Here is a 230,686-nt window from a genome sequence, read left to right on the forward strand (position 1 = left end):
AGGTTGTGTATATTTGGGCATTGTAGCCTCCTCAATATGATGAGGAGGTGTCCACCAAAACGGGGGAGGTGCATTTTCCGTTTGATTGCCTTGTTAGCAGTTTATGCCGAACTTCAGCGGTTTAACGCTTTAACTACTTTTAAACGGCTTAAATTTTTATGACTTTACCTTACTTAAAAAGAAGCGATAAGAAAATAACAAATTAAGATGAATGCATGAAATGGATTTAACAATGAATTGCTAGCACTGAAAATCCATTTTATTTATTAAACACTAATCCCTGTTTTAACCACTTAAAGATAAAGACTGCTAACGCTTATATTAAACGGCTTAAAATGATTGGTTTGCTTTTTTGCACCTTGCAAAAAACGAAACAAGCTTTTTAAGTCCGATTTGAATTTTTTGTTAGGTGAATTTACTTGAGCATCAGTTATTTAGCAAGTGGTTCGATTCACTGCTGAGCCTGATTGTTTAACCCCAGAAGTTAAACCTGAACTAAGCTACAGGCAGTGTGTAAAACTTAAAGAAAACTAGATTGCCGATAACACTAAACCAAGCCGCTACTTTTTAAACACCAGAATCACAATAGTTGAGTCGAAAACAAATCAAGTTGTTAAACACTAAACTTAACAAACGATAATTAAATGAGTTATTCACCCTAACGCTTCAATAAGCGGAAATTTATAGTTGGCTAAAATATTGAGCGAAGCGAAAAAAGCCAACTGTAAATTTTCCGTTTAATTGCCTTGTTAGCAGTTTATGCCGAACTTCAGCGGTTTACCGCTTTAGCTACTTTTAAACTGCTTAAATTTTTAAGACTTTACCTTACTTAAAAAGAAGCGATAAGAACATAACAAATTAAGATGAATGCATGAAATGGATTGAACAATGAATTGCTAGAACTGAAAATCCATTTTATTTATTAAACACCAATCCTTGTTTAACCACCAAAAGATAAAGACTGCTAACAGCTTATTCATAAGAACCATTCTCGCAAGTAACGCTACGAACAGCCCTTTTATTCATAAAAACGAAAATTTAAATTATCACTTCTTCCCAACTATATCAACGAGATAGTATTTCCTATTCTCGTTTTCCCCGTTAGATACGAGAATGGTTCTCGATTTTTTGTTAAAAACAAGAATAAAGGGTTATTGTATATAAAAACAGCATCTTGAATTAATTACTACAACTTTTATTTAAAGCGAATGATATAGCTAAATCGGTGTTAAATCGTTAATCAATACGCCAAGGAAGGAAATAAGTACCCTATTAAAGAGTTGAAGTGATTGTATAAACAAAGCGCTTTGAGTTATAAAATGGCTGACAACAAATACAAATAATGCATACCTGTCATCAACCCTTTAATATTTATGGACTATGTAAAGTTATTTACGGTAATGCACCATCAGCGAACCGCTAACATTACCTACGGCAACCTCTTTGATAAACTCGTAATCTACATCGTTGAAAAATACTTTATATTTCTCATTTGTCGCATAAACAGCCACACCTTCACTTTCTGGATAATCTTCTAACAGCGTATTAACCGCAGCCATTAAATAATGACCAAAACCATGGTGTTGATGTAATGGGTGAATAGCAATAAATGACAATACATGAAAATTTGTCATGGGTACTGCAGCCATAACGGTTTCTTCTTTTTCAATCATTTGCTTTGTGCTGAAATAACCTGCGCCTAACAGCATTTTTAGTCGCCAGTGCCAAAACCTTTCGGCTGTAACACCATCTTGTCGACTATTTAAACAAGCAACACCTACCAAGGTTTCACCTAAATAAAGGCCAACAATAGGTTGTTTAGCTTGCCAAAAAGCATTTAACTCTTCGCGAATTGAAGAACGTAGCCGTTGTTCATAATCACTTTTTTCAGCATTGAATATTTCTAAAAATACCGGATCATCATGATAAGACTGATACAACAAAGAGACTGCTAATTTCAGTTCTTCAGCAGTTAAATATGCTGCTCTGATATCGTCTTTTGTTGCGTTAGTGACTACTTGGGACATTTACGAACCTCTTATTGTTGTTTTTCTAAACAATAGCAGTAAATTAAAAGATAAATCAAATATGCAAATTTTCTACATTACGTTTTGTTGGTAATTCCACTCGCTTTTGCACGCATAAGGTTTTGTACTAATTCCAGGCCACTTAGTGTTGTTGCAGGAAGTGTTACCGCTGACTTTCCTTTAGATTTAGGGGCTTTTGAAAAGTACAGCACATGAGCACTCCAGGTTAACCCACCACCAAATGCAGGTAAAAGCACATGGCTATTGTCAGTAACTAAGCCTTCTTCTAGGGCTTCAACAAAGGCAACCAATACCGTTGCCGCAGACATATTGCCGTATTTTTCAATATTAACGAAAACTTTTTCTGTTGGCAGTGCAAGCTTTTTGGCTAATGCGTCAATAATACGCAAATTTGCTTGGTGAGGCACAACTAGTGACATGTCTTGTGCAGTTAAATTAAGTTTATTTAAGGTTGCTTCACAACCATGTGCCATACCCGCAACCGCTTTTTTAAAGATTTCTTGGCCGATAAAATTCCAATGTGCATCACCAAGTTGCCGTGCTTTGTTTGCATACTTCATGCCCCAACCTTGCACAGCTAGTATATCTCGAGATTCACCAAAACAGCCTAATGACTCAGCCAATACGCCTGATTTTTCTTCTGTAGCCTCTAAATAGAGCGCAGCGGCCCCGTCACCAAAAAGTACAGCGACATCACGATTATCCCACTCCATAATTGGTGAAATTACTTCAGCACCAATCACTAGCGCAGATCGAACCACACCGCTTTTTATCATTGCAGTTGCTGTGGTTAAACTATACATGCCGCTAGTACAAGCGGTGTTAACATCCATACATGCTGCACGTTCAGCACCTAATAAGCGCTGTACATTAGAAGCAGCATTTGGACATAACTCATCAAATGTAGTACTTCCAAATACAATTAAATCAACATCATCAGCAATTTTTCCTGCTGACGCTAATGCTTGTTCACAAGCAACATAAGCAAGTTCACTTACTGTTACATGTGAAATTCTGCGTTCTTTCATCCCTGTACGCGTTGTAATCCACTGATCATTTGTATCTAAAAAAGTAGCTAAGTCGTCGTTGGTAAGTGTGGCAGGCGGTAGGCATTTTCCCCAACCCTTAATTGCAGCATATGTCATAATTCACCCAATACATTCTAAAATGGTTAACTGTTCGTACCAGTTATTAACATCATCCTATAGCGTGATACATCGCAAGTCTACGAGAAATTACTCACGACAAACAAAACCTCTGTTTCTTGTACTATATTAACCATAAACCATCTGAAACTTAGGAGAGTATTATGTCAAATCATCACACGTATAAAAAACTAGAACTTGTGGGATCATCTACAACAAGTATAGAAGACGCCATTCATAACGCGATTACGGAATGCAGCCAATCAGTTAACCATATGGATTGGTTTGAGGTTGTTGAAACACGCGGCCATATTGTTGATGGAAAAGTTGGTCACTTTCAAGTCACCTTAAAAATAGGCTTTAGAATTGAAAACAGTTAACCAATAGCTTTACTTTCGTTATTGGTTAAAAGTCTAAAAAAACAATAAAAATTATTGTTCAACATCAAAGTATTAGCCACAATATTGTTTTAATATAAACAAGTAAGCACTACACTAATGAAACCTAGTTGGATAATGTTGTGGCTATCTTCAATAAGTTAAACATCTCTCAAACTAGGTTTCGACCAATCAATAACCAATAAGACGCACTATCATGCAGTTAACGAACAAAGCTGGCACTCCTGTTCAATGGCAAGATTACTTAAAATCTGGCCATCGTATTTTCATAGGCTCTAACGCCGCTGTTCCAAACGCGTTAATTGATAATTTAATTGAAAATAGCGCGCAACTTCACGATATAGAAACAGTCCATATTCTCACCTTTTCAGACAATGTTTGGGCCAAACCTGAACATAAAGATTTATTTAAAGTCAACACACTGTTTATCGGCGGAAAGAATGTAAGAGAAGCAGTAGCCGAAGGAAGAGCAGATTATACACCTTGCTTTATTTCAGAAATACCCACGCTATTTAAGCAAAATATTTTACCGTTAGACGCAGCATTAGTGATGGTTAGTCCACCAGACGAATACGGCTACTGCTCGTTAGGTGTTAGCGTTGATGTAGTCGCGTCAGCGGTAAAATCCGCAAAAGTTGTTATTGCGCAAGTGAACCCACATATGCCTTGCACCAACGGCCATAGCTTTATTCACGTCAATCAAATTCACGCTTGGTTGACAGCAGAGCAGCGTTTACCAGAAATACCTGATCAACAAATTGATCCGGTGAGTGAACGTATTGGCCAATATGCCGCAATGCTCGTAGAAAATGGTGCAACCATACAAATAGGAATAGGTAAAATTCCAAGCGCAGTGTTGAAATATTTAATGAATCATAAAGACTTAGGCGTTCACAGTGAAATGATCTCAGACGGTATTATTGATCTGATGAAAAGTGGCGTGATCAATAACCGCCGAAAAACGTTTCATAAAGGTAAAACCGTTACTACCTTCTGTATAGGTACACAGCGATTATACGATTTTGTAGATAAAAATCAGCATGTTGAATTTTACCCATCTGAGCATGTCAACTCGCCAGTAAATATTGCAAAGAACGACAACATGGTGTCAATTAATAGTGCCATTGAAGTTGATCTTACCGGACAAGTTGTCTCAGACTCTATTGGACACCAATTTTATAGCGGTATAGGTGGGCAAGTAGACTTTGTTCGTGGTGCATGGCTGAGTAAAGGCGGTAAACCGGTTATTGTGCTACCTTCTACCACTAAAGATGGCAGTATATCTCGTATCGTGCCACATATTACCGAAGGCGGTGGTGTTGTGACTTCTAGAGGCCATGTTGGCTATGTGGTCACTGAGTTTGGTATCGCCAATTTAATCGGTAAAAGTATTCGCGAACGTGCTTTAGAACTAATTCGTATCGCGCATCCTAAGTTTAGAGATGATTTACTCCAACAGGTTCGCAAACATTATTGGGTGCCCACCTACCAAGATAATACCCCCACTTCTGTACCTGAACTTGGCGCTGTTGAATTGAAAAAATTCACCCTTGGCGGTGAACGCTTTATACTTCGCCCGTTAAGCCCTGCAGATGAACGACGCTTACAAGAGTTTTTTTACTCGCATACCAAAGAAACGTTAATGATGCGCTATAACCACCATTTAACACAAATGACACGTGAAAACTCCTGTCAACTGGTCAGTGTTGATCAACATAAAGATTTAGCATTGTGCTTTACACAACGCGACCACTTAGGTGAAATTATTCAAGCCGTTGGACGATACTATTTTATTGAGGCAACGAATTCGGCTGAAGTAGCTTTTGTTATTCGTGAAACCCAACGTAGTAAAGGCATGGCAACCACCTTGTTATTGCAAATGATCAAAATTGCAAAGAAACGGAAGTTATCTTCATTAATTGCCTGCGTGAGAAGAGACAATGCTGCCATGCTTAAAGTGTTCGAAAATGCAGGTTTTGTCAGAGGTTACTCAGAAGATTTCGACGAAATTTCATTATGCTTAACCCTAGAAGAAACAATCACGAATGCAAAGGAAATCGAATGACCGTAGGAATTATAGGCCACCATCGCTGTAATGGTCATATGATGGGAGAGCATCACCCTGAATCTCCTGCGCGTATTGGCGCTATTCAAGACCAGTTAATCAGAAGTGGGCTTGAATATGTGATCAAACAATTTGACGCTTCGCCCATTGATAAATCACTATTATTGCTTGCCCATGACAAACAATACATCGACTATATTTACAGCAATGCCCCAAGCGAAGGACTTTTTCGTCTCGATGATGATACCGCGATGAATGCTGAAACATTAACGGCTGCGCGATATTCCGCTGGGGCGGTAAAAGATGCCGTTGATTTAGTGATGAGCGAGGCCTTGTCTTCGGCATTTTGTCTTACCCGCCCTCCTGGCCATCATGCTGAGCGTGACAAAGCCATGGGCTTTTGTCTTTTCAATAATATCGCCATAGCGGCGGAGTATGTGAAGAAGCAATATGGTGTTTCGCGTGTTGCTATTGTAGATTTTGATGTTCATCACGGTAACGGCACTGAAAATATTGTAAAAGATAAAACAGGGATATTATTTTGCTCGAGTTATCAGTACCCTTTTTACCCGTTTGAAATGCAAGCAAGCGACAGTCCGCCCATTATTAACACCCCCCTCAAAGCAACCACAAAAGGGCCTGAATTTAGGCAAGCCATCAAAGATAAATGGTTAACGCATTTACATGAATTTAAACCAGAATTTATTTTTATTTCTGCAGGGTTTGATGCGCATATTGAAGATGAAATGTCACAAATAAGCTTAACGGAAGATGATTATCGCTGGGTGACTGACGAGATAAAAAATATTGCTGACCAATACGCTCAAGGCCGTATTGTTTCTGCCCTTGAAGGTGGCTACGCGCTAAACGCTTTAGGTAGGTGTGCTGTTGCCCATATTAATGGCTTAATTGGAAATTAACCCGCTTAAACGAAAAATGCCGCATTAAATGCGGCATTTTAAATTAACTTGGTTGAAACATATCCGATTGAGGTACTCGATACTTCTTATGTTGTTTCTTCTGCAATGTTCCCTTTCTGTGCTTCAATGCTGCTTCAAGCTTTTTAGCTGCTTCTGCAATAGCTTTGTACAATTCTTTACTGGCAGCGCGAACTGATATTTTCTGCCCTTCATACTGGGTGATCACTTCGATTTGTTGTTGATTCGGTTCAACTTTCACTACCGATTCAATCGCCATAATATCTGGGAAGTGATTCGCGACTTTAGTTAATTTATTCTCAATTGCTTGTTTGATTGCTTGGGTAATTTTTACATGATGACCTGAAATTGTTATTTTCATTTTACACCCTCTTCATTGAAAAATAGAAACAGAGATTACGTTCTCTATTTATATACCTCTGGGCAATAAAATAAAAAACAACAGTAAAATGCAAAAATAATTTTTAAGCGCACATATGATTAAAGTTCATAGCTATCATATTGTGCTAATTCCTTACGTAACCTGCGAACTTCTTTAATATTTTCAATTTCTCGCCATTTACGTTTGCGGGTTTTTACTTTTGCTTTCACCTCATGAACGTCTAATTCGTCGAATTCAACATAGTCAAAATTTCTATAATCTGATGTATTCATTTTGTTTATCCACATTGTAATAACTGGCTTCAATGTAAACAGGTTTTATGATCATTTTTTGAAAGAAACGTGACAGTTACATGACGATAAAACTTAGGATATGTTGATCTTTCGTGTTTATTTTTGCAGCAGTTTATGGGTATTTAGACAAGGCATTGCGTTTAATGTGTGGTTATTCCACATGAAAAAGCAATAACGACGTATAAATGACAAAAAACGCTGCCCTTTGGGTTCATTCAACTACATTTACTCTCGAAAGATCAACAGACCTTAATTAAATGTGACCTAACACCGATAAAATTTCCACACCTTGTTGATTACAATATTGTAATCCAGAATCGACATCTTGGGCCGTCAAACCAAGTTCCTGCAAAAGATGATTTCCTAAAAATGTTTTCTTTGCATACATGCCAGGATGCGAATTAATTAACGCTAAACGTGTGGTAATAAACAACAAACTTGCTTCATTAGATAATTCATTCTGATAAGCATCAGCATACTGTGCGATAGGCTCAACGATAACTGACGGTAACTGCCACGAGGTTAACAACGCGGCACTTAATTGTGAATACGTAAAGCCCAATACATCTTTTTGTCGCTCCCAAGGCGTTTCTCCTTGGTGGTAACCTTCGCTGTATTTAACTTGCTTTGGCGCTAAATGTACTAATACTAATGCGCCTATATTATGAAATAGCCCTGATAGAAATAAACTTTTTTCGCTAGGCATTTTAAGTTGTTTAGCAAAAAACTGGGTTAATAACGCACAATCAACGCTGATCTCCCAAAACCTATCCATGTCTGCGATGTTGGGATCAATACCAGAAAATGCAGCCGTTACCCCATAAGCATCAACTAAGTTTTCTACTTCTTTAATCCCTAATATCATTAAGGCACGATCGATTGAAACCACTTCACGGGGAAAACCGAACATGGGGCTATTTGCTATTTTTAATAATTTTGAAGCAATGGCCGGTTCAAGAGACAATACTTGAGCAATATCGTCTAATGTTGAGCTTTCATCCGCAATCAGCCTTTTAAGCGTCATGTAAACATCTGGTAACACACATAACTCTTGTGCTTGTGCCACATATTGATCAACACTAGTTCTCATGATTTCCCCTTATAATACAAAAGAATAAACGCTAATAGTGCTTAAGTTTATTTTTGACTTTGGCAAATACTGTCATTAGCACTAAAATCATTAACCCTGCAATTAAACCAACAACACCATCATGCACCACACTGATTATTGTTGCCCAACTATTACCCAATAAAGCCGTTACGTAGTGAGTGATACTGATTGAAATATCATGTAAAAACGCAATGCTATGAACAAGTATACCGCCGCCAACTAAGAACATCGCTAATGTGCCTACCACCGATAACAATTTCATCAATAAAGGCGCAAATATTAATAACCCCCGCCCGCAAGTTCGCTGCAATTGATTGAAACCACCTGACTTAGATTTCTTCAATAAATATAATCCTAGGTCATCTAGCTTAACAATGCCTGCTACTAAACCATAAACACCAACAGTAAATGCGATAGCTAAACTACTGAGCACCGCAATTTGTGTTTCAAAGCTTGCTTCTTTGACTGACCCCAACACAATAACCACAATTTCAGCTGATAGAATAAAGTCTGTTCTAATGGCACCTTTAATTTTATCTTTTTCTAATTGCACTAAATCAACGTTATTTTGCGTTAACTTATCCAGTACTTCTTGATGATATTTTGCTTTTTCTTCTTTGCTTTGTAGAAATTTATGGGTAACTTTTTCTGCCCCCTCAAAGCACAAATACAAACCGCCCAGTACCATTAAAATAGTAATTAAAGGTGGATAAATAGCGCTAATTAGCAACGCGGCAGGTACTAAAATTAATTTATTAACAAAAGAGCCTTTCGTAACCGCCCACACCACAGGTAATTCCCGCTGTGCTTTTACACCAGAGACTTGTTGAGCATTTAACGCAAGATCATCCCCCAAAACACCAGCTGTTTTCTTAGCTGCAACCTTTGAAAGTACAGCAACATCGTCTAATACAGTGGCGATATCATCGATTAACGCGAGTAAGTTTACCCCTGGCACTTTTATTCCTATATTCAATTGATAATCGTTAACTGTATCATGAATTTAAACGTTGCAAACGTTTAGTATCGTAAACATTCAGATAAACAATGTCATGCATTCAAGTCGTTAATAACTAAACCATATCATTCATAAAAATGACATGTAGACTTCATAAAGGCTACACACATTATTAACAAATCCTTAACGTAAAACACTTACCATTTGGTCAGCTTTTATAAGCTATTCACTTTTACTTACTTGATAACGGCCAAAAAACATGAAAAAAATACCTTTATTAGTCTTATCTGCATTGCTCACCAGTACAGCATCGGCAGATATCATAATTTCAGAATACGTTGAGGGAAGTAGTTACAACAAAGCGATTGAGCTATTTAATACCAGCGCTCAAAGCGTCGATCTCTCTCAATATCAACTTGCCTTATACTTTAATGGTAAAACGACAGCAGGAAACACCATTAACTTAAGCGGCACCATAGCCGCTAATAGTACTTTCGTGATTGCACATCGTGACATTGATAGCAGTGTTGCAACCCAGTTAACAACAGGCAGTTTACTGTTTAACGGTGATGATGCTATCGTGTTAAAGAAAGCAAATACGATTATTGATTCAATAGGAAAAATCGGCCAAGACCCTGGTAGCCAATGGGGTAGCGCATTAACAAGTACAAAAGACAATACCTTAGTGCGTAAATCTTCTATCAGCAGTGGCGATACAAACCCAAATGATGACTTTAACCCCGCAGGCCAATGGATAGGCTTTGCAAAGAATACCCTTGATTCATTAGGCTCTCATCAGTTTGACGGTTCAACGGATAATGGAGACCCTGGTGACGGTGACAATGGTTCAGGTGATGGTGATGGTGGTGATGGTGATGGTGGAGATTCTCCAGCAACCAGCAACTGTGGTGATACATATACTAGCATAGCAAATATTCAAGGAAGTAGTAACAGTACCCCATTATCAGGGCATACAGTGTGGACAGAAGGTATTGTCACTCATACTCTTCAGCATACTGGTTATAAAGGTTTTTTCATTCAAAGCGCTGATCTTGAAGCAGACAATAACGCCATGACTTCAGAAGGTGTATTTGTTTATCACCAAGCTGATACAGTTGCCGTCGGCGATAACATTCGTTTACACGCGAAAGTTAGTGAATATAACAATTTAACGCAACTTTCTACGGTGACTGAGCTACAGGTGTGTCAAACTGCGGTCAGTTTGCCTGCTGCACAATTAGTTACTTTACCCCTTGATGCAACCCAACGAGAAGCACTTGAAGGTATGAGGGTTACCATAAAAGATGCAGTGATCACAGATACCTATAACTATGGCCGCTATGGTCAGTTCGAAGTTGCCTCTGAACGTTTATATACACCAACGCAAGTATCTGAACCTGGCGCTTCGGCCAATCAGTTAGCAATAGAAAACGCTGAAAAATCGATTCTTGTTGATGACGGCGACACGGCACAAAATCCTGAAACGCTGCCCGCACCTACCCCTGAATTAAGTGCCATTAATTCATTACGAAGTGGTGATACAATACCAACATTGACAGGTATCTTGTCATTTCACTTTACTAATTATCAAATCCTACCAACAACACCTCTTGCTACCCAAACCACCAATGCTCGCCAGCAAACGCCTACCATTACTAACGTGGGTAATTTACGAGTTGCAAGCTTTAACGTGCTTAATTACTTTAATGGCAATGGCTTAGGAGGTGGTTTTCCAACCGCTAGAGGTGCTAAAACCGAAGCGGAGTTTGTGCGTCAGCGTGATAAAATTATTGCTGCCATTGCAACCATTAACGCTGATATTATCGGTTTAATGGAAATAGAAAACGACGGATACGGCGCACAATCAGCCATTGCCGATCTTACTCAAGGGATAAACGCTTACTTTAATGATAACGTTTATCAGTTTGTTGCTCCTGCGGAAAGTCAAATGGGAAGTGATGCAATAGCCGTTGGCATACTTTATAAAGCGAATTCAGTGACACCTGTTGAGGCTGCTAAAGTATTAAATAGCCAAAACTCTGCTAAAGATGAAAATGGCCAAGTACTATTCTTATCAAACAAGAACCGCCCTGTTGTAACACAGTTATTTAAACATCAAGCGTCTGAACAAGAAATTGTGATTGCGGTTAATCATTTAAAATCGAAAGGTAGTCACTGCAACAGCCTTAACGACTATGATAACAATGATGGGCAAGGTAACTGTAACTTAACGCGTACACGAGCCGCTAAAGCACTTGGCTTGTTCTTAAATAAAGAATATGTCGAGCTGCCCACCCTCGTTATTGGCGATTTAAACGCCTATTTAAAAGAAGATCCTATTGTTGCGTTAGCAAATGCCGGCTTTGATGACTTATTTACTACCTTAAATAAAGTGGATGCCTATAGTTATATCTTTGATGGACAACTCGGCCAATTAGATCACGCGTTAGCTAATCAAGCTTTAGCACAGCATGTGGTAGATGTTGTCACTTGGCCTATAAACGCCGATGAACCTCGCGTACTTGATTACAGCATGCAATATCAAAACGCGACACATCACGCAAAATACTACGCCCCTGATGCATTCCGTTCATCAGACCACGACCCTATTATTGTCGAAATTTCGTTAACACAAGACAGTATGTTTGGAGATTTAGATCAAGATTCTGATGTAGATACCCAAGACATCACGCTGTTTTTAACATTATCAGCATCAAATGAATTAACCGATTTAGCTTACGACTTTAATAACGACAAACAACTCAACCGCCGAGATGTTCGCGGTTACATGCAACTGTGTACTCGTGCTCGATGCGCTACTGAATAATCATTAATTAAGGGAAAAACATGAAAAATTTATTTATACTACTTTGCTTGTTTGTTGCGACAAACGCGAACGCTAACCTCATCTCGTTAAACAGCGATCAAGCGAGCTACAATACAAACGACAACGTACTATTAAACATTGCCGTTGAACAAGTCGCAGCAGAAATGGCTACGCTTGAAGTTGACATAGCTTTTGATAATACCTTGTTATCATTTGAAGATTTTGTTTTTGATTCTATGATGATGTCACCACCTTCACCTGCATTTGGCCCGTTATTTACTGACGTTACGTTAAGCCAACCGGGTTTACTTTCAGTAGCCGTTTGGTGGTTTGATGCCACAGAAGTGCCCTCAACTTCCTTTAATTTAGGTATTGCAGAATTTACAGCGCTTGCTGACTTTACCGCATCGTTTGACATTGCAGCAGTTAGACAATTTGATATCAACGGTGACGAGATTGTCAGTGCGATTAATGAACCTGCAACGGGCCTTTTACTATTCCTAAGCCTCTTTGCTTTGTTCCGTAAAAAGTACCATAACGCTTAATCAAGGTTTCATCATAAAAAAGCCCTGTTAATTAACAGGGCTTTTTCATCAATTGCGTTGTATAGTAACGTTCACGTTAAAACAGAATCTTACTTATCACCACGCCCCATAAACTTTTTCTCATCGGTGTTAATTTTTACGATATCACCCGTTGAAATATGTTCAGGCACTTGAATAATTAACCCCGTTGAAAGTGTAGCGGGCTTCGTTCTTGATGTCGCAGACGCCCCTTTAATGGAAGGATCAGTTTCTAATACGGCTAACTCAACGCTTGAGGGTAAGTCGATACCTACTGGAGAACCATCCACTAAAATTACCTGAACACCTTGAGTAGATTCATTGATAAACAGTACTTCGTCGCTAATAGATGCTTTATTTAGGTTGTATGGTGTGTAATCTTCGTTATCCATAAACACATACTCTTCACCATCAATATAAGAAAACATGACAGGTCGTCGAATTAAGTCCGCATAGTTCAGCATATCTGAATCTTTAAACGTTTCATCGACTTTACCGCCTGTCACCACATCGTACATACGCATGCGATACAAACTTCCACCTGCTCTGCCCTGTGGCACTGAACGTTCAATATCTTTTATAATAAATACACCGCCATTGTGCTCAATAGCTTGGTTTTTCTTTACATCACTTGCCTTTGGCATGTTATTTCCTTAAATGTTAAACAAACTTTTATTAATCATTATAACTATTGTTAGCGAGAATATATGCCAAACCAGCATTAATCACCGTTGCTTGTGCTAAATTACAATTATCAGTATCAACCTTAGGGCTGTCTGGGTAAACTTCTGTTGTGGTTACATATTTTGCGTCACTAAAGCCCATACATAAACCAAGTGGTCTAGCGTCATAATTGATTACTCCGAACTGTTCTATCGTTTCGCCAATTAATCTATTTTCATCATCAGCGGGAGCAATATGCGTTATTTTAGCAACGGCATCTATTATCGCTTTTTGAAAAGCAGGTTGTGGTTTAGCTGTGTTAGCAACAAGGTAAAAGCCGTCAGGGATATTCCAATTATCATGTACCGTTGCATCTCTCGCGGCAAGCGCAGGTCTAAATTCTGAGTTATCGGTATCAGTGGTTTCGTGTAAATCAAAATGCGCTAGTAGCTCAACGCCTAACTCATCAATGAACGACATTAACTTTTCAGATTCTGGCGCAGGGCTTGGTTGATAAAAAGAACGGTTTGGATCAATCGCTAAAGGGTTCCAGCGATTAATCGTTTCATACCCCCACGGACTAACACAAGGCGCAATGATAAAGTTGACCTGTTCATGAAAGTTTTCGGCAAATTGTTCTGCAAACAATAAAGCACCATGCACACCACTTGTTTCGTAGCCGTGAACACCACCAGTCACCAGCACCGTTGGTTTGTTGTTAGTATAGGCTTTAGAAACTAACGCTAACAAAGGATAAGCTTCTTCGTTATAAGGTAAGGCACCGTACTGTTTAACGGTAAAATGATCGGTTAATTGGTTTATTTTACTGACCACTTCTTGTTGATAACTTCGTTTTATTTGTTGTTTTTCACGCCATTGGGCTTTTTCTGCTGGCCCCCATTTAATACCGGGCTTGCCAATGGGGTAGAGAGTTTCGTTTTGCATAGGTTAATCTGTATTATTCGTGCGTTGGCAAGATTATACCGAAAGCCATGTATTATTCATCCCTCAGTTTATGTTAATCGAAATTTTCACTATGTTTTGTTACATCTATTCTCGATTAAACGCCGAGAGTTTACGATAAATTATACTTATATTGTATTGGATAGAGCGTTACACTAAAGCTATCTCTCGAAAGGATTTCTACGTTATGTATAAGCAAATACTGTTTCTTCTCACCCTCTCTACAATGTTGAGTAAGGTTATTATTGCTCAAGAGTATGAGACCATTGAACCACCAAGAAAATTAACAGCAAAACAAGCTGAAATAGCAGAGAAAAACTATCTTCAATATTGTGCTTTATGTCACGGTAAAGACAGACAAGGCCATGTGAACGACCATGCACCTTCATTAAAAAGCGCCAGTCTATTTCAGTCTGGTGTGCCTCATGCCATTTTAAGGCCAATGTCATATGGTCGAACTGGCACTCCAATGGGCGGCTATTTAGATGAGGTTGGTGGCCCTATGACATTAGAAGAAACATGGAACTTAACCTATTGGTTATTCGAAAAATCAGGCGTTGATCGGGTTAAATTGTCAACGAACCCTGTGCAAGGTGATATTAAAAAAGGCGAACGAGTCTATCAAAAAGAATGTTCAACTTGTCATGGCATCAACGGCGAAGGTATAACAGCTCCAGCTTTAGGAAATCCTTCAGCGCTAGCACACAACACCGATGAATTCATTCGTTATGCTATTCGACATGGTAGGAAAAATACCCCAATGAAAGCTTATCAAGGGATTTTACCAGAGCAATCAATTAACGATATTACCGCTTTTTTACGCAACAAAGCCAGTGGCTGGCAAGATAATAAGCCAGTATTAAAACAACTACCAACGCCTGCAGAATATGTGGTAAACCCTGAGGGTGAACACCCAAATTTCACGCTTAAAGATGATCAATATGTGATGGCTGAAGACCTATATAAAGCCTTAGAAAAAAAACAGAAAATGGTATTATTTGATACTCGTGTAACCTCGGTATGGCAAACCGCTCATATTAAAGGTTCCGTGCCATTACCTTATTATGCAGATCTTGATGCTATGATTGCAGACATCCCTACAGACGTTCAAATTGTTGCTTATTGTTCATGCCCGCGTGCTGCCGCTGATCATGTAGTCAATAAATTACGACATAAAGGTTTTACAAAAACAGCCGTTTTGTGGGAAGGTATTTTTGGTTGGATGCACCTTGGCTTCCCTGTCACTCGTGGTGATTTATCCACCCTTGATTAATCATGTAGATTATTGTTTTAGGAGTTTTTATGAAGTATGTTCGGTTAGGTAGTAGTTCATTAGAAGTATCAAATGTTTGTTTAGGTACCATGACATGGGGTAAACAAAATATACAACAAGACGCCAATGAACAACTAGACTACGCGCAATATCACGGAGTGAATTTTATCGACACCGCCGAAATGTACGCAGTACCACCTACCGCTGACACTTATGGTAAAACTGAACGTATTATTGGTCATTATTTACAAGCTAATCCTTCACGCCGAGAAAATTTAGTCATTGCTACAAAAGCGGCTGGCCCTGGACTTTCATACATACGGGGTGGCTCAGAGATAACACGGAAAGCGGTTATTCAAGCAGTTGATGATTCACTTAAGCGCTTAAGCACCGATCATATTGATCTATATCAGTTACATTGGCCGAATTACACCTCTCCTCACTTTGCTAAACATTGGCCAAATATGGTTGATTACACTGACGTGAACGCGACTGAAGAAATTGAGAAAATGCATGACATTCTGCAAGGGTTAGCCGACTGTGTTGCCGCAGGAAAAATTCGCTATTGCGGTTTATCAAATGATACACCTTGGGGAATAAATCAATATGTCAAACTAAGCGAGCAGCACAATTTACCGCGAGTTGTTTCAGTACAAAATGAATTTAATTTACTTCATACCAAAGATTGGCCGTATGTAATCGAAAACTGTATCCACGAAGATATTGCCTATTTACCTTGGTCACCATTAGCTTCTGGCGCGCTAACAGGTAAATACTTAAACGGAAGTAGACCAAAAGGTAGTAGATGGACCTTAATGCAAAGACATGGATTGTTTAGAGATACTGCGGCCGTTGAAAGCGCAGTTCAAAGCCTCAGCGATATTGCTAAGCAAATAAACCTTTCGCCAACTCAACTAGCGCTCGCGTGGGTAAATCAAGTAAAAGGGGTTACTTCAACCATTATTGGTGCAACCAGTATGGCGCAATTAGAAGAGAATATTGCTGCGTTCGAACTTTCATTAAATGAGACAACACTTAATCAGATAGATCAGTGGTTAAAAACCTACCCATCACCCTATTAGTGCTTTTATTAACACTGACTAACTACACCAGAGAAAAAGATAGGTCGAGATACCAATTACATCAAAAGCATACCTTGTTGTAATTGGTATATATTGTTATTTCGTTAACCTTCTACGTTTGTACATAAACAATCCGGTAATTAAAGCAAGTAACATTATCCCGAAAGAATGAGGCTCTGATATTTTCACTACTTCAATATTCATATCGGTGGGCTTCGGGCTATTATCATCTGAAAAATTTGGTGCTTGAACAAAACCCTTGTTCTGATTTACTGGATCTTGATTTCCATTTTCACCAGTAGAACTGCCACGGTTATTAAACGCACCTCCCGCATTGCCTTGATCTCCACCACCGTTACCTTGACCTTGTTGTTGCTCTTCACCGCCTATTGGCAAATTACCCAAGTTATTATCGGTCACAGAACCGTTATTTAGCTCTTCTTCGCCAGAGCCTCCCGTAGAGTTGGTATTTTCTTGACGAAACACTCGTTCAACAGCTTGTTTAGCCAGTAAGGCAGCTTTTTCTTTACCCAGCGAAATCAGAGCCAATGGAACAGCAGATTTTATTGGTTGTTCAATAAACGATTCTGCAATATTGTTACTGGCAAAAAACAGCGGTGTAGAAGCATTTGTTCGGTTAATCACTGGAATTAGCTGACCAGAAGCTGTGCCAGTAGCCAATGAGAACACCGGTGCATTATTTTGAGAAAACCCTGAAGCAATTGGCGTATTAGCAACAATGCCTGTACGACGAGCAAAGTTTCCTAAATAAGTATTACCGGCAATACCGGTAAGCCATTGTTTAGTTTCACCCACAATAACCCCGCCAAGATCCGCAGAAACAAATTGTGGTGCAGCATAAGTATCAATTGCCAACGTAGGCTTATTGACCACATTAATAGTTAATGAAAATTCAGTTGCCATTACATTAGCTGCGCTAACTACTCGAACCGTAACAGCAACATCTTCATCAACTTCATTGACATAAACAAAGAGTTCGTTCTGATTAAAAACACCTGTAACAGCATTATTATCGCTGATAACTTCAAAGATACGACCTTGTTGATTCAAGTCATCAATCGGAATAGAAAACATCGAATTTTCATGGGCAAGTACACTATTGTTAGCCATACCAAGCAATGAAAAATGTGCATTATCACTGGTAAAACCGGTCGCTTTATTTTGAAAGTCATAAATATTTGCTGTTGAAACACTGCTCAATCCCAGTAATGCAGCAAAACTTAACACTTTAGCTTGTTGAATAAGTTGATAATTCAAGTGATGATCCTCGTTTGTATATAATTTACAAAAACTATTAACGTCAAAATGTAATGATGACAACAGACAAGGATTGGGTAAGCTCAATTCTCTGCAACCCCGCTACCATAGTATTTACCTTAGGTCGGAAGCTTTGCGTATATGGGTTTCACCATACTTGCCTTTTACAAATATCGAATTAATAGTAATCTTTAATACGTTTTGCGTCAACAAAACGATCGTTTTGTTTAAAAAACCATCAAACAACTTTCACATTAAAATGTATATTATCCATTTAATTAATTGATTAAAAAGATAAAAACTTTAATTCATTTTCTACACCTTATAACAATGCATTAACGCTATTAACAAATCATTGATAATTATATTTTATACAATATACTTACAGCTGTATTTTATATACAAATTATAATAACGATGATAAAAAAAGGAAACAACGTGAAAACTCCACAACAGATACTCTGTGCTGGTTTAGCTGTTAGCGCCTGTTTAAGTTATACAGCATTTGCTAATGAACAAATCACACCAAATATACTTTCTAAAACTTCAGCAAAGCCTTTGCTAACATCACATGCAGCAAAACAGTTACAAGATAGTAAACAACAAGATATCAGCCCCCCTAGGCAAATATCACCAAAACAATTCGAACTATTACTACAGACAAAACAAACACTAAACGATCATTATCGCTCTGATCCAAAAACGCTTAATCGCTCAATGCGCTCTCCGATTAAAGCAATGCAAAGTAGCGGTTGTACCAATGCCAATGAATTACAATCATTATCAGATGGTGCTCTAGTGAATGCCGTAGTTAATGGTGATTTAACTTCATGTCTTTATGGATTATTTGACGCTAACCTAGTTGGCACATCTGTATTCTCAGATCAAAGCTTACAAACCATTGCTGATGCCATAACAGATCTACTTTCTACTGGTTATGACGGAACTGACACCACAAAGGCTGCTCAATTAGAAAAATTAGTCATTTACTTACGTGCTATGTTCTGGGCTGAGTGGGGCACAAATAGAGTATTCGATAGTCAGTTTACCAATACGCTTGAGCAAGCATTTAACCTATACATTTCAGGTGAAAACTTTGTTAATTATAACGGCGAAGCAACCAGAGATTTTATGGTCAGATATGAGATGCTCATTTTATTACGTAGCTCTGGTACTAATAACCTACCCTATTTAACGCGATTAACAGAAAGCTTACTTGGCTATGCTTCAACCGTAAACCGTGCTGATGATTGGGGTGTTTATTATGAAGAAAATGGTGTTACCCAGATCTTGACACATTTATTTAATACCTCGAGTGAAGATGCCAGCGCATTAGAACAATTAGTACAAAATCAACCTGAGTTACTTACCAATTTATCTTCTTTTGTATTAAACGAAGGTCAATGGCTTGTTGGTCACACACGGGAATATCAATGGGGTGATAGTGTTAATGAACTCGCCCGCTTTTTAAAATTTGGCGGCACGATTGCCGATACCGTTAGACCCGCCATTATCACCATACTAAATAACTACGATTACCAAGGCGCGGGTAGTATGGGTTGGTTAAAGGCACAAACGGCTGTGATAGCATATGATTCACAGAACTGTGATCTCTATGGCAATGCCTGTAGCTTCGATTTAGAAGCAACGATTTTATCTGGCAGCCACACCTGTAGCACAACCCTGAAGCTTCGTTATCAAGAACCTATTGATGAAGTAAACCGCGATCAAATTTGTGTGCAACTTGCCGAACAAGAAACAGCTTTTCATCAAATGTTTCAAACGGCTAAAGATACACCAGTAAGCAATGATCATAATACTGATTTAGAAGTTGTTATTTTTAGTTCATACACTGATTATGACAATTACGCAGGAACCTTCTTCGGAATCAGTACTGATAATGGCGGTATGTATTTAGAAGGTGAGCCTGCTACGCCAGGTAATCAAGCACGCTTTATTGCCCACCAAGCAACCTGGCTACCAACGTTTCAAGTGTGGAATTTACAACATGAATACGTGCATTACCTTGATGGAAGGTTCAACCTGTGGGGCAGCTTTTCAGATCAAGCTGATAACAGTGTTTGGTGGAGTGAAGGGTTAGCTGAGTATCTTTCTCAACCTAACAACAACAGCAATGCACTAGCCGCTGCTGCAAATAAAACCTACGCGTTAAGTGAGCTATTTCAAACCACTTATGCCAATGGCAATACTGAGAGAATTTATCATTGGGGCTATTTAGCAACACGCTTTATGATGGAACAAAATCGTGCTGATATTGATAACACATTGTTACCTACGTTTCGTGCAGCCAAATATGTAGTTTCAACTGCTGAATGTGCATTTGATTGGGGTTGGAAATCGAAAACAGAAGCCATCGAAAATAATTGGTACTGGGCCTATGACGACAGTGAATGGGCAAGCGGCAGTTGGGTTTGGACTTGCGGCCAACCAAATGAAGAACAACCTGAGCTACCTAACTTCACACCTTATCAAGACATTATTACCACTTGGGGCGTTAATTTCGATGCACAATTTAACGAGTGGTTAGACTGTATTATTGCTGGCAATGGCGAATGCCAAGCCGTAGAAAATAACCCTGCTGATATCGACGGAAATCAACAAGTGGACAGCCGAGATATTGCAGCTTTCAGTCGTATGTTGCGCCAACAAGGCAGTTTATCACTTGAATATGACTTTAACCAAGACGGTATCGTTGATAGACGAGACATTCGCAGCATGATGTCATTATGTGACCAAGCTCGCTGTACAATTGTCCAATAACCAAAGGAAAACACTATGAAATCATTTATTATTAGCTTGCTTACGCTCTTCACGTTAAATTGCCACGCAACCCTTATAGAACTTAAATTAGATCAAACATCGTATCAACAAGGTGATACCGTCACCGCAACGATTGTCGCTAAAAACTTTCCTTATACCTTAGGCGGGTTTGCAGGAGAAATGAACTTTGATGACAATGCATTAGCGTTAACAAGTTGGCAATTTGGTCAAGGCTTTGATGATGGCTTCGGCAGCTACTCTCATGCTGATGACAGTATAGATGGTTCACTTTATCTTGAAGATTATGCTGATTTATTTGCAGATGAACCCACCATCACAGCCATACAAGGTAATGAATTTGTACTTGCTACTATCGCATTCACAGCAGTAGGTTCAGGCCAACAAACTTTGTCATTGCTTAATGGTTTTGAAGTACTTAGTTTTGATAATACGATGTTAGATCAACTACAAGGCATGGCTATTACTTTTGATGTTACTTCGGTACCAACGCCCGCAAGTATTGCCCTGTTTAGTTTAGCACTGCTATTACTTCACAGAGTTAAACGTTAACTGTTCAGCGTAACGTTTATTTTTTCACTTGGTTTGTTACTCCTTAACAGGCCAAGTGAATATGTTTAATATGCATCAAACTGTTATCATTATTTTTCTGAACAACAATAACCTTACAGATTAATTTAACATTTTACTTTGTTTACACGTCAATTATTTGCTCATTCAATAAGTATTAGTCTACTTTTAACCAAGTTGGTTTAACGCATCAAATCACTATCTGGTTCAATTATCAGCAATAATTAGGATAGTTACCATAACGCTTTTAACGCCCAAAATGACGTAATTAAACACCACTTTTGGCTTTTTTATTTATACCAACTTTCAAAATAAACACAATTTATCAATATTTCGTTGGATTAATCAGGTTTTTTGCGTAAAGTAGAGAAATACAATTTGTTGTAATAAAATTACATTTAGGTGTTGATATGCTAGAAACAATTTCCAATAACGTTAGAAAACTAGGGGAAGCGCTCGGCCAAACCATCGCTAATGATAAAGGGCAGCAATGGGTTGATGACATTGAAGCTATTCGCCATCTATCAAAAGAAGTGTCTAACGGCAATGAACAAGCGTTAACCGAACTACAAGAAAAGTTTCGCGGGTATGACGCTGATGAACTTATTGTACATGCAAGAGCATTTAGTCAATTTCTTAACTTAGCTAATATTGCAGAGCAACAATACACCGCAAGTGACAAAGGCCTCGCAGAGCTCGACTTGCCACACCCACTCGACGACTTAAAAGAAAAGTTGAGCGATAAACCAGCACATATTATTGAAAAAGCAATTTCACAATTAGAAATTGAATTGGTGTTAACAGCTCACCCTACCGAAGTTAACCGTCGTACTTTTATTCATAAATATCATGAAATTGCTCAAGCACTCGACAATAATGAGAATGAACTAGGTGAACGCATTAATGAACTGATTGAACAAGCTTGGCATACACAAGAAATACGTAATAACCGCCCTTCTCCATTAGATGAATCGCGCTGGGGATTGAACACCATCAGCGATAGTTTGTGGCATGCTGTTCCTGATTTTGTTCGTGAACTAGACCAATTTAGCCAAGAAAAAGTAGGCAAGCCGTTACCTGAAACATGCGTGCCTTTAACGATGGCTAGCTGGATGGCAGGTGATCGTGACGGCAACCCGTTTGTTACCGCAAAATTAAGTGAGCAAGCTATTCTACAGGCAAGGTTAATGGCTGCTCAATTATACCTACAAGATTTTGAAACCTTATATTTAGAACTTTCTATGGGGAAAGCAACACCTGATTTAATTGAAAATGATGTCAATGAGTTAGGCCCATACCGACAAGCATTGAAACCTGTGATTGAAAAGTTACAGCACTCAGTATCGTTATTAGAGTCAAACAATACCGATGGTGCGATCGCAAGTTCTAATGAATTATATTTACCATTAAAACAGTGCCGAGACAGCTTATTAGCCGTTGGTTTAACACGCATAGCGAATTCTCATATCATCGATTTAATGCGAAAAGTTCAATGCTTTGGCATTTCATTAGTAAAACTTGATGTCAGACAACACAGTGAGCGTCATGATACGGCATTAGCAGAAATTCTAACGTCATTAGGTTTGGGTGATTATCTTCAATGGTCTGAAGAAGAAAAAATTCACTTTTTGTTGACTGAAATTAATAACCCAAGACCTTTGATCCCCAATAAGGCGTGGAGCCAAGAAACACAGGAAGTACTCGACACTTTTGACTTTATCGCTAAACAACCTAGGGAAGTGATGGGAATTTACATCATTTCTATGGCGAGTAAAGTCAGCGACGTTTTATTAGTAAACTTATTCTTAAAAACTGCCAATGTTTCTTGGCAAATGCCGATTGCTCCTTTATTTGAAACGTTGGATGATTTGAATAATGCGCCTAAAGTTATGGATGAATTATTAACAATAGATGCATACAAAAGTCGCTGTGATAACAAACACTTTGTTATGATTGGTTACAGTGATTCAGCTAAAGATGCAGGTGTATTGGCTGCCGCTTGGGGTCAATATCATTCTCAAGAAGCTTTAGTTAATGTGTTTAAAAACCATGACACCGTACTTAAATTATTTCATGGTCGAGGTGGTACAATTGGTCGTGGTGGCGGTCCAGCTCATGCCGCTATTGCCTCACAACCGCCAGGCACCTTAGAGGGCGGCTTACGTGTTACCGAACAAGGTGAAACAATTCGCTATAAATTTGGCTTACCTAGTCTCGCTGTCAGAAGCCTTCATTTATATGCCAGCGCAATACTTGATAGCTTAATTACACCGCCATTAACACCGAGCGATGAATGGCGAGAATTAATGGGTAAACTTGCCACAGAAAGTTGTGATATTTATCGTCATTACGTGCAAGAAGAGCCAGATTTTGTACGTTATTTTCGTCAAGCAACCCCTGAACAAGAACTTGCGTCACTTCCTTTAGGCTCTCGACCTAGTAAAAGAAAGGTTGATGGTGGTATAGAATCGCTTAGAGCGATTCCTTGGATCTTTGCTTGGAGTCAGAACCGACTAGTGTTGCCAAGTTGGCTAGGTTTAGGTCAAACACTCGCCAATGCAAATGAAAAAGACGCAAAAACCATTCAAACCATGTTAACCGAATGGCGTTATTTCAGAGCTCGGTTATCACTGATTGAAATGGTGTATTTAAAATCCGAGCCTCAAATTTCAGCGTTATATGATAAAGCACTTGTCGAACCTGAATTGCAAAATATTGGTGAAACATTAAGATCTCAGTTAGCCAAAGATAAACAAACAGTTTTATCATTATTGTCGCAAGAACACATCATGGAATCTGACCCATGGAATTTGAATTCATTCAAACTCCGTCAGCCATATTTATTACCGCTTCATTTGATGCAAATTGAAGTGTTATCACGCTTACGACAATCACCTGACAAAATAAAAAATGAACAAGTGTTAACCGTGACCATGGCAGGTATTGCTACGGGCTTACGAAATACGGGTTAATCATTATTATACTCAAGGTATTTAACTAGACTTGAGCGTTATTGAATACATTTTCAATAACGCTCTTTCACTATAAACTGACATTTCGACCTATATCAGCATCATCAATGACTTACCACCTCCCCTCCATTAACACTGAAAAATACATTTAACAATTTTGAAACATATTGCAACACCAAATATACAAGTCGCCTTTTTATTTTGAGTAACTTTCGGTATCATGCAGCGCTTTTCAACTAAAAAATAGTGCTATGTGGTTTAAAACGTTCACGGTCATTTTACTTATTTTTTCATCGCCCGACCTATTCGCGAGTGGGTTACAGTCACTGAATCAACATTTTTATAGCATAGTAAAAAAAGAGTTAACGCAACAGAGTGTGCCTGGTGCTGCTTATACTGTTGTAAAAGGTAACAACGTTATTGTTACTGAAACCTTTGGCTTTACAGACAAAAAAAAATCACAAAAAATAACGCCTAACACAGTCTTTCGCCTTGCATCTGTGTCAAAACCTTTTGCCGCTACATTGGTTAATATGCTTGCCGACGAACAAAAGCTAAGCTTAACTGACCCAGTAACCAAGTATGTTCCGCACTTTAGCTTAGCGACGCCAGAAGCTGCTGATAAAATCACTCTGCATCATATACTTAGCCATTCAACCGGTCTAATGCCCAATGCTTATGACAACCTACTTCATGAAAATTGGAGTATCGAAAAAATTATCGGACGCTTCGACCGCGTAACCCCTATCTGTGAGCCAGAGAAATGTTACGGTTATCAAAATATTGCCTATGGCATGTTGCAACCGGTGATCGAATCTACCACTAACACTTCTTATAAAAAATTATTAAATCAGCGTATTTTCGAACCACTAGCGATGAAAAATGCTTCTGTAGGTATTGATGTCTACCATACAAAATCAAATACGGCAAAACCACATGTATTAAGAAAGCGTGTGAACACTAAAAAATATGATAGTCGCGGCAAAGTGATAAAACGAAACATTTGGCGTACAGTAAAAGTAACACCCGATTATTACAAAGTTGCTACCGCAGCGGGCGTTAACGCCAGTATTTCTGATATGTCGCAGTGGTTAATAGCCAATTTAGGCCATGCACCTGAAATATTGCCTGACTCGATTATTACTAAAGTGACCACCCCACGCATCAAAACAAAGAAAGACTTACGACGCCTTTATTGGCGAGAGCACCTTGAAGATGCTCACTATGGCTATGGCTGGCGTATTTATCAATTTGATCAAATAAAGCTTATTTATCATTCTGGCTGGGTATCTGGCTTTAGAGCCGATATTGCTTACTCTCCTGAACTCGATCTTGGCTTTGCCATGTTAATGAATGCTGAAAGTAATAGTATTAATAAGCTTTCCACGACATTTTGGTCTTTGGTGTATGATCACTTTTTTCCTGATGTTATCGCTAACTAGAGCGTGTTGATCTTTCAAGTTTGTTTTTGCAGCAATTTGTTTGGTATTTATACAAGGCAGCGCTTGTGCCGTGTAGTTATTCTACTCAAATCAAGCGATAACATAGTAGAAATGCCAAATAGGTGCTGCCCGAAGGGTTCAACTAAACTCAAACAGCAAAGATCAACACGCTCTAGTTTCAATTTAATTCAGCTTTAAAAGCATCAACTTTTGCATTACACTCAACTCATCTGACCAGAAGAGTATAATCCATACATATGTTAATTGAACAGCTGTTTAAACCTTTTGACAAACAACAGGCACAATATGAAATCACCGTTCCTAAAAATTGGTCTCAAGGACGTACCATTTATGGCGGCCTTTCAGCCGCATTGAGCTACCAAGCAGCTGAGAACCTTATTGACGATGATAGATTAGTCCGCTCTTTCCATTGTAATTTTATTGGTCCATTAATGCCTGAACAACCCGTTCACATTAGCGCAGAAATTTTACGCTCAGGGAAAAATGTCACTCAAATCGTTGCAAAAGTAAGCCAAAATGGCCAGGTCGGTGTAATGTCTCAGGTATGCTTCGGAGTCGACCGTGACTCTGCGATACTGCAAGTGGCGACCGATCGCCACAACATGCCAGCACCGAAAAAGCCTAAATTTATTCCTCTTATTCCCAAAGTTGTGCCTAAATTTGTTCAACACTTTGATTATACCTTTCATAAAGGTGATTTATCGGTAACCAAAAGCCAAGATCCTGTTTTACATGGCTGGACAAAGTTTTCGACAGCACCCAAGCAAATGAAAATTGCACATTTGATTGCATTAATGGATGCCCTTCCACCCACTATGTTACAAATGATCCGTTTACCTGTTCCTGCAAGCACCATGAGTTGGAATGTAGAATTTATAAATCCAGAGTTAATACTTCAGGGTAATCAATGGGTGGCTAGTCAAACAGAAGCGCACCATATTCGAAATGGTTATGGACATGAACAAGCAAAATTTTGGCATGAAAACGGCCAATTACTCGCCATATCAAAACAAGTGGTAGCAGTATTTGGTTAGGGTGGTTTAATCTCATATCATTGTTATAATGAAACACCTTAAATCATCAAGGTAAACTCTTGTTATGACGAAAATTATGATCACAGGTGCAACAGGCTTACTGGGCCGAGAACTTGTTAATACTTTATCTGAACATCACGACATTATCGCTACTGGGTTTTCTCGTGCTAAACCGCCAATAGCTTCACTCGATTTACAAGATCAACAAGCGGTTGCCAACTTTATCGAAACTCACCAACCAAACGTTATTATTCATGCGGCGGCAGAACGTAAGCCTGATGTATGCGAAACAAATCATGAGGCAACCTTAAACTTAAACGTTGCAGCATCTCAACATTTAGCCGAGTGTTGTTTACAGCATAATATTCGCTTTATTTTTATCAGTACTGATTATGTCTTTGATGGTGATCATGCCCCTTACCAAGAAAATGCCACGCCTCGTCCACTTAACTTTTATGGCCAAAGTAAACACCAAGCAGAAAAAGCCGTTTTATCAGTAAGTGAACAACACACAATTATTCGCGTACCTGTTTTATACGGCGAAGTGCAAACGTTAGCCGAGTCAGCTATTACAGTGATTGCCGAGCAAGTTATAGCATCATCAGAAACTGAACATGACCACTGGGCCATTCGTTATCCAACGCACGTTCAAGATATTGCACTTACGATTAGCGATTTAATTGCCCTAGCTTCATCGCAATGTCATGGAATATTTCATGTTAGTGATACCACAAAATTAACCAAATTTAATATTGCTGAAATAATCAAAACACAGTTTTCTCTAGATGATAAAACATTAACCCCTTTATCTGCGCCATCAGAAACAGCAAGCAGGCCGTTTAATTGTGCGCTAAAAGACACGCGTTTACATGCATTAGGTATTCATCATACACGTGATTTTACCGCAGCAATATCGAAGGCTATCGCACCGCATATTAGGGTCTGTTGATTTTTCGTGTTTATTTTTCTGGCACTTGCTAGATGCGAGCCTAAACGCTTTAGCTTGTTTTTATTGGTACAACAAGAAAATAACCACAGGCTATAATGCTGAAGATAATGTTCTTCTAGCACGACCGATTACGTATAGCATCAGCCCTTGATTGATTAAACAAGGTTTTCCAGTCGTCAATTAGCTGTTGGTGGTAATGATTCTTTTTATACACCATGTAAATTGGTCTGGTTATTTGGAGGGGGGATTGTACTTCAAATAAATGTCCGTCTTTAACAAACTCAAGGGTTAATTCGGTCGGTAAATAACCAAATCCCCCTTTTGATAACATCACTTCTAATGCCATCATTGCTGTTGACGTTTTAAACGTTGGCACTAGCTTATGATGTAAAGCATGTTCTTTATTGAAAGTAATGCCCCAGTCAACGTAAATATAATCATCTTCTTCCGAATTAAAACGACTGCGACTTCCCACAAGTGATAAATCAAAATAGCCAATTAATTCATTGATGAAATCATCGTCTTTTATTGGATCCGTAAGTAAACCAACATCAACTGTATGTTCGTCAATTTTCCGTTGTATTGCTTCTCGTACTGAAATTTCTGTACTCAGCGAAACGTGTTCAAATAATGCTAAAGCATCAAGAATACGTGAACTAAAAAACGCATCCCAAACATTAGGTGTTGCAGCAACGTTAAATGCAACCTTTTGCTGATCAGCAATCGATAATGCCACCTTTGACTGGGCCATTTGTTGTACCATTAATTGCGCGTGAGACAACAGCACTTCGCCAGATTGCGTAAGTCTTAAATTATTTTTATCTCTGATCAGCAGCTGTGTACCATAAAACTCCTCTAGTTGTTTGATCCTCGCACTTACCGCTGCTTGTGTAATATATAGGTTTTCTGCTGCTCGGCCAAAATGCTTATTTTCAGCTACTGAAATAAAGGTTTTAAATACACGAATATCCATAAATGCATCCAATGTTAGCAGTATTATTGCAATGTAAATAAATCTTGTCTTCACGACAAATATTTTTTGTTTTTAAATAATCACTTTTTTACATACATTTCACGTAACCAATAATCACCGTATCAATGTATAGCAGTGTTATATAACTTAAGTAAATTATCTTTCGTTTATACCACTAAAAAACACCACTAATTGAGTCACAATAGCCCTTTGTCGTTGTGACAACGAAGGAGTATTTATGAATACCACGATTAGAAAAGGTAAAGTACCATTTTATGGCGATCATGTGTTTACACATGGTATTTCTCGTAGCGGCTTTTTTAATAAACGAGAATCAGAAGAGTTACTCATGTACGGACATACGCTTTCGGCATTAGCTAACGGCACTTTAACGCCTGAAAACGCAGACGAACACTTGTTTATTGAACAAGTATCATCTACCGAACTTGCGACATGTTATTTAGCAAAATTATGGCAAAAATACTTAGCTTCTGTCATGAAAAGTAAGATGCATCACGGTTTTGCTAAAAGCAGTGCACGAAGCACTTTCTCACAAAGTAATGACTTAGAATTTGCTTAACACTAAAGGCAATTTATTTCAAAACATCGCAAGACTGGTGACCAACATAACAGTTTTGCGATGTCTTTCTGCGTAGCATCAACCACCCTCAATACTATTTTTAACTAAAACATGATTTATCAACAAAACAGTGCAATTGACTAATTGTTAACATCAATACTGGTTCCGTTGCTTTTTCACGAGTATTTTTGCAGCCGTTTATAGGTATTTAACCTGAACTCGAGATAAGAAGTTAGCTAATCAATTGAAACGGTAGCTTTTATTTATCACACTGTTCTAGCACGGAGTTTTTTCTTAGTGCAAGGCAAATTTGTGCGTCAATAACGTGTCTATTGCAAATACATTTAACGCAGGAATAAGGAAAAACAGCTGCTAGAAAGTAAGTTGTTATCTCGAGCTCAGGTTATTTAATCAAGGTATTGCGATTAATGTGTGAATATTTCACATGAAATAACCATGCGACATTACTCACGCCTTGAACAAAAAATGTTTAGTTCGAACAAAATTTAATCTCAAAAGTTCCTAGACTTTTACCCAAAAAAAAGTAATCTGTAAACAGCCTTTAAAGTACTTGAGCATGAAAGATTTATCACATGTTCTATGCTAACGCATCTTGTGGCTTGATATTGTACATGGACAAACGTAGTAAAGGAGTTGTTGGTGAAAAGTGGACGCGATATACACATTCTGATCGTTGATGATGTATCAGACAACATTCAAGTTGCCATGAATGTACTCAAAGAAGAAAGCTACACCTTCTCATTTGCCTTAGACGGGCAAGAAGCACTTAACTTAATACAACACACCGATTTTGATTTGGTTCTTTTAGACATTATGATGCCTCATGTTAATGGCTTTGATGTTTGTAAAGCAATCAAAAGCCAGCCGAATAAAAAAGATATACCGGTAATATTCTTAACAGCCAAGGCTGATGTTGACGCCATATCAACAGGCTTTGATGTGGGGGGGGTTGACTACATTACCAAGCCATTTCATGCGAATGAACTGCTTTCACGGGTAAAAACACATGTAGAACTGTCCACTGCACGAAAAGCATTACAGAAACACTCAGAAGAGGTTGCCAACAAAGCTAAATTACAAGCGGAACGACTCGTACTTGAAATTGAAGAACACCAGTGTGAAATGATTTACATTTTAATGGAAGTCATGGAGTCAACTTCTGATGAAACCGGACAACATATTCGCCGCGTTGCTGAAACTTGTCGGTTGCTCGCTCAACATGTGAGCTACCTTAGTGACACAGACGTAAATACAGTATTTCTTGCATCACCAATGCATGATATTGGTAAAATAGCCATTCCTAAAGACATTTTACATAAACCAGGTAAGTTAACCACTGATGAAATGACGATAATGAAAACCCATGCTGAAAAAGGGTATGAATTATTGAAAAACTCAAAACGACGTTTAACAACAGCCGCCGCAATCATTGCTCGTGATCACCATGAAAAATGGGATGGTTCTGGCTACCCAAGAGGATTATCAGGGGAGCAAATTCATATTTATGGTCGCATAGTCGCACTTGCTGATGTATTTGATGCTTTAACGCATAAACGTCAATACAAGAATGCCTGGACCGTTGAGGATGCCGTAAACTATATAAAAGACAATAAAGGGGTGCATTTTGACCCCATGTTAGTAGATATTTTTGTTGAACACTTACCTGAATTTCTTGAAATAATGCACTAACATTATGCTATTTCGCGCTATAAAACTGCTGATTATCGTTGTATTTTTTTCAGTTTCACTCACTCAAGTAAGTGCTGAAAGTAATCAACAGATCACGACTAAGGTTTCTTTATCCGAGGCTGAAAAACAATGGTTAATCAACAACCCAGTAGTCGTTGTTGGTGGAACTCCAGATTGGACCCCGTTCAACTTTAGTGATGTTCAAGGACAATGGCATGGTATTGCCAAAGACTACCTTGATCTCGTTGCTCAATACACAGGGCTTAATTTTAACGTAGAAATAAACCCGTGGCATACCAACTTAGCTCTAATTCAATCGGGTGATGTTCATATTTTAGGGTCTGTTTATAAAACCAAAGAAAGAGAGTTATTTCTAAATTTTTCAAAACCTTATTTTTTTGCATTAGATTATTTTTTTATTAGAAAAGATTTAGAAGTATATGACTTATCAGACCTCAACGGTAAACGTGTAGCACTACCTAAAGGTTATGCACATCAAAAAATAATAAAAACACACTTCCCTCACATTAAGATTGTTGAAGTAAACACCTTCGGTGATGCCATTGACGCGGTTTTAGAAAATGAAGCGGATATGTTATATGACACATACGGCGCTTTAATTTACACCTTAGAAAAAGAAGGAATAAATACTATTGTGCCATTTAAGTCTACACGGCATATAGGAAAAAATCCGATCCATATTGTCTCACATAAAGACCACCCTGAGCTTGCTAGCATCATTCAAAAAGGGCTAGATGCCATTACCGTTGAGCAACATCGGCAAATACAGCTTACTTGGTTTTCACCGCCTACGGATACTGTTCTAAAAATACCGTTAACCACTGAAGAGCAACAATGGTTGGCTGAAAATCCAACGGTAAATGTTGCAGGTAATTTCAGTTTTCCTCCTATTGATTACACAGAACAAGGTAAACCTGTTGGCTTTGCCCATGATTTATTAACCCTGATCACTCAACGTACTGGCTTGCAATTTTCAACAATAAGTTACCCATGGACAGAGGCATTACGTAATACAAAACAGGGCAACGCACACTTACTACCAGCCATTTATCAAACCCCCAAGCGTGATGAAGATTTCATTTTTTCAGATGAGTATTACAAATCTCTCGATTACTTTTTCTCAAAAAAATCGTTAGACATACGGAAAAATAACACGTTAGCAGGCCTGACAGTCGCAATAGTGAAAGATCATGCAGCGAGTTCGATAATCAAAAAACAATACCCAAAATTAACGATCGTTCATAAAGAGACATTACGAGAAGCAATACAAGACGTTCAAGAAAATAAAGCAGACTTAGTTTATGATGGTTATAGCGCGATTCAATATCATATTACCAACAATGGCATTGTTAACTTTATTGCACAAAGACCAATCGCTGGCACGCAATCTACGCCGTTAAAAATGGCAACAACAAAACAAAACGGTCCGTTAATTTCCATAATCAACAAAGCCCTAGCCTCAATAACAAATGATGAACGAAACCAGCTTCTTAATAAGTGGTCATTAAGTACTACAAATAACTCAAGATTACAAAAGCTATCTTCATTAACACTTACGCTTGAAGAAAAACAATGGTTGCGTGATCATAAAACATTAAGTCTAGCGATAGATCCTAACTGGATGCCGTTTGAATCTATCAATGAACACCAGCAACATATCGGTATAGTGCCTGATTACCTTTCAATTATCGAAGAATTACTTAATATCAAATTTAAACGACTTCCAACTAAAAACTGGCAAGAAAGCAAAACATTTCTGTTAACAAAAAAAGCAGATATTGGTACCGCCGCTAATACTTACAAACCGCTTGAACATTTACTTTTTACAGACAGTATTATCAGTAGTCCTTTTGTCATCGTGATGCAAAATGAAGAAAAATATATTGATAACATCACCCAAATATTAAATAAGCGCATCACCCTGATTAATGACTACTTCAGTACACAAGATTTAATCGACCGATTTCCTGATAAAAACTTTCAATTAGTGGATAACGCGGCACAAGGGCTTGATGATTTGTCATCAGGTAAAACAGATGTTTTTATTGCATCGCTAGCCCAAGTAAACTATTTAATCGCAGAGCAAGGTTACAGTGGCTTACGTGTTGTCGGCAAAACTACTTACAACTTACCATTACGTTTTACCATTCAAGAAGAATTAGCACCACTGGTGCCTATTATTAATAAAGCATTAAAAAGCATCAGCACGGCAAAAAAACAACAAATAGTTGATAACTGGGGAAACAAAGAACCAATTATTCGCACTAATTACCAACTTATTTTTCTTGTTCTCATTATTGCGAGCCTAATAGTTATCATTATTTTTCTTTGGAACAGACGATTACAACAAGAAGTACTGTTGCGCACAAAAACACAGCAATCACTAAAACAAAGTGAAAGAAACTTATCTGTTGTCATCGATAATATTCCCGTCATTGTTTTTGTTGCAGACAGGCAAAGTAACGTTTTATTAATGGCAAATAACCATGCGATTGATGAATTAAATATTGATGAAGATAACCTTGGAGCCTTCTCTAGTCATCAATTTTATCAAGGTGACATTGAGAATGTCCATGATGAGCAAGTGACAATATCAACGTTAAAAAACAACACTATCGAGGGGTTACTTTCTGTTATTCCCATTCGGTATCAACACAAACACGCCCTGTTATATATTATTGTAAATCTGAACGAACGTGTTGTTATGGAGCGAGAGTTAGAACAAGCAAAAACTAACGCCGAAAATGCCAATAAAGCTAAATCAGAGTTCCTTGCTAATATGAGCCATGAAATTCGCACCCCAATGAACGCTATCATTGGCTTTACTGAGCTTCTCTATGAGCAAATTCAAGACAATAAATTAAAAGGCTTTGTTAAAACCATCAAGTCTGCTGGCAGCTCATTGTTACTGTTAATCAACGATATTTTAGACCTTTCAAAAATTGAAGCAGGTAAACTAAGCATCTCCAAAGACGTATGCAACCCACATAATATTTTTGAAGACATCAGCCAAGTGTTTACCATGAATGTGCGCCAAAAAGGCTTAGACTTTATGCTTGAGGTTGATGAAAAAATTCCGCATTCGTTGTTACTTGATGCCACTCGCATTCGGCAAATTTTATTTAACCTCGTAGGCAATGCTGTAAAATTCACCGATACAGGCAGCATTACATTGCGCGCCACAGCTGAGAATGAAAACAGCATTCATAGCACGGTTGATTTAAGAATTGACGTTATAGACACAGGCATTGGCATACCTGCCGATACAGTCGAGCATATTTTTGAAAGTTTTCAACAGCAAGAAGGACAAAGCGTTAGAAAATATGGCGGAACCGGTTTAGGGCTAACCATTAGCAAAAGATTAACTGAGCTAATGAATGGCAAAATATCTGTGCAAAGCCAAGTAAATAAAGGGTCGTGTTTTTCAGTTTATTTAAGAAAAGTCGATATTTGCGCGATTGAGAATAATCAACAATCAACATCGGTTAAAGCCGCTGATAAATCTATTGTATTCGATAAAGCAAAAATATTACTCGTAGATGATATTCCTGACAATCGTCATCTATTAATCGAAATATGCAAAACATTAGCAATTGAAACACATGAAGCTTGTAATGGTTTAGAAGCGGTCAACGCTGTAAAACATCAAACATTTGATTTGATTATTATGGATATCAGAATGCCTGAAATGGATGGCTATCAAGCAGCAAATATTATTAATAAATCACACCCTAAACTGCCAATTATTGCTCTAACGGCTTCCGTCATGCGTGATGATTATGAGCGTCAGCGCCGAGAAAACTTTACCGGATATTTAAGAAAACCAGTACTAAAGCAAGAGTTAATCAATGAGTTAAAGACACATTTACCTTATCAAGAGTTATCAGCCGATAAAGAAAAATCAAGTGATAATGTATTTAGCAAATCATTATTACAGCACTTACAAGTAACCTATTTAACTAGTTGCCAGCAATTGATGCAGAATAATAATTTGAATGAAATTTCACAATTTTCTCAAAAGCTGCAACAAACAGCCGAACATTACCAAAGCGAAGCTTTACGTCATTTTAATGCTGATCTTCAACAAGCGGTTGATAGTTTTGACGTGACAGAAATAAAAGCCTGTTTACAGCAGTTTTGCCAAATGTGCCGCATGGATGATAACCCGCAATAAAATAGTAAATTAACGCTTTTTCAGCTTTACCCGCAACCTGTCGGTTATTTTTCCTCAAATGGCAATAACAGCGTTTTCATCGCAGGACGTAACGCAAGCAAAATACCTTTTTTATCAAGTGAAGGATTTAGTACTCTGCGCAACAATAACCCACCAATCATAGAAAACATTACCTCTATGCGTGCATCTACTTCACGCTCAGTTGCCTTTTTTAACGCACCTCTACTTCCAACGAGTAGCTTACGCATTTCGTGTCTTGCATGTGTATCTGACTGTTGTAATAAACTTGCAATTTTATCATTGCGCGCCGCTTCCGATAACATTTCTAAATGTAAAGCCTTACTCTTCTCAGCATTAGTATGACGTTCAACGGCTTCATCTAAACTGTCAACCAAGATCGCGATGAGATCGCCTGGCTTATCGCCAAATTCTTGAAACAATGAGATCATTTCTTCCATATCTCGTTGAATAATTGACTCAATAATCGCTTCTTTACTCGCGAAATAATTATAAATATGACCCGCGCTCATACCGGCTGTTTTTGAAATTTCAGCCATACCTGCGCCATGATACCCCTTTCGTTTAAAACATTCAGCTGCCGCACATAACACTTGATTTCGTCTGGTTTCAGCTAACGCAGGATCAGCATGCTTTTTAGTTTTTACGGTCATAACCACTCCACACTTTTAAGTGCTTAAGTGATGCGTATTGTTCTGCATCACTTAAAACACAAACCTATAGTTAAATTTTGCAATGCAGCCTACGCAACATGCTTTCCTGGAAATACTCTTCTTACCAATACAAAGAACATCGGTACAAAAATAACGACTAAAATTGAAGATGCTAAGGTTCCTCCAATGACAGAAATACCTAAAGCATTTTGCGCTCCAGACCCTGCACTAGAAGCTATTGCTAATGGTAAAACACCGCATATAAATGCCATAGATGTCATCAAAATAGGCCTTAAACGCAATCGAACTGCATTAATAGCGGCCTCCACAAGAGGCATACCTTCATTCATTTTATGAATAGCAAATTCAACAATGAGAATCGCATTTTTGGATGCTAACCCAATAGTTGTCAATAAACCTACTTGCAAATAAATATCGTTTGATAAATTAGCTGTGAACGCAGCTACTGCTGCACCAAACACACCTAATGGTACAATTAACATAACCGCAGCCGGCACAGACCAACTTTCATATAGTGCCGCTAAACATAAAAACACCACTAATAATGATAATGCATATAACAATGGAGCTTGCCCACCGCTCAAACGTTCTTCATATGAAATACCTGTCCACTCAAAAGCGATACCAGGCGGTAGTTGTTCAACTAATCGTTCCATTTCATCCATTGCCTGCCCAGTACTATAACCAGGAGCTGCAGAGCCTTGTATTTCCATCGCTGAAAGCCCGTTATATCGCTCTAATCGTGGTGAGCCGTAGGTCCAATATGAGCGTGCAATCGCAGTGAAAGGTACCATTTTACCTTCATCGTTACGCACATACCATTGATTGATATCTTCTGGCACTATTCGCGCTTCAGCAACACCTTGTAAATACACTTTTTTTACACGTCCGCGATCAATAAAGTCATTAACATAACGACCACCCCACGCAGTAGATAAGGTATTATTAATATCAGCTTGCTTAACGCCTAACGCTTCAGCTTTCGCTAAATCAATATCAAGTTGTAACTCAGGTTTGTCTTCTAACCCATTCGGACGAACACCAGCTAAAATTGGGCTTTTTGCTGCCATACCTAAAAGCATATTTCTTGCGTCTAACAATTTTTCATGGCCTAACCCAACACGATCTTGCAAAAACAAAGTAAAACCATTAGCTGTCCCTAATTCAACAACCGCAGGGGGTGGGAATGCAAAAACAAATGCTTCTTTGATTGTAGAAAAATACCCCATGGCTTTTCCAGCCACCGCACCTACAGACAAGTCAGGGCGTTGACGTTCATCCCAGTGTTTAAGGTTTACAAAACCAATAGCAGCATTTTGGCCTGAACCAGCAAAACTAAACCCTGCAACACTAAAAATTGAATTAACCGCTTCAGATTGATCTTCTAAGAAATGGCGCTCCATTTTTTCTACCACGGCTAGCGTTTGTTCGGTCGTTGCACCAGCAGGTAAACTAACTTGATTAAACAAAATACCTTGATCTTCATTCGGTAAAAATGCTGAAGGTAATTGCGAGAAGATATAAATCATGCCACCAACAATTAAACCATAGCATAATAGGTAACGTTTACTTTGTTTGATCATTCGGCTTACAAAGCCTTGCGCACCGTGATTTGTTTTATCAAAACCTCTATTAAACCCGGTAAAAAATCGACCAATTAAAGAGGAGTTATTATGCACATGACTAGGTTTTAACATCGTTGCACATAATGCAGGGGTTAAAATTAACGCCACTAGCACAGACAAACTCATGGCAGTGACTAATGTAATAGAAAACTGTCGATAAATTACCCCAGTTGAACCAGCAAAAAAGGCCATAGGAATGAACACCGCAGATAGGACCATGGCAATACCAACCAATGCCCCTTTAATTTCATCCATTGACTTTCGTGTAGCTTCAAGAGGTGACAATTTTTCTTCTGTCATCACTCGTTCTACGTTTTCTACCACAACAATTGCATCATCAACTAATAAACCAATAGCAAGCACCATGGCAAACATGGTTAGCGTATTTATGGAATAGCCAAAGACTTGCAAGATAGCAAAGGTACCTAACAATACCACGGGCACCGCAATTGTCGGGATCAATGTCGCACGAAAGTTTTGTAGAAAAAGATACATGACTAGAAAAACTAAGACCACCGCTTCAATCAGCGTACTCACAACTTTTTCGATCGATAATGACACAAAAGGCGTGGTGTCATATGGAATGACACTTTCTAACCCTTCTGGGAAAAATGGTGCTAACTCGTTCAACGCATCTTTAACCCCTTGGGCGGTATCAAGTGCATTGGCACCACTGGCAAGTTTTATACCTAAACCTGTTGCGGGGTTACCGTTAAAACGAGCCACTACACCGTAGTTTTCACCGCCAAGCTCCACGGTTGCTACATCTGATAAACGAACCACTGAACCATCTGTGTTGGTTTTAACAAAAATATCACGAAACTGTTCTGGGGTTTGTAACCGGCTTTGCGCCGTAACAGTTGCATTTAGCTGTTGTCCAGAAACCGCAGGCAACGCGCCTAACTGCCCTGCCGATACTTGCGCATTTTGCGCTTGAATTGCAGCGCTAATATCCCCTGGTGTCAATTGATATTTGTGCAGCATTTCAGGTTTAAGCCAAATACGCATTGCATATTGAGAGCCAAATAACTGAACTTCACCCACACCATTAACGCGTGAAATAATATCTTGTACATTGGATGCAACATAGTCGCCTATGTCGATATTATTCATACTGCCGTCTTTAGATACAAAACCTAACACCATTAAGAAATTTCGTGCTGATTTTGCAACCGTCACACCTTGCCGTTGTACTTCCTCAGGTAATAAAGGTGTTGCTAACGACAACTTATTTTGCACTTGAACTTGTGCAATATCTGGATCAGTATCTGCATCAAACGTTAAGGTAAGTGTTGCTGCACCATTAGACTCTGACGTTGATGACATATATAGCAAACCATCTAAGCCCTTCATCTTTTGTTCAATAACTTGCGTTACTGTATCTTCTAGAGTACGTGCTGATGCACCTGGGTAAATAGCTTGTATGCTAATCGCTGGGGGTGCAATCGATGGATATTGTGCAATGGGTAGACTTTTAATGGCTAAAATACCTGCAAGCATAACCACAATAGCAAGTACCCATGCAAAAATAGGTCTGTCGATAAAAAAGCGTGACATATTACTTCTCCGCTAAGGTGCGCTGTTTGATGATTGTGCTGGAACAGGTTTTACAGGGGCACCACTACGTACTTTCTGTAAACCTTCTACAATAACTTTATCACCGTCTGACAAGCCTTCACTGACTAACCATTTCGACCCCATTGTTCTATCTACTACTAACACACGTGGCTCAACGGTATTTTCTTTACTCACAACGAGCGCGGTAGGTTGACCTTTTGCATTTCGGCTAATACCACGTTGTGGTGCCAATATCGCATTTTGCTTTACTCCTTCAACAATAACAGCTCGCACGTACATACCCGGCAATAATAATTTATCTGGGTTTGGGAATTCCGCACGTAAAGAGACAGAGCCAGTGCTAGGATCTACGGTGACTTCTGAAAATTTTAACGTACCCGTATGCGCATAAGTACTACCATCTTCTAATAACAACTCGACTGAAGAGTGTAAATCAGCATCACGGGATAATTTTCCGCTAGCAATCGCTTGCTTTAACCGTGTCAATTCATTACTTGATTGTGTTAAATCAACATAAATAGGGTCAAGTTGAGTAACCGTCGCTAATGCGACAGATTGATTTGCATTTACTAAAGCACCTGCCGTTACAGTAGACTTGCCAATTTGGCCACGGATGGGCGATAGCACCTTGCTATAATTTAAATTAATTTGCGCCGTTTTAAGCTGTGCTTTTGTGGTTAATAAATCAGCATTAGCGCTTTTGAAAGCTGCATCGGCTTCGTCGTATTCTTGCTGACTTACCGCTTTAGTATTCAGCAAGTTTTTATAACGCTGCAATCTTGCTTTAGTATTCGCGATATTAGCCTCAGCTTTTTTAATTGCCGCTTCACTTGTGGCAACTTGTGCTTCAAAAAGTGCAGATTCAATTTGATAAAGTGCTTGCCCTTTTTCAACTTCTGCACCTTCGATAAAGAGCCTATTTTGTATAATACCGTTTACTTGCGGACGTATTTCAGCGATTTGCGAAGCCACAACACGACCAGGCAATTCTTTGGTAAGCGTGACAGTTTTACTGTTCAAGGTAACAACACCAACAGGTATTGCTTGTACTGTGCCGGCATTTGATTGGGCCTGTTCTTCTTGCCCACAACCTGTAAAGAGGGCTGTTGTTACAACAACCGAAAAAACATAAAAAAAAGTTCTAATTCGTTGCATGGTTTTACCTTAAACTTAGAATGAACGATCATTCTAAACCAAAATCTTAAAAATAAAAACACTTCCCATGCTTTTAAATGTTTAGTTTTGTCATTATAACGCTTTAAATAGCAACTATATTTGGTTGCAAACCAATAGGCAATCAAATATAGTTGCAAACAACCATGCAACTCAATATAGTTGCCTTATAGGCAAAGTGAGGTAGTAAATGATCGCAGTACTGACCGGTGACCTAGTAAATTCAAGTAAAATGTCTACGTCGATTTATACTCAAGTTGTAGACCATTTAAACGATTTACTGATAGAGTCACAAAAAACCTATCAAGCTAGTGGTGAAATATATCGTGGCGATGAGTTCCAAATACATTACCCTGAGCCTATTTATGCATTAAAAAGTACCCTATTAATCAAACTTGCATTGCATATCGCTCAATACGTAGATAAACCAATACAATGTACACTGTCTTTGGCATACGGCAGTTATGAAAACTATAAAGACAAGCCCAATACTTCTTCAGGCCCTGTTTATATTGCATCTGGAAGAATGTTAGCAAAAACACCTAAAGGTGATTTATCGCTAAGTGTTGAACAAACTACATCAACAGCTCAATTAAAGTTACTCACAACATTTTTGAGCCACTTGCTCAATAAATTAACAAAAACCCAAGCGGTTCTATTGTATCAATACATTGAAAGTGACTTTACTGAACATAGGAAACTAGCCAAAATAACAAACACCTCACGACAAAACATCAGTAACAGATTAGCGAATATTGGCGGGCACCTTGTCAGAGATTACATGCAGTTTATTCATCGAGAGGTTTTACAATACAAGGAATTTACATAATGGAAATATTGCTTTTATTACTTACGGCACACTTCATTGGTGATTTTTATTTACAACCCACACACTGGATTTCTTGTCGTAATCAGCACCATTATGCCTCTAACGGGCTTAAAAAGCATTGCTTAGTACATACGCTATTAAACACGCTTGCTCTTTTCATCCTTAACATAGCGTTCATGCCAGCGATTATAGCCATCATCGTCATTACGCTTTCTCATGCTATCGTTGATCTGTGGAAGTCATACCGACCAAATACACTCGGGTATTTCTTACTTGATCAAGGTATTCACCTCGCCATTATTGGTTTAATTTCAGCTTATTTAAATGAGATAACTTTATTACAGTTGCTACAATTTGCGACAGAGCAATTAACCGCAGCCAATATTATTATTGTTATGGCCTATTTAGTAGCATGTAAACCCGCTTCCATCATTATTTCTTTAGCGCTAAAAAGACATACGGAAACATTATTAGAAACCAATAAAAATGCTCAGAGTAATAACACAGGACTTATTTCAGCTGGTGCTTGGATAGGTTATCTTGAACGCTGTTTGGCGATTTCATTTATGTTTACCGGGCAATTTATTGGTATTGGCTTTTTAGTGGCTACGAAAACCATATTTCGCTTTGGCGACCTCACGAAAAACCATGATATGAAGCTCACAGAATATATGTTATTGGGTACGTTATTAAGTTATGCCATTGCATTTTTAATTGGTTGGAATGCCATCGAAGTATATCAATGGCTAAATTAAGGTGTTGACTGTTGCTTGTTAGCAGAAAAAAGAAAGCGGTATAATAAGTAAACGGGTAATAACATCATTAGCTCACCTAGCAATATTCCTATCGTCACTTGTGCATTCATGGCGCCAGACTGAATGGTTGACCATACCAATTTATACAAGGCCCAGTCGCTATAAAGTGTAGGGTTAAATTGATACACTTCTCGATAAATAGTCATCAATGTCATAGGCTTTATTAATTGCAATGCGACAAATGTTGCTATGCATAGAAACGCATTCGCCCATTGATGCTTTTTTTGCATTGTACTTACCATCACACGACCAAACCTTTATTACGAAAGACTATTATGCCCATTGACCGATTTATTCAAAACGATAAATGTTATCAATTAATAGGATTGTAAATGACCATGTTCAAAATACAACCCTACTAACCATTTGTATTAAAGTTCTTTTTTACTACCATCAGCTAATAAACGATAAAATAAACTATCTTTGATTAACAGACCTTCTGAACTTCTAGATGGAAAGTGTGATTCATAATCGCTTGGATGCCTTACATCAATTGCCACAACTTTACCTTGATATAGTTTTTGAACTTGCCATTGAATCGTGTGGCCAACGATCACCGCTGTTGCTGAAAACTTATCTAACCCTTGCTGCACCTCTTGCTGCGTTAAATCATCTTTAAAATACCCTCGATACCAAGAAGGTCCCGTTTTATTAGACACTAAAAAGTCATCATCGTCTGCATTTAAACGCGTAAGAAAAGGTTTTCGATAATGTGATCTGACTATTTGATTTATCTGGTCTAAATCATAATCAAATTCACTCAACTTAGGATGTATGCCACCATGAACAAACAAATAACCATTAATTTTTTCTATGCTATTTTTACTAGCAAGCCATTTACCAATAAACGAACTTTCATCATAAAGCTCTGCCTGTGTTTTGCCTAACATTGCAGCAATATAAAGATATTTTTGTGATGCGCTATAGAAGTTAGCCTGTAAATTTTTTATTTCATGATTACCTAGAATATAATGTACATGCCCACCCTGCTTTTTCGCTTCTTGCTCTAATTTATAAATTAGCCACAAAACTTGTGTTACCGAGTTTCCGCGATCAACGAAATCACCTACCAACACTAAATGCCCTTGGCCAAATGACCATATTAAAGAGCTATCAATAACACCGTGAATAATCAAAAAATCACGAAACGCCTTATAACCCCCTTCTATATCTGAAATTGCTAACATTGGTTTGTTATCTTGATAGGTAGTTGGTGGTACTTCAATACGAGAGTTTATCGTAATTGGAATTTCCTGCTGTTCTAAAGGGAAATATGCCATTGCTTTAATATCCTCATTGACAGAATATTGTTGGCTATCACGATAAAAACCGCCAGATTCTTTGCTTCCTCTAACATAATTTACCGTCAGAGTTTGCTCATCAATAAAAATATGAGGCCCTTCCTTATCCAGCGTATAAGCCAGACGATTTTCGTTAAAATGTGCTTCAGCTCCGTGATATATACCAATCGCTACAACCAGTGAAAACACAAGAATGAAGGTGATAAAAAAATGTTTAAGATTCGTTTTTAGTACATTGAACATATAAACTCCTTTGTTCGAAGATTATTTTTAATCCCCAAATTGTAAATTTCAGACGCGACTTACCCGCATCACAGAGTCATTACTCTGTGATCAATAGACCCGTAAATATTTTTCTTAAGAGCAGTAGTTAGGTGATTATTCGTTTTAACGCTGCTAAAATTTTCGTGGTTAAACCCGCGATAAAACCACCAGATAATAACGCGATGGGAATAAGCCAATAACCAAACACCTCTTGCGACTGCGGAAAGTTATGCTCTGAAATAGTAATCGTAATACTATTACCTTGTGAAGCTGACCAAACGCCAACCGCTTCAGGCATCACTAATTTGCACAAGCCAACAACGATTAAAAATAATGAAATACCATAGCCAACAAAGGCCATTGTATAAAATAAGCTTTTTGTCACACCCCGCTTTACTTTTTGTATCGCGTTAAAACCTTCTGGTGGTGGTGCCCCATTTACTACGTGTTCAACATATTGCTGAGCTAAAAGCCTGGGTTCACCAAAACCGTCAAGGATCACTTGTGCATTTGAAGGCTTACCTTGTTGCTGTTGTAATTCAAGTGCATCATAAAGGTGGCTTTCAATTTCGCGGATCACATCGTTTGCGTCACTTTTATCTAACCGCGATAAATAAATAGATAACGACTTTAAATATTGGTTGATCAATTCTCGTTCAGACATATTATTTTCCTTGCGCTTTATTTACAAAAGTAGGTTGTGCAATTAATGACTCAATATCTTGTACTGACTGACGCCATCGACTGGCTAAAGCAGTTAGCTTTTCTTCGCCTTGAGTCGTTAAGTGATAATATTTTCTCGGGCGCGTATCTCCCTCTTGATGCCATGTAGCTTGTATTACACCATCGCGTTTTAAACGATCGAGTAATGGATAAAGCGTCCCTTCTGTTATTTGCATCGTTTCATAGCCATGCAATAGTTTAAGTAGCTCTAACCCATACAATTCTCGCGCCTTAAGTGCCGCAAGTATCACTAGCTCGAGCGTACCTTTGCGTAGCTGCACATCCCACTTTTCATTCTTTTGTTCTACTATATCTTTCACTGTTAATATTCCTATTCACACGCCGAGTACAAGGTGTCATGCACAGCACGACACCTTGCACTACATAGTACAGAACTATAACACACTTACCTTGTAGTACAAGGTAGTATTTTAAAATTTTCCATCCGTGCAAAATACAATAACAATAGTGATAAACAGCAGGGGTCAAAGGAGTTAAAAACTAATTTACCTGCTAAGTAGCAGATTTTAAAAAGTTTATTATACTAATATTTACCAGGGACCGATTGAGATACGAAACGTGTTAAGTTTTTTAAAAAACCAAAATGATGATGTTGTTACCGCCATAAACAAATGCCAAGCAGTCATTGAATTTGATTTACAAGGAAAGATTAAAAACGCAAATAATAACTTTCTCACACTAATGGGCTATCAAAAACAAGAAGTAATTAATAAACACCATTCAATGTTTATTGATCAAGAAACCGCGCAGAGTAGTGAGTATCAACAGTTTTGGCAACAACTGCGACAAGGAAAATCGCAAACAGATCAATTCAAACGTATTACTAAATCTAAAAAAGAAGTATGGATCCAAGCATCTTACACACCAATCGTCCATCAAAATAAAGTACAACGTATCATTAAATTTGCTTCAGATATTACCGAGCAAGTCATGAGGAATGCGAGTAACCAGTCACAAATTAATGCAATCCATAAAGCCCAAGCCGTCATTGAATTTACGTTAACCGGCGAAATTGTTGATGCCAATGAAAACTTCTTATCATTAATGGGATACCAGTTATCCGAAATCAAAGGTAAGCATCACCGTATTTTTGTTGATCCGAATGAAGCAAATTCATCAAGTTACACCCAATTTTGGGACTCATTACGTAATGGCAATATACAAACGGCAGAATACCAACGGTTTACCAAACATAATGACCCCGTATGGATCCATGCAACCTATAATCCAATATTAGATCCTTCTGGCAATGTGATTAAAATAGTAAAATTTGCTAGTGATATTTCAGCACAAGTGGAACAACGAAAAGAATTCTCAATGTTGTCTGTTGTCGCGAATCAAACCAGTAACGCTGTACTTATTACGGATAAAGACAGACGAATAAAATATGCAAATGAAGGCTTTACACAAATGTTAGGCTATTCAGAAAAAGAAGCACTGGGTCATACGGTTAGAGAATTAATTACAGGCTACTATACTGACGAATCAACATTGGCCAGAATAACAGCAGAACTCGAGGCACCTAATGCCTTTTATGATGAAATTCAGGTACATGACAAATACGACAATCCTAGTTGGGTTTCGGTAACCAGCAACCCTATTTTAGACGAAAATAATACTCATACCGGTTTTATGGCCATTTTAGCCAACATTGATAAAGTAAAAACAACCGCATTAGAGTTTGAAACACGGTTCAATGTTATTTGTCAGTCACTTCTCTTTGTTGAGTGGGATGCAAGCAAAAGCCTGCTCAGTAGCAATCATCTACTACAAAAATTTGCCAACATCAGTAAAGAAAACGAGCGAGCAAGCCTAGCCAATTTAGATACCTTAATCAACCTTGATGAATTAACAAAGCTTGCTGATGACAACACAATAATTAAAGAATTTGATTTAGCGATATCAGGCAGTAACCAAATGATAGGCCTAGCCGCCACTTTTGCCGTTATTAAAGACGTACACGGCGATATTCGAAAATATGTGATGTTTGCAAACGATGTGAGCAATAGACGGCAAGTTGTCAATAAAAGTGAAGATGTCACAAATGGTTTGATTAGTTCAGGCAATAGCATTTCAAAAATGGTAGAGACTATTAACGCCATTGCTGAACAAACGAACCTACTTGCGTTAAATGCTGCAATTGAAGCGGCTCGAGCTGGCGATGCTGGCCGAGGGTTTTCAGTTGTTGCAGATGAAGTAAGAAACTTAGCACAAAAAGCCAGCACCAGTGCAGATGAAATAAACCAAGTGGTCGCTAAGAATCAACAACTCGTTAACGAGTTGTCTGACGAAATTTCTAAATTGAAAAAAAATTAACATCATCAATACCTCAATCATATTACCGCAGCCAAGATAGCAATTACGTTACATATAGCCTTGTAACGTAATTGTTTTGGGTTACACACAAGCGACGAAATGCGTTAACATAGCCTGCTGATAATATGCTCTACTCAAAAGCCTCATACATGAATAGCAACCACGGTAAACAAAGAAGACATAAACACTCATCGCAAAAATCTCTGTTATCGTTAGTATCATTAACATTATTAACCTTAATAGCTTTTGCTGGAAACTCAGTGTTATGCCGACTCGCAGTAAAAGAAGGCTATATTGACCCAGCAAGCTACACCAATATTAGACTTGTTGCTGGCGTATTCGCCCTGTGGTTAATTTTTCTTTTCACCCATAAACCAGCAAAATTAACAGTAAATAAAAACAATTGGTTAGGTGGCATCAGTTTATATTTATACGCAATCACCCTTTCTTACGGTTACTTAACGGTAGAAACAGGCATTGGTGCTGTTGTACTTTTTGGCGCTGTTCAAGTGACTTTAGTGTTATTTTCTTTTATTAAAGGACATAAAATTAGTTTATTAGAATGGTTAGGGTTGTTAATTGCCTTCATTGGCTTTGTTTATTTAATGGCAGACGAATTAGGACAACCGTCATTAATCGGATTAATATTGATGACAATTTCAGGGATAACTTGGGGAGTATATACGCAATCTGGCTTAGGTGGTCTAGCACCTATTCAAAATACAACAGCAAACTTTACTTGTACTATTCCACTTATTTTGGTTTCTATGTTCCTGATCACCACCGAAGTTTCATTCAGTTTTCAAGGTATTATTTTAGCCATTATTTCGGGGGCTGTTACCTCAGCAATAGGTTATGCACTTTGGTATAACATATTACCTTCCTTTACTTCTATTCAAGCGGGTGTGGTACAACTGCTTGTGCCTATTGTTGCAGCTATCGGTGGCGTTATTTTTGTTAATGACGCTATTACGATAAAACTGTTTATCGCCTCACTATTAGTATTGGGCGGTGCAGCGCTAGTCACGTATGGAAAACGCGCTTAACGCTAACTAAAAGGTAAAAATTACTATTGACCCAATAACGGAAGGTGCTTTATCTGCTGATAAGTTAAAGCTAATGTAAGACAATGAGAAATAACGTTTTTAGGTAAATGTGATGAACGACTTAGAACAATCGCCCGGTTACCTTGAAACTCAAGCTCATCAGGATATAGCTCACGAAAAGTTGCAACTAATGTAGTATTGCAATTAAAAAAAAGGAAATAATTTTCTGGTATTTTTTCTTTCCAATCCATTCGAATTGGGCTACCTGACTTCACTGAATAACTAGGCTCTCCCCATTTAAGTGACTCGGTCACTTCCTCTAAATCTAACGTTGATGCCAATTGTAAAATCATTGTGCGAACTTCAATAAGTAATGTATAAATATCGTCAGGGTACCAATCAAATTTATCTTTTACCTTTTGTTCCATCATTAGCCTTCCTTCATTATCAATTCACCTAACTTGTTATTGTTTTGCTAACCTAATCGCCCAATTGCCGCCATGTTGAGCTTCACACGATTGTTCTGTATCGAATGATATATGTTTAGTGATGTTTTTTACCTTAATACCAAGATTAATAAGCTCAATCTCAATACACGATTCTAGTGACTTACTTTGCGCTGAACCTTGATAACTCTGCAAGTTATCATTGGTATCAAACACACAAACAATCTGTAAGCTGTGTGGAAAATTAGCATAGTTCACGGTATGCGTTAACCACATAAAACCATGAATATCTTTTAACGCTTTATTACAAACATCGGTTAAACCGATACGAAGTTGGTTTTCAATTTTTTTATCTGTTTTACGCATAGGGCAATTGTACCAGTGATGTTCCTACTAGATTACCATCTTACCTTTGATAAGCTAAAGCCTTACTTAACGAATAAATGATCAATACATACAATAGCATATGGCCATTCTGTTATTCGCCTCAATTACTGCGCAATTTGACTAATTAATATAGTTAAAAATGAGTGATTGTGTATGCTGATATCATATCAAAACAATAAGGACACATTGTGAACGTTCGTTTATTAACTGCTTTATCGTTGATACTATTTTTAGTACAACCTGTACAAGCACAAAACACCTCAAAAAATCAACTTGAGGCTGACAACGTAGTTGTCACCAAGCACAGCACAAAGATTAACGGTAAGAAAGTCGCTTATACTGCAACAACAGGCACTCAGCCTGTGTGGGATAAAGACGGCAATCCAACGGCTAGTCTGTTTTATACTTACTATCAACGCAGTGATATAAAAGATCAGGCATCACGCCCATTATTAATTTCTTTTAATGGTGGTCCTGGCTCAGCTTCTGTGTGGATGCATGTCGCTTATACTGGCCCAAAAGTATTAAATGTTGATAACGAAGGTTATCCGTTGCAGCCTTATGGTGTTAAAACTAACCCTTATTCGGTACTCGATGTTGCGGATATTGTGTTTGTTAACCCTGTAAATACAGGCTTCTCTCGCGTTTTACCAAACGATGAAGGTAAGTTACCTAGTCGCGACAAACAAAAATCAATATTTTTTGGCGTCAATGCAGACATTAAATATTTAGCACAATGGGTTGAAACGTTTGTTAGTCGCAATAATCGTTGGCGCTCACCTAAATATCTCATTGGTGAAAGTTACGGTACAACCCGAGTTTCAGGTTTAGCGCTTGAATTACAAAATCGCCAATGGATGTATTTAAATGGCGTAATTCTAGTGTCTCCGACTGGCATTGGTATCAAGCGTGACGGTCCCGTTAAAGCAGCAAATCGATTACCATACTTTGCCGCTGCTGCTTGGTATCACAAAGCATTACCAAATGAGCTACAACAAAAAGACTTACTTGAACTTTTGCCAGAAGTTGAGCAATTTACCATTAACCATTATATTCCAGCACTCGCCAAAGGTGGCTTTATCGACGCAAATGAGAAACAAAACATCGCGCAACAAGTTGCCAAATATTCAGGCTTAACGGTAGAAGAAGTGCTTAATAATAATATGGACATCAACCCATCTTATTTCTGGAAAGCATTATTACGAGATAAAAAGCAAACGATTGGCCGTTTGGATTCTCGCTATTTAGGCATCGATAAAAAAGCAAGCGGTAGTCGTCCTGATTATAGTGCAGAGCTAACGTCGTGGTTGCACAGCTTTACGCCAGCGATAAATTATTATTTGCGAGAAGAGCTAGGCTATAAAACAGATTTAAAATACGCGATGTTTGGCGACGTACATCCATGGGATAGAACAAACAACAATTCCGGTGAAAATTTACGTCAAGCTATGGCTCAAAATCCATACTTAAACGTTATGGTGCAATCAGGCTATTATGATGGCGCAACAAATTATTTTGACGCAAAGTACACCATGTGGCAGCTAGACCCTAGCGGTCAGATGAAAGATAGACTGTCTTTTAAAGGATATCGCAGTGGTCATATGATGTACCTACGTTATGAGGATTTAAAGCAATCAAACCAAGATGTACGAGAATTCATTATCAATAGCATTCCAGCTAAAGATAAAGCCGCTAAGTACACTTTAAAACCCTAGATATCTCTTTTAGGTTAGGGGGCTTCCCCTAACCTTTCCCGATTTACTGCCCTCTGGTGATAAGTAAACACATCGTTAACCTTAAAAAATAAATACTTTCTTTTTAATAATCCAAAAAGAGTATAAAACCGTATTATTCAACAGGTATAAATTATCATTAATCAAACGGCTTACCTTTAACGTTGTTTGATGATAAAACAACGTTAACGCTTTACTTCTATGCACGTAAATACGAGGCTCTATGAAACTAAATAAACACCTACTTGTTTTTAATCACATTATTAGTCATGGTGAGCATAAAGATGGCAAGTATTGGCTTGAAAACTTATCCGCATGGCATGATCTTGACGGCTATACATGTTTTTTGGGCTACAAAGATTTAATCATGACCATATACTTTCACAATCGATTTAATTTTGATTATCAAGACAAACAAACCCTCGAAAAATTTCATCGTATAATCGAACGTTACGAGTTAGACGCCCATGAATAAAATTGCACCAAAATCGTTACTACTTAGCAAGTGGACTAAAACACATATTAACAATAAAGAGAAACACTTTAGCGTAGTCAGCATCAGTTTTGATGAAGATCAACGCGTGGTTGAATGCGTGATACAAGCAGTGATTAATCACAATGAATATATGATTGATTGGCGTGAACTAAAAGACAGCTCGCAATGGAAAATTGGATGGAAATAGTGAGTTGGCGATTATCAGACTCCAATCACTAACTAAACAGTTATTCACAAACAATAAGCTACCAGATAATAGTCTCACCTTGCCAATCCAGATAACTTAACTCGCCATCAATTGCTAAGTCATCAATAATGGTGAGCAATTGTTGTGCGACAAACATACTCGTAAACAACTTCCCTTTTGGCACATTTTTTTGAAAAGGTTTAGACAAAGGAGAATCGGTTGTTCCAGGGTGAAAGGCTATAATTTTTATATTTTTTGCTCGGCGTTTTAACTCGATCGCTGCTGACTTTAAAAGCATATTTAGCGCGGCTTTAGCGCTGCGATAGCTATACCAACCACCTCGTTTATTATCACCTATACTACCTACCCTGGCACTAAAAAAAACAATTTTACAGTCTATGTTTCCGCTGAGAATTACGGTTAAATGTTTAAGCCATAACATGGGCGTAATTGTATTGACTAAGCTCACTTGGGCAAAGCTTTCAGATGAAAAATCTTCAAGCCTTTTTTCAGGTGTGTATTGATCGTTGTGTAAAAAGCCATGACAAATAAATATACGCTTGATCGCATAATTTCCTAGTGTCGCCACTACAGCTTGTATATCACTCTCTCTATACTGTTCTACTTCAATTAATTTAGCATCATAATAAAGGTCGCTTTGATAGTACTGTAAATTTCTCGATATCAATATCAACTGGTGCGGTGATTGCTTTATATACAGCTTTGCTATTGCTTTAGCAATTTCACTATTCGCGCCAACAATTAATACGGCTTGTGGGGTAACAGGTTCCATTTTCACAATGTGCTTTTCCTATTCCTAAGTAACGATGCAGAAATGAAGAGATAGGTTGTCGATATTTTGCTATAACCAAATAACTAACATTAGCGATTTGTTTTATCACTGGGAACTTAAGTGGTGCAACATAAATCCCTTTTCCAACCATCCTCCATGCTTGATAAGTTACGTCTAATGCCTGCAAAACTTTACCTTGGTATTCACCGTGTAAAACCCGTAAAGCAACCTTTGTGTTAATGTGCGGGTAATTTAATGAAAAGTTGTCATGGCGTAAATTCACTAACTCAATCACATTGTTTTTATCACATTGCTTTAATTGGTTCATTTCAGCGCAGCAAAGCGGACAATAACCATCATAGAATATCGTTAAAACGTTATTTTTCATTTTCAGCTTATACAACAAGTTATACCCAACATACGCAGTAAAACTGTTTAAAGATCATTTTCACGAGAAATTGTTATCAACGTGGGCTTCATTGACACGGTGTGTTGCGATAAAGAAATAGTGGAAGCTTAGCGCGCTGCCTATAGTGTTAAAGCCAAAACAGCTAAAATATGATCAACAGTAAATCATCATTAATGTTCATCGAAACGATCAAAGTTATTATATTCAATAATGTCGGCGAGTTCTTCACCATATTCGCTGCCTTTTTCTGAGTATTGATCTAACTTAGTCACTAAGGCAAGTGGATCATCGGTAGTCGCATTTAACTGTCTAAATTCACTAAATGCACGACCTCTGCCAAGCGTGCGATAATAATCAAAAACGGCCTCTTCAATGGTTGAATATTTTTTTACCCAGATGGTTTTATCTCCGCGTTTTTGCAATGCAGCTATACGAGGTTCGTCTTCATTAAACGACCATACTCCAAATACATTGTTCGCTTTGCGAAAAAAACGGGAGGTAGCCCATGAACTTTCCATTGCCGCCTGCGCAATAGCAATACTTTTTGGATGGGGCTTTAACGCGATAAGTAATGCTTCATTGGAAGTAACCTTGTATTCTTCTTTGAGTTTTTCGATGCGATCATGACTTTGCCCATTATCAATCATCGCTTTAATATCTTCATAGCGCATCTGTAGTTTAGCGTAAACGGTATCAACCGCAGGCAAAATGAGAGCAATAAATCTCGCTTTTTTTTCTTTTACCGTCATCGGCGGTAATGGCTCATCTTTTTGTTGGCTATAATAAAAAAACACAATCAATATACACAGTAATAATGTAGCAACAGCAACGATGGCAGCTCGGTATTTTAACAACATTAACACTCCTAAAAAGATTAGAATGATTACTTTTAAACGTTCAGCAACTACACAAGTACTACATTAGCGTAGCAGCCTTGAGTATTTGAATACAGTAAATAGCGTAATCTTCTAACATTTGAGTCATTTTTATTTCATTGATTTCTTACATCATCAATAATTATACCAATTGAATTAAAGATTTGATCAACTTAGCACTTCATTAGCACGCTTAAAACACGCTAAATAATGTAAACACAGTCACTCTATGGTTTGATTATTTAGAGAAATTATCAGTGAACTGAGTTCCCAAGGGCGAGTTTAAAAGGCTAATAGGCTGTGTTATTGATTTTAACAAGAACGCTACAGTGATCTAGCTTATTAGAGAACGCAGGAGCACGTTCTCCTGAGCGACCATTCTTTGCAATCAATGCCTTGCTTCTAACCCTATTAACTCTCGCTAAGTAACCCATTATTTATTTCAATTGATATTAGAGCGTGTTGATCTTTGCTGTTTAAGTTTTGTTCAAATTAAACGCCTTCTGATCGCGGCACTTGGATTATTGCATAGTCATTCTATGGTTAATTCAAGTAACAAAGAGCAGGAGGTGTTTAGTTGAACCCTTCGGGCTGACGAATCCCCAAAAAATGACAGGCACAACATTTTATGATCTTATTAGTTCGTCAAAACAAAAATAAGAGTAAAATGCTATGCCTGAATCCTTACTTTGCCATAACTTCTTTGATAAGTCCTTATCGAATTTCAATCAAGCGAGAATGAAGACACTTAAAGCATGCTCTGAAGCACTTATAGCGTCTGATAGATTAACCTTAACAAGTTTGGGGCGTTACTTAGCTGGGCGTGCGAACATTAAGCATAAAATAAAAAGGGTTGCTCGTTTTCTTAATAACGAGCATTTGTTTAACCAACAAGTTGAAATATACGCTTCGTTGGCCAAGCCAATCATTAGCAACTTGCCTTGTTTAGCCATTGCAGTGGACTGGAGTGGTTGTTGCCGTTCAGATTACCACCTGCTTAGAGCGAGTTTACTCGTTGATGGTCGTTCTTTAGTGCTTTACAACATGGTTGTTGAATTAAAAGATTTTGATACGCCAGAAACCAATGCCAGATTTTTAGACAACCTCCTTCAAGTTATTGGTGAACACCGGTCCGTTTATATTTTGTCAGATGGTGGTTTTCTTACTCCTTGGTATACTAAAGTCCGTTCATTAGGATGGCACTTTATTGGCCGTCTCAGAGGCACGATGACATGTAAGTTAGAAGGTAAAAATACTTGGGAAAAACTCCCTGCCTTTCATCAGGGAGCGAGCTGTCAACCAACTCGACTTGGCAAAGCGAGGGTTACTCAACACAGTCCAACAGCATGTGATGCATTTCTCCATTTGTACAAAGGAAAATACAAAGGACGAAAAGGGAATAGCCGTTTTACTAAAGATACTCGCATGTATCGACGGCATGCTCATGAGCCATGGTTACTCGCAACATCAGATAATACACTCACTAGTGATCAAGTAATTAAGTTGTACAGTAAAAGGATGCAAATTGAGCAAAACTTTCGCGATGACAAAAGCCAACAATATGGCTTTTCGTGGCGGTTTAGTAAAACACAAGGCGTAAGGCGAATGAGTGCCTTGTGCTTAATTGCATGTTTAGCCAGTCTATTACTTTGGTTTGTTGGCTTTGAAGCGGAGCAGCGCAATTGGCAAATAATGTTTCAGGCTAATACGATAAAACACCGCAGAGTTCTATCGTTTCTTACATTGGCGAAGCAAGTAATTCGGCATAGACTCCACAAAATTAAAAATCACTATCTACAGAAAAGTCGAGAAAACTTTTTAGCTTATTATCAAATATGTTCAGTTATATAAAAATGGGGATCCGTCAGCCCTTCGGGCTGTATCTGTTTGGCATTTCTATTGTGTTAACGCTTGACTGGAGTAGAATAACTACACAGCGAAAGTGTTGCCTTGTATAAATACCAAACAAATTGCGGCAAAAGTAAACATGAAAGATCAACACGCTCTAGTCGCGTAAAGACGGCTTTTAGCAATTATTTTATCTCTGTATTGACCAGGGGTTATGCCAATAACCTCTCTAAATTGATGATTAAAGTGTGCTTGATCATAGAATCCTGCCAAGTACCCAATATCAGTAAGGCTCAGATCAAACAGCTGCGTTTTTAATAAATATCTCGCGTAATGATTTTGTCTAAGCCGGCTATACTGCTTTGGCGCCAATCCCATGTGTTGTTTAAACAATCGATCAAGCTGACGTTGACCTAAACATAATTCATCATTTAAGGCAGAAATGGGTTTCAAGCCATTATTCACATCAATCCAGTTTATCGCAAACGCTAACCGATTATCTAATTTACCTGACAATGACTTATTTTGTTTTTGTATGGTTAGAAGGTGAGAAAACAAATGATATTCAATAGCAGTGATCCATTGCTCAACCGAAGCACTCATCATAAGCTCATTCATTAAGTGATCACATAATCTCGTTAATGAAATATCATCAGGTACAATTGTTGTATTTTCAATCTCCGTCAACGGTAAACCAAAGAACTGATGTCCGGCTCCAGGGTGAAAACGAATACCAAATGCTTCTACTCTACCCAGCCCGGTAAAATGCACAGATTTACGGTTAGGACCAACAATAGTACAGCCTTGCTTTAACAAAAAATTGCCAATCTTGATTGGATCGGCACAATTAAAAATAATACCACTGCCACCTTCTGGGTGCATATATTCATCGGCAATAGCTAACTGCCCTTCCCCATATGTTACATGCCAATAGCATTGCACTAAATTTGCTAACTGAGAGGTTGGTGCAAAACGTTGAAAATGAGACCTGTTAAATGTTGTCATAACATTAGGTGAAGTGAATTAAGTCATAGCAGTATAACAAAGATAAACATTGACACAAATTCAACGACAAGCTGCTAAACATGTCGAAAATTTACAATCTTAATGCTCACGCATGCCTTATGATTTTCATCTTTACAACATAAAGGAAAAGGCAATGCCAGTACAATTACATTATTATCAAATCGCGCCAAAAGCAATAGCCGCACAACTTGGGCTAGAGCAATATTTAACGTCAAAAGATGCCAGTCCGCATATTAGTAAGACAGTGATAGAGCTAATAAAAATACGTGTATCTCAACTTAATCGCTGTGCTTACTGTATTGATATGCACACTAAAGATGCACGAGCTAACGGAGAAAGTGAACAACGTATTTTTGGTTTGACTGCGTGGAAAGACTCACCGTTTTACACCGCAAAAGAGCGTGCAGCCTTAGCGTGGAGTGAAGCAATAACAACAATAGACTCTCACGAACATTGCTCAACATTACTTGAAACGATGCGAAATAATTTTGACGATAAAACCATCGTTGATCTCTGTATTGTGGTCTGCAGTATCAATAACTGGAATAGAATTACCTTAGCATTTGGTGCAGATGTTGGTAGTTATCAGGTTGGTCAATTTGAATAATGTTCTGAGAAACTCCATCTAGGGGCGCTAATACACCAACAAAAGGCCTCATGATATTATCCTTAAGAGGCAGTTTAAACAACGAGAGGTGCGGCACAACCATACGAAAGCGATTTTGTTTGGCTAAGTAACTTAAGCCCTCTCCTTTACAGTCATATATACAGCTGTCAGTAATCATTTTATGCGTTGACCTGCTAAATAACACAAAAACCATACGGCTTGTCGTCAAAGAATTAATTTCTTAGTGGGGTTTTGATATGTTATCACACTAATATTTCAGTCTCCTATTCTCCTTTTTTGCACGGTAATCTCAAATGAAAAAACAACTCTCTGCTATTTCTATAATGGCACTTTCAACTCACGTATTAGCAGACGTTTCAGGGCTCGAACACTTTGTGGTCTTGGGTAAGCGAGCCAACTTAATTGGCGAAACCATGTCAGCTTCGGAAGGTTTGGTTGGCTATGGTGATATTGAACGGCGTCCTATTTTACGCTCAGGTGAAATATTAGAATTTGTACCCGGCATGGTTGTTACTCAACATAGTGGTTCTGGTAAAGCCAATCAATACTTCTTACGAGGTTTTAACCTTGATCACGGTACCGATTTCAGTACCTATATTGATGGTATGCCCATTAATATGCGCACACATGGTCATGGCCAAGGTTATGCGGATTTAAATTTTATCACCCCTGAATTCATTGAAAGTATTCATTACCAAAAAGGACCATATCAAACAGCACAAGGCGACTTTTCTACCGCAGGATCAGCATATTTCGCGTTAAAGTCTGACTTTATTAACCCATTCGTTACAGTAGAATTAGGCCAAGATAGCTACCGTCGAGGCGTTATTGGTCAAAACATCAAAACAACCGAAGGTAACCTTGCTATTGGTGCAGAATGGCAACAGTATGATGGCCCTTGGACTGATATCGATGAAAACATAAATAAAAAGAATGTCATGCTTCGTTACCAACAAAACATACTTGATGGTACGTTAAACCTGACATTTTTAGGTTACCAAAATAGCTGGAATGCTGCGGATCAAATCCCCACTCGAGCTGTCAAAAATCAGTTAATTGATGAGTTAGGCTCAATTGACGATACTTTAGGTGGTGAGTCTGATCGCTATAGTTTCTCAATGAATTGGCGTAACCAGCAATGGGCTCTTTCTGCATATGCTATTGAAAGCTCATTAAACCTCTATTCCAATTTTACGTATTTTCTAGACGATCAAAACAATGGCGACCAATTTGAGCAAGTTGACGATAGAAAAATATTTGGTGCTAGTGTAGTCAAACTCTTTAATCAACAACAAGGTAATACTCACATACACCATAGTGTAGGTCTTGATGTAAGATTTGATGACATTAACGAAGTCGGTCTTTACAAAACGAATGCCAGAAAAAGGTTATCCACTGTGCGAACTGATTCCGTCGAACAATATTCCGTTAGTGGCTTTTATCAAGTCAATGCTGATATCAACGATAACTTGTCAGTTAATGCAGGCGTGCGTCATGATTACATGAATGTAGACGTAAACAGCGACTTAACGATAAATAGTGGCGATAACAGCGACAGCATTACCAATTTCAAAGCGGGTTTGAGTTATCAATTTAACGAACAATGGCAAACCTACGCTAACTGGGGACAATCATTTCACTCTAATGATGCTCGCGGGGCAACAATAAGTATTGACCCTGTAACGAATGAAGCGGCGGAAACCGTAGATTTACTGGTGCAAGGTCAAGGCGCAGAAGTAGGAGTAAGAGTGGCAGAATATGAAAACTACAACGCCTCTCTTTCACTTTGGTGGTTAGAGAATGATTCTGAACTAGTGTTTGTTGGTGACGCCGGTAATACAGAAGCTAGTCGTGCTTCTAAGCGTTATGGTGCTGAATTTTCTGCGCTATATTGGCTTTCGTCAGAAATTGTCGCGGATGTTGAACTTGCATGGACAAAATCACGCTTTACCGAAGACGACGTTGGCGAAGGAAATTACATTGACGGTTCACTCCCTTTTGTTGCAAGTGTAGGTATAAGTTGGCACATCAATGACAGCTTCAACACAAGCATGCGTTTAAGACACTTTGGTAAACGTACACTTGATAGTTTCAACCACAACCAGTCAGACACATTCAGTGTTGTGAATATGAATGCGCAATACTTATTATCCGATTGGAAATTCAATGTCTCAGTATTAAATCTATTCGACAGTAATGATCATGATATTGATTATTTATATGAAAGTCGTTTACCCGGAGAAAGCGAGACAGGCGAAGAAGATGTTCATTTTCATCCAATAGAACCACGAACAATACGCGCAAGTGTCACCTACTTATTCTAATCACCAATACGTTAAGCTGAGGTAGATAACTGCCTCAGCGCAAATTTTTAATCAAATAAAACAAGCGCCTCTCTACAAAAGCCGGCAACGATACCTTTACATTTTTTTGCCATAATTGTTCATCACATTGCCCTTTTTCTCCCCTAAATAAGCCACTTCTTTCATGTTTAATAAAACCTATTAAACATGGAGGATCTCATGAACACGCATACCCGACTGATTATTACACTTGTCATACTCACAATAGCGCTTAGCGCCTCATTTTATCTTAATGGTAAACATTCCGAGAGCACGAGCCAATTTAATGTTGATCTGTCATATAAAACAGTTTCATCTAGCAAGCCACTATTACAAGTAGAACAATATGGGCAAGTACAACAAGGAAGCTTTTTTCTACAACAAGAAAACAAACAGGGGTATTTGCTTTCACCTTTATTAGATACCAAGGTAGATATTACGGTTACAGGGCTTATTGCTCGGGCTGTGGTAACGCAACAATTTACCAACTCAACAAATGATTGGGTCAACGGAATTTATGTTTTTCCATTACCCGAAAATGCTGCGGTTGATCATTTAACGATGGACATTGGCGATCGCACAATCGTTGGAAAAATTCAGCCTAAACAAAAAGCCAGAAAATTATATCAACAAGCAAAATCTGACGGGAAAAAAGCCAGTCTATTAGTACAAAATCGCTCAAACCTGTTTACCAATCATGTTGCAAACATAGGCCCCGGTGACACAATAAGGGTCACTATTGAATACCAACAAGCGATAACGTTTGAAAACAATATGTTTAGCTTGCGATTTCCTACTACTGTTACCCAACGCTACTTACCCGCTTCTCCTTTAAACAGCGAACAAAAATCTATTGATGAAAGTGGTTGGGGGATCACTCAGCCAACTTTCAATAACAATACTGTTGATGCACAAGAAGAAGCTGCACCGCCCATGCATAAAGTTGCCATGAACATCACTCTCAATAGCGGTTTCGAACTTAATAACATTGAAAGCGAACAACATCCTATCATCACGAATAAAGTGACATCTAGCCAATATAAAGTGCAACTAGAACAAGATATGATTGCAAACCAAGATTTCGTACTTCAATGGCAAGCAAAACCTACTCATCAACCAACAGCAGCGCATTTTAGCCAAACAACAGAAAATGGTCACTACGGTATGATAATGCTTATGCCGCCACAACTTACCGACAATGCTACACCGCTAAATCGAGAAGTCGTTTTCGTAATTGATACCTCTGGCTCTATGGCAGGCACTTCAATTAAACAAGCTAAAAACGCACTTGCATGGGCTATTTCAGATCTTGCAGCCACTGATACTTTTAATGTCATAGCATTTAACAGTACCGCCAATAAAGTATTTCAACATTCCATGCCCGCCAATCGTGCATATAAAAATTCTGCCATGCAATATATTGAACAATTAAATGCAAATGGGGGCACCGAAATACTGTCGGCACTGCAACTTTCATTAGGCCACCAAAGGCCCAACCCAGCTAGAATACGGCAAGTTATTTTTATTACTGATGGCGCAGTAGGTAATGAAGCCGAATTATTTACCTATATCAACAATCATTTAAATCAAAGCCGACTTTTCACCGTAGGAATAGGTTCTGCACCTAACAGTTACTTTATGACTGAAGCAGCCTTGATGGGTAAAGGAACCTATACCTATGTAAATTCTGTAAACACGGTGCAAGCTAAAATGAAGCAACTTTTTGGCAAACTTAAACAGCCAGTATTAGCTAACCTAACCGCTAAAATGAGTCAAGATGCAGACATGTACCCTCGTCATTTACCTGATTTATATCAAGGGGAACCTGTCATGATCAGCTACTTTAGCGAGCAAACTCCAGATAAAATGCTCATTTCAGGTGTATTACGCCAGCAAGACTGGCAGCAAACGCTTACGCTACAACACAGTGGGCAACAGTCAGGTTTATCTACCTTATGGGCTCGTCGGAAAATTGCCCAACTTTCTAGAGATAAATATAAAGGTAAAGATGCAACCATAATCAATGAACAAATTTTAGAGACTGCGATGGAACACCATTTAGTCAGTGAAATGACAAGCTTAGTCGCAATAGATATAACACCATCCGCAAAGGTACCAAGCTCAGACCGAGTCATCAAAAACCAACGACCTAAAGGCCAACAAGGTATGCTGCCACAAACAGCAACCCCCGCTTTATTACAAGCATTGATAGCCTTATTCTTTTTAGCTCTCGCCTTGGGTGTCACCTTACTGAATAACACGCGCCGATGAAATCACTAACCATGAACAAACACAAAGCAATAATTGTTACCTGCTGTTTCATTAGTGCTTTATTTTTTGCGTCAAGTATGTACATACACGCTAAAGCAATATTTGCACAATGGTTAATTGCAAACGCTTGGACCGCAACATTATCAACAGGTAAACAACAGCCACCGTGGTCATGGGCGGATACTTATCCAGTTGCTAAAATATCCTTGCAAAAAAAACGTTATTACTTGTTAGCAGGCGTGACAGGAAGAACGCTAGCCTTTGGCCCTGGACATATGAGTAGCACACCGCTACCAGGGGAGGTGGGTAATACTGTCATAGCCGGTCATCGTGATACCCATTTTGCACAACTTGAACACCTGACTTTTAATGATACTTTAACCGTAGAAACACTCAGGGGTAAGTTTACCTATCAAATCATCGATATTAGCATCGTACACGAACAAGACATGAGCGTTACCGCTGCAAGCAATAACGACACCCTGACCTTAATCACCTGCTACCCATTTGATTCATTATCGCCTAATACTCAATGGCGTTATGTAATACAGGCAACGTTACAAAAGCAAGGTAATAACAGCGCAGATGTTTAAGGTGCTGCTAACGCCATGGCAATTTTTTCAATGCCATATGATGGCGTAAAACGTTTACGCTCTTCAAAGCCAAACTTTTGATATAACGTTATCGCAGGAATATTCACTACAGCCGTTTCCACGCTTACCGAGTGATAGCTAAAATGCGCTAGAATAAACGTCAGTAATTTACCAGCGATGCCTTTTCTAAAATGATCAGGATCAACCACTAAACTTTCAATGGCTAAATGTTTGTTAGCAAAGCTAACTTCAATAACAGCCGCAAGGTTACTATTATCAAAAAAGCCATAAAATAGCGTTTTAGAATGGGCAATATCTTCAATAGAACGCTGTAGCGGAGGAAAATCACTGACGCCAATTAATTGCGCCTCTATCAAATAAGAGCGCTGAAAAGTACGATGGATTTGCTGAGCAATACGCTCATTTATTGGTGCTAATGCTTCAATCATCTCACTGCATCATAGTAATATAACAGACCTTAGTTTCGTTAATTAAAGACAACGTATTGATCACATTATCTGTGCAAACAACGCAAACATCGAGATTGAAAGACCGCTAATAACAATGCCTTGCTGTAGTTTATCATTCACTAAGGCCTCTAATTTATATGTGGTAGAAAACAACTGTTTTATTGGCGTAAAAAATATTTTGGGGGCTAAGCCAAGACCAAAAAACATTAAGCTAACACCGATAATATTGGTTAGCTCCAGCGCTGATAAACTGTCCTGAGTAAATTGATATACGCCTGAGCCGCACATCAATAAAGTGGCTAGCCAACACACACAAACCACCATTTTTTCTTTGAAATTAAGAAACTTCATTCTTCCCTCCTACATAACCATTATTATTGTTTGTTAAGCTCAGTGTTATAAACTTTCTTGTTGGCAATTCCAACAAATATCAAACGATGCGTCATTTTTTTCTGTGCAGTTATTACAGATCCAATCATCAGCATGTTTATTCTTTTGGTTCACGTTGACGAGCCCAATCGCCCGTTCATAATCTTCATCATTGACCACCCAGAGTTCAGGCCAGCAATCTAATGGCGCTATTTCTCCCATAGCACCTTGAGCATATTCATTCTTTAGAAATACGACGATACCTTGGGCACTAATGAGATCTTTCATTCTAGTTACAAGAAAACTATGTTCGTTGGTATAAACCCTTTTCATGATTGATAACTCTTTAAACTTTACTGTCAGCAGCCATGATGCTTTTAATACCTACTGCATTGATACATCGTATAATTCAAAGCGATATCAATAGAATTACTGGTGCCTACTTCGTTAATACAAAAGCTATAATGAATGCAATACAAAATGAAACAAGCGTTGCTTTTATATCCGTTTTAGCCACTTTATATTTTATTGTCGCTAAAGAAAATGGTACTACTCGCTCTTGATGTTCATTGCACATTAACAGTTCATTTAGTTGCACATCAAAAGTAGCACATAAAGATTTAACCGACTCAGGTGAGGCTACACCTGATTTTTCAATACGCTGAATTGTTCTTAAACTAATACCACTAACCTCGGCAAGATGAGATTGGCTCCAAGCTTTTGCTTCTCTGTATTGTTTTAGTTTTACGTTATCTAATTTCATTTCCATTACTGTTCCTCCGCGCTAAATATTGAAATAATTATCGAAGGAAAGCCTTTTATTTGATACGTCATCAATACGACATCTTAACGTCATCATTGCGTCGTGAATGTACAATACTCACATAATCAAGAGTAAAAATAAAAACAAGCTAGAAACATTTAGCACATCTACATATCTCTATTAATCAATCTCGTTTTTTTAACACTTTGCCGCTAGGCAAAATATTTCATGCTAACAACTTACGGGCTATGCCTTTTTAACAAACTTAGCAGTTATCATCATTTCACCGGCACCGTCGACCTTACAGTCTAATTGATGATCTTTAGCATCTTTAATCTGTTTAATGGTAGCTTTAGTGCCAATTTTTATCACTTGTGAACTGCCTTTAATTTTTAAATCTTTTATTGCTGTGATTTTATCGCCTTCACTTAACAAAGTGCCATTTGCATCTTTCACTTTAATAGTGTCTTCATCTGCCTGCTCAGAAGGATTCCATTCATAAGCACACTCTGGGCATATTAAATTGTTTTGATCTTGATATACATATTCTGAGGTACAACGAGGACAAGGAGGAAAAGACATAGAAAATCACACTATTGAAAAAACAAATATTCTAATAAATTTTTCTCCGCTATGCGAATAATGATTAATGAACTTGATATACTGATAGACAGCTAAAATAGGCCTACCAGTATACAATAATACCAATTCGCATAAATATTCGGTCATTCAGCGAGAAATAAAAGGGATAGAGGCAAGGCATTGATTGCAAAGAATGGTTATTCAGGAGAACGTGCTCTGCGTTCTCTAATAAGCTACATCCTTGTAGCGTCCTTGTTAAAATCAACAACACAGGCTATGAAGCGTTTAAACTCGCCCTTTGGGCTGACGAATCCCCAAAAAATGACAGGCACAACATTTTATGATCTTATTAGTTCGCCAAAACAAAAATAAGAGTAAAATGCTATGCCTGAATCCTTACTTTGCCATAACTTCTTTGATAAGTCCTTATCGAATTTCAATCAAGCGAGAATGAAGACACTTAAAGCATGCTCTGAAGCACTTATAGCGTCTGATAGATTAACCTTAACAAGTTTGGGGCGTTACTTAGCTGGGCGTGCGAACATTAAGCATAAAATAAAAAGGGTTGATCGTTTTCTTAATAACGAGCATTTGTTTAACCAACAAGTTGAAATATACGCTTCGTTGGCCAAACCAATCATTAGCAACTTGCCTTATTTAGCCATTGCAGTGGACTGGAGTGGTTGTTGTCGTTCAGATTACCACCTGCTTAGAGCGAGTTTACTCGTTGATGGTCGTTCTTTAGTGCTTTACAACATGGTTGTTGAATTAAAAGATTTTGATACGCCAGAAACCAATGCCAGATTTTTAGACAACCTCCTTCAAGTTATTGGTGAACACCGGTCCGTTTATATTTTGTCAGATGGTGGTTTTCTTACTCCTTGGTATACTAAAGTCCGTTCATTAGGATGGCACTTTATTGGCCGTCTCAGAGGCACGATGACATGTAAGTTAGAAGGTAAAAATACTTGGGAAAAACTCCCTGCCTTTCATCAGGGAGCGAGCTGTCAACCAACTCGACTTGGCAAAGCGAGGGTTACTCAACACAGTCCAACAGCATGTGATGCATTTCTCCATTTGTACAAAGGAAAATACAAAGGACGAAAAGGGAATAGCCGTTTTACTAAAGATACTCGCATGTATCGACGGCATGCTCATGAGCCATGGTTACTCGCAACATCAGATAATACACTCACTAGTGATCAAGTAATTAAGTTGTACAGTAAAAGGATGCAAATTGAGCAAAACTTTCGCGATGACAAAAGCCAACAATATGGCTTTTCGTGGCGGTTTAGTAAAACACAAGGCGTAAGGCGAATGAGTGCCTTGTGCTTAATTGCATGTTTAGCTAGTCTATTACTTTGGTTTGTTGGCTTTGAAGCGGAGCAGCGCAATTGGCAAATAATGTTTCAGGCTAATACGATAAAACACCGCAGAGTTCTATCGTTTCTTACATTGGCGAAGCAAGTAATTCGGCATAGACTCCACAAAATTAAAAATCACTATCTACAGAAAAGTCGAGAAAACTTTTTAGCTTATTATCAAATATGTTCAGTTATATAAAAATGGGGATCCGTCAGCCCTTTGGGAGCGTGTTAGAGGCGCGATAATTACGCAAAACGTGTTTGATGTAGAACAACTATACCTGCACACGTTTCGCTTATTCTCCCACCTCTGACATCGCTCTGTACTGACTTAATCTTTATGCGAATTGGTATAAGGTGTTTTTTTAATAATTGATACACGTACCAACTTACTGATTTATTAACCAAACATTTATTCTTGAAGCGTTGATAATCGTTCAATAGATTGAACAATTTTATCAAACTGCCAATGATCAGTTTTACTTGCTAAGTTTTTCGCTTGGGCTAATGTATCTAAAGCTAACGATAAGTTATTTAATGTTTCATACACTCGCGCCAATGCAAGGTAACTTGATACGTTTTCAGGCGTATATTGCACCAATCGCAACGCCACCGTTTCAGCTTCTTTGAATCGCTCTAATTCAATTAAATGACTAACAATAAATGTAAGAGAATTAACACTGTTCCAACGGACAGGGTTTGGTAATACGGTAAAGCCAACATCCTCGCTTATTTTTTGATAATAATGATCAATATTCGTTAATGCATCCCCTTTTTGAGCCACAAGTTCACGGTATTTAGGTGCCCAAAGGCTTTCAGGGTATAACGTATCAAAAGCTAATAACAAAGTTTTGATAAAAGCATCATAATGACGTTCGTTATCAAACACATGCGTAATCAACTTACCTTGCTTATTAGCTAGTTTTTGATAGTTTTCTAACACGGTTTTATGATTATTAATATAATCAGGCTTACCTTCTAAATCATCATCCGCTACGGCAAAAAGTACCAGCCCATTAAGCTCCTTTTCTAACTGCATAGGTATTGTTTCACTAAACGGACGCTTAGTTTCTTGATTAAAGCTCATACCCAACATGTCACTCGCAGCAAGAAAAATATAGTTATCAAAAAGCGCTGGTTTACTACGTATACTATACAAAGGAAATAGTGATGCCCCAGACACACCGATAATCGAGCGTTTATTCATTGCACGGTAATGTTTTTCAAGGTATGGAAATAACTCTTGCTCCAACATTGCTTGATATTTCATTGCATCACCATAACCGGATATTACCTCACGCTTCGGCCACATTCCGTTGGTATAAGTATCGGGGAAGTGTCCACTATAGTTTAAGCTGACAACAATACTTTCGGGCATACGATCAACACTGGCTAAGTGCTTTACAATGCCTGTTAAGGTATGAAAAAAACGATTACCGTGCGAGCCATTGATAAAAATAATCGGGTAACGAAAATCTTCAGAGACAGTATCAAAATTTGCTGGCAGGTATATATTTAAAGGAATTTTATCCTCAATAATGTCAGACTCAAAATCTAACGTGAATCCATAAGTGAGCTGGTTTTCAGCATTATCATTGCCTTGTGCGACGGTTGCGATAAGCAAAAAACATACGCCAATTAAAGCACTGAACGCAGATGTAAATGTCATATTCTTCCTCGTGATTATTATGTAATTGTTATTCGAGAATAATATGACAAAACGGTATTCAAATTACCTGAAGCACTGATGATAAAATACTGACTTTTCACTGAATATTTATAAATCAATGAGTTAAGAATTATTGAAATTCTTTAAACAAGGATATAATGTTAACTTATCATCGATAATGAGATTTACTTTCAATGCCGACAAAATTTTTCATCGGTCAGTTTTACGTCGACATTCAGCGAAACTTAATCATCGTCCAACAAGAGGGTGGTATTCAAGAAGAACACATTCTTCCACCGAAAACTATTGCTGTATTACAACTTCTTGCCAAGCAGCAAGGTGAAGTATTAAAAACAGATTATATCATTGATCAAGTTTGGCCAGATACCATCGTTTCGCCCAACTCGTTACAGCGTTGCATAACGCAATTAAGAAAAGTACTTGTTATTTCGGGCGATAATCAAGCCATTATAAAAACCCACACTAAGAAAGGCTACTGCTTAGAACTTCCTGTTAATATTGCAGAAGATCACTTTGCGTTATCGCCGAAACAAGCAACGATAAATAGCCAGAAAAATAACAAGATAATAAGCCAAAAGTCTTTACGTATTTCAGCTTTAGCATTGTTAATAATGTTGGCTTTGGTCGCATTTATCAAAAACATTGAACAGCGAACTCCGGCCTTCTCAACCATCAAACAACTCACTCACTCAGACTATAAAGAACAATTCCCTAGTTATGCCCCAAATAGTCAATACCTTGTCTTTCATCGCTATGATGGCCGCTGTAATAACAATATATGGGCGATAGATAACGCGACAAAAGAAGAAATTCAACTCACAAAATCCACTGACTTTTACGGACCACACAGGTTTTCATCTGACGGCAAAAAGTTAATATTTTTGGCTAAAAACGCTTGCACCCAACCCCAAAAAGAAGAAAATCAAAAACAATGTTGGAAAATAATGTCTTTAGATTTTGATGCTGCACTTTCGTCACCTCAGGCACCGATTGAGTTAGCGAATTGTCGACAAGGAAAACTTAACTACCCAACATGGTTAGATAACGGTAGCATCGCGATATTACGGGGTAAAAATGAAACTTGGCGTCTCGCTAAATACATGCTCAATGCAGCTAATAGCGTTGATATTTATAACCCTAAAAACAAACAACTTTATTATTTTGATTACTTAGCAGCGCAACAACAATTCGTTGTATTATCTAAAGATAAAAGCAACCAACACTGGCGAGAAATCATTTCAATAACCGGTGATATTATTAACAGTACACGCATATCATTGCCTCAATCTTTCAACGCTCACAACAACATTAGACCTTTCGCGTATGATGGAAAAGGATCACACTTTTTTGCAACTGGGAAAAATATATATACATTACATGACGATGGCTCGATAAACCATTTTCAACAATTACCCTTTATAAACACTCATCAGTATGCATTATCGCCAGATGGTACTACCCTTCTGGCGAGTAGAGGGCGATTAGATAATGATGTTGCACAAGTCAGCTTAACACCTACAAATACTGATACTGTTCAACCAAGTCAAATCAATCAAGTAACAACAGATTTCCCCAGTCTTTTTCGAAGTACTGCACAAGAGCACAGCGGTAAATATCAGCCTTTGGGTGAGCAAATTGCGTTTGTTTCTGATCGGTCAGGTCAAGCACAGATTTGGCTTGGTCAAAAAAATCGCGTTAAACAGCTCACTTTCTTTCCTATCGACAGTCAATTAAGCAATTTTCAATGGCACCCTGAGGGTGTTCAATTAATCGTTGCCAATAATCGTCAACTTTGGCTGATAGATTTAGATGGCACAGCAAGCAAATTAAACTACCCGCATTCGGTTACCAAAGTGTATCAATGGATAACTGATGACGAAGTATTAGTTTCCTCATTTAACAATGATAAAAACCATGTATCTTTATTATCATTAAACTCAGGTAAGCTTACAAATTTGTTCTCAGAACCGGTTCGCTGGGCTCAATACACACTAAACGGCAACTTGATTTTATTGGATGACAATAACAAATTTTGGCAAAAAGATGACCACGTTAAAAAACAGTTAACAACGCTCAAAAACCAATCAGCTCGGAAAGAGTTTTTACTTGAAAAGCAAAATATTTATTCAGTAAATAAGCACGGTCATCTCTGGCGTTATCGTTTAGATAACTATGAATTCAGCGTGATTAATCAAAAAGCTAGCTACCTTTCCGCCTTAACAGACATAAAAAATTATCAAATTTTAGCCACACAAGTTGTTACCGACAAAAAAGATATTGTCGAAATTTATTAGAGTCTGTTAATCTTTCCAGATTAAATGTTGTTCGAACTAAACGCTTTTTGTTCAAGGCGTGAGCAATGTCGCATGGTTATGCCATGTCAATTGCGAACAACGATGAAGAAATAGCGTTTAATTGAACCCAAAGGGCTGACGAATCCCCAAAAAATGACAAGCACAACATTTTATGATCTTATTAGTTCGCCAAAACAAAAATAAGAGTAAAATGCTATGCCTGAATCCTTACTTTGCCATAACTTCTTTGATAAGTCCTTATCGAATTTCAATCAAGCGAGAATGAAGACACTTAAAGCATGCTCTGAAGCACTTATAGCGTCTGATAGATTAACCTTAACAAGTTTGGGGCGTTACTTAGCTGGACGTGCGAACATTAAGCATAAAATAAAAAGGGTTGATCGTTTTCTTAATAACGAGCATTTGTTTAACCAACAAGTTGAAATATACGCTTCGTTGGCCAAACCAATCATTAGCAACTTGCCTTATTTAGCCATTGCAGTGGACTGGAGTGGTTGTTGTCGTTCAGATTACCACCTGCTTAGAGCGAGTTTACTCGTTGACGGCCGTTCTTTAGTGCTTTACAACATGGTTGTTGAATTAAAAGATTTTGATACGCCAGAAACCAATGCCAGATTTTTAGACAACCTCCTTCAAGTTATTGGTGAACACCGGTCCGTTTATATTTTGTCAGATGGTGGTTTTCTTACTCCTTGGTATACTAAAGTCCGTTCATTAGGATGGCACTTTATTGGCCGTCTCAGAGGCACGATGACATGTAAGTTAGAAGGTAAAAATACTTGGGAAAAACTCCCTGCCTTTCATCAGGGAGCGAGCTGTCAACCAACTCGACTTGGCAAAGCGAGGGTTACTCAACACAGTCCAACAGCATGTGATGCATTTCTCCATTTGTACAAAGGAAAATACAAAGGACGAAAAGGGAATAGCCGTTTTACTAAAGATACTCGCATGTATCGACGGCATGCTCATGAGCCATGGTTACTCGCAACATCAGATAATACACTCACTAGTGATCAAGTAATTAAGTTGTACAGTAAAAGGATGCAAATTGAGCAAAACTTTCGCGATGACAAAAGCCAACAATATGGCTTTTCGTGGCGGTTTAGTAAAACACAAGGCGTAAGGCGAATGAGTGCCTTGTGCTTAATTGCATGTTTAGCCAGTCTATTACTTTGGTTTGTTGGCTTTGAAGCGGAGCAGCGCAATTGGCAAATAATGTTTCAGGCTAATACGATAAAACACCGCAGAGTTCTATCGTTTCTTACATTGGCGAAGCAAGTAATTCGGCATAGACTCCACAAAATTAAAAATCACTATCTACAGAAAAGTCGAGAAAACTTTTTAGCTTATTATCAAATATGTTCAGTTATATAAAAATGGGGATCCGTCAGCCCAAAGGGCAGCGTTTTTTGTCATTTATACGTCGTTATTGCTTTTTCATGTGGAATAACCACACATTAATCGCAATGCCTTGTCTAAATCCCCATAAACTGCTGTAAAAATAAACGCGAAAGATCAACAGACCCTAACCAGTATTGTGATTTTCACTTATAAAAAAAGGACAAAATTTGCCCTTTTTTCAAAATAGGTTTCTACAAAGTATTCTATTTTTTCAAGCGGCGTGATACGCCACCTAATAGAGCAAGTGCTAATAACGCTAACGTAGACGGTTCTGGAATATCTGCCGCAAGGTCAGCTCTAGTTAATGTTGCATTATCAATGGTTAAGTTATTATTGGTATAAGTAAACCAACCATAACGATTGCCACCAATTGTCGTTGCAATATCATCAGCAGTTGATGAACGCGTTTCGCTGAATAATAGCCCTTGATTGTTATCGTATACGTTAAAATCAACCGCTAAAAAGCCATTGAGATCATAAAAGTTATGTTCAAAAGTATACCAACCACTTGAACCTACAGTGAAAAAGCTGTTATCTGAAATTAATTTATATTCGTTATAAATAAAGTCAGTATTATTTGAACTGTTAATTACAAAGCCATTATTGGCTGTTTTACCCGCATGAAAAATAAAATCACGACGATGATTACCCGCCTGATCGTTTACCGCTGAAGTAAAATCAAACCCTTGGCCGATATCCCATGCGTCTATATCTAAATATATATCTAGACTCGTCGTAAAGCCGTTTCCAAAAGTGTCGCTATAGCCACCAAATTGGGTATAAATAGCACCTGAATTATTAGTCACCCCTACATCAGCACTATTATCTACCGTGTTCCAAGTATTACCATTACCATCAAACGTTTCTTGGTAAATAACATTTGCAGTTGCACCCGTAGACGCTAAAACAAGCAATGAAGTAGTCAGTATTTTTTTAAAAAACATTATATTTTCCTTTACAGCTTTTTTGTAGTGTATAAAAGTTAAATTTGTACTGCAGTACAAAAGCAAGAACCACACCTTAAAAATAAAAAGCATTAAAGTCAAATACTTATCCGAACACATCTCCCGAACCCTACCAAGAATGTAAAAAAATTCGACATAAAAAGCCAACTCACAAGAAACAAATTTGATTACATTAAACGATTAGTATGCCCAAACCATCAAAAATTTATGCTAATTTACGCGCTTTTATTGCATAAATTAATGGTACTTGTTGGCCTTTATGTAGCAACTGATACCCTTGCTCAGCAACATATTCTAAATCTTCAATGCAATTATAAGGGCTATAAGGAAACTCATTTACTTGCTCAATAAATAAACCAGCAGATATCAATGCATTTATCACTTCACTGAATGCATGTGGCCAAGTCACTATCGTAGATTTAACACCATCACTATTTTCTGTGTACGTTTCTTCAGCTTCAACATCAGGCTCTGTTCGAGGAAAATATGAATAGCCAGTCAGTAAATCAATTGTTGGGTGAAACTCTATCAAGTGGAGTTCACCACCTGGCAATAATGCTTTTGCTACCGTTTGCGCCCAACGATCAAGATCAGGTAACCAACAGAGCACACCATAAGAAGTAAACACAATATTGTATTTTTTGGTATTTTCATCAGAAAATTGATAAATATCTGAAGCTATAAAAGTCGCATTTAAGCCAAGTTCATTGTTGAGTTTATTCGCTTGCACGATGGCTTTGGTAGATAAGTCAACCCCGGTGACAATCGCTCCTTTTCTGGCCCACGACAATGTGTCTAAACCAAAATGACATTGCAAATGTAATAATGACTTCCCTTTAACTTCACCTACTTGGTTAAGCTCAATTTCATTCAGTGAAGACTTGCCGCTTATAAAGGCATTAACATCATAAAACGTTGAATTTACGTGAATCTCGGTACGATCATCCCACGCTTTTCTATTTATTGATAAATAATCCATATGAAATATCCTGAAGTGGTACTTAACAACGAATAAGGTAAAATAGTAGCGGCTTAGCGGTTATTTTAAATGCCTACCACCGTCTAATTGCATATTTCTGCCCGTCATAAATTGACTATTAAAAATAAACTCAACGGCTTGTATTACTTCATCAAAGCCACCTTCTTTAGGCAGCAGTGCTTTTGCAAGCGCCTTTTTTTGGTAGGCATCATCGTCACCTTCGTTGAACTTCAATAACGCGGGAGAAATTGAATTCACTTTAACATCAGGCGCTAACAGTGCAGAAAAAGATAAGGTTAAGCTATTCATTGCCGTTTTACTTGCCGCATAAGCGATATGTTTTTTACTGCCTTTTTCCGCGACGTAATCACTTAAATGGATGATGTCTGCCCCGCCGATATCTGAGTTTTTCAATAACGTTTTTAACCCTAAATTTAATTGATAAGGAATGCCAACATGAATTGTCATCATTTTCTGCATAATGTCAGCAGCAGAATACTGCACATCCTCCTTTTGCGCGTTATCAGGTAACCAATCAGAAGCATTATGAATAATGGCTCGCAGCGAGGTATACTTTTGTTTAAGCTGTGCGATAAAATTATCTACTTGTGTTTGTTGGTAAAAATCCACTTGATATAGATCAGCACCTTGTTGTTTTAGTTCATCTAGCACAGGGTACGCTGTTCTATAAGTACCAATGACTTGATATCCTTGTGCTAAAAAATGACTTGCTAGCGCTAAACCTAATCGTTTACCAATTCCAGTAATTAAGACAACTTGGCTCACGATAAAAACTCCGCACGTGTTTGAGGATTTGTTTTAAATATGCCGCCTAAAGCGGTAGTGGTAGTTTTAGAATTCACATCCATGATACCTCGAGATTTAACGCAAAAATGTGTCGCATTAATCGATACAGCAACATTATCTGTCTCCGTTAATGTTTGTATTGCCACCAATATTTGCTGCGTTAAACGCTCTTGCACTTGAGGTCTTTGAGCAAAAAAACGCACAATTCGATTAATTTTCGACAAACCTATAATCTTTTTGTTAGGAATATAGGCAACTTGCGCTAAGCCATCTATCGTCACAAAATGATGTTCACACGTTGACGTTAAATTAATATCGGTCACCTTCACCATTTCATCAACAGCCATTTTGTTTTCTATAACTGAAATGGCAGGAAAGTTTTCATAATTTAAACCTGAAAAAACTTCATGAATATACATTTTAGCAATACGATGCGGCGTTTCAGCAAGGCTATCATCAGTTAAATCTAAACCAATCGTGTTAGCCACCTCAGTAAATAAGCCTTTTAGACGTGTGTATTTTTCTTCGCTAGTTAACTCAGTGACTACCATGGGCGTTTCTAAACCTCTGGCAATTAACGTATCTCGAACTAACGCTGCTTCATAGCTGATCATAATATGCCCCCTTCCTCTGCTTGATAGCTTAAAGTAAGCGACACCGAATCCGCAAAACGTAACGCATGGGGTTTATCAATGGTAACCTTTGCATAATTCACCCACGGGTGATTAACACAAATATTTAATACATCACTGGTTAATTTTTCTAATAATAAGAAACGACCACTTTCAACGTGGTTAATAATATCTTTACAAATTGTTTTATAATTTAGTGCACTTTCAACGCTATCATTTAAACAGAGTTTACTAACCGGGTAATGTACCTCTGCATTAATAACAATGTCTTGTTGTTTGTTTTTCTCTTCTTCATTAAAGCCAATAAAGGTTCTTAACCGTAAATTGGTAATAGTAATAATGGCATTGTTGTTCATAAACCTGACCTGTTTTTTATTCTTTTTAATCGTAAGTATATACGTATAAAGGCAATTTAGGGTTCACCTATTAATGATAAAAATATTGAATTTAAATTACTAAACACGTTAAGTGTTGTATTAAAGCAATATTATCTATGCAGCACTATCTGTTTAACGATTATTTTTTCGGTTACCAATTATACCAATTCGCATAAATATTCGGTCATTCAGCGAGAATTAAACGCTTTAGAGGCACGGCGTTGATTGCAGAGAATGGTTATTCAGGAGAACGTGCTCCTGCGTTCTCTAATAAGCTACATCCTTGTAGCGTCCTTTTCAAAATCAACAACACAGGCTATGAAGCGTTTAAACTCGCCCTTTGGGAGCGTATTAGAGGCGCGATAATTGCGCAAAACGTGTTTGATGTAGAACAACTATACCTGCACACGTTTCGCTTATTCTCCCACCTCTAACATCGCTCTGAACTGACTTAATCTTTATGCGAATTGGTATTAAACTCTATGGCCGATAATTTTTGATACTGTTTATCATACTGTTGCCAGAGCTGTTGATAGGTTTTCTGTAATTGAGGATGTACTTCATTCGGCGCAATATTTGAAAGAGGCAACAGTACAAAAGCATTTTCGGTAATTTCGCCACGCGGTAATGTAACACCGTTAAAATCGCCTATAAGATCATCATACGTAAGAATATCAATATCTAAGGTTCGAGAGGAAAACTTAGGCCCTACTCTTACTCGGCCATTGTCATCTTCTATTTTTCTCAAAATAGTGGTGATCTCAGCAATTGCACAATCGCAGTCAAAACCCACCACTAAATTTAAAAAGTTATCACCGATAAAGCCCACAGGTTCACAGTCATATGCTTGGGAAACTATCAATGGCGCGAAATGTTTATCGAGCGCATCAAGAGCACGCGATATGTGCTGCTCACGATCAATATTACTACCAAGGCTTAGATAAACTCTAGGCATAACGATTTTTCTACCTATTAAAAAATACAACAAGTGACTATTATCACATGAAAACAGAATAATTCATGCTTAAACGTCTTTAATCCGGCTACAACCTCTGTAAATCACTAATGCATATAAATGCTGTTGCCGCTCAATACTGCCAGATTAAATACCTGCATTTAAGCGAAAAGTTAATACCTGTTTCAAGAAGAGGTATCAATGCACAATGCAATACTTAACCGTACTTTTCTTGAGGCTAATAAATTGCAGTACTAATGAAAATATATGTTACATAATCGCATTCAGCTTATAAGACTATTATTCTATATTTCGTTACGATAGCGGTAATTTAATGTCTTTTATATTTACTTTGATTACATACAGTTACAATTATTAAGATTCAACTTTGGTAACCTCTGTAACTTATAACATCATTTATAATTAAGGGATTATCATGTTTAAAAACGTTGTATCGTTTATCTTGTTCTCTACTTTAGCATCATTCATGATTGGCTGTAATTCAAGCTCAAGTAATAAAGCTATTATCGTGCCTGACAAACCAGAAACGCCATTAACCCCTAAATTTACTGAGCTTGGCTTAGAGCGGCATAAAGTCGAAAAGTTAATGCAGATTAATGGACAATTACTCGCGTTAACTGATCAGGGGTTGTATCGATATGATACTAACTGGCAAATCATCACTGACAAAAGTTTCCACGTATTAGCGATGGTAGCGATTAGTGACACACATTGGGTGGCGAGTATTAAACAAAATGAACAGGGTTTTTTAATTGAAAGTACCGATGCAGGTGTAACTTGGCAACAGTTTGACAATAACTTTGGTGGCGACTTTTCATCCGGTGAAGTGGCTCGGACTTTGGCTTATGATAATGAAAAACAAAAACTATACGCGACAGGGTTATATGTTTTAGCTAGCTCTTCAGATGTAGGACGCTCATGGACTGTAGAAGAGGGGCAATGGAGCTCACTCGGTACAGGGTTAGGCTCTATCTTATTGCATCCGGAGAAACAAGATGTTTGGTATGGTGGACAAAACGGTATTGAGAGCCCAATTTTAGACCAGCTTAATACCGAAACCTATGAGCTAACTATGCATGGCCAAGCTATTAATGAATATTTACCTAGCCCCAGTGTAATTTATCAAATTTTATATGATCCTAAAAATAACGAGCGTATTGTCGCCAGTGGTGAAGGTGGTATTGTTCATTCTAATGACTATGGTGAAACTTGGCTGCCATTGCTCACGGAGCAAGACTATCGTTTTCATTTTTCACCAGTCTTTGATCCAAACGATCATAATGTTATATACACCGCTGGCTGGGATAAAGGCGATAATGTGCAACCATTAATTTTAGAAATGAGCAAAGACGATGGCCAAACTTGGCAATCGTATACCTATGAACAACAAGAGTTCAAAGGTGGTGTTAGAAGTATGTTAGCGGTTGAAAATGCAGGAAAAACCGTCATCTACATTGGCTTGTATAATAATGGAGTGGTGAAAGTAACGTTTGAATAGTATTTGGCAAATGCTGAATTTAATACCAATTCGCATAAATAATTGTTCATTACGATGAAGCATTAAAACCTAAGTTATCTTCCTTAAAATAGAAACTATCTAAGATATGAGTGATTTAGTCACATTAGAAAGGTAATGATATTAAATTCGATGTTAATCAATGGGGTATTATGGGAAGCGCTATTATTTAAATTAACTATTGGCGCGATGGTCTCTTGTTAAGTGCTTTATTGCTCGACATATTTAAATGTGTTCGCACCATCAAAATATCTAATATTAACTGCTTTAAGAATATCTGAGTTTACCATTCTAGTATTTATTGCAACTCTATTTGTACCATCATCCCGTATTTGTGTGTAGTGAGTGATACACCCGCAAAACGAACACGAATGATACGAACGTAGTTTATTACCCCATAGATATACAGTACTTTTCGATGCTTGTTTTATTATTACTTGATTCGCTGCGTAATATGCCCACAAAGCACCAATACGATAACACATAGAACAATTACAACTTGTTACTGATTCTGGTAATTTATTTGTGGTTATTGCTATATTTCCACAATGGCAAGTCGCTTCAATCATGTCATCTCCTTGTTTTTTAAAACCTCAAGAAGGCGAGCCACCTTTTGGCCTCGCCCTTACTGCAATGTTATTTGGTTCATTACTTGATTCTGGCTAACGCTGAAATATCCCTTTTCTACCATGAGAGATAATCTTTTGTACTGAAGAACCATCCTTATTCATCATATAAATATGTGACTCTTTATCTGTGCTGGACGATGAAAAAATTATTTTAACACCATCTGGAGACCAAGATGGGTGCCAGTTACCCGCATTATTAAATGTTAATCGTTTTTGATCAGAGCCATCTATATTCATTACATAAATTTCATAATTTCCATCTCTGTTCGACATAAAAGCGATTTGCTTACCATCAGGAGAAACGTCAGGGTGCCACTCTTCAGCAGCATTATTCGTCAAGTGGATAACGTTGCTACCATCAAAATCGGCTATGCTAATCTCACTTTTTTTATCTTTATGTTCAGAAGAAAAGACTATTTTCCCATCGGGAGTAAAATAAGGATTACTCCCTTTTAATGATTTTATTTGAGTCCTTTCGCTACCATCTGAATTCATAATCCAAATTTCTGCCTGCCAAACACCTTCCGAATCTTTGTATTCTCTCGCAAAAGCAATTTTATCCCCATCGGGAGTCCATGCAGGTGCACTATCCCATTTATTTTTAGCATGAGTTAATCGTTCAATATTCGTACCATCAATGTTCATTGTATAAATAGACCAAGTCTTTCCACCATCAAGGTATATGCGAAAAGCAAATGTGTTTCCATCAGGAGATAAAGCTAAGTAATCCCCCTTTGTCTTTATACTTTTAATATTTGATATACCTTCTTTATCACTTGAATAAATTTTGACAACGCCCTTTGAAGTATAGGCTATGGTATAAGAGCTATCGAGCACTTGAACGTTATCTTGAGCACGACTTTCGCCACTCATTATCAACAGAGAAAGTAATAGAGATATTGAAGGATAAATCGGTTTCATAAATTATTCCTTATTTTGAAGCCAGCGAATTATTTTGCTTAAGTTTAAAAGCGGTTGAATAAGCGTTCAATTTAACTAAACTGGGTTTAGAATACCTGACCCCCTTATGATTTTTAGATGATTTTTCACTGACTGCGATCAAAAGCTTATTAAGCACATATAACACCCGATTAACGATTGAGCAGATGATGAGGTGACGCTTACGAACTCATATTGCATGGCATGAGCTGATAACCTCTGTTAGATCGTTTGTTATACCTCACTCTTCCAGAGCCCTCTAATCTTGTGTAAATGTTCGTTTTGATCGTTTCATGAGAGCTTCCAATGCAAATCAGTATGTTAGTAAAACTGTTGCATTGACCATTTGGATCTACATGCGCCCTCCTACTAAAGGAAACGAAGGAAAAAAGGGGTCAAGGAAAAAAGGGGTCAAGGAAAAAAGGGGTCAGGTACATTTAATAAATGTACCTGACCCCTTTTTGTCTTTATTGTAAATTTAGGCGGTAATTAAAGGAGGAAAACCTTTAATTAACTCATCAATTGCTTTCATTTGACTAAGGTAAGGTTCAAGTTTATCTAAAGGCAAAGCGCAAGGACCGTCACATTTAGCATTGTCTGGATCAGGGTGTGCTTCAATGAAAAGCCCTGCAATTCCTAATGCCATTCCACTACGTGCTAATTGTGCCGCCTGTGCTCGCCTACCGTCAGCAGAATCACTTCTGCCACCTGGTTTTTGTAAAGCATGGGTTGCATCAAAAATAACCGGAGCCATGGCTTTCATCTCATCCATCGCTAGCATGTCAACAATCAAATTATTGTAACCATAGCAACTGCCACGCTCACATAAAATAACTTGCTCGTTACCCGCTTCAGCAAATTTTGTCACGATATGCTTCATTTCATGTGCCGCTAGAAATTGCGGCTTTTTCACGTTGATTGCCGCGCCTGTTTTTGCCATTTCGATCACAAGATCTGTTTGTCTGGCTAAAAACGCAGGTAGTTGAATAATATCGACTACATCTGCAACAGGCTTTGCTTGGTGTGGTTCGTGTACATCGGTGATCACAGGTACTTTGAAAGTATTCTTGATTTCTTCAAAGATTCGTAAGCCTTTTTCCATACCTGGCCCACGATACGAATTAATTGAAGAACGATTAGCTTTATCAAACGATGCCTTGAACACGTAAGGAATGCCTAATTTGTTTGTTACCTCAACATATTGTTCAGCTATGCTCATCGCTAAATCGCGAGATTCAAGCACATTCATTCCACCAAATAATGTAAAGGGCTTGTTGTTGGAGACAGTAATCTCGCCAACCTTAACTTGTTCAATTGTCATTTTAATATCCTAATACTTAAGCCACTGCTTGTAAAAATTGACCACATAGCCATGCCATATAGGTTCCTAAGGTATAACCGAGTACAGCCAATAATACACCTACCGGTGCAAGAGATGGGTGGAATGCAGAGGCAACAATCGGTGCCGATGCCGCGCCGCCAACATTGGCTTGGCTACCTATCGCCATATAAAATAAAGGCGCTTTAATTAATTTCGCCACAATGAGCATTAATGAAGCATGAATAATCATCCAAATAGCACCGATGACAAAATACAAAGGTGTATCCATAATCATTCTCACATCCATTTTCATACCTATGGTTGCGATTAATACATAAAGAAATGCACTACCTACTTTCGAGGCACCTGCCCCTTCCAAATTACGAACTTTAGTGAAGGAAAGAATAATACCAACGGTACTAGCAAAAATAACCATCCAAAAGAATTTACTGTGAAAACTGAATTTACCTAACGTCGGATGATTTTCTACAAAGTACGGAGTAACAATATCAGCAAATAAATGCGCAAAGCCTGTAACGCCCAAACCAACAGCAACAATAATCATTAAATCGGCTAAACTGGGAATACGTGAATGCTTGGCGTGAAATTGTTCAACTTTTTCTTTCAATTCATTAATGGCACTAACATCTGCGCCCGACTTTTTATCGATAGAGGCTGCTCTACCTGACATTATTAGCAGTACCGCCATCCATAAATTTGCAACAATTACATCAACCGTTACCATGGTTGAGAAAATAGCGTCACCTGCACCATAAATTTCTTTCATCGCTGCTTGGTTTGCACTGCCACCTATCCAACTTCCGGCAACTGTTGTCATACCGCGCCATGCAGCTTCTGGTCCTGATACACCTATAAGTTCAGGCACAACTGCTGATACGATTAATAACGCTATCGGACCACCGATAACAATACCTACCGTACCGGTAAAAAATAAAATAATCGCCTTACTTCCTAAACGTTTGATCGCTTTAATATCAATACTAATTGTCAGTAAGACTAAACAAGCAGGCAATAAATATCTTGAAGCAACATAATAAAGGTTTGAGTCTTCGCCACGAATAATATCGAACGTATTCAAAAGTGAGGGTAAAAAGTAACAAAGCAATACGGCAGGAACTACCCCATAAAACTTTTTCCAAAAAGGCGACTGGCTATTTGACGTATAAAATACCCAACCTAACATTAAGGCAAAAATACCCAGAATAGTTGCGTCGTTTGTTAATAATGGTGCGTGTGCAGCATCTGCTACTGTAGGGTCGGCAAACATAATTAATCTCCAATTTGTTTGTCTTGTTATTTTTATTTGTTTGTTATTGTTTTAATAGCGATCAGTGTAGCACGGTCTCGCCTAAGTTTATGTTATCGAGTTGTAACTTTAATAATTGCGCTGCAGGATCTTTAGGACATTGCTGAACAAAGTACTGATAATCATCATAAGCCACTTTAAAGCAGTCAAGTTGATGAAGCAAAAAACCTCTATCGCGTCTTTCAAAGGGGTCTTCTGGTTTTATTGCTAATAATAAGTCAACACATTTTAACGCCTGATCAAATTTCGATTCGCTAATTAGGCTATTTTTTAATAATGTTAAATGCTCAACGATAGTACTACTTTTATCCATTGGCTCTAGATATTTACTATGAGGTTCATTAGGTAAACCGTCTAATCGCCTATCTAGTTCTTCCCAATTCAAAGACTCTCCAGTAATGGGGTCAAAAATGATTGAATAAACATCATCACATATAATTCTAACCATCACACTTTCAGGTACATAAACGATTTCAGCCTCTAACTGACAACGATTAATAATGTGTAGAATAACGGCAGCCTTTACCACAGGAGACAATACTCTGTGTGCTATTGCACTTTCAATAACACAAGAAAGAACAGGCCAAGCAGAACGTTGTTTATCGATAAACAACTCATCAACATACAACGCATTGATTAAACATTCAGCTTGCGCCATTGTGTCATCTATGCCCTCAATAGCGTCTTGGCAAGTATCTACAACGGGCGCGATGACACGTTCAAATTGGTTACTAGCGTGCTTGTCAAAAACATACTTTTCAATTAAAACCAACAATGATAATAAATCACTTTGTTCAGAACAGATTTCTGACAACAACAAATCATTCATTAAATTTTCTTTTATCCTATAAAAACTTACGGGCGCAATATTAATAAAACAGCGGTTATACGGCTAAAATATAATATTATCTTTTGTTAGTGCTAATCGTACAACAAGTACTATCCAGCCAATCGCACCGAAATAGCCAATAAATTGCATTAAGCGATTTCTTGCCAATTTTAAGGTGTAATAAGCGGTAAAAATATAGGCAACTACTGCTAATAATTTCTCAGCTAACCAAGTATGCTCTAACGGATTCCAGCCAACTTGAACCATTAACGCAATACCAAAAATTAATAACAACGTATCAACGGCATGAGGGGTTACTTTTACCCATTTTTTGTCTAATTGCTTAGAGCCTATTAGTGTCCATACAAAACGAATGGTAAATAACGAAATACTGATCGCCGCCAATGTCATATGTAAATGCTTAAACATGTATAATTTCCTTAAATATTATTTTATTTATTGTGGTAACAAGCCAATGTGACTCGATCGTTATTGTTATAATCTTTCACGGTTTGAATATGATGATAATCAAATGCTGAAAAAATGCTTTGTACCTCAAATGCTTGATCGCAGCCATGTTCTATATACAGATACCCGCCTGACATTAAATAGCGTCGCGCATCTGATACTATTTTTTGAATATCTGAAAGACCATTTTTTTCAGCCACTAACGCACTTTTTGGCTCAAATGCTACATCCCCCTCTAACAGGTGTTGATCATTTTTATCAATATACGGTGGGTTGCTTACGATAATATCAAAACGCGTCGCTTGATCAATATGAGCAAACCAGTCACTTTGATAAACAGAAACATTTTGTAAACCAAACCGCTCAACATTTTCTGAAGCAAGTTCAACAGCTTCTTCTTGAAAGTCTACCGCCTCTATTTGCCAATTTGGTTTCTCTGTTGCTAACGCTAAAGCGATAGCGCCCGTTCCCGTTCCTAAGTCTAAACAACGACAACTCTTTGCTTTATGATTTAACAACACTTGCTCTACCAATACTTCTGTATCTGGCCTAGGAATCAAGGTTGCGGGTGAAACTTTTAACGGTAATGACCAAAACTCTTTTTCACCGGTTATATACGCAATTGGCTCACCATTAACCCTTCGCACCACTAACGATTCAAACAATAGTTGCTGTGAATTCGCTAACGTTTTTTCAGGCCAAGTAAACAAATAACTGGTTGGTTTTTCAAGACAAAACGCAAGCAACACCTGACTGTCTAATTTAGCTGAGTCAGAAACGCTAGAACATAAATGTCTACCGTGTTCAATTGCTTGCTGTATTGTAAAGGTAGTTAGTTCACCCATATAAGTGGATTAATGGCTATCAGAAAGCGCAGCAAGCATATCAGCTTGGTATTCTTGTAGAATAGGGTCTAACACCAAACCAAGACTGCCTTCCATAACTTCTGCTAAACGATATAACGTCAAATTAATACGGTGATCTGTCATTCTACTTTGCGGATAATTATACGTGCGGATACGCTCTGAACGATCGCCACTTGCAACGAGGTTTCGACGCGAATCTTCTTCTTCACTGCGACGTTTCTCATCTTCTGCCGCTTGAAGTCTCGCTTGTAATACTGACATAGCTTGTGCACGATTTTTATGTTGAGAGCGCTGATCTTGACACTCAACCACTAGTCCCGTTGGAATATGGGTAATCCGAATGGCTGAATCAGTTTTGTTAACGTGCTGGCCACCTGCACCTGATGCGCGGAACGTATCAATGCGTAAGTCCGCTTTGTTAATTTCAATCGCCTCAGATTCGGGTATTTCTGGTAGCACAACGACAGTACAAGCAGATGTATGAACGCGGCCTTGAGATTCAGTTTCAGGAACACGTTGAACACGGTGTCCACCTGATTCAAACTTCATTTGGCCATAAACGCCTTCACCGGCTATTTTAAAGATCATCTCTTTAAAGCCGCCCTGCTCACTTTCGTTCATGTTCATTACTTCAATACGCCAGCCTTTAGACTCGCAATAACGAGTATACATACGATATAAATCACCCGCAAAAATAGCAGCTTCGTCTCCACCTGCACCCGCACGAATTTCAACAAAACAGTTGTTATCGTCATTTGGATCGCGTGGCAGTAATAAAATTTGTAACTCGTCTGTTAATGCTTCAACGGCTTTTTTAGCGTCTTTAAATTCGTCTTGAGCCATTTCTCTTAGATCAGGGTCTTCATCTTTTAGCATTTCTTCAGCCGCAGCGAAATCGTCTTGTGCTGATTTATAACGATTGAAAACTTCTGTCACTTCATCTAACTGCTTAAACTCTTTGGATAATGCTTGAAATTTTTCTTGATCGGCAATGGTCTGAGGATCAGACAATAGCGCTTGAACTTCCTCAAAACGCTCTACTAACCCTTCTAGTTTTTCGTAAACTGACTTTTTCATGAAACTTCTATCTTTTGATACGTTGATTAAACGGTGTGCTTGCACCATTTATTGAATAATTTCTCTGAGAATTGCGCGAAGTGTAAAGGCTTACTTAGCGACTTTCAACAAAGAGCCCATGTTGTCGCTATTTATCGATATTAAAAATATCACGTAAGTACACGATTTTGTCTAATTCTCCACCTTGTGCAGCATGTTGAATTGCGCTAGTCGGCGCATGCATAAATTTATTGGTTAATTTAGTGGCTAACTCGGCAACAACCGCTTGTGGGTCTTTATTAGCACTTAATTGCTGCATTGCTTTTTCAAGTAATATATCACGTTCTGTTAAACACTGATTGCGGTAACTCACTACCGTATCTTGCGTATTTAAACCACGTAACCATGCCATGAAACTGTCGGTTTGTTCTGTCACTATCGCTTCAGCATCTACTGCTGCTTTGCGTCTATTTTCGATATTTTTAGCGATAATGCCTTGAAGATCATCAACCGTGTATAAAAATACATCCTCTAAATCTGAAACCTGCTCTTCTATATCGCGAGGAACAGCAAGATCAACCATAAAAACAGGCCGATGTTTACGCTTCGTTAACGCATTTTCCACCATACCTTTGCCTATTATAGGTAATGTACTGCCCGTTGAACTGATGACGATATCAGCATCACTAATTTGTTCAGGTATTTGTGCAAGTGTTATCACATTAGCGCCAATTTGCTCAGCCATTGCTTGCGCGCGTGACAAGGTGCGATTTGCTACCGTTATGCTGCCAACGTTATTCTCATATAAATGTTTCGCCACTAATTCAATCGTTTCACCAGCCCCTACGAGTAATACATTCGCTTTTGTTAAACTGGCAAAAATATGCTTCGCTAAATTCACCGCAGCAAAGGCAACTGACACAGCACTTGCACCAATATCAGTATCTGTTCTAACTTGTTTGGCAACGCCAAAGGTCCGTTGAAAGAGTCTGTCCATCACTAATGCCATTGAACCGGCAGCTTTAGCCTGACTATATGCTTGTTTCATCTGCCCCAAAATTTGAGGTTCGCCTAACACTAATGAATCTAGACCACAGGCAACACGCATCATGTGGTTAACTGCTTGTTGGTCTCGGTGCCAATATAAACTTGGTAGGATTGATGATGCTGCTACGTTATGATGTTTCTCTAGCCATGACGTTACCAGCGTTTTAGTGTCAGTAATTGATTTCGTTTCAACTAAATAAAGTTCAGTTCTATTACAGGTGGATAAAATAGCTGCTTCTTTACATTGCACATGGCGTAACATATCTTGCAGTGCTGAAGACAAATTATCAGGGTTAAATGATATTTTCTCCCGAACAGCAACGGGTGCAGTTTTGTGATTTATTCCAACAGCAAGTATGGGCATAAAACGTAAAGATAAACCTATAATATTTTAATAATGAAATAGCGCTGACAATTACTTTTAGTGGTGTATCATACACACAAATAATTGAATAATGACGGTTAGCCATACGCTGCGAACGGCGTAATTTTACGAAATAAACCGACTAATTGAAAGAAATAAACCATGATAAAAGTACGAGTATTACTAATTATTGCCTTTTGTAGCTTTATTAATGCCTGTTCAAGTTTACCCAGTGAAAAAAACACCCCATTAAACAACCTTGATTCTTATCAGGAACGTCAAGCGAAAATAGCTCAACTAAATCAATGGAAATTAACAGGTAAAATTGCATTTCTAGAAGGAAAAAAACGCGAAAGCGCGAATATATATTGGCAATATTTTCCTAAAACTCAAACTCAGCAACTCACCCTCACCACTTATTTAGGCATTCAGGTTTTTTCTCTTACCTCTTTAGATGGTTTGCATACGTTAACACTTGATGGAAAATCTTATACCGACACTAACCTTTCTAGGTTACTCGATTCTTTCACCGGTTACCCATTACCCGCTACCCAGTTAACACAATGGTTATTTGGTCTTGCTGCCAATAAAAGTGATCAGGTCCACTTTGCACAAGATAAGAAATTACCCTCAAGGCTAACTACCGAAAGCTATGATTCTCCTTGGCAAGTAAAATATGAAGATTATCAAACAATAAATACGCTTTTTCTGGCAAATAAATTAACCATTAAACATCAAAATTTGACCATAAAATTATTGATCAGTGAATGGACTTTGTAATATGTCGACAAATACTTTTATTTCTTTTCCTTCTCCAGCAAAACTTAATTTGTTTTTACATATTGTGGGGCAACGTACCGACGGCTATCACGAACTAGAAACTGTTTTTCAATTTTTAGATGTTGGTGACACCATAGAAATTGCAACCTTGATCTCTAGTTCCATCACATTATTAACGCCTATTGCCAACGTTAACAATGAAGATAACCTTATCATTAAAGCAGCCACGGCCCTGCAACAATATTCGAACACAACAAAAGGTGCTCAAATAAAAATAAACAAATTACTTCCTATGGGTGGTGGGCTTGGTGGAGGATCTTCTAATGCTGCAACAGTATTAATTGCTTTAAACCACTTGTGGCAATTACAGCTATCACTAGATGAACTAGCCAGCATCGGTATCTCTCTAGGAGCAGACGTACCGGTATTTATTCATGGGTATGCTGCGTTTGCACAAGGTATTGGCGAAAAGTTAACACCAGTCTATCCAAAAGAAGATTATTACCTGATTACTAAACCAATGGTCAGTATTTCAACTCAGTCAGTATTTACCGCTCCTTCGCTTACCCGAGACACGCCAAAAATAAAACTTGACCAAATGGACATAGAAAACTGCCGTAATGATTGTCAAACTTTCGTAATAAAACACTATCCTGAGGTTGCCAATCTATTAGCTTGGTTGATAGAATACGCGCCGTCTCAGATGACGGGTACTGGTGCTTGCATATTTAGTCGATTCTCTACCAAAGAGGAGGCTGAAAAAGTGCAATGTTTATTACCGGAACATATCTCTTCTTTTGTGGCAAAAGGTGTTAATCATTCTCCACTTCATCAGAAAATGGCGATGTTGAAAACAGGATAACACAGTAAAAAAGTTGTATAAAAAAAGCCTAATAGTTGGCTTTTTTGTTAATGTGTGCTGTTATTATCCTAGTGATTGATAACGGTATGAAAGATAAACCAATGTCAAAAGTTTCTGAGGAACTACCTGTGCCTGACATGAAAATTTTTGCGGGTAATGCCACCCCTGAACTGGCCAAAAAAATAGCTAATCGCTTATACATCACCTTAGGTGAAGCCAAGGTTGGCAGTTTTAGTGATGGTGAAATCAGCGTTGAAATCACCGAAAATGTTCGTGGTGCTGACGTTTTTATTATTCAATCTACTTGTGCCCCAACCAACGATAACCTAATGGAATTGATCGTGATGATCGACGCATTTCGTCGTGCATCAGCTGGTCGTATTACCGCAGTAATGCCTTATTTTGGTTATGCAAGACAAGATCGCCGAGTACGTAGTGCTCGTGTACCTATTACCGCAAAAGTTGTTGCTGACTTCCTTTCAAGTGTTGGTGTTGATCGTGTATTAACAGTAGATTTACATGCAGAGCAAATACAAGGCTTCTTTGATGTGCCAGTAGATAATGTATTTGGTACGCCAATATTACTAGAAGACATGCAAGAAAAAGCCTTAGATAACCCGGTAATTGTATCGCCTGACATTGGTGGTGTAGTGCGAGCTCGTGCTGTTGCCAAACTTCTTGATGATGCAGACTTGGCAATTATTGATAAGCGCCGGCCAAAAGCAAACGTTGCACAAGTAATGCATATTATTGGTGATGTAGTTGGTCGTGACTGCATTATCGTTGATGATATGATAGACACTGGCGGCACATTAGCTAAAGCTGCTGAAGCATTAAAAGATCATGGTGCTAAACGCGTTTTTGCTTATGCTACACACCCGGTTCTTTCAGGTAATGCTGCTGAAAATCTAAAAAATTCAGTGATTGATGAAGTGATTGTTACTGACTCTATCCCGCTTTCTCCTGAAATTAAAAAGCTTAAAAACGTTCGCCAATTAACCTTGAGCGGTATGCTTTCTGAAGCAATTCGTCGCGTTTGCAACGAAGAATCTATTTCAGCGATGTTTGATAATTAATAACACAAATAATCGATAAGTGGCGCTTATTTAAAGCGCCATTTTTTTCATTTCAACCACCGCTTCACTCCTATTAACGCCTTCTATCGTGCTTAGCTCTCGCTATGCTTAGCCTATGAAATCACGTTCCGTTTTATTACTCACTTCGGCTAGTATTCGTCAGATGATAATGTTATTATGCCGCGCCTTTTTTATCCGAGTACTAAAAGCAAGGTTAGAAAAGCATTACGCGGTTGTTTTTGGTCGCAAAAAACAACCAAAATTATACTTTTACATTAGGTAATAACAATGACTGATATATTTACTTTGGATGCTGAAGTACGTACTGATTTAGGGAAAGGTGCGAGCCGCCGCCTACGTCACGCGAATAAAGTTCCAGCGATCCTTTACGGTGAAGGCAAAGAGCCTGTTTCTTTAACACTTGCGCACAACAAAGTTTTCCGTGCACAACAAGAAGAAGCATTCTACTCACAAGTATTAACGTTAAATGTTGACGGTAAACCTGTTGAGTGTCTTGTTAAAGATATGCAACGTCACCCGTTCAAGCAAATCATCATGCACTTAGACTTTATGCGTGTTGATGCTGCTCACCCAATCCACACTAACGTGCCTCTGCATTTCTTAAATGAAGAAGCTATCGTAAAAAGTGGTGGCATCTTAGCTCACAACATCACTGAAATCGCAGTAACATGTTTACCTGGCGATTTACCAGAGTTTATCGAAGTTGATGTAGCTGGCTTAGAAATTGGTCAAACCTTACACTTATCAGATATAACACTTCCAAAAGGTGTAACTTCAGATGAGTTATCAAAAGGTGAAGACCACGACCAAGCTGTTGTAACTGCAAATGCACCTAAAGGTGGAAGCAGTGACGACGAAGAAGCTGAAGAAGAAACTACTGAAGAATAATTAAGGCCAGTCCTTAAATGACTATTCAGTTAGTTGTGGGCCTGGGTAATCCAGGCCCCGAATATACAAATACCCGTCATAATGCAGGCGTCTGGTTTGTTGAAGAACTTGCCGCACGTTATAACATTTCTCTCCGTCCTGAAAAAAAATATTTTGGTCTTTATGGTAAAGGCGATATTGGTGGCAATATTGTGCATTTACTGGTTCCAACAACATTTATGAATAGAAGTGGTCAAGCTGTAGCGCCATTAGCCAACTTTTATAAAATACCTGTTGACGATATGTTAGTTGCACATGATGAACTGGATATGGAACCTGGTGTATGCAAAATTAAAAAAGGGGGCGGACATGGAGGTCATAATGGCTTACGAGACATTATTTCAAGGCTAGCCAATAATAAAGAATTCTATCGATTACGTATCGGTATTGGCCACCCCGGACACCGTGAAAAAGTCACCGGCCATGTGTTAGGAAAAGCACCAGCCAGTGAACAAGCGTTGATTGATCAAAGTATTGATGAAGCAAGTCGCTGTTTTGAGATTTGGCAAGAAAAAGACATCAAAGTTGCACAAAACAGATTACACTCCTTTAAAGCACAAGCTTAATAACGATTACAGGTAAAAAACTATGGGATTTAAATGTGGTATCGTTGGCTTACCCAACGTTGGTAAATCAACCCTTTTTAACGCATTAACTAAAGCAGGTATTGAAGCTGCAAACTTTCCGTTCTGTACCATAGAACCTAACACAGGTGTTGTACCTGTGCCGGATCCTCGATTAGATCAACTGGCTGAAATCGTCAACCCTGAGCGAGTCATCCCAACCTCAATGGAGTTCGTCGATATCGCAGGTCTAGTAGCGGGTGCTTCAAAAGGTGAAGGTTTAGGGAACAAGTTTTTAGCGAATATTCGCGAGACAGACGCCATTGGCCATGTAGTGCGTTGTTTTGAAAACGACAATATTATTCATGTAGCGAACAAAATTAATCCTGCCGATGATATCGACGTGATTAATACTGAATTAGCACTAGCAGATTTAGATACCGCTGAACGAGCCATTACCCGCCAAGCTAAGCGTGCAAAAGGCGGCGATAAAGATGCTAAGTTCGAGTTGCCCGTATTAGAGAAAATATTAAAACACGTTGAAGATGGCGAAATGGTCCGCTCTTTAGCGTTGACAAAAGAAGAAAAAGCCGCCGTAGCCTATTTAAACTTTTTAACCATTAAGCCCACTATGTACATAGCCAACGTCAATGACGATGGTTTTGAAAACAACCCTTACCTAGATGTTGTGCAAGCTATTGCTGATAAAGAAGGTGCTGTAGTTGTCGCTGTTTGTGCTGAAATTGAAGGGGAACTATCTGAAATGGATGATGAAGATAGAGACGAATTTATGGCTGAAATGGGATTAACAGAGCCTGGTTTAAACCGAGTGATCAACTCAGGCTACGGCTTACTTAACCTTCAAACCTACTTCACAGCGGGCGTAAAAGAAGTACGCGCTTGGACCGTAAAGCACAATGCAACAGCACCACAAGCTGCTGGCGTTATTCATACTGATTTTGAAAAAGGCTTTATTCGCGCTGAAGTAGTCGCTTATGATGATTTTATCGGCTGTAACGGTGAGTCAGGAGCTAAAGAAGCCGGTAAGTGGCGTTTAGAGGGTAAAGATTACCTTGTTAAAGATGGTGACGTTGTTCACTTTAGGTTCAACGTATAACACTCCATTTCTAACCACGAACAAGGCGCTTTTTAGCGCCTTGCTTTATTTCAAATACCGACCAAACTTATACCTATAAGAATTACTTAATATCAATAATAACTTATTAAGGGAAGGTAAAAATATGAATAAAACAATTCTTGCTTTAAGTCTGCTTGCAGTTACTGCCTCAATAACTCCCACTTCAAAAGCATTTGCCAATGAAAACATGGCACAACGCATTTGTGAATACGTTGCTGCCAATGATAAAAATAGATTACGCACATATATGAGAGCCCAAAAAATCAAAGTACGATCTATTTTTGATAACATGAAATGTAACGGCGATAACTTACTCATCTTTGCTGCAAAAAATAATGCTTTAGCAGCGGGGGAATTTATTATTGGTAAAATTCCTGCGAAAAAGGTATCTGCAAATATTGACGCCCTAAGTGCACACTCTGCTCATTTAACCGCAGAAGCTAAGGAGCGCGTAAAGTAATATCATTATTTACTTGAGGGTATTTGAACTTTCAATTTTTTTTACAACAAACATAATACCCTCTAAATAAGTCGAAGCCACTTGCTGCCATTTACCCTTTTATCCGCCAACTTTGCACACTTCACCAACGAATTGATGATGAAATAAGCAAACAACTAAAAAGTGTCATAATTTTCAAAAAAAACGGTTGACGTTACGCGATCAGATTTGCATAATACGCGCCACTTGCTGAGAGGCAAGATTGTAAATGGCTACATAGCTCAGCTGGTTAGAGCACATCACTCATAATGATGGGGTCCCAAGTTCAAATCTCGGTGTAGCCACCATTTACAATGCAAGAATGGCGGAATTGGTAGACGCGCTGGCATTCCTAAGGTAATAGCGTTCCAGTATCTAGAGTTGCAAACTCTTTAAACTATGCAAAAAATGCGGGAGTGGCGGAATTGGTAGACGCGCTGGCATTCCTAAGGTAATAGCGTTCCAGTATCTAGAGTTGCAAGCTCTTTAAACTATGCAAAAAATGCGGGAGTGGCGGAATTGGTAGACGCGCTGGATTTAGGTTCCAGTATCGCAAGATGTGAGAGTTCAAGTCTCTCCTCCCGTACCATTCAAGCAACACATGTTGCGAGAATAAGAAACATTGCAGGGGTATAGCCAAGCGGTAAGGCAGCGGGTTTTGATCCCGTCATTCAGAGGTTCAAATCCTCTTACCCCTGCCACTTTCTTTTAACATTCATAAAGAAAGCGGCGAGTATAAATCATCAATGTTTCAAGGTTAAGAATTTCGGAAGGGGTATAGCCAAGCGGTAAGGCAGCGGGTTTTGATCCCGTCATTCAGAGGTTCAAATCCTCTTACCCCTGCCAATTCTTACCAATGTTCCATTACTTATTACGTAAATTACCTACTAATTAATACGAACATCAGCGTTCCAGTATCAAAGAGTTGCAAACTCCTTAAACTATGCAAAGTTTCAAAGTGCGGGAGTGGCGGAATTGGTAGACGCGCTGGCATTTTGTAGGTATTAGCGTTCCAGTAGCGCAGGAGTTGTAAACTCCTTAAACTATACAAAGTTTCAAAGTGCGGGAGTGGCGGAATTGGTAGACGCGCTGGATTTAGGTTCCAGTATCGCAAGATGTGAGAGTTCAAGTCTCTCCTCCCGTACCATTAAAAAATTACCTTCTAATAATTACCACGTTGAACATCAAATCATATACGTAAATGTAATACATCTATTTGCCAAATAGTAGACGCGCTGGCAGCGCTTAGGTATTAACGTTCCAGTACGCTTGGGGTTTATGTGAGAGTTCAAGTCTCTCCTCCCGTACCATTAAAAAATTACCTTCTAATAATTACCACGTTGAACATCAAATCATATACGTAAATGTAATACATCTATTTGCCAAATTAGTAGACGCGCTGGCAGCGCTTAGGTATTAACGTTCCAGTACGCTTGGGGTTTATGTGAGAGTTCAAGTCTCTCCTCCCGTACCATTCAAAAATTACCTTTTAATCATTACCTTCTAATAATTACCACGTTGAACATCTGGCAAACAGCTCTATTTATTTCTAGCAAACTTCTTAATGCATTGTTTACCATGATATTTTTTAAATCTAATTGTTAAGTATCACACTAGTCATTGATTAGTATTTGACTACACAACAAAATAAGATACTATATCCCCCTATTCATTAGAGAATTTATTAATATGTTAAATGAAGCAAAAGAGCATCTAGTCTTTGAGTTAATTGGCCTACAAAATAGTATGTTAAAAAAATTTACCGGTACGCTCTCAATACACGGGTTAGGACTATCTGATTATCTCGTCTTAGATAAGCTTTATCACGCTCCTTATTCGAAAATGAGACGTTCTGATCTCGCTGAACAAGTAGGATTAAGTCCATCAGGAGTAACAAGATTATTAAATCCACTAGAAAAAATAGGCCTTGTTGCAAAAGAAGCGAATGCGCGTGATGCAAGAGTTAGCTTAGTCACCTTATCGCCTACAGGCGAACAAATTTACCAAGAAGCGAAAGCATCATTTTCACAAACAACAAACTCGTTATTTGACTCATTAAAACCAGTAGAAATAAATAGCCTAGTACAATTATTAAAAAAAATTTAATGTAGGGTTCTCAGCCATTAAAATCAATTATAAACAAATACACGTTAACAAACCTCATACATGGCCTTTGGCGATAGGGAAATATAAGTGCATGATATGTATTTAAAGTTCTTTAGCGCAAAAAACACGTGATAAAAAGAGTTTAAGCAACAAATATCAATATTCTACGCGTCCTCTCTTAACTATTTATTAACAATTACAGCAGTATAGGATGAAAAGTTAAGTGAGTTTACCTATGAATTTATCGCCTATACTGTAAAATAATCGGCTGTGCTATTCTTGTGGCTTTTATTAAATACAGTAAAACATCCGACTCAGTGTATAAGAAGGTGTTTTGGCTTTGAATTACTTAGACTACTAATTTAGCCATAGCCACTCAACGTACATACGTCAAAACATGCAAGGTTTTCTATGAATGAACAGCAATTTATATATGATCGTTTTTCCTGTAATGGGTGCAAAGATAAAGGCTCACTGAGCTTTGACTTTACGATGGCGTTTCAACCCATCATCAATTGCCAAGAAAAAACCATCTATGGTTATGAAGCACTGGTAAGAGGCCTGAACAACGAGTCAGCTTATTCTATAATTTCTCAAGTAAATGACGAAAATCGTTATCTTTTTGATCAATTATGTCGTACTAAAGCCATTACTTTAGCTGCCAAGCTTAATATGGATTGCGTACTTAGTATTAATTTCCTACCTAACGCAATCTATAAACCAGAACGCTGCATACGTACGACATTGGAGGCCGCTAAGGTAAATAACTTTCCTATTGAGAAAATACTTTTTGAATTTACCGAAGTCGAAAAAGTAGAAGATCAAAACCACCTTAAAAATATTGTTAACTATTACAATTCTATGGGGTTACGTACCGCAATAGATGACTTTGGTGCGGGATATTCAGGCCTTGGATTACTTGCTGATTTTCAAACAAATATTATAAAATTTGATATGGGACTTATTAGAAATATTGATACCGATGTTACGAGGCAACACATTATTAGGCACTGCATAAGTTTGTGTCAGTCACTCAATATAACGCCATTAGCAGAAGGTATTGAATCCATAGAAGAAATGCAGTGGTTAAACAGTGCTGGTATCAATTTAATGCAAGGGTATTTATTTGCTCATCCGGGCTTTGAATTACTGCCAGAGGTCGACTTTGCTCTCTTCGGGTAAAGTATTACCGGTTAACCTCTTTTATACACCACATGCATATGCCAATGCTTTAGATTTAAGTATTGGCATTTTGTTTACCGTAGCAAGGCCAATATTTCGTAATGATTTAAGCACAGGATTTTGGTTGCTAAAAGCAGCATAAAACATATCCATCGTTGTCATCATCATTAAATTGTCTTTACGGCGCATTTTTTCATAGTTAGCCAATACAGCAGGATCATGCCAACAGCGATTTTCACCAATAGCTTTTGCGATTACCGTTTGTAATGCTTTTACGTCTTTAAAACCAAGGTTTACCCCCTGCCCAGCTAAGGGGTTTATTGTATGGGCAGCATCGCCCAGTAGTAATACTCTGCCTTGTTGATATTGATTCGCATGTTGTCGTGTTAACGGAAATGCACCTTTATCAATCACTCGAACATTACCAAGTTTCGTTGAAAAGTGTTGGTTAATTTCTTGCTGTAGTTGCTGGTTATTGAGATTAACAAGGCGAGCTAGTTCCGCCTTTTGATGATACCAGACTAAAGAAGCGTATTTCCCTTTCATTGGTAGCATGGCAACAGGGCCAGTAGGTTGAAATTGTTGCCAGGTAATATCTTGTTGAGGTAATTCAGTTTCAACGTTGATCAACATGGCATCTTGACTATACCCCCAACCGGTAACGCCAATACCAGCAAGTTGACGTACTTGAGAGTTAGCGCCATCTGCTGCCACAAGCAATGTTGTAGAAATTTTTTCAGAGCTTAGCGTCAAGTTAACAGCATCTGCACTTTGTTCTAACGTAACTAATGACTCAGGACATTTAAGCGTTATATTTTGATGCTCAGCAAGTTGTTGCCATAGCGATAATTGAATGAGTCTGTTCTCAACAATATGCCCTAAATAAGGTTGATCAATTTCTTTAGATGAAAATTCTGTATACGCCTGTTCATGCTCCCAAACACCTAATCTTTTATACGGACAACTGCGCCAATTAGCAATTTGCTGCCATGCTTGCATTTGCTCAAGTAAATGTTGCGAAGCAAGAGATATTGCAGACACACGTAAATCAAAAGGTTGTGATGGTTCAAATGCTTTCGGTTGGTGCTTTTCAATCACAGCTACCGTTAACCCTAACTCGGCCAACGCAAGAGCGCTTGTTGCTCCTACCATTCCTCCACCAACAACCACGCAGTCAAACTGATCCATTACTTGCTATTACCTTAAAATATTTATCTCGCAAACATTCTAACCAACCCTAGCGGCTAATTCGATGATTATGATCATCAAAATGTCAACTAAGCATGATTTTTCAGCTTTATCGCTTGTTAAGCTAGCCACCTTGATAAAGAACGAGTAAAATACGCCCCCTGAAATTCTCTAGCATAAACTAGAATCAATTTTAATCGATAATAGGCATTTAAAAATGAGCAAGAAGTTATTCATCAAAACCTGGGGCTGCCAAATGAACGAGTATGACTCGCAGAAAATGGCAGATTTACTCGACTCTACACATGGCTTTTCATTAGCTGAAGAAGCTGAAGACGCCGATGTTATTCTTTTGAATACTTGCTCTATCCGAGAAAAAGCCCAAGAAAAAGTGTTTCATCAACTTGGCCGATGGAAAAACCTTAAAGATCAGAAACCTGATTTAGTTATTGGTGTTGGTGGCTGTGTAGCCTCGCAGGAAGGTGATGCTATTCGTGCTCGCGCCCCTTATGTTGACATGGTATTTGGCCCTCAAACGTTACACCGCTTGCCTGAAATGATCCAACAAGTGAAAGGCGAACGTAGCCCTGTTGTTGATGTAAGTTTTCCCGAAATTGAAAAATTTGACCGTTTACCAGAGCCAAAAGCTGAAGGCCCTTCTGCTTTCGTTTCTATTATGGAAGGTTGTAGCAAGTACTGTACATTCTGTGTTGTCCCCTACACGCGTGGTGAAGAAGTTAGCCGACCATTAGATGATGTTCTCTATGAGATCGCACAACTTGCTGAACAAGGTGTGCGTGAAGTAAACTTACTTGGTCAGAATGTAAACGCCTACCGCGGTGATACCCACGATGGCAGTATTTGTCGTTTTTCTGATTTGATCCGCTTAATTGCAACAATCGATGGCATTGACCGTATTCGATATACCACATCGCATCCTGTAGAGTTTACAGACGATATTATTGACGTATATAAAGATGTACCAGAGCTTGTAAGTCATTTACATTTACCTGTACAAACCGGTTCAGATCGCATTTTAATGCAAATGAAGCGTGCGCACACTGCGTTGGAATATAAATCTAAAATTCGTCGTTTACGTAAAGCAAGACCAGATATTTGCATGTCGTCTGACTTTATTATTGGTTTTCCAGGGGAAACTAATGAAGACTTTGAAGCCACAATGAACTTGATCAAAGACATTGATTTTGATTTAAGCTTTAGCTTTATTTACAGTGCACGTCCAGGTACACCAGCAGCTGATTTACCTGACGATATTACAGAAGATGTGAAAAAACAGCGGTTAGCAATTCTACAAGATCGTATTAATCAACAAGCTTTGCGAATTGCACGCCAAATGTTAGATACTGAACAACGTATTTTAGTTGAAGGGCCATCTAAGAAAAATCCGATGGAATTACGTGGCCGTACTGAAAATAATCGCATTGTTAACTTTGAAGCACCGCATGCAGTCATCGGGCAGTTTGTAGACGTAAAAATTACCGATGTTTATGCCAATTCATTACGTGGCGAGTTAGTACGTATGGAAAAAGATATGGGCTTACGTATTGCACATTCGCCTGCAGATATTTTGTCAAATAGTCACCATAAATCAACAAATACTAGTAACACTCGTATTGATGAACTAGGTGTAGGCACTTTTGCACCATAATTTTCGCAGAGAATAGCAACAAATAGGATACTTTTTTGAGCAATATAGTTACCGAAAACCTCATATTAGAACCTGTTGATAACAGCAGGCAAGCTAACCTATGTGGGCCGATGGATGATAACCTTAAAGCCATTGAGCGCCGTTTAGGTGTGGAAATAAGTTACCGTAGCAATAACTTTAAAGTTGTTGGCGAGCCAAAAAGTGCTGAAGCCGTTATAAAACTGCTGAAAGATTTATATGTTGAAACAGAAACGGTAAAAGGCAAACAACAAACCATAACCGATGAAATGGTACATTTAGCGATTGTTGATGCCAACGTATTAGAACAAGCACCATCGAAGGTAGATGTTGACTACGAACAAATGGTGACGATTAAAACTAAACGGGGTTTAATTAAACCGCGTAATAAAAATCAATCAGCTTACGTTCAAAATGTATTAACCAATGACATTAGTTTTGGTATTGGTCCTGCTGGTACCGGTAAAACATATTTAGCGGTTGCCTGTGCCGTAGATGCTCTTGAACGCCAAGAGGTAAGGCGTATTTTATTAACTCGTCCTGCCGTTGAAGCGGGCGAAAAACTGGGTTTTTTACCTGGTGACTTATCACAAAAAGTCGACCCTTACTTACGTCCGCTTTACGATGCCTTATTTGAAATGCTGGGCTTTGAAAAAGTTGAAAAGTTAATTGAACGTAGTGTCATTGAAATCGCCCCTCTTGCTTATATGCGTGGTAGAACATTAAACGACGCTTTTATCATTCTTGATGAAAGCCAAAATACCACGGTAGAACAAATGAAAATGTTCTTAACTCGCATTGGTTTTAATTCTCGTGCGGTTATTACTGGTGATATTACCCAAGTCGATTTACCGAGAGGACAAAAATCAGGGTTACGACACGCCATTGAAGTGCTCGATAACATACCCGGCGTTAGTTTTAATTTCTTTATGTCTAAAGATGTGGTTAGACACCCAGTAGTTGCTAGAATTGTAGAGGCTTATGAAGCACACGAAACAAAAATGAACCGTATTCGTGAAGCTAAAAAGCAACAAGCTGAGCTTGAAAAACAACAGCAAGCAGCACAGGATAAAAACGATTAAATGTCTCACCTTGTCGATTTACAAATAGCTTGTAATAAAAACAACCTACCTTTGCCTGCAGAGTTTCAAACGTGGGTTGATACCGCATTAAGCCATGTGAAAAATAGTTATGAGCTCACCATTCGACTTGTTGATGAGGCTGAAAGCCAGCAATTAAATCATCAATATCGTGATAAAGACAAGCCAACCAACGTATTATCTTTTCCTTTTGAAGTGCCTGATGGCGTTGATATTAACTTACTTGGTGATCTTATTATTTGTACCTCTGTGGTTGAAACTGAAGCTAAACAACAGCAAAAGCCCTTAAATCACCATTGGGCTCATATGGTGATCCATGGCTGCTTGCATTTATTAGGTTATGACCATATATCTAGCGAAGAAGCACAAGAAATGGAAACAATAGAAATTGAAAAACTTGCTACACTAGGTATTAACAACCCTTACATTATTAGCGAGTAATAATTGTTCTTTGATCTATTGCGATTTAACATAATCATCGAACATAAATTTTTCTTGAATTGTTTGCTAATTAAATAGACACTTAAAAACCGAGTTACATAAGGAATACAGATTGCTCTATGAGCGAAGATAGCCCCCACTCTAGTAACGGTTCTGCAAATAAATCGCTGATTGATAAATTCGTTCAGCTTTTTACTGGGGAACCGCAAAATAAAGAAGAATTGGTTGAGGTATTAAATGATGCCGAAGACCGTGAACTAATAAAGCCTGAAACCAAGCTTATGATTGAAGGCGTATTAGAAGTTTCAGATATGCGTGTTAGGGATATTATGATCCCACGTTCACAAATGATCACCCTAGATATTAATACTCCGCTTAATGAATTGCTACCCGTCATCATCGACTCAGGACACTCTCGTTTTCCAGTCATTAATGAAGACATTGATCACATTGAGGGTATTTTATTAGCAAAAGACCTACTCGCTTATGGTTTCGAACAGCAAGCACCCTTAACCTCTTTACAAGAAGTGATCAGACAAGCGATCATTGTGCCTGAAAGCAAACGCGTAGAACCGTTATTAAAAGAGTTTCGATCTCAACGTTACCATATGGCAATTGTTGTTGATGAATATGGCGGTGTGTCTGGGGTCGTTACCATTGAAGATATTCTTGAGTTAATCGTTGGTGAAATAGAAGATGAAACCGATGATGAAATTGAAGAAGATATAAAATATTTAGCGGGTAATGTTTACCAAGTAAAAGCATTAACAGAGCTCGATGATTTTATGGAATACTTTAATTGCCAACTTGATGAAGGCGACTCTGATACCATTGGTGGAGTAGTACTTCATACTTTTGGCCATATGCCGCGTAAAGGTGAAGAAGTCACTATCAACAAATTTGAATATAAAGTAACCTCTGCTGACAGTCGCCGTTTACAAACCTTACAAGTTACCGTACCTAAGAACCATAAAGTAAATGGTAAACCTTCCGAATAGCACAAATGCTTAAAACGTTCATCAACAAACTAGGCACCATTCGCATTGGTGCCGTGTTGTCTAATTCTTCGCTTTGGATAAGTGCGTTTCTTGGTGCCAGCTTGGTTTTTGCTTATGCTCCTTTTTCGCAATGGTGGCTAAGCTGGCTTGTTTTACCTATATGGTTTATTTATGTAAATAATCAGTGTGCTAACAGTCCCTCTTTTATCAAAGATTGCACTAAACATGGCTTCGCTTTCGGTGTTGGTTGGTTTTCTGCTGGCATTAGTTGGGTGCATGTCAGTATTGCTGAGTTTGGTGGTATGCCGTTAGTTGTCTCTGTCGCTATTATGTTTTTGCTTTGCTTATATTTAGCGATATACCCTGCTCTGGCGTTGTTTCTCACCGCCAAAATATCAGAGTTGATATGTAAACGTATTCAATGGTGGTTATTAGCACCCATTTGGTTATTTACAGAATACCTTCGCAGTGTAGTGCTCACAGGCTTCCCTTGGCTTTCTATTGGTTACACACAAATTGATTCCCCCCTAGCTTCGCTTGCCCCTATTATTGGTGAAATCGGCTTAACATTTACCGTTATATTTATCGCTGGTTTAACAGTGGATCTGTTCATAACGAAAAAAACTAAGCTTATTATAATACCGACAGTTATTTTAGGAGCCGTGGTTTGGCTCAGCCAATCAATTGAATGGGTCACCCCTACAGGTAAATCTAAACGTGTTGCTTTAGTGCAAGGTAATATTGCTCAGTCAATCAAATGGGAGCCAGAACAGCAGTGGCCTACCATGCTTAAGTACTTGGATTTAAGTCGAAAACATTATGATGCAGACATTATTATCTGGCCAGAGTCTGCAATTCCTGCCATAGAAACCATGAGCAGTACACAAGAATTTTTAGATATTGCCAATCAGTCTGCAAGTGTTAACAATGCAGCGATTATCACCGGGATCATTAATTATCATTTTGAATCAAAGCACTATTTTAATAGTTTAGTTGTGCTTGGCAATGAAACGGCCAATGATCAACAAGGTGGTTATTATTACAATCACAAAAACCGCTACGATAAGAATCATTTATTACCCATTGGCGAATTTGTACCTTTTGGCGACTTACTCAGACCATTAGCACCTTTTTTTAACTTACCCATGTCATCTTTTACCCGCGGGGATTACGTGCAGCAAAACTTGCAAGCACATGATACTAGATTATTAGCATTAATTTGTTTTGAAATTGCCTTCGCCGACCAACTTAGCGCAAACTTTTCAGCCAACAGTGACTTTTTGCTTACCGTCAGCAATGATGCATGGTTTGGCAATTCTCATGGCCCGCACCAACATATGGAAATAGCACGAATGCGCGCACTTGAATTCGGTCGGCCATTACTTCGTTCAACAAATACCGGGATCACAGCAATCACCAATCATTTAGGTGAGTTCACCAGTATATTACCGCAGTTTACTCAAGACGTTTTAAAGCAAGATGTGACATTAGTCACAGGCATAACACCCTATGCCCGTTATGGAAATACACCACTTTATGTTATTTCATTTCTATTAGTGCTATGTGTTCTGATACGAAATTTACGTATTGGTAAATTATAAACAAGTCCCCACACTATAATTTCTACTAAATCCTGTTAAGATTAAAAAACGCACTCTTAATACATATAATAAAAACATGAAATATACACAGCTAATCGCATTGAGTTTAACTTCGGTTTTAAGCACGATTGCATCTGCACAAACAACGCTAATTACCAATATAAATGGTTATACCATCAATAATGATACCGTAACGCGGTTTGCAGCGATAAAGTTTAACGATGATACCATCGAACAAATTTATCAAAAAAACCACCGTCCAATTAACTGCAATGGTTGTATAGTTATTGATGGAAAAGGCAAAACTATGTTACCTGGCTTAATTGATGCTCACGGGCATGTATTAAGTTATGGTGAAAGTTTAATGCAAGCAGATTTAACCCCAGCGAAAAGCGAAAAAGAAGCGGTTGAAGCAACGCTAACCTACGCCAATAGCAATAAAAATTTAACGTGGATCAAAGGCCGAGGGTGGAACCAAACACAATGGCTGAAAAATGCTTTTCCAACCGCAGCTTCCTTAGATAAATTTTTTCCCAATAAACCTGTTTGGTTAAGCCGCGTTGACGGACATGCTGGCTGGGCAAATACTAAAGCAATGGCGTTAGCAGGTATAACTAAACAGACCAAGGCACCACAAGGAGGTGAAATTATTCGCGATAAAAATGGTAACGCTACCGGTGTTTTTATTGATAACGCCATGAAACTCATTGAAAAAAATATTGCGCCATTAACCTTAGCTGAGCAAAAAACAATATTAGAGAACGCGATGAATTCACTCGCAGCTCAAGGGTTAACCAGCGTACATGATGCCGGCATTGACAGTAATAATCTCGAAGCTTATTTGCAAATGTCGGGCAATAATAATATGGCAATTCGCATTAATGCCATGCTTTACCTCCCTTCTCCTGATTGGCAACAAACACTAAAATACGGCACATTTAGCACTGACAATGATATGCTGCAATTTAATAGCGTAAAAATTCAAGCTGACGGTGCGCTTGGTAGTAGAGGGGCGGCACTCATTGAAGATTATTCAGATCAACATGGTCATCGCGGTTTGCTATTGCATACCCAAGAAGATTTCGAACGCTACGTAAAAACTGCGATGAAAGAAGGTTTCCAAGTCAACACGCATGCCATTGGTGATAATGCGAATAAAATTGTATTAGACAATTACGAAAAAAATATTGCTAACAGCAAAACTCAACACTTACGCCACCGCGTAGAACACGCACAAGTACTAAGGTTAAAAGATATTCCGCGTTTTAATGAGTTAAACGTTATCGCATCCATGCAAGCAACGCATGCAACCTCTGATAAAAATATGGCTAGCGACCGACTCGGCGAAGATAGAATTAAGGGCGCATACGCATGGCGAAAATTACTGAATGCTAATGCTATTATCGCCGCTGGTTCAGACTTTCCCGTTGAATCCCCTAACCCGTTTTTCGGCTTACACGCTTCAATTACCAGACAAGATAAGCAAAACTTACCTGAAGGTGGTTGGATAAAAGAAGAGAAGATGACGAGAGAAGAAGCATTACGAAGCTTCACTATTGATGCCGCCTATTCAGGCCATCAAGAGGATATCATTGGCTCACTAAGTAAAGGGAAAAAAGCCGACTTCATTATCATTGATAACGACTTCTTTACCATGCCAGAGCAAGATATTTGGCAAATTAAAGTGCTTGAAACCTGGGTCAATGGTAAAAAAGTCTATGTAGCAGGTAGCAACTCAGACCAAATCTAACACAACATGCATAAAAAAAGAGTTACCCGATCCAATCAAAACATGAACGGAAGGTAACTCTCTTATCAAGCGTTTATTAATTAGGCTCTTACTTGCCCGGTTCCATTGACTAAAAACTTTTCAGTGGTAAGCGATTCAATGCCCATTGGGCCGTAGGCGTGCAACTTAGTAGTGGCAATACCAATTTCAGCACCTAAACCTAATTCAGAACCATCAGAAAAACGAGAAGAGGCATTAACCATAACAACTGACGCATCAACTACTTGTTGGAAAATAGCTGCTGTTTCATTATTCTCAGTACAAATCACTTCAGTGTGATTACTACCAAAGTCATCAATGTGTTTAATTGCCTTTTCAAGGCTATCAACAACTTTCACTGAAATTTCTAGACTTAAGTATTCTTCACCAAAACCAGTATTTTCGATCGGTTTAAATGAACTAAAGTACTGACTTATATCACTTTCACCATTTACCGTAACCTGCTCTTTTTCGAAGGTTTCATTCACCATCGGAAGAAAACGCTCTGCGATATCTTTATGCACGACTAAACCTTCAAGAGCATTACAAACGCCAGGTCGTTGAGTTTTGCCATTAACAAGAATGTTAAGGGCTTTTTCTAGATCGGCATCTTTATCAACATACAAATGGCAAACGCCTTTATAGTGTTGAATAACGGGAATTTTACTATTTTCACTCACAAAATTTATTAACCCTTCGCCCCCTCTTGGGATGACTAAATCAATATATTGCTTTAAGGTTAATAATTCATTGAGAAGTGCTCTATTTGGATCAGGAATAACTGAGACAATAGACGTTGGTAAATCATACTTTTTCAACACACTTTGCAGTGCATCAGCAATTGCTAAGCTAGAACTCAGTGCTTCTTTACCACCACGCAAAATCACGGCATTACCTGATTTAATGCACAACCCTGCCGCATCAGCAGTAACATTTGGCCTAGCCTCGTAAATCATACATATTACGCCTAATGGTACGCGCATTTTTTGAATATCTATGCCATTCGGTCGCGTTTCTATCAGGCGAGTGGTGCCGACAACATCAGGTAAGTGAGCAACTGTTTCTAAGCCAACAGCCATATCTTCGATGCGTTGAGCAGTTAACGTTAAACGGTCAATCATGGCATCAGACAACCCGTTGTCACGCGCATTTGCTAAATCTTCACTGTTGGCGTTTAATATTTCATCTTGTCTTATTCTTAATGCGTTCGCCATGTCGCTAAGTAATGCTTTTTTTAATTCTGAAGATTTAGTTGCGAGTACCTTTGCACCGATTGCAGCTTGCTCGGCAATATTTGTAATTAAACTCATTATACTCCTAATAACGTAATATATTGTTTGGAAAGTATCGGTTCGTCAGTATTGTCTAACTGTTCCGAAATGTGTTCGCTGTTTTGAGTCGCAACGAAATTAAGCAAACAACTGCTGTAATTCGTTTTGACTTTGGCAAGTTTGTCGCCATTATCTTTTCTCACCAGTACAACATCGCCAGCTGAAAATTCACCGCTAACTTCTAATAGATCTTGAGGTGAAAGCAGATCACCCGTAGCGTCTTTCTGCATCATAAAACCATCATCTACCACTAACTCACCTTGAATTCTGGTCGTATGCTTCATCCAATGATGTGTATCCTGCATTGGTTTTTTATGCGGGTGAAAATGTGTACCTGGACTGCTACCCGCTAATAAATCGTTAAAACTCGACTCATTAAAGCCATTAACGATATAAGTATCTATACCGTGAGAAACTGCTTTGTCTGCGGCTTGAATTTTAGTTTTCATACCGCCAGTACCGACATCACTCGTTGCCCCACCCGCCATGTTATATATACCGGCATTAATTTCATAAACATCGGTAATAAGCTGAGCGTTTATATCTAATTTTGGATTAGCATCGTATAAACCATCAACGTCGGAGCAAATAACTAACGTATCAGCGTTAGCAGCACTCGCTACCATGGCAGATAAGTTGTCATTATCACCGACTTTCAATCGATCAGTTGCCACCGTGTCATTTTCATTAATAATCGGCAGAATATTATTGTCGAGCAATTCTTCGATAGTATCTCTAACACTGACATACCGATCTCTGTTTTTTAGATCAGCATGCGTTAACAATATTTGCGCGGTATTAAAATCAAATAACCTATCCCACGTTGCCATCATTTCTGATTGACCAGCGGCGGCCATTGCCTTTTTTATTGTAATGGGTGATGTATCAACCCCTTTAAATAAATGAGCTCCTGCAGCTACTGAGCCAGAAGAAACCAGCACTACTTGGGTTCCTGACATGCGACAGCGAACAATAAAATTAGCAATGCTTAATAAATATTGGCTACTACAGCCATTTCTGTTGGGGGCGATAAGCGCACTTCCAACTTTAATGACAATTCGTTGCCACGGTAATGATTTAGAATCTACATTCACTTTTTATACTCCATTGAGCTGTTATTCGTAGCATAAAGCCACGCCTTGCCTGCTCTGTCGGCTGTTTTTTTTGACTATCAATAACAAGTAGTCACTAATTTCAGTGGGTGTTTTTACATGGTATTCAGCCTGTAAATATCAGTAGCACACATTAAAGTGCCATCGATTATGCAGTGTAAAAACGTACTAATAACAACGTATTTGATAACGTGCTGTTATTAGATTTAGAAGGTTATGTTTTGCTTGAGAGAAGAGTGTTTAAGCTTTTGAAGCCTGAAGAAAGTAACGTTAGGCATAAGCCTATACCTAGTATTAAATAGAAACATATATAATCAGAAATGTCGGTTTTCATAAACTCTTAAAATCAATTCGTATATTAATGGTTAGTACTCTAATCATTTTCACACTAATTATCAAGTTTAAATTTTGAGCACCAGTATAAATTTCACGCTTGAAAACCGAATTATGCACAGTTTAAAGTAGTATCACCTCAACATATATATAAATAATATCTTTTGTTTTCAAACAAGTAACACAAATGCAAGTAGCACTTATTTCAGGAATCATTTATCACTAAAACAATTAGTACAATAAGTAATTTATAAATAACAATAGTAAATAAAGAGCGGGGGACAGTATAAATTGAACGAATTAAGACCATTAAAAGATCATTTGCTTAGAAAGCCTTTGCGGTGAGTACACAATAAAACCTATATTTGTTTACGTTAAGGTTTTACTTACGTTAAATACGTGACTTAACAACATCCTAAAAACCAATTCAGCCTTGCATAATGGCATATAACAATTGGGAGGGTTATAGATTAGAATAAAAAATGACTATGCAAAATACATAGCCACAGTTGTTTTAGCTAGAATAGCGAGTGAGCTACCTGTGCATTTGTTATATTACCCTTAAATTCAATGGGCGAAATGGCCTTATTTAATCTTCTACTCTTATGCCCCAAACATCGTGTTCATCAGCGTGAATGATCTGAACCCAAAGTTGATCGCCAGGTTCAGCGTCATAATCATCAGATAAATAAACCTTACCATCAATTTCTGGCGCATCCATATATGAACGCCCTACAATGCCTAGATCATTCACTTCATCAACAAGTATTAAATATTCTTGACCAATACGCGCTTGTAACTTCTCCGCACTGATCCTTGCTTGAACCGCCATAAAACGTTGTAGGCGTTCTTCCATCACTTCTTCAGAAACATGATCAGGTAAATCATTCGCCGTAGCACCTTCAACCGGAGAGTATTTAAAACAACCGACACGGTCTAATTGTGCTTCTTCTAAAAAGTCTAATAGCTCTTCAAATTCTTCTTCTGTTTCACCAGGAAATCCCACGATAAAGGTTGAACGAATTACCAGTTCAGGACAAATTTCTCGCCATTTTTTAATACGCTCTAATACGCGGTCTGAGCTACCGGGTCGTTTCATCAATTTCAAAACTCGTTTATTAGCATGCTGAAAAGGGATATCTAAATAGGGTAGAATTTTTCCTTCTGCCATTAGCGGTATAATATTGTCCACGTGAGGATACGGGTAAACATAGTGTAATCGCACCCAAACGCCTTGCTTCGCTAACTCTTCACATAACTGCTGCATGTGGGTTTTAACCGGCATTCCTTCATGGAAATCAAGTTTATGCTTTACATCAACCCCATAAGCGGACGTATCTTGCGAAATTACCAGTAGTTCTTTAACGCCGGCATTTACCAAGCGTTGGGCTTCACCCAGAACATCACCAATGGGGCGAGAGTCTAAATCACCACGCATTGAAGGAATAATGCAAAACGTACAACGGTGATTACATCCTTCTGATATTTTCAAATAGGCAAAGTGTTTTGGGGTAAGCTTAACACCTTGATCAGGAATTAAATCAACGAATGGGTTATGTTTCGGTTTTTCCAAATGCTCATGAACTTGGGTTAGCACTTCATCGTATGCATGTGGACCAGTGACTCCTAACACATTCGGATGCAATTCAATAATTTCATCTTTTTTCGCACCTAAACACCCTGTAACTAGCACCTTACCGTTTTCTTTTAGCGCTTCACCTATGGTATCTAAAGATTCTTGTACCGCTGAATCGATAAAACCACAGGTATTAACAATCACCATATCAGCATCATCATAACTGGGCACCACGTCATAACCTTCGGTACGAAGCTGGGTTAAGATACGTTCAGAATCTACGAGGTTTTTAGGGCAACCTAAAGACAAAAAACCTATACTCGGAGCTTTACCGTGTGTTATAAGCTCTTTAGGTTCAGCTAGATTTGAAGATTCGTCAAGGCTTCTAGTCACTGCCTTGGATGCTGTGTTGCCGTTACATCCCTTAAGGGAATCTACTTGGTCTTTTGGGTTAAAATGCTCTACGGACATGGGCTCAATAATACATAAAATTTCAATAGGCTTATTTTACATGAACAAACCCAAATTATACAGCTACATTCGCTGGTCTAGTGATAAGCAAACCAAAGGCGATAGTTTAGAGCGTCAGCTTGAATACGCCACCAAGATAGCTACCGAACACGACTTGGAGCTTGTAAAAATGCTTGATGCTGGTGTCAGCGCATTCAAGGGTAATAATGCTGATACAGGTGCGTTGGGTGACTTCCTAGAAGCCGTTAAGGCTGGTGTTGTACCAAGCGGTAGCTGGTTAGTTGTTGAGAACTTAGACCGTTTATCTAGGCAACAGATACTTGAATCTAATGAATTATTCAGCGGGTTGTTACGTAGAGAAATAACCGTTGTTACTGGTATGGATAACAAAGTCTATTCGAAAGAGTCAGTTACTAAAAACCCTATGGATTTGATGTATTCAATCATGCTGTTTGCAAGAGCACACGAGGAAAGCCAAACCAAAGCCAACAGGACAAACCAGAGCGCACTGAGAGCCATTAATAAGTTCAACGATGGAGTTAGGTCGGATGATGGTTATGCCCTTCCTATAAAAGCTGTAGGAAGCCATCCATGGATGTTTGATACCAGTCATGGTGACGTCAGGGAGCATCCACTTCATTGGAATGTAGCAAAGGACATTGTTAGCAAGATTTTGTCAGGTATGGGTAGTTATAAAATCTGCGAGTACTTGAATGCCACTTATGAACCACCAAAGCAACGCAAGAACAAGAAGCGCAATACGTGGTCAATCGACATGCTGCGCAAGTTCCATAAACGTGAGTACATCCGTGGGATTAAACGTATCTCTATTGCTGGCGTTGAATACGAGTTAAATGGTTATTATCCAAGTCTGGTAGATGACACCACCTACTTTAAGATGCAGAATATTCGAGACCGTAACAAAGTAACAACCACCAGTAGGAACTATGTCGGTTTGTTCACTGGGATACGTGTTGCTAAGTGCGGCCACTGTACTGATAGCTTGAGCTTCTTCACCAGCAGGAAGACACGTAAGGATAAAGTCACTGGTGAGAGTGTCCCATACAACACGCTGCGCTACATCTGCACCAATAAACAACAGTCAACTAAGAACTGTGATAGCGGTAGTATGGATGCAAAGCGAATTGAAGACACCATTATCAGGCTAGGACTTGGGAAAATATGGAAAGCCAATGAGGATAATTCAGTTAGTCAGTTACCAGAGATTGAAGCTAATAAGTCGAAACTGTCTGAGTTCGAACAGCAGGAATCTAACCTAGTCGATAAGTTTGTACTGTTTAATGAAGTACCTGATTCGATGGTTAAGAAGATGAATGAGTTACAAGTTAACATTGCAGACACCAAAGCAATTATTGAAGAATTAGAGCAACAAGCTAACGCCCCACAAGTGGCTGTAAGCGACATAGAGCAACAATGGAAAGCCATACCACCAAGCGTACTAGATAAGGACAATAATGATATCAGAACGCAAGTAAGAGGCATGATTAGGGATTCGGTGAGGTCTATTACTATCTGGAAATTAGCTGGTGGTGAACGAGCAGGAAATGAGATAGAGATAGAATTCAAGGACGGTGAAACTGTTAAAGCTAGACGTTCACAACACAAGTTAACTCTAATTAGTCATATTGGAATTACTCCATCCGATGTGAAAATGACAGATGAAGAAGCTAGTCGTGAGTTTGACCGTGTAAACCAGAAGCTAGAAAATCTACTGTTTTGGAATATGGATGAAAATCAACTACCGATGGATGGAGCACCAAAAGTGATTGATAAACTACTTCCCTTTAAAGATGGCAAAAAGTTTATACAATTACATCCACCAAAAGAGTTTGATATAGACGAATAAGGTAGTGAAGATAACCTTTATCCAGAAGGATGAAATCAATAAAATTCTACTAACTATACAAACACAGGAAGCCATCCTTCTCCCTGCCGATTGAGACTTCCAATCACAAGATGATGTACAGAGCTTAAGATAAGATATGACAGGCGGTTATTTCAGAAAATCAGCACAAGACCACTTAAGCAGGACTTGGGTGTTAGGTTAGAATTGACGCATAATCTCAAGATACCTTAACGCATTATTTTAAATGTTTTTACAGCATCCTCACTGCTTATTCCAGTGACGTTTAACAGTTGCAATACTAATACCAAGCTTTTTAGATGTTTTACTTTGTGATAGCCCACCAGCTTTACATTGATGCACTTGCTCAGTTGTACTGGTAGCTAAAGGCCTACCCAATTTAACACCGTCAGCTTTCTTCTTATTCAAGGCTTCCTTAGTGCGGTCACTGATACGGTTACGCTCGAATTCGGCGAATGAAGCGAATAGTTGAAGCATTAGTTTACCCTCTGCGCTTGATAAGTCTTGTGTTGGCAAGTCCAAGCAGATTACACGAATACCAGTATTAACTAATTGCTCTACCGTTAACTGTAGGTCTACGTTGTTTCTTCCTAATCTATCCAGCTTATTAACTATTAATGTATCACCAACTTCCAGCTTGTTAACCAGCAAGGCGAATTCAGGGCGCTTAAGGGCTGGCACTTTACCGCTGATAGTTTCAACAATCTGTCTATGTGGCTCAACAGTATAACCAGCGTTTTCAATAACCATCATCTGCTGGTCAGTAGTTTGCGAATCTGTAGAAGTCCTCAAGTAAGCAAAAGTACGCACCTCAAAAATCCTGCATCAATGAAAAGATATCAAAAATGGTATCAACAACAATCATTGGTATCAACAATTAATTCACTTCATTTTATGACACCACTAGACTGGTATCAATATTGGTGTAATTAAACGGGTGTTTTTTGATACCACCCAAACCACTAGTCAGAATTTCACCAAGAATTCAAAAATACCTTCGACAATCCTCAAGTAGCAACTCAGTCATAAAGAAAGCTCTAAAAGGCACATTTATAAACACAGCGAAAAACAACATCACTTCTTGTTTTAACCTACAAAAGTAGGTTAAAATAGGAACTCGCGTTGCAGCGATTTAGCCAAACAAGCAGAAATCGGTTTTATGCAACTGAAATTAAACTGCTTATACATGAAATACTTATTGAAGGATATTCAATGCAAACAATCAAAAAACACAAGCAAAAATCTTCTATTGAGTTGTTAGAGGAGCTTGGAATTACCCATCAGGTGCTAGTTAATGCCGTAAAAAAAGGTATTGAGGAGCATGCATTTACTTCACCGTATGAACCGCTAAATGCAGGAGGCTCTAAAGCCTCTTTTACGATAATCAAAACATTGCGCCAGCAGCTTCTAACCATAAATAAAGGTTGGGCACTCAAAAATCAAAGTGGTCAATGTTTAACTGTAAACAGTGAAAATAATATCACTGTCATAGTTACGAGTGGCGACAAGTACACTGGTTTAAGTGATACTCACAAAGACCCTTGCACTAAAAACGGTAAAGGAATGTTCACTAAAGACCAAATAATGTGTAATTATGGTCAGACCTTAAGCCTGTTTGGTGACAGCGAACTTCCTGACTTGCCAGCAGCTACATCATCCAATTCAAAGGACGAAAATCAGTTTTGGTATCTATTGTACTTTTTTGACTTTGGTAAGAAAGAGGTTCGATTTGAACTATCCCTTCCGAACGGGATTAAGGAAATAGGAAGCGCAGGCAAAGTTAAAGTATCAAGATGGGTAGAGCGCAACCTGTTTGCCCCTCTCCCGTTCGAGGCTTATGATGAATTTAATGACACAAATCAATTCAACGAGGATATTGATTTTGATGTCAAACCAAGAGAATAAATTGTTATGAATATGGTATTTAACCCTTCTAGACTAAAACTTGCGAGAACTAGGAGGCAATTAACTATAAAGAAGCTAGCCGAGCTAGTGGGTTTAACACCGAGAGCTGTGTCAGAATACGAAAAAGAGCGATGCACGTCTGTTCCAAAGGGGCAGACTATTGCATCAATATCTGAGGCTTTATTTTATCCTCCAGAGTTTTTCTTTGAAGAAGATGACATTGATGAGGTGGCAACTGACTCTGTATCGTTCAGGTCACTAAAAAGCATGAAAGCCTCTCATCAACATGCAGCTATTAGTGCGGGTTCTCTAGGTGTTATGGTTGACACCTATTTGAGAGATAAGTTCGAGTTACCCAAAGTAAACCTTCCTGATTTAAAGGATTCAACCCCAGAGGAAGCAGCAACACTTATAAGGAGTGAATGGGGGTTGGGCAACAATAGCATCAGTGATGTTATTAGTTTACTTGAGAAGTACGGAGTAAGAGTGTACTCCCTAGACGAAAAGACCGCTGCTGTTGATGCTTTTTCATTCTGGCGAGATGGTGTTCCTTACGTATTTTTAAATACACAAAAATCAGGAGAGAGAAGCCGGTTTGATGCATGTCATGAGCTTGGACATCTTGTGCTTCACAGGGAGTCAGTTCCACAAGGAAAAGATATAGAAAGAGAAGCTGATACTTTTGCGGCATATTTTTTGATGCCAACTGATACAGTAAAAAAGTTATCAGGACGCTTTTTTTCCATTAGCGACATACTCAAACTAAAAAAAAGCTGGAAAGTCTCTGCCATGGCCTTAATTGTACATATGAGGAGATTGGAAGTTTTAAGCGAGTGGCAATACAAATCAATGATAATAGAAGCAAGTAAAATGGGCTTAAGAACAAAAGAAATAGAAGGCATACCTAAAGAAAAGTCTAAGCTACTGAATAACATCTTAGAAAAATTAAAATTAAAAAACATTGGAGTTAGCGATATTGCAAAAGATTTAAAATTACCAGTTGAAGAGGTTAGCAATTTACTTTTTAGGTTTAATGTAATTGGTGGTAGCAATGTAAAAACAAACAAACCAAAACCAACTCTAACTGTAGTGAAATAAAGCTAAATATAAATCGAAGAGGTTTTTAATATTAGAATAATAATAAACTTTACAGTGGTAGCTATCTGAACACATAAATTCAAAATTAGGGCTTGAATCACATGTAGCATAATATGGAATTTGTATACTGGGTTTCTATTAAATATTTAACCTGAAGAATTTCTTATAGAACAAGTCAAATTCAAGCCCTCCCCTTTAAAGATTCTTCTATCTACCGCAAACTGACCAGAATGCGTGACGAAGCAGAGATTGGCAATAAAACCTAGCTTTAATTGTTCAATCAAATAAAAGATTACTTGTAAATATCTTGATTTATATTTCGAACAGCAAAACGCCTTAAATTGTTACAGTTATATACGGATTCAAGGTTATGTAGTTTTTGTTTTTTAACAGCTTTGCACCACCGCTCATTGTCCTCTTGGGTTAAGTTAGACGTATAGATTTTGATATCAACAGGATGCATTAAATCACACAACTCTTCATAAACCTTTTTATAGTTAGGTTTTACTTGGAAAAATACATTAATCAAAGGGTAGGCTTTTCCCAATTTGGATATATATTTAGATTTAATCCAAAATATTACCACCCCATTGTTAAACCTTCTTGATATTCTATTTTTGATTGCTGGTAGTTGATTAACTAGGATTTCAGTGTCACCCTCAATATCATCAAGCAAATCCTCAATAACAAAACTCAGTTTATATACTGGCTTGTATTTAGTTATAGCGTTAATTGCTTTTCTTTTGGTTTTATCTTGTGACTTCTCACTCATCAATCATTCCATATAACTACAATCAAAGACTCACAAAGCACCCTCCGATAACCCTTAAAAACTAGAGGTATACACCATACGAACAATATCAAGATGGTTGTGTTGTGACGGAAGCTACATTAACCCAGAATAAAGAGAGTTACTATTGCTTATTGTTAATTATTGTTAATTATTTGTTCGAAATGAGTGAGAGAGAGGGTTGGCAAACTATAACACTCTATTTTCTAGTACAGGTTAGTAAACTTTAGGGCAGCCGAGACTTACGAAGCCCACCTTTGCAGCGCGATTTGAGTCTTGCTGAGCATTACTTTGTTCTTCAATAACTTTAACAGGTGTTTTAAGTGTTGTAGTTTGCTTGGCAATGCTATCACTTGGCTTAGTGGCTGATTTAGATGGTTTTTGTGGGTCGAATTGTTCTACGGTCATATTGCGCTCTGCTTCTTTAACGTCGTTTCGGGTTGTTAAAGCCTCATAAATGGTGATTTAACTGCCTTTAATGTTTACTTGACGTAGTTTACTAAGGGAGTTGTTTAAAGCGCGGGATTATACAGGAATGTTGCTTGCGGATGAATAACTAGTTTTAAGAGGATATTTAACTTAATTGTTTAATAAATTGATTAGAATGTGACAATTTCCTGCTCGGCTCATTGATGGTACAAGGTTGTGCTCTTTCATAAACGCTAAGTAATCAGCACTACCATATTGGCTACCTTGGTCACTGCGTACCATCACTTCAGTCTTTGGTTGGCGTTGATAGACAGCCATAAGCAATGCTTTATTACTAGGTGTTTGTCCATGTTTTTATCCATAGATCATCCGACAATACGCCTAGAGAACAGATCCACTACAGATAGCCATTCACTATACTGTTAACATTAATAGATAGATTACCTAAAATATTGATCCTTACTTTCATCATTAAGATACATATCAGCATGTCGATTTTTCGTTAAAAAAGGAAAAAAGATTCATTAAATGGTGATTGGCGGCCAAGTGTCGCAGCCGTGTCGTAGCGGTGTCATATCAACTATTTTAAGCTATACCTAAGCAATAACATTAAGGAACTCCTTATGAATATTTCTATCGACAAGCTAAAAGGGCTACGTAAGCAAAATGGTTGGTCTCAAGAACGTTTAGCAGATATTAGCGGCGTGAGCCTAAGAACCATTCAGCGCATTGAAAGCGGAGAAAATGCCTCGTTTGAATCACAACTATCCATTGCTACAGCCTTTAACATACCTCCTTCAGAATTATTAGATGATAAAGAAGTAAAAGTTGGCAATGGCGGAGTAAATTGGGGAGGAATAACCGGTATATTGCTGTGTTTAGCATTAATGTTGCTCCAATTCAAACTGGGTAGTGCACCATACTTTGACTTGGTAAGTTTATTACTAGTTATTGGTTTACCATTTGCGATGTCTTCTTTGTCTTTAGGACTTCGAAACTCAATATCTACTTTATCACTCATTCGTTGGGTCTTCGTTTTACCTAAAAATGAGATAGCTTTACAAAAATTTTTGCCTCCTCTAAATAAGTATATTATCTACTGTCATGTGGCAGGGGGAATTTCAACGCTCGTTGGCATTATTGCAGTATTTATGACATCAGCATCTTATGAATATCAATATGCCCCCGTTGCTAAATACCCATTTGCTATGGGGTTGGGGGTTTCGATGCTCACCTCACTATACGCAGCAATGTTTGCAGAATTCATTCTACGACCACTTAAACATATGATTGAGCGGCAACTGATACACCACAAAAATCAATAATCACTCTTAATACTTAGTTAACTTAATTACTTAAAAGGATCTCTATGTGCTTTTTCAGCTTTAGCAAGCTGAGGGTTACTTGTACGCAAAATTTACTCTCAGCAATAAAATTAACATTCATTTTTTCAGTCTTTCAATCAAATTATTTGTTTGCCGAAAAGTTTCCTGTTTATCGCATGACAAATGAAGGAATTGCACAAGATAATCATGAACTTAACATAAAGAGAACCATAAATTCGCCAACAATTGACGGTATCATTTCTGAATCATTTTGGCAGCAAATAACACCTATAGGCGACTTACATCAAATTTACCCTAAACCCTTTGAAGCAACTACCTATAGAAGTGAAATAAAGATCGCTTACGATGAGAGTAATCTTTATATCATGGCAAAACTATTTGATGATGATATTGCAAACTTAAGCCAAAATGTTATGTCAAAAGGACAAGACATTGAACAAGACGATCACTTCGGCATCGTGTTAGATCCATTTAATGACAAAACTAACGGCTACTACTTCGCTACCAATGCGAATAGCTTTAAAGAAGAAGGATTAATCGCTAATAATAATCAATATCTGAGCAACTGGGACGGTATATGGTTTGTTGAAACAAAAACTTATGAAGATTTTTGGGCGATTGAAATAGCAATACCTTTTAGCTCATTATCATTTAATCCAAATAGCGAAAGCTGGGGCATTAATTTTCTAAGAGAAATAAAACAACCTGAGCAAACTCATTATTGGACGTCACATGGAAGTACACCAAAGGCATGGGCTCCCGAACACGCAGGCATCGTAAATGGCATTAAAAATATTAGCCAAGGAGCTGGTGTAGATATAAAGCTATCATCAAGCTTCGTTCAACAACATGCAAGAGAAGAGAAAAAAAACTCACAACTTGAACCATCAATAGATATCACCTACAAACCTACGTCAGCAATTACCGCTTCGATTACAGTTAACACCGACTTTTCAGCGACAGAAGTTGATGAACAACAAATTAACTTGACGCGTTTTTCACTATTCACTCCAGAGAAAAGAGACTTTTTTCTCCAAGGTGCTGATATTTTTGAATTTGGTGATATAAGTACTAATGGGCGTCCTTTTTTTTCGCGCATGCTAGGTTTATCACAAAGAGGTGAACCGCTAAGTATTAACTATGGTGCGAAGTTAACAGGACAACTTGACGATACGCGATTTGGTGTATTAGCAATTAACCAAGAAGCTGATACTATAGATAATAAAAACACCTCCCTTGCTGTCGCTCGAGTAAGCCACCAGCTTAATGAGTCTTTTACCTTAGGTTTAATTTCAACTATTGGCGCTCCAACAATAGATAAAGATAGCATTACCGCAGGTATTGATTGGCAATACCGAAACAAATCAATACTTAATGGTGATGTTGTTGAATTAAAAGGCTGGTATCAAAATAGCGATAATCAACATAAAAATGGGCGTGTAAAAGACAGTGCTTATCAAGTTGGTCTTTATCTACCCAATGAATACCTTAATGCTAAATTAGCCTATACAGAGATTGGTGAGGATTTTAACCCGTCGCTTGGCTTTATTAATAGGGCCAATATTAAACAAATTGATGGATGGGTAAGTTTAACCAGCCCAATAAACTTTTCTTGGACTAATAATTCCTATCACACAGTGATATTTGATCAAATATCGTCACTTAATGGAGGTACTATTTCAAAAAATATTTTTGCTGATTTGATCGATATAACAACATCAAATCAACAACATTTTAGATTATCTCATCAATACGCCTATGAAAATATTACCGAACCTTTTATGTTACTTGGCAAAGTAGAAATTCCTACAAATAAATATAAATACCATTTGTGGGAAGTGGCAACAGAATCAGACCAATCAAAACCGTTTTCATACAACTTAATATTGTCTAAAGGAAAATATTTACATGGTGAAATGGACTACCAACTGGCTGGAATTTCAACTAATATCAACCGCTTTATTAATCTATCGTTAGAGGCTGATCATAGAAAAATTAAGTTCCCCAATCAAACGCTCAAAATTAACTCTGCGTCAGCTAAAGTAAATATAGCCTTCTCTCCACAGCTATTTTGGAATAACTGGTTTCAATACAATAATGTATCAAATGAGATAGGCGTTTATTCAAGGCTGGTATGGCAACGTACACCTCTCAACTCATTTAACTTTGTTTTAAACCAAAGCTATATAAAATACGACAATGAGATGAATAGGCAAAATAGCCACTCAAGCTTTAGCAAACAACACCAAGATACCGTTATTAAACTCACCTATCATTGGCGATATTAATGATTGTAAAGCTAGGATTTAACTTGAGTCTTAGCAGGTCATTCATTTTAAACTACTCCTCCTGCTTGTATGATACAAAACCTTGATAGAACTAAAAAAAGATACCCCTTTAATTATTGGTGATAGCGGAGGTTATCAAATTGTAAATGGAAGTTTATCTTTAACTGGTCGCAAGCGTAAAGAAATTTACGATTGGTTGATTAATACTTGTGATTTAGCTATGACACTAGATGTACTGACAGTGTAGTGGCATAGTTAATTTGGCCTCCTAATTGGAGGTTTTAGCTACTACACTTAATGTCCGCAAAAAGCAGCTGCCATTAGAAGCTCAAAATTCGACTGTCGAGCTTTCAAATAATTAAAAGCCTTGTTTCTTAAAATAGTTTGCGCTTAGTTGGTAAAGGAGAGACGAAGAAATGTTATGGAAGTGTGGAGGACTTTATTTTGCGCTACAAAGCAACATTAAGCACACCTTAGACAACCTAACGATACAAAGCCAATGCGCGAGCCTTGCGTTTTACTATGATCAATATGACGAGCTTGCTCTTCTATCACTTTTTGGGGTGTGTCTAAGGTGGTTGTCTGCCTAGCTTGTGTTTGCGATGAATTAGCAGGATCGAATTGTTCAACGGTCATAATGCGCCTTTTTAAATCAATAAAGGTTACTGATGATTTTAAGTGTGCGAATTATACAGGATTCACTAGCGATAGTGAATGAAAGTGCCTATCTGGATATTTATGTATTTAAAGTGAGTTTCAAAGGCCTTGTTCTTATAACTTCTGCATCCTTTAATGCTATTATTAGGTGCGAACTTTAAGGCGGTTATTGGTATCTCGACTGCTTTTTATCAGTTCATCACCTTTATTGATGTTTGAAGATTTAGCAAGCCTATCATAAAGAACAACATTGGCCGTTGCCGCTAAATTCAAGCAATCTATGGTCGGAACATAAACAACATGATCAGCTTGGTCTATAATCGGTTGGCTAATAGAGCCATCTTCGGGGCCAAAAATATATAATGCGCGTTCAGGGTGTGAAAATTCAGTAAGCGAGGTCGCGCCAAGACACAGTTCAACACAAACAACTTGCATCCCTTCTGCTTTCTGACTCAGTAAACACTCGACTTGCGTTAAAGGAATATTGTTTCTGGACTTATGGGTATCGGTATTGGTTTTTACTTCATATTGGGCGGCCCGCGCATAACGAGTACCCGTGTATAATACTTCGTGGGCATTAAAGCACCCTGCAGCGCGCATTATTGTACCGACATTACTTGGCCCTTTAGGGTTGACCAAACCGATAATTACCTGTGATTGACTCATAATTTAGTGACTTCTTGTATAAGGTAACTACCCCTTATGTTTCGGTACATAATTTAATATTGAAACAGGTACCACTTTCTTTACAGGAAAGCCGTCAAATTCTTTTCTTTCAATGATGTGGCCTAACCGACTTTCAATGGCACAAAGTTCACGAAAATTATCTTTTGATACCAAAGAAATAGCTTCACCATTTGCGCCTGCTCGACCAGTACGGCCAATTCGATGGATATATTCATCTGTATGCGCTGGTAAATCATAATTAATAACACGTGTTAAATTACCAATGTCTATTCCTCGAGCAGCGATTCCTGTAGCGACCAACATTTGTATTTTACCGGCTTTAAAATCAGCTAATATTTGCTCTCTAATTGCTTGCGTTCTACCGCTATGAATACTCTCAGCCTTAATATCACGTTTTGCCAACTGACTCACTAACTTAGCTGCACCATGCTTTGTTTCAATAAAAATAAGTGCTTGGTGCCACTGATTGGTTTGAATTAAATGACTCAATAGTGCTGACTTTTTGTCTTTGTCTACTGTAACTAACCATTGCTCTATGTTAGGTGAAGTTTTGCTATTTTCCTTTATCGTAATTTCAGTAGGGTTTTCCATACTGCGCTTAGCTAAACGACGTACGTCATCAGAAATAGTTGCGGAGAAGAGTAAATTTTGTCGTTGTGTTGGTAAGCGTTCAATAATGTTATTAATATCATCTATAAAGCCCATATCTAACATTCGATCAGCTTCATCAAGCACTAACATCTTTAATTCATCAAAATGGAAAGCTCGTTGGTGCGCCATATCTAACAATCGACCCGGTGTTGCTACCAGTATGTCAACGCCCCAAATTAATTGCTGTTTTTGAGCCTCTATAGCAACTCCACCATACATAGCCATACTAGTAAGCGATAAATGCTTCGCGTATTGTTGAATACTTGCTTCTATTTGTACTGCGAGCTCACGCGTTGGTGTTAAAATAAGCGCACGAATACGTTTGCCTCGCACTACTTTACCATTATCTAGCAGCGTTAACATTGGTAAAACAAAACTCGCTGTTTTACCCGTGCCAGTATGGGCAGCAGCAACAACATTCTTACCTGACAATACGGCAGGAATGGCCTTTTTTTGTATCGTTGTTGGTGTGCGGTATCCCAGTTCATCAACCGCTTTAACAATTGATGCTGGTAATCCAAGTGTTGAAAATGACATATTTTACCTTTACCCCGCCTAAATTAACCAAACAATATTTATGCAATGAACCGCTTACTGTCGTTTGCCATCAGACTTTTAGCATGAAGATCCTGCTCACTGGGCAAATATTCATCCAAAGAACCTTGAAAGTTAATAATTTTTTTGTCTTTAATATCAATGATCCGTGTTGCTAAACTTGAAACAAACGCGCGATCATGGCTAACAAATATCAGTGTGCCTTCAAACGCTTTTAACGCATTATTTAACGCGTCAATGGCTTCTATATCCATATGATTTGTTGGCTCGTCCATGATCAATACATTAATATCTTGCATCATCAACATGCCAAAAAGTAAGCGATTTTTTTCGCCACCTGAACAGTTGCGCGCTTTTTTATTGGCGTCGTCTTCAGTAAAAAGTAAACGTCCTAACATACCACGAACCATTAAATCGTTATGACAAGGTCTACGCCACTGCGACATCCAATCCATCAAGGTTAGATCATTATCAAAAAAGTGACCGCTATCTTGAGGGCAATACCCTACTGACGCATTTTCAGACCATTTCACAACACCAGCTTTAGGGCTAATTTCATTCATTAAACAGCGCAGAAAAGTTGTTTTACCAACACCATTTTCTCCAATAACAGCAAGTTTTGCGCCCGCTTCTAATAATAAATCACCTTGTTCAAACAACAGTTCATTATCAAAGCTATGAGAAAGCTTTTCTAGCTCTAATGCTTGTCGGTGCATCTTTTTTCCCGATGCAAAAGCGATATTGGGTGTGATCCGGCTTGAAGATTTAACCTCATCGAGTTTGATTTTATCCATTTTCTTAGCACGAGAACTGGCTTGTTTGGCTTTAGATGCGTTAGCACCAAATCGATTTACAAAATCTTGTAGCTCTTCAATTTCAGCGGCTTTCTTAGCATTTCCTGCTAATAATTGTTCTCTTAATAAGCTAGATTGCGCGAGAAAGTACTCATAGTTGCCTGGGTAAATACGCAACTCGCCATAATCTATATCTGCCATATGAGTACAAACCGCATTTAAAAAATGTCGATCATGCGAAATAATAATCATGGTACATTTGCGTTTGTTTAGCTCACCTTCTAACCAGCTAATGGTATGAATATCTAGGTTGTTGGTAGGTTCGTCTAACAATAAAATATCAGGGTTAGCAAACAATGCTTGCGCAAGCAATACCCGAAGCTTCCAGCCGGGGGCAACTTGCTCCATTAAACCATAATGCAATGATTCTTCTATGCCTGCCTCTAATAAAATTTCACCGGCTCTGCTTTCGGCACTGTATCCGTCCATTTCAGCAAACTGACTTTCTAAATCACCTACTCGCATACCATCAGCTTCGCTCATTTCGGCTTGTGCATAAATGGCATCTCTTTCTTGTTTTATTTTCCATAAAGCGACATCACCCATGATCACTGTGTCAATGACACTGTATTGCTCAAAAGCGAATTGATTTTGGCTTAAAGTACCTACTTTGTTGCCCGAAGACACTGAAACATTACCCGATGTAGGCGTTAACTCACCGCTAAGAATTTTCATAAAGGTTGATTTTCCACAACCATTAGCACCGATCAAACCGTAGCGGTTGCCGTTGCCAAATTTAGCAGAGATATTTTCAAATAACGGCTCAGCGCCAAATTGCATGGTAATATTTGATGTAGTGATCAAAGAGAACTTCCTAGAATAAACAAATAGAATTGAACGGCAAGCTATAGGTAAAAACGATAAACAAAAAACATGCTGACTCAAAATAATAAGGTCGCGCAGTATACAGCATTAAACGCAAACCCCCTATAAAATCGCGCATATTTATGACTATTATTGCAACAAGTTCACTTCTGCCACTTTTCTTCGTTTGCAAATAGCTATGCAGCGCAATCGAAAGCCTTGATCATACTATTTGAAGAACTACTCATTTAAAAAGCGTAATATCATTCACCTGCAGTTTTTAGCAAAGCCAATGTTTTATCTAATTGCTGGTCGTCATTTAACCTATTACTGCGAAATAATACCTCATTATCTTTTATTAGAATCAGTTCAGGTAATTCGTTGACACCATATTGGTGAAATATCGAATTGCTTTTATCAATATCTACAAGATAATTAATCGCGTATTTTTTCTTATATGCGGCTAAATCTGAATCACCTGTCCACAATCGAGAAACCAAGCCTTGCCAACTAACATTTGGAAACTTTTTCGCTAAAGCACTCACAATCTTTTGTGCATTGATACACCTTTGCGATACTGCTGGCCTCGAATCTTTTAAGTACCAATCACACCATGTAGCGCTAAAGAACAACGCATGAATACGTCCGTCATTTAACGACAGTGTTAATCGTGTTTCGTGATCAATCAGCTTATTTGAATCAAGTAACTCTACAGTGCGTTGTTGGCTTAATAACGATATCTTATTATCGAGTGACTCTGTTGCTTCATGCCCTAAGTGCACAAGGTTCATTTGCTTATCAAACAATAGGTGGTATGGCGTACCGATAAAGTTAAAAGCTTTAGCGAGATCACCACTTTTATCGATGGTTGTTGGCATAGTTAAGCCAAATTTTTCAATGACCTTATTTATTGAATTTATGTCGTCATTAATGCCAATATTAATACTAATAACATCAACTGCTTCGCCATATTCTTCTTGTACGTGTTGAAAGTGAGGCATTTCTTTTAAGCATGGCTGACACCAAGTAGCCCAAAACTTTAAGTACACTGGCTTTTTATCAAGTGAATTAGCTAAACTTGTTTGCTCACCTGACAGCAACAGTATTGGTTCATTGAGTAATTTATTTGGCAAATTACCCGTCAATGCTGACCAAGAAAACAAAAGCGTTAGTGTAAAAAAACACGACTTATACAGAGCATTAATCATAAGAACCTACTGTTAACTAATTAAAAATTTGTTTAAACAACAAGGCTTGCAATACCTAAAATTGAAACCAAAGCAAACAATGTCGTTGATGGAAATCGCAAAGGGGAAATATTTGCCTTCATGGCAACCAAAACACTTAATAACGAAAATGACACATTCAAAACGCTTAGAAAGACGACTAGTTCAGGTTTATCAGGATTAAGTGCAACAAAGCCATATACCCATCCCATAAAAAAGGTATATAGCGTTGTAATATGCCAACAATAATAATTTAACCATTTAGAGGCAATTGGCAACGAAGTATCTTCTAATAGAGGAGTTGCAACCTTAATACCACCAATAAAGGTATGAATAACAAACGTAAGACCACTGACTAACACTGCAGCCCATAATAAAATGACTTGCATTACCAACCTCTTTAAGCTTTTTAAATTGAATTAAATTCATAGTCTATATATTTTTACAGCCGCTTATTGGTTTTTACACAAGGTAATGACAATAAAAGCTGCCCTTTGGGTTCATCGAAAATCAACAGCTCCTATGTTAATCATGGAAAAATAGTCAATAAATACTTAAGACAACATGGTTAACACACTAATAAGTGTTAGCACCACCCAACCTGGATGTTTACCTTTCGTTGCAAATAACACCAATAATGCGCTGCAAAACATTATTACGGCAATGACATTAGTAGTAATGGCGATTACATCTACATGAGAGGAACTTGCAAAAGCAATAGTCCATAAAATTGCGCCTAATGACCAACCAAATAACGTGACTAAATGCCAACTTGCCCATATTATTCTAATTTGTCTAGCCGCTAATACTGTCCCTCCTTGTGTTGGTACTATCGTATTATGTCTAAGTTTTTTAAAGATAAGCCATTCACCTAAAATTGAATGTATTACACCAAGTAAGATAGCAAAAATTCCCGCAGCAATAAGCATTGCACATTCCCTCGTATTTAAGATCAAAAACTACGTAACAAACTTGCAAACAGTATAACGGATAAATTGTTTGCCAGAAGTGCCACTTATTCATTATATTAATGAATATAATTCATATAAGGATAGTCAGTATGGATAAGTTCAGAGCAATGACGCTTTTTGCAACCACCACTAAAACAGAAAACTTTACTGAAACTGCAAAATTACATGCAACTGATCCATCCACAGTCAGTAAGGCAATAAAGCGCCTTGAAGAACAACTCGGACTACAATTGTTTAATCGCTCAACGAGGCAATTAAAACTAACCTCTGCGGGTAGCCGTTACGCTCAAGTGGTTGAAGAGTTACTTGTAAAACTTAAAAATCATGAAGAAGCATTACGGCAAGACTCTCGCGATATTAAAGGCACATTAAAAATAAATCTGCCAGTATCTTACGGCCGTCAATACCTATTGCCCATGCTATGTAAGTTTAGAGAAGCGTATCCTCAATTACAGTTAGATATAAATTTTAGTGACGAATATGTTGATATGATCAAAGAGTCTATCGATATCTCCATTAGAAGTGGCACCATAGCTGATAATCGACTTATTGCTCAGAAACTCACCCCGATAAAATTTGTACTTTGCATAGGCAGTAACGCAGATATTACGAACAATATTGAAATAACGCAGGAATGTTTATCTTCTTATCCTTGGGTACTGTTTCGATTCAAACAAACAGGTAAAACCATGCCAATTGATTTTAAATATAAAGGTAAGCGCATCTCATTAGAGCCTACAAGAAAAACAATTGTAGATGATGGCGAAGCAATGGCCGAATTCTGCGCTGCAAACGCAGGTATTGCATTAATGCCCCACTTCATTGCAAAAGAATGGGTAAAAGCAAAAAAGGTAAAAATTATTGCAACATTAGATGAGTCAGAACATGTAGCATCTGGGGTATATATCATCTACGCTAAGCGTGAACATTTACCGAAAAGAAGAAGAGTGTTTATCGATTTTGTGAAAGCTTACTTAGTAAAACTAGGGGAGTCCCCGCGTAAAACTTGGCTAGATTAACCTTCAAAATAACTTATAAATGGGGTCAGGTACATTTATTATTTTCTTGAAATTTTCCACTAGCAAGTACGTTAAAAATGTAAAAAATACAGTAATTTATTCAGGATAACTAAGTCTGGACGAGTTGCCGCACATCGTCCAGATTTTAGTGATTTACCAGCCAATCAAAGAACCGCTGTTAATGTTGCTTAATTAAGTTAAAACCTATGATAAAAGTTATTTAGTACTTTCTTCGATGAAGCGCTGATAATTCGCTACATGTGGTTTCTCAATTAGCACTTTACTCATTGGGTCAATGATCACTAAATCATTTGGTAAAACCTTTATTGTTTGAGGTTTAGTCATATCGAGTGTTAACACTTTACCATTCACGGATACATCTAAAGGCAAAGGGAAAGGTAAATTATTTGGCGTTTTCCACTGTAAAGTTAAACGAGTATCAGTTTTGCTCTGAATAATTTCAGGTAACGCAGATTGATAAAAATACACATCAAAAAACCATCTGAAATCTTGACCCGTTAACCGGTTAACAATTCGAAGAAAGTCTTCCGTATCAGCAAGCACCGGTTTGAAGTCACCAGGTGTTGGCTTTGCTGTGCCATACACTAATTCAGTCGTTGCTTTGAAGAAATGTTCATCACCAATAATGTTACGTAAAGTATGTAATACCCAAGGTGCTTTCGCGTAAATATCTGCTCCTGGACCACCTTTTTCTTCTTGGTACACACCTTCTACAGTTAATAATTCTTTACTCACTATCGGCGCTTTATTCCGTACTTTTAATCGCATATCAAACATGTGTGACATATAAGCAGTTTGCCCATGTAAATAATATTCGTATAACGGATGCATATAAGCACCGAAGCCTTCATGCAACCACATGGCATTGGCATTTTTATTGGTTAATTGATTTGCAAACCATTCATGTGCAAATTCATGAAACATCAACCAATCAAAGCCATACTTGTCAGTAATGTAATTATTGCCATAAGCATTAATGGTTTGATGTTCCATACCTAAATGGGGCGTATCAACAACACCTATTTTGTCTTGGCCAAATGGATAAGGCCCAATTTTACGTTCAAAGAATGTGGTTATGTCTAGCAGTTCTTGTACTAGTTTTTTAGCACCTTCTTTATTTTCTGGAAGGTGATAAAACTCAACTGGAATTTCATTTCCATACTGGCTATGAAACGTTGTTTTAATCACTTCATAAGGCCCCACGTTTATAGCAACACCATACGTATTTAACTGTGATAATGCCTGCCAGTGATAGGTATCTGTTGTTTCACCTTTAGTTACCGACTGCAGCGTACCATTTGCCGCTGCTACCAACCCTTTAGGAACAGTAATATGCATAGTTGTCGTTTTTGGTTCGCCAATAGGGTTGTCAATACATGGCCAAAATAAGTCACAGCCGTCACCTTGAACAGCCGTAGCAATCCAGTCTTTACCGCTAGATGTTTTCGCCCAAACAAAACCACCATCCCAAGGCGCTTTTACGGCTTCTCGAGGTGCGCCAGAATAGTGTATTTCAACGGTAAATTTACCCTTTATTTTGTTAGGTAAATTGATCAATAGTAGCCCTTCTGGGTTACTGTACTGGTTCTCATCAATGACCTTGCTGTTGATCAGTACTTTATCAATAGAAAAAAAGTTATCTAAATTGATACCAACGTTGTTTCTCGAGTGGTCACTAACAAGAGTTAGTATGCCCGTGCCATTAATTGCTTTCTCTTTAGGTAATATGGTGAAATGAAGCTCTGCATGTTGCAACAAAAGCCCTTGCTGTGACGTTGGTAACGGGCCGTCGCTCCCCATAGTGTATTCACTACGTTCGGAGCCAATCACACCACCCGATAAAACAAGCAAACTAACTATTAAACTCGCGATCAAACATCTCATGATGTTATCCTCAAAATGAAAAAACTTTCATTAACTTAGCTTGTCATCTGTTGTGGTAAAAGAAAATTGCGATTAACAACGAAAAGAACAGTATGAATTACATTCAAAGTACTTATGAACTGAAAAGTTAAGCAGGAAAAAATTATCGAAAACTATACGTCAATCGATATTTGACAAAAAATCATGATCAAATACACACAAATAAACGCTACATCAATAGCGTGTTGTCTATACGAGTAAAGTCGCCAGCAGCATTAATTAGTGAGGCTGCTGTTAGTTGCGCCACGCCAAAAACATGTGTTTGACATTGGTACTTATCAGCGACTTTTTGTAATAACAAGTCAAAATCACCATCGCCAGAAAGTAAAACTATTTTATCAATGTCAGGAGCAGCATCAAGTACATCAATCGCGATTCCGACATCCCAATCACCTTTTGCAGAGCCATCGCTACGTTGAATAAACGGTTTTAGCTTTACATCAAAACCAATATGTTTGAGTGCCGTTTGAAATTTATGTTGCTGGTCATCATCTCGTGCTATCGCATAGGCATTTGCCATGACAATTTCACCTTGTTGAGAGACTCGCTGCCAAAACTGGCGATAATTAAATTGCCTGCCGAATGCTTGGCGCGTGGTGTAATAAATATTCTGTACATCAACAAAAATAGCAATTTTGCTCACAAAATGTTCTCTTTAGTGTAAAATCAATCGCACTATATCACCTCCCCTCTGGTATAATCCAAATAATTCATGTTAATAAGGTTTATCGTTTGTCTGCTCACTCTTTTTCTACTACCGCATTAAGTCCCGAACTTATCGATAATTTAACGCGTTTAGGTTATCTTGAAATGACTCCTATCCAAGCTCAGGCATTACCAAAAATACTGGCAGGACAAGATGTTATAGGCCAAGGTAAAACAGGGTCAGGCAAAACGGCCACTTTTACGCTAGGACTTTTGCACAACTTAAAAGTAAAACGTTTTCGAGTACAAGCACTAGTGCTATGCCCAACGCGAGAACTTGCAGACCAAGTCGCTAAAGAAATTAGAAAATTAGCGGCAGCTATTCACAATGTGAAAGTACTAACACTTTGTGGTGGAACACCGATGGGCCCGCAAATTGGTTCGTTAGAGCATGGAGCACACATTATTGTTGGCACACCCGGACGCATTGAAGATCACTTACGCAAGAATCGTTTAGATTTATCAGAACTTAACACGCTGGTATTAGATGAAGCAGATCGCATGTTAGAAATGGGTTTTCAGCCAGCGCTAGAGTTAATTTTTTCACACTGTCCAGCGCAAAGACAATCTTTACTATTTAGTGCTACTTTTCCTGAAAAAATAAAATCAATGGCTAACCAGATCATGCAGTCACCAGAATTGATCAAGGTAGAAAGTAGCCATGACCACGCAAGCATTGAACAGCATTTTTTTGAAGTACAACATAATGATGAACGTTCCACTGCTGTCGCATTATTGTTACAACACTTTCAACCCGCTTCTTCAGTCATTTTTTGTAATACTAAATTAGAAACACAAGCATTAGCTGACTCTTTACTACATCGCGGCTTTAGTTGTGCAGCCTTACATGGTGATTTAGAGCAACGTGATCGTGATCAAACCTTAATACGCTTCGCTAACAAAAGTATTAATATTCTTGTTGCGACTGATGTCGCTGCTCGTGGCCTTGATATTGACAATATAAGCACGGTGATTAACTACCATATTGCTCATGATCCAGAGATTCATGTACATCGTATCGGCCGTACTGGACGCGCAGGAAATACAGGTATCGCTTGTTCACTAATGAGCAATAAAGAAGCACACAAGGTCATTCGTTTAGAAGAGTACCTTGATATAGAAGTTCATGCTGACCCTTTACCTAATATCGAGGTATTAAATAATCCTATTTCAATGGCCCCCATGACAACGATTCAAATTGATGGCGGTAAGAAACAAAAACTTCGACCAGGCGATATTCTCGGTGCTTTAACAGCAAACAATATGATTGATGGTAGTGCCATTGGCAAAATACAAATGACACCACTAAAAGCCTATGTTGCCGTTAAACGCACCGTTGCAAAAAAAGCGTTAAAAGTCGTATCTGAAGGTAAAATGAAAGGAAGGAATTTTCGCGCACGGATGATTAAGTAATAATTTAGTGCTGCCTTAAAACGCTAACGCATAACAAAGTGTCTAAAAATTTTACAATAAGTATCAACATTAAAAACAAAAAACAAATAAATCATTGAATATGTTTAGAAAAAAAATAGCGGTCTGTTTTTTGCTGAGTAAAGTACATAAAGTACATTCACATTATAAAGAGAACAATATGGCGTTAACAATTATTAAATCATCGTTAGTTTCCTTATTAGTATTAGCCACTAGTTACGCACATGGTACGCTCATAGATTTTGATACTGATGCAAATGGCAACGTCATTGCGGCCAACACTGCAATTACTAATCAATATCAAAACTGGGGAGTAACGTTTGCAGGGTTTGAAAACAACGCTTCAATAAATATCAATGCAGCACCGGATCCTGATGGCGTAACAGCACCAAGTGGCAGTAATGTGCTAACGAACTGTGCTGATGCAAGCTTAGCTTGTCCCGGCAATAGAGCTGATATCATAGAAATATTATTTAGCGGTAGTAGTTCTAATATTTCGCTTATGCTTGATACCCTAGGTTCAGGTTCAGTAACTTTTGAGCTTTACGACATCAATAACTTACTTTTAGAAACTAAAAGCGTTTCATCTAATGCATCAGCATATGTACCTGTGAACTTTTCATCAAGCGGTGTCAGTAAAATTTTAGGCATGCAACCTAATGATGGTTGGGCATGGGCGATGGACGATCTATCATTTGACATGAATTTAAGCGCTGAGATTCCCGAACCTTCAAGTATACTCGTATTTTCTCTCGGATTATTAGCTTTACTTACCTCTCGATTGAAGAGATAACATCATAAACTCATTAAACTAAGCGTGTACTTTCACGCTTAGTGTTTTCCCGCAACTAATAACTAATGCCTATACTAACATTATATTTGCAACCATATTCCTCAGTTCACCTTTAAGAATTACATAAGATAACATTTCTCTGCTTGTCGTTTTTTATCGCTGCCTCTAACATCGAACACACTGATTTTTAGGCAACTTTAAGAAATTATAATGAAAAAACCTTACCTTTCAGCACTCATGCTAACCTTAAGTCTTAGTGCTAGCATGAGTCATGCAACCATTGTTGAATTTCAAACCTCGCATGGTAATTTCAAAGTCAACTTACATGACGAAACAACCCCAAAAACCGTAGAAAACTTTCTCGCGTACGTCAGTGATGGCAAATATGACAATACCATTATTCACCGTACGGTAGATGATTTTGTTGTTCAAGGCGGAGGAGCAAAGTTCGAGGGTGAATTACCACCAAAATGGATTGAAACCAATGGTACTATTGAAAATGAGCCTGTTTATTCAAACGTAACTGCGACTATTTCAATGGCGAAGCAGCGTGGTAAGATTAATAGTGCTAACAGCCAATGGTTCATCAACTTAAAAAATAATGCCTCAGTGTTAGATCCTGTTGATGTATACGGTGGCGGTGCTTACGCTGTATTTGGTGAAGTTATTGAAGACGGAATGGAGGTGATTAATGCAATTGCTGACGTTCCACGTTGTGACACAGGCCACGGCGGCTTCCAAGAGCTGCCAATGCCAGACTACGAAGATCAATGTGCAGATGCCGACGCAGTGCCAGGTCAAGAGAATTTTGTTACGGTATATCAAGTCGTTATTTATGATGCAACAATTAGCACTGATGCTGACTTAACCTCAGCGAAAAATACACTTTATGAAAAAAGCTTAGAGCAGCCAAAATCTGGTGGCAGCAGTGGCGGCTCTTTCGGCTGGCTTGCGTTATTGCTATGCGCAGTACCCTTGATACGTAAAAAATAACGTTTGTTTTCGTATTCCCCATCTAGATAAACTCAAACTGTTTATTTAGATGGGTAACAATTAACGTAAAAACAGAAGAAGTAATAAACATTTCAAACTAACATCACTTTTCTTTTTGAGCTTCATTCCCCAAAATTACAGTTCATCACAGTCTAATATTTACCGCCAAATTAAAAATAGCACAGAAAAACATTTACTCTAACGATAAAGTTAATATAGGATTTCGACCAAAATAAACATTGTAAACAGTACAAGAGTAAAAATAATGGAACAACTGTCACAATATTTAGAAATAATGACTTTTATCATCACCATATTTGGTGTGCCTTCGGCAATCTTCGCCTATATTAAAGAGCAAAATAAACAAAGACTAGAACGAGAATATGGTACTTTTGATGCTTTGGATGAGAAATACATAGAGATTCAGCAACTTTGTATTGAGCATCCAGAACTAGATGTCTTTGACTCCCCATATGAATCACCAAGGGAGTTGACCGAAACACAAAAAAAACAAGAAGAAGCCATTTTGTTAATCAGAATAGCCATATTTGAGCGTGCTTATCTGATGTATAACCGCGTCACTTTTGGATCACAAACAGATCAGTGGCAAGGGTGGGAACTCGAAATAAAAGAGTGGTTTTTAAGAAATAACTTTCGTCAGGTTTGGGCCGTCCATGGTAAGTATTTTGATACTTCTTTTTTTAGGCATTTTGAAAAAGTTTTTCATGCAACAAAGTAAGCTACATTCTGTGTACGTTTGATGAATGGGTGCTTTTTCAAACGTACAATCTCCTAATTTATCTTGCTCTGCAACTTCCTAAAATACTTGAACTGCATCAATAGTGACTAATGCATATATACGTAATATATTGCTTGTTGTCATTTTATTCGTACAATAATGCACTGCTTAGAAAAATAGCACTGGGGAATAACCGTTGTTTTATGAAGGTTCTGAAAAGAAAACAGAGTTAATTGTTGATTGTAAGCAATTAAACTTACTAACTGACATTGATACTTGTGTTTGGAAAGATCTCGTAAACGCTTGCAATGCAAAAATTTTGTCCTCAATTGAAAACAAACATTGCCGCGCATATTTATTGTCAGAGTCCAGCCTTTTTATTTGGAAAGACCGCTTATTAATTATCACATGTGGTATTACTCAACTGGTAAATTCAGCCATTTTTTTCTTCGAGAAATATGGTATTAATGTAGTTGAACATTTCATATACCAACGAAAAAATGAATACTTTTCTCATGCACAATCAAGTAACTTTGGCCAAGACGCGAAACGATTACAAAATTATTTATCAGGAAAAGCATTTCGCTTTGGCAACTTAGATAGTCATCATAATTATTTATTTCAGCTAAATAATAACGTTAAAAGTATTCCTACGGCTAAAACCTATGAGCTAACAACCTACCAAATAAGTGATCGCGCTTCAGCAGTACTCACTAACCCTAAGCTTACAGCAAGTGATGTGAGGAAATTTTTACAGCTTAAACGATTAATTCCAGGCTTTACGTTGGATGACTTCGTATTTGAACCATTTGGTTACTCTTTAAATGCCATTAAAGATAAATGGTACTTTACTATTCACGTAACTCCGCAACGTGGCAGTAGTTATATCTCTTTTGAGTCGAATATCAACTTATTAGCCTTAGTGCCTATTATACTTGAGGTACTAGCACCTAATGCCTTCGATTTACTTACCTTTAATGAAACTAATTTCGACATGTTTACAGCAAAATATATCGATAATAGATATACTTGCCAGTCGAATGTAACAAAACACATTAAACACAGTTATCAAGTAAATTTTGCTCATTATATCTTGCCTCAATCACAAGCAACTTCACCTATTGAACTAGCATTAGACGAAGATTTTTTTACCCTATAAATAATCAATCGTTATCTTATATTGTTAATTCCCTCGACCATTTATATTGACTACGCTACGATGACAACAGCGATAATCAAATAATAATGCATTTATGGACAAAGATATTTATTTAGTGTGTATGCCATACACTTCGTTAACAATTCCTTCAATGGCAATGGGAGTGCTTGAAACGTATATCACAGAATATGGCTATAACGTTGAATCACTATACGCCAACTTAGTTTTTGCGAAACAAATTGGTCTGATTGAATATAACTTCATCGATAACACATTTAATGATTATTTAATTGGCGAGTGGACGTTTTCTAAAGCAGCGTTTCCTGACAAACCAGCTGATGATGACGGCTTTTTTGCGCTTTTTACTGATTTGTCTGATGAAAATAAGCAAAAACTGTTAACCATCAGAGAAACCGCTGAGCGCTACATCGACTCACTTGCCAACGAAATTGTCAGCAACAGCCCAAAAATTGTCGGTTGTACCTCTACCTTTCAACAAAATTGTGCGTCACTTGCCTTGTTAAGAAAAATTAAAAGTCTTGATAGCAGTATTATTACTTTAATGGGAGGGGCTAACTGTGAAGGCATTATGGGGCAAACAATCAGTGAGAGCTTTTCATGGGTTGATTATGTTTTCTCCGGCGAATGTGATGACGTGATAGGCCCTTTCATTGACAAACTAATGAAAAACGAGCCAATTAACTACCAAAATTTACCAAACGGCTTTATTAGCCAAAAACACAAGTCACTTGCCGTTGATGCTGGGCAAACACAAAAGCCACCTCGTGCCTATATTTCAGACATGAGAAAAGTTGGAGAGCCAATTTTTGACAGCTATTTTCAATCATTAGAGAGTCTAAAAATTGGACAATACATTTCCCCAGGTTTAGTCGCTGAAACCTCTCGAGGTTGTTGGTGGGGAGCAAAACAACACTGCACTTTTTGCGGTTTAAATGGCGGTACTATGGATCACCGTTCAAAAACACCTGAAGCTGCATTAAGTGAATTTAAAAATTTATCGAGCAAATACAACGTCGATAAATTTTTAATTGTCGATAATATATTACCGATAGAATACATGAAAACGGTGCTACCTACATTAGCAGAAGATCCTGCCTATAATTTATTTTATGAGACCAAAGCTAACTTAAAACAACACCATGTTAAATCGCTAGCTGAGGCTGGAATAAAGTGGATACAACCCGGCATTGAAGGCTTGCATGACGATTTTCTTAAGGCAATAAAAAAAGGCACTACAGCAATACAAAACCTTGCAGCACTTAAGTGGTGTCGTAGCTATGGCGTTCGAGTGACCTGGAATTTATTATGCGAAGCCCCTAATGAACAAGCATTTTGGTATGATGAAATGGCTGAATGGCTGCCTTTAGTGACACATTACCATCCACCGTTCGATCAAATGGCCAAAATTTGTTACCACCGCTTTAGCCCATACTTTAATACCCCAGAAAAGTTTGGTTTAACACTCGAGCCAACCAAAAGTTATCAATATATTTATCCACTAGATAAACAAGTTGTTTATAACCTCGCGTATTTTTTCATTCAGGCAAACGATAAAGAAACAGGGATATACACGCTAAATTTTACCTTTAAGCCAGCAACTAATTCACATGCAAAGGTGCAATCATTACTAAACAACTGGAGTGATAGTTGGCTAAACGGCACAATTCCAATGTGTTGTATGACAGATCATGGCAATAACATTATTATTTTTGATACACGACAAGTAGCGACTGCTTTTTCTCACACATTAGCGGGTTTAACGGCGGATATTTATCGTTTATGTGCAGAGCCCTTGCCAAAAGATAGATTAATCAAAAAACTCGATGAACAGCAAATTTCAAATAATACTCAGCAAATAGAAGACACGCTGCACTGGTTAACTGAAAACCATCTAATCATTCATTTAAGTAAATGTGTAATGGCCCTTGCATTTCCTCTGGCACAAGCCGAAATGCCTAGTAATGAAGATTCGCCAGGGGGTAACTTGGATATAGAAAAAATACTAGACGAAATGAATTAGCCTCAAACTAGCCTATTTGCTTATCCAACTATCTAACTATGTAGCTTGTAAAGCGGTAGCCAGCATCATTTATTTACAATGCTATTCTTCAGCAATATTGATAATGCAGTTGCTTTGAGCATAAAAGTGTTATGACTTTTATCTTATTATTATGCACGGCTTGGAAAATTATAGTGCTAAAGCCCAATTCAAATACATTGCGCTTTAGCCGCAATAAGTACAGTTTTATTTACAATAATAATAATATTTATTAATCAACAAGTTAATCAATTAAAGCTCACTTAAATACCCGCATTACTGTCATGAATATGTTCAATTAGTTTTACAGTTAATTGTCACAGTTTGAAAACAATAAAACAATCACGCCATGTTATCTCAGATAACATCTGATAGATTCAGATTACACCTTCTTACATTAACAAAAATTTTACAAACCAGAAGGTTAAGGATACTAGGGGTATATATGAATTTATCAAAAAACAAAGTCACTAAGACAGTGCAATATGCATTGGCTTTAACCGGCATATCAACAATGGTGTTAGGTCAACAGGTCATTGCAGCTGAAGAAGATAACGAGCGTATTACCGTAACAGGTTCTCGCATAAAGCACAGTAGTGCGCAAACAACAACACCAACAACGGTAATTGATGCTGAAGCGATAGCGCAATCAGGAGTGAAAAACATTGCTGATTTAATGAATAAACTGCCAGCTCTTTTAAATGGTGTTGGAGGTAGCGCTATTAATAACAATAATGGTGGCAATATCAATAATGCTGGTCTTGAACTGGCAAATTTGCGTGGTTTAGGTACTAACCGTACCTTAGTCCTTGTTGACGGACGCCGTCACGTAGCAGGCTCTGCTGGTTCATCAGCAGTGGATTTAAGCATGATCCCTACGTCAATGGTAGAGCGTGTTGAAGTTATAACTGGCGGTGCTTCAGCTATTTATGGTGCAGACGCGGTTACTGGCGTTGTCAATTTTATTATGCGTAAAAACATCGAAGGCTTTGAGATTGATGCATCCATGGGTGAAACACGTTTTAATGATGGCGAATCTAAAGATCTTTCATTACAGTACGGGTTAACATATGCGGGTGGCAAAGGTAGCCTAACCATGCATGCCTCTTATTCTAAAGAAGAAGAAATTTCCATTCGTGCTCGTGATTACGCTAATAAAAACCATACCTTTGACTCAAACCCAGCCAATGGTTCAAATGATGATGGGGTCCCCGATTTAATCTTTTTCGACGATCAACGTTTCCAAGCATTAAGTGCAGAAGGTTTATTTTACGTACCCAATCAAAACTACAGCTTCGGTGATTTGCCTATTACCATGGTATCAACCGTCATCGGTGCACCAGTTTTCGCCGATGATCCCTTTGGCTTTAACTACGATACCTACACAATCGATCGTGAAGATGGCCATTTTAGAGACTTTCAAGCAGGTACAAATTGTCGCGTAGTCCCATGTGAGGGAGGTGACGGTTTTAGAACAGAGGAAACTGGTACACTCAATGTACCAAGTGAAAGAACATTATTTAGTCTAGCAACGCACTACGATATCAACAATAACCACCGCCTATATGCAGAAATCAAATACGGTAAAACAGAATCCGCTGCATCCGACCAAGCAAGTGTTTTCCATGATGATAACTTTGGTCCATTGATTACTATCACCAACGAAAACCCTTTTAGGCCACAACCGTTGGTTGACATAATGGATCAACGTGGGCTGCAATCAGTTGGTCTAGCTGTTATTGGTTTAAACGCCCGCAGTGATACCACTCGTGAAACAACTCAGTTTGTTATTGGCGGTGATGGCTTTTTAGGTGATTATCATTACACTTACTATGCGCAACATGGGAAAGTATCCACTGAATTACTTAACGATGATGTATTGAATGAAAACTACTATCGAGCACTCGATGCTGTTACGGGGCCAAATGGTGAGGCGGTCTGTCGTGAAGCGGCGGAGCACCCAGAGTGTGTTGCCTATGATCCCATTTTCTTTCGCGCTTCCGATGAAGCAAAAGCGTACGCCAGTGTACAACTATTAACCGCTGATGAAATAGAACAGACGATTGTTTCTGCAACGATTGGCGGTGAAGCTTTTGAAACAGATGCAGGATACGCTGACTTTGTTGTTGGTTTAGAGTACCGCGATGAGTCTTCTCAAAGTAAACCTGATCCGTTGTCGCAAGCAACAGACTCTGACGGTATCGGTTCTGGTCTTGTTGGTTCAAGAACCGGTCCTACAAGAGATCAAAACACCTATTTAAGACCAATAAACGGTAGTTACCATGTTGCTGAAGTCTTTGGTGAAATGCTAATACCCTTGATTAACGGTCAAACATTAGTTGAAAAATTAGAACTAGAGCTCGCGGGTCGTTATGCTGATCATAGCATCACAGGCGGTGACTTTACCTATAAAGTAGCGTTGAACTGGAGTATTTTTGAAGATTTACGCTTACGTTCTACTTATTCGCATGCTGTACGCGCACCGAATATTGAAGAGCTCTTTACACCCGAGCAAGCAACGGCCGCTAATATGGTAGATCCCTGCTCTTCAAGTAATATAGGTTCTGGCCCCCAAGACGGCAATCGTATTGATAACTGCGCAGCAATTGGTATAGCTGAGGGTTTTGTATCTACTGCTGATTTTGGCACTAGAACTGAATTACGAGGCGGTAATACTGACTTAGACCCAGAATCAGCAGATACTTATACTCTAGGCTTAGTGATTACCCCTTTAGATGAGCTAAGTATTGCTATTGACTATTGGGATGTTGAAATTGAAGACGCTATAACAACTTATAATCCAAGCTTTATTCTCAACAATTGTGTAGATGGCCAATCAGTGAATGATAAATTCTGTGATCTTGTAAACCGAAATGAGATGGGTCAAATCACTGCCGTTCATACCGAATCAATCAATGTTGCAGCATTTGTTGCTTCCGGCGTAGATTTAGATGTGAACTACTCACTTGATCTTGGTGATACCGGTGGTTTGAATGTTCATATTAAAGGAACATACCTAGACGAACGGAAATTCTTTAATAATATTGAAGACCCAAACGACAAGTCTAGTTTTGCAGGACAAGCAGGCTCCCCTCACCTTCGGGCATTAATCAATACTTCATATCACTATGAAGATTTAAATGTCAGCTGGTCAATGAATTATATTGGTCGTTCTACGTTTAACAAAGAAGCGACGGAAGAAACCTATGAGGACTGGTTTAACAACGAGGTTGGTTCTTATGTTTATCACAATATCAATGTTGACTACCAAATCACAAACGATTTATCTGCTTATTTAGGGGTAAACAACTTAACAGATAAACGCCCGCCCGCGTTACCAAACCTAAATGCAGGTAGCTTACTGTATGATGGTATTGGTCGTAAGTATTACGCAGGTATTCGTTATACTTTCTAATTAGCTAAAGCATGCAATACAAAAGCGGAATCACTCTGGACGCTCCGCTTTTTTGCATCACAGTACATCGTAGGCCAATTTGCATGACTCTTTAATCAATTAACTATTATTCATGCTCGAAATATATGCGATATGTGGAAGACCAAATAGGATGATCTACTTCAAGAAAGTAGCAAATGAAATCGTTTTTATTTAAATGGGTAAAATTAAATAAATAATCTGTCATGTCTTTAATCGCTAAACCGCCTAGTTCAATAAAGTTTGGAGCATCTGGTTGAACTATTCGTAATTCAGGAAACTCAGGCAAACGTTCAGTCCACATATCATCCGCTCTTAATTTACCTTCTTTTACTTTTTGATTTCCAGAATAACAACCAACGTTAACCGTGCTACGCCTATCTAGTTTTTTCTCAAAAAACACCATGGTTAACAACTTTCTCGTTGGATTTTTAATCGAAATACTCGTTGAACTACATTTACTTACATGCTGCAACGGATTAGATAATTCATCTGGGTTACTAAATAAAAATGTTGCATTTATTTTTGATACATTCGGTATTTCATTAAAAACAATACCTGAATTACTGACTGAGTAGCTCGCATAAGAATCCAACAAGCCTTTAGTTGAGTATTCATCAACCACCCCTACTTGAAACCTGGTCGTATCTAACGAAGAATGACGAGTAATATTTTCAGGTCGGGTAAAATCTTCTGGGTGAGGATGAGTATAAAATTGCACAAACGGCGGTGCCGATTTTGCGCGTACAATACCCTGTTTGGCAATCATTGCAACTTCTTGCAAAAACTCATTATTGTGCTCATTTTCTTTCAACAAATAACAAGCAAACAGCGTGTCAATTGAAGAGCCTACCAATTGCTTAGAGGCAAGGTAATGTTGTTCTCGTTTCTCCTCAGCAGATAGCATAGTTGAATCGACTGGGGTAAATTCTGACTTAGCGCCTAACAAGCGTTTTAGTTCTGCATGGCTTCTAACATATTTCTTTAAGACAAGTTCAAAAGTATCAAGTGCTTTAACAGTCTCTAAAATCAATTGTTGTTCAATGTCTGTTTGCTCAACTTGTGTTAAAAAATCTTTTAAGCCAGCGATGCCGGGCAATAGACATAACACTTGTTTACCATCCCGGCTTTTATAGACACCATCTAGAATGCGTTGACAATTTGAGCGATTAAAACTCAACCATTTAGACATTCCTGTGATCGACTGTGCTGATCTTGGAAATTCAGCAATCAAACGACGTAAAACACTTTTTAAGTTTTCTCCTGTACGATTAAGTACAATTAAGTCTTCTTTTTCTAATTCCATGCTCGGTAGTATCTTATTGGCCTTGGCTACTCTAATGTGAAAGCGTAATCTTCACCTTAATTAAAATCTTCAATAACTATATTATTTCTAAAACTGTCTGATTACGGCCATTATTTTTTGCCCGATATAGTAAACGATCTGCTTTTACTAAGACATCTTTAGCTGAAAGTAAACTATCACCATTCAACAATACTGCACCAACACTCATGGTTAAATAGTCAGACACATCAGAGAATTCGTGTTGAATAGCTTTATCTGACAACGCAGTAAAAATATTCTGTAGTACTTGTTTTGCTCCATGCTCATCGCAATCAGGTAATATAAGCGTAAACTCTTCTCCACCGTAGCGAGCCACAAAGTCTCTCGGTCTTTTTAGCACTTCACGCAGCAATACCGACACCTTTTTCAGAGCAATATCGCCTGCACCATGCCCGTAGTTATCGTTAAATGGTTTAAAATAATCAACATCAAGCATGGCTACCAGTAATTGTTTTTTGTCACGTTTATTCGCCGCTAACTCACTTTTTAATACCTTATCAAGCTTCCTACGGTTTGAAATCCCCGTTAAGGCATCAATATGAGCAATAGTATCAAGCATTTTTCGTTGTTGAATTAATTCAAGGTGTGTAGAAATACGTGCCGTCACTATATTAGTATTAAACGGTTTATAGATATAATCACACCCCCCTAAAGCAAAGCCTCTTTCTTCATCATGGCAATTGGCAAGCCCAGTGATAAATATCACTGATGTTGCCATGGTAACGGGATCATTTTTTATCGTTTCAATGACCTCAAAACCTGACTTATCGGGCATTACAACATCTAATAGCATTAAATCAGGCGTATGCTTGTGTGCGAGTTCAATGGCTTGTTCACCGTTTTTAGCAAAGATAATTTTTGCTTGTTCTTGCAAAAGCTCTTTTAATATTTTTCGGTTAGCTTTTTCGTCATCAACAATTAACACTTTAAGGTCAAAACTTTCTAGTTCCATACGATGATTATTCTTTATCATTTTTATTATTTGAAACATTAGCGCCAGTTATTGTTGCTAATATCGCCTCTATATTATTAATTGCTTGTGCATATTCAATGTCATCAATGTCATCTGCTATTTTTTTGGCTAATTGCTCATAATCAGAGCCTTTGGTCAATGTTAACAGTCGTGGTAATAAATCTTCAGCCTTAGCATTCTCTTCAACAACTAAGGTCTTAATAGACGATAGCAGGTCGTTTAACTGTTTATGAAAATACTGAACATTAACAATTGAATTTTCTGATTGCTCAGGTGCTATTAAGTTAACCGGTAAACTCTTTAGCGCGATTAACACATTATTCAATTCAATCGATGTTTCAGCAACCAGTAAATCAGCCGATTCTGGGTCACTTTTAAGTTGAGATTCAAGCTGAGTAGCCCGCTTTGCCAACGTTAATGCACCAATATAATTTGCATTAGACTTTAAAGAGTGTGCGACCCTATAAGCAGTATCATAATCTTGTTGCTTGTATATTTCACGTAGAGAATCTACTGTATCAGAGTAATTTTTAGCAAATTGCTGTACTAACTTTTGATATAAATGCTCACGCCCCCCCATAGTTTTAATCGCTGTTTTAGCATCAATACTCGGGAGCTTTTCTATCTCTGCTAACAGAGACACTTCCTTCGTTTGCTCTGATTCTGTATTTCGCTTTTGATGGGTGATTTTCTGTCGCGTTTCATCGCTTTTTATCAGTGTTACTTGTTCACTCACTGCTTCATTATTTAGCCACTTTGATAACAAGATATATAAAGCATTTGGATCTATCGGTTTAGTAAAATAATCATTCATCCCTACTTCTAAACAACGATCTAATTCCTCTTGCATGGCATGGGCGGTCATTGCAATGATAGGTAAATTACTAAATTGATCGTTTGCACGAATAATTTTTGTTGCCGTTAACCCATCCATTATCGGCATTTGTAAATCCATAAACACAAGGTCGTAGCTTTCACTATCTAATTTATCAATCGCCACTTGTCCATTTTCTGCGATATCAATATTCACACCTGTTTCTTCTAAAAATCCAAGAACCACTTGTTGATTTAAAGCATTATCTTCAACAAGCAGTATACGACTATGAGATAAATCTAAAATACCTTTTTGTACTTGATGATATTCTAAATGTTTTTGTTCAAGCTTTAATGCATTCATCATCGCATCTAATAATAAAGATGCATCAACAGGCTTTTCTAAGAAGCCATCAATACCAGCCTCATGCGACAAAGTCATTGCATCATTTTTGTCGAATGCCGTCACCATTAATACTGCTGGTATATCATGCTTTTCAGTTAATTTGTTTATTCGATGCGCCAGTTCAATACCATCCATTTTGGGCATACGCCAGTCAGTGATCACTAAATCAAATGGTTGTTCAAGTAATATTGCGTTATCAATAAGCTCAAGTGCTGTTATAGCACTTTCCGTTGTTGTGATTTTGCAACCAAACTGTTTTAACAAAGCATCTAACACATTTAAACAAAGTGCATTATCATCAACAACCAATACATTTATTCCCTCGATCATTAACGATTGTGCAGCAAGTAACTCACTTTGTTCGACTTCTTCATAATGCACCGTAAAACCAAAAGTACTCCCTTCCCCTAATTGGCTGTCTACCCATATTTTACCCCCCATAAGCGTGGTCAGTTGCTTACAAATCGATAAACCAAGCCCTGTACCACCAAAGCGACGGGTTATAGAGGTATCAGCTTGATTGAATGAGGTAAAAAGGTTTTCCATGGTATTTTCATCTAAACCTATCCCCGTATCTGACACTGAAAATTCAAGTGTGTTATTTTCGGTAGACTTAACCTCAATTAATACGTGACCACTTTCAGTAAATTTGATTGCATTACTCGCAAGGTTCACCAATATCTGTTGCAGCCTGATAGGATCAGATTTAATTTGTTTAGGTACATCAGGTGCAATTCTTACCACTAGCTCTAACCCTTTGCTATGTGCTTTTAAAGCACATATGTTAGCTGTTTTTTTAATCAGCGCCTCTATATTCATCACCACTGACTCTATGGTCATTTTACCTGCTTCAATCTTAGAAAAATCTAATATGTCGTTAATAAGTGCAAGCAACGCTTGTGAGGCATCTTGAATTTTACCAATTAAATCTTTCTGGTGATTATCAAGTTTGGTTTTGAATGCTAAATGACTTAAACCGATAATAGCATTCATAGGAGTGCGAATTTCATGGCTCATTTTAGCGAGAAATTCACTTTTCGCCTGTGTCGCTTTTTCTAGTTCAGCGGTACGGCTAGACACTTGATACTCAAGATGTCGGTTGATATCAAGTAAACTTAAGTGATTTTCAACACGGGTTAATAGTTCATGTTTAGAAATAGGTTTAGTTAAATAATCATTACCACCAACCGAAAAGCTTTCTACTAAGTCGATTACCTGATTTTTTGCTGTCAGAAAAATTACGGGTAATTCATTTAACGAATACCATTCTCTTATTTGATTACATACCTCATAGCCTGACATTTTTGGCATCATAATATCGAGTAATATTAAATCAAAAGGTCGAATTTTTTCTTCGCTGCTATCTGTAGCATCTTCAATTAAAGACAATGCTTGTTTGCCGCTGGCAGCTTCTGTTAACTGATACCCTTTCAGATTTAAGTGGTTCAATAACACTTGACGATTAATCGGATCATCATCTACCACTAAGATGTGATAGTTTTGGTAATTTAGCTGCCTATTTTGCTGAGATATTAACTCGCTTTCATCTAAGCTGATATACTCAATTTCATTATCAAGGTGTTGTAAACGATTTAGCTTCTGTTGATTCGTCGACTTAACAATATTTGTGACATCAGTAATATGGTCATTATCAATTGGCAAGGTAAAACTAAAACAACTCCCTTTACCCAATTCAGAGGTTACTGATATTGTACCTTCATGTAATTCAACAAGTTGTTTTGTAACGGTTAAACCTAAGCCTGTCCCACTATGATCTCTATTCGTTTGGCCTTTTAACTGTTCAAAAGAGTTAAAAATAAGATGTAGTTGTTCTGCTGCTATACCAATACCAGTGTCTTTTACCGAAATTTTAACGACATTACCGCTTTGTTCTGCATCAATAGTTACCTCACCATTTTCGGTAAATTTTATCGCATTACCGATCAAGTTATATAAAATTTGTTCTAATCGGTTCTCGTCAGCATTAACAATAGGAAGTTCACTAGATACACGGTTAATAAGTGTAATGTTTTTATCTCCTATTAACGGAGTAGACACCGTCATTACAACGTCAGTTAAACTATGTAACTCAACTCCCGTTAAATTCAGCTTTAAGGTATGATTTTTTAATTTTGAAAAGTCGAGAATGTCATTAACAAGATTTGATAAACGCTTACCACTGGCAACAACCATAGCAAGGTTTTTATTAGCAGATTCGGGCAACTGCCCAGAAACACCATCAATTAATGATTCAGCTAAGCCAATAATCCCGTTGAGTGGGGTACGTAACTCATGAGATGTATTCGCTAAAAACTCATCCTTTAATCTGTCCGCACGTTTTAACTGCACATTTATTGCGTGCTCTTTTAATCGCTGATAATTTTGCCGATATAAGATCAATCCAATAATGCCGATGATCAAAATTAAATATATTGTATAAGCCCACCAGGTCCGCCACATTGGTGGTAGCACAGTTATATTGAGTGATTTACCGGTTTCATTCCAGTACCCGTCTCCATTGCTCGCCTTTACACGTAATGTATAATCACCTGAGGGTAAACTGGTATATGTTGCCCTTCTATTTTTGGCATCGGTATAAATCCATTGCTCATCAAAACCTTCAAGCTTATAGGCGTATTGATTATTCATTGGGGCTGCAAAATGCAGCGCGGCAAATTCAAAGGTAACCAGCTTTTCATCGTATGTTAACTTTAAGCGTTCTAATTCATTAATATCGGATGGAATCGTGAAACCAGCACTATTCACATTACGTTTTTTCTCATTTTTGTTTTCACTTGATTGAATTTCAACATGTTTGTTATGTACTAAAAAATCAGTCAACACAACTTTAGGTAACGATGTATCATCTTTAATGTCAGCGGGGAAAAAACGATTAAAACCATTCACGCCACCAAAGAATAACTCCCCTGATTTAGCTTTGAAATAACTTAAAGAATTAAACTCACTGCCTTGGACGCCATCACTTTGATTATAGTTTTTAAAAACCTGTCGTTTCATATCAAACTTCGATAGGCCTTTGTTCGTGCTTATCCACAAATTCCCATTCTTATCTGGTAACACTGCGTAAACATTATTATTTGCTAAACCATTTTTTTCATCATAAACAATAAATTTATCAAGTTCAGAATTAAAAGTAATCAAGCCAAACGAAGTAGCAAACCAGTATTGTTGCTGATGCTCTGTAATTGCCCATACAGTTAAGTCGTTAAAAAAACTGTTCTGTTTTTCGCTTGTAGAAAGAACTAAAGGATGAAATTTAGAAGTACTTAAATTTAAAACACTAACACCAGAATCAGTAGCAACCCAAAAAGTATCCTCATCAATCTTTTTTATATCCCAAATATTGTTATTTGAAATACTTGATTTTATATTTTCATCAAATAGAAAGTTTTCAAAGTTTCCATCTGTCAAATCAAGTATGTTTAGACCGCCACCCATTGTACCCACAAGCAACTTTTTATTATCAATAAATAATTTAGTCAACACATTATGGCTAATCGTTTTTGAATCAGTTGATTTGTTTTTAAAATGTTTAATTTTTTCTGTTTCTAAATCAACTACAAATAAGCCATTATCCGCTGTCGCTATGTAAAGAGTTTTTTGGTCATCACTGAATAATAGAGATACAGTTAATAACGTACCTAGTTTATTATTTATAGGCAAATGTGTTAATACTTCAGATTGTTTATCAATACTGTAAATACCTCCCCCATAAGTTGCAAAGTAATAGTTTTTTGCTGTTTCCTCAAACCCTAAAATAACATTACTCGTAAGTGTATTATATTTGGCCTTATCAACTAACTTAAACTGACCTAAGGTCAAATCAAGCTTGTTCAAACCTCCGGCTCTTGTACCAAACCACAAGGTTTCGTTACTGCCCTTCTTAATCAAACTAATTTCGGGATGGCTTAGACTTCGAGATTTAGATTGCTGATGAGAGAAATATAAAATTTCATTATTTTGAAATTGGTATTTATAACCGCCATTACTTGTTCCAATCCATAACTCTGAAGCATTACGAAAATACAATGAGTTTACATTTTCTATGCCATCTAACCTTTCAATTTTTTGAAACACTTTTGATTTACTATCAAAAGTGAACACTCCTTTAGTCGTTGCAATAAAAAGTCCCTTTTGAGTGTGTTGCTTAACATCGTTAATTTTAAATATAGTTTCAAAAGCAATAGTAGATTCTGTATCATTACCCTCGATTAAAAATAAATTTGAATTAAGTGCCTTTCGATTCTGCTTGGCTCCCCAAATATTACCCTCACCATCAACTAGTAAACTGGTGACTGCATGTTTAGTAAAGTATTTTCGTACAACTTCATTTGTATTATTAATTAAAAACAAGCCGTTATCAGTACCTACCCAAAGATTCCCTTTCGAATCTGAAGCAATACTGTTAATTATTTCCCCTTCTCTAGACGATGAAAATCCTACTTTTTTAAACTCATCAATTTTCTTAATATAATGATACAAACCTCCATCTGAGCCAGCCCAAATTTCACCTTTGATTGTTTCATGTAAAACAGATATTCTTGGATTATTAAAATTATAATGTTTAAAAATATAGCCATCATATCGGTTTAAATTCCCATCTGTAGCTACCCATAAAAAACCACTTGAATCCTGCAATATGTCATTTACAGTTGTTTGCGACATGCCATCAGCAGTACCAAACCGTTCAAAATTAAGATCTAATTGGTTAATGCTGTCTTCTCTAGCAGTAGATAAGTTACAAAAAACAAGAAAGAAGCAATAAGCAGCTAATAAACAAAGTTTAATCATTCGCACATTTCAAAATTTAAGTTATTTTTTATTATCCACATTGTGAAGTATTACTCTAAAAAGTAAAAGCTCATTTTTATTCTCTTGACAATATTAAAAAAATTTCCTTATTCTAGTATTTGCAATTGATTAAAATATAAAACAGATCAAACTTTAAATTTCATAGGATTCATAAAAATGGACAAATCAAACGTAGAACATTTACATGCAGAAGGCGTAATCAATAAAGAGCAGTTACACGATGAGCAAATAAAGGCAATAGAGAGTCTTTCAAAAGAAGAAGTTGAACAATTGAAATCAATCAACAAAAAAGTAAAGGGGACAAAAGGTAAGCCTGTAGGTATCGGTATTTAATGGCTAAAAATCTTTCAAATTTTGAAAGGCTTGAAAAAAGCCTTTCTTTCATGGAAAACAGAGCTTGTGTCGCCAATGAAAACTATACTACTCACTCTCACTCAGTCAATGCATGCATAGAACAAGCATATTCAAGTTATCGAATTTCTAATGCCTCCATTAATCTAATGCAAGAAGCATTAAATGAATCCTTAAAGAAAATGCACGACCCTGTTTATCAATTACTTGCTGGTTATATGAAGAAACATATTCCGGAAGAAACTGGGCATGATGAGTGGTTTTTAGAAGATTTGGCCGTCATGGGTGTTAGCCAAGCAGAAGCGGAAGATCGAATTCCATCTCTCAATATAACCACATTTATCGGTTCTCAATACTTTCTAATAAAGCATGTTGATCCTGTTGCTATTATGGGATATTTGGCTTGCACAGAAACACACCCGCCGACGGTGGACTACGTTAACGAGCTGGTAGAGCGCTCAAGATTACCTAAAGAAGCATTTAATGCATTGATGCACCATGCAATTTTAGATGTGCAACACAAACAAGATATTATAGAAACAATTAATAACATGCCTTTATCAGAAAAACAGTACAAAGTGCTTGAGCTCAGCGCTTTTCAAACTTATCGATATGTAGCTAATATTATGGATGATGCAAGTAAAGCAGCACAAGCAACTTCAGCCTAACTAATCGCGATAAGGGCAAATATTTTATTTAAATAGCGCTAAGATGTAGTAGCTAAGACCTCTTTAAGCGCAGCTAAGCACAAAGCAATATTTTCTTTTCGTGCCCCATAGCCCATTAAACCAATTCGCCACGCTTTGCCAGCAAACTTTCCAAGCCCTGCGCCTATTTCCAAGTTGTATTCATTAAGTAAATAACGTCGCACTTCTTCATCATTTATCCCTTGAGGAATATACACCGTATTAAGTTGAGCCAATCGTTCGTTCTCAGGAACAACAAAATCTAAACCTAATTCAGCCAAACCCTTGGCTAATAAATCATGCATTTCTTGATGACGCTTCCATGCATTTTCTAATCCTTCTCTTTTTAACGACAGCAATGCTTCATGTAATGCGTACAATGAATTTACCGGCGCTGTATGGTGATAGGCACGTTTGCCTTTTCCTGACCAATACCCCATCACCAGTGATTGGTCAAGAAACCAACTTTGTATCGGTATTTTTCGATGTTTAATCACTTCAATCGCCTTTTCGCTAAAACTAATCGGTGAAATGCCCGGTACACAAGATAAGCATTTTTGGCTACCGGAATAAATAGCATCGATTCCCCATTCATCAACTTTTAGCTCACAACCACCAAGCGACGTTACGGCATCAACAATGGTTAAACAATTATATTGTTGAGCAATTTCGCACAGTACTTTAGCGTCTGAACGTGCCCCTGTTGATGTTTCAGCATGTACAAAAGCGACAAATTTTGCCTCCGGATGTTGTAAAAGTGTGGCATCAAGTGATTCAGGATCAACCGCTCTTCCCCATTCCCCTTCAATGAGCACTAACTTTGCCCCGATACGTTTCACATTCTCTGACATTCTGGAACCGAATACACCGTTTTGGCAAACCACTACCGTGTCATCAGGTGTAATTAAATTAACAAAGCAAGCTTCCATACCGGCAGAGCCAGGTGCTGACAAAGCCAAGGTCATTTCATTCGAGGTTTGAAAGGCATATTGCAATAAACTTTTTACTTCATCCATCATACCAACAAATAAAGGGTCTAAATGCCCGATAGTAGGTCGTGCAAGGGCTGAAAGTACTTGTGGACTAACATCTGAGGGGCCTGGGCCCATTAAAATTCGCTGTGGCGGAATAAACGAAGAATAAGTCATCACGGTTCTCATCGGTTAACAATAGCGAAAATGTATCACTGATATAGCGTATTCGCTAAATTAATTCACTGTATCTCAACTATTCATCGAATAAATAGTTTCGGTTATACAACACTTAGGCGTATCATTAGCAAAAACATATTACCGATAATCGCCATGGCGCTTAAATCAATTATTTACAAAACAACCATCCACTTATCTGACATGGATCGTCATTACTACGACACCCTAAACTTAACTATTGCTCAGCACCCTTCAGAAACAATGCTTCGTATGAGCGCAAGAATACTTGCTTATATTTTAAATGCCGACCCAGCACTTACTTTTGGCAAAGGAGTGAGTGATGAAGATGAACCTGCTTTATGGCAACAAACGCTAACCGAAGATATTACCTTATGGGTTGAACTTGGCCAACCCGATGAAAAGCGGATAAAGCGTGCTAGCAATAAAGCTGAATCGGTAATAATTTATGGTTACCATTCACCGTTCGATGTTTGGTGGCAACAACAAGAAAAAAAGCTGACACTGTTTAAAAACCTACAAATAACACGGTTTGACTACGATGCTTTAGCCAGGTTTTCTGAATTAATTGAACGTACAACGGAAATCCAAGCAAGTATTCAAGATGGCCAATTATGGCTTACTATTGGCGATGAAAGTCTGCTTATTGAACACCAAACGTTACAAACAAATCGCACTTAGCTTCAATGAGTTACTTGCAATAAAATAGCGAATAATCAATAGTAACCTTTTTACTTTAGGGACTCCCCATGATAACAATAACAAAAAGTGCGCTAGCTCTCGCTGCCTCGGTTGCATTGAGTTCAACTGTCAGCTTTGCCACACAGGCTGACAACACGTCATTTAACACAATAACGAAAGACATAACTTTTTTAGCGAGTGATGAATTAAAGGGTAGAGGTAATTTCAGCAAAGAAATAGATCAAGCGGCTAATTACATTAGCCAACGTTTCAGTGAGATTGGTTTAGTACCGATGCAAGGTGAGAATACCTTTAAACAGTCCTTTACAGTAACAACAATAAAGCCAAAATCTATCGCTGTTACCTTAAATGGCAATACTATTGAATCAGCCCAACTTGGTTTGGCCAGCACTATTGAAAAAATTCAGTGGCAAAACACTGATGACTTTACTCTTCATACAGTCGGCAAAAACGATAATATGAGTCAAGTTATTAGCGGTATCAATCAACAAGGTGGTAAACACCTCGTGTTAATTAACCCTGCTCATAAAAAGCTATTCGCGAGGTACAGCGGTTATTTTGCAAGAGGGCTAAATAAGCTATCTCTTGAACACCAAGGTGCAATAGTGATGATCATGACAGAAGATTCAGCAATCGACGCTATAAGCATAAGTGCAGACACCAGCATTACCGGACAAACATTAACCAATGTTGTAGGTGTGTTACCTGGGAAGCAACAAAAAGATGAAATTGTTCTGTATTCAGCACATTACGATCACTTAGGCGCATCACAAAGCGGAGAAGGTGATGTGATCTACAATGGTGCGGATGATGACGCATCAGGCACAACAGCAGTGATAAACCTTGCTGAATATTTTACTCACAAAGGTGATAACGCAAGAACATTAATATTTTCTGCCTTTACTGCGGAAGAAATTGGAGGTTTTGGCTCTCAATACTTTTCTAAGCAACTAAACCCTGATGACGTTGTCGCGATGATCAACATTGAAATGATTGGTAAACCTTCTAAATTTGGCGCAGGCAATGTGTGGATGACCGGTATGGATCGCTCTTCATTAGGTGAAGAACTCAATAAAGCACTAGCTGGTAAAGATTTTGAAATTTACAAAGACCCATACCCTAAGCAAAATTTATTTTATCGTTCTGACAACGCAACCTTAGCGCGTTTAGGTGTACCTGCACATAGTTTTAGTAGTACACAACTAGATAAAGATCAGCATTATCATAAAGTGACAGATGATTTAGCGAGTTTAGATTTAACCTCAATGCATCAAGTGATTGAAAGCTTATCAATTGCGACGCAAGGCCTAGTCGATGGTAAAATCACCCCCACTCGTGTTGATGTAAATAAAGTGAAAAGTCGCGGTAAAATTTATTAATGATTAAGTTTAATGAGGGAAGTAGATGTATTTCCCTCTTTGACATTAACAGGCAAAACATATTCTACGCCGTTTATTTTAGTAAGTGGCATACCATCGGCGTTGCATTATACCCCCAAACGACTCGCGCTTGCCCCTGATGTTCCCAAAAGGATTCGTTGCGGCCCTTGTATTTTGATCCACTTGCACTGGGCTGTTGAAACATTAACGATACTGTCTCGTTATATTTGGCAATCAGAGTCGCAGGTTTAGTTTGATAAAATACCACTTCTACTTTGCTTGATGTTGCATTATCGCAATAAAAATTGAAAGGTCCTGTAGATGGAACCAATTGGTACTTTGCTTGTAATGTTGCAATACGATCAACATATAGTTTTTTCACACAACGTTGTTGATCTTCTGCCTTCCAACAATCATTTCTACCTTTACGCCAGCCATGTTGCATTGTTCTTAACGTATTAATTTGACTTTCCGGCAATGAGTTTTTTGCTTGTTGGTAAACTTGCGACAATCTTCTATCGAGTAATGCTAAATCTTCATGACTACAAATTAAATCTTCTACACTGCCAAGCTGACTATCAATACACTCAAAAGAAGGTGACATATTGTTAATATCGTTAACCACATTAGTAACAGCTTCAGTGTTAATAATATTAAGAATATAAACGCACCACCGAGCACTAGACCGTGCTGGTATTGACGAATTCCCCCTAATACCTAACTTAAATTCAATCACTGATTTCCATTCGTCACTGCCAATATCAGGGCCATGATCTAATTCATCACCTGTGTGCACTTGGTTAGCAATCAACTGATAGCTTTGTAAAGAACAAGACGAGGATTCATCTGTCGACCTGTGTTCATTATTCGAAGTACATGAACTGACAGAGAGCAGAAGCAACATAACTAAAAGGCTTATCTTCATTAACTTTTCCATAACGTTAATTAATTTATTAAATGGTTGTAAACCGTGTTCTACTAAATACAGGCTTAGAATAAATACTAGCGTAACTACGTGTAAATGGTGGAAAATAAATGCTGAATGACAAGGTTAAAAATATCGCAAAACATCCATGTTTGCGATATTTACTTTAGCTCAACGGTTATTTTTTATTAGCCACGTGCAAGAATGTATAATCGCGACGCGGCTTAATTTTTCGACTGGAAGGAACAGACGATTGTTTACCATGTGAGCTTCTAGTCACTCGTGTATAGGTTTTATTGCTACTTGAGTGATCTCCCTTGGCTATGCGCTTTTGACTTACTTTTATTGGTTTATGTAGATGAGACTTTCTCACTTGAGTATTAGCCATTTTCTTATGAGTAGGTTGTTTTACTCGTGTTGCTTTTGGCGAAGGTAAATAAGACTTTCTCTTCTCAACACGATGGTATTTTTTCACCGTGTTGCGTTGTTCTATGCGCTTATCATGACGTTGTATAGATTTTATTTGCTGTCTATTACGCTCTTTCGCAGCATTACCAGCAATGGCTTTTCTATGTAACGAGTTACGTAACGGTTTGTTTTTAGCATGTGTCTGTTTTCTAAAGCCTTTATCAATGATACGTTTATTACTATGTCCACGTAGTTTTTTAGTGACGACATGATGCTTTTTAACTGCTTTACTACGGGCATCATATGTACGAGCTCTTTTTACTGGCTTATTTACAGAGCGATGTGGTGCATAGCGTTTTTTAACTTCATGGTTACGGTAAGCTACGCCTTTTCTGCGATGTGGGTTGTGCTGCCAACGTTTAACACGGTGGCTAGTTGTTACTCGCTTTTTACTGTGGTAATTGCGGTAATACTTCGGCGAATGATGAATAACATGACGATTATGCCAATGAAAGCCAACAAAAAAGAAATCCGCCGCTAAATGTATACCAGAACGCCAGTAAAAAGGTCCATTATGATAGCTATAATAAACAGGGCGATGCCAATAAATAGGTGGACGATGTGACCAGTGCCAACGACCATACACGCTACGAGTATCGTAATAAGGCACATAAATAACTTCTGGTTGTTCTGGTTGGATCACAATGGTCTTTTGCTCACGAATGATCTGCACATTGTCCATTTTAGCAAGATTTCCGGCTTCATCAGCTTGTTGTCTTAGTAACTGAATACTTGCTAGCACTTGCTCTTCGTCTTGAAGAAAAGCATCACCTAGCTCTCGCATCCACGTTAAGTCTTCACTTAGTTTTTCCAATACCTGTGGAAAAGCTAATAAAGCAGAAACACTCGGATCCCAATCTTTATCTTGCGCCATTTTTTGCAATGTTTCACTGCTAGCATGCTTATTACGCTTAACTAACCTGTCTGCATCAATCACTTCTATTGGGTAAGTGGCAGCAATCAATATATGCGTTAATAACGCGTCAGGATAAAGTGCAATGGGTGAAAGCAATTGCGCTAACTCGGCTTGTGTCATTACCGATTGTTCAACCGTTACTTGCGCTTGATTGACTGCTGCAAAACTAACTTGGCTGCTCGTTATTGCACTTGCTACGATTATGCTAGAGATCAACTGGTGATGTATTTTCATCTTCCCGCCTTAACCTAATTGTGGTGTTAAGGTTAATTTACGCTAAGTAAACTGAATGAAGGCTGAATAGGTTTATTAAATGAAAATGTTCCAAAAATAAAGAAGTTATTGGTTAAATGATAAGGTAAAACATGCTCCGCCATAGGTAGCTGAGTCAGTAATAGCGAGTGTTCCTTTATAGCTGTCTACTAAATCACGTACAATCGCTAAACCAATACCGTGTCCTTGTTGATAGGTATCTGCGCGTTTTCCACGTTTTAAGATCTTAGCTACATCTGCTTTTGCAATCCCTTCACCATCATCTTCAACGTTAATGACCAGCTTATTATCAATACTTAGTATCTCAATTGATACAATTGATTTTGCCGCTTTACAGGCGTTATCGAGTAAGTTACCCAATATTTCAAGCAGATCTGCTTCATCGCCTTTAAACATTAGCTGTTCATCACATTGGCTATCGATAATAAGTGCTTTTTCACGGTATATCTTTTCTAGGCTATTGATTAATTTTTGTAAACAAGGTGCAACCGGAACGCCTAAATACCATGCAGCATGCCCTGCACTTTGTGCACGTTTTAATTGATGTTCAATCATCAAATTCATCACATCAATTTGCTCTTGCACATTCGCCGTATTCTTGGTGTTTACATCCCCCTGAATAACCGCAAGGGGGGTTTTTAAGCTATGTGCAAGATCAGAAAGTGCGTTTCGATAGCGAGTACGCTGCATTTTTTCCGTATCAAGTAGGTTATTAAGCTGTTCAGTCACTTGTTGAAGTTCAAGTGGATAACGTGAAGAAAGTTGCTTACTTTTACCTTGCTCTATTGCTGAAATTTCGGCTGTTAGTCGAGACAACGGCTGTAAACTCCAACGTAACCACACATATTGTAATAATAATAAAACGGCCATTAATATCAGCAACCCTAACCATAGTTGCTGTTTAAACTCAGCCATTAACACCAAAAAGCTCGATTGATCTTTAATAAGGTGTAACGTAACAACATGTTCACCTGCTAGATCAGAAAACAGTACAGAAAAACTGTAAATAAAATGATCTTTGTCATCAATTGTAACGGTGGTGAAGCGTTCATCACCTACAGCAGGCGATGGCATTTTATCAGGCAATGCAATAGCAAGTAGAGATTGCGATTGCCAGAGAAGTTGGTTGGTCTTTTTATCCGAAATGGCGGCATATAAACCTGATTGAACGATATTAAACCGATTCTCTGCCAGAACTTCTGGCATTTGCAGCTGTCCTTGCTCATATTCAGCGACAGTAAGTAAGCTATATGAATAAGCGGTCAGTTCATTATTAACACCAGACTCCATATGGCCTTGATATGCTTTAATAATGGTTATACCAACAATGGGCAATAACACAACCACCATAAAAACAGCACTGACGACTAACCGTGACTTAAGCGAGTTGAACCAATTATTTAGTTGAACCATCAGGCGTTAGCTCAACTATTGTTCAAACTGTTTGAGGCGATAACCTTGGCCACGTAACGTTTCAATAAATTGCAAACTACTGTCAGGGTCAAGCTTTTTACGTAGCCGTCTTACAAACACTTCAATGACATTAGAATCAAGATCAAAATCTTGATCATAGATATGTTCGGTTAATTGTGTTTTAGAAATAACATGCCCCATGTGTAACATCATGTATTCGAACACTTTGTATTCATAGCTACTTAATGGAACCGTTTCTTTATTAACACTAACGACCATACTCGTGGTATCAATCGAAAATGGACCATTCGTGATAACAGGGCTTGCTTGCCCTACACTGCGACGGATTAAAGCATTTAATCTTGCAAGTAATTCTTCCACTTGAAAAGGTTTCGTTAAATAATCATCAGCGCCAGCGTCTAAGCCTTCAACTTTATCTTGCCATCTATCGCGTGCAGTTAAGACAATAATCGGGTATTTAATATCTTGCGCGCGTATTTTTTCAATGAGCGATTTACCATCAAGCTTAGGTAAGCCTAAATCAATAATGGCCGCGTCATATTGATATTCTGTCGCTTGAAATAAACCTATTTCACCATCGTCGGCACAATCAACACTATATTTAGCCTGTTCTAATTGATCTTTTAATTGCGTTTGTAAAGTAATATCGTCTTCTACAAGTAATAACCGCATCGCTATCTTCCTACTATTTTTCCGCTTACCGCATCTACTATTACCGACACTACATGGCCTTTATTGGTTAACACTTTAACCCGGTAGCCTAGGTTACCTTTTACGTTGGTACGTTGAACTTTCAACACTTTGCCACCAATACGCGCTTTTACTAAACGCGCTGCTTGTTTTGCATTTGCTACCCTATACGTTTTTCCTGCTTCAAATGGCTGAGCATAAACAGGCGTATAGCTGTTAAGTGAAAACAACATAACGATTAAAATAATGGAGCGAACTACCGTACAAAAATTCATTTAAAATACCGTGCCTATGATAACAACCCTGTCAGTGTAAAAGTAATCGAGTTTGATGACAATCTATCAAGTAGAAACTGAATACGAACTGAACAAAAAACGCCTAATAAACCAAATAAAAACAAAATTATATCGTTCAGGAAGCATTCAGAATAAACACGTTTTAATAAAGTATATTTTTTATTTCGAGGATGGCTCATGACTCACACTATCACAACTATTGCAATATTAGGCGTACTAATGACGTTACCGGTAAATGCAGCTTCGCAAACGGCAGCAAGTAAAAGCATTTCGGCTTCCAAAGCAACATGGGATACCTCAACTGCACTAGGCCAACTGAAAGATGGTGAACGACTGGAAAATCCATTAGTAGGTCTATCTAGAGACCAAGTGCTACAGCGAAAATCTGCCAAAAAACAAATGATAAACAATAGTCAAAAATCGGCATCACGTATTTATCAAAGTTTTTCAATTTACCAAGGGTACGCCCAACTTATCGAAGATTATGACCAAGATGGCTTTTTCCAAACCTTAAGCGTTACGTTTGATGCGGATGTTTACAGTTATGATCACATCAACTCAGCTAAGGTTTATGCCGAACTTTATTTAAGTAAAAATGGTGGTGATTGGATACATTATTACACCACTGAAGACTTTGTGATTATTGGTGAAGATGACAATGACGAATATGAAGTTTATACGACATTAAATCAGGGCTATATTCCTGAATATTATGATGTATTAATTGACTTATATGAAGTTGGCTACCCTGATATTGTAGCCACATATAGTGCAAATGACACTAACGATTTATATGCTTTACCGCTAGAAAGCACTGATTATGACCCTGATTACGCCGATGTTGTTTATGAAAGCGAAAGCCATGGTCACGGCGGTAGTATTTATGCATTACTAGCACTATTAGTAACTATAAGCTTAATAAAAATAAGACGTTAATATGTTGGCATAACACAGTAAAAACTGTGTTATGCCAACAAACATGGTGTTATTGCTGTAAGGGTTTTTCTTGAGCTTGGCTATCAAGCTTATTTTGTAAAAATTCAGGAGATTGCGTATTTTTCGCTAAGGCATAATACGCAGCAGGAATAATAAACAAGGTTAATAAGGTTGCAACTATAACACCAGTAAACACGACAACACCAATAACCATTCGGCTTTCAGCGCCTGGACCAGATGCCAATACAAGCGGTACTGAGCTCATTACCGTTGTTAACGATGTCATAATGATTGGGCGTAAACGTTGTGCTGCTGCTTGCACAATGGCCTCTTTAAACTCAACCCCTTTATCGCGTAATTGATTGGTAAATTCAACGATAAGTATGCCATTTTTCGCACTTAACCCAATCAACATCACAATACCAATTTGACTATAAATATTAATAGTTAACCCTGTCGACCATAAACCAAATAAAGCACCCACTAAGCCTAACGGTACCGTTAACATGATCACAAACGGATGAACAAAACTTTCAAATTGTGCCGCTAACACTAAAAACGTTACGGTAAGTGCTAAAATAAACACGTAAGTCATCGCAGATGCACCTTCATAGAAAAGCTGTGATTCACCTTTGTAATCTATAGCACCATCAATGTCGTTTTCTTCAGCAGCGACTTGATTAAGAAAGTTCAGCGCTTCTTCTAACGTATAACCATCAGCTAAATTAGCACTTAAGGTAATAGCTCGCATACGATTATAACGATTAAGCCTTGATGCAGTTGCCTCTTCCGTTAACGTTATTAAACTATCTAACGGGACCAATTCACCACTACGCGATTTTAAATAAATATTGGAAATGTCAGTAGGGTTCGTAAAGTCTTTTTTCGTGCCTTTTAGAATAACATCATATTCTTCACCACGATCAATAAACGTTGTTGCACGGCGTTGACCCAACATAGTTTCTAAGGTTCTGCCTATTTCAGAGACAGAAACACCTAAATCAGCTGCTTTATTTTTATCAATATTGACGAGAAACTGTGGAAATGTTTCTTTGTAATCATGGTCAATACGAACCAAGCCAGGATTAGTTTCAGCACGTTTAATAATACGATCACGCCAATCAGCCAGTTGTGCGTAATCATTACCTTGTAACACAAACTCTATTGGCCGAGAAGAGCCACCACCACCGATGCCTCGGCGCATTATTGCAAAAGCACGAACGTCAGTAACCTCTTGCATTTTACCGCTTATTTCATCCATGACTTCCCATGTAGAGCGTTTACGCTCATCCCAGTCAGCCATACCAACAATAGCAACACCACCTCGTCCGCCCCAACCTGGCACACGAATTAACACACGACTTAACTCGCCAGATTGAGAATAAGGCATTAATCTTTCTTCAATTTTTGCCATATTTGCTGCATTATTCTCATAACTTGCCCCTTCTGGGCCATTCATCATTAAGAAAAAAGTACCACGATCTTCTTTAGGTGTTAGTTCCGAAGGGACTTGTTGATAAAGTGAATAACTCGCAAATCCTGCCAATAACATGGTGATTACTAAGCCCCACTTACGTAACATATTTGAACGAATAGAGTTCTTATACGCTTCTTCGATACGGTGAAAGGTTTTATCCATCCATTGACTAAATTTACTTTCTTTTTCTGAAGCTTTTAATACTTTTGAACAAAGCGCAGGAGATAATGTTAACGCGGTAATGCTAGAGAAAAATACCGCAGCACTTACCGCCATAGCAAACTCTGTAAATAACGCACCTATGCGACCATCCATAAATACCAACGGTACAAATACTGAAATAAGCACTAACGTTGTCGCGATTATCGCAAAGCCAACCTCTCTTGCACCGCGGTAAGCTGCTAATAAAGGAGGTTCACCTAGTTCAATTCGACGGTGAATGTTTTCAAGCATCACAATAGCATCATCAACGACTAATCCAATAGCGAGTACTAACGCTAATAACGTTAATAAATTTATCGAGTAGTCCATCGCGAGTAAAAACATAAAACTACCTATCAAAGCGACAGGTACAGTAACAGCAGGGATCAATGTTGCGCGAATATTCCCCAAAAACAGGTAAATTACTAGCACAACCAATGCCATAGAGATGGCTAACGTTCGGTAAACTTCATCAATGGATTCTTTAATAAAAATAGACGAGTCATAGCTATCACCTATGGTGGTACCTTCAGGCAAATTACGTTTGATGTTTTCAAGTTCTGCTCGCGCATTATCAACAACGGTTAACGTATTAGCTTTCGCTTGTTTTACAATGCCCAAGCCAATCATGTTACGCCCATTGCCTCGGAATAAGCTTTCGTCGTCAGCCGCTTCAAGGTGTACATCGGCCACTTCACCGAGACGCACTAAATAGCCATCTTCACCGCGTTTAATAACGAGGTTTCTAAAGTCAGTTTGATCTTTATAACTTCTTGCCGTGCGAACAGTAAAATCTCGATCTACAGATTCTATTTCACCTGCAGGCAATTCAACATTTTCAGTTCTAAGTGTGTTTTCAATATCACTACTTGTAATGCCACGCGCAGCCATAGCTTTGCGATTAAGCCACACCTTCATGGCGTATTTTCGCTCACCACCGACACGAACATTAGAGACACCATCTACAACGGCTAAACGGTCAACAATAAAACGTTGCGCATAATCAGACAATTGTAATGAATTCATGGTGGTGCTGTTTAAAACAAACCAAGCTATTGGACTTTCATCACTGTTAGACTTTGACACCTCTGGCGGGTTAACTTGCTCAGGTAAGCTATCTAACGCTCTGGCAACACGTTCACGCACATCATTTGATGCAGCATCAATGTCTCGACTAATATTAAATTCGATAGTGATATTAGAGCGACCATTACGACTTGAAGAGTTAATACTTTTGATCCCTTCTATGCCCGAAATTCTATTTTCTAATACTTGAGTGATTTTGGTTTCAATGATTTCAGCACTTGCCCCTGTATAGCTGGTGCTAACACTAACTATTGGCGATTCAATATCAGGATATTCTCGCAATGGCAGCATGGTAAAAGCCACAATACCAAACGTTAATAACAACAAGTTTATAACAATGGCAAAGACTGGACGCTTTACGCTTGTATCGGTAATTTTCATTTCAATTACCCCTTAATACTAACTTTGCTGCCAGAACGTATTTTAATTAGCCCTTCGGTTACAATTTGTTGTCCATCAGTTAAGCCTTCATCAATAGCAACCCAGCCATCATGGCGGCTAATAACATGCACTTCTACTTTGTTAGCAATACCGTTTTCAATTGCAAAAACAAAATGTTGATCTTTTAGTGGGATCACCGCTTTTTCTGGGATCATTATCGCTTGAGCGGAACTGAGTTGTAATGAAGTCTCTAAAAGCATGCCTGGTCTAAGCAAACGTTGTTCATTCGCAAAACTCGCGGTAACTTCTACACTGCGTGTTGCTGCATCAATGCGAGAACTGATATGTGTAACTTCACCTGTAAAAGTGCGTTCAGGGTATGCATCATTTCTAGTCACAACTTTCATTCCTAACTGCAATTGCGCGAGATACTTTTCCGGTACTTTAAAGTCAACTTTAATAACACTGATATCATCTAAGGTTGTGATGTTAGTCGCCGTATTCACAAAACTACCAATCGATACTTCACGTTTTCCCAATAGACCAGTAAATGGTGCTGTTATCGTCATTTCCGCAAGTTTAGTTTTCGCACTTTCTAATTGCGCTTTTGTTGCTTCCACAATGGAAACTTGCTCTTCTAACATTGATTTAGCTGTTGCTTGCGAGCGAGAAAGTTCCTTTAGTCTATTTAATTGGCGCTGTTCTTCATCTAAATTAATGCTTAACTCTTTTACGGCTATTTTTTCTTCTTCAGATTGTAATTGCACCAGTTTTTGACCTTTAGCAACAAAATCACCATCATCAAAGAAAATATCGATAAGGTAATCACTTTGGGCACTTTTTATGTAAATCGCTTGATTAGCACGCGCACTTCCAATCGCTTCAATTAGCACTGCATTTTCTTGTAGGGTCGCTTTATGCGCCATAACTTGTGTTGCCGTACCTGCCATTGCGTTTTTTTCACCTTGGCTGGTCGGTAAATATAAATAAATACACAACCCTACTAAAAGGGTAATGATAAAAGGAAATAAGGCTTTACCTGATTGTGTTGAATACATCTTGGTCACACTCAAAAAATACATGAATATAGTATACAAAAGAATTATTACATGCGGAGGTCAGATATCTCAGATTATTGTACATTTATCTTAAAAGCACAGTTACAAAATAACACATCTTGAATAATCATAAATTTAATGATGATTATTCAAGAGTTTTTTGATAGAAATATCACTTAAGGACATGTTGAAATTGTCTGTACACTTTTTACGACGTAATATTTGGTGTTTGTACAAGGATAAACTTATGTAATAAAGTTGTTCTACATAAATAAGCGAAAACGCCGTAGAAAAATAACAACCCCTAATAACGAAAATCATATAAATAAAGTAATTAACACAGTAAACTTATTGAATATGGCGACTAGTAATAAAAGGATTTTTATGTTCCAATCGTTTTTAAAAAACGTAGTTTTGTTTCACCGAGCGCAACCTAAAGCACCTAACTTCTTGCTCGTTTATGCGATTATCTGGCTTATTTGTCATCACCAATTCTTTATTTCATTGTTTACCAGCAGTGGAAGTTTTAGCAGTAAAATTAATACCGCAATAACAGAAACTGATCATCAATATATTCTTACGCTTTTATTAACAGGCCTATTTTTCATCGCTCGATTGGTTTATTTTTACCTCGCTCAAAAAGCAAACGCACTTATTGAAGAAGAAGGAGTCGTTGAAAATAAACTTGGCCATGACCAAGTTTTTACAGAAAACAAAGACGTTATTCGATTAATCGCTTTACTTGAAGAATCAAAGGAAAAGCTAGCCTTAGCAAAAACAAAGGAAATTCAATTGCAGCAAGAAAAAACAGTAGCAATTAATACATCATGTGCGCTACAGGCAGAGCTTGATGAGGTTAACGCAGATTTAATCGTAATAACGCAACAATATGAACAACTTAAAGAAAATCCACACGTAGCGCATAAACGTTAAATAAAACACCTATTATTCATAATTGTAAAAATCACTACAAGACTTGGCTAATTTCATAAGTGCAATAAATACGCCCAGCGTTGTTCATTTTACTGTAGGTCGTCATTGGTAAAAATTGATAACCTTGTAGTAAACCTTCTTCTATTTTACGTGAAAATGGAGCGCGTTCAAAAATTAAGGTAAAGTCGAGTTGTTGACTTGCTAAGAATAAAAAATTACCTTCTTTTAACTTCCAAGTACCTTTAAACACATGCTCATTATATAGTTTTTTTGATGCATCCCATATGTCTTCTTCAATACGAAATTGGCCATTTTTTTGTAATATTAACGTGCTAGTGTTTTGACAATCTCTTGCCGCGTATTCATTTATTAAAGGGATATTATATTTTTGTTCGACATGTATAGCGTTACGAGCAACGATATCATCGGGAACAATATATAACCCCATATTATTTGCACTAAAACTATGATTACTTGCAAGAATAAGCCCCGTATTATCAATAACAATACCTAGTTGGTTCAACAAATTCATTACTTGTTCAGCTTGTTGCTTACTTCCCTTACTAGGCGCATAAATTAAGGCATTGTCACCTATTGAGTTTGGAAAGGGTAAGCGATTTACCTCTACTAACATTTCAGCTTGTGTTAACGAGTTTTTGATTTTATTAATCTCAGCTTGCTTTAAGAACTTAGCATATAAATGCACTGTAGAAGGTGAACTACAGCCAACAGTTGTAAATAGCAAAAAATAGAGGAAAACTACAGGTAACTTCATGGTTTTAATTATAATTTTAAAAAAGGTGAACAGCATATTACATAATAAATTGACTTTCAAAGTATAAATTTATTCAAAATGTAACTACACTGGTGAAGACAACACCAATTCGATCAATCAGCATAATTGGCCTTATTGGAATAAAAATAATAATCAATAAAAATAAGCAGGTAACTATGAATCAACAGACTCCACCAGCAATACCAAAATGGTTTTTAATTGTCAGTATTATCGCTCTGATATGGAATATTTTAGGGTTGATGGCATTTGTCAGCCATATAATGATGACACCAGAGATGATTAGCGAATTACCAAGTGCTGAACAAGCACTTTATCAAAATATGCCTATGTGGGCGACAATCGCTTTTGCTACCGCAGTAATCGCAGGTTCGCTTGGTAGTGCACTTTTATTACTGAAAAAATCAGTCGCTAAACCAGTGTTTATTGTCTCTTTAATTGGCGTTTTAGTGCAAAATTATCATAGTTTTTTTGTTATTGACTCAATGGCCGTTTACGGTAGCGCCAGCATTATTATGCCATTATTGGTGATCGTGATTGGCATCTTACTTATTGCTTTGTCAAATCATGCTATTGCAAAAGGTTGGTTAAAATAGCCTAACGCAAATAAGGGTTGTCATGACATAACATTCATACAGCCCTTTCTCAGCCAACTTTATAAGCTTACTTATTTAACCAGGATACAAGTTCAGGAAAATGATCTTGTACTGCATTAGCATCGGTCAAAATATCAATATGATCGTAATCTTTTAAGTTACCCGCTTGCTTACTTAAAAGTGACACTTTAGCTGCTGGATTGGTTTCTTCAACGAAAGCTTTTACATCGTCTATGTGGCCTAACAAATCATCGTTAACCCCCGTTAAATGCCAAGTGTCAGGCCATTCAATCGAGTTTGCAGCGTTACCATATTCAAATTGATCAACGGGATCATGCCATGGGTTTATCTTTACCCAATAAGTACACTCTTTCAAAAAGCGGCTTGTTTCATTATCTGCACCAAATTTAAGCTTAACAGCGTCAATGAAACCTTTTCGTTTAGCTAAAAAAGGGGCTATACGATTAAACAACACGTCAACTTTCCAAAACTTATTGAAGGTTTTACGGTATACGCTTCGTTTCGTTCCAAAGCACACCAGCTTTAACACGTGGCTGTGTAAATCTGGAAATCGAGCAAAACTACTACAAAAAACAACGCCCCCCCATGAATGACAAATAACATGCATTGGCTTTCCGGTTTTTTCTGCTACAAATTTAACCAATGAAGGTATATCTGCAACTATCATTTCATGCTGGCCATGCTCAGTTGTTTCATGCAATGTCGGTATACTTAGACCTTTACCGCGTAAATCGGGTACGTAAACATCGAAACCTTGTTTAGCCAGATAACAAGCCAAACCCTTACCTGATTGGGTATAAAAAATTTTGCCGTTTTCAATGGTGCCATGTAGCATCAAAATAGGCGTGCCACCTTCTTGTTGATAAATATGACGCACATGCAATTGATGCTCATCGCTTTTTACAAACAAAGACTCTTGTTTCATTGGTATCAACCTACTTTAAACAGCTAAAAAGATTTCAATAAAAGCAATTACCTTACACAACAAGAGGTCTGACCTCAAGCCTGTCACTCACCATAAAACAACCAAGTGTTTATTATGTCCGTTTGATCGTCATCCAAGTCCCTATCCCTGCTAATAAAAGCACTAAAAATAGTCCTATTACACCAAGGTACTGGTCAAGGGTTTTATTACCAGACCAACGCAAATAATGAATGTTATACATCGTATTAATAAAGTCAGTGTCTTTTCCTTGTTGTCTTAGTGATAATAGCGGCCAATTTAAGGTGATTGCTACGTTAGTTGTGGTTAAAATTTGGTTATTGGTAATAGACTTTATCTCGCCATAGCGAGTTTTGTTTGCCGTAATCGCATCAGCTACCAGCGCATTGATTTGTTTTTTAGATAAAGTATCAACAGCTTGCCAACTTGGCATGATAAAGTGATGCCATTGCTTATTATCTTTTAATAAAACATGTTGACCTAATACTGTTTTTAACTGTTTCGTTTCAAGCCACTTCCCTTTAGGCAGTTTATCAATATAAGTTAATGGGTATGTTTTAACATTAAGCGCTTGATAAGCTTCTTGATATCCCGGTTTAAAGAAGAAATAGGTACCCGTTATTGCCCAAGCAATTATAGGTAGCAACATGATTAACCCTAAAATTTGATGTATTTTACGCACAGAAACTCCATTTATCTCTTTATGTAAATATTAACCTATTGATCTAGCAAGAATAAAGAAAATAGAAATAAAAAAGCAGGTAATGTTATAGATAGGTTTTATTCTATAAAAGTCATATAATGTAATCGTTCATTTTAAGGTTTAAGGGATAAAACATCATGAAGTTAACCGTCGCTACTCAACAACATATTCCAACATTAATGGCTTGGTTTCCTAATGAACAAGCATTTTCTCTTTGGTCTGGCCCTGGTTTTCGTTACCCTTTCACCGAACAAACGTTTATAGATGATCTGAAGTTATCAACGTTATCATCTTATGCTTTATTAAATGAAAACAGTGAGATAATCGCATTTGGCCAATTTTACTTACGAATGAATCGATGTCACCTAGCTCGGTTGGCTGTAAAACCAAGCGAAAGAGGCAAAGGTATAGCAACTGTGCTCATTCAAAAACTAGGTGAAATAGGCTGTAAGCTGTTAAATTCAAATGAACTATCTTTATTTGTATTTTCACACAACACATCAGCAGCTAGGGCATATCAAAAACTTGGGTTTGTTTTAGCACAATATTCAGAACCAATGCCGATAGAGAATTGCGTATACATGATCAAAAAAAATAACTAATCGGTTTATACTTTACAGATAAAAATTAGCAAGGTAAAAATAATCACTATGGATTTATTATTCACCGTAATTGTTCTAACCCTACTCTCTGGATTGGCGATGCCCTTTGGTGCATTGTTGGCGAAGATTGAACATTTACACCCTTCATGGTTAAAAAGTGAATTACGACATAGTGTTATCGCACTTGGAGCTGGTGCGCTTTTATCAGCAGTAGCGTTAGTATTAGTGCCGGAAGGTACTTCCAATCTATCGCCATTGGTTGCCTGCTTAGCTCTTACCTTAGGCGGCGTAGGCTTTATGTTGTTAGATATTTTACTCAAAAAAATTAACACGCCAGCGAGCCAATTAGTCGCCATGCTGGCCGATTTTATTCCAGAGTCCATTGCCCTAGGTGCAGCTTTTGCTACAGGCAGTTCAAGCGCCTATTTAATTGCGCTATTGATCGCTCTTCAAAACCTACCAGAAGGATTCAATGCTTATCGAGAGCTCAAAGATGGCTCATCAATGAAGTCAGTTATCATTATTCTATCATTTGTTGGATTAGCATTATTAGGCTCGCTATCGGGGATTTTAGGCTATACTTTTTTATATGACTTACCTAAAGTTGTTTCATTGATAATGCTATTAGCCTCTGGAGGTATTTTATATTCTATTTTTCAAGATATCGCTCCACAGGTTAGGTTAGAAAAACATTGGTCCCCACCTTTATGGGCTGTGTTTGGGTTCATGTTTGGTATGATGGGCCATATGTTAGTGCATTAGAGTTGATGCATATTACTAAAAAAGGTTAACGTTTATCATTATGTTGTTGCGCTATGTAAGCTTATTTCTGTTCATTTTAAGTAGTTTTCACGTTTATTCCTGTACCGTTACTATGGGTTACAGAACGAATAACAAGCTACCACTTATTGAAAAAGCCCCCAATAATAATGGTGTTTATCAAATTTTATTTTCCAAAGCGCTTGCCAAAATTAATTGCAAGTTGGCGGTAATACGTGCTCCCAAAAAACGTATCCTGTATATGCTTAAAAAAGGTGAAATAGACTTTTACCCTGGCCTTGGCTTTAACGACGAAAGAGCTGAATTTACCCATTATTTTGAAAATGGTCTTCATTATCGAGCTGCCACCATTTCAAGATCAGACGTTGATGATTTAAAAAGTTTTGCAGATATGCGTGGTAAAACACTCTTGATTTCACAAGGCGCCAATTATGATAAAAAAGACCTTAAAGGTGTGTACATCCGTTATGTATATGACTTATCTATTGGTAAAGCTATTGAGCTAATATCTTCAGAGCAAGCTGACTTTTACGCATATAACGAAGATGTCATGTTATATTATTTATCAAAATACCCAACAAAAGAAATCAAAATACATCAGTGCTGTAGTAAAGATCATCCAATGTATTTAGGCTTTTCATTACGTTCTAAACACATTGATCTTTTGCGTAATCCATTATTTAAACAGTACGAAGATTTATCTTTTAGTAACCAAAAACATCAGTTAACAAAAGAAAGTATTGCGTATCAATTTCAACAAGCATTGCAAACACTAGATAGTAATGGTGAAACCGCTAAAATTTGGCGACAATATAATACGGTAAATATGCACGAAGGTACTGTAGCAACCTCCACTAATGAAAACAACAACCAACCTTGAGCGTAGCAGGCTAAATAATCACTTGATAAGTCTGTACATACTAGACGGTTATTTTTATGCTAGTTAACAACCAACAACGTATGGATCTCCAAACAACTCATGCCCGCGATTAGCCTTTCAGTTTATGTAAAACGTAGAACGGGAGTAAAATTAGGCCATTCTGACTCACTAAAAAACATGCTCGTTCGTTCCTTGGGTGCCAACTCTTTTGCGTTGTTTTGGCGTTATTGGAATCCTATTTGGAGTTATTACTTAGCAAAGTATATTCAAAAGCCTAGCATAAAAATAATGCCTCAATCCTGTGCGTTATTAGTCACTTTTATTATCAGCGGCGCGCTACACGACTCAGCTGTTTCTTTGATAAAGTTTACACCCATATTTTTCTTTACACCGTGGTTTGCTTTAATGGCCTGTATTGTCATTACAACAAGTGTGTTAAACGTCAATTACGCTCACCTTAATAGGGTTTTTCGTATGCTTATCAACGCTGGTTTTGTTGGATTAAGCTATCTAATTACCTTGTTTTTAGAACAAGAAGTGATGAATTACTTTGACACATTAAGTTGATTTTCACACCACCAGTCTATTAAGTAACGGCTAATAGAATGTTCTCCTGGAATTTGAATATTGTCATCCTCACTTCCCCAGTCACTAAAGTCTGCAATATCTTCGGCTGTACACCATTTTACGTGGGTAATTTCATCTGGATCAATTGTTGTTTTATTGCTGGTAACGGTAACGTGAAACCCTAGCATTAACGATGCAGGAAAAGGCCATGGTTGTGAGCGTAAATAGCGAATATTGGTCGTGGTTAAACCGACTTCTTCGAACACTTCTCTTTCTACTGCTTCTTCGATTGATTCTCCCGGGTCAACAAAACCCGCAAGCGTTGAAATAACTTGTCCTTGGCTTCGTTGGTGGCCTGCTAATAAACAACGGCAGACCCCTTGTTCATCAGTATGTTCAATAATCATAATGACGACAGGGTCTGTTCTAGGAAAAACAACCTTTGCACAAACTTGATCAATACACTGCTTAGCATGCCCTGCTTCTTTATCAAGTAAAGGAGAACCGCAATAACCACAAAATTGATGACTTCGATGCCAGTTTATTAGTGCATTTGCAAAACCAGCAATAGATGCAACTTCGACAGGCAGTTCATTCAACGCACGACGTAAGTCAACCAAATCATCTGAACATTGCAGCAATACTCGGTTATGTATTTCTTGCCACTGTTCTTCGCTTAGTAAACTGAAATCTAAGATAAAGACCGCTTGGCCATCATGTGAATATTTACCCAAAAAAATACACGTCATTCGATGATGATTAACGTGTTCAAATTGCGTTCTACTTAAAGTGACTAATTGCCCAGCATTTACTAAAAACTTGCCTTGATAACTCACAAAAAAGTGAGTATTTGGCTTTGTAAGCTGAGTGGATATCCATTCCGGATTTTTCCGTGCACTGCTGCATCGGTCTAAAGACATTTGTGTTAATGATAATGACTTAGACATGTTTATTGTCCTGTAATTTTTTTTCTGTTAATACTGCTTTTTGCCACTCTAACGCCCAAGGCCCTAAAGGAAGTACTAATGAAAACAACTCCTTACCTTGGTCTGTTAATTGATAACCGCTTTGCCCTTTTGTTAACAGTGATAGACACGTTAATTCTTTGATCCGTGTATTTAATAAGGTAGGTGATATTCCCTCACACGCTTTTTGTAATTGACGAAAAGTCAACGTTTGTTTATTTAACTGCCAAATAATACCTAAAGCCCACGTTCTACCAAGTAGATCTAATAAAGCCATGATCGGCTTACCTGTTTTTGAGCCTCTAACAGGGTTTCCTGGAAATGGAATGGTCATAAATACCCACAAAATACGCTACACATTTAGTAGCATACTACAAAATGTGTAGCAAAAGTAAAGCATTGTATTTTACTTATCGATATTTTCTATTTGAATCACATGCTGGTGTTGTTTATAAATTGATCAAGCAAGATAATCATTTGATCAAATTGAGGATTAAACGTTAATCGTTGCATTGCAGGGTATTGTTGTTTATTCGTTTTCGTGGTTTCACCCATGTAGTTTTCATCATCGGTTTTACAAGAAAGAAAATAAGCATTTTCATTAATATGCTGACAATTTCTATATATGCCATGCACACCATAATATACGTTATTAGGTGCGTTAGTTGTCGCTGTATGGGCAACATTTAACACGTGCTGGCAAAATGGCTTATTGTTACAGTGTGCTCTACTCACCTTAAATGTATCTGGAAATCCTTGTAATAGCGCTTCGTTGCCAAAATACATTAATTGATCTGCTGTTTTAGATTGGCGATTTTCACCGCGGTGCCAGCGCTTGAGTAAAGTAAGAGTCGCCATTGTGTTAATGGTTGTATCTACATCACTGACAACCGAAAAAACAGGGACATCTGGGGGTTGTTTAAATGACACTTTATTGGGTGAAATACGCAACATCAGTTTATGTACTTGCGCGCCCGCATTAATGGCAAATGACTCATATTTAGCGATATCGATATCAGCCCCTTTACTGAGATAATCATAAAAAGGAAGGTAATCAATATATCTTGCAGCCCAAGCAAAATCTGACTTTGCTTTACTCGCAGGAGACCAAAGCAATAATCCTTTGATACGTGCAACTTCTTCTGGCTGCCATTGCGAAGAAAGTAACTGATCAATAAGTAAGGCTCCGCCTGTTGAAAAGCCGCCAAGGTAAACAGAGTTATAATCTTTCAATGCCCGTTGAACACCATACTTAGCGGCTGTTCTCCATTGTTGTTCATCGATATCAATTAAGGCTGAAGGCGCTGTACCATGCCCAGGTAACAATAGCGTTCTAACTGCAATACCACGTTGATAAAACTGCTTTGCTAGATCATGAAACATAAAGGGTGAATCTGTTAATCCATGAATCAATAAAACAACGGTTTCAGCTTCTGGAGGCGTTATTTCAAAAGGTTGAATTAAATCAACAACCGTTCTTTCAGATAGATTTTTCTTTAAATAAAGCTCACTTATTGCTGTATCTATCGAACACTTTATCTTCGCTTTAGGGTTTAATTGCTCTATATGCTGACGAGCGAATGTTAAATATTCACCAAAACTTGGTAGTGATTGATAATTAAACTTTATTTCTTTATCAACGGGTAATACTGATCGAAAGGTTGCTTCATCGGCAAACTTTCTTATTTGCGCGACATCTTCGTTTAGCGACATACAATTCATTGATGTTGCTTGCGCAGTTGCTAAACATGGCAAAAAAGCGCTTAACAAAATAATAAGCAGTGATAATACCTTTGGCTGAAAACGTAAACTGTCCATTTAAAAATTTCTACCTTGCTTTATTGACTTATAGTAAACTGATTTTTGCTAATACTGCCATGCAGTAATTTGTTTTACCGTAATGCTTGAATACAATCGTACCAAGGAAATTACACTTTCACACCCTTAAGATCTTTGTGAACATAAAGTATGCTAACTAAATCTCTCGCGTTCCAACAATTACTTCAAGTAATGAATACCTATTACCCGATTAGCGAGTCAACTTGGCAGTGTTTTCAAAAAATTTGTCAATTTCATGAAGTGAAAGCGAATAGCATTATTTATCCTTTAGCAGAAACCCCAAGTTCATTTTCTTTTATTTATCAAGGATTAATGCGTGCTTATAGCGTTGACAATAAAGGTAATGAATACAATAAAATTTTTTTTACTGAGGATATGTTTCCAGGTTCAATGACCTCTTTATTAACAAACACTCCGGCTTTATTGGCGATAGAAACCGTGGAAGATAGCGTTTACATTTCGATTGATTTTGCAAAGTTCCGCCAACTTCTAAGCAAAAATGAAGAAATAAAACTTTTTCATATCCATTACTTAGAAAAAAACTGGGTGCTTGCAAAAGATGCGAGAGAGATTGAATTAGTTCAACAAGACGCTACAACACGTTATCAAAACTTTGTAGATCTTTTTCCACAATTAAACCAACGATTACCGCAATATCATATCGCTTCACACCTTGGCATTACACCTACTCAATTATCTAGGATCAGAAAAAACATTACTCGCTAAATCAACCTATGTAAATGCGCCATGTTTCCTTGTTTTGTATGCTACTTCAGCATCATTTATTTAAGGAATCACATGAATACATTAACGGCATTACAATGGCGATACGCTGTAAAAACCTTTTCTTCACAGCGATTAACTGAACAACAAATCGCCCTACTTATCGAATCAACTCGATTGGCACCTTCTGCTTTTGGCCTTCAACCGTTAAGGTTAATTGTTATATCAGATCAACAACTCAAGGAAAAATTACTGCCCTATTCATACGGACAAGAAAAGGTGGTGCAGTGTTCACACCTATTCATTTTTGCACATTATGTTGGCGATCGACAAACCCTCGTTAATAACTATTTTACTCAATATTGTAGGGGAAATAACACAGAAGCACATCAGATACTTTCTTACCAGCAACAAGTATCACAGTTTGTCAATTCGATGGATAACGCAGCATTTGATAAATGGTCCAGCGAACAAGCCTATATAGCATTGGGTACGTTGTTAACAGCAGCAGCCTTTAATCAAATAGACAGTTGTCCAATGACCGGCTTTGAACAGCAAAAGTACGATGACATTCTAGCACTCAAAGATAGTAATTATAAAACGACAGTTATTTGCCCTGTTGGCTTGCGAGCAAAAAATGATAAGTATGCTAACTATGCAAAAATACGGAACTCCCTAGAACAATTTGCTGAAATGAGGTAAATATGTTCAATTTAATCTTGCTTGCATTACTTGCAGGTTCAGCCATTGCTATACAAGCAATGATAAACAGCAAATTGGCGCTTCTGTTAAATAATACTTTACTGGCAACCGCCTGTGCTTTTTTTATCGCTTTTATTTCAGTCTTGGTACTTTATCTGATCATGGGCAATACCGTTAAATTCAACCAATTAACCCAAGTGCCAAGTTTAATCTGGTATACCGGAGGCGTACTTAGTGCACTTGGTGTGGGTTTACTTTACTATTTGATCCCTAAATTGGGTGCTGGCTCCCTAATGTCATTTGCATTAACGAGCCAACTCATATGTGCGATGATATTTAGTCATTTTGGCTGGCTGTCTTTACCTCAAAAAACAATGAATCTTGAAAGTACGTTAGGTGCTTCGTTGATGATAATAGGACTCATTTTGATAAACTGGAAAGCCGTATGAATATTATCGATAGTGCAAATTTAACTAACCTTAAAAAATTGTGGCGATTATATGGTGCAACCACACTTTATCGCGATGACATGTTCACGCTTAATGCAGTAAGACATTGGCCGCATCGACATTGGCTAGACTCCTCAGCTTCTGCGCTAACTGAAGAGCTCTTTGAGAAAGAACACCATGAAAAGTTATTAACGCTAATACAAAAAATTTCACATAATGCTATCTTTGCTTTATGGCAAACTGTAGGTAAATCCAACATACACCAAGCGATTAAATCTCATTTACTTTCAAATGGTTGGCAAAAATCATTTAAGCAAACTGCAATGTATTTACCGCTAAATCATCAACATTTATTACCAGAAAGCCCAACGTTAACCTTAACCCCTGTAAGGTCGCGAAAGCAAGTTGAAGAATGGTGTCATATTGGCTCAGCAGCTTTTAACTACCACATTGATATTAATGCTATTCTTCCCTTGCTTAGTAATAACCAAGTGGTGATGTATCTTGCCTCTACGGGTTCAGTTAATGTCGGAGCAAGTATGTTATTACACAGCGAAACATGCTCTGGTGTGCATCAGATGGGTGTGCTGCCTACACATCAAGGGAAAGGATATGCCAAAGCAATCATGGTTGCACTTATCAACCAATGCATTACGCTAAATATCAAACACCTTGTACTGCAAGCCTCGCAAGCGGGTTTACCCCTTTATAAAAAGCTCGGTTTTATCGAGCAATTTACCATTGAAAACTTTCAATTTTTTGATATAGATAACGATACAACCAGAATAAACAATAAATGCCCTTAGCCCTGCATTTATTGTTTTATTTTAGCATACCGCACAGTAATTATATTGCACTTGCAATATAATTACTGTGCGGTATGCTATGCAAAAAAGTAAGGGTTTTACAATGAAACAACATGATGCAACACCATTAACTGATTATATTGAATATCCTGAACAGGAGATGCTGTCACGTTCAGAACATTTTTATCAAGAAATTAAACGTCGGCATAGTATCCGTAGTTTTAGTGATCGCCCTGTTGCTAAAGAAATAATAGAAAACTGTATCAAAGCAGCTGGCACTGCACCCAGTGGTGCCAACCATCAACCTTGGCACTTTGTTGCGATAAATAGTGCTGAAATGAAGGCACAAATAAGATCACAAGCAGAAGAACACGAACGTAGCTTTTATGCAGGCAGAGCAGGAGATGAATGGCTAGATGCATTAAAACCTTTAGGGACAGATGCTAACAAACCTTACCTTGAGCACGCTCCTTGGCTCATCGCAATATTTAGTCAAAAGAAGGGGGGGATCCATGCCGAAGATAAACATACTAATTACTATGTTCATGAATCAGTAGGCATAGCAACAGGATTTTTAATTAATGCGTTGCATTCTAGCGGCTTGGTAACACTGACGCACACACCAAAACCAATGTCATTTTTAAGTAAAGTATGTAACCGACCTGAAAATGATCGCGCCTATATGTTATTAGTGGCGGGTTATCCTGCAGAAGGTGCAACAGTACCTCATCATGCTAGTGTCAAAAAATCACTTGATGAGATAGCTACCTTTTTATAAGGGTAGCTATCATTTTACTGCTCGTTAATGCTCTAGTTCTATATCTGTGCAGGTGGCTTTACAAAAAATTTTAGTGCTTCCTTTATCATAATCAACCTTAACAGAAAGCAGCTTTTCACATTGTGGGCAATATACTTTTTGCCCATTAAGTACATTAGCAATCAATTTTTTTTGCTGATGAAATGACCTAGTACTACGTTTTTGTAACTTTTTTAATTGTGATATATCAAGCAAAATTAACCCACCGACTGACAATACCATCCATCAAAATGCCCAGCTAAAGGCGCGCTGCTTTGTTCTAATAGGGTTTGATAGGCGGTGATGTTTTCATAACTTGCTGGCATTTCTGGATAGGCCGTTATTTCCCATGGATAATCTGCATTATCAGGATACGGGCAAAATGATAACTTTTGATTATTTTCCAACAATAGTTGACCATATTTAAGTGCTGATTCTTCGCTAGCAAAAATTACTGAAAATTGAAACTCTCTAGCAACAGACAAGTCATCCCCTTGCAATAACATTTGCCATAAAGCTTCACCGTGTTCATCTTCTGGGAATAACGTATAATCTCGTTCCATTTGCACTGTTCTCTGGGTAAAATAAAACTAGTGTAACTATTTCATCAAAAAAATTCAGTGATTAATTCTTTAATGTTCATTGCTGTCGAGTATATACATGATCAAATTTGAACTTCATCTTCCCGTAAAATCTCAAGACGACTCGGTCATCGAACTGCTAGCGAATGCCTGTAGAGCGCATGCTTTATTCAGCAACGGACAGTTAAAAATGGCAATCACAAAAGGAGCGTTATGGTTAGAGCGCGGTAAAAATATTGATCGTTTACGTAAGGTGAAAAAAAGCCTGATACCTGATGATGTACTACATTTTTATTATGATGAATATGTGTTATCTCAAACATGTTTAGCCGCTCACATTATTGAAGACTTTATCGAATATAGCGTTATTTATAAACCTTCAGGTATGCCTTGCAACGGTTCAAAGTGGGCAGATCACTGCACAGTAACTAGATGGGCAGAAACACAACTAACACCCCAACGGCCTGCTTTTTTAGTACACAGACTTGATAAAGCAGCTTCAGGTTTATTGTTGATCGCACATAGTAAAAAGGCAGCAAAAGCGTTAAGTCACTTATTTGAGCAGCGTAAAATTACCAAGAAGTATCAAGTACTTGTTCATGGCTTAGTTGAAGAAAACGTTATACACACAACAACCCCTATTAATAATAAAGCTGCTAGCACATTCTTTTCATATGCCGACAAATCAATAAAAGCTATGATTAGTTTACTTAATGTTGAGATAGAAACAGGTAGAAAACATCAAATAAGGTTACATGCTGCTGATTTAGGCTACCCTGTTGTAGGTGACAGGCTACACGGTAACGCGAATAACGATACACAGGTAAACTTACAGTTAACCGCAGTACATTTATCTTTTACTTGCCCATTAACTGAACAAGTAAAAGATATTAATTTAACAACATCATTAAAACCAGATCTTATTGGCGTTGCTAAAATATTAACCTCATAGGGTTAGGGTGTATAGCGAATATCACTATCATCTAACACGTTGAGTTCTTCACCCACTAGATGTTCGGCGCCTATAGCTTCCATTAATGCAAGCCCCTGTTCACGCTGTTCAATAGTAAGTGCCTTATAAGGTAAACGGAAATTTGGCGAAACAGCCCCTGTCATCATCAAACTAGTATTAATGGCGATAGGATTCGGTTCACAGAATAACCAATTCATTAATCCTTGCATTGAAGCATTCAGACTACTGTCTTGCTCATCCATTAATTTACGCATTAATGTTGGTACTAAGTTAGAGGTAACAGAAATCACACCATGCGAACCAAACTGATGACGACCGGCAAAACATTCATCGTCATTACCTGACCAACAGGCAATACCTTTTTCTTCATAATAACCGATACGCTCATTGCCCGCGCACTCTTTCACCCCAACAAAATTCTCATGCGTTGAAATTGGTACGATGATATCTGGTGTTAAATCTTGGCCAGTTCGACCCGGTACGTTATAAATAAACGCAGGACCAATATCTAATACTTTACGAAAGTGCTCAATTACACCTCGTGAGGAAGTACGTCCGTAATAAGGGTTAATTTGTAACGCAGCATCCATTCCCATGGCAAAGCCATTTTCAGTCGCCTTTATTGCTTCACGGGTATTATTACTGCCAGTATTACCAATAATAATAAGCTCTTTACCATACTGATGAACACTGTGAGCGATAAGCATTAAATGCTCTTCCCAGCTTAGCAAGTGCCCCTCACCCGTTGTGCCACCAACAATTATACCGTCAACACCAGCATCGATTTGTTTAGCAACAAGACGATCATAGGTTGCTAGGTCAATATCACCTTGGTCATCATAGGGAGTTTTAATAGCCGTGATCAGGCTTGCTGAATGTATTTGCTTCATGAATATCTCGATCGATTTGCAATAATAAAAAGAATAATGTCAACAGTGCGCGATTCTATCAACAACGCGCTTAAGGATAAACACTTCTTTCGTGGCAATATGCTGATATTTAAAAATATGACTGTCTAATTGGATAACTTGATAAGCATGATAGTTGTCAGGGTTAGCCATATCCATTGGATATGCTTCTTGTTGATCAATTTCTGCTTTAGCGATAGTAAAATGAACATCGCCTACTAAGCCCCAATCACCTACTTCAATATATTCTTGCATGAGCTGATTTTCTTGATCAAGAACGGTGAACGTAAACTCATAACAGCCATCGCTATGAATTTTTGCTAATTCATTATGAGTTTCTCCGTTAGTTTGTTGTCTACTGCTAAACCAGCTCCCAATAAGTTGTTCTCGTCTATACATAGTTTTTCTTAAGTAATTTTAGTCATGGTATTTTATACCATTACGCTTAAATAAGTGACCAACTAAAACGATTTCAAAAAATAAAGAGTATTGTTAGGGTCTGTTGATCTTTCGTGTTTAGTTCGAACAAAGATTAATCTCGAAAGATTAACAGACCCTAGGAAATGTACTGATTGTTTAACTAGCTGGCTTACGTTCTGACTGGCTAAATGCAGACACAATCGAAATAATTAAACCAATCATAAAGACACTTGCAAACATCACAGAAAAATTAACCATAGGGTTCATAAAAAATGATTTCTCTTGTTCTAATTGGGCTATTTGCTGATTAATGACTTCCTCTGTAGCACCACTATTACGTATATTTTCAATGTAGTAATTAAAATAGTTATTCATAAAGTCAGGTTCGATGACGGTTGCATATAATACGTTATAAACGCCAAACATAAATGCAGCAATAAAAGTGATACCAATACCTAATAAAAATATCTGTTTAAAAGATACAACTTCTTTGCATTGCGCCTTATATTCTTTGACGGCTAAAAATATCGTTAATAGTGAAAAAATCATTGTAGAATAGCCAATGATTTCTCCCATTTGGTAGGTGGATGGATCACTACCCATCACTAAACTACCGATAAAAGGTATACAGACAACAATAACACCTGCAATCAAGCCATATTTCATTATTAATTTTTTCATCGCCTACTCCGTGAATGTTAAGAATTATTATCTTAGGTATAGTAAAGAACCTAACGTAGCTTTACCTTATGCAAGCATTATCAAAAAGGCTATCACCCATATGGGTGAGCTAGTTAAAATAAGCGTTTGAACAACGTTAGCTTAATGTATCAGCTTTAACAATTTAGCTTCAGCAACGGCTTGTGTACGATTTGATACATCCAACTTTTCGAACAAAGATTTTAAATGGGTTTTTACGGTATTAGGTGAAATAGACAAGCTTAATGCAATTTCTTTATTGGTATAACCTTGCGCTAAAAACAAGAGCATTTGTTGCTCTCGTTCACTCAATTGCGCTAACTTTTCTTGATCAATTTCTACCTCACGCTCAACAATTTTATCTGGTTTAAAAAACCAAGCTATCGCGCAGCCAACAATAAGAAAAATTGAAGCGATGATCATTAAATAACTCGATAACGGTAATTTATAACTAAAAAACTGAAATTCTATGAACTTTAAAAGTGCCAATAAACCAAACAAAATTAAGCCGTATTTAATAATAACTTTTGACACGCCTTCCTCATTGCATTTAATAAGTAACTACTTTGATCATTAGGCAGTTTATGCGTAGAGTCAATAGTAAAGCATGTCATCATAGCGGCCTATACCAAACGAATTATCATTGTAAGCAGTTTGATGTATAAATGTAACTTTTATTGAAAATACTTAGGTGACAAAGGGTTATATAAAAAACATGTGTCGCTGCTCTAAGCAGCGTTCAATTTATTCGCTCACACTAAGACTACGCTCGCTTTTATAGATAAGGAGACAACATGAGTAATTATCGCACGGAAAAAGACAGCATGGGTTCATTAAATGTACCCATTAACGCGCTTTATGGTGCCCAAACTCAAAGAGCAATTAATAACTTCCCAATTAGTGGCCAACCAATGCCAAAAGCATTTATAAAAGCCTTATTAATTGCCAAGCGTGCAGCTGCAGAAGCTAACGGTGAATTAAATCATCTTTCAAAAAATATGTCTTTAGCGATTATTGATGCCGTAGATAATTTATTGCAAGAAGACTTTACTAAACACTTTCCCGTGGATGTTTTTCAAACAGGTTCAGGCACTAGTACCAATATGAATGCTAATGAAGTATTAGCAACACTTGCAAACCAAAACATTGATGAAAAAGTTAATGCAAATGACCACGTGAATTATGGTCAAAGTAGTAATGATATTATTCCTTCTACCATACATATAAGTTCTGCTATTGAAGTAGAAGAGCGGTTGATACCTGCTTTGCAACACTTTGTAAAGATTACTTCAAACAAAGCTAATCAAGTTGAAAAGTTTGTCAAAACCGGCCGTACACATTTAATGGATGCGATGCCTATTACCTTAGGGCAATCTTTACGTACGTGGGCTGACCAAATAAGTCAAAACATTATTCATCTTAGACAATTACAACCAAGCGTTCAGAGCCTTGCACAAGGTGGAACTGCGGTTGGTACTGGCATAAACGCCGACAATAAATTTTCTGCTGCTTTTAATAAAGCGTTATCATCTTATACCAATATCGCATTTACGCCTGCTGATAATTTTTTTACTCATATTAGCTCACAAGATATTGCCGTTGCGTTATCAGGACAATTAAAAACCGTCGCTATTTCAATCATGAAAATATCTAATGATTTACGATGGATGAATTCGGGTCCTTTAGCAGGTTTAGGGGAAATTACCTTAGAAGCACTCCAACCAGGTTCTTCTATTATGCCAGGTAAAGTTAACCCCGTGATACCTGAAGCAGCCGCCATGGTCGCAGCGCAAGTAATTGGCAATGACACAACGATTTCCGTTGCTGGACAGTCAGGTAATTTCGAATTAAATGTTATGTTACCTGTGATTGCAAAAAATTTGCTTGAAAGTATCGAATTACTAAGTAATGTCTCCAAGCTACTTGCAGATAAAGCGATATCAAGCTTTGAAGTTAATGAAGAAAACCTAAAAAAAGCATTAGATAAAAACCCTATCTTAGTGACAGCTCTTAACCCTATTATTGGTTATCAAAAAGCAGCTGAAATAGCGAAATTAGCTTACAAAGAAAATAGACCAATTATTGATGTTGCAGAAGAAAATACCGATTTAAGTCGAGAGGAACTGTCAACATTATTAGATCCTGCAAAACTTACGTTAGGTGGGGTTAATTAGGAAACCAAAAACCTAATGTCAAACTGCATGACATTAGGTTTTAAACGAATGGTCAATGCTAATTTTTCTTAATCTTTACGCTACCATTGACTGTTTCAATGTCTACCTGCACATCACCACTGCCAATCATGCCTTCCAACGATCTACCCGTAAACATGTTCTTCTTTGCGCTAAGACCAAAATCATTTTTAATATTTCCGTGCATAGTTTCCACTTCAACATCAGCATTTATATTTGCTGGTAATGATAAAACAACACGGCCATTAACGGTTTCAATACTAATGTCATCAAGCTGTTCTATACCATCAATATAGCTAACATCAACACTACCGTTAACAGAACTGATCTCGCTATTATTTGCTAATCCTGTCGCATCAATGCCACCATTTACAGTTTGTAATTTCATCGCTCCTGATACATTTTTAATCGTTAATGAACCATTAACTAGTTCAATATCTGATAACCTAGTACCTACTGGCACGTTAACTTCGTAATCAACACTGCCTGAAGAGTTATTATTCCAATTAGTTTTTTTATAACGTGTTTCTACCGAAACACCTCGGCTATTTTCCTGCATATCCACTTCTATCCGATTTCTTCCTTCTTGATCTTCTGCAGTAATAATTGCTGTGACGCTGATAATATCTTTTTTCCACCCAATAATATCAACATCGCCGTTAACGTTATTTAAGCGAAACTCAGCCGCTGAAGAATTAACATTAAACGTTTGTTTAATTTCATCTTTTACGTCTGCAAGTGTTGCTGAACTTAACATTAATAAGCTAAGGGTTAATAATATTTCATTTTTCATGAACGAGTCCTTTTTATTGAGTTAATAAGTTAGTAACTCACATACGCGAAAAGGTTTAAACAAAAAGGCAAAATAAGGTAAATTAATGTTATTGCACTTTAAAACATAACTTTATGTCTAGATTAAACATTCAATTATTGTTAACTGGCGATGAAATCATGAACGGTGATATCGTCGATTCAAACTCTGCGATGATCGCACAACAATTAATCCCTTTTGGCTTAAAAATAGCAAAAAAAACGACAGTTTCTGATGATTTATCATTACTGATCGAAGAAATAAATACATTAAGTCAACAAGCAGACATATTAATTATCAACGGAGGTCTTGGTCCAACGGTAGATGATTTAACAGCCCAAGCATTAGCTACAGCCATTAATGTTCCTATTGAAAAAAACAATCAAGCCTATCAACATGTACTAAATTGGTGCGATAAAAGAAGCTACCCGATTACAGACGCCTGTATCAAACAAGCAATGCTACCAAAAGGTGTAGACATCATTGCAAATGATATTGGTAGCGCAGTGGGATTTTCTATTGTTCATCACCAATGCCATATTTACTGCACGCCTGGTGTTCCTCGTGAATTAGCAATAATGTTAGAGCAACATATTATTCCGCAATTTGCAGACAACGTAACACAAAATTTCGCATATCAAGTCAGAAAACTTCAAGTCTTCGGTATTGGTGAGTCTTCTATTCAACAATTAATACATAATCATTTCCCAAAGTGGCCTGCTGAAATCTCATTAGGTTTTCGAGCTTGCACACCGATGTTAGAAGTGAAGTTAACAACACACAAAAAAAATACCCTACCTCTGCTGCAACAGTGGCAAGAAAAAATACATCATTTATTAGGAGATCACGTGTTATGCCAATTTGATGGAGCACCTCCAACAATGGCAGAGCATGTTTTATCTTTATTGCAGGAAAAAAATCTAAAAATTACCACCGCTGAATCATGCACCGGTGGATTGATAGCCAGTTTGCTTACTGATATCTCAGGTGCATCAGAATCGTTTGAGGCTGGCTTTGTTACTTATTCTAATCATATGAAACAAACCTTACTTGATGTGCCTGAAGAACTATTAGTAGAGCATGGGGCAGTAAGCGAATCCGTCGTTAAAGCAATGGTACTTGGTGCAATAAAAAAATCAAATGCTGATTTTGGAATTGCCGTTTCTGGTATTGCTGGTCCGCATGGAGGCAGTGATGAAAAACCAGTGGGAACCGTTTGGATAGCTTGGGGCACTTCTACTACGATTAGAACAGTAAAATTTATAATAAAATCTGACAGACAATCATTCCAAATATCTGTTGCTCATCGAGCTTTAGATTTACTGAGACGTGAGATATTAATGAGCAAACAGTCACCAATGTACAAAAAATAACAATAATTTGTTGCAAGAATGTAAAAGCAGCCTCAATTTCTCGCATTATGAGGTTATTTATTGCGTAGCAAATCAAAACTTTATATATTTACTATACGATATACTGTATCTACAACTTATTAACGCATGTACACTAACCAAAATAGAGAAATATCTATGCTGCTACATTACATGCGAATAATGCTTTAGTTTCCTAGGAGCACATTTTGATTGACAAGAACTTCATCACCAGTGGTCGAAATACCATCATTCACAAAATGAGAAAATTTGATTTATTAATCATTAACGGCAGCCACCCTGTTGTTGTTGTCAGTAATCGAGGCATAGGTATCTTTAAAGGTGAACTTCCCCAAAAAAAATCAGATGCTAAAAAAGCTTACCAAGATGTAGTTGATGTAGCCGCCACGGAAGTATTTGGTGAAACAAAAACATTAATCTTTGTGCAGGCACTTGATAATAAAGAATACAAAATAGATTATTCAAAAGTTAACACTCCAAACTTCATTCGTATTCACCAAGAAAACTATATTTAAACATGTGTTCAAATAGAGAGTATAAAGCGTGACAAAGGCAACTTTAGTTCCCAATAAAAAAAACAATATTGATTTGGTACTACAGCCGATAAAAGATCAGACGTCGCTTACTGAGGTATCTATCCATGAACTTATCGATGCTTCTGAGTATACAAGTCTTTATGTTGACAACGGTAATATAAAAAATGCTATTGCTGAACTTAACAGTGTTTTAAAGCCCCTTCAACAAGGCCAATCTGGTCGTGAAATCTCTTATCAAGTGCTTGAGCGACGGGATGCTAAAATATCCATTGAAATCGACAAAGATGAAATGACTGCATCCGCTGAAATTTCAACTGCCCTGGGCGGAAAACATCTAACAGCCAAAGCAATATTAGCGGCTGCTCAACAAGCAGGTGTCACAAAAGGGTTTAGTAAAGAAGAATTAGTAAAACTTGCCCAACACGCTGCTCAAGAGCCCCCTGGTAGTATCGTAAAAGGCTCTATTGCGTACGGTAAAGATCCTATCGATGGTAAAGATGCCAAGGTTAAACATTTAGTACAAAGTGCACAAGACAGAATTCTACGCCCTAAAGAACGCGAAGATGGTTCAGTAGATATGCGTGATTTAGGTGATATTATCTGTGTAAAAATTGGTGATCCTTTAGCGAGAAAAATTCCATTAACAGATGGAATTAAAGGGTTTTCGGTAACTGGTACCCCCCTGGAGCCAAAGCCTGGAGATGACTGCACCTTACAAGCCGGTGAAGGTACAACTATAAGCCCAAAAAATGAAGATGTACTTGTATCAACAAGGGTTGGTTTACCACGCATTATCGATAACGGTATGGAGGTTGATGAAGTTTACAAAATTAAAAATGTAGATGTAAGCACAGGTCATATCGATTTTGAAGGCAGTGTTATCATCGATGGTGACGTATGTGAAGGAATGCAAGTAACCGCTAGAGGCGATATCACTGTTGGTGGTTTTGTTGAATCTTCCTACTTAAACTCAGGCGGGGATATTACCATCGGCAGTGGTATAATCGGCAAGAAACAAGAAGTAGATGATCTAAAAGTCACCGATATCACCATGAGTGCTAACTTGAAAGCGAAAGGCACTATTTTTGCAAAATATTGCCAATATGCTGATATAACATGCAATAATTTTCGAATAGAAAATCAGTTAATGCATACTATTATTGAAGCCGAAGAAAGAGTATGGGTTGGTACTGATGAAAAAGCTAACGGTAAGCTGATTGCAGGACACATTACCGTAGGACAATCGATACATGCAGGCACAGTTGGAGCAACAGCAGGAAGCGCAACAATTATCACCTTTGCAAAAAGACTAGAGCACTTTAATGAGCAAATCACTGAATTAGATGCGAAAATAGAGGTAGAATCTAAACAAGTCGATGAACTAAAAGAAGCCAGTAATAAGCTAAGAAAATTACCGAAAGATAAAGTAAACCCAGACATGCTTAATAAAGTCATCTCTACCTATAAACACCATGCAGAGCAAATGGCCAAATACATCAGTGATAAAGAATTACTCGAAGAAGAAGTTAATCAATACATGGGAAGTGTATGTGTTGAGGCAACAGAACGTATTTATCAAAGCGTACAAATGACTGTTGGCGATTTTCACGAAAAAACAAAGCGTGAATATGGCCCAAGTAGAATGCGCTATAAAGAGCGTAAAATTATAATAGATCCAATTGTAACATAATGAAAAGTCAGTCAACTATCATCTCAAAGCTACTTACCGGTATTTTTTTAAGTAGCTTTTTTACATTTAATGTTAACGCAAGCAAATGCGATATTAATTTCCAACATGGAATTATTATTGACCCTTCACATATTCGAATTTTAGAACGTGATATCACTATCGTTCAAATCAACAATGACGAACAACTTTTTGTCAAAGGAAGAGAAATCCCGTTAACTGACAAGCAACGCTTATTAATTTCTGAATACTCTCAAGGGATACGTTTTCAAATACCTGAAATTGTCTCTATTGCAATCGAAGGCGTTGATGTTGGCCTTAAAGCCGTCAACAAAGTCATAGCTGGTGTAACAGGTGAAAATAGTGCTTCACATCAGAAACTTCAAAAACGTTTTGACGAAATGCAATGGCGATTAAGAAAGCGCTTTAATCATAGTGATGAAAGTTATTATATTGCACCTCAAGATTTTGATGATTTTAGTGAGATTTTTGCTGGTGAATTCGAGCAAGAAATCGAAACGCTTGTAACCGAATCAATTGGTACAATTTTACTTGCTGTTGGTGAGGCCATGACAAATAAACCACAAGGTACTGGTGAAAGCCGTGTACAAACGTTTGACGAACGGATGGAAACCATGGGAGAGGAACTAGAGTTAGAAATGAGCGCAAAGGTAACTTCAATAGAAAATAAGGCAATGGTTTTTTGTGAAAAATTAAAGTCACTCGATGAAATAGAAACGAAACTAACTGAAAATATTCACCCGCTCGCCTTTTTTAATCTTATTCAATCTCAACATTGAAAACATTCACCACTTGTAGCGTTAACACGACAAGCCTTATTTATCTAATATCAGTTTTAACGCTGGCAGCAATTTATGCTTAATTTTCTCAATTTCTGTATCATTATAGGGACTCATTGGTAGCAACCCCCAAATAGGTTTCGGCCAAGCCTTATCTTCTTCAAAGCGAACTACATGATGCAAATGCAATTGAGGGCAAATATTACCTAATGCCGCTACGTTCATTTTTTTACCCTGAAATACTTGCATAAGTACTTCGCTTAACATACTAGATTCATTTAAAAGTTGCTGTTGCTGTTGCCAATCTAACTGGTAAATATCTTGAATATTATGCACCTTAGGTACGAGTACAAACCAAGGATACTGATTGTCATTCATTAGCAATAGTTTACATAATGGCAACTCTAACAATTCAATTGTATCGTTACTTAACATTGCATTTAACTGGAAGGATTCCATTATATCTCCTATTTCCTTTTATTTTTTCTACCACGACCGCGGGCTAATTTTCTTGCTTCACGTTCAGCGATTTTTTGTTTATCAAGTGCTTCGAAATAAGCCGCTTCTTTAGAGATCATATCAGGTGTTTCGAATGAGATTGGCCCTAACGTTTTATCTCTAATCTCATTAATCAAAATAGTTGAAGCCTTAGTAAAATCAACTAATCCTCCACTTTTAACACAGCCTCTAATTTTGCCAATTGCTTCTATTAGCTCAATTTCACGTTGTGGTAATTCAACTAATTTATAACGCTCAAGAAGCCTTTGAGGATATGCTTCAATTAAATAATCTGCCGCAAAACAAGCTATATCATCATGATCATAGGCTGTATCTTTTACCGCACTGGTAATTGCTAAACGATAACCACTGTTCTCATTTATTATTTTAGGCCAAAGCATACCCGGTGTATCATAAAGGTATAACCCTTCTTCTAGTCTAATACGTTGTTGACCTTTTGTGACCGCAGGCTCATTTCCTACTTTAGCTTTAGCTTTGCCTACTAAAGTATTCAATAACGTCGATTTACCTACGTTAGGTATCCCCATAATGACTGCATTGATCTGTTTTCCTGTTTGATCTTTATTTGGCACTAAACTACGAATTAAGTTTGGAATTGTTTTAGCTATACTCGGATTATCGGTTGTTAAAGCGATCGCTTTTACATTATGTTGTGTCTCTAAATGCTCCAACCATAATGACGTAATATTTTCATCTGCAAGATCACTCTTATTGAGAATTTTGATAAGTGGTTTATCACCTCTTATCTCGGTGATCATCGGGTTTTCGCTACTAAAAGGTAACCTAGCATCACAAACTTCAATGACCACATCTATTTGCGGTAAAATTTCTTTAATTTCTTTTTGGGCCTTGTGCATGTGCCCTGGATACCAGTTAATTGCCATAATTTTTTTACGTTATAAAAAAAGTAGATTTTAACATCACACCAGTAATAAATCTTTATTATTCAATCAAGGTTTTTAGATAAAACGTGGCGAAAACTACATACCTGTCTCTTTGAGTTTAACAACTAAGGTTTGCAACTAGTATTCACGCATAGCGTCAGATGTGTTATACCAATTCGCATAAAGATTAAGTCAGTTCAGAGCGATGTCAGAGGTGGGAGAATAAGCGAAACGTGTGCAGGTATAGTTGCTCTACATCAAACACGTTTTGCGCAATTATCGCGCCTCTAACACGCTCCCAAAGGGCGAGTTTAAACGCTTCATAGCCTGTGTTGTTGATTTTGAAAAGGACGCTACAAGGATGTAGCTTATTAGAGAACGCAGGAGCACGTTCTCCTGAATAACCATTCTCTGCAATCAACGCCGTGCCTCTAAAGCGTTTAATTCTCGCTGAATGACCGAATATTTATGCGAATTGGTATTAGCTATCAATACACCTAATTAAACTTTTTTAGAAGCTAGAATGCAAGAAACCTTGTTTCAGGCCCGCGAATTCGCAGAGCTCATTCGGTTAAAACGGGCCAACATGATACAGTTCATGTTGTCTGTTAACCTTTTTAACCCTACACTCGTGAGAGTACTCCATGTATTTTGTCCATAAAAAAAGGCCGTCTTACTAGACGGCCTTTTCTTTGGAATAAAAGCTTGATGATGTCCTACTCTCACATGGGCGTTACTTATCACATGAGTCACACTAGCATCGGCGCTATTGCATTGACTATTGGGTTTTCGGTCTGGGTATTTGCCCATAGTCTCAAGGATATTTATCCTGACTTAATGTTTTTAACCTAACGCAAAAACCCGTAGCTTTCGCTACGGGCTTCTCTTAATAGAAGCTTGATTCAGGCCCGCGAATTCGCATAGCTCATTCGGTTAAAACGGGCCAACATGAAACTGTTCATGTTGTCTGTTAACCTTTTTAACCCTACACTCGTGAGAGTACTCCATGTATTTTGTCCATAAAAAAAGGCCGTCTTACTAGACGGCCTTTTCTTTGGAATAGAAGCTTGATGATGTCCTACTCTCACATGGGAACTCCCACACTACCATCGGCGCTATTGCATTTCACTACTGAGTTCGGCATGGAGTCAGGTGGTTCTACAATGCTATTGTCATCAAGCATAATCTTTTTTCGTCTACTTTCGTAAACACAATCTCGGAATTCTGATATCTATCGTTATTCTAATTCAAGGCACAGTACGTGATGTTATCAAACATACCTAAAACATTTAGGTGTTGTATGGTTAAGCCTCACGGGCAATTAGTATCAGTTAGCTCAAGGCCTCACAACCCTTACACACCTGACCTATCAACGTTGTAGTCTCCAACGACCCTTTAGGGAGATTAAATCTCCAGTGAGAACTCATCTCAAAGCCTGTTTCCCGCTTAGATGCTTTCAGCGGTTATCAGTTCCGAACGTAGCTACCGGGCAATGCCATTGGCATGACAACCCGAACACCAGTGGTTCGTCCACTCCGGTCCTCTCGTACTAGGAGCAGCCCTCTTCAATTCTCAAACGCCCACGGCAGATAGGGACCGAACTGTCTCACGACGTTCTAAACCCAGCTCGCGTACCACTTTAAATGGCGAACAGCCATACCCTTGGGACCGACTTCAGCCCCAGGATGTGATGAGCCGACATCGAGGTGCCAAACACCGCCGTCGATATGAACTCTTGGGCGGTATCAGCCTGTTATCCCCGGAGTACCTTTTATCCGTTGAGCGATGGCCCTTCCATACAGAACCACCGGATCACTATGACCTGCTTTCGCACCTGCTCGACGTGTCTGTCTCGCAGTTAAGCTGGCTTATGCCATTGCACTAACCGTACGATGTCCGACCGTACTTAGCCAACCTTCGTGCTCCTCCGTTACTCTTTGGGAGGAGACCGCCCCAGTCAAACTACCCACCAGACAGTGTCCCCAAGCCCGATCAGGGCCCTAGGTTAGAACATCACGCATACAAGGGTGGTATTTCAAGGTTGGCTCCACACACACTGGCGTGCATGCTTCAAAGCCTCCCACCTATCCTACACATGTAGGAGCAATGTTCACTGTCAAGCTATAGTAAAGGTTCACGGGGTCTTTCCGTCTAGCCGCGGGTATACGGCATCTTAACCGCAAATTCAATTTCACTGAGTCTCGGGTGGAGACAGTGTGGCCATGATTACGCCATTCGTGCAGGTCGGAACTTACCCGACAAGGAATTTCGCTACCTTAGGACCGTTATAGTTACGGCCGCCGTTTACCGGGGCTTCGATCATGAGCTTCGCAGAGCTAACCCAATCAATTAACCTTCCGGCACCGGGCAGGCGTCACACCGTATACGTCATCTTTCGATTTTGCACAGTGCTGTGTTTTTAATAAACAGTTCCAGCCACCTGGTTACTTCGACTGTCAACAGCTTAAAGAGCAAGTCTCATCACCGTCGACAGCGTACCTTCTCCCGAAGTTACGGTACTATTTTGCCTAGTTCCTTCACCCGAGTTCTCTCAAGCGCCTTAGTATTCTCTACCTAACCACCTGTGTCGGTTTGGGGTACGGTTCCTATATATCTGATGCTTAGAAGCTTTTCCTGGAAGTATGGCATCAACAGCTTCTACTCCGTAGAGTATCGTCTCGTGTCTCAGTCTTAAGAACCCGGATTTGCCTAAGTTCTCAACCTACTCACTTTCACATGGACTACCAACGCCATGCCTGTTTAGCCTGCTCCGTCCCTCCTTCGCAATATATAGAAGTACAGAAATATTAATCTGTTTCCCATCGACTACGCCTTTCGGCCTCGCCTTAGGGGCCGACTTACCCTGCCCTGATTAACATGGGACAGGAAACCTTGGTCTTTCGGCGTGGGAGTTTTTCACTCCCATTATCGTTACTCATGTCAGCATTCGCACTTCTGATACCTCCAGCATGCCTTACAACACACCTTCAACGGCTTACAGAACGCTCCCCTACCACTTAAATCAAAGATTTAAATCCGCAGCTTCGGTGACTAGTTTAGCCCCGTTACATCTTCCGCGCAGACCGACTCGACTAGTGAGCTATTACGCTTTCTTTAAAGGATGGCTGCTTCTAAGCCAACCTCCTAGCTGTCTATGCCTTTCCACATCGTTTCCCACTTAACTAGTACTTTGGGACCTTAGCTGGCGGTCTGGGTTGTTTCCCTCTTCACTATGGACGTTAGCACCCATAGTGTGTCTCCCGCATATCACTCATTGGTATTCGGAGTTTGCAAAGGGTTGGTAAGTCGGGATGACCCCCTAGCCTTAACAGTGCTCTACCCCCAATGGTGTTCGTGCGAGGCTCTACCTAAATAGATTTCGGGGAGAACCAGCTATCTCCCGGCTTGATTAGCCTTTCACTCCGACCCACAAGTCATCACCGCATTTTTCAACATACGTGTGTTCGGTCCTCCAGTTGATGTTACTCAACCTTCAACCTGCCCATGGGTAGATCGCCGGGTTTCGGGTCTATTCCTAGCAACTGTACGCGCAGTTAACACTCGCTTTCGCTACGGCTCCCCTAATCGGTTAACCTTGCTACTAAAAATAAGTCGCTGACCCATTATACAAAAGGTACGCAGTCACCCGAAGGCTTCCACTGCTTGTACGTATACGGTTTCAGGTTCTATTTCACTCCCCTCACAGGGGTTCTTTTCGCCTTTCCCTCACGGTACTGGTTCACTATCGGTCAGTTAGGAGTATTTAGCCTTGGAGGATGGTCCCCCCATATTCAGTCAACATTTCACGTGTGCCGACCTACTCGTTTTCACAATATGTTTGTCTTCGTGTACGGGGCTATCACCCTGTATCGCCAAGCTTTCCAGCTTGTTCCACTGACGCCCATACGCTTAAGGGCTAATTCGCGTTCGCTCGCCGCTACTAACGAAATCTCGGTTGATTTCTTTTCCTCGGGGTACTTAGATGTTTCAGTTCTCCCGGTTCGCCTCATTAACCTATGTATTCAGTTAATGATAATGTCTTATGACATTGGGTTTCCCCATTCGGAAATCTGTGTCTGTAACGTCTTTTATCGACTTAACACAGCTTATCGCAGATTAACACGTCCTTCATCGCCTCTAACTGCCAAGGCATCCACCATATACGCTTAGTCACTTAACCATACAACCCTAAATATTTTAGGTTACTCAGTGACAAAACTGAGTATCAATGTATGTCTGACATTTTCACGTACTATAAATAGCACTTGAATTAGAATGAAATAAGATAAGGAAGTCTTATTTCGGTTGTTAGCTTTATTCATTAAAGTAATGAGCGCGACACTCGTTACTTACCTAAAGCTAACGTGATATAACTAGTTGATAAAACTACTTATATCGGGATATAAATATCAGCTTTCCAGATTGTTAAAGAAATCGTAATTAACACGCATTCGGTTAAAAACTTGGTTAAAAAAACCAAATTGAAAATCACTAAAAAGTAACCTTTAATTTGGTCTCTCATTCTTTATGAAGAAGTTAATAATTCGAGTTAAGCTAGGCGCTTGATGGCGACGTTTAGTTCACTAAACGAGTCATTAAGCAACGACGCATAACGAAGAATTTGGTGGAGCTAAGCAGGATCGAACTGCTGACCTCCTGCGTGCAAGGCAGGCGCTCTCCCAGCTGAGCTATAGCCCCTTTTAGACTTAGTCAGGGTGACTTCTTCTACGTTCGTTATCATACAATTTGTGTGAACACTCAACAACAATCTGTTTCACTTCAAGATAAGGAGGTGATCCAACCCCAGGTTCCCCTAGGGTTACCTTGTTACGACTTCACCCCAGTCATGAATCACAAAGTGGTGACCGTCCCCCCGAAGGTTAAACTAGCCACTTCTTTTGCAACCCACTCCCATGGTGTGACGGGCGGTGTGTACAAGGCCCGGGAACGTATTCACCGTAGCATTCTGATCTACGATTACTAGCGATTCCGACTTCACGGAGTCGAGTTGCAGACTCCGATCCGGACTACGATACACTTTATGGGATTCGCTCCACCTCGCGGTCTTGCTGCCCTCTGTATGTACCATTGTAGCACGTGTGTAGCCCATCCCGTAAGGGCCATGATGACTTGACGTCGTCCCCACCTTCCTCCGGTTTATCACCGGCAGTCTCCTTAGAGTTCCCGACACTACTCGCTGGCAAATAAGGATAGGGGTTGCGCTCGTTGCGGGACTTAACCCAACATTTCACAACACGAGCTGACGACAGCCATGCAGCACCTGTCTCAGAGTTCCCGAAGGCACAATTCTATCTCTAGAAAATTCTCTGGATGTCAAGGGATGGTAAGGTTCTTCGCGTTGCATCGAATTAAACCACATGCTCCACCGCTTGTGCGGGCCCCCGTCAATTCATTTGAGTTTTAACCTTGCGGCCGTACTCCCCAGGCGGTCAACTTAGCGCGTTAGCTACGCTACTCACGTCTCAAGGACACAAACAGCTAGTTGACATCGTTTACGGCGTGGACTACCAGGGTATCTAATCCTGTTCGCTCCCCACGCTTTCGTGCCTCAGCGTCAGTATTTGTCCAGGTGGCCGCCTTCGCCACTGATGTTCCTTCCAATCTCTACGCATTTCACCGCTACACTGGAAATTCCACCACCCTCTACAATACTCTAGTTACCCAGTTTCAAATGCAGTTCCGGAGTTGAGCTCCGGGATTTCACATCTGACTTAACTAACCGCCTACGCACGCTTTACGCCCAGTAATTCCGATTAACGCTCGCACCCTCCGTATTACCGCGGCTGCTGGCACGGAGTTAGCCGGTGCTTCTTCTGTCGCTAACGTCACAGATAATGGATATTAGCCATTACCCTTTCCTCACGACTGAAAGTGCTTTACAACCCGAAGGCCTTCTTCACACACGCGGCATGGCTGCATCAGGGTTTCCCCCATTGTGCAATATTCCCCACTGCTGCCTCCCGTAGGAGTCTGGGCCGTGTCTCAGTCCCAGTGTGGCTGATCATCCTCTCAAACCAGCTAGAGATCGTCGCCTTGGTAGGCTCTTACCCTACCAACTAGCTAATCTCACTTGGGCTAATCTAAAGGCGAAAGGTTCCGAAGAAGCCCCCCCTTTGGTCCGTAGACATTATGCGGTATTAGCAGTCGTTTCCAACTGTTGTCCCCCACCTCTAGGCATATTCCCAAGCATTACTCACCCGTCCGCCGCTCGTCAGCAGATAGCAAGCTATCTCTGTTACCGCTCGACTTGCATGTGTTAAGCCTGCCGCCAGCGTTCAATCTGAGCCATGATCAAACTCTTCAATTAAAAAATCGTTTGTTCGGTTTAGCAAGCTAAACCCGCTCAATGAATTCTGATACTTGGTCATTACTTTTAAAAAGTAATATAAACCAATAAAACTTAAATAAGTTTTTGTATGAACATTCACTAAGACATTTTTGTAACCTAAGTTACTGGTAAAACATCATCACTGTGAGTGCCCACACAAATTGCATGATAACTAATTGTTAAAGATGCTTGCCGAAGCAAGTAGGTCGAACGGTTCATCGATGAACGCTTTGTTCGACGCGAGCTAATAATCTCATTCGTTACTAGACCGCTTTATTAGTTGCTTGTGGCCGTTGCCTCAAGCGAGATGCGCATTCTACGCAACCCTGTTTTGATGTCAACCTTTTTCTTAAAAAACTTTCGTTTATTTTTGAATGTTTGGTTTGTTGTTTTATACCGTTTTCGTGATACTAAACTTATCAAAACTGAGCTTTCGTCGTCCTGACTCGCTCTAATAAGTATTTCCTATACAGAACCTTCTTGGCTTGTCCCCGAGAAGTGGATGCGCATTTTAGGGATTTTTATCGCCCCGTCAACAACTATTTTCAATTTATTAAAAAAAGCTTCTTGGATGTTCAAAAATAGTACAGATTTGGTGTTTTATCAAAGTTTATAAACAAAAAAAGAGGAAATATACATTTCCTCTTTTTTAAAATAAATCGTAAAACACTACAAATCTTCTGGTTGCTTATCTTTTTTATCTACTTCTTGCTGCTTCGGAGAGTTTTCTGTTTTATCAGTATTAAATTCCGCATCTTCATCATCTCCAACAACATGCTCTAATTTTAACTTTTTGACACTACGAATAGTTGTTATTGGTCCTGATGCCGCATATAAAACAAATATTGCGCTGAGTAGTTCAGCTGGGCTCGCCGCCACAATAACAAAAACAAGTACAATGAGAAGCACAACGATAAAGTTAACTTTTCCTTTCCAGTCAACTTCTTTAAAACTGTTATACCTAAAATTACTAACCATTAATAAACCAGCTGTTATGGTAATAAGACCCATAATGAATCCAATATCATGACCATTAATTTCATATTCGGTGCCCAACCAAACAAGGCTCGCTACCACTCCAGCAGCAGCGGGACTTGCTAAGCCTTGGAAGTACCTTTTGTCAGCAACGCCAACTTGAGTATTAAAACGAGCAAGTCGTAATGCTGCCGCAGCAACAAAAACAAATGCAGCTAGCCAACCAAACTTACCCATACCTGACAACGCCCAATTATAAGCAACAAGACCTGGGGCGATACCAAATGAAACCATATCAGCCATACTATCGTATTCGGCCCCAAATTCACTTTGAGTATTTGTCATTCTTGCAACACGGCCATCTAAACCATCAAAAATCATCGCGATGAAAATAGCAATTGCAGCACTTTCAAAATGTCCATTCATTGATGAAACAACAGCAAAGAATCCTGAAAACAGACCCGCTGTGGTTAATAAGTTAGGTAGTAAATAAATCCCACGATTTGGGCTGTTTGATACCTTTTTATTTTCTGCCATGTTATTCAATTGTCTCTTTTGTTAAATTCGCGGTAATTTAACATAACTCAATATCTAGTCCTATAATTAATTAGTTGAATATAGGAATTCCCTTTAACCATTTGTCAGTAGCAGCAGAAGTTGATATAACCTGAACCAGCATAACGCGCATGAAATGGAGTACAGTAGTAGGATGAAATTATTAATATTAACAATAACGACAGTGTTGTCGAGTACGCTAAGTTATGCGGACGATGTTATTGTATATCGATGGGTAGATAAAAATAATGTAGTACATTTTAGCCAACATCAACCAGAGCATAATAATTACACTGAGCTATCATTAGCCGCTATTCCACAATCAGTAAATACGCCCGAAGTTTCGAATACTACAGCCAATAAACCAAAGGCTAAAATAGCAAGTAACCCAAAAGTCGCAGAGAATGAAACGGTAAATAAGTGTACTGAAGCTAAAGAAAATGTACACACCTTACAAAGTTATGACAATATCCAGTACACAGATGAAAATGGTGAACTAAAAGTACTTTCAAATAAAGAGAAAAGACAACAACTCGCCATAAATGAAAAGCAAGTCGAAGTTTACTGTGATATACCGTAAACTTCGACAACGCGTTTAACTGTTAAATGTCAACTGCTGATCTTTAACGTCAATTTTAACTCTCTGAACGCCATCAAGTTCATTTGCTAATATTTTATGGGCAAGTGGGTTTTCTATTGATTGTTGAATCGCTCTTTTTAAAGGTCTAGCACCAAATAACGGATCAAAACCCGCTTCTGAAATTAACGATAAAGCTTGTTCGGATACCTCTAGACTAATATCTCTTTGTGCTAACCGAGTTGCCAACCCTTCTAATTGAATACTGGCTATTTGCTTTATTTGTTCTGATTGTAACGGATGGAAAACGACAGATTCATCAATACGATTAATAAACTCAGGTTTAAAATGTTGCCCTACTTCATTCATCACCAAGGTTTTCATTTCACTATACTGGCTTTCATTATTTAAACTTTGAATAATGTCAGAACCAATATTAGATGTCATGATGACAACAGTATTACGAAAATCAACCGTGCGCCCCTGTCCATCAGTTAAACGACCATCATCTAATACTTGCAGTAAAATGTTAAAGACATCTGGGTGCGCTTTTTCAATTTCATCAAGTAAAATAACTGAATAAGGTTTCCTTCTCACAGCTTCAGTTAGATAACCACCTTCTTCATAACCAACATAACCCGGAGGTGCACCAACTAAACGTGCTACTGAATGTTTCTCCATAAATTCAGACATATCAACACGGATCAATGCATCTTCACTATCAAACAAAAAATGAGCAACAGCTTTGGTCAGCTCTGTTTTACCCACCCCAGTTGGACCTAAAAATAAGAATGAGCCTATTGGTTGATTAGGATCAGCTAAACCAGCTCTTGAACGTCGAATAGCATTTGAAACAGAGATAACTGCTTCTGATTGCCCAATAACACGCTTATGTAAATCGTCTTCCATGTATAATAACTTATCGCGCTCTTCTTCGAGCATTTTTGATACAGGTATTCCAGTAGAACGGCTTAAAACATCAGCAATTTCTACATCAGTCACCTTATTTTTTAACAAGCTCATTTCTTGCATTTCAGCTTGAGAAGCTAAATCAAGTTGCTTTTCTAAATCAGGGATGCGGCTATATTGCAACTCTGCCATTTTATTTAAATCGCCATTGCGCCTTGCTGCATCTAAATCAATTCTTGCTTGCTCTAAATCACCTTTTATCGCTTGTGTACCATGAATAGCAGCCTTTTCAGATGTCCATACTTCATCAAGCTCATGGTACTTACTTTCGAAGTCGACCAACTGTTCTTGAATTAACGTTAAACGTTTTACTGTTGCGTCATCACTTTCATCTTCCAGGGATTTTGCTTCAAGCTTTAGTTGAATAATTTTTCTTTCCAGTCGATCAAGCTCTTCTGGTTTTGAATCCATTTGCAATCGTATGCTCGATGCTGATTCATCAATTAAATCAATCGCTTTATCTGGTAATTGACGATCGCTAATATAACGGTGTGATAAACTCGCCGCGGCAACTATGGCAGGATCTGTAATTTCAACATTATGATGTAATTCATAGCGCTCTTTTAAACCACGCAAGATTGCGATGGTGTCTTCCACGCTCGGTTCTTCAACTAATACTTTTTGAAAGCGACGTTCTAAGGCAGCGTCTTTTTCAATATATTGACGATATTCATCTAACGTTGTTGCGCCAACGCAATGTAACTCGCCACGCGCTAGTGCAGGTTTTAACATATTACCTGCATCCATTGCCCCATCGGATTTACCAGCTCCCACCATGGTATGCAATTCATCAATAAATAGGATGATTTGACCTTCTTCTTTCGCTAAATCATTGAGAACAGCTTTTAATCGCTCTTCAAATTCACCGCGGTATTTTGCACCAGCAACTAAAGCGCCCATGTCTAATGATAAAACGCGTTTATTTTTCAAGCCTTCGGGTACTTCATGATCAACAATACGCTGTGCTAACCCTTCAACTATCGCTGTTTTACCTACACCTGGTTGACCAATCAACACAGGATTGTTTTTTGTACGTCGCTGTAATACTTGAATAGTGCGACGTATTTCATCATCTCGACCGATAACAGGATCTAGCTTACCTTCTGTTGCGCGAGCGGTTACATCTACGGTGTACTTTTCTAGCACTTGTCTAACGTCTTCGGCATTTTGATCGTTAACACTTTGACCACCGCGAATATGTGTAATAGCATCTTTGATACGTTGTTCCGTCGCACCTAAAGACTTTAAAATTTGACCAAGCTTGCCTTTATCTTCTAAAGCAGCTAGCAAAAATATTTCTGAAGAAATATATTGATCACCCAACTTTTGGGCATATTTATCACACAAGTTAAGAATATTGGCCATTGCAGAAGATAATTGTACATCACCACCGGTACCTGATACCTGTGATAACGAAGCAATAACCTCTTCAACTTGACTTCGTAACGAATAAATATCAATACCGGCACTTTTTAACAGTGGAATTGTGCTGCTATTATTTTGATTAAATAATGCAAGCATTAAATGAGAAGGTTCTATAAATTGATGATCTTTACCTAACGCAATTGATTGTGCGTCTGATATAGCCACTTGAAAAGTTTGGGTAAAACGGTCTAATCGCATATCAATACTCCTACTGCCATATTACTGGTCTTACAATTGTTTCTGATAATAAGTTATGGGCTTTTTAATATTTTTCAAGTAAATAGACACTAACAAATAACATTAGAAAACAATTAACAAATCGAGTCTATCTTGCTAATTGTCATCAGTGATTGATCGCAATAACAGAAACCATACGGCCTGTTTTATTTTCTCTACGGTATGAATAGTATTTATTAGTTTGTTGAAACGTGCATTCATCTAATATGTGAATATTCGTGACACCTTGCTTTTGCAATAAATACTGAGCAATTAATGTTAAATCTGCATGCCAACGTTGCTGGTACTTTTTAAAACAAACAACTAACTCAGCATCAATAGTCAAGAACGCCTCTCTTACTTCATCGCCGATTTCAAAGGCTGCTTGTCCAATACAAGGCCCAAGCCATACCTGCAAATCAGCAATTGGGCTAGATAGTTCATTTAATGTATTAGCAATTATATTAGCAGCAAGCGGACGCCAACCTGCATGAATAGCCGCTACCTCTTTTCCATGCTTGTCGCTTATTAAAATAGGGAGGCAATCAGCAGTCATGATTGCTAACGCAATATTTTTCTGGCGAGTTACCATCGCATCGGCAATAAGTGGCTTATCACTAACAGCACTTATCGTGACAACTTTATTACTATGGACTTGCTCTAACCATTGAATTTGAGTCTGATTGTTAAAGCACCCTGAGAGTATAGTCCTGTTCTTGAGAACTTGTTGATAGTCGTCATCAACATGCAAAGCAAGATTAAAACTATCGAATGGGCTTCTACTTTGACAATTTATATCGGGAGAGAGTCGCGATGTTTGTACCGCGACAATATTTTTGATACCAAAATGAATACGTTCAATGGCTTTTTTAGTATTCATCTCGTGCATTTAGTTTAGTATCTTCTCTGAATATATCTGTTAACGCGACCATATCATCGGGAATATCGGCAGTCCACTTCATTAACTCCCCTGTAATTGGGTGGTATAAAGACAACATTGCAGCATGTAGAGCTTGTCTTTTGAAGCTTCGTAACACAGAACGTAGTTCTTCAGTTGCATTTTTAGGAGGACGTGGACGACCACCGTAAACAGGATCACCCACTAATGGGTGTGTTATATGCGCCATATGAACACGAATTTGATGCGTGCGCCCAGTTTCTAAGCGAAGTCGTAAACGTGTATGTTCTCGGAACTTTTCCATCACACGGTAATGTGTTACTGAAGGTCTGCCTGATATAGTCACGGCCATATGAGTGCGCTTACTTGGATGTCTACCAATTGGCTCATCAACAACACCACCTGCGGTCATTACACCATTTGCTATGGCTTCATATTCTCGGGTGATCTCTCGCCTTTGCAAAGCATCAACTAAACGCGTTTGTGCTTCAATGGTTTTTGCCACCACCATTAATCCGGTAGTGTCTTTATCTAAACGATGCACAATACCTGCACGCGGCACTACATCAACTTCTGGGCAATGATGAAGCAATGCATTAAGTATTGTGCTATCTGGATTACCAGCACCCGGGTGCACCACTAAATCAGCCGGTTTGTTGATCACTAAAATATCATCGTCTTCGTAAACTATGTTTAAAGGAATATTTTGTGCTTCAAAGCGTGCTTCTGCTTCAATTTCGGTGTTAATCGCTACGACTTCCCCACCGTACATTTTTTCTCTGGCTTTTGTTAACACTTCGCCGTTAACAGACACGTCCCCCGCTAATATCCACTCTTTTAATCGAGATCTAGAATATTCAGGGAACATTTCTGCTAACGCTTGGTCAAATCGCTTGCCTAACAATGTGTCAGGAACGGTTTCTTGATGTTGAATTTTCTCAGCCATGAATTTCTCTGTGAATTAGCACTGTGCAAGGATAAAATGCTAGGTTAGAATGCATGATATTATTTTACCTGTTTGAAGTGGTAATTACATTAAGTAATTATCTTCATGTGGTATTTTTGTAATTAAAATTAATAAATAAAAGTAGTGATAACAAGGTCTATGGACAAATTGACAATTAAAACAGTATTTTTCGCCAGCTTTCTTTTTCTAGTAGGTTGTTCTTCTTCAGAGGTTTCAGAAATAGATAAAGTACCTGATAAATCGGCGCAAGCACTTTTTGTAGATGCTCGTGAAGCGCTCGATAATGGCCTTTATAAAAAAGCGATACAAATTTTATCCGCTATTGATTCTCGTTTCCCTTTTGGTCCAATATCACACCAAGTTCAATTAGATCTTATCTATGCTTATTACAAAAGTGGTGATGTTGCACAAGGTATAGCTTTAGCTGATAGGTTCCTTAAACTAAATCCTAATCATGCTAATGTTGACTATGTTTATTACATGAGAGCATTGATAAACTTAACAACAGAAACAAATTTGTTTCAAGACATCGTTGGAATTGATCGTTCCGACAGAGATCCTACCGCATCAAGAAGTGCCTTTAGTGATTTAAAAACCTTGATCACTGAATTTCCAGAAAGTAAATATGCTGCTGACGCAAGAAAACGCATGATTGCAATTAAATCACGCTTAGCACAATACGAGTTAGCCGTTGCTAAATTTTACTTAAAGCGTGAAGCGTATGCTTCAGCAGCTAACCGTGGCCGATACATTATTGAATATTACTCGCCAAGTAATGAAGTAGAACAAGCATTAGAAATTATGGTTGAGTGCTACGATAAAATGGGCTTAGAAGATTTAAAGACCAATGCTATGCAAGTGTTAGCAGCAAATTATCCAGACAACTATTTAGTTAAATAAGTAAAAGGGCTAAAGGCCCTTTTACTTTAGTGATGCAGAAGCAATTAAATTGCTTCTGCATCTTCCTCGCCTGTTCTGATTCTGATCACGCGTTCAACATCAGTAATAAATATTTTACCGTCACCTATTTTACCTGTTTGTGCGGTTTCAATAATTGCTTCAACGCATCTTTCTACGTTCTCCGACGCCACCACAATTTCAATTTTCGCTTTAGGAAGAAAATCAACCATATATTCAGCTCCTCGGTAAAGCTCAGTATGGCCTTTTTGCCGGCCAAAGCCTTTAACTTCTGATACAGTCATACCAGTAACACCTATTTCCCCAAGTGCTTCTCTGACATCATCTAACTTAAACGGCTTGATTATGGCTTCGATTTTTTTCATTTTCACTTCCATTGGATTGTCATCTATCTTTATTTTACACAATTGTTACCATCTAACAAAAATAAACACAGTAAAATAATAGAATTTTTTGTTACACTTACTTCGTTTTTTTATGAAGTAATATCAATTGGGAAACAGAATGAATCCGAAAGACATCATCAACGAAATGAAAGTGTTACCGGTTATTGACGTGCAATTTGAAATTAACCGAAGAGTAAACTTTATTAAAAGCCAATTAATCAATTCAGGGTTAACGCATATAGTGTTGGGTATCAGTGGTGGTGTAGATTCTTCAACTTGTGGAAAATTAGCGCAACTTGCCGTAGATGAATTAAACACTGAAACGAACAAAAATTATCAATTTATTGCAGTGCGTTTACCCTATGAAACTCAAGCAGATGAAGACGAGGCACAATTAGCCCTCAACTTCATTCAACCTAGCCATTGTTTAACCGCAAATGTACAGCCAGGAGCTGAAGGTATTCACCATGAAATTACCACAGCACTTGACTCAGCAGGTATTCTTAAAACCAATGAACACGCTCTAGATTTTTCAAAAGGTAATGTTAAAGCCAGAACCCGTATGGTAATGCAATATCATATCGCTGGTATATTAGGTGGATTAGTTATCGGTACAGATCATTCTGCAGAAAATATCACTGGCTTTTTTACCAAATGGGGAGATGGGGCTTGCGATCTTGCTCCACTTTTTGGCTTATCTAAACGTCAAGTAAGAGCTCTTGCAGAAACATTAGGTGCGCCTGATGTGCTTATCCATAAAGCACCAACTGCAGATCTTGAGGAATTAAACCCAGGTAAGAAAGACGAAGATGCACTTGGCATTACATACGATCAACTAGACGATTTTTTAGAAAGTAAAACGGTTGCTCCTCACGTGAGTGAAAAGATTATTAATATTTATTTGAAAACTCAACACAAAAGAGCTGCTATACCTACAATATACGATAAATAATTGGCGTAAATTACTAGGTGCGCTATACCTTATTACGACTATTCACACTACAAGGATGTAGAAATGAACGTTCGTATCCAAGGATTTTCTTTAATTGAGCTATTAATAACAATCGCAATGTTGTGCGTGATCATCACAATAGCCGTACCAAGTTTCACTGAATTTATTATTCGTAACCGTGTTGATAATGAAATTTATCGTCTATCTAAATTACTACAAGTTGCACGTAACTATGCAATACATTATGGTACTCCCGTAACGGTTTGCCCTCTTAACAATGGCCGTTGTGATCATTCATGGTCAGAATCTTTAAGTGTTTTTACCGATAATAATAACAATAAAACCTTCGAACCGTCCTTAAACGAACAATTGCTTGCCAGTAAACCCGAAGTTATAACTGGTGATAAAATCAAGTATGCTCAAGGTAGAAATGGCGTAACTTATGGCCCTACGGGGCATTTAACAGGTTGGGGGCAAAACGGCACATTTAAGTATTGTCCCGAAAAGCATTTTGATAAAGCCCGAGGTATCATTGTGGCAACATCTGGACGCATATACCAAACCTTTCAATCATCGCTTGGTAAAGAACAAACTCGTTCATATCGATACCTTCAATGTAATTAATAAAATAAAAGATTTTTATTAATTGGTTATTTAATAAACTAGCTGAATATCCAATTCAATGGTATAAATGAAGTAATGTGGCTTGAAGGAAAACGCAGTATGAAGCAACTAACTAAACGCGTGATGTCGAACAAATATAATGCCGGCTTTACCATGATAGAGTTATTAGTCACAGTAACTATACTTGGTATTGCGTCAATCATTGCGATACCGGCGTTAAATCAGTTTATCATTAAAAATAAAACTGACAATGAAGCAATTTCTTTACAACGCTTTGTTCTAACAGCTCGCAATGCTGCTATCAATTCAGGTCAGCAAGTGACCATTTGCCCGTTAAATGCCGGCACTTGCACAAATGATTGGAGTAAAGATATCAGTATGTTTATTAATACCACAGATCCAAGTAAGTACGATGCTGCAGCGGAAACAATGGTTAAAGTAAAAGATCAAATATCATCAGATGATAAGTTGCTTTTTAATGATGGTGCTACCCTTATCTATTCCCCTACAGGTCGTTTAGTAAATGGCAGGAATATTTCCTTAATTTACTGCCCTAAAGATCATCACAGTATGGCCAGAGGGGTCACTATCTCACTCTCAGGACGAGCATATATTACACAAGATACTGATAATGATAATAAAGATGAAGATAGGGCCGGAAATGAGTTAAATTGTTAATTCATGTATTTAAGATGCTTAATAAAGCTAAGCAAAAACGCTTTTTGCTCAGCTTTTAGCACTACAGCGTTATTTAATCTGAGATTTTTCCAAATGTCGCGCTCTCCCAGCTTTAAAAGCATCATCATTAGGTAAACATTCAAACACTTTATGCACTGTACTAAATCCTCGGTGCCCTGATACGCGAATATTTCTACCTGATAGCCGATCAGCAAGTGATGATAACTGTTCCTCTTTAATCGTCACTTTATGAATGGTACGTTGACCACCTAATACTTCAACGTAACATTTAGCCAACATTTTATCACTAACTAAGTGACTACCTTCTTGCGCTAATGCACTCGTTGAAACAATAAATGCGGTATAAAACCATAGCGTTTTTTTCATTTTGTCTCTCCTCGCATGCTATTTTTCCCAGCAACCTGAAGTAGGAGTTTTAACCCCAACCTCATTTATGGTCATTATTTTACACGCAGTATCATTTACTTGAGTTGACTTCGCTGTTGCCGTTAAAATGAAAGTGTCGCCAGCAACCGTTGCGTCAATGCTATAATTTCCATTTTCTGTGATAAATGGATCAGCACTCATTCCTAAATCTGTCATGTCAGCAGTATAGGCTCTTGTATCAACATAGACCTGCTCTTGAAGGTTTGCCAGTCTCAGCAACTCTCTTTGCCCCTCACTTCGATTACCTTGCAACACAAAGCTATTGTATGACGGATAAGCAACTGCAGCTAAAATACCAATAATAGCGACCACTAAAAGCAGCTCAATGATAGTAAAGCCCTGTTTTTGCTTAACATATTTCCTCATTATTGTGCCTCTTCTATGTACAAGTTAGTACGCATGGTTTTTAAGGTAAAACCTACTGGGATAATGCGCCTGCCTACAATAATATTTCCTGTAGCATCATCAACGGTATTCGGATCACCATCATCTTCTGGTACGACAATTAAAGTAGGAGAACCTAAAAACTGTTCGCTAATATACACCTTACGTTTATCACCATCAGTTATACCATTTGGGTTTTCTGCATCTGTCCATTGATACACATGTGTGCCAAACGCTAAATCAACCGCATAAAGCCACCCTTGTCCACCTGGTATCTTACACACCCCAGTGCTGCTGGCAGCGGAAGGCGGAATATAGGACGTTAAATAAGCCACGCCATTAATAACACTCGCAGATGAAGTACTTTTTTCACCAGAAGTACTATCAAAGTTTAAAAACCAACCTGATTTTTTACTAACGGCAACTTTTAGCGCTTCCTTTTGTTGTGTTGTCATCGTTTGATCAAACGGATTATTGGTATAGTCATACAAATCTGTTAATAAAATTGGAGAAGGTATTGCTGGTGAAGATGATGAAGTAAATGATTGCGAGCGAATATATTCATCTTTAATCATGAAGAAAATATCTTGAGTGTCTGCACCTAACGGATTAGAACGATCTCCCGAGCCAATCAATACCGCGTCATACGGCTTTTCTTGACGAGATACTACCGTTGATTGAACTCCATTTGCATCAGTATGCTGTGTTTCTATTGTCTCTGAAATAAAGGTACGCGCAATCGATGGTTCATTAAAAAAGCGTCTATCAATCGCATTATCTACACCGTTTCCTCCAAGTGACGCCAGTTTAAAGAATGTCCAAGGCTCAGTTGTATCTTGAGGGTTCTTACTTGGCATATCAACCCGCCACACGTCCCCACCAGTATCACCAAAATATAGTCTATCTGCCAAACCATTACCGTCACTATCTAATGTAGCAATAGAAGAGGGAATACTGTGATTACCAGTGAAGGTAGTCGTACCACCGTTTGGTGCAAGACTCCATTTTAAACTGCCAGTCTTGGCATCAACCATATAAACTGCTCGGCCTACACCATCGGCAAGTCCGGCGCCTTTAGCATCCTTAGCCGTATCATAACCACCACCAAAGATAACGACTGGAGAAGCAACAGCAGTAGCGCCAGAACCAGACGTGTTAATTTCAGAATGGGTTACTTTCGGTTGCGACCAAGATTGACCTAATTCAGAGAAGCCTGGAGTATTACTATCAATATGCCACATTAACTGAGGAGATGAAGGTGAAGTAATATCTAACGCGTAATATGAGGTTCCACCACGACGTAGCCCAAAAAATACCCATACTTTATCGTTACCGTTAACGATACCATCTCCGTTAGCATCTTTAATATAAGGCGTTAAATTGCCATCAATACCGTAAACTTTATCTCCGCCAGCAAAGTTATCACGAAGTGCTTTAATATTGTCAAAAAATTCATGAGGCATAAATGCCCAAGACTCTGAGACCACATCAGAAGAAGTATTATCTTCAAACATATGTAATACACCAGCATTTGTACCAATTAAAATACGAATACTATTACCATAATTAATCACCAAGGGCTTCGAATGTAAAGGGTCTGCGAATACATCGTATCGCATATCATCTTTTAACGAGTCTTTATCTTCGTCATCAACATCAAGACCTTTATGCCAATCAAGGTAAGAATCTATATCAGATTCTGCTACCCCTAACTCAGTCGCTAGCGTTGCGGCACTGCCATAGAAGTTTTCAATATTTGAACGATTAAATGCGGTTAAACTACTTCCTGTACCAACATTACTATACAAGGTTCTGGCATTAACATTCCTAAGCATTTCAGCAACACCGCCCTCAGCTACTTTAACACCATCTTTAGCCCCTGATGGTGACCAAAAGCTGGTGACTGTGTCAGAGAAATGCCCTGTTGAATCATTTAATGCTAACACTCCCCCTTGTCCAACTTGCTTCCCATTCAACACTTTATATTTTTTAACATTGCCCTGCCATCTTGGCGCATTCTGTGGTTCAAACATTGCGTAATACACGGCATTGAGTGTTTCTGTGCGATCAAAGTTATTCGCCGCAACAGACGCTGATGTCAAACTCTCATTACTAGGCTCTAATTGTTCAAAAATAGACGTTAATGCGCTCGTTAATTGGGTGTGGTTATCGGCATAAAAGTATTCTCCACCACCTTGTCTTGCTGTCTCTTTGAGAAGCAATTCGGCACTGTTGGCACCGTCAGAAAAACCAATGGTGAATGTTGTTGCTTTTTGTATACCATCTAAGTTCAAATTAATATCTTGGTTTTGCATCCAACCGGCTAAGGAAGCTAAATAGCTCCCAGCATAAGAGCTACCGCTAAAACTTACAGTATTTCCGTCTGCGTCTTTCGAGGTAAAAGCTTTTATTTTGCTGTCTGCGCCAGTATCATAAGTAGGTTCACCGTCGGTAATTAAAATAACATAGACATTACTGTTACACTTTTTCATCGGTGTTTGATATTTACCGCTACTGACGACACTGCTATCCATAGGTGGCTTATTTTTAGTGTAGCCTCGTCTATTTTCATCAGCATCGCCGAAATCTACATTTTTTCCTGAAAAATATAATGATGCTTCATATAAACTTTCGCAAAGTGGTGTCCAAGTTTGAGGAGAAAGCTGATTTTCAATGATATCCAGTAAAGCCGTTTTATTTGCCGCCGTTGACTCTTTAATGCCAAATACAACACGACCACCATTAGGATCGCTTGATCGGTTACCGTCATTATAGTTAAAAATTTCTAAACCAAAATCTACAGACGGCGCTGATCTAATAACGCTACTGATACTATTAACCGCTTGATCTAAACGTGACATCAATGTTTGATTCTGTGAGGCATTGTGATGCCAGCGTAAAAAATTATCTGTGTAAAGGGTAACAAGTTGTCCGTTCCAATCAATATTAGAATCAGCAACATCGCCAGTATGATAAATGGGGTTTCGTCTGGTACCTTGACTATCTACAGGATAACCTTGTGGCAGTGATGCAATATTAACGGGGTTTTGAGCAGTTACATCATCTTCACAATCAATTACCTCAATATTTGCACCATTATTTTCTGGGATCTCTTCCCAAGTACCGTTATTCCCTTTCGTATCATATTCACGAATTCTACCGGTATAAAAACCATTTGATGCCAATATATCAGCAGCCGTTTTACAACTGTTAATCGAATCTAAAAAACGTCTTGATTCACTAGGACTATCAGGAACAGGCGTTGAAGTGCCATCAACACCATCTTTTGAAAAATAAATAAACTTACTAGATAAAGAATTATTACCACCAACCGCAGGATACGTTACTGATGGATCATACGGAGCAGTAACGGTATCTTCCGTTCTCATACTGCCTGAATTATCAAGAATGATAAGAACTTGTGGCCTACTTGATAAAGCCTTCACCGTATCACTTATATATAATTCAATATCTTCACTCAATGATACACTTGAAATTACGCAAGCTATCATCAATAAGGCTAGTTTTTTCATAATTTTCCCCATAAGGTCATCTATCTAAGTAACTGTTGCGACACACCAGAATTGACGCGTACAGTACTATTGTTCCCTCGACCATAATTTCGATTTACTTGAACATTTAACACATTACAAGTAAACACCTGAACCGAAGAAGCAGATCTAGAGTGGGGGCAATCTGCTTCCAGTTTAAATTCATTATTGGTAATATCAACACTCGCTGTTGCTGCTGTTTTCGTATTGGGTAACAACTCTCCTTGATTATTATTTGGGAAGTTATTATCAGCGATTGTACGAGCAAAAACGTTTGTATTTCCAGGTAGCAATTGATTATAGATCACTTCATCTATTGCACTAACACCGGCTTGCGTTGCTACCATTTTTTCTTCACTAGCACCCGACATTTTCACATCTGAAGTAGTATTTTGCATTAATGCAGCAACAACCGCAGTAAGTGAAATTAAAAAAACCAATGAAACAATTAACACAACACCTTGTTGCTTTGATCGTATTGATTTCGGCGCTCTAGCAATTACCTTGGCCATGAATCTACCCTCGCATTAAATAATGTTACCGTCGAGGTAAACAATAAACGTCTAAAGTTATCATTGGGAGTTATCTGAATGTCACCCAAGGTATACGTATTATCATTAGTATAATCATTATCAGGGGAAATACTTCTCGCTAGTACATAAATTTTAACGGCAATAATGCTGTTATTTCCTGACCTATCCCAATCATTTTGATTCATATTTCCAGCAGATAAGAAGTTATTCACAATACCGTCATTATCGGTGTCTAATCCATACATAAAACGAATATATTCAATACCATCAATAATTGGAGCAAAAGACATAGTTGTTGTTAAACGGCCCTGCATCAGCACTGGCACGTCATAGCCACCCTGAGCTTGCTCAGTTACATAATAAACATGATGTTGATATTGCCAAATCTTAGCATTATCAATAGTAGGAATTGCTGCATTACCTAAAAATATTTCACCATCGTTGATATTGGTAATAAGATAATAATTGTTAGGACTCACTTGAGCAGGTAACACTTCGTCGGAAATGGTGCGTTTTAATTGTAAGATATCAGAACCAATAAATGCTGGCGCACTCGCAGCAAAGCAACCAAGAGGGTCGGCAGTTGCAGCGGTTTGGCCCCATAAAGTTCTAAAATGACCAGCTGCCGCAGGAAACGTACCATTATTCACACCTTCCCCAACACATTCATTCGCTGGTGCACCTGGCGCTTGACCATTCAGAGCCGAGATATTTAGCGTACCTGTATAATCTCCCCAAAAGTCTTGTCTGAGTAGATCTTCTGTTAATAAACTTATCGCAAAACGGCCATTCTCTTGAAGCTCACCGTAGCTTGATGTTTCTTCCGAGGTAACCCTCATACCAACAAAAATGGAAAGTACACCTGCAAGCAGCAAAAGCCCAATGGCCATAGAAACAAGTAATTCAACAATGGTGTACCCATGATGATTTTTATTGTTGATGCCGATTGCTTGCGTAAGTTTTATCATCAGTTTATGAATGCCTCAACAACAACTTGACGTCGTTTATCACTAGCAGCACCACAGTTGTTTACCTTTTGACCATCAACCGTAGACACTCGTCCTTGCCAGCTCACAACAACTTGCACCGCATTAGCATTATGACTAACGCAACCACGCGCACCTATTAGGCCGCCACGGCGATCGCCGCCAGACATTACATCGGCTCCCATTAGCGCTAATTCCCATTCATAAATATCATTCGTTGCCATCTGCGCAGCAGTACAAGGTGCTCCTTGGATATTGCAGCGGTTCGCAGGTACAGCATTCAATGCAACGCCATAATCGTTACTCTCATAGGTTGCTAATGCAGTAGGATCATTACTGCGCATACGCTCTAACATATCTTGAGCAAGTGATGAAGCTAACGAACGCTGCATTGCATCAAAACTACTTTTCTTTACCGTCGCTTGCATGGCAACTGCGCCTAGCAGTCCAACGAGCAGTAAAAATAACGCTATAAGCACTTCAATAAATGTCATACCTTGATGGCGACTCGTTTGACGAATGTTACGCATCGGCACGTCCTCTCAACAAGCAAAAAGGAAACAGGTATGAAAATAAAAGGCGAGTAGAAACAGCAAAATAACCGTCATTATTTTGCAAAACATATGTGGGGGAATATGTGTTAAACATCACAAACGTGAACCGCATTAACCCATACCTTACTTCTTAACAGCAAAAAACTATCCTTAATTATCATTAAGCGTAGCTACTTGCTTTACTATTATCTAATAGAAAAGTGAGCAGCCGACAATCTAGTTCAACCGCTCAACTTTTAGCCTGTTTAAAGACTAGCGCAATTCCACAGGAACCGCAAATACAGTATTTTCTTCACGGCCTGGAAATTCGATAACTTCTTTCCCACCATGACTTTTTAATTTATCAATAACTTGTTTTACCAATACTTCAGGCGCTGAAGCCCCTGCAGTAACACCGATCGCTTTTACATTATCCAACCAAGCAGTTTCAATGTTTTCAGCAGCATCAATTAGAAAAGATCGCGTACCAATTTTCTCGGCAAGCTCTCTTAGACGGTTTGAGTTAGAGCTATTTTTAGCACCAACGACTAATAGAAGATCTACTTCACTAGCAATGGCTCTCACAGCATCTTGACGATTTTGAGTAGCATAACAAATATCGTCTTTGCGTGGCCCTTCTATTTCAGGAAATTTTGCCCTTAACGCGTCTATTACATCACTGGTATCATCGACTGAAAGTGTGGTTTGGCTGCAATAATAAAGTTGCTTAGGGTTATTTACCGTTAACGTTGCTACATCTGCGGCAGATTCAACCAAATATATACCACCCTCTGCACTTTCATATTGCCCCATCGTACCTTCTACTTCTGGGTGACCAGCATGACCGATAAGCACGCATTCAACACCTTTACGGCTAGCTCGTGAAACTTCCATATGAACTTTAGTTACCAGCGGGCAAGTTGCATCAAATACTTTTAAACCACGATTTTTCGCTTCTTCGCGAACCGCTTTTGAAACGCCATGAGCACTAAAAATAACCGTCGCGTCATCGGGTACCTCGTGCAGTTCATCGACGAATCTAGCACCTCGTTTTTTTAAGCCATTGACGACAAATTTATTATGAACAACTTCGTGTCTTACATAAATAGGGGCGTCGAATAAATCTAGCGCACGATCAACAATACTAATAGCACGATCTACACCTGCACAAAAACCACGTGGATTAGCTAATACAATTTCCATTAAGCATCTCCTGATAAAATATCGACAACATCAATCACAAAAGTAACCGCTTGTCCTGCAAGCGGGTGATTAAAATCAACGGTAACTGAACTACCCGACACATCTGTGATCATACCTGGTAACTCAATGCCACCAGGCTGCGTAAAGGTAACAATATTCCCCACCTGAGCAGGTGCATCTGATGAAAACTTATTAATATCAACATAGTGAATATTATCAGGGTTAGTTTCGCCAAAACTATCAACCGCCTGTAAGGTAAATTCTTTTGACTCACCTTTTTGCAAACCTAAAAGCTGGGCCTCAAATGCTGGTGAAATGCTTTCATCACCCATAATTATTTTAGCCGGTTTGTTATGTACTTTTGTACTATCAGCCGCTGAGCCGTCAGCAAGTTTCATGGTGATATGTACAATAACATGAGAATCAGATTTTATCATTTCTGTCATTTTTAAGCCTTTGCTGAATGTTTACGTTGTTTTTCCTGCGAGAATGAATCCCAAATCATCAATGCTGCACCAATAAAAATCACCGAATCAGCAATATTAAACGTAGGCCAACGATATCCTTGTAAGTGGAAATCTAAGAAATCAATAACATAGCCAAATAAAGCCCTGTCAATTAAATTTCCCAATGCACCACTTAGCATCAATGCTAGCGCTATAGCAAGTTTCTGTTGCTGTTTAGGCACCCTTAATAACCAAACAAAAAATATCACACTGGCTATAACAGCAATAGCAGTAAAAAACCAACGCTGCCACCCACCTTGGTCAGCTAAAAAACTAAATGCAGCTCCAGTGTTTTGCGCGTAAGTAATATTAAAAAAGGGTAGTACTTCTATCGACTGATACAAGCCCATCGTATTCGCAACCCAATACTTGGTAATTTGATCGGCAACCAAAAAGATTAATGTTAACCATAACCATTTTACATTTGAATGTTGGCTAATTTTATTCATGAAAACTTCTCATTCAGATAAACAAAATGCTCAGTCACCTAAGCTAACTGAGCATTTAATCAATACAACCAATTCGCTCATTAAGCAAATTGACGTGTTTCACCTTCACCATTTACGTTAGTAATACAGCGACCACATAAATCATCGTAGGCATCATCAGAACCAACATCATCAGTGTAATGCCAGCAACGCTCACACTTGGTTCCAGAACTGCTTGCAATACTTATCCACAGCCCTTCAATTTCTGTACTTTGTGCATTACTCGGCTTTTCTGTGACTTCTTCAACCGAAGCACCTGATGTGATCAATACAAACCTAAGCTCATCTTTTAACGTTTGTAATTGTTTCGCAAGTTGTGGATTTGCATATAGCGTTACACTTGCTTCTAAACCTTTACCGATCGTTTTCTCTTTACGAGCGACTTCAATGGCTTTATTTACTTCACCACGAACTTGTAAAATAGTACGCCAAAAGTTGTCATTAAAGGCACTAGCGTCATCAACATTAGCTAAATCATCAAACCAAACATCAGTAAAAACAAACTCACCTCTTTCTCCTGATGCTGGCGCAGGTAGTGCTTGCCAAATTTCTTGTGCTGTAAAAGATAAAATAGGTGCCATCCAACGTGTCATGGCTTCAGCAATAATATACATTGCTGTTTGGCATGAACGACGAGCCACACTGTCAGCTTTTGCCGTATATTGGCGATCTTTAATAATATCTAAGTAAAAACCACCTAACTCTGTTGTACAAAAATTCATTAATTTATGTACAACGTTATGGAACTCATAATTATCGTAAGCTGCTACAATTTCAGTTTGCAGTTCAGCTGCTTTCGCTAATACCCATCTATCAAGTTCTACCATTTCACTTGGTGAAACAGAGTGCTTAGCAGGTTCAAAGCCATTAATATTCGCTAATAGAAAACGTGAAGTGTTGCGAATACGTCGATAAGCATCTGCTTGACGATTAAAAATCTCTTGAGAGACTGTGATTTCTTGGGTGTAGTTAACAGATGCTACCCATAAACGTAGGATATCTGCGCCAAGTTTATTGGTAATTTCAGACGGCGTAATCACATTACCAAGTGACTTAGACATTTTTCTACCATTTACATCAACAGTAAAGCCATGTGTTAATACTTGCGAATATGGCGCTTTGCCATGCATAGCAACACTAGACATCATAGAAGACATAAACCAACCACGGTGTTGATCTGAGCCCTCTAAGTATAGGTCTGCAGCTTTCGTAAACTCTTCTCGAGCATCAACTACAGTATAATGAGTAACCCCAGAGTCAAACCAAACGTCCAAGGTATCTGGTACTTTAACGTATTCTTGTGCATCGTCACCAATCAGTTCTTTAGCCTCTAAATCGAACCATGCTTGAATTCCTTCTTTTTCAACGCGCTTTGCAACATCTTCAATAAGATCTATGCTGCGAGGGTGTAATGCGCCAGTGTCTTTATGAATAAACAAAGCAATAGGTACACCCCAAGTTCTTTGACGCGAAACACACCAATCAGGTCGACCTTCAACCATGCCTTTTATGCGTTCTTCGCCCCATTCTGGGATCCATTGTGTTTTCTTAATTTCTGCTAATGAATCTTGACGTAAACCTTTTTTATCCATGCTGATAAACCACTGTGGTGTTGCACGGAAGATAATAGGTGTTTTATGTCGCCAACAATGAGGATATGAATGTTCATAAGCATGATGATGCATCAATGCATCTTTTTCATTCAATAGATCAACAATACCAGCATTAGCTTTAAAGACATGTTGTCCAGCAACAATCGGCGTACCTTCAATGAAAACACCGTTAGCGCCAACTGGGTTATAAATTTCTAAATCATACTTTTTGCTAACATTGAAATCATCTACACCATGACCACCAGCAGTATGAACACAACCAGTACCAGAGTCAGTGGTAACATGGTCACCGCAAATAACAGGTACGGTAATATCATTAAACGGATGTTGAAGTTGAACATGTTCTAGCGCTTCGCCGTTACAGAAACCTAGCGCATGATATTTTTCAATGCCAAAACGATCAATACATTCGGTTACTAGCTCTGAAGCTAAAATTAAACGAAAACTGCGGCCTTCTTTTTCACATTGTACTAGCGAGTATTCAACGTCAGGGTGTACAGAGACCGCTCGGTTTGCCGGTAATGTCCATGGCGTAGTTGTCCAGATAACAACGGAAATATCACCTTCACCTACCTTGCCTTCTGGATGAGAGAACTTGTCAACAATTGTACTGTCAATCACATCAAATTTTACATCAATCGCAGGTGATTGCTTATCTTGGTATTCAACCTCAGCTTCAGCTAATGCTGAACCACAGTCTGTACACCAATGAACTGGTTTAAAACCTTGTTGTAAGTGACCATTTTCAGCAATTTTACCTAACGCTCGAATGATATTCGCTTCAGTGTCGAAGTTCATGGTTAAATACGGTTTATCCCAATCACCAAAAACACCTAAACGTTTAAAGTCTTCTCGCTGGCCGTCTACTTGTTTGGTTGCATATTCACGACACTTTTGACGAAACTCTGCCGCAGATACTTTATGGCCAGGTTTACCAATTTTTTTCTCTACCATTAACTCAATAGGTAAACCATGGCAATCCCAACCTGGTACGTATGGAGAGTCAAAGTCAGATAACGTTTTTGCTTTGATAATGATATCTTTAAGAATTTTATTAACAGCATGGCCTAAATGAATATTACCATTAGCGTATGGAGGGCCGTCATGCAAAATAAATGATTTTTTACCCTTCTTAGCTGCGCGAATTTTGCTATAAAGATCTTTATTTGCCCAATCCTTTAGCATTTGCGGTTCACGATTTGCCATATTGCCTTTCATGGGAAAGGTTGTAGCAGGCAAATTCAGGGTATGTTTGTAGTCACTCATTTATTGTTTATCCATTAATAATCAATTACTGCTAAAATATTATGTCGCCCCAAAAAAACATCGGGCTTGTTCACTATCTATCTGTATTTGGTCTTTTAGTTGTGCTAATGAAGAAAATCGCTGTTCTTTTCTCAAACTTTTCATCAAGACAACTTCTATTGATTGACCATAAATATCTTGTTCAAAATCAAAAATATGTACTTCAAGTTGTTGTCGAATTCCATTAACACTTGGCCTAGAACCAATATTGGCCACACCAGTAAATTCACTGTCATTGATACGCACTTTTACTGCATATACGCCAGACACAGGAGAAACTCGTCTTTTCAAATGCACATTAGCGGTTGGAAAGCCCAACGTTCTACCCCGTTTATCGCCATGAAATACTCGGCCGATAATTGAATATTCGCGACCTAGCATTCTCTCAGCTTCTGATAATGCATCGTGCTGAAGAGCTTCACGTATCGCAGTACTGCTTATTCGGCAATCTTCTAATTTAAAACTTGCTGTATCTGACACACCAAAGCCAAATTGTTTACCTGCTTTGCACAGCATTTCAAAATCACCCGTACGCCCTTTACCGAATCTAAAGTCATCACCAATAATTAAATGGTTAATGTTTAACTGCTCAACAAGTAAATGTTGAATAAAAGATTCTGCCGATATGTTGGCAAATTTGGCATTAAAATTCACACATAGCAAGCGTTTAACACCATGCTTTTTCAATAACGCATATTTGTCTCTTAACCGTGTTAATCTCGCAGGTGCATTCTCAGGCGAAAATAACTCTTGTGGTTGAGGTTCAAACACCATTACAACAGGCACAGCATTTAAAGTTTTGGCTTTTTCCACCAACGCTTTTATTACTCGTTGATGCCCAAGATGAACACCGTCAAAGTTTCCAATAGTTAACACACTGCCTTGTTCGTTTTCTTGGTTCGCTAACTGAATGTTATGGATCCCACGAATTAATCGCATTAAAAATGTTAACCTTTTATTGAAAGTATCTAAAACGAGTCTCGATTGACGCAATACTCGCCAACCAAATTAAAAAATCGACGAATTATAGCTTAGTCAACTTGAAGAATCAGCCCATTATTCATGATTTTTTTCTACTTGTTGCTGTACCGTAAAGTCAGCAAACCTTATACCGAATAGATACGCACACGCAAAATAGCAAATAATCCCAGAAAATATACATTTACAAAGCATGATGATTTTTGCTGCTAAAGACAAGGTTAACCAATAATCAAAGCTAGGCGATAATAGATAGACCACATAAGCCATCACTAACGACGCTAATATCAAGCGTAAGATGAAAATCTTCACTTGCTTAGACAATTGATAAACCTGTTGCGCTTTCAAACCTTGGTAAAGCCAGTAAGCATTTAATGTTGCAGATAATGTGGTTGCTATTGCTAATCCTACATAGCCAAAGAACGGCGCTAGCATAATATTAAACGCCATATTTGCCACCATCGCTTTAATCCCAATTTTCACAGGTGTTTTCGTGTCTTGTCTCGCGTAATACCCAGGCGCTAATATTTTAATAAACATAAAGCTAACTAACCCAGATAAATATGCATAGAGGGCAAAAGACACTTGATACACTTCAACTTGCGTGAATTCTCCACGCATAAACAAAATCATAATTATCGGCTGCGCAAGCACCATTAAACCAACCAACGCAGGCCAGCCTAATAAATTAATAATTTTGATCCCCCAATCTAAAGTATCGGAAAATTCTTGCACACTTTTTTTCGTATGCAAGCGAGCAAGACTAGGCAAAATAACAGTGGCTATTCCAATGCCAAATAGTCCTAATGGAAATTCTAATAAGCGATCAGCGTAGTATAAAAAGCTGACAGCTCCTGTTTCTAATAGACTGGCAATTTGGGTATCCAATAACAAATTAATTTGGGTAACAGATACCCCAAACAAAGCAGGCGCCATTAACTTTCTTATTTTAGTGACACCTTCGTGTGCCCATCCCCATTTAGGCATGGTTAACGCCCCTGCTTTATACAAAAATGGAATTTGAAAAATAAATTGAGCAAAACCGCCTAAAAATACACCCCATGCAAGCGCATACTCAGGGTTGGTAAAATAATCACGACCCAATGTTGCCATTGATATTATCGCAACGTTAAGCAGCACAGGAGTAAAAGATGAAGCGGCAAATTTCCCATAAGCATTTAAAATAGCGCCAGACAGTGCAGTAAAACTAACAAACCACAAATAAGGAAAAGTGATTTTTAATAAATCAGACGCTAAGTCAAATTTTTCGCTACTTGGATCTTGTACATGTTCAACATAAAAACCAGGTCCAAACAGCATGACAATGAAAGGTGAAGCAATCATGCCAATTAGGGTTACTAAGGTAACAATAACCCCTAACGTTCCAGATACTTTAGCGATAAGCTCACGTGTTTTCTGTGTATTATTATCAATGTCTTTGTGGTGGTATTCGCTAAGTACAGGTACAAATGATTGCGCAAAAGCCCCTTCAGCAAAGAGCCTTCTTAAAAAGTTAGGAATTTTATTTGCAAAGAAAAAAGCATCAGCCGTTGCGCCAGCTCCCATTATACTTGCAATAACAACGTCACGTACTAACCCTAATACTCTTGATATTAAGGTCATTGCACTCACAATAATGCCTGATTTTACTAACTTACGGCTCAACTACTTTCCTTGAACTAGCTGTCGATGGAACTCTTAGCTAACAATTATGCGTTGTTTACTACAATGAACACAAGGTCATATTAAGGCAAAACAAATATTTACTCGAAATACCTTACGATAAATCATAAAAAACGATTAAAAATGTAGGTTAACGCCTACTTAAAAAACCTAATATTCAAAAACAAATACTTATACACATTCGCTTTAAAAAGGGTAAATCATACCTTTAAATGGTCATACATTAACCGATCGCGTATAATCTTACGCATTAGACCGAAAAACATTTGACTTTGTGCTTAAAAAAAGGCATATTTCGACGCCTTAAATTTAGGCTATATTTGATATCATTTTTTAGGAGTTCACCTTGGCTAACTCAAAGCAAGCTAAGAAGCGCGCAGTACAATCTGAAAAGCGCCGTCAACACAATGCAAGTCGTCGTTCAATGATGCGCACTTTAGTAAAAAAAGTAATCGCTGCCATTGAAGCCGGTGACAAAGACACAGCAACAAAAGAATTTGCAGCTGTTTCACCAATTTTAGACCGTTACGCAAGTAAAGGTTTAATTCATAAGAACAAAGCTGCTCGTAACAAGAGTCGTTTAAATGCAAGAATTAAAGCACTTTAATTTGTTCTGTGGCATGATTTGAAAAACCGGCTAACGCCGGTTTTTTTTCGTCTTATTTTTACTAAATTCATTGATGATAACAATGACACTAATTCGTACAGCTAAATGCTCACTTAGTGAAAGTTTAAAGACATAGAGGCAAGGCATTAGTTGCCAATTGATAAAAATTTCTCTAGTCTCTTGAACATCTGTTTCAATAGGCTAAAAATAATGAAAAAATCAATACTGGCTTGTACAATTATACTTGCAGCTTCTGTGACATTAACCGCATGTAACGATAAAGCAGAACCTCAGCAAAACACACCATCACGACAACTTACCGAATCTTATCAAGGTAAACTCAACATTTATAAAGATGTCACACTATCTGCTGATCTCTCTCATTTAAGCGAAAAACAACATAAAATGTTAGCACTATTAATTGAAGCATCAGATATTATTGATCAACTTTTTTGGCAACAAGCATTCAGTGAGAACAAAACTCAATTCTTAAACTCTATTGATAATAAACAAGCAAAAACGTTTGCCTCTATCAACTATGGCCCTTGGGACAGAATGAATGGTGACACTCCTTTTCTACAAGGTATTAAACAAAAATCGTTGGGCGCAGAGTTTTATCCGCACGATATGAGCAAAGAAGAATTTGAACAAGCAAATTTTGAAGACAAAACAGGGTTATATTCACTAGTGAGAAGAAATGAGCAAGGAGAACTAATCGCCATTGCTTACTCTGAAGCTTACCACGATGAACTACAACGAATAGCCGCAATTTTACAAAAAGCTGCAACATTTGCCGAAGATAAAGACTTTGCAAAATACCTAACTATGCGTGCTGAAGCGTTATTAACAGATGATTACCAGCCATCAGACTTTGCATGGATGGATATGAAAAATAATCCTATTGATGTTGTTATTGGCCCTATCGAAACTTATGAAGATCAACTTTATGGCTATCGTGCAGCATTTGAGTCATACGTTCTCATTAAAGATATGGCATGGAGTGAAAAGTTAGCGAAGTATGCTGAATACCTGCCAGAATTACAAAAAGGCTTGCCAGTAAGCAAAAAATACCGCAAAGAAATGCCTGGTACAGATGCTGATTTAAACGCATATGAAGTAATTTATGCCACAGGGCATGCCAATGCTGGCGGTAAAACAATTGCCATTAATTTACCTAATGATGAACAAGTTCAACTTGAGAAAGGCACTCGACGCCTGCAACTTAAAAATGCTATGCGCGCAAAATATGACGCCATTATGGAACCTATTGCCGAAGTATTAATTGTGCCAGAGCAAAGAAAACACGTTACTTTCACCGCTTTTTTTGCAAACACAATGTTTCATGAAGTTGCTCATGGCCTTGGCATTAAGAATACTATAAATAACAAGGGAACAGTGCGACAAGCGCTTAAAGAACATGCATCAGCTTTAGAAGAAGGCAAAGCCGATATTCTAGGATTGTATATGGTTCGTCAACTGCTCGATAAGAAAGTGATCACTGAAGGCGAGCTAGAGGATTACTACACCACTTTTTTAGCAGGGATATTCCGTTCAGTGCGTTTTGGTGCAAGTTCAGCACATGGTAAAGCAAACATGGTTCGCTTTAATTATTTCGCTGAGCAAGGTGCGTTTACTCGCAATGAACAAGGCTTGTATCAAGTGAATTATCAAAAAATGAGCGAAGCGATTAATAGCCTTTCCACATTGATATTAACACTACAAGGCACAGGTGATTACGAAGAGGTTGATAACTTAGTGAAACAATCAGGCATTATTACTGAACAATTGGGCCAAGATCTTGCTCGTTTAAATCAAGCCAATATTCCTGTTGACATCACTTATCAGCAAGGGAAAAAACAATTGGGGTTACACTAATACAAATGAGGTATACGCATACGTATACCTCAACTTTACTTTTAACGCTTAGTAACGCCAGTTAATTTAGAGCGTGTTGATCTTTCATGTTTACTTTTGCCGCAATTTGTTTGGTATTTATACAAGGCAACACTTGCGCTGTGTAGTTATTCTACTCCAGTCAAGCGTTAACACCGTAGAAATGCCAAACAGATACAGCCCAAAGGGTTCAACTAAACTTAAACAGCAAAGATCAACACGCTCTAATTATCATTACAATACTAATGATGATAACAACGCTTTAGCTTCATTTTTCCCCGTAAAATCTATAGTAGAGTCAACTGCCTCTTGTAAATACATCTTTGCTTCTGCATTACGCTCTAAGGCTATTAAGTTAACAGCTAAATGATACTTAATTTCAGGATTATCTGATTCTCTTGCTAATGCATTTCTAAAAATAGGCAATGCTTTGTCAGCTTGATTATTCTGTGTATAGGCCCACGCCAATGTATCGGCAATAGCGATACTATTTGAGGCTAACTGATAAGCTTTCTCCGCGGCAGTTACCGCTTCTTGGTATTGTTGTTGAGCGATTAATACACCAGCATAGTTGTTTAATAAACTAGGTTTTTCGCCATGCATATCCAGTAATTTTTCATACAAGTCTTGGGCAGCATCATAGCTTTCTTGCTGCTTATAAATACTGGCAAGGGCAACACCTATCACTAAGTCTTGCTTGTTGTTATCAAGCCAATCTGATAGCAATTGAATGGCTTGTTTATACTCATAGATACTAATATACACATTTGATAACCCCAAAGTAGCACGCTGGGAGTTATCTTGTTTTAATGATTGTTTAAATCGTTTAATTGCTTGCTGGGCATTACCAACTTGAGCCAACACTTCACCTTTTAGGGTGTCTTCAAGCCCTGGTACCGAAACTTTTTCGATGAGAGCATCAATCAAATCAAATGCTTTTTCTTGTTCGCCTCGCTGCCCAAATAACGTGATTAACTGACTATAAGGCGGAAAATAGTTTTCATTCCACGCTATAGCTTTCTGTAAGCTTGAAACCGCCCCCTGCTGATTTTGCATGGCTAGCTGTGCTTTAGCAAAGCTCAATAACACAGGTGATTTATTTTCTGTATCTTTTACTGCAATTTGAAAATGTCTTACCGCTTCTTCATAATCTTTCACTTGCATATTTAAACGTGCTAAGCGATGACTTAGCGATGAATTTGCTTTTGTACGATTGACAAAACTATTCAATACTTCAATGGCTTTATTAAATTCATTTTTTAGCACATGAATATCTACAACCTTGCTCACAGCAAGCGAGCTGTCCCTTTTAATACTATACGCTTTTTCATAATATTGATTTGCAACATCAAGGTTATTTTCACTAACGTATGTATCGCCCAGCTCTAAAAGCAATTCGATTTGTTCGTTATTTACATCAAGCTTTTGTTCAATAATCTTTCTCGCATCCTTAATGTTACCTGACATTAATGCGATTCGGGCAAGATGAATGGTTGTTTTAACATTATTCGGCGCGAGTTCTGCTGCTTTAGTAAAGTACGTTTTAGCCTGTTGATGATCGCCTAACAGCCCTTTTACAACACCTAGCTGTTGATACAAGTAATCGTTTTCAGGTTGTTTTTCGACTAAACGCAAAAGCACTTTCTCAGCATTGAGGAAGTCTCGATTTGATTGGTACGCATTGACTAAAGTTTGCAAAATTTGTGGGTTATTTTCATCTTGCTTCTCTGTTGCCTTAAGTCTGTCAATCGCATTGCTATAGTCACCTTTTACGATTAATAGCTTTGCATAATCTAAATTAGCAGCGATTGAATCAGGATTTGCAGCAATAACATCTTGAAAATATCGAGCTGCCTTTTCAACTTCACCTGTTGCCAAATAAGTTTGACCAAGCAATGACCAAATTTCTTGATCATTCGGTGTAATTAAACGCGCTTTCACTAAATTATTTTTAGCACCAAAATACTCATTCAATGCAATGGATACTTTAGCTTGCAGCTTTAATGCTCTTACATCATCAGACATAATCGCTAAATATTTACGTAAACTTTCGTCTGCTTTTAACATTTGTTGCTGATTAAAACTCACGACACCAGCCAAATAATGATAAATCGGATTTTCATCCATCACATCTTTAGGTAAGCCTGATAACACAACTTCTAAATGAGAGGTAGTTTCTTTAAACGCTTCATCCATGCCTAAAGTATAAGTAATGACCGCTTTTAAAAAGTTTGCTCTAGGTTCATTAGGGATCTCTTTTAAAATGGTGTTAACATCTTCTAAAGCGATCTGATATTGTCGCTGTTCAATTAAAATACTAGCGCGAGTGAGTAAAGCAGGAATATGCTGGTCATTTAATGAAATTGCATTTGAAATCGCTTGCTCAGCAAGATTAAGCTTACCTTGAAGCTGATAAACTTCGGCTTGCATACGTAAGGCATTGATATCTAATGGTGACACATTTAATGCTTGCTCAGTTAATGATAATACTTCATTAAATTGTTTCTTTTTATGCGCAACTTGAGCCAACCCCATTAATGCATCGCCATTATTCTCGTTGAGTGATAATGCTTTTTTGTATTCAATCGCGGCTAAACTGGCACTATTCTTTTTGAACAATGCTCGTCCTTTTAATACTAATATTTGACTATTAAGTTTATTGTCACCAATCGTCAACGTGGCGTTGTTGATTACTTTTTCATATTGATTTTGTAATAAGTAAGCTTCTAAGAATAATGGCGTTAGTTTTTTTTCATCAGCATTTTGTTGCTTTGCATTGTTCAACTCAATTTCTGCTGCCGCTCCATTGCCTTGTGCAATTAAGATTTCCGCCATTAATATTCTTGATGGCAGGTGGTCTGGGTTGTTTTTTAATGCATTTTTTAAATGAATAACGGCTTCATTTAAGTCATCCACGTAAAAGCTTTTTAATGCACTTTCGTACGGTTGACTCGTGCTTTCTGCCGCATCAATGCTTTGACTTGTTATGGCTAATAAAATACAAAACGTACATTGTGTAAATTGATTCATTAATCAAGTTCTCATTATTCCTTTTATGTCGTATGATAAGCTAGCAGATAGATAAACAGCAATAGCCGCTTGTTAATTAATCAGTGTCAGGTAACTTTACAGTTTATTTGTTTTTTACATTCAAAATAAAAAGTAAACATTAAAAAACAATGATTTAAATTCATGGCACAATAAATGCTAAGCTAGATAATTAGATGAAGTAATCTAATTAAAAATATTTAATGGTGATTAAAATGAAAGCTTTAAAATGGATTGGAGCAGTACTGTTTTCAGCAAGCTCAGTATTAGTTCAAGCACAGGATATTCCTGCAACGAGCATCAATGATAATTATATCGGTGCAGGTTATGGAAGCGATGTTAAAGGTAGCAACAGTATATATGACATTCAAAACATGGTCGTGCAACGCACAGGCACTACGCTAACCGTAGATGTTTTTACTAACTTTGCTGGAAAAAACGGTTATAACGGGATTGAATTTGGTGATTTATTTATGTCTACCGATTTACCTGTAAACATGAACGGTTGGAAAACATCACAAGAAAGCGAAACAGATCGTTACTCGAAGTATTCTAACAATACATCGACAAATTGGAATTATGCGTATGAGCTTCTTGAAAGTCATCGAGATAATAGCACACAAGGTCAAGGCCGTTTAGTGTCAGGTTTTGATAACACTGGTGTTAGAACATCAACTGATAGTTCGCATCGCCAAAATCAAGCAGTATCGTTAAGAAATTATAACAATATTCATACAAGTTACGGTGATGATAACTGGCACGCGAATAACAACAAAATTACCTTTTCGTTTGATGTAGCTGGTACCGCATTAGAAACCGCCACTCAAATCGCGTTTCGCTGGTCGATGACCTGTGCAAACGATATCATTGAAGGTTTAGTCTCTATCGCCGATGATCAGTCAGTTGAAATACCAGAGCCACAATCATTAATGTTGTTGTTACTGGGCTTTGCAGGGCTTGCATTAAGAAAGCGTGCTGTTTAGCAATAAATAATATCCTTCGATAAAGCGCCTATTTCGGCGCTTTATTTTTATCTACAGTATTCACAAAGTCTAGGTAAACACTTTCAATCGCAGGATCTAAATGATTTGGCTGACACACACTTTTTCGATAGCGATATTCAAAAAGTTGCTGCCAAAGCGACAAGTGTTCCGCCGCTTTATACTCCCCTGCTTCAGATAATAATAAACTGGCAACCTCTGCCGTTGATAATTGAAACCCCTGCTCTGCTTTACGAAGGCTGTATGTGGATACATAGCCACTAGCACTTAACACATCTAATGATAATGACAACACGGGTAATGTTGAAAGATAAGGACTTTTTCTAAACATTTTTTTAGCTTCACGCCAGCTGCCATCAAGTAAAATAAATAACGGTTTCTTGTTAGATTTCTTTTCAGGTAAGTGGTGATACACTTTCCTATCATCGGTTGCATATTGATGTGGGAAAATGACAAAAGGTTGGTAATCAGAATGATTAATAAGATTGATTAGCTCTTCACTTACTTCGGTTCTACGCCATTGAAAAGCATAGCTGTCAGTAATGACATCTGCTATTAAGCGACCAGTATTACTTGGCTTTAATACTTCACAATCATGCATCAAAAGTAAAAAGCCACAATGAGTTTGTTTTTTTTGCCGAAGCAGACAAATACAATGCTTTTGGGCTAGTTGACATAACTCACAACGCGTAACACCTTTACCTCTCGCATTAAAAGGCTTAGTAGATTGCGATTTTCGTTGAAAATATAACTGTTGTACTGCGTGCATGATATTGTCTTAAGAACAAAGAGACGCGTATTTTACGGGTTTATTCAGAAAAGAAAAAGGCATGTAAACATGCCTTACTATTATTGGCTTTGAAGTAGCTATGCTTTTTTACGATCGCTACTTTGTACTGTAATAACATCTAATTGAGGCATTTCATCAACTAGACTTTTTAATTGCTCTTCCAAGCGATCAATGCTTTCCACAGATTTGCACAATCCTTCAGCTTTTTGCTCTATTACCTCAGCTCTAGATTCCATTTCATACTCTACCTGCTCACCAAATTTCTCCATTTTTTCTTCAAAGGCATCCATATTACCACCAGCAAGCAATAGCTCTTGACCAACGGCTATGAGCAAGGTTCCCATTGAGTTTTGTACTGTCTCTTCAACAATATTTTCAATTTTTTGCTCGAAGTCTTCCCCTAAAAAGTCAGCGTCTAAACTACCATGCTCATCAATAGCAAACTGGTTAACATCAAAATTGTTTTCTACATCGACTTTTAGTGTGTTTAACTGCTGAGATAAATCAGCGCCAATTTTGTTACCTGCTCCTAGCAGTTCATCAAACGCTAAGTTTACCCCCTCAGATGCTAACTCTATTGCATCAATAGCAATACTTTTAACCTCTGGTACTAACCCCCTAATTTCACGAGAATATTGTGTAACAACTGCTTGTTGTTTTGCAGTTAAGCCAATTGTTTTATCGTTAATGACTAACTGTTGGTCATTGATAAGCTGGTAAAGCGTATTACCCTTCTTACTAAAACTGATCACGTCATTTTGAATACTTAACCCTGAATTTAAATCAATATCGCATGTATCTGTTGAGAAATGTGTGTCATGTGCCATTGCACTGGTCGATAATAATACTGCACCTGCAATCAATGTTTTCATCTTGTTATCCTTTATCATTCACGTTATTACTCCTTAAACAATACAAATGAAGTGCCAACTTTTATCTGTTTGATAATACAAGGGTTTATTATTATTTCTTTTAATGATACATATTTAGAAGCAGCATACTTAGGTCAAGTAGCTATTTTTTAGTTTATTTAACCAATTAAATCTAAAAATACTCTAATTATCTTCACGTTAGTCAATTAATCCAAAAATTTAAGTTCATAAGGGTAATAAAAGTGTTCATTTGCCGACTATAAATAATGCCACAAATACACTTTAAGGTTGCATGCAATGAAAAAACACATTAATAACTTTTGGAACAGCAATAAACTATTTGTACTATTTATTTTTTTGATGCTAGTGTTTCGAAGTGCGGTTGCTGACTGGAATGATGTGCCAACAGGTTCAATGAAACCAACAATCGTTGAGGGGGATCGCATTTTTATTAATAAGCTTGCTTATGATATTCAGCTACCTTTTGTTCAATACTCACTTTTTAAGCTAAGTGATCCTCAAGTAAATGACATCATTATTTTTGAATCAAAAGCCGCTCAGAAACGTCTAGTAAAACGCGTGATAGGCGCTCCAGGTGATACCGTTGAATTAATTAATAATCGCTTATTCATTAACAATAAGGCCATAAAATACCAGCAACACGGTCAGACGGAAAATACTGGTTTTTATGTATTTAATGAAAAGTTAGCGAATAATTCTCATAAAATTAAAGTGACTGAACAAAATAATAATTACGGAAACTTTCCAGCTGTTGTTGTACCAAACGATCATTACTTAGTACTTGGTGATAATAGGAACAATAGTGCCGACTCAAGAGTAATAGGGTTTGTACCGAGAAGTGAAATTATTGGTCGCACAAAACGAGTCGCATTTTCTCTAGATTATGATAATTACTACTTACCCCGTTTAGAGCGATTTTTGAAAGAAATTTAACATGGGTGCGATCTAAAAAGGCTTTTATGCCATTGACATTAGATCGCGTTTATTCGATTAAGTAGGTTAGGTTAAATTTAATTCCTGAACTTTTTCATGAGCAACATCAGGTGAAGTAACAATCGGTTTTTGATGAAGCTTCGATTTCAACAAACCCTTTCTGTGTTTTAGTGCAGCATCAAGCTTCTTCACAGAATTTGCTATTGCAGGATACATCACCTCTTCTTTAGCGGAAGCAACAACTGGTGCCCCTTCATAATTGGTGGTCAATTCTACATGGTGTTTACCATGCGCTTTTGTAATAATAACCTCTAGCGATATTAATGTAGGAAAATGGTTAGCAATCTTTTCAAGTTTTTCTTCGATATGTGATTTTACAGAATCAGTAACGTCAACGTGATGACCAGAAACGTTTATTTTCATAGCTTTTCCTTTTTTTAATTACCTATTATAAGACTGGGGTAAAAAAGCTAAAACGCAAGTAATAATCGCGAATAAATCATGTAAAAAACCCAAGTGCATATTATTGATACATATTTAGTATGATAATTATTCTCACCTTAAATTTTACGCTCAAATAATAATACCTTTTCATCTTGTTCTGGTAACGCAATCAATTTTATTTGCATAAACTTTAGCTTCGCTAATAAAGCAATTGAGCGACTATTCTTTGGATGACATATTGCTTGAATAGTACTAAGTTTAGCGCTCTTTTCGATAGAAGAAATCACACTTTCAGCCGCTTCATAAGCCAACCCCTTTCCATGAAACTCCTTTAACAATGCGTACCCTATCTCTGGATGTTTTATACCATCACGCTTTATCAAACCACATAGCCCTATTGCCCTATTTGAACTTTTTTGCACCACACAAAGTAAACAAAAGCCATATTGTGATAGCTGTGTTAGTGGCCCAGTATCAATGTAATGTTTCGCACTTTGTAAATCACGAACCGCTTTATCGCCAATATTTTTTAAAAATGCTGGCTCATTAAGTAATGCCAAGATCATATTGGCATCTTGATGCGTTAATAAACGCAAGGTTAACCGTTTTGTTTCGATGGTTATCAAAATATCCCCTCATTCATTCGATGACTTTATACTTATGAAAATTTCACTACTTTTTAGTTTATTTCACCAATAATTAAAAATCAATGTCGTTTTCAAATGACGAGAAAACATAAAAAAACTTATAAACAACTGTTTTTAATTAACTTTTTAACATTGGCACTTTCACTGCAATAGGTTTACTGAATCATGAAACAGGAGAGTTAGAATGAAATTAATCACAACAGCAATCACCGTAGCAGCACTTGCAATCGCATTTAACAGTAGCGCAAATAGTACAGCATTAACCTCTGCAACATTAGTATCTGCAAACGATAGCGTTACAACTACGTTATGTATGTCTGCAGCAAAAGGCAGTCGAGTAGCTTTATTAACATCGATAAAACAGTCAGGCTATTCACGTCAATATATTAACAATAATTTACACTGTAACGATTTACCCGTTAGTGACTTTGTTGCAAAGTATGGAAAATCACCTGAAAAAATTCAACGAATGTTAGACCCTAAGTACCGTCAAGGGCAAGTGACAATTAAGGATGTAACCGCTCCTTAGTCATCTAACCTATTTGTATATTCCCTTAGCACCATTTATTGGTGCTTTTTTTTGTAATTTTATTTTTTAGACATAGATTTTTAGTTATAATTCTGCAGCCTAAACGTTTATTTTTTTTGAGTTTTCATGTTTGACGATATTCGCCCCTACAACGATAGTGAAGTTAAAAGCGTAGTACATTCTTTAATTGCAGAACAAGAGTTTATCGATGCCATAGCTGTGTTTTCATTACCTAAAACATTTTCTACCTTTCCGGCATTTGCTCGACTGATTGTGAAGTTTAAAATAAAACAGAAGGCTCGTAAATTTAATTGCGTGGATGACATTCAACGTTATGTTTCGCGATTTTTAAACGCGTTGGTAAAAAGCACTATCACCTCTTTAACGCATAGTGGTTTAGCGAACATTCCTACAAACAAGCCATGCTTATTTATTAGTAATCACCGAGACATCGTGTTAGATGTCGCTTTAATTAATTATGTATTACATGATAATAATTGTTCAACCGTTGAAGCTGCTGTAGGCGATAACTTATTAAGTAAACAATGGGTTGCAGACTTAATGCGGGTCAATAAAAGTTTTATTGTTAAACGTAATGAAAAAACCAAACGTGCTATGTTAACCGCTTCCAAGCAATTATCTGCTTATATACTGCATAGTCTTACTGATAAAAAACAAAATATTTGGATTGCACAAAAAGAAGGTCGTGCTAAGGATGGTATTGATAAAACAAATGCAGCATTAATTTCGATGTTATTACTCAATAAGTCCAAAGATCAAAGCATTGCTGACTACCTTGAACAATTAAATATTATTCCCGTATCAATTTCTTACGAATTTGATCCCTGTGATCAACATAAAGCGAAAGAGTTAGCAAAGATGCAAACAGAAGGCAGCTATGAGAAGCAAGAGCACGAAGACTTACACAGCATTACGCAAGGTATTGTTGGTCATAAAGGTCATGTTCATTTAGCGTTTGGTGAAGCAATTCAAGGTGATTACATTGACAGTAAAGCTATCGCAGCAGCGATTGATCAACAGATCATCGGTAATTATCATGTGTTTTCCAGTAATAAAAATGCATACGAGTACCTCCAATCAGGCGACCTGTGCGCACTAGAGAATTTAACAGCTCGCTTTGAAAACCTTAGTTCTCAAGAAAAATCGTTACTGATTCAAATGTATGCGAATCCGGTTATTGCGAAACATCAAATGATCTAAGAACCATCACATTAAACAGCTTTTTAAGGGAAAACCTAGGCGATAGTGTTGACTAGAAATAGAACTTTATCAGCATAAACATACAACAACTAATCCCAAGAGTTAGGTAGATACTTTTAAAACGGTAGGCGCAAAGAATGGCAGTAATTCCCGCAATTAGATACGGATTATTGACAGATAGTGCTAACTGCTCATCCCTGATAAAAATAATCGGTACCCATATAGCTGTTAGCACCGCTGGTGCACTAAAACTTAGGAAATGCCCTACTCTGGGACTTAACTTTAACGGTAGACTAGGATGCAAAAAAAGATATCTTGATAAAAACGTAATCATTGCCATCAATACAATAATAAGTAACGTCATTTCTCTACTCCTTGATAAACTTTACGTAACCTAGTTTGATATTGAGAGACAGTATAACCAGCAAACATCCCACCTAGCGCAGATAAAACAAGCCCCATCTGCCAGTGCCATAACTGAAAAATAATAGCGAGTACGCCAGATACAACTACCGTAATTAATATTGAAAAGTCTTTAATGCCTGGAACAACCAACGCAATAAAGGTAACTGCTATCGCAAAATCTAACCCTAATTCGGTTAAATCGGGTAAAAAGCTTCCCGCCATTACACCAATAAGGTTCCAAATAAACCAAGTAATATAAAAGCTTCCTCCAGCAGATAAAGCATAATATAGGCGATTATTATTCCTATAAGCCTGCTTTCGCCCAGAGAAAGCAAATAACTCATCAGTGAGTAAAAAACCTAAGGGTAAACGCCAACGTTTAGGTAAATGCTTTAGTTTATTCCGTAAGGCAAGCCCG

At 38.1% G+C, this 230,686-nt stretch carries 202 protein-coding genes, 6 tRNA genes, 3 rRNA genes, 2 pseudogenes and 1 riboswitch (2 of these 214 only partly in view); of the genes and pseudogenes, 98 read left to right on the forward strand and 115 right to left on the reverse strand.

Annotated elements, in window-relative coordinates:
- The 3 genes from QUE72_RS11415 to QUE72_RS11425 all read right to left on the reverse strand — a co-directional run.
- Window positions 1-21, reverse strand: a protein-coding gene (locus QUE72_RS11415) for an IS3 family transposase (protein ID WP_286269112.1); it reaches 1,172 nt to the left of the window's first position. Within the gene, window positions 1-21 belong to an annotated coding region that runs on past the window's edge; the region does not span the whole gene.
- A 1,367-nt stretch (window positions 22-1,388) separates the two neighbouring features.
- A complete protein-coding gene (locus QUE72_RS11420; protein WP_074495614.1) occupies window positions 1,389-2,027 on the reverse strand; it encodes a GNAT family N-acetyltransferase in 639 nt (212 codons plus the stop codon).
- Between the two features lie 77 nt (window positions 2,028-2,104).
- Complete coding sequence (locus QUE72_RS11425; protein WP_286269113.1) at window positions 2,105-3,193, reverse strand: ketoacyl-ACP synthase III; 1,089 nt, start codon at window positions 3,191-3,193, stop codon at window positions 2,105-2,107.
- Window positions 3,194-3,357: 164 nt separating this feature from the next.
- Between QUE72_RS11425 and QUE72_RS11430 the strand changes: the two genes are divergently transcribed.
- The 3 genes from QUE72_RS11430 to QUE72_RS11440 all read left to right on the forward strand — a co-directional run bounded on the left by QUE72_RS11430 (window position 3,358) and on the right by QUE72_RS11440 (window position 6,576).
- Window positions 3,358-3,573: a dodecin gene (locus tag QUE72_RS11430; RefSeq protein ID WP_074495616.1), complete on the forward strand. Its 216-nt coding sequence runs from the start codon at window positions 3,358-3,360 to the stop codon at window positions 3,571-3,573.
- Window positions 3,574-3,787: 214 nt separating this feature from the next.
- Entirely contained in the window at window positions 3,788-5,656 is a 1,869-nt protein-coding gene (locus QUE72_RS11435) for a GNAT family N-acetyltransferase (protein WP_286269114.1), read from the forward strand.
- Entirely contained in the window at window positions 5,653-6,576 is a 924-nt protein-coding gene (locus QUE72_RS11440) for a histone deacetylase family protein (protein WP_286269115.1), read from the forward strand. Before QUE72_RS11435 ends, QUE72_RS11440 begins: the two co-directional genes overlap by 4 nt.
- Before the next feature lie 43 nt (window positions 6,577-6,619).
- Here QUE72_RS11440 and hpf (QUE72_RS11445) read toward each other — a convergent pair whose 3' ends face one another.
- The 4 genes from hpf (QUE72_RS11445) to QUE72_RS11460 form a co-directional block, all read right to left on the reverse strand.
- A complete protein-coding gene (gene hpf, locus QUE72_RS11445; protein ID WP_286269117.1) occupies window positions 6,620-6,955 on the reverse strand; it encodes a ribosome hibernation-promoting factor, HPF/YfiA family in 336 nt (111 codons plus the stop codon).
- Between the two features lie 119 nt (window positions 6,956-7,074).
- A complete protein-coding gene (locus QUE72_RS11450) occupies window positions 7,075-7,248 on the reverse strand; it encodes a DUF3545 family protein (protein WP_139302526.1) in 174 nt (57 codons plus the stop codon).
- A 274-nt stretch (window positions 7,249-7,522) separates the two neighbouring features.
- Window positions 7,523-8,359: an HDOD domain-containing protein gene (locus QUE72_RS11455; RefSeq protein ID WP_286269120.1), complete on the reverse strand. Its 837-nt coding sequence runs from the start codon at window positions 8,357-8,359 to the stop codon at window positions 7,523-7,525.
- Between the two features lie 31 nt (window positions 8,360-8,390).
- The gene (locus QUE72_RS11460; RefSeq protein WP_286272976.1) at window positions 8,391-9,338 is read right to left on the reverse strand and encodes a DUF808 domain-containing protein; all 948 of its coding nucleotides are present in this window, start codon (window positions 9,336-9,338) and stop codon (window positions 8,391-8,393) included.
- Between the two features lie 259 nt (window positions 9,339-9,597).
- Here QUE72_RS11460 and QUE72_RS11465 point away from each other — a divergent pair, with 259 nt between their 5' ends.
- Both QUE72_RS11465 and QUE72_RS11470 read left to right on the forward strand, forming a co-directional pair.
- Window positions 9,598-12,165, forward strand: coding sequence for an ExeM/NucH family extracellular endonuclease (locus QUE72_RS11465; protein WP_286269122.1), 2,568 nt, complete (start codon window positions 9,598-9,600; stop codon window positions 12,163-12,165).
- Window positions 12,166-12,185: 20 nt separating this feature from the next.
- The gene (locus QUE72_RS11470; RefSeq protein WP_286269124.1) at window positions 12,186-12,710 is read left to right on the forward strand and encodes a hypothetical protein; all 525 of its coding nucleotides are present in this window, start codon (window positions 12,186-12,188) and stop codon (window positions 12,708-12,710) included.
- 89 nt (window positions 12,711-12,799) lie between these two features.
- On the opposite strand, the gene efpL is transcribed toward QUE72_RS11470, so the two are convergent.
- Entirely contained in the window at window positions 12,800-13,372 is a 573-nt protein-coding gene (efpL, locus tag QUE72_RS11475; RefSeq protein WP_074495628.1) for an elongation factor P-like protein EfpL, read from the reverse strand.
- 31 nt (window positions 13,373-13,403) lie between these two features.
- Entirely contained in the window at window positions 13,404-14,336 is a 933-nt protein-coding gene (locus QUE72_RS11480) for a M14 family metallopeptidase (protein WP_074495629.1), read from the reverse strand.
- A 205-nt stretch (window positions 14,337-14,541) separates the two neighbouring features.
- Between QUE72_RS11480 and QUE72_RS11485 the strand changes: the two genes are divergently transcribed.
- Both QUE72_RS11485 and QUE72_RS11490 read left to right on the forward strand, forming a co-directional pair.
- The gene (locus QUE72_RS11485; protein ID WP_286269125.1) at window positions 14,542-15,627 is read left to right on the forward strand and encodes a c-type cytochrome; all 1,086 of its coding nucleotides are present in this window, start codon (window positions 14,542-14,544) and stop codon (window positions 15,625-15,627) included.
- Between the two features lie 29 nt (window positions 15,628-15,656).
- Complete coding sequence (locus QUE72_RS11490) at window positions 15,657-16,709, forward strand: aldo/keto reductase (RefSeq protein ID WP_286269127.1); 1,053 nt, start codon at window positions 15,657-15,659, stop codon at window positions 16,707-16,709.
- A gap of 96 nt (window positions 16,710-16,805) precedes the next feature.
- Here the strand turns inward: QUE72_RS11490 and QUE72_RS11495 are convergent, their stop codons facing one another.
- Window positions 16,806-17,987, reverse strand: coding sequence for a hypothetical protein (locus QUE72_RS11495; protein WP_286269129.1), 1,182 nt, complete (start codon window positions 17,985-17,987; stop codon window positions 16,806-16,808).
- 89 nt (window positions 17,988-18,076) lie between these two features.
- Window positions 18,077-18,159, reverse strand: a riboswitch (cyclic di-GMP riboswitch).
- Window positions 18,160-18,425: 266 nt separating this feature from the next.
- On the opposite strand from QUE72_RS11495, the gene QUE72_RS11500 reads away from it, so the two are divergent.
- The 6 genes from QUE72_RS11500 to QUE72_RS11525 all read left to right on the forward strand — a co-directional run bounded on the left by QUE72_RS11500 (window position 18,426) and on the right by QUE72_RS11525 (window position 27,774).
- Window positions 18,426-20,768, forward strand: coding sequence for a collagenase (locus QUE72_RS11500; protein WP_286269130.1), 2,343 nt, complete (start codon window positions 18,426-18,428; stop codon window positions 20,766-20,768).
- Window positions 20,769-20,783: 15 nt separating this feature from the next.
- The gene (locus QUE72_RS11505) at window positions 20,784-21,338 is read left to right on the forward strand and encodes a cohesin domain-containing protein (protein WP_286269131.1); all 555 of its coding nucleotides are present in this window, start codon (window positions 20,784-20,786) and stop codon (window positions 21,336-21,338) included.
- Between the two features lie 428 nt (window positions 21,339-21,766).
- Window positions 21,767-24,328, forward strand: a complete 2,562-nt coding sequence (gene ppc / locus QUE72_RS11510) for a phosphoenolpyruvate carboxylase (protein WP_286269133.1) — start codon at window positions 21,767-21,769, stop codon at window positions 24,326-24,328.
- A gap of 251 nt (window positions 24,329-24,579) precedes the next feature.
- The gene (locus QUE72_RS11515; protein WP_286269136.1) at window positions 24,580-25,770 is read left to right on the forward strand and encodes a serine hydrolase domain-containing protein; all 1,191 of its coding nucleotides are present in this window, start codon (window positions 24,580-24,582) and stop codon (window positions 25,768-25,770) included.
- Between the two features lie 257 nt (window positions 25,771-26,027).
- Entirely contained in the window at window positions 26,028-26,825 is a 798-nt protein-coding gene (locus tag QUE72_RS11520) for an acyl-CoA thioesterase (RefSeq protein WP_286269139.1), read from the forward strand.
- Between the two features lie 64 nt (window positions 26,826-26,889).
- On the forward strand, window positions 26,890-27,774 hold the full coding sequence (locus tag QUE72_RS11525) for a dTDP-4-dehydrorhamnose reductase family protein (protein WP_286269141.1): 885 nt from the start codon (window positions 26,890-26,892) through the stop codon (window positions 27,772-27,774).
- Between the two features lie 115 nt (window positions 27,775-27,889).
- Here QUE72_RS11525 and QUE72_RS11530 read toward each other — a convergent pair whose 3' ends face one another.
- Complete coding sequence (locus tag QUE72_RS11530; protein WP_286269144.1) at window positions 27,890-28,747, reverse strand: LysR family transcriptional regulator; 858 nt, start codon at window positions 28,745-28,747, stop codon at window positions 27,890-27,892.
- Between the two features lie 238 nt (window positions 28,748-28,985).
- Between QUE72_RS11530 and maoP the strand changes: the two genes are divergently transcribed.
- The 3 genes from maoP (at window position 28,986) to QUE72_RS11545 (ending at window position 35,232) form a co-directional block, all read left to right on the forward strand.
- Window positions 28,986-29,327: a DUF413 domain-containing protein gene (gene maoP, locus QUE72_RS11535; protein WP_286269145.1), complete on the forward strand. Its 342-nt coding sequence runs from the start codon at window positions 28,986-28,988 to the stop codon at window positions 29,325-29,327.
- A 660-nt stretch (window positions 29,328-29,987) separates the two neighbouring features.
- The gene (locus QUE72_RS11540) at window positions 29,988-31,037 is read left to right on the forward strand and encodes a response regulator (protein WP_286269146.1); all 1,050 of its coding nucleotides are present in this window, start codon (window positions 29,988-29,990) and stop codon (window positions 31,035-31,037) included.
- A 4-nt stretch (window positions 31,038-31,041) separates the two neighbouring features.
- Window positions 31,042-35,232 (forward strand): transporter substrate-binding domain-containing protein, encoded by a 4,191-nt coding sequence (locus tag QUE72_RS11545; protein ID WP_286269147.1) that lies wholly within the window; start codon window positions 31,042-31,044, stop codon window positions 35,230-35,232.
- Window positions 35,233-35,276: 44 nt separating this feature from the next.
- Here the strand turns inward: QUE72_RS11545 and QUE72_RS11550 are convergent, their stop codons facing one another.
- From QUE72_RS11550 to QUE72_RS11560, 3 genes are all read right to left on the reverse strand, one after another.
- The gene (locus QUE72_RS11550) at window positions 35,277-35,903 is read right to left on the reverse strand and encodes a TetR/AcrR family transcriptional regulator (RefSeq protein ID WP_286269150.1); all 627 of its coding nucleotides are present in this window, start codon (window positions 35,901-35,903) and stop codon (window positions 35,277-35,279) included.
- Between the two features lie 89 nt (window positions 35,904-35,992).
- A complete protein-coding gene (locus QUE72_RS11555) occupies window positions 35,993-39,106 on the reverse strand; it encodes an efflux RND transporter permease subunit (RefSeq protein WP_286269151.1) in 3,114 nt (1,037 codons plus the stop codon).
- Window positions 39,107-39,118: 12 nt separating this feature from the next.
- Complete coding sequence (locus tag QUE72_RS11560) at window positions 39,119-40,282, reverse strand: efflux RND transporter periplasmic adaptor subunit (protein ID WP_286269152.1); 1,164 nt, start codon at window positions 40,280-40,282, stop codon at window positions 39,119-39,121.
- A 208-nt stretch (window positions 40,283-40,490) separates the two neighbouring features.
- On the opposite strand from QUE72_RS11560, the gene QUE72_RS11565 reads away from it, so the two are divergent.
- Both QUE72_RS11565 and QUE72_RS11570 read left to right on the forward strand, forming a co-directional pair.
- Window positions 40,491-41,129 (forward strand): hypothetical protein, encoded by a 639-nt coding sequence (locus QUE72_RS11565; RefSeq protein ID WP_074495670.1) that lies wholly within the window; start codon window positions 40,491-40,493, stop codon window positions 41,127-41,129.
- Complete coding sequence (locus tag QUE72_RS11570; protein WP_074495671.1) at window positions 41,129-41,884, forward strand: DUF3307 domain-containing protein; 756 nt, start codon at window positions 41,129-41,131, stop codon at window positions 41,882-41,884. Before QUE72_RS11565 ends, QUE72_RS11570 begins: the two co-directional genes overlap by 1 nt.
- On the opposite strand, the gene QUE72_RS11575 is transcribed toward QUE72_RS11570, so the two are convergent.
- From QUE72_RS11575 to QUE72_RS11590, 4 genes are all read right to left on the reverse strand, one after another.
- Window positions 41,881-42,174 carry a hypothetical protein gene (locus QUE72_RS11575; RefSeq protein WP_074495672.1) on the reverse strand — a complete coding sequence of 98 codons (294 nt, stop codon included), beginning with the start codon at window positions 42,172-42,174 and terminating at the stop codon, window positions 41,881-41,883. The two genes, QUE72_RS11570 and QUE72_RS11575, sit on opposite strands and share 4 nt — an antisense overlap.
- A 141-nt stretch (window positions 42,175-42,315) precedes the next feature.
- Window positions 42,316-43,488, reverse strand: coding sequence for a metallophosphoesterase (locus QUE72_RS11580; RefSeq protein ID WP_286269155.1), 1,173 nt, complete (start codon window positions 43,486-43,488; stop codon window positions 42,316-42,318).
- 127 nt (window positions 43,489-43,615) lie between these two features.
- Complete coding sequence (locus QUE72_RS11585; RefSeq protein ID WP_074495677.1) at window positions 43,616-44,173, reverse strand: HAAS signaling domain-containing protein; 558 nt, start codon at window positions 44,171-44,173, stop codon at window positions 43,616-43,618.
- Between the two features lies 1 nt (window position 44,174).
- Complete coding sequence (locus tag QUE72_RS11590; protein WP_254849498.1) at window positions 44,175-44,552, reverse strand: PadR family transcriptional regulator; 378 nt, start codon at window positions 44,550-44,552, stop codon at window positions 44,175-44,177.
- Between the two features lie 328 nt (window positions 44,553-44,880).
- Here QUE72_RS11590 and QUE72_RS19020 point away from each other — a divergent pair.
- Together QUE72_RS19020 and QUE72_RS11605 are read left to right on the forward strand one after the other, a co-directional pair.
- Window positions 44,881-46,494: pseudogene (locus QUE72_RS19020) on the forward strand (methyl-accepting chemotaxis protein); the annotation flags it as partial.
- A 224-nt stretch (window positions 46,495-46,718) separates the two neighbouring features.
- Window positions 46,719-47,615 carry a DMT family transporter gene (locus tag QUE72_RS11605; RefSeq protein ID WP_286269159.1) on the forward strand — a complete coding sequence of 299 codons (897 nt, stop codon included), beginning with the start codon at window positions 46,719-46,721 and terminating at the stop codon, window positions 47,613-47,615.
- Window positions 47,616-47,638: 23 nt separating this feature from the next.
- Here the strand turns inward: QUE72_RS11605 and QUE72_RS11610 are convergent, their stop codons facing one another.
- A complete protein-coding gene (locus QUE72_RS11610) occupies window positions 47,639-48,043 on the reverse strand; it encodes a DUF1801 domain-containing protein (RefSeq protein WP_286272978.1) in 405 nt (134 codons plus the stop codon).
- A gap of 36 nt (window positions 48,044-48,079) precedes the next feature.
- A complete protein-coding gene (locus QUE72_RS11615; protein ID WP_286269160.1) occupies window positions 48,080-48,427 on the reverse strand; it encodes a Fis family transcriptional regulator in 348 nt (115 codons plus the stop codon).
- 209 nt (window positions 48,428-48,636) lie between these two features.
- Here QUE72_RS11615 and QUE72_RS11620 point away from each other — a divergent pair, with 209 nt between their 5' ends.
- The 3 genes from QUE72_RS11620 to QUE72_RS11630 all read left to right on the forward strand — a co-directional run bounded on the left by QUE72_RS11620 (window position 48,637) and on the right by QUE72_RS11630 (window position 50,864).
- Entirely contained in the window at window positions 48,637-50,163 is a 1,527-nt protein-coding gene (locus QUE72_RS11620) for a S10 family peptidase (protein ID WP_407704918.1), read from the forward strand.
- A gap of 241 nt (window positions 50,164-50,404) precedes the next feature.
- Window positions 50,405-50,656, forward strand: coding sequence for a DUF3081 family protein (locus QUE72_RS11625; RefSeq protein ID WP_286269161.1), 252 nt, complete (start codon window positions 50,405-50,407; stop codon window positions 50,654-50,656).
- Window positions 50,649-50,864 carry a TIGR02450 family Trp-rich protein gene (locus QUE72_RS11630; protein ID WP_286269162.1) on the forward strand — a complete coding sequence of 72 codons (216 nt, stop codon included), beginning with the start codon at window positions 50,649-50,651 and terminating at the stop codon, window positions 50,862-50,864. Before QUE72_RS11625 ends, QUE72_RS11630 begins: the two co-directional genes overlap by 8 nt.
- A gap of 58 nt (window positions 50,865-50,922) precedes the next feature.
- Here the strand turns inward: QUE72_RS11630 and QUE72_RS11635 are convergent, their stop codons facing one another.
- The 3 genes from QUE72_RS11635 to QUE72_RS11645 all read right to left on the reverse strand — a co-directional run bounded on the left by QUE72_RS11635 (window position 50,923) and on the right by QUE72_RS11645 (window position 52,923).
- A complete protein-coding gene (locus QUE72_RS11635) occupies window positions 50,923-51,657 on the reverse strand; it encodes an SDR family NAD(P)-dependent oxidoreductase (RefSeq protein ID WP_074495690.1) in 735 nt (244 codons plus the stop codon).
- The gene (locus QUE72_RS11640) at window positions 51,611-52,045 is read right to left on the reverse strand and encodes a thiol-disulfide oxidoreductase DCC family protein (protein WP_286269163.1); all 435 of its coding nucleotides are present in this window, start codon (window positions 52,043-52,045) and stop codon (window positions 51,611-51,613) included. The genes QUE72_RS11635 and QUE72_RS11640 overlap by 47 nt, the downstream gene beginning before the upstream one ends.
- Window positions 52,046-52,236: 191 nt before the next feature.
- A complete protein-coding gene (locus QUE72_RS11645; RefSeq protein ID WP_286269164.1) occupies window positions 52,237-52,923 on the reverse strand; it encodes a glucosaminidase domain-containing protein in 687 nt (228 codons plus the stop codon).
- 690 nt (window positions 52,924-53,613) lie between these two features.
- Between QUE72_RS11645 and QUE72_RS11650 the strand changes: the two genes are divergently transcribed.
- A complete protein-coding gene (locus QUE72_RS11650) occupies window positions 53,614-54,792 on the forward strand; it encodes an IS4 family transposase (RefSeq protein WP_286269102.1) in 1,179 nt (392 codons plus the stop codon).
- 144 nt (window positions 54,793-54,936) lie between these two features.
- Here QUE72_RS11650 and QUE72_RS11655 read toward each other — a convergent pair whose 3' ends face one another.
- Complete coding sequence (locus QUE72_RS11655; protein WP_074495697.1) at window positions 54,937-55,794, reverse strand: helix-turn-helix domain-containing protein; 858 nt, start codon at window positions 55,792-55,794, stop codon at window positions 54,937-54,939.
- A 154-nt stretch (window positions 55,795-55,948) separates the two neighbouring features.
- Here QUE72_RS11655 and QUE72_RS11660 point away from each other — a divergent pair, with 154 nt between their 5' ends.
- From QUE72_RS11660 to QUE72_RS11675, 4 genes are all read left to right on the forward strand, one after another.
- Complete coding sequence (locus QUE72_RS11660; protein WP_074495700.1) at window positions 55,949-56,422, forward strand: carboxymuconolactone decarboxylase family protein; 474 nt, start codon at window positions 55,949-55,951, stop codon at window positions 56,420-56,422.
- Between the two features lie 314 nt (window positions 56,423-56,736).
- On the forward strand, window positions 56,737-58,767 hold the full coding sequence (locus QUE72_RS11665; RefSeq protein WP_286269165.1) for a TonB-dependent receptor: 2,031 nt from the start codon (window positions 56,737-56,739) through the stop codon (window positions 58,765-58,767).
- 198 nt (window positions 58,768-58,965) lie between these two features.
- Window positions 58,966-61,056 (forward strand): marine proteobacterial sortase target protein, encoded by a 2,091-nt coding sequence (locus QUE72_RS11670; RefSeq protein WP_286269167.1) that lies wholly within the window; start codon window positions 58,966-58,968, stop codon window positions 61,054-61,056.
- An 11-nt stretch (window positions 61,057-61,067) separates the two neighbouring features.
- Window positions 61,068-61,649, forward strand: coding sequence for a class GN sortase (locus QUE72_RS11675; RefSeq protein ID WP_286269169.1), 582 nt, complete (start codon window positions 61,068-61,070; stop codon window positions 61,647-61,649).
- Here QUE72_RS11675 and QUE72_RS11680 read toward each other — a convergent pair.
- The 5 genes from QUE72_RS11680 to QUE72_RS11700 form a co-directional block, all read right to left on the reverse strand.
- On the reverse strand, window positions 61,646-62,098 hold the full coding sequence (locus QUE72_RS11680; RefSeq protein WP_286269171.1) for a GNAT family N-acetyltransferase: 453 nt from the start codon (window positions 62,096-62,098) through the stop codon (window positions 61,646-61,648). The genes QUE72_RS11675 and QUE72_RS11680 overlap by 4 nt on opposite strands.
- A 60-nt stretch (window positions 62,099-62,158) precedes the next feature.
- The gene (locus QUE72_RS11685; RefSeq protein WP_074495710.1) at window positions 62,159-62,470 is read right to left on the reverse strand and encodes a hypothetical protein; all 312 of its coding nucleotides are present in this window, start codon (window positions 62,468-62,470) and stop codon (window positions 62,159-62,161) included.
- Window positions 62,471-62,515: 45 nt separating this feature from the next.
- On the reverse strand, window positions 62,516-62,821 hold the full coding sequence (locus tag QUE72_RS11690; RefSeq protein WP_074495716.1) for a putative signal transducing protein: 306 nt from the start codon (window positions 62,819-62,821) through the stop codon (window positions 62,516-62,518).
- Between the two features lie 106 nt (window positions 62,822-62,927).
- Window positions 62,928-63,257, reverse strand: coding sequence for a helix-turn-helix transcriptional regulator (locus QUE72_RS11695; protein WP_074495718.1), 330 nt, complete (start codon window positions 63,255-63,257; stop codon window positions 62,928-62,930).
- A 240-nt stretch (window positions 63,258-63,497) separates the two neighbouring features.
- The gene (locus QUE72_RS11700) at window positions 63,498-63,833 is read right to left on the reverse strand and encodes a zinc ribbon domain-containing protein YjdM (RefSeq protein ID WP_074495725.1); all 336 of its coding nucleotides are present in this window, start codon (window positions 63,831-63,833) and stop codon (window positions 63,498-63,500) included.
- A gap of 384 nt (window positions 63,834-64,217) precedes the next feature.
- Between QUE72_RS11700 and QUE72_RS11705 the strand changes: the two genes are divergently transcribed.
- A complete protein-coding gene (locus tag QUE72_RS11705; RefSeq protein WP_286269174.1) occupies window positions 64,218-65,396 on the forward strand; it encodes an IS4 family transposase in 1,179 nt (392 codons plus the stop codon).
- 213 nt (window positions 65,397-65,609) lie between these two features.
- On the opposite strand, the gene QUE72_RS11710 is transcribed toward QUE72_RS11705, so the two are convergent.
- Window positions 65,610-66,866, reverse strand: a complete 1,257-nt coding sequence (locus QUE72_RS11710; RefSeq protein WP_286269175.1) for an alpha/beta hydrolase — start codon at window positions 66,864-66,866, stop codon at window positions 65,610-65,612.
- Window positions 66,867-67,060: 194 nt separating this feature from the next.
- Between QUE72_RS11710 and QUE72_RS11715 the strand changes: the two genes are divergently transcribed.
- Both QUE72_RS11715 and QUE72_RS11720 read left to right on the forward strand, forming a co-directional pair.
- Window positions 67,061-69,181, forward strand: coding sequence for a winged helix-turn-helix domain-containing protein (locus tag QUE72_RS11715; protein ID WP_286269176.1), 2,121 nt, complete (start codon window positions 67,061-67,063; stop codon window positions 69,179-69,181).
- 216 nt (window positions 69,182-69,397) lie between these two features.
- Window positions 69,398-70,576 (forward strand): IS4 family transposase, encoded by a 1,179-nt coding sequence (locus QUE72_RS11720; protein WP_286269174.1) that lies wholly within the window; start codon window positions 69,398-69,400, stop codon window positions 70,574-70,576.
- 230 nt (window positions 70,577-70,806) lie between these two features.
- Here QUE72_RS11720 and QUE72_RS11725 read toward each other — a convergent pair whose 3' ends face one another.
- The 6 genes from QUE72_RS11725 to folK all read right to left on the reverse strand — a co-directional run bounded on the left by QUE72_RS11725 (window position 70,807) and on the right by folK (window position 75,318).
- Window positions 70,807-71,547: a PEP-CTERM sorting domain-containing protein gene (locus tag QUE72_RS11725; protein WP_286269177.1), complete on the reverse strand. Its 741-nt coding sequence runs from the start codon at window positions 71,545-71,547 to the stop codon at window positions 70,807-70,809.
- Between the two features lie 226 nt (window positions 71,548-71,773).
- Window positions 71,774-72,547: a class I SAM-dependent methyltransferase gene (locus QUE72_RS11730; protein WP_286269178.1), complete on the reverse strand. Its 774-nt coding sequence runs from the start codon at window positions 72,545-72,547 to the stop codon at window positions 71,774-71,776.
- 60 nt (window positions 72,548-72,607) lie between these two features.
- Complete coding sequence (gene folM, locus QUE72_RS11735) at window positions 72,608-73,333, reverse strand: dihydromonapterin reductase (RefSeq protein ID WP_286269181.1); 726 nt, start codon at window positions 73,331-73,333, stop codon at window positions 72,608-72,610.
- Entirely contained in the window at window positions 73,330-73,968 is a 639-nt protein-coding gene (folE, locus tag QUE72_RS11740; RefSeq protein ID WP_074499507.1) for a GTP cyclohydrolase I FolE, read from the reverse strand. Before folE ends, folM begins: the two co-directional genes overlap by 4 nt.
- The gene (gene folX / locus QUE72_RS11745; protein ID WP_074499506.1) at window positions 73,965-74,342 is read right to left on the reverse strand and encodes a dihydroneopterin triphosphate 2'-epimerase; all 378 of its coding nucleotides are present in this window, start codon (window positions 74,340-74,342) and stop codon (window positions 73,965-73,967) included. Before folX ends, folE begins: the two co-directional genes overlap by 4 nt.
- A gap of 472 nt (window positions 74,343-74,814) precedes the next feature.
- Complete coding sequence (gene folK / locus QUE72_RS11750; RefSeq protein WP_286269187.1) at window positions 74,815-75,318, reverse strand: 2-amino-4-hydroxy-6-hydroxymethyldihydropteridine diphosphokinase; 504 nt, start codon at window positions 75,316-75,318, stop codon at window positions 74,815-74,817.
- Window positions 75,319-75,754: 436 nt separating this feature from the next.
- Here folK and QUE72_RS11755 point away from each other — a divergent pair, with 436 nt between their 5' ends.
- Window positions 75,755-76,837: a beta propeller repeat protein gene (locus tag QUE72_RS11755; RefSeq protein ID WP_286269188.1), complete on the forward strand. Its 1,083-nt coding sequence runs from the start codon at window positions 75,755-75,757 to the stop codon at window positions 76,835-76,837.
- Window positions 76,838-77,064: 227 nt separating this feature from the next.
- Here the strand turns inward: QUE72_RS11755 and QUE72_RS19040 are convergent, their stop codons facing one another.
- Window positions 77,065-77,424: a GFA family protein gene (locus QUE72_RS19040; protein WP_456126208.1), complete on the reverse strand. Its 360-nt coding sequence runs from the start codon at window positions 77,422-77,424 to the stop codon at window positions 77,065-77,067.
- On the opposite strand from QUE72_RS19040, the gene QUE72_RS11760 reads away from it, so the two are divergent.
- Window positions 77,381-77,521 (forward strand): hypothetical protein, encoded by a 141-nt coding sequence (locus tag QUE72_RS11760; protein WP_286269190.1) that lies wholly within the window; start codon window positions 77,381-77,383, stop codon window positions 77,519-77,521. The genes QUE72_RS19040 and QUE72_RS11760 overlap by 44 nt on opposite strands.
- Here the strand turns inward: QUE72_RS11760 and QUE72_RS11765 are convergent.
- The 8 genes from QUE72_RS11765 to hemA all read right to left on the reverse strand — a co-directional run bounded on the left by QUE72_RS11765 (window position 77,518) and on the right by hemA (window position 85,701).
- Window positions 77,518-78,405, reverse strand: coding sequence for a TolB family protein (locus QUE72_RS11765; RefSeq protein WP_286269192.1), 888 nt, complete (start codon window positions 78,403-78,405; stop codon window positions 77,518-77,520). The two genes, QUE72_RS11760 and QUE72_RS11765, sit on opposite strands and share 4 nt — an antisense overlap.
- 496 nt (window positions 78,406-78,901) lie before the next feature.
- Window positions 78,902-79,744, reverse strand: a complete 843-nt coding sequence (gene kdsA, locus QUE72_RS11770; protein WP_286269193.1) for a 3-deoxy-8-phosphooctulonate synthase — start codon at window positions 79,742-79,744, stop codon at window positions 78,902-78,904.
- A gap of 16 nt (window positions 79,745-79,760) precedes the next feature.
- Window positions 79,761-81,032: a DUF819 family protein gene (locus QUE72_RS11775; RefSeq protein WP_286269195.1), complete on the reverse strand. Its 1,272-nt coding sequence runs from the start codon at window positions 81,030-81,032 to the stop codon at window positions 79,761-79,763.
- Between the two features lie 61 nt (window positions 81,033-81,093).
- A complete protein-coding gene (locus QUE72_RS11780; RefSeq protein WP_286269197.1) occupies window positions 81,094-81,900 on the reverse strand; it encodes a tetratricopeptide repeat protein in 807 nt (268 codons plus the stop codon).
- Window positions 81,901-81,963: 63 nt separating this feature from the next.
- Complete coding sequence (locus QUE72_RS11785) at window positions 81,964-82,329, reverse strand: SirB2 family protein (protein WP_074496351.1); 366 nt, start codon at window positions 82,327-82,329, stop codon at window positions 81,964-81,966.
- 23 nt (window positions 82,330-82,352) lie between these two features.
- Entirely contained in the window at window positions 82,353-83,213 is an 861-nt protein-coding gene (prmC, locus tag QUE72_RS11790) for a peptide chain release factor N(5)-glutamine methyltransferase (protein ID WP_286269198.1), read from the reverse strand.
- A 9-nt stretch (window positions 83,214-83,222) separates the two neighbouring features.
- A complete protein-coding gene (gene prfA, locus QUE72_RS11795) occupies window positions 83,223-84,311 on the reverse strand; it encodes a peptide chain release factor 1 (protein ID WP_286269199.1) in 1,089 nt (362 codons plus the stop codon).
- A 127-nt stretch (window positions 84,312-84,438) separates the two neighbouring features.
- On the reverse strand, window positions 84,439-85,701 hold the full coding sequence (gene hemA, locus QUE72_RS11800) for a glutamyl-tRNA reductase (protein WP_286269200.1): 1,263 nt from the start codon (window positions 85,699-85,701) through the stop codon (window positions 84,439-84,441).
- A 162-nt stretch (window positions 85,702-85,863) separates the two neighbouring features.
- On the opposite strand from hemA, the gene lolB reads away from it, so the two are divergent.
- The 14 genes from lolB (at window position 85,864) to QUE72_RS11870 (ending at window position 94,834) form a co-directional block, all read left to right on the forward strand.
- Window positions 85,864-86,481 (forward strand): lipoprotein insertase outer membrane protein LolB, encoded by a 618-nt coding sequence (gene lolB, locus QUE72_RS11805; RefSeq protein WP_286269201.1) that lies wholly within the window; start codon window positions 85,864-85,866, stop codon window positions 86,479-86,481.
- A 1-nt stretch (window position 86,482) separates the two neighbouring features.
- Window positions 86,483-87,343 (forward strand): 4-(cytidine 5'-diphospho)-2-C-methyl-D-erythritol kinase, encoded by an 861-nt coding sequence (ispE, locus tag QUE72_RS11810; protein ID WP_286269202.1) that lies wholly within the window; start codon window positions 86,483-86,485, stop codon window positions 87,341-87,343.
- Window positions 87,344-87,471: 128 nt separating this feature from the next.
- The gene (locus QUE72_RS11815) at window positions 87,472-88,419 is read left to right on the forward strand and encodes a ribose-phosphate pyrophosphokinase (RefSeq protein ID WP_074496363.1); all 948 of its coding nucleotides are present in this window, start codon (window positions 87,472-87,474) and stop codon (window positions 88,417-88,419) included.
- Between the two features lie 288 nt (window positions 88,420-88,707).
- Entirely contained in the window at window positions 88,708-89,328 is a 621-nt protein-coding gene (locus tag QUE72_RS11820) for a 50S ribosomal protein L25/general stress protein Ctc (RefSeq protein WP_074496346.1), read from the forward strand.
- 17 nt (window positions 89,329-89,345) lie between these two features.
- A complete protein-coding gene (pth, locus tag QUE72_RS11825) occupies window positions 89,346-89,933 on the forward strand; it encodes an aminoacyl-tRNA hydrolase (protein ID WP_074496345.1) in 588 nt (195 codons plus the stop codon).
- A gap of 22 nt (window positions 89,934-89,955) precedes the next feature.
- On the forward strand, window positions 89,956-91,047 hold the full coding sequence (ychF, locus tag QUE72_RS11830) for a redox-regulated ATPase YchF (protein ID WP_074496344.1): 1,092 nt from the start codon (window positions 89,956-89,958) through the stop codon (window positions 91,045-91,047).
- A gap of 124 nt (window positions 91,048-91,171) precedes the next feature.
- Window positions 91,172-91,528, forward strand: coding sequence for a DUF3718 domain-containing protein (locus QUE72_RS11835; protein ID WP_286269204.1), 357 nt, complete (start codon window positions 91,172-91,174; stop codon window positions 91,526-91,528).
- A gap of 249 nt (window positions 91,529-91,777) precedes the next feature.
- Window positions 91,778-91,854 (forward strand) — tRNA-Met (locus QUE72_RS11840).
- 196 nt (window positions 91,855-92,050) lie between these two features.
- Window positions 92,051-92,135: transfer RNA gene (locus QUE72_RS11845), tRNA-Leu, on the forward strand.
- 37 nt (window positions 92,136-92,172) lie between these two features.
- Window positions 92,173-92,247, forward strand: a tRNA-Gln gene (locus QUE72_RS11850).
- Between the two features lie 70 nt (window positions 92,248-92,317).
- Window positions 92,318-92,392, forward strand: a tRNA-Gln gene (locus tag QUE72_RS11855).
- 216 nt (window positions 92,393-92,608) lie between these two features.
- A tRNA-Leu gene (locus QUE72_RS11860) sits at window positions 92,609-92,693 on the forward strand.
- Window positions 92,694-93,235: 542 nt separating this feature from the next.
- Window positions 93,236-93,652, forward strand: a complete 417-nt coding sequence (locus tag QUE72_RS11865) for a MarR family winged helix-turn-helix transcriptional regulator (RefSeq protein WP_286269205.1) — start codon at window positions 93,236-93,238, stop codon at window positions 93,650-93,652.
- Between the two features lie 411 nt (window positions 93,653-94,063).
- Window positions 94,064-94,834, forward strand: a complete 771-nt coding sequence (locus QUE72_RS11870) for an EAL domain-containing protein (RefSeq protein WP_286269206.1) — start codon at window positions 94,064-94,066, stop codon at window positions 94,832-94,834.
- Window positions 94,835-94,855: 21 nt separating this feature from the next.
- Here QUE72_RS11870 and QUE72_RS11875 read toward each other — a convergent pair whose 3' ends face one another.
- Window positions 94,856-96,022, reverse strand: a complete 1,167-nt coding sequence (locus tag QUE72_RS11875) for an FAD-dependent oxidoreductase (protein WP_286269207.1) — start codon at window positions 96,020-96,022, stop codon at window positions 94,856-94,858.
- Between the two features lie 217 nt (window positions 96,023-96,239).
- Here QUE72_RS11875 and miaB point away from each other — a divergent pair, with 217 nt between their 5' ends.
- The 6 genes from miaB (at window position 96,240) to QUE72_RS11905 (ending at window position 103,599) form a co-directional block, all read left to right on the forward strand.
- Window positions 96,240-97,691: a tRNA (N6-isopentenyl adenosine(37)-C2)-methylthiotransferase MiaB gene (gene miaB, locus QUE72_RS11880; RefSeq protein ID WP_286269208.1), complete on the forward strand. Its 1,452-nt coding sequence runs from the start codon at window positions 96,240-96,242 to the stop codon at window positions 97,689-97,691.
- Window positions 97,692-97,726: 35 nt separating this feature from the next.
- Window positions 97,727-98,791, forward strand: coding sequence for a PhoH family protein (locus tag QUE72_RS11885; protein WP_286269209.1), 1,065 nt, complete (start codon window positions 97,727-97,729; stop codon window positions 98,789-98,791).
- Entirely contained in the window at window positions 98,792-99,250 is a 459-nt protein-coding gene (ybeY, locus tag QUE72_RS11890; RefSeq protein ID WP_074496338.1) for an rRNA maturation RNase YbeY, read from the forward strand.
- A 119-nt stretch (window positions 99,251-99,369) separates the two neighbouring features.
- On the forward strand, window positions 99,370-100,248 hold the full coding sequence (locus QUE72_RS11895) for an HlyC/CorC family transporter (RefSeq protein ID WP_074496337.1): 879 nt from the start codon (window positions 99,370-99,372) through the stop codon (window positions 100,246-100,248).
- Window positions 100,249-100,253: 5 nt separating this feature from the next.
- Window positions 100,254-101,849 carry an apolipoprotein N-acyltransferase gene (lnt, locus tag QUE72_RS11900; RefSeq protein WP_286269210.1) on the forward strand — a complete coding sequence of 532 codons (1,596 nt, stop codon included), beginning with the start codon at window positions 100,254-100,256 and terminating at the stop codon, window positions 101,847-101,849.
- Window positions 101,850-101,925: 76 nt separating this feature from the next.
- Window positions 101,926-103,599, forward strand: a complete 1,674-nt coding sequence (locus tag QUE72_RS11905; RefSeq protein ID WP_286269211.1) for an amidohydrolase — start codon at window positions 101,926-101,928, stop codon at window positions 103,597-103,599.
- Window positions 103,600-103,679: 80 nt separating this feature from the next.
- On the opposite strand, the gene QUE72_RS11910 is transcribed toward QUE72_RS11905, so the two are convergent.
- The 3 genes from QUE72_RS11910 to rimO form a co-directional block, all read right to left on the reverse strand.
- Window positions 103,680-104,927, reverse strand: a complete 1,248-nt coding sequence (locus tag QUE72_RS11910) for a glutamate-5-semialdehyde dehydrogenase (RefSeq protein ID WP_286269212.1) — start codon at window positions 104,925-104,927, stop codon at window positions 103,680-103,682.
- Window positions 104,927-106,042 (reverse strand): glutamate 5-kinase, encoded by a 1,116-nt coding sequence (gene proB / locus QUE72_RS11915; RefSeq protein WP_074496334.1) that lies wholly within the window; start codon window positions 106,040-106,042, stop codon window positions 104,927-104,929. Before proB ends, QUE72_RS11910 begins: the two co-directional genes overlap by 1 nt.
- A gap of 940 nt (window positions 106,043-106,982) precedes the next feature.
- On the reverse strand, window positions 106,983-108,362 hold the full coding sequence (gene rimO / locus QUE72_RS11920; protein WP_407704919.1) for a 30S ribosomal protein S12 methylthiotransferase RimO: 1,380 nt from the start codon (window positions 108,360-108,362) through the stop codon (window positions 106,983-106,985).
- Between the two features lie 118 nt (window positions 108,363-108,480).
- Here rimO and QUE72_RS11925 point away from each other — a divergent pair, with 118 nt between their 5' ends.
- Window positions 108,481-110,307: a recombinase family protein gene (locus QUE72_RS11925; protein ID WP_286269213.1), complete on the forward strand. Its 1,827-nt coding sequence runs from the start codon at window positions 108,481-108,483 to the stop codon at window positions 110,305-110,307.
- A 261-nt stretch (window positions 110,308-110,568) separates the two neighbouring features.
- Here QUE72_RS11925 and QUE72_RS11930 read toward each other — a convergent pair whose 3' ends face one another.
- Window positions 110,569-111,135: a recombinase family protein gene (locus tag QUE72_RS11930; protein WP_286269214.1), complete on the reverse strand. Its 567-nt coding sequence runs from the start codon at window positions 111,133-111,135 to the stop codon at window positions 110,569-110,571.
- A gap of 402 nt (window positions 111,136-111,537) precedes the next feature.
- Here QUE72_RS11930 and QUE72_RS11935 point away from each other — a divergent pair, with 402 nt between their 5' ends.
- Window positions 111,538-112,230 (forward strand): hypothetical protein, encoded by a 693-nt coding sequence (locus QUE72_RS11935; RefSeq protein ID WP_286269216.1) that lies wholly within the window; start codon window positions 111,538-111,540, stop codon window positions 112,228-112,230.
- Between the two features lie 6 nt (window positions 112,231-112,236).
- Window positions 112,237-113,328, forward strand: a complete 1,092-nt coding sequence (locus QUE72_RS11940; RefSeq protein WP_286269218.1) for a helix-turn-helix domain-containing protein — start codon at window positions 112,237-112,239, stop codon at window positions 113,326-113,328.
- A gap of 292 nt (window positions 113,329-113,620) precedes the next feature.
- Here the strand turns inward: QUE72_RS11940 and QUE72_RS11945 are convergent, their stop codons facing one another.
- The 3 genes and pseudogenes from QUE72_RS11945 to QUE72_RS19045 form a co-directional block, all read right to left on the reverse strand.
- Window positions 113,621-114,100, reverse strand: a complete 480-nt coding sequence (locus QUE72_RS11945; protein WP_286269220.1) for a hypothetical protein — start codon at window positions 114,098-114,100, stop codon at window positions 113,621-113,623.
- Window positions 114,101-114,334: 234 nt separating this feature from the next.
- Window positions 114,335-114,526 carry a hypothetical protein gene (locus QUE72_RS11950; RefSeq protein ID WP_286269221.1) on the reverse strand — a complete coding sequence of 64 codons (192 nt, stop codon included), beginning with the start codon at window positions 114,524-114,526 and terminating at the stop codon, window positions 114,335-114,337.
- A 198-nt stretch (window positions 114,527-114,724) separates the two neighbouring features.
- Window positions 114,725-114,948: pseudogene (locus QUE72_RS19045) on the reverse strand (DDE-type integrase/transposase/recombinase); the annotation flags it as partial.
- A 222-nt stretch (window positions 114,949-115,170) separates the two neighbouring features.
- Here QUE72_RS19045 and QUE72_RS11960 point away from each other — a divergent pair.
- Window positions 115,171-115,872, forward strand: coding sequence for a helix-turn-helix domain-containing protein (locus tag QUE72_RS11960; RefSeq protein WP_286269223.1), 702 nt, complete (start codon window positions 115,171-115,173; stop codon window positions 115,870-115,872).
- A gap of 176 nt (window positions 115,873-116,048) precedes the next feature.
- Window positions 116,049-118,181 carry a carbohydrate binding family 9 domain-containing protein gene (locus tag QUE72_RS11965; protein WP_286269224.1) on the forward strand — a complete coding sequence of 711 codons (2,133 nt, stop codon included), beginning with the start codon at window positions 116,049-116,051 and terminating at the stop codon, window positions 118,179-118,181.
- Window positions 118,182-118,643: 462 nt separating this feature from the next.
- On the opposite strand, the gene QUE72_RS11970 is transcribed toward QUE72_RS11965, so the two are convergent.
- The 7 genes from QUE72_RS11970 to QUE72_RS12000 form a co-directional block, all read right to left on the reverse strand.
- Entirely contained in the window at window positions 118,644-118,817 is a 174-nt protein-coding gene (locus QUE72_RS11970) for a hypothetical protein (protein ID WP_286269225.1), read from the reverse strand.
- A gap of 165 nt (window positions 118,818-118,982) precedes the next feature.
- Complete coding sequence (locus QUE72_RS11975) at window positions 118,983-119,504, reverse strand: RNA methyltransferase (RefSeq protein WP_286269228.1); 522 nt, start codon at window positions 119,502-119,504, stop codon at window positions 118,983-118,985.
- Between the two features lie 27 nt (window positions 119,505-119,531).
- A complete protein-coding gene (locus QUE72_RS11980; protein WP_286269230.1) occupies window positions 119,532-120,713 on the reverse strand; it encodes a DEAD/DEAH box helicase in 1,182 nt (393 codons plus the stop codon).
- A gap of 38 nt (window positions 120,714-120,751) precedes the next feature.
- Window positions 120,752-122,389, reverse strand: coding sequence for an ABC-F family ATPase (locus QUE72_RS11985; protein ID WP_286269232.1), 1,638 nt, complete (start codon window positions 122,387-122,389; stop codon window positions 120,752-120,754).
- 263 nt (window positions 122,390-122,652) lie between these two features.
- Window positions 122,653-123,597: a TlpA family protein disulfide reductase gene (locus QUE72_RS11990; protein ID WP_286269233.1), complete on the reverse strand. Its 945-nt coding sequence runs from the start codon at window positions 123,595-123,597 to the stop codon at window positions 122,653-122,655.
- Between the two features lie 32 nt (window positions 123,598-123,629).
- Window positions 123,630-124,004: a hypothetical protein gene (locus QUE72_RS11995; protein WP_286269234.1), complete on the reverse strand. Its 375-nt coding sequence runs from the start codon at window positions 124,002-124,004 to the stop codon at window positions 123,630-123,632.
- A gap of 165 nt (window positions 124,005-124,169) precedes the next feature.
- Window positions 124,170-124,544 (reverse strand): hypothetical protein, encoded by a 375-nt coding sequence (locus tag QUE72_RS12000; RefSeq protein ID WP_074496327.1) that lies wholly within the window; start codon window positions 124,542-124,544, stop codon window positions 124,170-124,172.
- Window positions 124,545-124,675: 131 nt separating this feature from the next.
- Here QUE72_RS12000 and QUE72_RS12005 point away from each other — a divergent pair, with 131 nt between their 5' ends.
- Window positions 124,676-125,605: a LysR family transcriptional regulator gene (locus QUE72_RS12005; RefSeq protein ID WP_286269235.1), complete on the forward strand. Its 930-nt coding sequence runs from the start codon at window positions 124,676-124,678 to the stop codon at window positions 125,603-125,605.
- A 216-nt stretch (window positions 125,606-125,821) separates the two neighbouring features.
- On the opposite strand, the gene QUE72_RS12010 is transcribed toward QUE72_RS12005, so the two are convergent.
- Both QUE72_RS12010 and QUE72_RS12015 read right to left on the reverse strand, forming a co-directional pair.
- Entirely contained in the window at window positions 125,822-127,510 is a 1,689-nt protein-coding gene (locus QUE72_RS12010; protein WP_286269236.1) for a M1 family metallopeptidase, read from the reverse strand.
- Window positions 127,511-127,718: 208 nt separating this feature from the next.
- Entirely contained in the window at window positions 127,719-128,192 is a 474-nt protein-coding gene (locus tag QUE72_RS12015; RefSeq protein WP_074496324.1) for an NYN domain-containing protein, read from the reverse strand.
- 89 nt (window positions 128,193-128,281) lie between these two features.
- On the opposite strand from QUE72_RS12015, the gene dbpA reads away from it, so the two are divergent.
- The 7 genes from dbpA (at window position 128,282) to QUE72_RS12050 (ending at window position 138,843) form a co-directional block, all read left to right on the forward strand.
- A complete protein-coding gene (gene dbpA / locus QUE72_RS12020; RefSeq protein WP_286269240.1) occupies window positions 128,282-129,667 on the forward strand; it encodes an ATP-dependent RNA helicase DbpA in 1,386 nt (461 codons plus the stop codon).
- Window positions 129,668-129,845: 178 nt separating this feature from the next.
- Complete coding sequence (locus QUE72_RS12025; RefSeq protein ID WP_286269241.1) at window positions 129,846-130,478, forward strand: PEP-CTERM sorting domain-containing protein; 633 nt, start codon at window positions 129,846-129,848, stop codon at window positions 130,476-130,478.
- Between the two features lie 210 nt (window positions 130,479-130,688).
- The gene (locus QUE72_RS12030; RefSeq protein WP_286269242.1) at window positions 130,689-131,471 is read left to right on the forward strand and encodes a peptidylprolyl isomerase; all 783 of its coding nucleotides are present in this window, start codon (window positions 130,689-130,691) and stop codon (window positions 131,469-131,471) included.
- A gap of 265 nt (window positions 131,472-131,736) precedes the next feature.
- Window positions 131,737-132,210: a hypothetical protein gene (locus tag QUE72_RS12035; protein ID WP_286269243.1), complete on the forward strand. Its 474-nt coding sequence runs from the start codon at window positions 131,737-131,739 to the stop codon at window positions 132,208-132,210.
- Between the two features lie 196 nt (window positions 132,211-132,406).
- Window positions 132,407-133,369, forward strand: a complete 963-nt coding sequence (locus tag QUE72_RS12040) for an adenosylmethionine decarboxylase (protein WP_286269244.1) — start codon at window positions 132,407-132,409, stop codon at window positions 133,367-133,369.
- Between the two features lie 94 nt (window positions 133,370-133,463).
- Window positions 133,464-135,410, forward strand: a complete 1,947-nt coding sequence (locus QUE72_RS12045) for a RiPP maturation radical SAM C-methyltransferase (RefSeq protein WP_286269245.1) — start codon at window positions 133,464-133,466, stop codon at window positions 135,408-135,410.
- A gap of 463 nt (window positions 135,411-135,873) precedes the next feature.
- Window positions 135,874-138,843 (forward strand): TonB-dependent receptor domain-containing protein, encoded by a 2,970-nt coding sequence (locus QUE72_RS12050; RefSeq protein WP_286269246.1) that lies wholly within the window; start codon window positions 135,874-135,876, stop codon window positions 138,841-138,843.
- A gap of 106 nt (window positions 138,844-138,949) precedes the next feature.
- Here QUE72_RS12050 and QUE72_RS12055 read toward each other — a convergent pair whose 3' ends face one another.
- The 3 genes from QUE72_RS12055 to QUE72_RS12065 form a co-directional block, all read right to left on the reverse strand.
- Window positions 138,950-140,167: a hypothetical protein gene (locus tag QUE72_RS12055; protein WP_286269247.1), complete on the reverse strand. Its 1,218-nt coding sequence runs from the start codon at window positions 140,165-140,167 to the stop codon at window positions 138,950-138,952.
- A 76-nt stretch (window positions 140,168-140,243) separates the two neighbouring features.
- The gene (locus tag QUE72_RS12060; protein ID WP_286269248.1) at window positions 140,244-141,179 is read right to left on the reverse strand and encodes a GGDEF domain-containing response regulator; all 936 of its coding nucleotides are present in this window, start codon (window positions 141,177-141,179) and stop codon (window positions 140,244-140,246) included.
- Window positions 141,166-147,210, reverse strand: a complete 6,045-nt coding sequence (locus QUE72_RS12065; RefSeq protein WP_286269249.1) for a response regulator — start codon at window positions 147,208-147,210, stop codon at window positions 141,166-141,168. Before QUE72_RS12065 ends, QUE72_RS12060 begins: the two co-directional genes overlap by 14 nt.
- A 177-nt stretch (window positions 147,211-147,387) precedes the next feature.
- Here QUE72_RS12065 and QUE72_RS12070 point away from each other — a divergent pair, with 177 nt between their 5' ends.
- Entirely contained in the window at window positions 147,388-147,564 is a 177-nt protein-coding gene (locus QUE72_RS12070; protein ID WP_175573069.1) for a hypothetical protein, read from the forward strand.
- On the forward strand, window positions 147,564-148,250 hold the full coding sequence (locus QUE72_RS12075) for an iron-containing redox enzyme family protein (protein ID WP_074496316.1): 687 nt from the start codon (window positions 147,564-147,566) through the stop codon (window positions 148,248-148,250). Before QUE72_RS12070 ends, QUE72_RS12075 begins: the two co-directional genes overlap by 1 nt.
- A gap of 38 nt (window positions 148,251-148,288) precedes the next feature.
- Here QUE72_RS12075 and QUE72_RS12080 read toward each other — a convergent pair whose 3' ends face one another.
- Window positions 148,289-149,416, reverse strand: a complete 1,128-nt coding sequence (locus QUE72_RS12080; protein WP_286269250.1) for a pyridoxal-phosphate-dependent aminotransferase family protein — start codon at window positions 149,414-149,416, stop codon at window positions 148,289-148,291.
- Window positions 149,417-149,572: 156 nt separating this feature from the next.
- Between QUE72_RS12080 and QUE72_RS12085 the strand changes: the two genes are divergently transcribed.
- The gene (locus QUE72_RS12085) at window positions 149,573-150,118 is read left to right on the forward strand and encodes a YaeQ family protein (protein ID WP_074496314.1); all 546 of its coding nucleotides are present in this window, start codon (window positions 149,573-149,575) and stop codon (window positions 150,116-150,118) included.
- A gap of 68 nt (window positions 150,119-150,186) precedes the next feature.
- On the forward strand, window positions 150,187-151,518 hold the full coding sequence (locus QUE72_RS12090; RefSeq protein ID WP_286269251.1) for a M28 family peptidase: 1,332 nt from the start codon (window positions 150,187-150,189) through the stop codon (window positions 151,516-151,518).
- Between the two features lie 73 nt (window positions 151,519-151,591).
- Here the strand turns inward: QUE72_RS12090 and QUE72_RS12095 are convergent, their stop codons facing one another.
- The 5 genes from QUE72_RS12095 to QUE72_RS12115 form a co-directional block, all read right to left on the reverse strand.
- A complete protein-coding gene (locus QUE72_RS12095; RefSeq protein WP_286269252.1) occupies window positions 151,592-152,443 on the reverse strand; it encodes an MliC family protein in 852 nt (283 codons plus the stop codon).
- 178 nt (window positions 152,444-152,621) lie between these two features.
- A complete protein-coding gene (locus QUE72_RS12100) occupies window positions 152,622-154,061 on the reverse strand; it encodes a DUF3300 domain-containing protein (RefSeq protein WP_286269253.1) in 1,440 nt (479 codons plus the stop codon).
- A 105-nt stretch (window positions 154,062-154,166) separates the two neighbouring features.
- A complete protein-coding gene (locus QUE72_RS12105) occupies window positions 154,167-155,513 on the reverse strand; it encodes an ATP-binding protein (protein ID WP_074496311.1) in 1,347 nt (448 codons plus the stop codon).
- A gap of 15 nt (window positions 155,514-155,528) precedes the next feature.
- Complete coding sequence (locus QUE72_RS12110; protein ID WP_074496310.1) at window positions 155,529-156,206, reverse strand: response regulator transcription factor; 678 nt, start codon at window positions 156,204-156,206, stop codon at window positions 155,529-155,531.
- Window positions 156,207-156,208: 2 nt separating this feature from the next.
- Window positions 156,209-156,499 carry a PepSY domain-containing protein gene (locus QUE72_RS12115; protein WP_254849513.1) on the reverse strand — a complete coding sequence of 97 codons (291 nt, stop codon included), beginning with the start codon at window positions 156,497-156,499 and terminating at the stop codon, window positions 156,209-156,211.
- Window positions 156,500-156,697: 198 nt separating this feature from the next.
- On the opposite strand from QUE72_RS12115, the gene QUE72_RS12120 reads away from it, so the two are divergent.
- Entirely contained in the window at window positions 156,698-157,456 is a 759-nt protein-coding gene (locus QUE72_RS12120) for a choice-of-anchor H family protein (RefSeq protein WP_286269254.1), read from the forward strand.
- A gap of 49 nt (window positions 157,457-157,505) precedes the next feature.
- Here the strand turns inward: QUE72_RS12120 and QUE72_RS12125 are convergent, their stop codons facing one another.
- Together QUE72_RS12125 and QUE72_RS12130 are read right to left on the reverse strand one after the other, a co-directional pair.
- Window positions 157,506-160,601, reverse strand: coding sequence for an efflux RND transporter permease subunit (locus tag QUE72_RS12125; protein ID WP_286269255.1), 3,096 nt, complete (start codon window positions 160,599-160,601; stop codon window positions 157,506-157,508).
- A gap of 5 nt (window positions 160,602-160,606) precedes the next feature.
- Window positions 160,607-161,659: an efflux RND transporter periplasmic adaptor subunit gene (locus QUE72_RS12130; RefSeq protein ID WP_286269256.1), complete on the reverse strand. Its 1,053-nt coding sequence runs from the start codon at window positions 161,657-161,659 to the stop codon at window positions 160,607-160,609.
- A 384-nt stretch (window positions 161,660-162,043) separates the two neighbouring features.
- On the opposite strand from QUE72_RS12130, the gene QUE72_RS12135 reads away from it, so the two are divergent.
- A complete protein-coding gene (locus QUE72_RS12135; protein WP_286269260.1) occupies window positions 162,044-162,592 on the forward strand; it encodes a hypothetical protein in 549 nt (182 codons plus the stop codon).
- 34 nt (window positions 162,593-162,626) lie between these two features.
- Here QUE72_RS12135 and QUE72_RS12140 read toward each other — a convergent pair whose 3' ends face one another.
- The gene (locus QUE72_RS12140; protein ID WP_286269262.1) at window positions 162,627-163,367 is read right to left on the reverse strand and encodes a hypothetical protein; all 741 of its coding nucleotides are present in this window, start codon (window positions 163,365-163,367) and stop codon (window positions 162,627-162,629) included.
- A 176-nt stretch (window positions 163,368-163,543) separates the two neighbouring features.
- Between QUE72_RS12140 and QUE72_RS12145 the strand changes: the two genes are divergently transcribed.
- Complete coding sequence (locus QUE72_RS12145; RefSeq protein WP_074496304.1) at window positions 163,544-163,981, forward strand: hypothetical protein; 438 nt, start codon at window positions 163,544-163,546, stop codon at window positions 163,979-163,981.
- A gap of 67 nt (window positions 163,982-164,048) precedes the next feature.
- Here the strand turns inward: QUE72_RS12145 and QUE72_RS12150 are convergent, their stop codons facing one another.
- Window positions 164,049-164,927, reverse strand: a complete 879-nt coding sequence (locus tag QUE72_RS12150) for an alpha/beta fold hydrolase (protein ID WP_286269263.1) — start codon at window positions 164,925-164,927, stop codon at window positions 164,049-164,051.
- A 112-nt stretch (window positions 164,928-165,039) separates the two neighbouring features.
- Window positions 165,040-165,627 (reverse strand): PepSY domain-containing protein, encoded by a 588-nt coding sequence (locus tag QUE72_RS12155; protein ID WP_286269264.1) that lies wholly within the window; start codon window positions 165,625-165,627, stop codon window positions 165,040-165,042.
- 158 nt (window positions 165,628-165,785) lie between these two features.
- Between QUE72_RS12155 and QUE72_RS12160 the strand changes: the two genes are divergently transcribed.
- The 3 genes from QUE72_RS12160 to QUE72_RS12170 all read left to right on the forward strand — a co-directional run bounded on the left by QUE72_RS12160 (window position 165,786) and on the right by QUE72_RS12170 (window position 167,910).
- Window positions 165,786-166,250 (forward strand): GNAT family N-acetyltransferase, encoded by a 465-nt coding sequence (locus QUE72_RS12160; protein ID WP_074496303.1) that lies wholly within the window; start codon window positions 165,786-165,788, stop codon window positions 166,248-166,250.
- A 48-nt stretch (window positions 166,251-166,298) separates the two neighbouring features.
- Entirely contained in the window at window positions 166,299-167,012 is a 714-nt protein-coding gene (locus tag QUE72_RS12165; protein ID WP_286269265.1) for a ZIP family metal transporter, read from the forward strand.
- A gap of 112 nt (window positions 167,013-167,124) precedes the next feature.
- Entirely contained in the window at window positions 167,125-167,910 is a 786-nt protein-coding gene (locus tag QUE72_RS12170) for a substrate-binding periplasmic protein (RefSeq protein ID WP_286269267.1), read from the forward strand.
- A gap of 545 nt (window positions 167,911-168,455) precedes the next feature.
- On the opposite strand, the gene nudC is transcribed toward QUE72_RS12170, so the two are convergent.
- The 3 genes from nudC to QUE72_RS12190 all read right to left on the reverse strand — a co-directional run bounded on the left by nudC (window position 168,456) and on the right by QUE72_RS12190 (window position 171,260).
- Window positions 168,456-169,424, reverse strand: a complete 969-nt coding sequence (nudC, locus tag QUE72_RS12180; RefSeq protein ID WP_286269269.1) for an NAD(+) diphosphatase — start codon at window positions 169,422-169,424, stop codon at window positions 168,456-168,458.
- Window positions 169,417-169,776, reverse strand: coding sequence for a winged helix-turn-helix transcriptional regulator (locus QUE72_RS12185; RefSeq protein ID WP_074496297.1), 360 nt, complete (start codon window positions 169,774-169,776; stop codon window positions 169,417-169,419). Before QUE72_RS12185 ends, nudC begins: the two co-directional genes overlap by 8 nt.
- 98 nt (window positions 169,777-169,874) lie before the next feature.
- Window positions 169,875-171,260, reverse strand: a complete 1,386-nt coding sequence (locus QUE72_RS12190) for an alpha/beta hydrolase (protein ID WP_286269270.1) — start codon at window positions 171,258-171,260, stop codon at window positions 169,875-169,877.
- 150 nt (window positions 171,261-171,410) lie between these two features.
- Here QUE72_RS12190 and QUE72_RS12195 point away from each other — a divergent pair, with 150 nt between their 5' ends.
- From QUE72_RS12195 to QUE72_RS12215, 5 genes are all read left to right on the forward strand, one after another.
- Window positions 171,411-172,007, forward strand: a complete 597-nt coding sequence (locus tag QUE72_RS12195; protein WP_074496295.1) for a Crp/Fnr family transcriptional regulator — start codon at window positions 171,411-171,413, stop codon at window positions 172,005-172,007.
- Between the two features lie 72 nt (window positions 172,008-172,079).
- Window positions 172,080-172,706 carry an NAD(P)H-dependent oxidoreductase gene (locus QUE72_RS12200; RefSeq protein WP_286269271.1) on the forward strand — a complete coding sequence of 209 codons (627 nt, stop codon included), beginning with the start codon at window positions 172,080-172,082 and terminating at the stop codon, window positions 172,704-172,706.
- Between the two features lie 2 nt (window positions 172,707-172,708).
- Complete coding sequence (locus QUE72_RS12205) at window positions 172,709-173,155, forward strand: DMT family transporter (RefSeq protein ID WP_074496293.1); 447 nt, start codon at window positions 172,709-172,711, stop codon at window positions 173,153-173,155.
- Entirely contained in the window at window positions 173,152-173,961 is an 810-nt protein-coding gene (locus QUE72_RS12210; RefSeq protein ID WP_286269273.1) for a GNAT family N-acetyltransferase, read from the forward strand. The genes QUE72_RS12205 and QUE72_RS12210 overlap by 4 nt, the downstream gene beginning before the upstream one ends.
- Before the next feature lie 103 nt (window positions 173,962-174,064).
- Entirely contained in the window at window positions 174,065-174,739 is a 675-nt protein-coding gene (locus tag QUE72_RS12215; RefSeq protein WP_074496291.1) for a nitroreductase family protein, read from the forward strand.
- 236 nt (window positions 174,740-174,975) lie between these two features.
- Here QUE72_RS12215 and QUE72_RS12220 read toward each other — a convergent pair whose 3' ends face one another.
- Entirely contained in the window at window positions 174,976-175,320 is a 345-nt protein-coding gene (locus QUE72_RS12220) for a ribonuclease E inhibitor RraB (protein WP_074496289.1), read from the reverse strand.
- A 97-nt stretch (window positions 175,321-175,417) separates the two neighbouring features.
- Here QUE72_RS12220 and QUE72_RS12225 point away from each other — a divergent pair, with 97 nt between their 5' ends.
- Window positions 175,418-176,290 (forward strand): RluA family pseudouridine synthase, encoded by an 873-nt coding sequence (locus QUE72_RS12225; RefSeq protein WP_286269275.1) that lies wholly within the window; start codon window positions 175,418-175,420, stop codon window positions 176,288-176,290.
- Window positions 176,291-176,292: 2 nt separating this feature from the next.
- On the opposite strand, the gene dapA is transcribed toward QUE72_RS12225, so the two are convergent.
- The 4 genes from dapA to QUE72_RS12245 all read right to left on the reverse strand — a co-directional run bounded on the left by dapA (window position 176,293) and on the right by QUE72_RS12245 (window position 178,872).
- On the reverse strand, window positions 176,293-177,201 hold the full coding sequence (gene dapA / locus QUE72_RS12230) for a 4-hydroxy-tetrahydrodipicolinate synthase (RefSeq protein WP_074496287.1): 909 nt from the start codon (window positions 177,199-177,201) through the stop codon (window positions 176,293-176,295).
- A 39-nt stretch (window positions 177,202-177,240) separates the two neighbouring features.
- Window positions 177,241-177,618 carry a hypothetical protein gene (locus QUE72_RS12235; RefSeq protein WP_286269277.1) on the reverse strand — a complete coding sequence of 126 codons (378 nt, stop codon included), beginning with the start codon at window positions 177,616-177,618 and terminating at the stop codon, window positions 177,241-177,243.
- Window positions 177,619-177,795: 177 nt separating this feature from the next.
- Window positions 177,796-178,320, reverse strand: coding sequence for a DUF4199 domain-containing protein (locus QUE72_RS12240; protein ID WP_286269278.1), 525 nt, complete (start codon window positions 178,318-178,320; stop codon window positions 177,796-177,798).
- Between the two features lie 141 nt (window positions 178,321-178,461).
- Complete coding sequence (locus tag QUE72_RS12245; protein ID WP_083601869.1) at window positions 178,462-178,872, reverse strand: helix-turn-helix domain-containing protein; 411 nt, start codon at window positions 178,870-178,872, stop codon at window positions 178,462-178,464.
- A 260-nt stretch (window positions 178,873-179,132) separates the two neighbouring features.
- Between QUE72_RS12245 and QUE72_RS12250 the strand changes: the two genes are divergently transcribed.
- Complete coding sequence (locus tag QUE72_RS12250) at window positions 179,133-180,512, forward strand: class II fumarate hydratase (RefSeq protein ID WP_286269280.1); 1,380 nt, start codon at window positions 179,133-179,135, stop codon at window positions 180,510-180,512.
- A 58-nt stretch (window positions 180,513-180,570) separates the two neighbouring features.
- Here QUE72_RS12250 and QUE72_RS12255 read toward each other — a convergent pair whose 3' ends face one another.
- Window positions 180,571-181,323 carry a DUF4097 family beta strand repeat-containing protein gene (locus QUE72_RS12255; protein WP_286269282.1) on the reverse strand — a complete coding sequence of 251 codons (753 nt, stop codon included), beginning with the start codon at window positions 181,321-181,323 and terminating at the stop codon, window positions 180,571-180,573.
- Window positions 181,324-181,436: 113 nt separating this feature from the next.
- Between QUE72_RS12255 and QUE72_RS12260 the strand changes: the two genes are divergently transcribed.
- The 4 genes from QUE72_RS12260 (at window position 181,437) to QUE72_RS12275 (ending at window position 185,755) form a co-directional block, all read left to right on the forward strand.
- The gene (locus tag QUE72_RS12260; protein ID WP_286269283.1) at window positions 181,437-182,714 is read left to right on the forward strand and encodes a CinA family nicotinamide mononucleotide deamidase-related protein; all 1,278 of its coding nucleotides are present in this window, start codon (window positions 181,437-181,439) and stop codon (window positions 182,712-182,714) included.
- Between the two features lie 206 nt (window positions 182,715-182,920).
- Entirely contained in the window at window positions 182,921-183,247 is a 327-nt protein-coding gene (locus tag QUE72_RS12265) for a hypothetical protein (protein ID WP_074500038.1), read from the forward strand.
- A gap of 28 nt (window positions 183,248-183,275) precedes the next feature.
- Window positions 183,276-184,958, forward strand: a complete 1,683-nt coding sequence (locus tag QUE72_RS12270) for a DUF342 domain-containing protein (RefSeq protein ID WP_074500040.1) — start codon at window positions 183,276-183,278, stop codon at window positions 184,956-184,958.
- Window positions 184,958-185,755, forward strand: coding sequence for a DUF2884 family protein (locus QUE72_RS12275; protein ID WP_074500041.1), 798 nt, complete (start codon window positions 184,958-184,960; stop codon window positions 185,753-185,755). Before QUE72_RS12270 ends, QUE72_RS12275 begins: the two co-directional genes overlap by 1 nt.
- A 36-nt stretch (window positions 185,756-185,791) precedes the next feature.
- Here the strand turns inward: QUE72_RS12275 and QUE72_RS12280 are convergent, their stop codons facing one another.
- The 7 genes from QUE72_RS12280 to pssA all read right to left on the reverse strand — a co-directional run bounded on the left by QUE72_RS12280 (window position 185,792) and on the right by pssA (window position 195,019).
- Entirely contained in the window at window positions 185,792-186,214 is a 423-nt protein-coding gene (locus QUE72_RS12280) for an HIT domain-containing protein (protein ID WP_074500043.1), read from the reverse strand.
- A gap of 8 nt (window positions 186,215-186,222) precedes the next feature.
- The gene (gene ylqF, locus QUE72_RS12285; protein ID WP_074500046.1) at window positions 186,223-187,158 is read right to left on the reverse strand and encodes a ribosome biogenesis GTPase YlqF; all 936 of its coding nucleotides are present in this window, start codon (window positions 187,156-187,158) and stop codon (window positions 186,223-186,225) included.
- A 1,065-nt stretch (window positions 187,159-188,223) separates the two neighbouring features.
- Window positions 188,224-188,338 (reverse strand): 5S ribosomal RNA (rrf, locus tag QUE72_RS12290).
- A 120-nt stretch (window positions 188,339-188,458) separates the two neighbouring features.
- Window positions 188,459-191,338, reverse strand: a 23S ribosomal RNA gene (locus QUE72_RS12295).
- Window positions 191,339-191,780: 442 nt separating this feature from the next.
- Window positions 191,781-191,856 (reverse strand) — tRNA-Ala (locus tag QUE72_RS12300).
- A gap of 87 nt (window positions 191,857-191,943) precedes the next feature.
- Window positions 191,944-193,486, reverse strand: a 16S ribosomal RNA gene (locus QUE72_RS12305).
- Together the 16S, 23S and 5S rRNA genes with 1 tRNA gene alongside form the textbook arrangement of a ribosomal RNA operon.
- 690 nt (window positions 193,487-194,176) lie before the next feature.
- Entirely contained in the window at window positions 194,177-195,019 is an 843-nt protein-coding gene (pssA, locus tag QUE72_RS12310) for a CDP-diacylglycerol--serine O-phosphatidyltransferase (protein ID WP_286269287.1), read from the reverse strand.
- 172 nt (window positions 195,020-195,191) lie between these two features.
- On the opposite strand from pssA, the gene QUE72_RS12315 reads away from it, so the two are divergent.
- A complete protein-coding gene (locus QUE72_RS12315) occupies window positions 195,192-195,617 on the forward strand; it encodes a DUF4124 domain-containing protein (protein ID WP_286269289.1) in 426 nt (141 codons plus the stop codon).
- A 15-nt stretch (window positions 195,618-195,632) separates the two neighbouring features.
- Here QUE72_RS12315 and clpB read toward each other — a convergent pair whose 3' ends face one another.
- From clpB to rluD, 3 genes are all read right to left on the reverse strand, one after another.
- A complete protein-coding gene (gene clpB, locus QUE72_RS12320) occupies window positions 195,633-198,206 on the reverse strand; it encodes an ATP-dependent chaperone ClpB (protein ID WP_286269291.1) in 2,574 nt (857 codons plus the stop codon).
- Window positions 198,207-198,351: 145 nt separating this feature from the next.
- On the reverse strand, window positions 198,352-199,104 hold the full coding sequence (pgeF, locus tag QUE72_RS12325) for a peptidoglycan editing factor PgeF (protein ID WP_286269293.1): 753 nt from the start codon (window positions 199,102-199,104) through the stop codon (window positions 198,352-198,354).
- A complete protein-coding gene (rluD, locus tag QUE72_RS12330; RefSeq protein WP_286269294.1) occupies window positions 199,094-200,068 on the reverse strand; it encodes a 23S rRNA pseudouridine(1911/1915/1917) synthase RluD in 975 nt (324 codons plus the stop codon). Before rluD ends, pgeF begins: the two co-directional genes overlap by 11 nt.
- A 159-nt stretch (window positions 200,069-200,227) precedes the next feature.
- Here rluD and QUE72_RS12335 point away from each other — a divergent pair, with 159 nt between their 5' ends.
- Entirely contained in the window at window positions 200,228-200,989 is a 762-nt protein-coding gene (locus QUE72_RS12335; protein WP_074499027.1) for an outer membrane protein assembly factor BamD, read from the forward strand.
- A gap of 44 nt (window positions 200,990-201,033) precedes the next feature.
- Here QUE72_RS12335 and glnB read toward each other — a convergent pair whose 3' ends face one another.
- Complete coding sequence (gene glnB, locus QUE72_RS12340; RefSeq protein WP_074499028.1) at window positions 201,034-201,372, reverse strand: nitrogen regulatory protein P-II; 339 nt, start codon at window positions 201,370-201,372, stop codon at window positions 201,034-201,036.
- Window positions 201,373-201,511: 139 nt separating this feature from the next.
- On the opposite strand from glnB, the gene nadE reads away from it, so the two are divergent.
- From nadE to QUE72_RS12355, 3 genes are all read left to right on the forward strand, one after another.
- Entirely contained in the window at window positions 201,512-202,345 is an 834-nt protein-coding gene (gene nadE / locus QUE72_RS12345; RefSeq protein WP_286269296.1) for an ammonia-dependent NAD(+) synthetase, read from the forward strand.
- 63 nt (window positions 202,346-202,408) lie between these two features.
- The gene (locus QUE72_RS12350) at window positions 202,409-202,969 is read left to right on the forward strand and encodes a GspH/FimT family pseudopilin (RefSeq protein WP_083602036.1); all 561 of its coding nucleotides are present in this window, start codon (window positions 202,409-202,411) and stop codon (window positions 202,967-202,969) included.
- A 99-nt stretch (window positions 202,970-203,068) separates the two neighbouring features.
- Entirely contained in the window at window positions 203,069-203,647 is a 579-nt protein-coding gene (locus tag QUE72_RS12355; protein WP_286269298.1) for a GspH/FimT family pseudopilin, read from the forward strand.
- 69 nt (window positions 203,648-203,716) lie between these two features.
- Here QUE72_RS12355 and QUE72_RS12360 read toward each other — a convergent pair whose 3' ends face one another.
- The 12 genes from QUE72_RS12360 to murJ form a co-directional block, all read right to left on the reverse strand.
- The gene (locus tag QUE72_RS12360) at window positions 203,717-204,034 is read right to left on the reverse strand and encodes a TapY2 family type IVa secretion system protein (RefSeq protein ID WP_286269299.1); all 318 of its coding nucleotides are present in this window, start codon (window positions 204,032-204,034) and stop codon (window positions 203,717-203,719) included.
- 18 nt (window positions 204,035-204,052) lie between these two features.
- Window positions 204,053-204,460, reverse strand: a complete 408-nt coding sequence (locus tag QUE72_RS12365; protein ID WP_074499033.1) for a type IV pilin protein — start codon at window positions 204,458-204,460, stop codon at window positions 204,053-204,055.
- Window positions 204,460-208,011 carry a pilus assembly protein gene (locus QUE72_RS12370; protein ID WP_286269300.1) on the reverse strand — a complete coding sequence of 1,184 codons (3,552 nt, stop codon included), beginning with the start codon at window positions 208,009-208,011 and terminating at the stop codon, window positions 204,460-204,462. The genes QUE72_RS12365 and QUE72_RS12370 overlap by 1 nt, the downstream gene beginning before the upstream one ends.
- A gap of 20 nt (window positions 208,012-208,031) precedes the next feature.
- Entirely contained in the window at window positions 208,032-208,541 is a 510-nt protein-coding gene (locus QUE72_RS12375) for a pilus assembly PilX family protein (RefSeq protein WP_074499035.1), read from the reverse strand.
- Window positions 208,529-209,530, reverse strand: a complete 1,002-nt coding sequence (locus tag QUE72_RS12380; protein ID WP_286269301.1) for a PilW family protein — start codon at window positions 209,528-209,530, stop codon at window positions 208,529-208,531. Before QUE72_RS12380 ends, QUE72_RS12375 begins: the two co-directional genes overlap by 13 nt.
- Entirely contained in the window at window positions 209,530-210,078 is a 549-nt protein-coding gene (gene pilV, locus QUE72_RS12385; protein WP_074499037.1) for a type IV pilus modification protein PilV, read from the reverse strand. Before pilV ends, QUE72_RS12380 begins: the two co-directional genes overlap by 1 nt.
- Window positions 210,079-210,354: 276 nt before the next feature.
- Window positions 210,355-211,284, reverse strand: a complete 930-nt coding sequence (gene ispH / locus QUE72_RS12390; RefSeq protein ID WP_286269303.1) for a 4-hydroxy-3-methylbut-2-enyl diphosphate reductase — start codon at window positions 211,282-211,284, stop codon at window positions 210,355-210,357.
- A complete protein-coding gene (fkpB, locus tag QUE72_RS12395) occupies window positions 211,284-211,730 on the reverse strand; it encodes an FKBP-type peptidyl-prolyl cis-trans isomerase (RefSeq protein ID WP_074499039.1) in 447 nt (148 codons plus the stop codon). The genes ispH and fkpB overlap by 1 nt, the downstream gene beginning before the upstream one ends.
- Before the next feature lie 2 nt (window positions 211,731-211,732).
- Window positions 211,733-212,239, reverse strand: coding sequence for a signal peptidase II (gene lspA, locus QUE72_RS12400; protein ID WP_074499040.1), 507 nt, complete (start codon window positions 212,237-212,239; stop codon window positions 211,733-211,735).
- Window positions 212,240-212,319: 80 nt separating this feature from the next.
- Window positions 212,320-215,157 (reverse strand): isoleucine--tRNA ligase, encoded by a 2,838-nt coding sequence (gene ileS, locus QUE72_RS12405; RefSeq protein WP_286269305.1) that lies wholly within the window; start codon window positions 215,155-215,157, stop codon window positions 212,320-212,322.
- 39 nt (window positions 215,158-215,196) lie between these two features.
- Window positions 215,197-216,135: a bifunctional riboflavin kinase/FAD synthetase gene (ribF, locus tag QUE72_RS12410; RefSeq protein WP_074499042.1), complete on the reverse strand. Its 939-nt coding sequence runs from the start codon at window positions 216,133-216,135 to the stop codon at window positions 215,197-215,199.
- A 117-nt stretch (window positions 216,136-216,252) separates the two neighbouring features.
- Window positions 216,253-217,839 (reverse strand): murein biosynthesis integral membrane protein MurJ, encoded by a 1,587-nt coding sequence (gene murJ, locus QUE72_RS12415; RefSeq protein ID WP_286269307.1) that lies wholly within the window; start codon window positions 217,837-217,839, stop codon window positions 216,253-216,255.
- 364 nt (window positions 217,840-218,203) lie between these two features.
- Here murJ and rpsT point away from each other — a divergent pair, with 364 nt between their 5' ends.
- The gene (gene rpsT / locus QUE72_RS12420; RefSeq protein WP_074499044.1) at window positions 218,204-218,464 is read left to right on the forward strand and encodes a 30S ribosomal protein S20; all 261 of its coding nucleotides are present in this window, start codon (window positions 218,204-218,206) and stop codon (window positions 218,462-218,464) included.
- A gap of 210 nt (window positions 218,465-218,674) precedes the next feature.
- Complete coding sequence (locus QUE72_RS12425; RefSeq protein WP_286269310.1) at window positions 218,675-220,339, forward strand: dipeptidyl-peptidase 3 family protein; 1,665 nt, start codon at window positions 218,675-218,677, stop codon at window positions 220,337-220,339.
- Between the two features lie 252 nt (window positions 220,340-220,591).
- On the opposite strand, the gene prsT is transcribed toward QUE72_RS12425, so the two are convergent.
- On the reverse strand, window positions 220,592-223,387 hold the full coding sequence (gene prsT, locus QUE72_RS12430) for an XrtA/PEP-CTERM system TPR-repeat protein PrsT (protein ID WP_286269311.1): 2,796 nt from the start codon (window positions 223,385-223,387) through the stop codon (window positions 220,592-220,594).
- A 233-nt stretch (window positions 223,388-223,620) separates the two neighbouring features.
- On the opposite strand from prsT, the gene QUE72_RS12435 reads away from it, so the two are divergent.
- Window positions 223,621-224,388, forward strand: a complete 768-nt coding sequence (locus QUE72_RS12435) for a PEP-CTERM sorting domain-containing protein (protein WP_286269312.1) — start codon at window positions 223,621-223,623, stop codon at window positions 224,386-224,388.
- Between the two features lie 28 nt (window positions 224,389-224,416).
- Here the strand turns inward: QUE72_RS12435 and QUE72_RS12440 are convergent, their stop codons facing one another.
- Both QUE72_RS12440 and QUE72_RS12445 read right to left on the reverse strand, forming a co-directional pair.
- A complete protein-coding gene (locus QUE72_RS12440; protein ID WP_286269313.1) occupies window positions 224,417-225,175 on the reverse strand; it encodes a tRNA-uridine aminocarboxypropyltransferase in 759 nt (252 codons plus the stop codon).
- A 98-nt stretch (window positions 225,176-225,273) separates the two neighbouring features.
- Window positions 225,274-226,068, reverse strand: coding sequence for a DUF2884 family protein (locus tag QUE72_RS12445; protein WP_286269314.1), 795 nt, complete (start codon window positions 226,066-226,068; stop codon window positions 225,274-225,276).
- Between the two features lie 297 nt (window positions 226,069-226,365).
- Here QUE72_RS12445 and lepB point away from each other — a divergent pair, with 297 nt between their 5' ends.
- Window positions 226,366-227,022, forward strand: coding sequence for a signal peptidase I (gene lepB / locus QUE72_RS12450; RefSeq protein WP_074495595.1), 657 nt, complete (start codon window positions 226,366-226,368; stop codon window positions 227,020-227,022).
- A 66-nt stretch (window positions 227,023-227,088) separates the two neighbouring features.
- Here lepB and hpf (QUE72_RS12455) read toward each other — a convergent pair whose 3' ends face one another.
- Both hpf (QUE72_RS12455) and QUE72_RS12460 read right to left on the reverse strand, forming a co-directional pair.
- The gene (gene hpf / locus QUE72_RS12455) at window positions 227,089-227,445 is read right to left on the reverse strand and encodes a ribosome hibernation-promoting factor, HPF/YfiA family (RefSeq protein ID WP_074495594.1); all 357 of its coding nucleotides are present in this window, start codon (window positions 227,443-227,445) and stop codon (window positions 227,089-227,091) included.
- A gap of 137 nt (window positions 227,446-227,582) precedes the next feature.
- Entirely contained in the window at window positions 227,583-228,092 is a 510-nt protein-coding gene (locus QUE72_RS12460; protein ID WP_286269315.1) for a GNAT family N-acetyltransferase, read from the reverse strand.
- 205 nt (window positions 228,093-228,297) lie between these two features.
- Between QUE72_RS12460 and QUE72_RS12465 the strand changes: the two genes are divergently transcribed.
- Together QUE72_RS12465 and QUE72_RS12470 are read left to right on the forward strand one after the other, a co-directional pair.
- Window positions 228,298-228,642: a DUF3718 domain-containing protein gene (locus tag QUE72_RS12465; RefSeq protein WP_074495592.1), complete on the forward strand. Its 345-nt coding sequence runs from the start codon at window positions 228,298-228,300 to the stop codon at window positions 228,640-228,642.
- Between the two features lie 126 nt (window positions 228,643-228,768).
- Window positions 228,769-229,863 carry a 1-acyl-sn-glycerol-3-phosphate acyltransferase gene (locus QUE72_RS12470; RefSeq protein WP_286269317.1) on the forward strand — a complete coding sequence of 365 codons (1,095 nt, stop codon included), beginning with the start codon at window positions 228,769-228,771 and terminating at the stop codon, window positions 229,861-229,863.
- Window positions 229,864-229,915: 52 nt separating this feature from the next.
- Here the strand turns inward: QUE72_RS12470 and QUE72_RS12475 are convergent, their stop codons facing one another.
- Both QUE72_RS12475 and QUE72_RS12480 read right to left on the reverse strand, forming a co-directional pair.
- Window positions 229,916-230,227, reverse strand: a complete 312-nt coding sequence (locus QUE72_RS12475; protein ID WP_286269318.1) for an AzlD domain-containing protein — start codon at window positions 230,225-230,227, stop codon at window positions 229,916-229,918.
- A protein-coding gene (locus QUE72_RS12480) for an AzlC family ABC transporter permease (RefSeq protein ID WP_286269320.1) crosses the window boundary here: on the reverse strand, window positions 230,224-230,686 show its 3' portion. 260 nt of this gene lie beyond the right edge of the window; 463 of the gene's 723 nt are visible here — the last part of the coding sequence; the start codon falls outside the window, past its right edge; it ends in the stop codon at window positions 230,224-230,226. Before QUE72_RS12480 ends, QUE72_RS12475 begins: the two co-directional genes overlap by 4 nt.

Origin of the sequence: Thalassotalea hakodatensis (genome assembly GCF_030295995.1) — a bacterium.
Lineage (GTDB): Bacteria > Pseudomonadota > Gammaproteobacteria > Enterobacterales > Alteromonadaceae > Thalassotalea_C > Thalassotalea_C hakodatensis.

Bases quoted from the DNA above. Each gene is read 5' to 3' on its own strand.
- QUE72_RS11420 (WP_074495614.1), bottom strand. From the start codon at position 2,027: ATGTCCCAAGTAGTCACTAACGCAACAAAAGACGATATCAGAGCAGCA.
- QUE72_RS11425 (WP_286269113.1), bottom strand. From the start codon at position 3,193: ATGACATATGCTGCAATTAAGGGTTGGGGAAAATGCCTACCGCCTGCC.
- QUE72_RS11430 (WP_074495616.1), top strand. From the start codon at position 3,358: ATGTCAAATCATCACACGTATAAAAAACTAGAACTTGTGGGATCATCT.
- QUE72_RS11435 (WP_286269114.1), top strand. From the start codon at position 3,788: ATGCAGTTAACGAACAAAGCTGGCACTCCTGTTCAATGGCAAGATTAC.
- QUE72_RS11440 (WP_286269115.1), top strand. From the start codon at position 5,653: ATGACCGTAGGAATTATAGGCCACCATCGCTGTAATGGTCATATGATG.
- hpf (WP_286269117.1), bottom strand. From the start codon at position 6,955: ATGAAAATAACAATTTCAGGTCATCATGTAAAAATTACCCAAGCAATC.
- QUE72_RS11450 (WP_139302526.1), bottom strand. From the start codon at position 7,248: ATGAATACATCAGATTATAGAAATTTTGACTATGTTGAATTCGACGAA.
- QUE72_RS11455 (WP_286269120.1), bottom strand. From the start codon at position 8,359: ATGAGAACTAGTGTTGATCAATATGTGGCACAAGCACAAGAGTTATGT.
- QUE72_RS11465 (WP_286269122.1), top strand. From the start codon at position 9,598: ATGAAAAAAATACCTTTATTAGTCTTATCTGCATTGCTCACCAGTACA.
- QUE72_RS11470 (WP_286269124.1), top strand. From the start codon at position 12,186: ATGAAAAATTTATTTATACTACTTTGCTTGTTTGTTGCGACAAACGCG.
- efpL (WP_074495628.1), bottom strand. From the start codon at position 13,372: ATGCCAAAGGCAAGTGATGTAAAGAAAAACCAAGCTATTGAGCACAAT.
- QUE72_RS11480 (WP_074495629.1), bottom strand. From the start codon at position 14,336: ATGCAAAACGAAACTCTCTACCCCATTGGCAAGCCCGGTATTAAATGG.
- QUE72_RS11485 (WP_286269125.1), top strand. From the start codon at position 14,542: ATGTATAAGCAAATACTGTTTCTTCTCACCCTCTCTACAATGTTGAGT.
- QUE72_RS11490 (WP_286269127.1), top strand. From the start codon at position 15,657: ATGAAGTATGTTCGGTTAGGTAGTAGTTCATTAGAAGTATCAAATGTT.
- QUE72_RS11505 (WP_286269131.1), top strand. From the start codon at position 20,784: ATGAAATCATTTATTATTAGCTTGCTTACGCTCTTCACGTTAAATTGC.
- ppc (WP_286269133.1), top strand. From the start codon at position 21,767: ATGCTAGAAACAATTTCCAATAACGTTAGAAAACTAGGGGAAGCGCTC.
- QUE72_RS11515 (WP_286269136.1), top strand. From the start codon at position 24,580: ATGTGGTTTAAAACGTTCACGGTCATTTTACTTATTTTTTCATCGCCC.
- QUE72_RS11520 (WP_286269139.1), top strand. From the start codon at position 26,028: ATGTTAATTGAACAGCTGTTTAAACCTTTTGACAAACAACAGGCACAA.
- QUE72_RS11525 (WP_286269141.1), top strand. From the start codon at position 26,890: ATGACGAAAATTATGATCACAGGTGCAACAGGCTTACTGGGCCGAGAA.
- QUE72_RS11530 (WP_286269144.1), bottom strand. From the start codon at position 28,747: ATGGATATTCGTGTATTTAAAACCTTTATTTCAGTAGCTGAAAATAAG.
- maoP (WP_286269145.1), top strand. From the start codon at position 28,986: ATGAATACCACGATTAGAAAAGGTAAAGTACCATTTTATGGCGATCAT.
- QUE72_RS11545 (WP_286269147.1), top strand. From the start codon at position 31,042: ATGCTATTTCGCGCTATAAAACTGCTGATTATCGTTGTATTTTTTTCA.
- QUE72_RS11550 (WP_286269150.1), bottom strand. From the start codon at position 35,903: ATGACCGTAAAAACTAAAAAGCATGCTGATCCTGCGTTAGCTGAAACC.
- QUE72_RS11555 (WP_286269151.1), bottom strand. From the start codon at position 39,106: ATGTCACGCTTTTTTATCGACAGACCTATTTTTGCATGGGTACTTGCT.
- QUE72_RS11560 (WP_286269152.1), bottom strand. From the start codon at position 40,282: ATGCAACGAATTAGAACTTTTTTTTATGTTTTTTCGGTTGTTGTAACA.
- QUE72_RS11565 (WP_074495670.1), top strand. From the start codon at position 40,491: ATGATCGCAGTACTGACCGGTGACCTAGTAAATTCAAGTAAAATGTCT.
- QUE72_RS11570 (WP_074495671.1), top strand. From the start codon at position 41,129: ATGGAAATATTGCTTTTATTACTTACGGCACACTTCATTGGTGATTTT.
- QUE72_RS11575 (WP_074495672.1), bottom strand. From the start codon at position 42,174: ATGCAAAAAAAGCATCAATGGGCGAATGCGTTTCTATGCATAGCAACA.
- QUE72_RS11580 (WP_286269155.1), bottom strand. From the start codon at position 43,488: ATGTTCAATGTACTAAAAACGAATCTTAAACATTTTTTTATCACCTTC.
- QUE72_RS11585 (WP_074495677.1), bottom strand. From the start codon at position 44,173: ATGTCTGAACGAGAATTGATCAACCAATATTTAAAGTCGTTATCTATT.
- QUE72_RS11605 (WP_286269159.1), top strand. From the start codon at position 46,719: ATGAATAGCAACCACGGTAAACAAAGAAGACATAAACACTCATCGCAA.
- QUE72_RS11610 (WP_286272978.1), bottom strand. From the start codon at position 48,043: ATGGAACAAAAGGTAAAAGATAAATTTGATTGGTACCCTGACGATATT.
- QUE72_RS11615 (WP_286269160.1), bottom strand. From the start codon at position 48,427: ATGCGTAAAACAGATAAAAAAATTGAAAACCAACTTCGTATCGGTTTA.
- QUE72_RS11625 (WP_286269161.1), top strand. From the start codon at position 50,405: ATGAAACTAAATAAACACCTACTTGTTTTTAATCACATTATTAGTCAT.
- QUE72_RS11630 (WP_286269162.1), top strand. From the start codon at position 50,649: ATGAATAAAATTGCACCAAAATCGTTACTACTTAGCAAGTGGACTAAA.
- QUE72_RS11635 (WP_074495690.1), bottom strand. From the start codon at position 51,657: ATGGAACCTGTTACCCCACAAGCCGTATTAATTGTTGGCGCGAATAGT.
- QUE72_RS11640 (WP_286269163.1), bottom strand. From the start codon at position 52,045: ATGAAAAATAACGTTTTAACGATATTCTATGATGGTTATTGTCCGCTT.
- QUE72_RS11645 (WP_286269164.1), bottom strand. From the start codon at position 52,923: ATGTTGTTAAAATACCGAGCTGCCATCGTTGCTGTTGCTACATTATTA.
- QUE72_RS11650 (WP_286269102.1), top strand. From the start codon at position 53,614: ATGCCTGAATCCTTACTTTGCCATAACTTCTTTGATAAGTCCTTATCG.
- QUE72_RS11655 (WP_074495697.1), bottom strand. From the start codon at position 55,794: ATGACAACATTTAACAGGTCTCATTTTCAACGTTTTGCACCAACCTCT.
- QUE72_RS11660 (WP_074495700.1), top strand. From the start codon at position 55,949: ATGCCAGTACAATTACATTATTATCAAATCGCGCCAAAAGCAATAGCC.
- QUE72_RS11665 (WP_286269165.1), top strand. From the start codon at position 56,737: ATGAAAAAACAACTCTCTGCTATTTCTATAATGGCACTTTCAACTCAC.
- QUE72_RS11670 (WP_286269167.1), top strand. From the start codon at position 58,966: ATGAACACGCATACCCGACTGATTATTACACTTGTCATACTCACAATA.
- QUE72_RS11675 (WP_286269169.1), top strand. From the start codon at position 61,068: ATGAACAAACACAAAGCAATAATTGTTACCTGCTGTTTCATTAGTGCT.
- QUE72_RS11680 (WP_286269171.1), bottom strand. From the start codon at position 62,098: ATGATTGAAGCATTAGCACCAATAAATGAGCGTATTGCTCAGCAAATC.
- QUE72_RS11685 (WP_074495710.1), bottom strand. From the start codon at position 62,470: ATGAAGTTTCTTAATTTCAAAGAAAAAATGGTGGTTTGTGTGTGTTGG.
- QUE72_RS11690 (WP_074495716.1), bottom strand. From the start codon at position 62,821: ATGAAAAGGGTTTATACCAACGAACATAGTTTTCTTGTAACTAGAATG.
- QUE72_RS11695 (WP_074495718.1), bottom strand. From the start codon at position 63,257: ATGGAAATGAAATTAGATAACGTAAAACTAAAACAATACAGAGAAGCA.
- QUE72_RS11700 (WP_074495725.1), bottom strand. From the start codon at position 63,833: ATGTCTTTTCCTCCTTGTCCTCGTTGTACCTCAGAATATGTATATCAA.
- QUE72_RS11705 (WP_286269174.1), top strand. From the start codon at position 64,218: ATGCCTGAATCCTTACTTTGCCATAACTTCTTTGATAAGTCCTTATCG.
- QUE72_RS11710 (WP_286269175.1), bottom strand. From the start codon at position 66,866: ATGACATTTACATCTGCGTTCAGTGCTTTAATTGGCGTATGTTTTTTG.
- QUE72_RS11715 (WP_286269176.1), top strand. From the start codon at position 67,061: ATGCCGACAAAATTTTTCATCGGTCAGTTTTACGTCGACATTCAGCGA.
- QUE72_RS11720 (WP_286269174.1), top strand. From the start codon at position 69,398: ATGCCTGAATCCTTACTTTGCCATAACTTCTTTGATAAGTCCTTATCG.
- QUE72_RS11725 (WP_286269177.1), bottom strand. From the start codon at position 71,547: ATGTTTTTTAAAAAAATACTGACTACTTCATTGCTTGTTTTAGCGTCT.
- QUE72_RS11730 (WP_286269178.1), bottom strand. From the start codon at position 72,547: ATGGATTATTTATCAATAAATAGAAAAGCGTGGGATGATCGTACCGAG.
- folE (WP_074499507.1), bottom strand. From the start codon at position 73,968: ATGATCAGCTATGAAGCAGCGTTAGTTCGAGATACGTTAATTGCCAGA.
- folX (WP_074499506.1), bottom strand. From the start codon at position 74,342: ATGAACAACAATGCCATTATTACTATTACCAATTTACGGTTAAGAACC.
- folK (WP_286269187.1), bottom strand. From the start codon at position 75,318: ATGCCTAGAGTTTATCTAAGCCTTGGTAGTAATATTGATCGTGAGCAG.
- QUE72_RS11755 (WP_286269188.1), top strand. From the start codon at position 75,755: ATGTTTAAAAACGTTGTATCGTTTATCTTGTTCTCTACTTTAGCATCA.
- QUE72_RS19040 (WP_456126208.1), bottom strand. From the start codon at position 77,424: ATGATTGAAGCGACTTGCCATTGTGGAAATATAGCAATAACCACAAAT.
- QUE72_RS11765 (WP_286269192.1), bottom strand. From the start codon at position 78,405: ATGAAACCGATTTATCCTTCAATATCTCTATTACTTTCTCTGTTGATA.
- kdsA (WP_286269193.1), bottom strand. From the start codon at position 79,744: ATGACAATTGAACAAGTTAAGGTTGGCGAGATTACTGTCTCCAACAAC.
- QUE72_RS11775 (WP_286269195.1), bottom strand. From the start codon at position 81,032: ATGTTTGCCGACCCTACAGTAGCAGATGCTGCACACGCACCATTATTA.
- QUE72_RS11780 (WP_286269197.1), bottom strand. From the start codon at position 81,900: ATGAATGATTTGTTGTTGTCAGAAATCTGTTCTGAACAAAGTGATTTA.
- QUE72_RS11785 (WP_074496351.1), bottom strand. From the start codon at position 82,329: ATGTTTAAGCATTTACATATGACATTGGCGGCGATCAGTATTTCGTTA.
- prmC (WP_286269198.1), bottom strand. From the start codon at position 83,213: ATGGGTGAACTAACTACCTTTACAATACAGCAAGCAATTGAACACGGT.
- prfA (WP_286269199.1), bottom strand. From the start codon at position 84,311: ATGAAAAAGTCAGTTTACGAAAAACTAGAAGGGTTAGTAGAGCGTTTT.
- hemA (WP_286269200.1), bottom strand. From the start codon at position 85,701: ATGCCCATACTTGCTGTTGGAATAAATCACAAAACTGCACCCGTTGCT.
- lolB (WP_286269201.1), top strand. From the start codon at position 85,864: ATGATAAAAGTACGAGTATTACTAATTATTGCCTTTTGTAGCTTTATT.
- ispE (WP_286269202.1), top strand. From the start codon at position 86,483: ATGTCGACAAATACTTTTATTTCTTTTCCTTCTCCAGCAAAACTTAAT.
- QUE72_RS11820 (WP_074496346.1), top strand. From the start codon at position 88,708: ATGACTGATATATTTACTTTGGATGCTGAAGTACGTACTGATTTAGGG.
- pth (WP_074496345.1), top strand. From the start codon at position 89,346: ATGACTATTCAGTTAGTTGTGGGCCTGGGTAATCCAGGCCCCGAATAT.
- ychF (WP_074496344.1), top strand. From the start codon at position 89,956: ATGGGATTTAAATGTGGTATCGTTGGCTTACCCAACGTTGGTAAATCA.
- QUE72_RS11835 (WP_286269204.1), top strand. From the start codon at position 91,172: ATGAATAAAACAATTCTTGCTTTAAGTCTGCTTGCAGTTACTGCCTCA.
- QUE72_RS11865 (WP_286269205.1), top strand. From the start codon at position 93,236: ATGTTAAATGAAGCAAAAGAGCATCTAGTCTTTGAGTTAATTGGCCTA.
- QUE72_RS11870 (WP_286269206.1), top strand. From the start codon at position 94,064: ATGAATGAACAGCAATTTATATATGATCGTTTTTCCTGTAATGGGTGC.
- QUE72_RS11875 (WP_286269207.1), bottom strand. From the start codon at position 96,022: ATGGATCAGTTTGACTGCGTGGTTGTTGGTGGAGGAATGGTAGGAGCA.
- miaB (WP_286269208.1), top strand. From the start codon at position 96,240: ATGAGCAAGAAGTTATTCATCAAAACCTGGGGCTGCCAAATGAACGAG.
- ybeY (WP_074496338.1), top strand. From the start codon at position 98,792: ATGTCTCACCTTGTCGATTTACAAATAGCTTGTAATAAAAACAACCTA.
- QUE72_RS11895 (WP_074496337.1), top strand. From the start codon at position 99,370: ATGAGCGAAGATAGCCCCCACTCTAGTAACGGTTCTGCAAATAAATCG.
- lnt (WP_286269210.1), top strand. From the start codon at position 100,254: ATGCTTAAAACGTTCATCAACAAACTAGGCACCATTCGCATTGGTGCC.
- QUE72_RS11905 (WP_286269211.1), top strand. From the start codon at position 101,926: ATGAAATATACACAGCTAATCGCATTGAGTTTAACTTCGGTTTTAAGC.
- QUE72_RS11910 (WP_286269212.1), bottom strand. From the start codon at position 104,927: ATGAGTTTAATTACAAATATTGCCGAGCAAGCTGCAATCGGTGCAAAG.
- QUE72_RS11925 (WP_286269213.1), top strand. From the start codon at position 108,481: ATGAACAAACCCAAATTATACAGCTACATTCGCTGGTCTAGTGATAAG.
- QUE72_RS11935 (WP_286269216.1), top strand. From the start codon at position 111,538: ATGCAAACAATCAAAAAACACAAGCAAAAATCTTCTATTGAGTTGTTA.
- QUE72_RS11940 (WP_286269218.1), top strand. From the start codon at position 112,237: ATGAATATGGTATTTAACCCTTCTAGACTAAAACTTGCGAGAACTAGG.
- QUE72_RS11945 (WP_286269220.1), bottom strand. From the start codon at position 114,100: ATGAGTGAGAAGTCACAAGATAAAACCAAAAGAAAAGCAATTAACGCT.
- QUE72_RS11950 (WP_286269221.1), bottom strand. From the start codon at position 114,526: ATGACCGTAGAACAATTCGACCCACAAAAACCATCTAAATCAGCCACT.
- QUE72_RS11960 (WP_286269223.1), top strand. From the start codon at position 115,171: ATGAATATTTCTATCGACAAGCTAAAAGGGCTACGTAAGCAAAATGGT.
- QUE72_RS11965 (WP_286269224.1), top strand. From the start codon at position 116,049: ATGACAAATGAAGGAATTGCACAAGATAATCATGAACTTAACATAAAG.
- QUE72_RS11970 (WP_286269225.1), bottom strand. From the start codon at position 118,817: ATGACCGTTGAACAATTCGATCCTGCTAATTCATCGCAAACACAAGCT.
- QUE72_RS11975 (WP_286269228.1), bottom strand. From the start codon at position 119,504: ATGAGTCAATCACAGGTAATTATCGGTTTGGTCAACCCTAAAGGGCCA.
- QUE72_RS11980 (WP_286269230.1), bottom strand. From the start codon at position 120,713: ATGTCATTTTCAACACTTGGATTACCAGCATCAATTGTTAAAGCGGTT.
- QUE72_RS11990 (WP_286269233.1), bottom strand. From the start codon at position 123,597: ATGATTAATGCTCTGTATAAGTCGTGTTTTTTTACACTAACGCTTTTG.
- QUE72_RS11995 (WP_286269234.1), bottom strand. From the start codon at position 124,004: ATGCAAGTCATTTTATTATGGGCTGCAGTGTTAGTCAGTGGTCTTACG.
- QUE72_RS12000 (WP_074496327.1), bottom strand. From the start codon at position 124,544: ATGCTTATTGCTGCGGGAATTTTTGCTATCTTACTTGGTGTAATACAT.
- QUE72_RS12005 (WP_286269235.1), top strand. From the start codon at position 124,676: ATGGATAAGTTCAGAGCAATGACGCTTTTTGCAACCACCACTAAAACA.
- QUE72_RS12010 (WP_286269236.1), bottom strand. From the start codon at position 127,510: ATGAGATGTTTGATCGCGAGTTTAATAGTTAGTTTGCTTGTTTTATCG.
- QUE72_RS12025 (WP_286269241.1), top strand. From the start codon at position 129,846: ATGGCGTTAACAATTATTAAATCATCGTTAGTTTCCTTATTAGTATTA.
- QUE72_RS12030 (WP_286269242.1), top strand. From the start codon at position 130,689: ATGAAAAAACCTTACCTTTCAGCACTCATGCTAACCTTAAGTCTTAGT.
- QUE72_RS12035 (WP_286269243.1), top strand. From the start codon at position 131,737: ATGGAACAACTGTCACAATATTTAGAAATAATGACTTTTATCATCACC.
- QUE72_RS12045 (WP_286269245.1), top strand. From the start codon at position 133,464: ATGGACAAAGATATTTATTTAGTGTGTATGCCATACACTTCGTTAACA.
- QUE72_RS12050 (WP_286269246.1), top strand. From the start codon at position 135,874: ATGAATTTATCAAAAAACAAAGTCACTAAGACAGTGCAATATGCATTG.
- QUE72_RS12055 (WP_286269247.1), bottom strand. From the start codon at position 140,167: ATGGAATTAGAAAAAGAAGACTTAATTGTACTTAATCGTACAGGAGAA.
- QUE72_RS12060 (WP_286269248.1), bottom strand. From the start codon at position 141,179: ATGATAAAGAATAATCATCGTATGGAACTAGAAAGTTTTGACCTTAAA.
- QUE72_RS12065 (WP_286269249.1), bottom strand. From the start codon at position 147,210: ATGATTAAACTTTGTTTATTAGCTGCTTATTGCTTCTTTCTTGTTTTT.
- QUE72_RS12070 (WP_175573069.1), top strand. From the start codon at position 147,388: ATGGACAAATCAAACGTAGAACATTTACATGCAGAAGGCGTAATCAAT.
- QUE72_RS12075 (WP_074496316.1), top strand. From the start codon at position 147,564: ATGGCTAAAAATCTTTCAAATTTTGAAAGGCTTGAAAAAAGCCTTTCT.
- QUE72_RS12080 (WP_286269250.1), bottom strand. From the start codon at position 149,416: ATGACTTATTCTTCGTTTATTCCGCCACAGCGAATTTTAATGGGCCCA.
- QUE72_RS12085 (WP_074496314.1), top strand. From the start codon at position 149,573: ATGGCGCTTAAATCAATTATTTACAAAACAACCATCCACTTATCTGAC.
- QUE72_RS12090 (WP_286269251.1), top strand. From the start codon at position 150,187: ATGATAACAATAACAAAAAGTGCGCTAGCTCTCGCTGCCTCGGTTGCA.
- QUE72_RS12095 (WP_286269252.1), bottom strand. From the start codon at position 152,443: ATGAAGATAAGCCTTTTAGTTATGTTGCTTCTGCTCTCTGTCAGTTCA.
- QUE72_RS12100 (WP_286269253.1), bottom strand. From the start codon at position 154,061: ATGAAAATACATCACCAGTTGATCTCTAGCATAATCGTAGCAAGTGCA.
- QUE72_RS12105 (WP_074496311.1), bottom strand. From the start codon at position 155,513: ATGGTTCAACTAAATAATTGGTTCAACTCGCTTAAGTCACGGTTAGTC.
- QUE72_RS12110 (WP_074496310.1), bottom strand. From the start codon at position 156,206: ATGCGGTTATTACTTGTAGAAGACGATATTACTTTACAAACGCAATTA.
- QUE72_RS12115 (WP_254849513.1), bottom strand. From the start codon at position 156,499: ATGAATTTTTGTACGGTAGTTCGCTCCATTATTTTAATCGTTATGTTG.
- QUE72_RS12120 (WP_286269254.1), top strand. From the start codon at position 156,698: ATGACTCACACTATCACAACTATTGCAATATTAGGCGTACTAATGACG.
- QUE72_RS12125 (WP_286269255.1), bottom strand. From the start codon at position 160,601: ATGAAAATTACCGATACAAGCGTAAAGCGTCCAGTCTTTGCCATTGTT.
- QUE72_RS12130 (WP_286269256.1), bottom strand. From the start codon at position 161,659: ATGTATTCAACACAATCAGGTAAAGCCTTATTTCCTTTTATCATTACC.
- QUE72_RS12135 (WP_286269260.1), top strand. From the start codon at position 162,044: ATGTTCCAATCGTTTTTAAAAAACGTAGTTTTGTTTCACCGAGCGCAA.
- QUE72_RS12140 (WP_286269262.1), bottom strand. From the start codon at position 163,367: ATGAAGTTACCTGTAGTTTTCCTCTATTTTTTGCTATTTACAACTGTT.
- QUE72_RS12145 (WP_074496304.1), top strand. From the start codon at position 163,544: ATGAATCAACAGACTCCACCAGCAATACCAAAATGGTTTTTAATTGTC.
- QUE72_RS12150 (WP_286269263.1), bottom strand. From the start codon at position 164,927: ATGAAACAAGAGTCTTTGTTTGTAAAAAGCGATGAGCATCAATTGCAT.
- QUE72_RS12160 (WP_074496303.1), top strand. From the start codon at position 165,786: ATGAAGTTAACCGTCGCTACTCAACAACATATTCCAACATTAATGGCT.
- QUE72_RS12165 (WP_286269265.1), top strand. From the start codon at position 166,299: ATGGATTTATTATTCACCGTAATTGTTCTAACCCTACTCTCTGGATTG.
- QUE72_RS12170 (WP_286269267.1), top strand. From the start codon at position 167,125: ATGGGTTACAGAACGAATAACAAGCTACCACTTATTGAAAAAGCCCCC.
- nudC (WP_286269269.1), bottom strand. From the start codon at position 169,424: ATGTCTAAGTCATTATCATTAACACAAATGTCTTTAGACCGATGCAGC.
- QUE72_RS12185 (WP_074496297.1), bottom strand. From the start codon at position 169,776: ATGACCATTCCATTTCCAGGAAACCCTGTTAGAGGCTCAAAAACAGGT.
- QUE72_RS12190 (WP_286269270.1), bottom strand. From the start codon at position 171,260: ATGGACAGTTTACGTTTTCAGCCAAAGGTATTATCACTGCTTATTATT.
- QUE72_RS12195 (WP_074496295.1), top strand. From the start codon at position 171,411: ATGCTAACTAAATCTCTCGCGTTCCAACAATTACTTCAAGTAATGAAT.
- QUE72_RS12200 (WP_286269271.1), top strand. From the start codon at position 172,080: ATGAATACATTAACGGCATTACAATGGCGATACGCTGTAAAAACCTTT.
- QUE72_RS12205 (WP_074496293.1), top strand. From the start codon at position 172,709: ATGTTCAATTTAATCTTGCTTGCATTACTTGCAGGTTCAGCCATTGCT.
- QUE72_RS12210 (WP_286269273.1), top strand. From the start codon at position 173,152: ATGAATATTATCGATAGTGCAAATTTAACTAACCTTAAAAAATTGTGG.
- QUE72_RS12215 (WP_074496291.1), top strand. From the start codon at position 174,065: ATGAAACAACATGATGCAACACCATTAACTGATTATATTGAATATCCT.
- QUE72_RS12220 (WP_074496289.1), bottom strand. From the start codon at position 175,320: ATGGAACGAGATTATACGTTATTCCCAGAAGATGAACACGGTGAAGCT.
- QUE72_RS12225 (WP_286269275.1), top strand. From the start codon at position 175,418: ATGATCAAATTTGAACTTCATCTTCCCGTAAAATCTCAAGACGACTCG.
- dapA (WP_074496287.1), bottom strand. From the start codon at position 177,201: ATGAAGCAAATACATTCAGCAAGCCTGATCACGGCTATTAAAACTCCC.
- QUE72_RS12235 (WP_286269277.1), bottom strand. From the start codon at position 177,618: ATGTATAGACGAGAACAACTTATTGGGAGCTGGTTTAGCAGTAGACAA.
- QUE72_RS12240 (WP_286269278.1), bottom strand. From the start codon at position 178,320: ATGAAAAAATTAATAATGAAATATGGCTTGATTGCAGGTGTTATTGTT.
- QUE72_RS12250 (WP_286269280.1), top strand. From the start codon at position 179,133: ATGAGTAATTATCGCACGGAAAAAGACAGCATGGGTTCATTAAATGTA.
- QUE72_RS12255 (WP_286269282.1), bottom strand. From the start codon at position 181,323: ATGAAAAATGAAATATTATTAACCCTTAGCTTATTAATGTTAAGTTCA.
- QUE72_RS12260 (WP_286269283.1), top strand. From the start codon at position 181,437: ATGTCTAGATTAAACATTCAATTATTGTTAACTGGCGATGAAATCATG.
- QUE72_RS12275 (WP_074500041.1), top strand. From the start codon at position 184,958: ATGAAAAGTCAGTCAACTATCATCTCAAAGCTACTTACCGGTATTTTT.
- QUE72_RS12280 (WP_074500043.1), bottom strand. From the start codon at position 186,214: ATGGAATCCTTCCAGTTAAATGCAATGTTAAGTAACGATACAATTGAA.
- ylqF (WP_074500046.1), bottom strand. From the start codon at position 187,158: ATGGCAATTAACTGGTATCCAGGGCACATGCACAAGGCCCAAAAAGAA.
- pssA (WP_286269287.1), bottom strand. From the start codon at position 195,019: ATGGCAGAAAATAAAAAGGTATCAAACAGCCCAAATCGTGGGATTTAT.
- QUE72_RS12315 (WP_286269289.1), top strand. From the start codon at position 195,192: ATGAAATTATTAATATTAACAATAACGACAGTGTTGTCGAGTACGCTA.
- clpB (WP_286269291.1), bottom strand. From the start codon at position 198,206: ATGCGATTAGACCGTTTTACCCAAACTTTTCAAGTGGCTATATCAGAC.
- pgeF (WP_286269293.1), bottom strand. From the start codon at position 199,104: ATGAATACTAAAAAAGCCATTGAACGTATTCATTTTGGTATCAAAAAT.
- rluD (WP_286269294.1), bottom strand. From the start codon at position 200,068: ATGGCTGAGAAAATTCAACATCAAGAAACCGTTCCTGACACATTGTTA.
- QUE72_RS12335 (WP_074499027.1), top strand. From the start codon at position 200,228: ATGGACAAATTGACAATTAAAACAGTATTTTTCGCCAGCTTTCTTTTT.
- glnB (WP_074499028.1), bottom strand. From the start codon at position 201,372: ATGAAAAAAATCGAAGCCATAATCAAGCCGTTTAAGTTAGATGATGTC.
- nadE (WP_286269296.1), top strand. From the start codon at position 201,512: ATGAATCCGAAAGACATCATCAACGAAATGAAAGTGTTACCGGTTATT.
- QUE72_RS12350 (WP_083602036.1), top strand. From the start codon at position 202,409: ATGAACGTTCGTATCCAAGGATTTTCTTTAATTGAGCTATTAATAACA.
- QUE72_RS12355 (WP_286269298.1), top strand. From the start codon at position 203,069: ATGAAGCAACTAACTAAACGCGTGATGTCGAACAAATATAATGCCGGC.
- QUE72_RS12360 (WP_286269299.1), bottom strand. From the start codon at position 204,034: ATGAAAAAAACGCTATGGTTTTATACCGCATTTATTGTTTCAACGAGT.
- QUE72_RS12365 (WP_074499033.1), bottom strand. From the start codon at position 204,460: ATGAGGAAATATGTTAAGCAAAAACAGGGCTTTACTATCATTGAGCTG.
- QUE72_RS12370 (WP_286269300.1), bottom strand. From the start codon at position 208,011: ATGAAAAAACTAGCCTTATTGATGATAGCTTGCGTAATTTCAAGTGTA.
- QUE72_RS12375 (WP_074499035.1), bottom strand. From the start codon at position 208,541: ATGGCCAAGGTAATTGCTAGAGCGCCGAAATCAATACGATCAAAGCAA.
- QUE72_RS12380 (WP_286269301.1), bottom strand. From the start codon at position 209,530: ATGATAAAACTTACGCAAGCAATCGGCATCAACAATAAAAATCATCAT.
- pilV (WP_074499037.1), bottom strand. From the start codon at position 210,078: ATGCGTAACATTCGTCAAACGAGTCGCCATCAAGGTATGACATTTATT.
- ispH (WP_286269303.1), bottom strand. From the start codon at position 211,284: ATGGAAATTGTATTAGCTAATCCACGTGGTTTTTGTGCAGGTGTAGAT.
- fkpB (WP_074499039.1), bottom strand. From the start codon at position 211,730: ATGACAGAAATGATAAAATCTGATTCTCATGTTATTGTACATATCACC.
- lspA (WP_074499040.1), bottom strand. From the start codon at position 212,239: ATGAATAAAATTAGCCAACATTCAAATGTAAAATGGTTATGGTTAACA.
- ileS (WP_286269305.1), bottom strand. From the start codon at position 215,157: ATGAGTGACTACAAACATACCCTGAATTTGCCTGCTACAACCTTTCCC.
- ribF (WP_074499042.1), bottom strand. From the start codon at position 216,135: ATGCGATTAATTCGTGGGATCCATAACATTCAGTTAGCGAACCAAGAA.
- QUE72_RS12425 (WP_286269310.1), top strand. From the start codon at position 218,675: ATGAAAAAATCAATACTGGCTTGTACAATTATACTTGCAGCTTCTGTG.
- prsT (WP_286269311.1), bottom strand. From the start codon at position 223,387: ATGAATCAATTTACACAATGTACGTTTTGTATTTTATTAGCCATAACA.
- QUE72_RS12435 (WP_286269312.1), top strand. From the start codon at position 223,621: ATGAAAGCTTTAAAATGGATTGGAGCAGTACTGTTTTCAGCAAGCTCA.
- QUE72_RS12440 (WP_286269313.1), bottom strand. From the start codon at position 225,175: ATGCACGCAGTACAACAGTTATATTTTCAACGAAAATCGCAATCTACT.
- QUE72_RS12445 (WP_286269314.1), bottom strand. From the start codon at position 226,068: ATGAAAACATTGATTGCAGGTGCAGTATTATTATCGACCAGTGCAATG.
- lepB (WP_074495595.1), top strand. From the start codon at position 226,366: ATGAAAAAACACATTAATAACTTTTGGAACAGCAATAAACTATTTGTA.
- hpf (WP_074495594.1), bottom strand. From the start codon at position 227,445: ATGAAAATAAACGTTTCTGGTCATCACGTTGACGTTACTGATTCTGTA.
- QUE72_RS12465 (WP_074495592.1), top strand. From the start codon at position 228,298: ATGAAATTAATCACAACAGCAATCACCGTAGCAGCACTTGCAATCGCA.
- QUE72_RS12470 (WP_286269317.1), top strand. From the start codon at position 228,769: ATGTTTGACGATATTCGCCCCTACAACGATAGTGAAGTTAAAAGCGTA.
- QUE72_RS12475 (WP_286269318.1), bottom strand. From the start codon at position 230,227: ATGACGTTACTTATTATTGTATTGATGGCAATGATTACGTTTTTATCA.